213 protein-coding genes, 4 tRNA genes and 5 pseudogenes (1 of these 222 cut by a window edge) are annotated in these 230,686 nt (G+C 34.4%); 115 read left to right on the top strand and 107 right to left on the bottom strand.

The window, feature by feature from the left end; genetic code table 11:
- Positions 1–53: 53 nt before the first annotated feature.
- Entirely contained in the window at positions 54–227 is a 174-nt protein-coding gene (locus ABWH96_RS01740) for a hypothetical protein (RefSeq protein WP_375579828.1), read from the bottom strand.
- A gap of 76 nt (positions 228–303) precedes the next feature.
- Positions 304–885, bottom strand: coding sequence for a porin family protein (locus ABWH96_RS01745; RefSeq protein WP_375579829.1), 582 nt, complete (start codon positions 883–885; stop codon positions 304–306).
- Positions 886–1,135: 250 nt separating this feature from the next.
- Between ABWH96_RS01745 and ABWH96_RS01750 the strand changes: the two genes are divergently transcribed.
- The 4 genes from ABWH96_RS01750 (at position 1,136) to ABWH96_RS01765 (ending at position 3,586) form a co-directional block, all read left to right on the top strand.
- A complete protein-coding gene (locus ABWH96_RS01750) occupies positions 1,136–2,155 on the top strand; it encodes a PAS domain-containing protein (RefSeq protein WP_375579830.1) in 1,020 nt (339 codons plus the stop codon).
- Between the two features lie 205 nt (positions 2,156–2,360).
- Complete coding sequence (locus ABWH96_RS01755; protein ID WP_375579831.1) at positions 2,361–3,293, top strand: acyl-CoA desaturase; 933 nt, start codon at positions 2,361–2,363, stop codon at positions 3,291–3,293.
- Between the two features lie 76 nt (positions 3,294–3,369).
- Positions 3,370–3,442 (top strand) — tRNA-Gly (locus tag ABWH96_RS01760).
- A gap of 60 nt (positions 3,443–3,502) precedes the next feature.
- Positions 3,503–3,586 (top strand) — tRNA-Leu (locus tag ABWH96_RS01765).
- 476 nt (positions 3,587–4,062) lie between these two features.
- Here ABWH96_RS01765 and ABWH96_RS01770 read toward each other — a convergent pair.
- Both ABWH96_RS01770 and ABWH96_RS01775 read right to left on the bottom strand, forming a co-directional pair.
- On the bottom strand, positions 4,063–5,532 hold the full coding sequence (locus ABWH96_RS01770) for a hypothetical protein (protein WP_375579832.1): 1,470 nt from the start codon (positions 5,530–5,532) through the stop codon (positions 4,063–4,065).
- 255 nt (positions 5,533–5,787) lie between these two features.
- Positions 5,788–5,861 (bottom strand) — tRNA-Asn (locus ABWH96_RS01775).
- 267 nt (positions 5,862–6,128) lie between these two features.
- On the opposite strand from ABWH96_RS01775, the gene ABWH96_RS01780 reads away from it, so the two are divergent.
- From ABWH96_RS01780 to ABWH96_RS01795, 4 genes are all read left to right on the top strand, one after another.
- Complete coding sequence (locus ABWH96_RS01780; RefSeq protein ID WP_375579833.1) at positions 6,129–6,569, top strand: Hsp20/alpha crystallin family protein; 441 nt, start codon at positions 6,129–6,131, stop codon at positions 6,567–6,569.
- A 337-nt stretch (positions 6,570–6,906) separates the two neighbouring features.
- Positions 6,907–8,385, top strand: coding sequence for a Do family serine endopeptidase (locus ABWH96_RS01785; protein WP_375579834.1), 1,479 nt, complete (start codon positions 6,907–6,909; stop codon positions 8,383–8,385).
- A gap of 196 nt (positions 8,386–8,581) precedes the next feature.
- A complete protein-coding gene (locus ABWH96_RS01790; protein ID WP_375579835.1) occupies positions 8,582–10,132 on the top strand; it encodes an aldehyde dehydrogenase family protein in 1,551 nt (516 codons plus the stop codon).
- Positions 10,133–10,239: 107 nt separating this feature from the next.
- Entirely contained in the window at positions 10,240–10,647 is a 408-nt protein-coding gene (locus tag ABWH96_RS01795) for a response regulator (protein WP_375579836.1), read from the top strand.
- A 77-nt stretch (positions 10,648–10,724) separates the two neighbouring features.
- On the opposite strand, the gene ABWH96_RS01800 is transcribed toward ABWH96_RS01795, so the two are convergent.
- A complete protein-coding gene (locus tag ABWH96_RS01800) occupies positions 10,725–12,167 on the bottom strand; it encodes a hypothetical protein (RefSeq protein WP_375579837.1) in 1,443 nt (480 codons plus the stop codon).
- Positions 12,168–12,499: 332 nt separating this feature from the next.
- Between ABWH96_RS01800 and ABWH96_RS01805 the strand changes: the two genes are divergently transcribed.
- Positions 12,500–14,848: a glycogen debranching protein gene (locus tag ABWH96_RS01805; RefSeq protein WP_375579838.1), complete on the top strand. Its 2,349-nt coding sequence runs from the start codon at positions 12,500–12,502 to the stop codon at positions 14,846–14,848.
- A gap of 229 nt (positions 14,849–15,077) precedes the next feature.
- Here ABWH96_RS01805 and ABWH96_RS01810 read toward each other — a convergent pair whose 3' ends face one another.
- The 13 genes from ABWH96_RS01810 to ABWH96_RS01870 all read right to left on the bottom strand — a co-directional run bounded on the left by ABWH96_RS01810 (position 15,078) and on the right by ABWH96_RS01870 (position 29,407).
- Positions 15,078–15,464 (bottom strand): response regulator, encoded by a 387-nt coding sequence (locus ABWH96_RS01810; RefSeq protein ID WP_375579839.1) that lies wholly within the window; start codon positions 15,462–15,464, stop codon positions 15,078–15,080.
- Entirely contained in the window at positions 15,461–16,489 is a 1,029-nt protein-coding gene (locus ABWH96_RS01815) for a response regulator (protein ID WP_375579840.1), read from the bottom strand. Before ABWH96_RS01815 ends, ABWH96_RS01810 begins: the two co-directional genes overlap by 4 nt.
- 3 nt (positions 16,490–16,492) lie before the next feature.
- Entirely contained in the window at positions 16,493–16,927 is a 435-nt protein-coding gene (locus tag ABWH96_RS01820) for a response regulator (RefSeq protein WP_375579841.1), read from the bottom strand.
- A 438-nt stretch (positions 16,928–17,365) separates the two neighbouring features.
- On the bottom strand, positions 17,366–22,816 hold the full coding sequence (locus tag ABWH96_RS01825) for a PAS domain S-box protein (RefSeq protein ID WP_375579842.1): 5,451 nt from the start codon (positions 22,814–22,816) through the stop codon (positions 17,366–17,368).
- Positions 22,817–22,962: 146 nt separating this feature from the next.
- A complete protein-coding gene (locus ABWH96_RS01830; protein ID WP_375579843.1) occupies positions 22,963–24,237 on the bottom strand; it encodes a hypothetical protein in 1,275 nt (424 codons plus the stop codon).
- A 57-nt stretch (positions 24,238–24,294) separates the two neighbouring features.
- Positions 24,295–25,464: a tetratricopeptide repeat protein gene (locus ABWH96_RS01835; protein ID WP_375579844.1), complete on the bottom strand. Its 1,170-nt coding sequence runs from the start codon at positions 25,462–25,464 to the stop codon at positions 24,295–24,297.
- A gap of 80 nt (positions 25,465–25,544) precedes the next feature.
- A complete protein-coding gene (gene hpf / locus ABWH96_RS01840; protein WP_375579845.1) occupies positions 25,545–25,844 on the bottom strand; it encodes a ribosome hibernation-promoting factor, HPF/YfiA family in 300 nt (99 codons plus the stop codon).
- Positions 25,845–25,868: 24 nt separating this feature from the next.
- Positions 25,869–26,750 carry a site-specific tyrosine recombinase/integron integrase gene (gene xerA / locus ABWH96_RS01845; protein ID WP_375579846.1) on the bottom strand — a complete coding sequence of 294 codons (882 nt, stop codon included), beginning with the start codon at positions 26,748–26,750 and terminating at the stop codon, positions 25,869–25,871.
- A gap of 133 nt (positions 26,751–26,883) precedes the next feature.
- Positions 26,884–27,075 (bottom strand): 30S ribosomal protein S21, encoded by a 192-nt coding sequence (gene rpsU, locus ABWH96_RS01850; protein ID WP_085516059.1) that lies wholly within the window; start codon positions 27,073–27,075, stop codon positions 26,884–26,886.
- A gap of 150 nt (positions 27,076–27,225) precedes the next feature.
- On the bottom strand, positions 27,226–27,768 hold the full coding sequence (locus ABWH96_RS01855; RefSeq protein ID WP_375579847.1) for a hypothetical protein: 543 nt from the start codon (positions 27,766–27,768) through the stop codon (positions 27,226–27,228).
- A 60-nt stretch (positions 27,769–27,828) separates the two neighbouring features.
- Positions 27,829–28,401: a DNA-3-methyladenine glycosylase I gene (locus tag ABWH96_RS01860; RefSeq protein WP_375579848.1), complete on the bottom strand. Its 573-nt coding sequence runs from the start codon at positions 28,399–28,401 to the stop codon at positions 27,829–27,831.
- A complete protein-coding gene (locus tag ABWH96_RS01865; RefSeq protein ID WP_375579849.1) occupies positions 28,391–29,155 on the bottom strand; it encodes an SDR family NAD(P)-dependent oxidoreductase in 765 nt (254 codons plus the stop codon). The genes ABWH96_RS01860 and ABWH96_RS01865 overlap by 11 nt, the downstream gene beginning before the upstream one ends.
- Before the next feature lie 72 nt (positions 29,156–29,227).
- Positions 29,228–29,407, bottom strand: a complete 180-nt coding sequence (locus tag ABWH96_RS01870; protein WP_375579850.1) for a CPXCG motif-containing cysteine-rich protein — start codon at positions 29,405–29,407, stop codon at positions 29,228–29,230.
- Between the two features lie 108 nt (positions 29,408–29,515).
- Between ABWH96_RS01870 and ABWH96_RS01875 the strand changes: the two genes are divergently transcribed.
- From ABWH96_RS01875 to ABWH96_RS01890, 4 genes are all read left to right on the top strand, one after another.
- Positions 29,516–29,980 (top strand): Panacea domain-containing protein, encoded by a 465-nt coding sequence (locus ABWH96_RS01875; RefSeq protein ID WP_375579851.1) that lies wholly within the window; start codon positions 29,516–29,518, stop codon positions 29,978–29,980.
- Positions 29,981–30,313, top strand: coding sequence for a hypothetical protein (locus ABWH96_RS01880; RefSeq protein WP_375579852.1), 333 nt, complete (start codon positions 29,981–29,983; stop codon positions 30,311–30,313). It begins immediately after the preceding gene.
- A gap of 34 nt (positions 30,314–30,347) precedes the next feature.
- Positions 30,348–30,539, top strand: a complete 192-nt coding sequence (locus tag ABWH96_RS01885; RefSeq protein ID WP_375579853.1) for a hypothetical protein — start codon at positions 30,348–30,350, stop codon at positions 30,537–30,539.
- A 68-nt stretch (positions 30,540–30,607) separates the two neighbouring features.
- On the top strand, positions 30,608–30,898 hold the full coding sequence (locus tag ABWH96_RS01890) for a hypothetical protein (RefSeq protein WP_375579854.1): 291 nt from the start codon (positions 30,608–30,610) through the stop codon (positions 30,896–30,898).
- Positions 30,899–31,030: 132 nt separating this feature from the next.
- Here ABWH96_RS01890 and ABWH96_RS01895 read toward each other — a convergent pair whose 3' ends face one another.
- Positions 31,031–31,909, bottom strand: a complete 879-nt coding sequence (locus ABWH96_RS01895; protein WP_375579855.1) for a diacylglycerol/lipid kinase family protein — start codon at positions 31,907–31,909, stop codon at positions 31,031–31,033.
- A 106-nt stretch (positions 31,910–32,015) separates the two neighbouring features.
- Here ABWH96_RS01895 and ABWH96_RS01900 point away from each other — a divergent pair, with 106 nt between their 5' ends.
- Positions 32,016–32,618 carry a phosphatase domain-containing protein gene (locus ABWH96_RS01900; RefSeq protein WP_375579856.1) on the top strand — a complete coding sequence of 201 codons (603 nt, stop codon included), beginning with the start codon at positions 32,016–32,018 and terminating at the stop codon, positions 32,616–32,618.
- Positions 32,605–32,943, top strand: coding sequence for a phosphatase domain-containing protein (locus ABWH96_RS01905; RefSeq protein WP_375579857.1), 339 nt, complete (start codon positions 32,605–32,607; stop codon positions 32,941–32,943). Before ABWH96_RS01900 ends, ABWH96_RS01905 begins: the two co-directional genes overlap by 14 nt.
- A 27-nt stretch (positions 32,944–32,970) precedes the next feature.
- Here ABWH96_RS01905 and ABWH96_RS01910 read toward each other — a convergent pair whose 3' ends face one another.
- Positions 32,971–33,738: a hypothetical protein gene (locus tag ABWH96_RS01910; protein ID WP_375579858.1), complete on the bottom strand. Its 768-nt coding sequence runs from the start codon at positions 33,736–33,738 to the stop codon at positions 32,971–32,973.
- 194 nt (positions 33,739–33,932) lie between these two features.
- Between ABWH96_RS01910 and ABWH96_RS01915 the strand changes: the two genes are divergently transcribed.
- Entirely contained in the window at positions 33,933–34,565 is a 633-nt protein-coding gene (locus tag ABWH96_RS01915) for a peroxiredoxin (RefSeq protein ID WP_375579859.1), read from the top strand.
- 165 nt (positions 34,566–34,730) lie between these two features.
- On the opposite strand, the gene cysS is transcribed toward ABWH96_RS01915, so the two are convergent.
- Positions 34,731–36,218 carry a cysteine--tRNA ligase gene (gene cysS, locus ABWH96_RS01920; protein WP_375579860.1) on the bottom strand — a complete coding sequence of 496 codons (1,488 nt, stop codon included), beginning with the start codon at positions 36,216–36,218 and terminating at the stop codon, positions 34,731–34,733.
- Between the two features lie 192 nt (positions 36,219–36,410).
- Here cysS and rimP point away from each other — a divergent pair, with 192 nt between their 5' ends.
- From rimP to ABWH96_RS01975, 11 genes are all read left to right on the top strand, one after another.
- Positions 36,411–36,884, top strand: a complete 474-nt coding sequence (rimP, locus tag ABWH96_RS01925) for a ribosome maturation factor RimP (RefSeq protein ID WP_375579861.1) — start codon at positions 36,411–36,413, stop codon at positions 36,882–36,884.
- 1 nt (position 36,885) lies between these two features.
- Complete coding sequence (gene nusA, locus ABWH96_RS01930; protein WP_085516072.1) at positions 36,886–38,127, top strand: transcription termination factor NusA; 1,242 nt, start codon at positions 36,886–36,888, stop codon at positions 38,125–38,127.
- 51 nt (positions 38,128–38,178) lie between these two features.
- On the top strand, positions 38,179–41,205 hold the full coding sequence (infB, locus tag ABWH96_RS01935) for a translation initiation factor IF-2 (protein WP_375579862.1): 3,027 nt from the start codon (positions 38,179–38,181) through the stop codon (positions 41,203–41,205).
- A 198-nt stretch (positions 41,206–41,403) separates the two neighbouring features.
- Positions 41,404–42,189, top strand: a complete 786-nt coding sequence (locus tag ABWH96_RS01940) for an SH3 domain-containing protein (protein WP_375579863.1) — start codon at positions 41,404–41,406, stop codon at positions 42,187–42,189.
- Between the two features lie 199 nt (positions 42,190–42,388).
- On the top strand, positions 42,389–43,564 hold the full coding sequence (locus tag ABWH96_RS01945) for a hypothetical protein (RefSeq protein ID WP_375579864.1): 1,176 nt from the start codon (positions 42,389–42,391) through the stop codon (positions 43,562–43,564).
- Between the two features lie 19 nt (positions 43,565–43,583).
- On the top strand, positions 43,584–44,075 hold the full coding sequence (locus ABWH96_RS01950; protein ID WP_375579865.1) for an SgcJ/EcaC family oxidoreductase: 492 nt from the start codon (positions 43,584–43,586) through the stop codon (positions 44,073–44,075).
- Positions 44,076–44,237: 162 nt separating this feature from the next.
- Entirely contained in the window at positions 44,238–44,936 is a 699-nt protein-coding gene (locus ABWH96_RS01955) for a TlpA family protein disulfide reductase (protein WP_375579866.1), read from the top strand.
- A gap of 112 nt (positions 44,937–45,048) precedes the next feature.
- Positions 45,049–47,145 (top strand): hypothetical protein, encoded by a 2,097-nt coding sequence (locus ABWH96_RS01960; protein WP_375579867.1) that lies wholly within the window; start codon positions 45,049–45,051, stop codon positions 47,143–47,145.
- An 18-nt stretch (positions 47,146–47,163) separates the two neighbouring features.
- Positions 47,164–48,162, top strand: coding sequence for a hypothetical protein (locus ABWH96_RS01965; RefSeq protein WP_375579868.1), 999 nt, complete (start codon positions 47,164–47,166; stop codon positions 48,160–48,162).
- Between the two features lie 350 nt (positions 48,163–48,512).
- The gene (locus ABWH96_RS01970) at positions 48,513–51,503 is read left to right on the top strand and encodes a class I SAM-dependent DNA methyltransferase (RefSeq protein ID WP_375579869.1); all 2,991 of its coding nucleotides are present in this window, start codon (positions 48,513–48,515) and stop codon (positions 51,501–51,503) included.
- Positions 51,503–52,222 (top strand): hypothetical protein, encoded by a 720-nt coding sequence (locus tag ABWH96_RS01975; protein ID WP_375579870.1) that lies wholly within the window; start codon positions 51,503–51,505, stop codon positions 52,220–52,222. The genes ABWH96_RS01970 and ABWH96_RS01975 overlap by 1 nt, the downstream gene beginning before the upstream one ends.
- Before the next feature lie 156 nt (positions 52,223–52,378).
- On the opposite strand, the gene ABWH96_RS01980 is transcribed toward ABWH96_RS01975, so the two are convergent.
- Both ABWH96_RS01980 and ABWH96_RS01985 read right to left on the bottom strand, forming a co-directional pair.
- Positions 52,379–52,945: a hypothetical protein gene (locus ABWH96_RS01980; RefSeq protein WP_375579871.1), complete on the bottom strand. Its 567-nt coding sequence runs from the start codon at positions 52,943–52,945 to the stop codon at positions 52,379–52,381.
- Positions 52,946–53,055: 110 nt separating this feature from the next.
- A complete protein-coding gene (locus ABWH96_RS01985; protein WP_375579872.1) occupies positions 53,056–55,176 on the bottom strand; it encodes a TonB-dependent receptor in 2,121 nt (706 codons plus the stop codon).
- 374 nt (positions 55,177–55,550) lie between these two features.
- Here ABWH96_RS01985 and ABWH96_RS01990 point away from each other — a divergent pair, with 374 nt between their 5' ends.
- Together ABWH96_RS01990 and ABWH96_RS01995 are read left to right on the top strand one after the other, a co-directional pair.
- A complete protein-coding gene (locus ABWH96_RS01990) occupies positions 55,551–57,467 on the top strand; it encodes a M1 family metallopeptidase (protein ID WP_375579873.1) in 1,917 nt (638 codons plus the stop codon).
- Between the two features lie 176 nt (positions 57,468–57,643).
- Positions 57,644–57,784 carry a hypothetical protein gene (locus ABWH96_RS01995; protein WP_375579874.1) on the top strand — a complete coding sequence of 47 codons (141 nt, stop codon included), beginning with the start codon at positions 57,644–57,646 and terminating at the stop codon, positions 57,782–57,784.
- 60 nt (positions 57,785–57,844) lie between these two features.
- On the opposite strand, the gene ABWH96_RS02000 is transcribed toward ABWH96_RS01995, so the two are convergent.
- The 3 genes from ABWH96_RS02000 to ABWH96_RS02010 all read right to left on the bottom strand — a co-directional run bounded on the left by ABWH96_RS02000 (position 57,845) and on the right by ABWH96_RS02010 (position 61,384).
- Positions 57,845–58,720 carry a cation diffusion facilitator family transporter gene (locus ABWH96_RS02000; protein ID WP_375579875.1) on the bottom strand — a complete coding sequence of 292 codons (876 nt, stop codon included), beginning with the start codon at positions 58,718–58,720 and terminating at the stop codon, positions 57,845–57,847.
- 52 nt (positions 58,721–58,772) lie between these two features.
- A complete protein-coding gene (locus ABWH96_RS02005; RefSeq protein ID WP_375579876.1) occupies positions 58,773–59,363 on the bottom strand; it encodes a hypothetical protein in 591 nt (196 codons plus the stop codon).
- Positions 59,364–59,473: 110 nt separating this feature from the next.
- Positions 59,474–61,384, bottom strand: a complete 1,911-nt coding sequence (locus ABWH96_RS02010) for a CocE/NonD family hydrolase (RefSeq protein WP_375579877.1) — start codon at positions 61,382–61,384, stop codon at positions 59,474–59,476.
- Positions 61,385–61,625: 241 nt separating this feature from the next.
- Between ABWH96_RS02010 and ABWH96_RS02015 the strand changes: the two genes are divergently transcribed.
- The 6 genes from ABWH96_RS02015 (at position 61,626) to ABWH96_RS02040 (ending at position 68,365) form a co-directional block, all read left to right on the top strand.
- On the top strand, positions 61,626–62,153 hold the full coding sequence (locus ABWH96_RS02015) for a zinc ribbon domain-containing protein (RefSeq protein ID WP_375579878.1): 528 nt from the start codon (positions 61,626–61,628) through the stop codon (positions 62,151–62,153).
- Entirely contained in the window at positions 62,146–62,904 is a 759-nt protein-coding gene (locus ABWH96_RS02020; protein WP_375579879.1) for a CPBP family intramembrane glutamic endopeptidase, read from the top strand. Before ABWH96_RS02015 ends, ABWH96_RS02020 begins: the two co-directional genes overlap by 8 nt.
- 16 nt (positions 62,905–62,920) lie before the next feature.
- Positions 62,921–64,141, top strand: coding sequence for a Hint domain-containing homing endonuclease (locus ABWH96_RS02025; RefSeq protein WP_375579880.1), 1,221 nt, complete (start codon positions 62,921–62,923; stop codon positions 64,139–64,141).
- 203 nt (positions 64,142–64,344) lie between these two features.
- Positions 64,345–65,043 (top strand): ABC transporter ATP-binding protein, encoded by a 699-nt coding sequence (locus ABWH96_RS02030; protein WP_375579881.1) that lies wholly within the window; start codon positions 64,345–64,347, stop codon positions 65,041–65,043.
- Between the two features lie 12 nt (positions 65,044–65,055).
- Positions 65,056–67,581, top strand: a complete 2,526-nt coding sequence (locus ABWH96_RS02035; protein WP_375579882.1) for an ABC transporter permease — start codon at positions 65,056–65,058, stop codon at positions 67,579–67,581.
- Between the two features lie 118 nt (positions 67,582–67,699).
- Positions 67,700–68,365: a porin family protein gene (locus ABWH96_RS02040; RefSeq protein WP_375579883.1), complete on the top strand. Its 666-nt coding sequence runs from the start codon at positions 67,700–67,702 to the stop codon at positions 68,363–68,365.
- A 60-nt stretch (positions 68,366–68,425) separates the two neighbouring features.
- Here the strand turns inward: ABWH96_RS02040 and ABWH96_RS02045 are convergent, their stop codons facing one another.
- Together ABWH96_RS02045 and ABWH96_RS02050 are read right to left on the bottom strand one after the other, a co-directional pair.
- Positions 68,426–69,841, bottom strand: a complete 1,416-nt coding sequence (locus ABWH96_RS02045) for a pyridoxal phosphate-dependent decarboxylase family protein (RefSeq protein WP_375579884.1) — start codon at positions 69,839–69,841, stop codon at positions 68,426–68,428.
- A gap of 153 nt (positions 69,842–69,994) precedes the next feature.
- Complete coding sequence (locus tag ABWH96_RS02050; RefSeq protein WP_375579885.1) at positions 69,995–70,240, bottom strand: type B 50S ribosomal protein L31; 246 nt, start codon at positions 70,238–70,240, stop codon at positions 69,995–69,997.
- A 241-nt stretch (positions 70,241–70,481) separates the two neighbouring features.
- On the opposite strand from ABWH96_RS02050, the gene ABWH96_RS02055 reads away from it, so the two are divergent.
- Positions 70,482–72,194, top strand: coding sequence for a capsule assembly Wzi family protein (locus tag ABWH96_RS02055; protein ID WP_375579886.1), 1,713 nt, complete (start codon positions 70,482–70,484; stop codon positions 72,192–72,194).
- Between the two features lie 346 nt (positions 72,195–72,540).
- Here ABWH96_RS02055 and ABWH96_RS02060 read toward each other — a convergent pair whose 3' ends face one another.
- Complete coding sequence (locus ABWH96_RS02060) at positions 72,541–73,824, bottom strand: acetyl-CoA hydrolase/transferase family protein (RefSeq protein WP_375579887.1); 1,284 nt, start codon at positions 73,822–73,824, stop codon at positions 72,541–72,543.
- A 300-nt stretch (positions 73,825–74,124) separates the two neighbouring features.
- Between ABWH96_RS02060 and ABWH96_RS02065 the strand changes: the two genes are divergently transcribed.
- The gene (locus ABWH96_RS02065) at positions 74,125–74,598 is read left to right on the top strand and encodes a hypothetical protein (protein ID WP_375579888.1); all 474 of its coding nucleotides are present in this window, start codon (positions 74,125–74,127) and stop codon (positions 74,596–74,598) included.
- On the opposite strand, the gene ABWH96_RS02070 is transcribed toward ABWH96_RS02065, so the two are convergent.
- On the bottom strand, positions 74,591–74,995 hold the full coding sequence (locus ABWH96_RS02070) for an STAS/SEC14 domain-containing protein (protein ID WP_375579889.1): 405 nt from the start codon (positions 74,993–74,995) through the stop codon (positions 74,591–74,593). The genes ABWH96_RS02065 and ABWH96_RS02070 overlap by 8 nt on opposite strands.
- Before the next feature lie 140 nt (positions 74,996–75,135).
- Between ABWH96_RS02070 and ABWH96_RS02075 the strand changes: the two genes are divergently transcribed.
- On the top strand, positions 75,136–76,260 hold the full coding sequence (locus ABWH96_RS02075; RefSeq protein ID WP_375579890.1) for a TlpA family protein disulfide reductase: 1,125 nt from the start codon (positions 75,136–75,138) through the stop codon (positions 76,258–76,260).
- A gap of 75 nt (positions 76,261–76,335) precedes the next feature.
- Here the strand turns inward: ABWH96_RS02075 and ABWH96_RS02080 are convergent, their stop codons facing one another.
- The 6 genes from ABWH96_RS02080 to ABWH96_RS02105 form a co-directional block, all read right to left on the bottom strand.
- Entirely contained in the window at positions 76,336–77,799 is a 1,464-nt protein-coding gene (locus tag ABWH96_RS02080; protein WP_375579891.1) for a glutamate synthase subunit beta, read from the bottom strand.
- Positions 77,800–82,323: a glutamate synthase large subunit gene (gene gltB / locus ABWH96_RS02085; RefSeq protein ID WP_375579892.1), complete on the bottom strand. Its 4,524-nt coding sequence runs from the start codon at positions 82,321–82,323 to the stop codon at positions 77,800–77,802.
- Positions 82,324–82,546: 223 nt separating this feature from the next.
- On the bottom strand, positions 82,547–83,659 hold the full coding sequence (locus ABWH96_RS02090; protein ID WP_375579893.1) for a PQQ-dependent sugar dehydrogenase: 1,113 nt from the start codon (positions 83,657–83,659) through the stop codon (positions 82,547–82,549).
- 311 nt (positions 83,660–83,970) lie between these two features.
- The gene (gene tnpA, locus ABWH96_RS02095) at positions 83,971–84,423 is read right to left on the bottom strand and encodes an IS200/IS605 family transposase (RefSeq protein WP_375579894.1); all 453 of its coding nucleotides are present in this window, start codon (positions 84,421–84,423) and stop codon (positions 83,971–83,973) included.
- A 292-nt stretch (positions 84,424–84,715) separates the two neighbouring features.
- Complete coding sequence (locus tag ABWH96_RS02100) at positions 84,716–85,252, bottom strand: hypothetical protein (RefSeq protein WP_375579895.1); 537 nt, start codon at positions 85,250–85,252, stop codon at positions 84,716–84,718.
- Positions 85,236–86,474: an AMP-dependent synthetase/ligase gene (locus tag ABWH96_RS02105; RefSeq protein ID WP_375579896.1), complete on the bottom strand. Its 1,239-nt coding sequence runs from the start codon at positions 86,472–86,474 to the stop codon at positions 85,236–85,238. The genes ABWH96_RS02100 and ABWH96_RS02105 overlap by 17 nt, the downstream gene beginning before the upstream one ends.
- Positions 86,475–86,661: 187 nt before the next feature.
- On the opposite strand from ABWH96_RS02105, the gene ABWH96_RS02110 reads away from it, so the two are divergent.
- Positions 86,662–86,988 carry a hypothetical protein gene (locus ABWH96_RS02110; protein WP_375579897.1) on the top strand — a complete coding sequence of 109 codons (327 nt, stop codon included), beginning with the start codon at positions 86,662–86,664 and terminating at the stop codon, positions 86,986–86,988.
- Between the two features lie 81 nt (positions 86,989–87,069).
- Here ABWH96_RS02110 and ABWH96_RS02115 read toward each other — a convergent pair whose 3' ends face one another.
- Entirely contained in the window at positions 87,070–87,489 is a 420-nt protein-coding gene (locus tag ABWH96_RS02115; RefSeq protein WP_308350440.1) for a nucleoside-diphosphate kinase, read from the bottom strand.
- A 194-nt stretch (positions 87,490–87,683) separates the two neighbouring features.
- Between ABWH96_RS02115 and ABWH96_RS02120 the strand changes: the two genes are divergently transcribed.
- From ABWH96_RS02120 to ABWH96_RS02150, 7 genes are read left to right on the top strand one after another with little or no spacing between them, the layout of a single operon-like run.
- Positions 87,684–88,727 carry a bifunctional oligoribonuclease/PAP phosphatase NrnA gene (locus ABWH96_RS02120; RefSeq protein ID WP_375579898.1) on the top strand — a complete coding sequence of 348 codons (1,044 nt, stop codon included), beginning with the start codon at positions 87,684–87,686 and terminating at the stop codon, positions 88,725–88,727.
- Positions 88,714–89,646, top strand: a complete 933-nt coding sequence (locus ABWH96_RS02125) for an FKBP-type peptidyl-prolyl cis-trans isomerase (protein ID WP_375579899.1) — start codon at positions 88,714–88,716, stop codon at positions 89,644–89,646. Before ABWH96_RS02120 ends, ABWH96_RS02125 begins: the two co-directional genes overlap by 14 nt.
- 1 nt (position 89,647) lies before the next feature.
- Positions 89,648–90,187: an FKBP-type peptidyl-prolyl cis-trans isomerase gene (locus ABWH96_RS02130; RefSeq protein ID WP_375579900.1), complete on the top strand. Its 540-nt coding sequence runs from the start codon at positions 89,648–89,650 to the stop codon at positions 90,185–90,187.
- Between the two features lie 13 nt (positions 90,188–90,200).
- Positions 90,201–90,698 (top strand): FKBP-type peptidyl-prolyl cis-trans isomerase, encoded by a 498-nt coding sequence (locus ABWH96_RS02135; protein WP_375579901.1) that lies wholly within the window; start codon positions 90,201–90,203, stop codon positions 90,696–90,698.
- A gap of 4 nt (positions 90,699–90,702) precedes the next feature.
- On the top strand, positions 90,703–91,281 hold the full coding sequence (locus ABWH96_RS02140; protein ID WP_375579902.1) for a non-canonical purine NTP diphosphatase: 579 nt from the start codon (positions 90,703–90,705) through the stop codon (positions 91,279–91,281).
- A 29-nt stretch (positions 91,282–91,310) separates the two neighbouring features.
- Positions 91,311–91,928: a uridine kinase gene (gene udk, locus ABWH96_RS02145; RefSeq protein WP_375579903.1), complete on the top strand. Its 618-nt coding sequence runs from the start codon at positions 91,311–91,313 to the stop codon at positions 91,926–91,928.
- Positions 91,925–92,617, top strand: coding sequence for a potassium channel family protein (locus tag ABWH96_RS02150; protein ID WP_375579904.1), 693 nt, complete (start codon positions 91,925–91,927; stop codon positions 92,615–92,617). The genes udk and ABWH96_RS02150 overlap by 4 nt, the downstream gene beginning before the upstream one ends.
- Before the next feature lie 59 nt (positions 92,618–92,676).
- On the opposite strand, the gene ABWH96_RS02155 is transcribed toward ABWH96_RS02150, so the two are convergent.
- Complete coding sequence (locus tag ABWH96_RS02155) at positions 92,677–92,994, bottom strand: helix-turn-helix domain-containing protein (RefSeq protein ID WP_375579905.1); 318 nt, start codon at positions 92,992–92,994, stop codon at positions 92,677–92,679.
- Between the two features lie 116 nt (positions 92,995–93,110).
- Between ABWH96_RS02155 and ABWH96_RS02160 the strand changes: the two genes are divergently transcribed.
- The 14 genes and pseudogenes from ABWH96_RS02160 (at position 93,111) to ABWH96_RS02225 (ending at position 107,069) form a co-directional block, all read left to right on the top strand.
- Positions 93,111–93,275, top strand: a complete 165-nt coding sequence (locus tag ABWH96_RS02160; RefSeq protein WP_375579906.1) for a hypothetical protein — start codon at positions 93,111–93,113, stop codon at positions 93,273–93,275.
- A 69-nt stretch (positions 93,276–93,344) separates the two neighbouring features.
- The gene (locus tag ABWH96_RS02165; RefSeq protein ID WP_375579907.1) at positions 93,345–94,049 is read left to right on the top strand and encodes a hypothetical protein; all 705 of its coding nucleotides are present in this window, start codon (positions 93,345–93,347) and stop codon (positions 94,047–94,049) included.
- Positions 94,050–94,444: 395 nt separating this feature from the next.
- Positions 94,445–94,999: a hypothetical protein gene (locus ABWH96_RS02170; RefSeq protein ID WP_375579908.1), complete on the top strand. Its 555-nt coding sequence runs from the start codon at positions 94,445–94,447 to the stop codon at positions 94,997–94,999.
- Positions 94,999–95,478: a peroxiredoxin family protein gene (locus ABWH96_RS02175; protein ID WP_375579909.1), complete on the top strand. Its 480-nt coding sequence runs from the start codon at positions 94,999–95,001 to the stop codon at positions 95,476–95,478. The genes ABWH96_RS02170 and ABWH96_RS02175 overlap by 1 nt, the downstream gene beginning before the upstream one ends.
- Before the next feature lie 147 nt (positions 95,479–95,625).
- Positions 95,626–97,782 carry a peptidase domain-containing ABC transporter gene (locus tag ABWH96_RS02180; protein ID WP_375579910.1) on the top strand — a complete coding sequence of 719 codons (2,157 nt, stop codon included), beginning with the start codon at positions 95,626–95,628 and terminating at the stop codon, positions 97,780–97,782.
- 76 nt (positions 97,783–97,858) lie between these two features.
- Positions 97,859–98,008, top strand: a complete 150-nt coding sequence (locus tag ABWH96_RS02185) for a hypothetical protein (RefSeq protein WP_375579911.1) — start codon at positions 97,859–97,861, stop codon at positions 98,006–98,008.
- Between the two features lie 99 nt (positions 98,009–98,107).
- Positions 98,108–99,406 (top strand): carboxypeptidase-like regulatory domain-containing protein, encoded by a 1,299-nt coding sequence (locus ABWH96_RS02190; RefSeq protein ID WP_375579912.1) that lies wholly within the window; start codon positions 98,108–98,110, stop codon positions 99,404–99,406.
- A gap of 703 nt (positions 99,407–100,109) precedes the next feature.
- Positions 100,110–101,024, top strand: coding sequence for a patatin-like phospholipase family protein (locus ABWH96_RS02195; protein ID WP_375579913.1), 915 nt, complete (start codon positions 100,110–100,112; stop codon positions 101,022–101,024).
- On the top strand, positions 101,002–101,616 hold the full coding sequence (locus ABWH96_RS02200) for a class I SAM-dependent methyltransferase (protein WP_375579914.1): 615 nt from the start codon (positions 101,002–101,004) through the stop codon (positions 101,614–101,616). Before ABWH96_RS02195 ends, ABWH96_RS02200 begins: the two co-directional genes overlap by 23 nt.
- 181 nt (positions 101,617–101,797) lie before the next feature.
- A complete protein-coding gene (locus ABWH96_RS02205; RefSeq protein ID WP_375579915.1) occupies positions 101,798–103,486 on the top strand; it encodes a PAS domain-containing sensor histidine kinase in 1,689 nt (562 codons plus the stop codon).
- 153 nt (positions 103,487–103,639) lie between these two features.
- Positions 103,640–105,117 (top strand): annotated as a pseudogene (locus ABWH96_RS02210) (glycine--tRNA ligase).
- A gap of 118 nt (positions 105,118–105,235) precedes the next feature.
- Positions 105,236–105,547 (top strand): thioredoxin family protein, encoded by a 312-nt coding sequence (locus tag ABWH96_RS02215; RefSeq protein WP_375579916.1) that lies wholly within the window; start codon positions 105,236–105,238, stop codon positions 105,545–105,547.
- Positions 105,528–105,785, top strand: coding sequence for a DUF6952 family protein (locus ABWH96_RS02220; protein ID WP_375579917.1), 258 nt, complete (start codon positions 105,528–105,530; stop codon positions 105,783–105,785). The genes ABWH96_RS02215 and ABWH96_RS02220 overlap by 20 nt, the downstream gene beginning before the upstream one ends.
- A 417-nt stretch (positions 105,786–106,202) precedes the next feature.
- Positions 106,203–107,069: a serine/threonine protein kinase gene (locus ABWH96_RS02225; protein ID WP_375579918.1), complete on the top strand. Its 867-nt coding sequence runs from the start codon at positions 106,203–106,205 to the stop codon at positions 107,067–107,069.
- Positions 107,070–107,161: 92 nt separating this feature from the next.
- Here the strand turns inward: ABWH96_RS02225 and ABWH96_RS02230 are convergent, their stop codons facing one another.
- Positions 107,162–107,470 carry a hypothetical protein gene (locus ABWH96_RS02230; RefSeq protein WP_375579919.1) on the bottom strand — a complete coding sequence of 103 codons (309 nt, stop codon included), beginning with the start codon at positions 107,468–107,470 and terminating at the stop codon, positions 107,162–107,164.
- Positions 107,471–108,077: 607 nt separating this feature from the next.
- Here ABWH96_RS02230 and ABWH96_RS02235 point away from each other — a divergent pair.
- From ABWH96_RS02235 to ABWH96_RS02245, 3 genes are all read left to right on the top strand, one after another.
- Positions 108,078–109,391, top strand: coding sequence for an NAD(P)/FAD-dependent oxidoreductase (locus tag ABWH96_RS02235; RefSeq protein ID WP_375579920.1), 1,314 nt, complete (start codon positions 108,078–108,080; stop codon positions 109,389–109,391).
- A 100-nt stretch (positions 109,392–109,491) separates the two neighbouring features.
- Positions 109,492–110,526, top strand: coding sequence for a sensor histidine kinase (locus tag ABWH96_RS02240; protein WP_375579921.1), 1,035 nt, complete (start codon positions 109,492–109,494; stop codon positions 110,524–110,526).
- Positions 110,527–110,544: 18 nt separating this feature from the next.
- The gene (locus tag ABWH96_RS02245) at positions 110,545–111,264 is read left to right on the top strand and encodes a LytR/AlgR family response regulator transcription factor (protein WP_375579922.1); all 720 of its coding nucleotides are present in this window, start codon (positions 110,545–110,547) and stop codon (positions 111,262–111,264) included.
- Here the strand turns inward: ABWH96_RS02245 and hemW are convergent.
- Positions 111,261–112,391: a radical SAM family heme chaperone HemW gene (hemW, locus tag ABWH96_RS02250; protein WP_375579923.1), complete on the bottom strand. Its 1,131-nt coding sequence runs from the start codon at positions 112,389–112,391 to the stop codon at positions 111,261–111,263. The genes ABWH96_RS02245 and hemW overlap by 4 nt on opposite strands.
- On the opposite strand from hemW, the gene ABWH96_RS02255 reads away from it, so the two are divergent.
- From ABWH96_RS02255 to gldN, 8 genes are all read left to right on the top strand, one after another.
- On the top strand, positions 112,375–114,033 hold the full coding sequence (locus tag ABWH96_RS02255; RefSeq protein WP_375579924.1) for a hypothetical protein: 1,659 nt from the start codon (positions 112,375–112,377) through the stop codon (positions 114,031–114,033). The genes hemW and ABWH96_RS02255 overlap by 17 nt on opposite strands.
- Positions 114,034–114,062: 29 nt before the next feature.
- Positions 114,063–115,148: a DUF4271 domain-containing protein gene (locus ABWH96_RS02260; protein WP_375579925.1), complete on the top strand. Its 1,086-nt coding sequence runs from the start codon at positions 114,063–114,065 to the stop codon at positions 115,146–115,148.
- Positions 115,149–115,173: 25 nt separating this feature from the next.
- Positions 115,174–115,953 carry a uroporphyrinogen-III synthase gene (locus ABWH96_RS02265; RefSeq protein WP_375579926.1) on the top strand — a complete coding sequence of 260 codons (780 nt, stop codon included), beginning with the start codon at positions 115,174–115,176 and terminating at the stop codon, positions 115,951–115,953.
- Positions 115,954–116,066: 113 nt separating this feature from the next.
- Complete coding sequence (locus ABWH96_RS02270) at positions 116,067–117,023, top strand: type IX secretion system membrane protein PorP/SprF (protein ID WP_375579927.1); 957 nt, start codon at positions 116,067–116,069, stop codon at positions 117,021–117,023.
- Between the two features lie 170 nt (positions 117,024–117,193).
- Complete coding sequence (locus ABWH96_RS02275) at positions 117,194–118,231, top strand: SUMF1/EgtB/PvdO family nonheme iron enzyme (protein WP_375579928.1); 1,038 nt, start codon at positions 117,194–117,196, stop codon at positions 118,229–118,231.
- 57 nt (positions 118,232–118,288) lie between these two features.
- Entirely contained in the window at positions 118,289–119,101 is an 813-nt protein-coding gene (gene gldL / locus ABWH96_RS02280; RefSeq protein WP_375579929.1) for a gliding motility protein GldL, read from the top strand.
- A gap of 30 nt (positions 119,102–119,131) precedes the next feature.
- Positions 119,132–120,718 (top strand): gliding motility protein GldM, encoded by a 1,587-nt coding sequence (gldM, locus tag ABWH96_RS02285; RefSeq protein WP_375579930.1) that lies wholly within the window; start codon positions 119,132–119,134, stop codon positions 120,716–120,718.
- A gap of 24 nt (positions 120,719–120,742) precedes the next feature.
- The gene (gene gldN, locus ABWH96_RS02290; RefSeq protein WP_375579931.1) at positions 120,743–121,630 is read left to right on the top strand and encodes a gliding motility protein GldN; all 888 of its coding nucleotides are present in this window, start codon (positions 120,743–120,745) and stop codon (positions 121,628–121,630) included.
- A gap of 35 nt (positions 121,631–121,665) precedes the next feature.
- On the opposite strand, the gene uvrC is transcribed toward gldN, so the two are convergent.
- Genes uvrC through ABWH96_RS02305 form a run of 3 tightly spaced genes read right to left on the bottom strand, consistent with a single transcriptional unit; the run spans position 121,666 to position 128,415 of the window.
- Positions 121,666–123,477 (bottom strand): excinuclease ABC subunit UvrC, encoded by a 1,812-nt coding sequence (gene uvrC, locus ABWH96_RS02295; RefSeq protein ID WP_375579932.1) that lies wholly within the window; start codon positions 123,475–123,477, stop codon positions 121,666–121,668.
- A gap of 11 nt (positions 123,478–123,488) precedes the next feature.
- Positions 123,489–125,768: a transglycosylase domain-containing protein gene (locus ABWH96_RS02300; RefSeq protein WP_375579933.1), complete on the bottom strand. Its 2,280-nt coding sequence runs from the start codon at positions 125,766–125,768 to the stop codon at positions 123,489–123,491.
- A gap of 46 nt (positions 125,769–125,814) precedes the next feature.
- The gene (locus ABWH96_RS02305) at positions 125,815–128,415 is read right to left on the bottom strand and encodes a tetratricopeptide repeat protein (RefSeq protein ID WP_375579934.1); all 2,601 of its coding nucleotides are present in this window, start codon (positions 128,413–128,415) and stop codon (positions 125,815–125,817) included.
- Between the two features lie 115 nt (positions 128,416–128,530).
- On the opposite strand from ABWH96_RS02305, the gene ABWH96_RS02310 reads away from it, so the two are divergent.
- The 10 genes from ABWH96_RS02310 (at position 128,531) to atpG (ending at position 135,569) form a co-directional block, all read left to right on the top strand.
- Positions 128,531–129,382 (top strand): M23 family metallopeptidase, encoded by an 852-nt coding sequence (locus ABWH96_RS02310; protein WP_375579935.1) that lies wholly within the window; start codon positions 128,531–128,533, stop codon positions 129,380–129,382.
- A gap of 23 nt (positions 129,383–129,405) precedes the next feature.
- Positions 129,406–129,849 carry a polymer-forming cytoskeletal protein gene (locus ABWH96_RS02315; RefSeq protein ID WP_375579936.1) on the top strand — a complete coding sequence of 148 codons (444 nt, stop codon included), beginning with the start codon at positions 129,406–129,408 and terminating at the stop codon, positions 129,847–129,849.
- Entirely contained in the window at positions 129,827–130,039 is a 213-nt protein-coding gene (locus ABWH96_RS02320; protein ID WP_375579937.1) for an AtpZ/AtpI family protein, read from the top strand. Before ABWH96_RS02315 ends, ABWH96_RS02320 begins: the two co-directional genes overlap by 23 nt.
- A 4-nt stretch (positions 130,040–130,043) precedes the next feature.
- Positions 130,044–130,448, top strand: coding sequence for a DUF6168 family protein (locus ABWH96_RS02325; RefSeq protein ID WP_375579938.1), 405 nt, complete (start codon positions 130,044–130,046; stop codon positions 130,446–130,448).
- A 96-nt stretch (positions 130,449–130,544) separates the two neighbouring features.
- Entirely contained in the window at positions 130,545–131,612 is a 1,068-nt protein-coding gene (gene atpB, locus ABWH96_RS02330; RefSeq protein WP_375579939.1) for a F0F1 ATP synthase subunit A, read from the top strand.
- A gap of 39 nt (positions 131,613–131,651) precedes the next feature.
- Positions 131,652–131,840 (top strand): ATP synthase F0 subunit C, encoded by a 189-nt coding sequence (atpE, locus tag ABWH96_RS02335; protein WP_085516136.1) that lies wholly within the window; start codon positions 131,652–131,654, stop codon positions 131,838–131,840.
- Positions 131,841–131,925: 85 nt separating this feature from the next.
- Positions 131,926–132,426, top strand: a complete 501-nt coding sequence (locus ABWH96_RS02340; RefSeq protein WP_375579940.1) for a F0F1 ATP synthase subunit B — start codon at positions 131,926–131,928, stop codon at positions 132,424–132,426.
- Between the two features lie 9 nt (positions 132,427–132,435).
- Positions 132,436–132,969: an ATP synthase F1 subunit delta gene (atpH, locus tag ABWH96_RS02345; protein ID WP_375579941.1), complete on the top strand. Its 534-nt coding sequence runs from the start codon at positions 132,436–132,438 to the stop codon at positions 132,967–132,969.
- Positions 132,970–133,022: 53 nt separating this feature from the next.
- Complete coding sequence (gene atpA / locus ABWH96_RS02350; RefSeq protein ID WP_375579942.1) at positions 133,023–134,597, top strand: F0F1 ATP synthase subunit alpha; 1,575 nt, start codon at positions 133,023–133,025, stop codon at positions 134,595–134,597.
- A 90-nt stretch (positions 134,598–134,687) separates the two neighbouring features.
- On the top strand, positions 134,688–135,569 hold the full coding sequence (gene atpG / locus ABWH96_RS02355) for an ATP synthase F1 subunit gamma (protein ID WP_375579943.1): 882 nt from the start codon (positions 134,688–134,690) through the stop codon (positions 135,567–135,569).
- A gap of 58 nt (positions 135,570–135,627) precedes the next feature.
- On the opposite strand, the gene ABWH96_RS02360 is transcribed toward atpG, so the two are convergent.
- The 7 genes from ABWH96_RS02360 to ABWH96_RS02390 all read right to left on the bottom strand — a co-directional run bounded on the left by ABWH96_RS02360 (position 135,628) and on the right by ABWH96_RS02390 (position 142,471).
- Positions 135,628–136,098 (bottom strand): CBS domain-containing protein, encoded by a 471-nt coding sequence (locus ABWH96_RS02360; protein ID WP_375579944.1) that lies wholly within the window; start codon positions 136,096–136,098, stop codon positions 135,628–135,630.
- Between the two features lie 83 nt (positions 136,099–136,181).
- Positions 136,182–136,823: a class I SAM-dependent methyltransferase gene (locus ABWH96_RS02365; RefSeq protein WP_375579945.1), complete on the bottom strand. Its 642-nt coding sequence runs from the start codon at positions 136,821–136,823 to the stop codon at positions 136,182–136,184.
- A gap of 3 nt (positions 136,824–136,826) precedes the next feature.
- Complete coding sequence (locus ABWH96_RS02370; protein WP_375579946.1) at positions 136,827–137,213, bottom strand: hypothetical protein; 387 nt, start codon at positions 137,211–137,213, stop codon at positions 136,827–136,829.
- Complete coding sequence (locus tag ABWH96_RS02375; RefSeq protein ID WP_375579947.1) at positions 137,210–140,848, bottom strand: DEAD/DEAH box helicase; 3,639 nt, start codon at positions 140,846–140,848, stop codon at positions 137,210–137,212. The genes ABWH96_RS02370 and ABWH96_RS02375 overlap by 4 nt, the downstream gene beginning before the upstream one ends.
- Positions 140,849–140,915: 67 nt before the next feature.
- Positions 140,916–141,269, bottom strand: coding sequence for a ComEA family DNA-binding protein (locus ABWH96_RS02380; protein WP_375579948.1), 354 nt, complete (start codon positions 141,267–141,269; stop codon positions 140,916–140,918).
- Positions 141,244–141,861 (bottom strand): ComEA family DNA-binding protein, encoded by a 618-nt coding sequence (locus ABWH96_RS02385; protein WP_375579949.1) that lies wholly within the window; start codon positions 141,859–141,861, stop codon positions 141,244–141,246. The genes ABWH96_RS02380 and ABWH96_RS02385 overlap by 26 nt, the downstream gene beginning before the upstream one ends.
- Before the next feature lie 46 nt (positions 141,862–141,907).
- Complete coding sequence (locus ABWH96_RS02390) at positions 141,908–142,471, bottom strand: 2'-5' RNA ligase family protein (RefSeq protein ID WP_375579950.1); 564 nt, start codon at positions 142,469–142,471, stop codon at positions 141,908–141,910.
- Between the two features lie 67 nt (positions 142,472–142,538).
- Here ABWH96_RS02390 and ABWH96_RS02395 point away from each other — a divergent pair, with 67 nt between their 5' ends.
- The 5 genes from ABWH96_RS02395 (at position 142,539) to purE (ending at position 148,041) form a co-directional block, all read left to right on the top strand.
- Positions 142,539–144,134 carry a hypothetical protein gene (locus ABWH96_RS02395; RefSeq protein ID WP_375579951.1) on the top strand — a complete coding sequence of 532 codons (1,596 nt, stop codon included), beginning with the start codon at positions 142,539–142,541 and terminating at the stop codon, positions 144,132–144,134.
- The gene (locus ABWH96_RS02400) at positions 144,134–145,561 is read left to right on the top strand and encodes a DUF5723 family protein (protein WP_375579952.1); all 1,428 of its coding nucleotides are present in this window, start codon (positions 144,134–144,136) and stop codon (positions 145,559–145,561) included. The genes ABWH96_RS02395 and ABWH96_RS02400 overlap by 1 nt, the downstream gene beginning before the upstream one ends.
- Positions 145,562–145,636: 75 nt before the next feature.
- Positions 145,637–146,245 carry a SiaB family protein kinase gene (locus ABWH96_RS02405; protein ID WP_375579953.1) on the top strand — a complete coding sequence of 203 codons (609 nt, stop codon included), beginning with the start codon at positions 145,637–145,639 and terminating at the stop codon, positions 146,243–146,245.
- A gap of 141 nt (positions 146,246–146,386) precedes the next feature.
- Complete coding sequence (locus ABWH96_RS02410) at positions 146,387–147,523, top strand: 5-(carboxyamino)imidazole ribonucleotide synthase (protein ID WP_375579954.1); 1,137 nt, start codon at positions 146,387–146,389, stop codon at positions 147,521–147,523.
- Positions 147,520–148,041 (top strand): 5-(carboxyamino)imidazole ribonucleotide mutase, encoded by a 522-nt coding sequence (gene purE, locus ABWH96_RS02415; protein ID WP_375579955.1) that lies wholly within the window; start codon positions 147,520–147,522, stop codon positions 148,039–148,041. Before ABWH96_RS02410 ends, purE begins: the two co-directional genes overlap by 4 nt.
- Here the strand turns inward: purE and ABWH96_RS02420 are convergent.
- Both ABWH96_RS02420 and ABWH96_RS02425 read right to left on the bottom strand, forming a co-directional pair.
- Positions 148,042–148,191, bottom strand: a pseudogene (locus ABWH96_RS02420) (sensor histidine kinase); the annotation flags it as partial.
- Between the two features lie 2 nt (positions 148,192–148,193).
- Complete coding sequence (locus ABWH96_RS02425; RefSeq protein WP_375579956.1) at positions 148,194–150,134, bottom strand: tetratricopeptide repeat protein; 1,941 nt, start codon at positions 150,132–150,134, stop codon at positions 148,194–148,196.
- A 106-nt stretch (positions 150,135–150,240) separates the two neighbouring features.
- On the opposite strand from ABWH96_RS02425, the gene ABWH96_RS02430 reads away from it, so the two are divergent.
- From ABWH96_RS02430 to ABWH96_RS02450, 5 genes are all read left to right on the top strand, one after another.
- Entirely contained in the window at positions 150,241–150,816 is a 576-nt protein-coding gene (locus tag ABWH96_RS02430; protein ID WP_375579957.1) for a hypothetical protein, read from the top strand.
- 75 nt (positions 150,817–150,891) lie between these two features.
- Entirely contained in the window at positions 150,892–152,415 is a 1,524-nt protein-coding gene (locus ABWH96_RS02435; RefSeq protein ID WP_375579958.1) for a glycoside hydrolase family 32 protein, read from the top strand.
- A gap of 185 nt (positions 152,416–152,600) precedes the next feature.
- The gene (locus ABWH96_RS02440; RefSeq protein WP_375579959.1) at positions 152,601–152,807 is read left to right on the top strand and encodes a hypothetical protein; all 207 of its coding nucleotides are present in this window, start codon (positions 152,601–152,603) and stop codon (positions 152,805–152,807) included.
- Positions 152,807–153,517, top strand: a complete 711-nt coding sequence (locus ABWH96_RS02445) for a hypothetical protein (RefSeq protein ID WP_375579960.1) — start codon at positions 152,807–152,809, stop codon at positions 153,515–153,517. The genes ABWH96_RS02440 and ABWH96_RS02445 overlap by 1 nt, the downstream gene beginning before the upstream one ends.
- A gap of 5 nt (positions 153,518–153,522) precedes the next feature.
- A complete protein-coding gene (locus ABWH96_RS02450) occupies positions 153,523–154,746 on the top strand; it encodes a glycosyltransferase family 4 protein (protein ID WP_375579961.1) in 1,224 nt (407 codons plus the stop codon).
- On the opposite strand, the gene ABWH96_RS02455 is transcribed toward ABWH96_RS02450, so the two are convergent.
- On the bottom strand, positions 154,747–155,988 hold the full coding sequence (locus ABWH96_RS02455) for a M28 family metallopeptidase (protein WP_375579962.1): 1,242 nt from the start codon (positions 155,986–155,988) through the stop codon (positions 154,747–154,749).
- The gene (locus tag ABWH96_RS02460; protein ID WP_375579963.1) at positions 155,988–157,184 is read right to left on the bottom strand and encodes a DnaJ domain-containing protein; all 1,197 of its coding nucleotides are present in this window, start codon (positions 157,182–157,184) and stop codon (positions 155,988–155,990) included. Before ABWH96_RS02460 ends, ABWH96_RS02455 begins: the two co-directional genes overlap by 1 nt.
- Positions 157,185–157,264: 80 nt before the next feature.
- Between ABWH96_RS02460 and ABWH96_RS02465 the strand changes: the two genes are divergently transcribed.
- On the top strand, positions 157,265–157,936 hold the full coding sequence (locus tag ABWH96_RS02465; protein WP_375579964.1) for a DUF2461 domain-containing protein: 672 nt from the start codon (positions 157,265–157,267) through the stop codon (positions 157,934–157,936).
- 55 nt (positions 157,937–157,991) lie between these two features.
- On the opposite strand, the pseudogene ABWH96_RS02470 reads toward ABWH96_RS02465, so the two are convergent.
- A pseudogene (locus ABWH96_RS02470) lies at positions 157,992–158,749 on the bottom strand (bacteriorhodopsin-like).
- Between the two features lie 240 nt (positions 158,750–158,989).
- Between ABWH96_RS02470 and ABWH96_RS02475 the strand changes: the two are divergent.
- Positions 158,990–159,625, top strand: a complete 636-nt coding sequence (locus ABWH96_RS02475) for a deoxynucleoside kinase (protein ID WP_375579965.1) — start codon at positions 158,990–158,992, stop codon at positions 159,623–159,625.
- 136 nt (positions 159,626–159,761) lie between these two features.
- Positions 159,762–160,970: an NAD(P)-dependent oxidoreductase gene (locus ABWH96_RS02480; RefSeq protein ID WP_375579966.1), complete on the top strand. Its 1,209-nt coding sequence runs from the start codon at positions 159,762–159,764 to the stop codon at positions 160,968–160,970.
- A gap of 19 nt (positions 160,971–160,989) precedes the next feature.
- Here ABWH96_RS02480 and ABWH96_RS02485 read toward each other — a convergent pair whose 3' ends face one another.
- From ABWH96_RS02485 to ABWH96_RS02510, 6 genes are all read right to left on the bottom strand, one after another.
- On the bottom strand, positions 160,990–161,205 hold the full coding sequence (locus ABWH96_RS02485) for a hypothetical protein (protein ID WP_375579967.1): 216 nt from the start codon (positions 161,203–161,205) through the stop codon (positions 160,990–160,992).
- Between the two features lie 222 nt (positions 161,206–161,427).
- Positions 161,428–162,327: an SDR family oxidoreductase gene (locus ABWH96_RS02490; protein WP_375579968.1), complete on the bottom strand. Its 900-nt coding sequence runs from the start codon at positions 162,325–162,327 to the stop codon at positions 161,428–161,430.
- Entirely contained in the window at positions 162,324–163,199 is an 876-nt protein-coding gene (locus tag ABWH96_RS02495; RefSeq protein ID WP_375579969.1) for a peptidylprolyl isomerase, read from the bottom strand. Before ABWH96_RS02495 ends, ABWH96_RS02490 begins: the two co-directional genes overlap by 4 nt.
- Positions 163,200–163,201: 2 nt before the next feature.
- Positions 163,202–164,134, bottom strand: coding sequence for a hydroxymethylbilane synthase (hemC, locus tag ABWH96_RS02500; protein WP_375579970.1), 933 nt, complete (start codon positions 164,132–164,134; stop codon positions 163,202–163,204).
- Between the two features lie 75 nt (positions 164,135–164,209).
- On the bottom strand, positions 164,210–164,662 hold the full coding sequence (locus ABWH96_RS02505; RefSeq protein WP_375579971.1) for an ATP-dependent zinc protease: 453 nt from the start codon (positions 164,660–164,662) through the stop codon (positions 164,210–164,212).
- A 2-nt stretch (positions 164,663–164,664) separates the two neighbouring features.
- Positions 164,665–165,327, bottom strand: a complete 663-nt coding sequence (locus ABWH96_RS02510) for a phosphatidylserine decarboxylase family protein (RefSeq protein ID WP_375579972.1) — start codon at positions 165,325–165,327, stop codon at positions 164,665–164,667.
- A 141-nt stretch (positions 165,328–165,468) separates the two neighbouring features.
- On the opposite strand from ABWH96_RS02510, the gene ABWH96_RS02515 reads away from it, so the two are divergent.
- Both ABWH96_RS02515 and ABWH96_RS02520 read left to right on the top strand, forming a co-directional pair.
- Positions 165,469–165,705 carry a hypothetical protein gene (locus tag ABWH96_RS02515; RefSeq protein ID WP_375579973.1) on the top strand — a complete coding sequence of 79 codons (237 nt, stop codon included), beginning with the start codon at positions 165,469–165,471 and terminating at the stop codon, positions 165,703–165,705.
- Positions 165,698–166,120 carry a type II toxin-antitoxin system VapC family toxin gene (locus ABWH96_RS02520; protein ID WP_375579974.1) on the top strand — a complete coding sequence of 141 codons (423 nt, stop codon included), beginning with the start codon at positions 165,698–165,700 and terminating at the stop codon, positions 166,118–166,120. The genes ABWH96_RS02515 and ABWH96_RS02520 overlap by 8 nt, the downstream gene beginning before the upstream one ends.
- A 76-nt stretch (positions 166,121–166,196) precedes the next feature.
- Here ABWH96_RS02520 and ABWH96_RS02525 read toward each other — a convergent pair whose 3' ends face one another.
- The 4 genes from ABWH96_RS02525 to ABWH96_RS02540 form a co-directional block, all read right to left on the bottom strand.
- Positions 166,197–167,471, bottom strand: a complete 1,275-nt coding sequence (locus ABWH96_RS02525) for a Glu/Leu/Phe/Val dehydrogenase (protein ID WP_375579975.1) — start codon at positions 167,469–167,471, stop codon at positions 166,197–166,199.
- Positions 167,472–167,560: 89 nt separating this feature from the next.
- Positions 167,561–168,394: a phosphatidate cytidylyltransferase gene (locus tag ABWH96_RS02530; protein ID WP_375579976.1), complete on the bottom strand. Its 834-nt coding sequence runs from the start codon at positions 168,392–168,394 to the stop codon at positions 167,561–167,563.
- Positions 168,375–168,581 carry a putative signal transducing protein gene (locus tag ABWH96_RS02535; protein WP_013454883.1) on the bottom strand — a complete coding sequence of 69 codons (207 nt, stop codon included), beginning with the start codon at positions 168,579–168,581 and terminating at the stop codon, positions 168,375–168,377. The genes ABWH96_RS02530 and ABWH96_RS02535 overlap by 20 nt, the downstream gene beginning before the upstream one ends.
- The gene (locus ABWH96_RS02540) at positions 168,578–169,516 is read right to left on the bottom strand and encodes a lysostaphin resistance A-like protein (protein ID WP_375579977.1); all 939 of its coding nucleotides are present in this window, start codon (positions 169,514–169,516) and stop codon (positions 168,578–168,580) included. Before ABWH96_RS02540 ends, ABWH96_RS02535 begins: the two co-directional genes overlap by 4 nt.
- A 38-nt stretch (positions 169,517–169,554) precedes the next feature.
- Here ABWH96_RS02540 and dusB point away from each other — a divergent pair, with 38 nt between their 5' ends.
- The 5 genes and pseudogenes from dusB to ABWH96_RS02565 all read left to right on the top strand — a co-directional run bounded on the left by dusB (position 169,555) and on the right by ABWH96_RS02565 (position 173,483).
- Positions 169,555–170,553, top strand: coding sequence for a tRNA dihydrouridine synthase DusB (gene dusB / locus ABWH96_RS02545; protein WP_375579978.1), 999 nt, complete (start codon positions 169,555–169,557; stop codon positions 170,551–170,553).
- Positions 170,550–171,442, top strand: a pseudogene (locus ABWH96_RS02550) (DMT family transporter). Before dusB ends, ABWH96_RS02550 begins: the two are co-directional and overlap by 4 nt.
- Positions 171,443–171,590: 148 nt before the next feature.
- Entirely contained in the window at positions 171,591–171,977 is a 387-nt protein-coding gene (locus ABWH96_RS02555) for a TraR/DksA family transcriptional regulator (protein ID WP_375579979.1), read from the top strand.
- Positions 171,977–172,540, top strand: a complete 564-nt coding sequence (scpB, locus tag ABWH96_RS02560; RefSeq protein ID WP_013454878.1) for an SMC-Scp complex subunit ScpB — start codon at positions 171,977–171,979, stop codon at positions 172,538–172,540. Before ABWH96_RS02555 ends, scpB begins: the two co-directional genes overlap by 1 nt.
- Before the next feature lie 73 nt (positions 172,541–172,613).
- A complete protein-coding gene (locus ABWH96_RS02565) occupies positions 172,614–173,483 on the top strand; it encodes a pseudouridine synthase (RefSeq protein WP_375579980.1) in 870 nt (289 codons plus the stop codon).
- Between the two features lie 133 nt (positions 173,484–173,616).
- On the opposite strand, the gene ABWH96_RS02570 is transcribed toward ABWH96_RS02565, so the two are convergent.
- Entirely contained in the window at positions 173,617–175,035 is a 1,419-nt protein-coding gene (locus tag ABWH96_RS02570) for an ATP-binding protein (RefSeq protein WP_375579981.1), read from the bottom strand.
- 238 nt (positions 175,036–175,273) lie between these two features.
- A tRNA-Phe gene (locus ABWH96_RS02575) sits at positions 175,274–175,346 on the bottom strand.
- A gap of 95 nt (positions 175,347–175,441) precedes the next feature.
- Between ABWH96_RS02575 and ABWH96_RS02580 the strand changes: the two genes are divergently transcribed.
- Together ABWH96_RS02580 and ABWH96_RS02585 are read left to right on the top strand one after the other, a co-directional pair.
- Positions 175,442–176,755, top strand: a complete 1,314-nt coding sequence (locus ABWH96_RS02580; RefSeq protein WP_375579982.1) for a 4Fe-4S dicluster domain-containing protein — start codon at positions 175,442–175,444, stop codon at positions 176,753–176,755.
- 35 nt (positions 176,756–176,790) lie between these two features.
- Positions 176,791–177,588 (top strand): (Fe-S)-binding protein, encoded by a 798-nt coding sequence (locus ABWH96_RS02585; RefSeq protein ID WP_013454874.1) that lies wholly within the window; start codon positions 176,791–176,793, stop codon positions 177,586–177,588.
- A gap of 123 nt (positions 177,589–177,711) precedes the next feature.
- Here ABWH96_RS02585 and ABWH96_RS02590 read toward each other — a convergent pair whose 3' ends face one another.
- From ABWH96_RS02590 to ABWH96_RS02610, 5 genes are read right to left on the bottom strand one after another with little or no spacing between them, the layout of a single operon-like run.
- Entirely contained in the window at positions 177,712–178,797 is a 1,086-nt protein-coding gene (locus ABWH96_RS02590) for an SO2930 family diheme c-type cytochrome (RefSeq protein ID WP_375579983.1), read from the bottom strand.
- Positions 178,794–178,985: a hypothetical protein gene (locus tag ABWH96_RS02595; protein WP_375579984.1), complete on the bottom strand. Its 192-nt coding sequence runs from the start codon at positions 178,983–178,985 to the stop codon at positions 178,794–178,796. Before ABWH96_RS02595 ends, ABWH96_RS02590 begins: the two co-directional genes overlap by 4 nt.
- Before the next feature lie 20 nt (positions 178,986–179,005).
- Positions 179,006–179,368 carry a type II toxin-antitoxin system HigA family antitoxin gene (locus ABWH96_RS02600; protein WP_375579985.1) on the bottom strand — a complete coding sequence of 121 codons (363 nt, stop codon included), beginning with the start codon at positions 179,366–179,368 and terminating at the stop codon, positions 179,006–179,008.
- The gene (locus tag ABWH96_RS02605) at positions 179,362–179,655 is read right to left on the bottom strand and encodes a type II toxin-antitoxin system HigB family toxin (protein ID WP_375579986.1); all 294 of its coding nucleotides are present in this window, start codon (positions 179,653–179,655) and stop codon (positions 179,362–179,364) included. The genes ABWH96_RS02600 and ABWH96_RS02605 overlap by 7 nt, the downstream gene beginning before the upstream one ends.
- A 42-nt stretch (positions 179,656–179,697) precedes the next feature.
- Positions 179,698–180,939, bottom strand: a complete 1,242-nt coding sequence (locus ABWH96_RS02610; protein ID WP_375579987.1) for a parallel beta-helix domain-containing protein — start codon at positions 180,937–180,939, stop codon at positions 179,698–179,700.
- 83 nt (positions 180,940–181,022) lie between these two features.
- Between ABWH96_RS02610 and ABWH96_RS02615 the strand changes: the two genes are divergently transcribed.
- Together ABWH96_RS02615 and ABWH96_RS02620 are read left to right on the top strand one after the other, a co-directional pair.
- On the top strand, positions 181,023–181,454 hold the full coding sequence (locus ABWH96_RS02615; protein ID WP_375579988.1) for a VOC family protein: 432 nt from the start codon (positions 181,023–181,025) through the stop codon (positions 181,452–181,454).
- Between the two features lie 14 nt (positions 181,455–181,468).
- A complete protein-coding gene (locus ABWH96_RS02620; RefSeq protein ID WP_375579989.1) occupies positions 181,469–182,173 on the top strand; it encodes a membrane or secreted protein in 705 nt (234 codons plus the stop codon).
- A 64-nt stretch (positions 182,174–182,237) separates the two neighbouring features.
- Here the strand turns inward: ABWH96_RS02620 and ABWH96_RS02625 are convergent, their stop codons facing one another.
- The 3 genes from ABWH96_RS02625 to ABWH96_RS02635 form a co-directional block, all read right to left on the bottom strand.
- Positions 182,238–184,286: an acetate--CoA ligase family protein gene (locus tag ABWH96_RS02625; RefSeq protein WP_375579990.1), complete on the bottom strand. Its 2,049-nt coding sequence runs from the start codon at positions 184,284–184,286 to the stop codon at positions 182,238–182,240.
- A 108-nt stretch (positions 184,287–184,394) separates the two neighbouring features.
- The gene (locus tag ABWH96_RS02630; RefSeq protein WP_375579991.1) at positions 184,395–184,844 is read right to left on the bottom strand and encodes an OsmC family protein; all 450 of its coding nucleotides are present in this window, start codon (positions 184,842–184,844) and stop codon (positions 184,395–184,397) included.
- A 93-nt stretch (positions 184,845–184,937) separates the two neighbouring features.
- Positions 184,938–186,743: a hypothetical protein gene (locus ABWH96_RS02635; protein ID WP_375579992.1), complete on the bottom strand. Its 1,806-nt coding sequence runs from the start codon at positions 186,741–186,743 to the stop codon at positions 184,938–184,940.
- A gap of 293 nt (positions 186,744–187,036) precedes the next feature.
- On the opposite strand from ABWH96_RS02635, the gene ABWH96_RS02640 reads away from it, so the two are divergent.
- From ABWH96_RS02640 to ABWH96_RS02675, 8 genes are all read left to right on the top strand, one after another.
- Positions 187,037–188,032: a COX15/CtaA family protein gene (locus ABWH96_RS02640; RefSeq protein ID WP_375579993.1), complete on the top strand. Its 996-nt coding sequence runs from the start codon at positions 187,037–187,039 to the stop codon at positions 188,030–188,032.
- A 261-nt stretch (positions 188,033–188,293) separates the two neighbouring features.
- A complete protein-coding gene (locus ABWH96_RS02645) occupies positions 188,294–188,737 on the top strand; it encodes a c-type cytochrome (protein WP_375579994.1) in 444 nt (147 codons plus the stop codon).
- 24 nt (positions 188,738–188,761) lie between these two features.
- Positions 188,762–190,159, top strand: coding sequence for a cbb3-type cytochrome c oxidase subunit I (locus ABWH96_RS02650; protein ID WP_375579995.1), 1,398 nt, complete (start codon positions 188,762–188,764; stop codon positions 190,157–190,159).
- Between the two features lie 108 nt (positions 190,160–190,267).
- On the top strand, positions 190,268–191,044 hold the full coding sequence (locus ABWH96_RS02655; protein ID WP_375579996.1) for a CbbQ/NirQ/NorQ/GpvN family protein: 777 nt from the start codon (positions 190,268–190,270) through the stop codon (positions 191,042–191,044).
- 68 nt (positions 191,045–191,112) lie between these two features.
- On the top strand, positions 191,113–192,876 hold the full coding sequence (locus tag ABWH96_RS02660; RefSeq protein WP_375579997.1) for a nitric oxide reductase activation protein NorD: 1,764 nt from the start codon (positions 191,113–191,115) through the stop codon (positions 192,874–192,876).
- Positions 192,877–192,878: 2 nt separating this feature from the next.
- The gene (locus tag ABWH96_RS02665; RefSeq protein ID WP_375579998.1) at positions 192,879–193,844 is read left to right on the top strand and encodes a DUF438 domain-containing protein; all 966 of its coding nucleotides are present in this window, start codon (positions 192,879–192,881) and stop codon (positions 193,842–193,844) included.
- A complete protein-coding gene (locus ABWH96_RS02670; RefSeq protein WP_375579999.1) occupies positions 193,835–194,434 on the top strand; it encodes a cytochrome c oxidase subunit 3 in 600 nt (199 codons plus the stop codon). The genes ABWH96_RS02665 and ABWH96_RS02670 overlap by 10 nt, the downstream gene beginning before the upstream one ends.
- Before the next feature lie 27 nt (positions 194,435–194,461).
- Entirely contained in the window at positions 194,462–194,716 is a 255-nt protein-coding gene (locus ABWH96_RS02675; RefSeq protein WP_375580000.1) for a cytochrome C oxidase subunit IV family protein, read from the top strand.
- 193 nt (positions 194,717–194,909) lie between these two features.
- Here the strand turns inward: ABWH96_RS02675 and ccsA are convergent.
- The 8 genes and pseudogenes from ccsA to ABWH96_RS02715 form a co-directional block, all read right to left on the bottom strand.
- Positions 194,910–198,064: pseudogene (gene ccsA, locus ABWH96_RS02680) on the bottom strand (cytochrome c biogenesis protein CcsA).
- On the bottom strand, positions 198,064–199,398 hold the full coding sequence (locus ABWH96_RS02685) for an alginate export family protein (RefSeq protein WP_375580001.1): 1,335 nt from the start codon (positions 199,396–199,398) through the stop codon (positions 198,064–198,066). The pseudogene ccsA and the gene ABWH96_RS02685 overlap by 1 nt, the downstream one beginning before the upstream one ends.
- 20 nt (positions 199,399–199,418) lie before the next feature.
- Positions 199,419–200,912: an ammonia-forming cytochrome c nitrite reductase gene (gene nrfA / locus ABWH96_RS02690; RefSeq protein WP_375580002.1), complete on the bottom strand. Its 1,494-nt coding sequence runs from the start codon at positions 200,910–200,912 to the stop codon at positions 199,419–199,421.
- Positions 200,909–201,565, bottom strand: coding sequence for a cytochrome c nitrite reductase small subunit (gene nrfH / locus ABWH96_RS02695; RefSeq protein WP_041650740.1), 657 nt, complete (start codon positions 201,563–201,565; stop codon positions 200,909–200,911). Before nrfH ends, nrfA begins: the two co-directional genes overlap by 4 nt.
- A gap of 249 nt (positions 201,566–201,814) precedes the next feature.
- The gene (locus tag ABWH96_RS02700; protein ID WP_375580003.1) at positions 201,815–203,173 is read right to left on the bottom strand and encodes an ATP-binding protein; all 1,359 of its coding nucleotides are present in this window, start codon (positions 203,171–203,173) and stop codon (positions 201,815–201,817) included.
- A gap of 362 nt (positions 203,174–203,535) precedes the next feature.
- Complete coding sequence (locus tag ABWH96_RS02705) at positions 203,536–204,225, bottom strand: anaerobic ribonucleoside-triphosphate reductase activating protein (RefSeq protein ID WP_013454854.1); 690 nt, start codon at positions 204,223–204,225, stop codon at positions 203,536–203,538.
- Positions 204,218–204,379, bottom strand: a complete 162-nt coding sequence (gene nrdD, locus ABWH96_RS02710) for an anaerobic ribonucleoside-triphosphate reductase (RefSeq protein WP_013454853.1) — start codon at positions 204,377–204,379, stop codon at positions 204,218–204,220. The genes ABWH96_RS02705 and nrdD overlap by 8 nt, the downstream gene beginning before the upstream one ends.
- 107 nt (positions 204,380–204,486) lie before the next feature.
- On the bottom strand, positions 204,487–206,613 hold the full coding sequence (locus tag ABWH96_RS02715) for a ribonucleoside triphosphate reductase (RefSeq protein ID WP_375580004.1): 2,127 nt from the start codon (positions 206,611–206,613) through the stop codon (positions 204,487–204,489).
- Positions 206,614–206,988: 375 nt separating this feature from the next.
- On the opposite strand from ABWH96_RS02715, the gene queD reads away from it, so the two are divergent.
- Complete coding sequence (queD, locus tag ABWH96_RS02720) at positions 206,989–207,399, top strand: 6-carboxytetrahydropterin synthase QueD (protein WP_041649843.1); 411 nt, start codon at positions 206,989–206,991, stop codon at positions 207,397–207,399.
- Positions 207,400–207,437: 38 nt separating this feature from the next.
- A complete protein-coding gene (locus ABWH96_RS02725) occupies positions 207,438–207,872 on the top strand; it encodes an Rrf2 family transcriptional regulator (protein ID WP_013454850.1) in 435 nt (144 codons plus the stop codon).
- 304 nt (positions 207,873–208,176) lie between these two features.
- Here ABWH96_RS02725 and ABWH96_RS02730 read toward each other — a convergent pair whose 3' ends face one another.
- The 24 genes from ABWH96_RS02730 to ABWH96_RS02845 form a co-directional block, all read right to left on the bottom strand.
- A complete protein-coding gene (locus tag ABWH96_RS02730; protein WP_013454849.1) occupies positions 208,177–208,641 on the bottom strand; it encodes a hemerythrin domain-containing protein in 465 nt (154 codons plus the stop codon).
- Position 208,642: 1 nt separating this feature from the next.
- The gene (locus tag ABWH96_RS02735) at positions 208,643–209,038 is read right to left on the bottom strand and encodes a group III truncated hemoglobin (protein WP_013454848.1); all 396 of its coding nucleotides are present in this window, start codon (positions 209,036–209,038) and stop codon (positions 208,643–208,645) included.
- Entirely contained in the window at positions 209,038–209,460 is a 423-nt protein-coding gene (locus ABWH96_RS02740) for a hypothetical protein (RefSeq protein WP_013454847.1), read from the bottom strand. The genes ABWH96_RS02735 and ABWH96_RS02740 overlap by 1 nt, the downstream gene beginning before the upstream one ends.
- 5 nt (positions 209,461–209,465) lie before the next feature.
- Positions 209,466–209,741, bottom strand: coding sequence for a hypothetical protein (locus ABWH96_RS02745; protein ID WP_013454846.1), 276 nt, complete (start codon positions 209,739–209,741; stop codon positions 209,466–209,468).
- Positions 209,738–210,760: a cbb3-type cytochrome c oxidase subunit II gene (locus ABWH96_RS02750; protein WP_375580005.1), complete on the bottom strand. Its 1,023-nt coding sequence runs from the start codon at positions 210,758–210,760 to the stop codon at positions 209,738–209,740. The genes ABWH96_RS02745 and ABWH96_RS02750 overlap by 4 nt, the downstream gene beginning before the upstream one ends.
- Positions 210,761–210,772: 12 nt before the next feature.
- Positions 210,773–212,551 carry a cbb3-type cytochrome c oxidase subunit I gene (locus ABWH96_RS02755; RefSeq protein WP_375580006.1) on the bottom strand — a complete coding sequence of 593 codons (1,779 nt, stop codon included), beginning with the start codon at positions 212,549–212,551 and terminating at the stop codon, positions 210,773–210,775.
- Positions 212,552–212,604: 53 nt separating this feature from the next.
- Entirely contained in the window at positions 212,605–213,039 is a 435-nt protein-coding gene (locus tag ABWH96_RS02760) for an Rrf2 family transcriptional regulator (protein ID WP_013454843.1), read from the bottom strand.
- Positions 213,040–213,154: 115 nt separating this feature from the next.
- Positions 213,155–214,678, bottom strand: coding sequence for an L-aspartate oxidase (nadB, locus tag ABWH96_RS02765; protein ID WP_375580007.1), 1,524 nt, complete (start codon positions 214,676–214,678; stop codon positions 213,155–213,157).
- Complete coding sequence (gene nadA / locus ABWH96_RS02770) at positions 214,675–215,610, bottom strand: quinolinate synthase NadA (RefSeq protein ID WP_375580008.1); 936 nt, start codon at positions 215,608–215,610, stop codon at positions 214,675–214,677. Before nadA ends, nadB begins: the two co-directional genes overlap by 4 nt.
- A 157-nt stretch (positions 215,611–215,767) precedes the next feature.
- Positions 215,768–216,778, bottom strand: coding sequence for a rod shape-determining protein (locus ABWH96_RS02775; RefSeq protein WP_375580009.1), 1,011 nt, complete (start codon positions 216,776–216,778; stop codon positions 215,768–215,770).
- Between the two features lie 52 nt (positions 216,779–216,830).
- Complete coding sequence (locus tag ABWH96_RS02780; protein ID WP_041650738.1) at positions 216,831–217,217, bottom strand: GreA/GreB family elongation factor; 387 nt, start codon at positions 217,215–217,217, stop codon at positions 216,831–216,833.
- Positions 217,218–218,102: 885 nt separating this feature from the next.
- On the bottom strand, positions 218,103–219,425 hold the full coding sequence (locus ABWH96_RS02785) for a sigma-54 dependent transcriptional regulator (protein WP_340152710.1): 1,323 nt from the start codon (positions 219,423–219,425) through the stop codon (positions 218,103–218,105).
- Positions 219,422–220,534, bottom strand: a complete 1,113-nt coding sequence (locus tag ABWH96_RS02790; RefSeq protein WP_340152711.1) for a HAMP domain-containing sensor histidine kinase — start codon at positions 220,532–220,534, stop codon at positions 219,422–219,424. The genes ABWH96_RS02785 and ABWH96_RS02790 overlap by 4 nt, the downstream gene beginning before the upstream one ends.
- A 59-nt stretch (positions 220,535–220,593) precedes the next feature.
- Positions 220,594–221,658: a hypothetical protein gene (locus ABWH96_RS02795; protein WP_375580010.1), complete on the bottom strand. Its 1,065-nt coding sequence runs from the start codon at positions 221,656–221,658 to the stop codon at positions 220,594–220,596.
- Entirely contained in the window at positions 221,659–222,426 is a 768-nt protein-coding gene (locus tag ABWH96_RS02800) for an ABC transporter permease subunit (protein ID WP_375580011.1), read from the bottom strand.
- On the bottom strand, positions 222,419–223,138 hold the full coding sequence (locus ABWH96_RS02805; protein WP_375580012.1) for an ABC transporter ATP-binding protein: 720 nt from the start codon (positions 223,136–223,138) through the stop codon (positions 222,419–222,421). Before ABWH96_RS02805 ends, ABWH96_RS02800 begins: the two co-directional genes overlap by 8 nt.
- On the bottom strand, positions 223,125–224,366 hold the full coding sequence (gene nosD / locus ABWH96_RS02810) for a nitrous oxide reductase family maturation protein NosD (RefSeq protein WP_375580013.1): 1,242 nt from the start codon (positions 224,364–224,366) through the stop codon (positions 223,125–223,127). The genes ABWH96_RS02805 and nosD overlap by 14 nt, the downstream gene beginning before the upstream one ends.
- Before the next feature lie 22 nt (positions 224,367–224,388).
- Positions 224,389–224,799 (bottom strand): nitrous oxide reductase accessory protein NosL, encoded by a 411-nt coding sequence (locus ABWH96_RS02815; protein ID WP_375580014.1) that lies wholly within the window; start codon positions 224,797–224,799, stop codon positions 224,389–224,391.
- Positions 224,799–225,383, bottom strand: a complete 585-nt coding sequence (locus ABWH96_RS02820) for a hypothetical protein (RefSeq protein WP_375580015.1) — start codon at positions 225,381–225,383, stop codon at positions 224,799–224,801. Before ABWH96_RS02820 ends, ABWH96_RS02815 begins: the two co-directional genes overlap by 1 nt.
- 60 nt (positions 225,384–225,443) lie before the next feature.
- Entirely contained in the window at positions 225,444–227,471 is a 2,028-nt protein-coding gene (gene nosZ, locus ABWH96_RS02825) for a Sec-dependent nitrous-oxide reductase (protein ID WP_375580016.1), read from the bottom strand.
- 163 nt (positions 227,472–227,634) lie between these two features.
- Positions 227,635–228,150, bottom strand: a complete 516-nt coding sequence (locus ABWH96_RS02830) for a c-type cytochrome (RefSeq protein WP_375580017.1) — start codon at positions 228,148–228,150, stop codon at positions 227,635–227,637.
- 56 nt (positions 228,151–228,206) lie between these two features.
- On the bottom strand, positions 228,207–229,421 hold the full coding sequence (locus ABWH96_RS02835) for a hypothetical protein (protein WP_375580018.1): 1,215 nt from the start codon (positions 229,419–229,421) through the stop codon (positions 228,207–228,209).
- Positions 229,422–229,445: 24 nt separating this feature from the next.
- Positions 229,446–230,180, bottom strand: coding sequence for an iron-sulfur cluster repair di-iron protein (ric, locus tag ABWH96_RS02840; RefSeq protein WP_375580019.1), 735 nt, complete (start codon positions 230,178–230,180; stop codon positions 229,446–229,448).
- Positions 230,181–230,410: 230 nt separating this feature from the next.
- Positions 230,411–230,686 carry the 3' portion of a TonB-dependent receptor domain-containing protein gene (locus ABWH96_RS02845; RefSeq protein WP_375580020.1) on the bottom strand. Its footprint extends 1,989 nt past the window's final position, so 276 of the gene's 2,265 nt are visible here — the last part of the coding sequence; its start codon lies off the right edge, out of view; it ends in the stop codon at positions 230,411–230,413.

The raw sequence follows: 230,686 nt of genomic DNA on the forward strand, positions 1-230,686 counted from the left end.
GTGGTTTTTAACATCTTAGATTTTCATAAATGTGTGTTCGGTTTCTTTAAAAATTATATTTCCCGGAATGTTGTCCCAATTGCGAGCACGATAAATCCGCCAAGAAGCAGCTCATAATTATATTGTGTCAAAATATCCGCTTGGAAATAATGTCCGATTATTCCTAAAATTCCTGCTGCTAGTCCGAGAATCCAGGTTAATTTTTTTGGTGATGAAGGAGCTTTCATATTTAATATATGTTTTAAGGAAATGAAAAGAAGGGCAACCATAGGAAGCCCTTCTATATTTTAATGATTGGGTATTTTATTTATGTTTGAAAAGGTAGAATAAACCTAATTGCAATCCTCTATTATATGAAGACTCTCCATTGTTTTCGTTAATATTTGAAAGACCCAAGTTATAACGTGCATCAATTCCAAAGTTTGAATCAGGATTAATATAGCTTACGCCAAAAACAGCCCCTAAGTCAATACCACTAAAGTCATCAGTTCTGTCAAATTCATCATCGTTTGAATAGGATTTAGCTCCAACTAAAAAGCCCAATTGAGGACCTGCAAATAATCGAAAACCGTTATCAAACATATATTGTAATGACACCGGGATATTCAAATAATTTAAATTTAGTTGTGATTCAACACCATTGTTTGAAATTTTTGCACCTTGAGTGGAAAAAACCACCTCAGGTTGAAAAGCAAATTGATCACTTAAATGGAAATGTCCGATTAGCCCCACATGAAAACCTGGAAGCAGATCACCACCGTTATTGTTTTCATTTACAACATTGTATAAGTTTAAACCACCTTTAACACCAATATTCATATGTTGGGCTTGAAGTGAGCTTGTAGCCAAAAAGGCTAAAAAGAAAGCAAATAAATAAAATTTCATGTCTTCGTTTGTTTAATAATTTTGCCTCAAATTGTTTTCAGGGCATTTTTACGAAACAAAGGTCAAGCTTATTACTAGAATTTGTTTTACAGAAATTAATTTAAAAGTTACACATTTCACAGATGCTTATATTTATAAAACTACTGATCAAATGTGTTAAATTTTGAAAAAGAATGACCAGCTGTAATTAATAGAATTAATAAAAAAAGTAAATTAAACAATGAGGGGCTTGCTGTGTTTAATACTTCTTATGGAAAAGGTAATAAACATTCAACAAGCACAAAAGGCAAAAAAAGATCCTATCGATTTTTTGTCGGATAATATAGTGCTATTGTCTTTAGATGAGAATTTTGATGTTCTTTCCGCAAATGAAACTTTTCTAAAAGTAACAGGATTTCAGAGAGAGGATTTGGGTAAATTAAATTTCTTTCAACATTTATGTAAAGAGCTCCCTGAATATATAAATGATGAGCTAAGTTACTTATTACGACAGCAAAAATCTTGGAATGGGAATTTTGCTTTTCCAAACACTAATGGTAATTCATCTTGGTTTCATACCAATATTATTCCCTCAAGGGATGAAGATGGTCATTATATTGGCTTTAATCTTTTAGCTACAGTAGGTAAATCTCAACAGAGTTTAATCACCGAAAAAGATACAACCGAAAGCTGGATGAATGCCATATTCAATGATGCTGACGAAGCCAATATTCTGATTAGCTTAGATGGCAGCGTGATTGAATTCAATGCAACAGCCTATGAGTTTATGGCTTGGTATACTCATAAAGAATTAAGATTGAATGAGAAGATGCCTCATTATTTTGCAGGTAGTTTTTCAAAAACCTTTGAAGTATTATTTGAAAAAGCGAAAAAAGGACTTAAGCAAAAATTCTGTAGAACCTTTAAAAACCTTAGCGGTTATGAAAAGATAGTGAACATGGAGCTGAAACCTGTATCAAATTCTTCAGGAACCATCATGGGTGTAATATTAAACTCTACAGATATTACCGAGGAAGTAAATCTGGAAAAAAGAATCAGAATCTCTGAGAAAAAACTTGATGATATAGCTTTTATTAATGCACATAAAGTAAGAGCTCCATTAGCCTCCATTTTAGGTTTACTTAACTTATTAGATTTCGAATCTGTAAACGACAACAGTAAATTAATTTTGAACCATTTAAAAAAATCTGCCAACGAATTGGAAAGAATCATTCATAAGGTGTCAGAAAGTTCTTATTTATCAAAACCAGATTCCCATAAATCTGCTTAAAACTAATTGCCATAATTCCTTGTGATTGAAAATGGTGATTTTAATAGCCCACTAGTTTAAATTTTTGCATATTATTTTAAGCTTAATTAATAATATTAATGAAGTCAAGAACTAATTTTTTGTTTGATTCGTTTTCAATTTTCAAGATTTAAAAAAGGAATAGTCCTATCTTTGTACCTACTTATATTAAATTACATAATAAAAAATGGCAGTTGCAGTAAAAGAAAACCTAAAAATTCGGAAAAAAGGCACTTGGAAAAAAGAAATTAGCTTTGCCATAGTCCATTTATTGCCTTTGGGTGCAATATGGACGGGAGCTACATGGTTCGATTGGACCGTTTGTGCATTCCTCTATGTTTGGAGAATGTTTTGGGTTACTGGTGGATATCATAGATATTTTGCCCACAGAAGTTATAATACTTCCCGATGGTTTCAATTTTTGATAGCTTTTTTTGCACAAACCTCTGCACAGAAAGGTGCCTTATGGTGGGCTTCCCATCACCGTCATCACCACAGAAATAGTGATACCTTAAAAGATCCGCACAGCATGCTGCATTTTGGGTTTTGGTATTCTCATGTAGGTTGGATTATTGGGTCAGACTTCAAAAATACTGATTTTAAAGTGATCTCAGATTACAGTAAATATCCTGAACTGAGATGGTTGAATAAAAATTATTTAGTCCCACCTGTTATACTTGCACTTACTGTAATGGCTTTAGGAGGAATAGTAAATGGTGGAAGTATCTTAGCAATGTTTACAGCTGCTGGATTCTCCACATTATTTATTGGTTTCTTTTTAAGTACCATTATTTTATATCATGCGACCTTTTCCATTAATAGTATAATGCACAAATTTGGTAAGCAGCGTTATGAAACTGGGGATGAATCAAGAAACAGCGTTTGGTTAGCCTTATTGACCTTAGGTGAAGGCTGGCATAATAATCACCATTATTATGAAACATCCGCAAGACAAGGCTTTTATTGGTGGGAAGTTGATTTAACTTACTATGGATTGAAATTTATGTCGATGATTGGTTTAATTTGGGACTTGAAGCCTGTGCCGAAACATATCAAACAATCACGGAATAAACAGGAAGCAAAAGAATTAAAAGAGCAATTGAAAAAGCAAGTAGCATAAATTTTTCGAAATTTTTTCGAATTGCTATTGTATTTTAAAAACTGCCTGTTAAATTTGCAATCCCATTCGGGGAAAAGCGAGAGTAGCTCAGCTGGTAGAGCGCAACCTTGCCAAGGTTGAGGTCGCGAGTTCGAACCTCGTCTCCCGCTCAAAACATTATAAGTGAGCTTAATTGCTCACTTATTTTTTTGACACATACAATCATTCTAGCCGGGATGGTGAAATTGGTAGACACGCAAGACTTAAAATCTTGTGAACATTAGTTCGTGCGGGTTCAAGTCCCGCTCCTGGCACAAAAGCTTCTCAGAGATGGGAAGCTTTTTGTATTTTAAGGTTTGTCCATTTTATTTCTTTATTAGTTTTAGCAAGCACAAAAAAGGTTTTATGGGATCAATCTGAAAACCTGGGGAGGAGTACTTAATTATTTACAACCACCCCGTTCTTCGGACACCCCTCCTTTTTTTAAGGAGGGGAGCTGCTTCGAGCAAATTGCTTTATTTTATACACCATCTGAATCCTTCATTTAGTTTCCCTTGTAAAGGATTTAATTAAGGATATAGCTGATATTTAGCACTGACCAGCTGCTCTCCGCCAGCTGCCGGAAGCTTCCGCTGGCTAGCGGATGAGGGGTAAAGTATTATTCCAATAAAACATTCTATTGCCATCATGATTAATTTAGGATTTTATAAATTCATGTTTACCTCAATTAATAGTTATATTTTAGTCTACTAATATTAAATCCCCAGAATTATTGCTTGATATATAAAAACTATGCAATTTTTTTCTTTTCGAAACCGGTCATATAGCTCCATAAAGGAAGATTTACAGTAATAAGCAGATATGATATACAAAATAGACTCAAATAGGGTATGGGCGAGACGCTCATTCCACTCATTGTTAGTTGAGTAACAATATTAATATAAATAAGCCCAAGTAAAACTAATAAAGCCCACTTCTTTAAATTCCAAATGGCTATAATTATTCCTATTTGTAATACCAAATTTAAGACTATCATAAATATTGTTACCATGCTGTTGTTAAAACCACTATTTAGTTTAGTTATGGCTAATATTATGAATACAATTAAAAATAATGCTAAAACTATTCGTTGAATAACCAATAAAGATTTAGGTGGGTTATGAGTTAATGAAGTGGCATCATAATTTTGATATGAAAAATCTGGGCATTCATTAACAAAAGAAGGTTTTTCTTTAGTTAATCCGCAAACTAGTCCCTTTTTAAAATCAAAAAACTTATTCTTACAGTTTTTACAATATTCCAATTTGTCTTTAAAAACAAACTCTTTCTTAGGTGTTTCTGAAGAATTAGTATTATTTCTGGAAAGAATTAAGGCCGGGATAATATTTAAAACTGGTATGAAAAAGAGGTAAATAAATGATGGAGATCGCTGTTCAGTTGAGGTGCGTTTTAGGCTTTGAATGTAAATTAAAACTGTGGTAATTAAAAAACATGTAATTAAACCTACATTTATTGAAGTGTCAAAAGCATTTAAATTAGAATTGGTGAAAACATGCTGGATAATAATAAATAGTAAAATAGATTGAATGATAATAAGAATGAATATTCGCTGCTTATATGCTAAGGAGTTAATAGGAATTTCGATGTTAATGTATTCTTTTCTCCATTCATGGTCAATTATAAAAGCATCTAGAACATAAACTGATACCCAAAAGAATAAAGGCCAAAAAACAGTAAATAAAGATATAGACTTTATAATTGTTGCGGTGGACTCATTAGCATCCAATAGCTCAATTGAAGATATTCTAAAACCATAATTGATCAGAATTGTGATGAGGTATCCACTTATAAATACAGCTAGCCAATTAAACTTAATTTTTAAAAGTATGTACCTGATTATTAAGAAAACTAAAGTATTGCCTAAGAAAGAATTGATGACTGATATAGTCCAATAAAACTCCTCCCACTGATCAATAATGATATTGTTAATTATGTAGTCTTTGAAGAGAGCGTAAACAAAAACAGCCATTGTTATTATTATTGCTTTTTTCCACTCTTTCTTTGCTAGAAATTCAATCGAGACAATTAGCATTAGGGGAATCCAAAAAGCAGCTCTTTTCAAGAAGTGAGTATTATTGGGTGCCTCTTCTTGACTGCCTGTTATAAGGTAATAGTCAATTAAATCATAAGTGAAAAGAATTAAGCCAAGTATAATACAGGCTGTTAAAACTTTCTTATGTTGATTGATAAAGTTTTTCATTAGGATATATAATTTACATTCAGATAAAGAAACATAAATATATCCAGAAGTTGAAAGTAATCAAGTGTATTAAATTTATTGCTCTAGTAAAATCTTCCGTGGATTATTCTATAATACAAAAAAATAGTTTTTAACCCCTGTACCTGACCTCAGTTGACCAGGTTTATTTTAAGAGGAAGTTATTTATCGATGTGGCAGCCTAAGAAAAAATAAAATTTGGGCACAAAAAAAGCCTTACATCTCTGCAAGGCTTTGCTCCTCTTCTTGGACTCGAACCAAGGACCCTTTGATTAACAGTCAAATGCTCTAACCAGCTGAGCTAAAGAGGAATTTTTCCCGTTTGGGAATGCAAATATGCAAGCCTCTTTTATTATTTCCAAACACTTCTTTTAAAAAAATTAAAAATATTTTTTCTGGCTGTTTTTGTCAGCCATATTAATCAAATTTTTTAACAAAACCGCCATTATGACATATTATATTAATATGAATTCTTGAATTAGCGCCACATTGTCTTGTTTTGCGCTTAAAATCCGATTGGTACAGATTTTTCTGTAGGGTTTATAAAATTAATTGTTAAACCTTAAAAATTTAAAACTATGACACTTATAAAGTATAATCCAAGTTTACCAAGTAATGAAAACAAGAGTTTTTCAAGCTTACTTGACAGGTTCTTTAACGAATCTTTTAACGGAATCGGTAAAGAGATGCAACACTTTGCTCCTCAAGTTGATATTGCAGAAAGCAAAAAAGCTTTCGAGATATCAGTAGCGGCACCAGGAATGAAAAAATCTGATTTTAACATCGACATGAGCGATGGATCAATCACTATTTCCGGTGAGAGAAAATTTGAGGAGAAAAAAGACGAAAAAAACTATCATGCTGTAGAAACGCAATACGGTTCTTTCTCAAGAACATTCCATCTTCCTGATAATATTAAAGAAGATAAAATTGAAGCTTCTTATCAAGATGGAATATTGAATATTGTGATTCCAAAGGATGAGCAAAAAGAATTGAAAAGAACAATTCAAATTAAGTAATTTGAATCAGAAAGTTTTTAAAAGGGGCACTTTTGCCCCTTTTTCTATATATAAACCTGAGTTCGATTCTAATTTAGGAAGAAAATCGCTGTTTATAGGTGGGGGTTGAAAAAGCTTTTCCATATAATCCAATATATTGCGTTGTCTTCCTTTGATATAACTCGCTATATCTTCTAAAAGACGCCTTGTCTATTGAATGGATGCCAGCCATAGGCTGGTCACCCCTTGGGTGAAAAATCTGAATTTACAAATTAGAGTCGAACTCAGGTTATAACAATAAGAGCGAGAACAGAAGCGTTAATTCTGCGTTTGTATATCAAATTTAAATATTATAGAAATGGAAAAGAGACAATTTTTTATAGGTATTATTTTTGCCTCCATATTAAGCGCATTAATTTCAGTTGGGGGTTATATTTATTTAAATCCAAACTCGTCAGCCAATAGTAACCAAAGTTTTGAGGAGATTCAATCAGAAAATACTCGCTTTTCAAGCTTTCTAGATGAAACAGAATATAATGTACCTGAAGGCATAAATTTCATTTATGCTGCAGAGCAAGTTACAAAGGGAGTGGTGCATATTAAGGCGGAAGTAGAAAGAGACATGCCTCAGGGAAGGTCCCCATTTGAAGAATTTTTTAAAGAATTTCATGGAGATAGAAGCCCGCAACCTAGAAAAGGACAATCATCTGGTTCTGGTGTTATAATTTCACCTGATGGTTATATAGTAACCAATAATCATGTGGTAGATAAGGCTTCGGAATTAGAAGTTATTCTTCATGACAACAGAAGTTATAAAGCAAAGGTAATTGGAACTGACCCTAATACAGATATTGCTCTGTTAAAAATAGATGAAAAGGAGTTAAACTTTGTAGAGTTTGGCAATTCCGACAATGCGAAAATAGGAGAATGGGTTTTAGCTGTTGGGAATCCATTTAATTTAACTTCTACGGTTACGGCTGGAATAGTAAGTGCAAAAGCTAGAAACATTAATATCCTCAACAGACAAAATCAATATGGAATTGAATCCTTTATTCAGACGGATGCAGCTGTAAACCCTGGAAACAGTGGCGGAGCACTAGTGAATCTATCAGGAAAATTGATTGGTGTAAATACGGCCATTGCAACTCCAACTGGAAGTTATGCTGGTTATTCTTTTGCAGTACCTTCTATTTTGGTAAAAAAAGTAGTAAATGATTTAAAAGAGTATGGTGCGGTACAAAGAGCAGTGCTTGGAGTTCAAATAGTAGATATTAATGACCCAAGGTTAGAGGGACAAGATTTTTCAGTAAACTCTGGAGTATATGTAGCTGGAACAACTCCTAAAAGTGCTGCCGAAGAAGCAGGAATTAAAGAGAAAGATATCATTATAAAAATTAGTGATAAGAATATTACGAATGTTGCCGAATTGCAAGAGCAAATTGCAAGATTTAACCCTGGAGAAAATGTTGAGGTCACTTTTTTAAGGGATGGAAAAGAGAAAACCGTTTCCGTAGAATTGAAAAGCTTGGCCAAAAGCATGGATGTGGTTGCTGCTAATACTTCTCAAATGTTAGGTGGAGCCACTTTTGAAGATGTAAGTGAGGAAGAAATGAAAGAGTTGAATTTAAGTGGCGGATCAAAAGTTGTGGAAATAGAAGATGGTAAGTGGAAGGATATTGGAATCAAAGAAGGCTTTATTATCACTGCCGTTGACAAAGTAGCAATCAGAAATACTGAGCAATTAATTTCTACATTACAAGGAACAAAAGGGGGTGTTTTAATCGAGGGTGTATATCCTGATGGAACAAAAGAGTACTATGGAATGGGTTGGCAATAAGCCCTAACTTTCGTAAATAATTTTCAAAGGCACTCAAATACGGGTGCCTTTTTCTTTTGTTATCCTTTAAAAAAAGCCAATTTTGTGCCATTAAAATTGCAAGTTGACCGCTGAAATAATCGATTTTCAGCTAAAAACATACTTTAAACTATTTTAAGACCTATTAACACTTATTTTTTTGTAATTATTGAATACTATGGATATTAAGAAAACTTACGGCTTAGCAGAGGCCTTAAAAAAATTAGGAGTAAAAGACCACAATGGTGGTACTTCAACTGGTAGTAACTGGATGGAAGGAAGCGGAAAAATCAGTTCTGTTTCACCCGTTGACGGTCAAGAAATTGCCTCAGTAGGGGTAACTACTGCTGAGGATTATGAAAAAACTATTCAAACTGCAGAAGAAGCCTTTAAAACTTGGAGTAATATGCCTGCTCCAGCTAGAGGTGAAATTGTTCGTCAGTTTGGAAACAGATTAAGAGAATTAAAAGACCCATTAGGACGATTAGTTTCCTATGAAATGGGAAAATCTTTACAAGAAGGATGGGGAGAAGTACAGGAAATGATCGATATCTGTGATTTTGGAGTAGGCCTATCTAGACAATTATATGGTTTAACCATTAAGTCAGAGCGTCCGGATCATTCTATGCAAGAGCAATGGCATCCATTAGGAATTACCGCTATCATTTCTGCATTTAATTTCCCTGTTGCCGTTTGGAGTTGGAATACTGCATTAGCCTGGGTTTGTGGAAACGTTACAGTGTGGAAACCATCTGAAAAAGCACCATTAACTGGTGTGGCTTGTCAGAATATTATAGCAGAGGTATTGAAGGAAAATGATATGCCTGAAGGTATTTCTTGTTTAGTGAATGGAGACTATAAAGTAGGGGAAATGATGACCAAGGATTCTCGAATTCCATTGGTTTCTGCTACTGGCTCTATTAGAATGGGTAAAATTGTTGGCCAAGAAGTTGCCTCTAGATTAGGAAAGTCAATCCTAGAGTTAGGCGGAAACAATGCCATGATCATTTCTAAAGAAGCAGATTTAAAAATGACCTTAATAGGTGCTGTTTTTGGGGCTGTAGGAACTGCTGGACAGCGTTGTACTTCCACTCGTAGATTAATCATTCATGAAGATATTTATGATGAATTGATCGATAAGATGAAGAATGCTTATGCACAATTGAGTATTGGCAATCCATTGGATGAGAAAAATCACGTTGGGCCAGTAATCGATAAGGATTCAGTAAGCAACTATTTAAAAGCCATTGAAAAAGCAAAAGCTGAAGGTGGGAAAGTATTAGTTGAAGGTGGCGTATTAGAAGGTGAAGGATATGAAAGTGGTTGCTATGTTAAACCAGCCATTATAGAAGCTGAAAATCATTTTGAAATAGTTCAAGAAGAAACATTTGCTCCTATTTTATATGTAATGAAGTATAGTGGAGATGTTGAAAATGCTATTGCATTACAAAACGGAGTAAAACAAGGTTTATCTTCCGCTATTATGACTAATAATATGCAAGAAGCTCACCGTTATCTTTCTTCAAAAGGTTCTGATTGTGGAATTGCCAATGTAAATATTGGAACTTCTGGTGCAGAAATTGGTGGAGCTTTCGGAGGAGAAAAAGAAACTGGTGGAGGAAGAGAATCGGGCTCTGATGCTTGGAAAGCCTATATGAGAAGGCAAACGAATACATTGAATTATGGTAATTCCTTACCACTTGCACAAGGAATAAAGTTCGATATTTAATTTTTTCGATGAAATGCACACGATTATTCGTGTGCATTTTCTATATTGAATTGTTTTTAAACAATATTGATTTTATTAACTTGTTCCCAAATTAAAAATTGTTCAATATGAGTAAGTATCATTCAGTCATGTTAATCGATGATAACGAAATCGATAATCTGATAAACCAAAAAATGGTTGAAGCTGCAGGCTTGTCAAAGTATATTTATACACATACAGGTGCAAAAAGCGCAATAGAGTTTTTAAAGAATATTGAGCAATTAGCAGATGATATCGTTTCTAGCGTTTTACCCGATATAATTTTTTTAGATATTGACATGCCTTTGATGGATGGATTCCAGTTCTTAGAGGAATTCAATAAGTTGAAAGACAGCACAAAAGAGAAATGTAAAATTGTAATGCTAACTTCTTCCATCAATCCACAAGATGTTAGCAAATCCAAAAAATATGATGCTGTCAAAAAATATTTGAATAAGCCACTTTCTCAAGAGAGCTTAACTGAATTGTCTATTTAAATAATTCTCTTAATAAAAGTAAAAAGGCCATTTGAAAATTAATCAAATGGCCTTTTTAATTGTTATACTTTGCTTTCTCAGAGCACTAGTTTTTTGATTAAATCATCATTAAACTCTAAAAGTAATGTAGGAGCAAAATGCTGAACAGGTTCAATGGTTTTAAATTTCTGTACAAGCTCACTAATTTTTTCCTCCTTATTTCTCTTCGATTCGCTTAAGGATATTTTCATGATTTTATTCAGCACCTGAATATTCATGCAGTTTTCTTTGCCGATAATTCGGATTTGCCTCTGAATACTGTTGATAAGCTGATTAAATAATTCATAATCCTTCATTAAGCAATATTCTAACGCTAATAGTGTTTTGATCTCTAATTGAGCATTCTGATATTTTTTCAGACTCACATCATTTAATAGATTATTTAACCATTTGGCTGACTCCTCATATTTTTTATCGAAATGACAACTTAAAGAACGGTAAGTTGCATAGGTAATATATTGAGGGATGTCATCTCTGTCTGGTTCAAAATCCTGAAATAAAGCAACATTTTCTTCCGATAGCATGGTCTTTTCAGGTATCCTTTTTGCTCGTTGAATTTTGGTGATCAAAAATTGAGCTGGATAGGTGAATAAATTGAAATTAGAAAGAAAGCTGGCACAAGATTCATTTACTTCTTCGAAGTAATTCTCTGCTTTTCTATATAACCTATAATGATTATAATATTCTAATTTTAAGAATTCGTACACTAGCTTCAGGTGAAAATAAATAGAATCAAGACTATATAATTCGAAAATACCATCTGCTTTTGCTAATAAATCTTCAATTGGATCTAAATCAACACTAGTTTCATCCTCTTCCACAAATAATCTATGGAAGATATTCAAACAGTTTTTATAAATAAATAAACGGTGAGAATCATAAATTTTGCAAGTATTGAGCATTTCTTTATTCAATAAAACCAATTCTAATTTGTTGGTTTCATCACCGGTTAATGAATAATTTCCAAATTTTATAAAGTAATTACTTAATAAATCCTCTGCCTTATCAACCGCCAGCATATAAGCGACATGACGGTTATATAATTGACTGTATCCAAAATACTCCTCAGTATTTTGGTGTAACTTTTTGAGTGCTTTATAAACTATCGTTAATTCATTGGAAAGGTCATAATCTATCAACTCCTTTTCCAATTTTTTCAAAGTGGCAATTGCGATAGCTTTTTTCTTAGTGAAGATTATCTCATTTATATTCGCTACTTTCTTTAGAATATCCGTCCTTGGATTTTCCATTTGTTGTAAGAGGTATTCTTCTATTTTTTGATTTAGCCTTGATCTTAAAGTATAATAAGCATTAGTGTTTACTTCAAGCTCCTCCATAATGGCATGGTCACTGGAAGAACTTTCACGCATAGATTTAAGTAAATATGCAGATTTCTCTGCTCCACCTGTTGATAAACTTTCATGAATAGCCAGATAATCAGCATCTGTAAGCTGCATGATAATATTCTTGAGTTTTGCCATAATCTTATTTATTCACCATTTTCATGTGTATGTAAATGTATTAAAATTTTTACAACTTGTCCGATGTTTACCGATTTGGAACCCTTAATTGAAAATTCATCTTCGGAAATGAAATATTCGAAGATGAATTTTAATGTTGGTTTCATGTCATTTCAAAGGAAAGTTAATTATTTAGATCAAAATCACATAAAAAAGTTCAACATTTATCAAAAAACCTTACATCTAAGGCCGATTATTTCATTTAAATCCACTTTAAATCCATTATTTACAAAGATTTGACCATATAATCGACTACATTTAAATTAACAAGAATTTAAATTCTTTAAAATATTATGAAATACATTTTTCTATTCCTTACATTACTATTGTTGAGTTGCCAAAATGATAATCCATTAGATTTTTTTACTCAAGTAAATAAGCTTGAGAAAATTGAAGGGAAAGCATCGTATTTGGATAGTCCATTTTTAAGTGCTGGAAAAAAACTTTATGTAGTAGGTCATCAAAACGGAAGATTCCCTGATTTAGGCTGGCATGTGGAAGGAGAAATGGGGGGAGTTTGGCTTCATCCAATTAAATTACTGGATGGATACCATGCGGAGATTAAAAATAATAATGGTCAAGAATGCCTTACCGATGCTAAAAGATTTTTTAATTATCCAGTAGGAAGTGAACAAGTGTTTGATTTAAAAAATATGGGAATAAATGTTTCCCAATTTCACTTTGTGCCTGAAAATGAAAATGGATTAATAATAGCTTACCAAATTGAAAATACTAAACAAGTAGAGAATAAATTTCAATTTACTTTTAATGCATCTATTGATTTAAGGCCAGTTTGGTTGTCAGATTCTTTAGAAATTGAAGATGGTCAGGATGAGGGAAATTGGGAGAAAAGACATGAAATTTTCGTAGCTAAAGACAATAAAAACAATTGGTTTACTGCTTTTGGAGGGAAAGGGTTTGAGCCTTCCGATTCTGAAAACTCATGCAAATTAAAAAGAAAAGGTCAAGGTTTTGATCAAGCTTTAAATAAAACTATAGAGCTAAAAGCTAATGAGGTAAAAACCATTTATTTAGTAGTGAGCGGTTCAGATAAAAGTGAAAAATCTGCTATTAATACTCATCAATACTTATCAAAAAATGCTGAGGAGTTATTAAAAGCTAAAATTAAAACATATCACACAATTCAGGAGAATAATAATTTGGTTACCAGAGATCAAGGCTTCAACCAAATGTATCGTTGGTTAAAATATAATTCACAATGGTTGATGCAGGAAGTAGACGGAATAGGAACTGGGTTAACAGCGGGTAGTCCAGATTATCCATGGTGGTTTGGGACAGATAATGGTTATGCTGTACAAGGATTACTGGCATCAGGTATGCACGAACAAGCATTGCAAACTATTGATTTGATAGCTAAGCTTTCTGAGAAAGCTAATGGAGCGACTGGTAAAATTATGCACGAAGCTTCTACCAATGGAGTGATTTTTAACCCTGGAAACCTCAACACTACCCCTAAATTTATCAGTATGCTTTGGAAAGCTTATGCATGGACTGGAGATGAAAAGTTGCTAGATTATTACAGCTTAGTAAATAATGCTGTGGATTGGATTGAATCAAAAGATAAAGATGGAAATGATTATCCTGATGGCGCTGGCATGATGGAAATTCATGGATTAGATAGTGAAATGATAGATGTGGTAGCCTATCAGTATGAAATGTATCTGGCAGCCGCAAATTTCGCGAAGGTTCAGAGGGACATGGTCTTAGTTGATGAATATCTTGTAAAAGCAAATAAGCTGAAAATAAAAATTAATGCCGATTGGTGGGTGGATAAATTCAATTCTTATGCTGATTTTAGGTCAACGAAAGCACAAGCTTTAAAACTAACAGAAGATGCTATTATTCGTGCAGATACGATTGATAAACCATGGTCTGTTACTGAATTAAAAAATACATTAGACACTTTAAAAGCTCAGGAAATTGAAGGTACTGCCCCTTTTGTAGTGCACCATAATTGGATTGTAAATACTCCAATGGAAGTAGGTGCTGCTGATAAAGAGAAAGCTGAAAAGGCACTAAAAACTGCTGAAAACTATAGCAATCGCTTTGGAATGTTTGTTACGGGTATAGATCGGGATGAACAACAAGAAGAAGCTTCCAAGTGGAAATCTTTTAGTTATGTAGGGGCTGTAATGACCTTGCCCACGGGTGTACAAGCCATAGCTGAAGCCAAATATGGAAATGCAGACAGAGCTTTAGAATATTTAAAAATGTTGCAAAATTCTTTTAGTTATGCTTTACCTGGTTCAATGTATGAAGTAAGTCCTGATTTTGGAATGATGACTCAGGCCTGGAATATTTATGCAGTTGCTGTCCCTGTAGTGGAAGAATTTTTTGGAATTCAACCCAAGGCATGGAAAAATGAAATTTTAATTAAACCTAACTTACCAACAGAATGGACAAATGTTAGTCTTGAAAATATAAAAATTGGTAATAATAAGCTGGATATATCTATTAAAAGAGTAAATAATATTCTTGAATTCCGTATTTCGCAATTACATAATTGGAAAATAATTTTTGATTTTTCTGATGCAAAAAACATCATTTATGATGGAAATAGGATTAAAGGAGGGAAAGTAGAGCTTTATGACAGATTACATAATTTAAAAGTGGAATTTTAATTTTTTATAAACATATATCACCAACTTTTCGTCTTATCAGGCGTTATATTTATTAAAACATATACAAGATGAACAAAGAACTTATTATACAGACAATAGTAATCACCTCAGCCATTTTACTCCCCTTTATTACAGGGTTTATAAACTCGAAAAAACAACAAAAAAAGTTAATACATCAAAAGGTGAGAAGTTAAAATAAAATTTAAAATTCTGGGTTTCTGCTGATAATTTATTCAGATATGAGCTCATGAATTTTATTTATATTTTCTTCTTTCAAAGGCTTACTAAAAAATCCTTTAACTAAGTTAATAGCATCGGCTTTTTCAATATCAAGTTTATCCGTTGATGAGCTAAGCATAAATACAGAAGTGTTTTTTTGGGAAGTAAAGTTTTTAATTTCGTCCAAAAACTCCCATCCATTCATTAAAGGCATATTAATATCTAGGAAAATAATATAGTGGGCATCTTTGGAATATTCTTCTTTTAAGTGTTCTAGTGCATATGTCCCATCCATATAAGTCCCTATTTCTTTAAAAACTGAAGAATCTTTTAATAAGATATTTGTCAGCATGATGGAAATTTCATCATCATCTACAATTAAGGTTTTGATTTTCATTCTTTTTCTTTATTTATTTCAATTTGTTGCGACTTTTCTACTACACTCTTTATGATATCATCTAGTTCCATAGCAGAATTCTCAATATGCTTATAAAATTCTTGCTTTTTCTCTTCCTCTATTTTACCCTCGCCTAATAGGTTAACTAATCCAATTAATCTAGCTAAAGGTGCCCTTACCACATGAGATTGCGTCCAGGCAATATCTTTTAGTTTTTCATTTTGAATTTCAATTGCCTCAATATGGCGATTTCTATCCGTAACATCATTTACTAATATAATTTCAGCAGGTCTTCCTTTGTAATTAAAACCATTTGAGCGTATTTCTACCGTTATTTTTTGACCATTTTTCTTTATGTGACAAAATTCACCATGAAATAAATTATGATGTGGCTTTTTAACGATGTTTAAGGATTTATTCAAAGATTCCATTTCTTTTTCTTCTTTTGGACGTATCTGCGTGATGTCCATTTGAAGAAACTCTTCATAAGAATAGCCATAATGCTCTATCGCAGCATCGTTTACATCTAAAAATTTGAGTGTTTCTCGGTCGAAAACCCACATTGGAAGCGGGCTAAAATGAAAAAGATCTGAATAACGTTGTTCTGATTTTCTAAGGTTTACTAATATTTTATTTCGTTCAATATTGTAAATTATACTTTTATGCAATACTGTGCTATTTAAAACATCTTTCAATAGATAGTCCGAAGCTCCTAACGCTAAAGATTTTACTGCAAAATCAGCATCAGAATAACCTGTTAGAATAATGATAGGCTGATTTTGGGAAAATAATTGTATCTCCTTAATTAAAGATTCTCCTTTTTTGTCAGGTAAACTTAAATCAAGAAATATGATATCAATTTCACGATTATTTTCATTTAAGATTTGTTTTGCAGAATGGAAATCTTCTGCCCGGAAGAGTTTTTGAACTAAATTGGTTTCCTCTAGATAGTCCTCAAATAGGACAAAATCACCTAGATTATCTTCAACTATTAGAACATTATATCTGCTTTCCGTCCCTTGCATACATTATTTCCTTCGATTAGGTAAGCTGACAATGTTAAACCAAAAGTCTTCTATACTTGAAATAGCTTCCATAAATCCTTTTATTTCCACTGGTTTGGTCACATAACAATTTGCATGATGCAGATAGGCTAAATCAATATCATTTTGAGAAGAAGAGGTAGTAAGCATAATGATAGGAATGTGCCTTTTCGACTCAATTGATTTAATTTCCTGCAGCACTTCATGACCACTTTTAATTGGCAAATTAATATCTAATAAAACCAAATCTGGTTCTTTTCTATTTTCATATCCTTCTTTTTGTAAAAGGATATTCAATGCTTCTTTACCATTTTTGGCAACATCCATAGTGTTGATAAATTTACTTTCCTCGAAAGCCTCTTGGGTCAAAATGATGTCCCCTTCGTTATCTTCTACTAAAAGTATATGGATAGATTTCATGTATTAATTTTTTATGGTCAAATGTAATAGTCAAGGCTTAAGCATTTATTTTACATGGTGGAAATACTTTTGTTCATAGTTATTGTGAAACTATATAAACTTATTTTTTTAATGTTTAAAGCTAAAAAAAATAACAAAGTTTAAATTATCACTCTATTCATTGATGTTACATTCAGATTTTCACACTTTTAAACTGTATAAAACATTAATTAATAAGTAGTAAATCCTTGATTAAATTATTTATTCAAGTAATTGATGAAAAGCTCAAGTAGCTTAAATTCAATGACTTTTATCATGATTTTTTGATAAAATCTATAAAAATCATAATTGCTATAAGAAAATTACAAAAAATATTTCGAACTTAAAGAAGTAAATAGCAAAATGTATACTTTAGTTTTATTGACAATGTATTCTAAAATTACATTTCTCTTGAGGGAATTATGACTTCGGTAAAGTAAAATAAAAGGTACTTCCATTATCTGCATCTGAATTCAACCAAATGCGCCCGTTCAAATGTTCGATTATCTTCTTAACGATTGCTAGACCCATTCCAGTACCTGAGTATTCATTTTTATTGTGAAGCCGCTGAAATATATTAAAAATTTTATCGTAATATTCTTTTTCAATACCAATACCGTTGTCTTTAACGGAGAACTTCCATTCATTTTTCAACTCTGTAGCTCGGATGATAATTTTTGGTGGGACTTTAGGATGACTATACTTCAGTGAATTTGATATAAGATTACTAAAAATTTGAACTAATGGAGAGGGGTGACCATAAATTTTAGGCAAATCTTTAAATTCTACATTTGCATTTAGCTCTTCAATTTTTTTACGCTGCAATAAGCAAACTTCATATATTACTTCATTTAAATCTACTTCTGTGATTTCCTCTTCTTTCTTGCCTATTTTGGAGTAATCCAATAAATCCAGAATTATTTGGCGCATACGTTTTGCACCATCCACTGCAAAGTCGATATACTGATTAGCTTTTTCATCCAATTGATCACCGTACTTTTTCTCTAATTGAGTTAAAAAGCCAGAGACCATTCTAAGCGGCTCTTGTAAATCATGGGAAGCAACATAAGCAAATTGTTCTAGTTCTGCATTGGAAATCTCCAAGTCTTTAGCATGTTTTTCTAAAGCCAGATTAGCTAATTTTATCTGCTCCTCAGCTTTTCTTTTCTCAGTTATATCTACAATTATTGAATCCCAAACGACTGTTTCATTAGGTTTTTTAACAGGGTTTCCGAAACCTTCATGCCAATAAATATTTCCATCAGGATGGTGGTATCTCCATACCGCATGCCAACGGGATAAATTTTTAGCAGATTCAAATATCGTTTCTTTCATTTCCTTTATATCACCTCCAGCCTCAATGTGTCTCCATATTTGTGCAGTATCTTGCATGCATTCTTCTGGGGTGAAACCAAAAATTTCTTCAGACCCCATGCTTACAAAGTCAAGTATGTCAGATCCGTCAGGTTTTAAGTGGTATTGAAATATTACGCCTGGGATATTATTGGAAATGTTTTGAAGACGTAGTTCTGTCATTTTTCGTTCATGTATATCCTGAAAACTACCATAAATCCGGACACACTTGCCATTTTCAAATTCTGGCTTACCAATCCCGCGTATCCACTTTTCATTTCCTTTGGCAGTAATTATGGGGAATTCATGATCCAAGGGTGTCCCGTTTTTCCTAGCATCTTCTATTGTATTCCACATAAAATCTCTGTAATCTTTCCTATAAAAGTTAATTGCCGATTCTATAGTGGGCACATATTCTTTTGGTAATTCATGAATTTCTTTAGTGATATCGGAAAAATAAACAGTTCTGTTTTTAAAATTTACCTCCCAACCACCAACTTTAGCTAATTTACTAGCATTCTCAATTGTTTCCTGCAATTCTATCATTTCAGTAACATCCCTACCATAAGAAAATACAAAACCCTCTTGACCGAAAATGTCTGATGAAAACCAGGATATCCATTTATATTCACCCCCTTTAGTTTTATATCGATTAATAAAATTATTTGAATGACGGTTTCCTGTTATGGTATCGCCAAATTCTTTAGTGGTTTCTAATAAATCATCAGGGTGAACAAATTCTGAAAAAGGATTAGTCGTGAGCTCTTCTTCTGTATAACCCAGCAAATCACAAAATGCTGGATTTACTTTAACGAAATTACCATCAGGTGATGCAATAGCTAATATTTCCGGAGCACTTTCAAAGAAAAGGTTAAGCTCTTCTTCTTGTTTTTTACGTATAATTTCTGCGCCTAAATACTGTTTTAAATTATTATAAAACATGACATTGTGGTCATTGTATTTTAATTTTTCAGTTGAGAAAAGAACTAAAACACCAATAACCTTTTCCTGGTAAAAAAGGGGGTAGCCCGTGGCAGATTTCAAACTAGCTTTTTGAGCTAACTTATACCTAAGGAAATCAGTATTTGAATCAATCTCATTCCAAACTTCATTCTCACGGCTTTTCAATATGGAACCTGGTAAACCTTCTCCAAATTTGAATGTATTTATAGTATTATCATCATAAAAAATTTCTTTATCACCACTTTTAGCATAACAAGCTGAAAGATGGAGTTCTCTTTTATTATGACTTATAATCCAAATTTCTCCTGCCTGATAGCCTCCAAATTCACTCAAGTATCTGATACTTTTACCAAGAACCTTGTTCAATCCATCTTCATGTTTGAAAAACTGAGATAGCTCATATTGAAGTTCTTGTTTAATTTGTTCTTGTTTATATTGGGTTTGGTCTCTTAAAGCACCTATCATGCGAGAAGGAAGACCGTTTTGATCTCTAATTAAATAACCTACATCTTCTACGTAGGCATATTGTCCATTTACATCCTTAAATCTATATTCATGCGACCATTTGAATTCCTTTGGATTTGCCAGAAACATATCCAGGTTTTGTAATATTTCTTCAATATCATCAGAATGAACCCATTGTGTCCAATCATTTAAACCAAAATTATCTTTATTAATTTTATGACCGAAAACACGTGTTAAGCTATTTCCCCAATAGATTTGATCATTTTTTATATCCCAGTCATAAATAGCATTATTAGTTGCTTTATTGATGTAAGTTAACCTTTCATTACTCTCCTTTATACTGCTTACGTAAGCTAAATTTTGCAAGATTACGGATATCAATCTTGAGGCTCTTTCGAGTATATTTATTTCTAAATCTTCAGGGGCTTTAATTGTGTCATGATAAATGGCATAAGTGGCAATTACTTTTCCCTTATCGTTAAATATGGGTTCAGACCAGCAAGACCTAAAGCCATATTTTTTTGCCAACTGAGTATAGTCACTCCATCTTTCATCATTGAAGATATCCTTAACTACTATTTGCTTTTTTAGGTAGGCAGCTGTTCCGCAAGAGCCTTGATTTTTTCCAATAGGAAGGTTCTCAATTTCTTCTAAATATTCTTTTGGCAAATCAGGAGAAATGAGGTTCTTAAGACTATTCTTCTCAATTGAAGTTAAGGAGGATTTCATGCCGTGAAATAAGGAATCAATTCCTGAGAGATAGTCATGCAATAATTTCTGAACTGGTTTTTCAGCTTTTATGCTGTTTTCCATCAAATCTTTTTCAATCTTATCTAATTTATCATTTAAAAACTGATGGCTTACGTCTTTGATGGCGCCAACTGCTCGAATAGCTTTTCCTTTTTCATCCCTTAATATGACTGCTCTATCTTCTACTCTAGCGTAATCGCCATCCTTTTTCTTAAAGCGATAATTTTCTTTCCACTCATTGACTTTGGGGTTGGAAAGTGCTGCTTCAATTCCAGTTTTGAAGGCATCAAAATCCTCAGGATGAACTAGGGAATCATGCATTTCCAAATTGCTTAACTTTTTGGAAGAACTGAAACCATATTTATTGCGATATCCCTCACCTAAAAATAATTCATCTTTTAAAGCATCATAATCCCAAATGCTTTCAGAACTTGCTTTCATAACAAGTTCGAGTCTTTCTTTTCCCTCTTTTAATTTATTTTCAATTTTAATTCTTTCGGTTATATCTCTGGAATTAGCTACAATACCTTGAACTGAAGGCTCTTCCATTAAATTTGAAATGTGCGATTCCAACCATCTCCATTCTTCTTTTTTATTTTTAAAACGAAAGGGTGACAATTGAACATGCTTTTCATTTTGCAATTTTTGAAATTCCTTAATCGTCCAATCCTTATCCTCAGGATGTATGAAATCAAAGGCATTTTTGCCAATAAATTCTTCTGGCTTTATCCCTAAGATAGTGGTTGAAGTAGGACTAACATAAGTATAGTTTCCTTCTAAATCTAAAATTGCAATTAAATCCGCACCCTCTTGTACTAGGGATTTAAATCTTCTTTCACTATGTTTTAATTGTTCTTCTGCTTCAATCTTATCTGTTGCATCTCTTGCAACACAGTTCATCAAGTTTTGCTCTTCCTCCCAGTGAGCCGACCATACAATAGGCACTATTTTACCATTCTTATGTCGATATCGGTTTTCAAAGTTTCTGTATTGTTTGCCTTCTTTAATTTCATGAGCTACTTTTTCAGTCAACTCTTTATCTTCTTCAATAACGTAATCCATGAAAGCTTTACCTTCCAATTCTTCTGCTTTGTAACCCCACAATTGTTCAGATGATTGGCTGACCATCTGGAAAACACCATTTTCATCTATCAAACAAAGTGTATCTAGAGAACTGTCGAGTACTTGTTGTAGCTTTTGCCTGCTTTTTTTAAGCTCTTTATTTGCAATATGTGTTTCGGTTACATTAAGAGAAGTTATAAAAATGCCATCAACTCTATTTTCTGCTGATAAAATGGGCTTGAATTTTAATTCATAATATTTCTTTTCGCCATCCAATGAAATTTGCAGAATGGTTTTGGCTTGTTGTTTTTTCCAGACTTGCTTAATGATTTGGTTTAGTTCTTCCTTTTGTTCTTGTTTTACTAATTGGATGAGTTTGAGTCCTTTTTTTAATTCTTTTTGGAATAGTAGATCATAATGGGTCTTCATTTGATAATTATAAGATACCACATTAAGTTCTGGATCAATATACATAAAGGCTTCATCAGTATTATTAATCAATAACTCTAGCTCATGCAAGAGGGATAGCCTTTGACTAATATCAGTCCCTGTTCCAAAAATACATCGTTCTCCCTCATATTGAATTGTTGAAGCTGTAAAATATAGAGGTACTTTGCCATTACTTTTAGTACTTAACCAAGCTTCTAATTCTGTATAGCCCTTTTCTAAAACTTCATTTATATGTTTTTTTACTTTTTCTTTTTCCTCTCCTTGATACATATCAACTGGAGATAAAGATGCTATCTCATCATGACTATACTCTGTAATTTTCTCTAATTGTTTGTTCCATAATAGATGCTCTCCTTTTTGATTAAACAGGAAAAATGCGGCAGGAAGATTTCTTATTATATCTTGGGTTAGTGAGTTCTGATCTGTTAATTTTTCTTGAGATTGCACAAACTCAGAAATATCTTGAAAAACCCCAATTAACTTTATTGGATTGCCTTTTTCATCTTTAAAAATATTGGCTTTGGAGCGGACATGTATGATGTTTCCAGTTTTTGTGAACAGCTTTTTTTCAATAAAATATTCTGTTTCATTTTGAAGTACATCTTCCATTAGGGAAGTGGCCCGCTCTCTGTCATCAGGGTGTATTACTTCTAAGCCCTTCTCAAAAGTGACTTTAAATTCCTGAGGTATATAGCCTAGCATTTGGAAAACTCCGTCAGACCAGGATAATTTATTTTCTTTTAAATCTAATTCCCAAGTTCCAGATTTGGTTAAGGCTTCAACTTGTTCATGGAGTAATTTTATTTTATTAAATTCTAAAGCATCCATAAGAATTAAACTATTGTAGTCAGTTCATAAGAAAACTGAACTTTTAAGATAGTAACAATATAATGATTTCATTGGGCTTATGTAATAAAATATCGATGAGCTTTGGATAATAGAAGAGGAAAAATGGATTAATTTTTTTTATGATTTTATTCGATATTTTCTGAACCCTTCATTTGAGCATGAAAATCCAATATAAAGATAGCCATTACATAAAAAGGAATCATCACAATTCTGTAGCGTGAAAGTGTACCAAAATTATAAGTGGAAATGCCAACACCAAAGGCAAAAATAATGGCAAAAATTAAGCAGAAGAGAATGATTGGTGAACGGATACTTTGAGTAATATGCAATAACTTATTTCTATATAACAATCGAATAGTTAAGCCTAGTAAAAACAAAGCTTCCAAGGCAGAAAGCAACATTAATGGATTGTTGACTTCCCAAAGATAGGGTCGGAATAAGGATACATTAATTGCTTGTGGGGCTAATTTTATCATGCTGGTAAATGTACCGTCTAATTCCCCTAGAGAATAACCAGAACCAGCATCCTTTCCTGTCCAATAACGAATGTCGTAAGCTGTTACTTGAGCGGTTTCAGCTATTTGATCAAGCGCATATCTTTTATTATCCTCTCCGGCTTTAAGCGCTACATAATATGCTACTCCCCCTCCAATAGCTAATAAAAAAGGAGCAACTAATATTTTAGCAACTAAAGAGCGTATTCGTCCTATTCTATAAAAGAAATACCACAAGATTAAAGCAGGCATTAAACATAAAAAGATATAAAGCTTGACTGAGGTAATAATATAAATGGATAGTAATAAGAGCAGAACGTTCCAAAGTAAATTCTTTCTTTCAAAAAAGATTTGAATAAATGAATAGACTAAGAATCCTGTTGCTCCTAAAGTTACCGTGTCTTTCAATATACCCGAACCCCAGAAAAACACTGTAGGGATAAAAAATATTGCGATTGCAAAATGAAGCTTCAACTCTGGGTAAATATTGCAGAATGATTGATACATCATCCATAAGCCCCAGAAAGAAAAAAATGCAAAGAATAAAGCCGTTCCAGCATAAGAATTATAGGTAAGTATTCCGAATATAGAAGCTATTCGAACAATGAAATAGGAGGTAGTGTCTCTATACATCCATATTTTAGAGGAGTACTTATAGGTTTCTGCATCGAATTCACCATTTGCTGTCAATAGTTTTAATCCTGCTGAGAAATTTTCGTAAAAAGCACTTACTATATGGGAAGCGCCATGGGTATAATAAGTAAATGTATCTCCTCCTCCGTAATAAAATTGATAGACGAGACCAACACCAATTGCTCCCACCATTTTCAATAATAAAGCAGGATAAAAATATTTCTTAGTTTCTTTATCCGCGGATACTTCTCTTAAGCCGTATGCAATAAACATAAGAACAAAAAAAGTAATAGGCGCTATAAGGAAATCAATTGGTTTCACGCCCTAAAACTACAAATCTTTCAACTTATCTTTTGCACTTTTAAATATTGCTTGCTTTCTACCCGCTTTTTTCTTTGCCTTTTTATAATATTCTTTTGCCAATTCAGGTTCATCTTGCTTTTCAGCTATTATTCCCAAATGGTAAATACTGTAGAGATAATATCCTGCTTCTTCTTCGCCCACGCTTTCTGAGGAAATCATAGCCCTTTCGTAATATTTTTTGGCCTCATCTAACTTAGCTTGTCTTTCATAAATTTGGCCGAGAAAAAAACCAGCATAACGTCCAGATGTACCACCGTATCCAGTTTTTGCACTGTCTAAGTTTTGAAATATTTCCAAACATTCTCGTTCTGAGTCTTGTATACGACCTGCAGTGTAGAGTAGGCGGGCGTAAAATCTGTGGAAATATGCGTTTTGAGGATAAGTTTCATGGAGGTATTCTGAAAGTTGTAATCCTTTTCTTAATTCTCCTTCATCTAATGCCCAAATTCTCATTAAAAAGTATTGAGCTTCAGTTCGTGTATAAAAGGCATTTTGGGCTACTTTAGTTAATTGTTCAACTCCTAATTTTTTATCTCCGTCTTCAAAAAAACTTAATACCGGTTTTAATATAGGGTAATGCTCTGGAACCCATTCTACATAGTAATTATATAAGGCATCGCCAAAGAGAAATTCAGGGCTTAAATTTTTATTTCCTTTGCTTTCCTCCATATAATTCAAGGCATTTCGAGCTTCAAAAGCAGCTTTAGTCCAACTTTGATTTTCCGCATAAAATCTACCTTTAAAACCATGAATGGCGGCAAGAAAAAAGGTGGCTTCTAAGTTTTCTTCATCACGCTCTTTTATAGCTTCAGCATAAAACTGAGCGGTGTCCAAATAGGCAATCATTTTTTCATTATCAGGATAATGAGAAGGTTCAGGGAGGATTTTCCACCATTCATTTAAGCCATATAAAAAATAGGGAAGTGGATGATTTGGAAATCTATATCGTAACCACCTAAAGTCTTTCTCAACTTTATCATGTTCTGCATTATATATTGCATTAACGGAAGTATTCACTTCCATTTGGATGTACATATTATTGAGCAGTATACTACTGTCTTGCTCCATTACGTACTGTGCCTTAATGGAGAAAGAAATAGTGAGAGCAATTGTTAAAAAGAGTAATTTTCTGATCATTTAAAATATTATGAACACAACAAAATTAAAAAAGCTCGACTGAAATCGAGCTTTATTAAAAATATATTATATGAAAATGTTTAATGTGCCATCTGTTTTTCCTTATATTTTTTGATTTGTCTCCTCAAAGCTTCGGAAGCAGCATCAACACCAGCTTCAAAAGAGTCACTTTTTTCTTTAGCAAAAAGCTGGTTGCCCGGAATATTTAATTTCACTTCCACAATTTTGTTTGAATTACTAGAGTCTTTATCCAACCTTAGGAAAACTTCCCCATCGATAAATCGATCATAAAAGGTTTCTAGTTTGTCAATTCGCTTTTGAATAAAGTCTAATAACTTTACGTCTGCGTCAAAGTGGATCGAATGCATTTGTAGCTTCATGATTTTTGTGTTTTATGGTTAAACTTACGCTTTAGGATGTGCCTGATCAAACACCTTTTTGAGTTTGTCAAGCGAATTATGGGTGTAGACCTGAGTGGCAGCCAAACTGCTGTGTCCCAGCAAATCTTTTACTGCATTGAGGTCTGCCCCTTTATTTAATAAATGTGTTGCAAATGTATGCCTCAGAACATGAGGACTTATTTTACTTATGGTTGTAACCTGATTGAGATACTTTTTTGTAATTCGATTTACCATCATAGGATAAGCTTCGTTTCCATTATTAGAAACGATTAAGGGACTACTCTCGTTGTCAGAAAACAGTTTATTTTTGTGGGTGATGTAAGTATTCAATCGACTTAGTATTTTAGTATGGAACGGAATGATTCTTTCTTTATTTCCTTTTCCTAATACTCTTATGGTTTTGGATTGAATATTAAAATCGGAATATTTTAAACCAATCAATTCAGACAATCTTATGCCTGTTCCATAAAGCAATTCCATGATCAGTGCATCCCTGCTTCCTTCAAAGTCATCGGTGAATTCAATAATGGACAATAAGTTATCGATTTCCTTTTCCTGCACGAACTGTGGAAGTTCTTTGCTGGTTTTTAAGGCTTTTATTTTTTGAGTAGGGTTTTGAGTTACAGCCTCTCTTGATATGGCAAATTTATAAAAAGCTCTTAAGGAAATGATTTTTCTATTGATGCTTTTGGGATTCATTTTTTCCTGCATCAAAGCCACTATCCAAGCACGAATATGCCTGTGTTCTGCTCTTAATAAATCTTGAAATTGATATTGACTTTCTAAAAATAGGGTGAATTGATTCAAATCATTTTGATAGGAAATAAGGGTATGCTTGCTGTAGCGTTTTTCAAATTCTAAATATTTCAGGAAAGTATTCAGCATAAAGTAATAACCTATCTAGATCTAATGAAGGAACTACTTAAGTTGGGGCAAAAAAAAGTTAGTATCCTTTTACCTGCAATTATTGCAAGTGGATACTAACTTAATAAATTTATTTGAGAAATGCTAAATAAAATTAGCTATCTAAATCCCTCATTTTTTGCCTATAGGCGGCACGGATAACTTCTTTTCTTCTGGCTACAGAAGGCTTTACGAAGTGTTGACGAGCACGGACTTCTTTCAAAGCACCAGTCTTCTCAAACTTCTTTTTAAAGCGTTTTAAAGCTTTATCAATCGATTCGTTTTCTTTTACGTTTACTACGATCATAATTTACACCTCCTCTCGTGAATAATCTCTCAAAATTTTTAAGCTATTGTTTATTAATAATTTAGCCCTATGTTTTGAGGACTGCAAAGGTAGAAGAATGTTTTTGGAAAACCTAACTAGATTGAATTTCTATGCTAAGTAAGCCAAAATTCATAATATGCCTGTCAATCTATAAAAATCATACATACTTACACGAAAGGCTTCTTTCTGGTCTGAAGTTTTAAATAAGGCTTGTTTTTTGTTTTTGTATGTTACGAACAACTCAACCTCATCTATCATTTTATTGTAAAGCCTGCTGCTAAAAAGCATTTCATCCCTTCGCTTTTCACCACCTAAAACAAATTTACCGCTCTCATCAGATTCAATTGCTTCCCATTTAACTTCAAAACCCTCTTTTTCAATCGATTTGGCCATTTCAATTATAGGGTATGCTCTATTTACTCTCCAGTTTACAACCAGAGAAATGTTGAAATAAAAATCTGTGGTATCTAATTCACGATCTTCATAGCGATAAATTCGCCAACCTCCTTCTTCCATTACCTCCAAATCATAGTTGGTTTGCCTCATATTTCTGAAAAATATATAAGCATCATCAGTATAATTGAATCTTAGCTTTTCCAATTCTACTTTTTCGGAAGTATTAACGGAACAAGCGATATTGACTATCAAGAAAAATAAAATGAATTTCTTCATGCTAAGGAAAACTGAAAATAGATGGTCAGGTTTGGATATTTACTTAATTTGTAAGATTTATTAATTCAACTCTTTATACCTAAAACAACTTGTCAAATGATCGTTTACCAATCCGCAGGCTTGCATGTGGGCGTACATAATGGTACTTCCCACAAATTTAAATCCTCTTTTCTTCAAATCTTTGCTCAATGCATCTGATTCAGGAGAAGTGGCAGGCGCCTCTTGCATAGATTTTATTTGATTGATGATGGGTTTGTGATTGACAAAGGACCAAATGTATTGATCAAAACTTCCAAATTCATTCTGGATTTCCAAAAACTTTTGAGCATTGGTAACAGTCCCATTTACTTTTAATTTATTCCTTATAATTCCAGGATTTTGTAATAATTCATCAATCTTAGGTTGGTCAAATTTAGCTACTTTTTCAGGTTCAAATTCAGCAAAAAGATTTCTGTAGTTCTCTCTTTTCTTTAATACAGTTGCCCAGCTTAACCCAGCCTGGGCACCTTCTAATATCAGGAATTCAAAGTGTTTTCTATCATCATGAACAGGTACTCCCCATTCTTCATCATGATATTGGATGTATTGATCAAAACCCAGACACCAAGGGCATCTTTCCTTCTCAGTGGACATAACTTGCTGCGTTAATATCGATAGTTGTTCCAGTGGCATGATCCATCAAGCCTGACATAAGCATGGCAATAGTAGGAGAAACATCTTCTGGTTCGGTCAGTTTGGTGAGCGCAATATCATCCAAAGCAAATCCTTCTCCATATTGATCTATAAATTGTTGCGCCATATCAGTTCTTACAAAACCTGGAGCTACTGTGAAAGCTTTAATATTTTGCTTTCCGAAAGCTCTGGCAATTGATTTGGTTAAGGAAACCACAGCACCTTTTGAAGTGGCATAAGCCAAATAGTCTGCAGTATCCCCTCGAAAAGCAGCACGAGAAGATATATTTACAATTCTACCTCCTTTTTCCTGTTTTTGAAACTGTACTATGCTTCTTTTACATAATAAACCAACTGCATTTACATTTACATCCATGGTCTTTAACCAATCATCTGTCCATTCTACCGCATTTTTATGAATATCGGATGATAAAGCAATTCCGGCATTATTTACGATACCATCTAATCTACCCTCAAAGTATTCTAATGATTCGCTAAATAATTGAGCCACTTCCATTGCCCCTGATAAATCTGCTTTAATCAAGTGAATATTTGAGCCTAATTCATTTTTTAACTTTTGAGCAGATTCTTCATTTCGATTATAGTGGGCTACAACGTATGCACCACATTCTACTAAGGTTCGGGTGATAGCAGCACCAATCCCACGGGTTCCGCCAGTTACTAAAATGTGTTGGTTTGAACAGTCAATTTTCATACAATAAGGTATAGAGGTTAATTCAAAATCAATTTAGCAAAAAATTTATTCTATTAAAGCCTCAAATTAAATTCATTGAGCAGGATTAGCTTCAAAATAAATTACCTCCCCCTCATCAATTTCTAAATTAATCTGCAAAGGATTGCAACAGACTTCACAATCTTCCACATATGACTGTTTAGATATGCTTGCGTCTACCAACATACTGATTTCTTGAAAACAATGCGGACAATGGAAGAAATGTTCTATCATATTTTGTATAAATAAATATCAACTTTTTTAATTAAAATTATGTTTACACAACAAGGAAAGTTTTGACTATTTTTCGACTTAAATTATTAATTTACTAATATTGTAGGTATGGTAGACGCAAAAGTTACATATGATAGTGTAGTTGCTGCTAAATATTTATTAGCTACAGCATATTCCAAAAATAAAGTTTTGAACGTGACTAAAGTTCAAAAGCTTTTATATATGGCTTATGGCTATTTTTTATCAAAAAAAAACCGGGTTTTATTAACGGAAAAACCTAAAGCATGGCCCTATGGCCCTGTTTTCCCGAGGACTAGAAAAAAAGTGAATTATTCTGATATAATAGATATGGACTTAGAGGAATTTGCAGAGATTAAATCGGATATTGAAGTTAATGATTTTTTTAATTTACTAGTTGATAAGTACTCTAAATATTCTGCTTCACAGTTGTCAGAATGGTCTCACGCTGAGGGTGGCGCATGGGATATGACTGTAAAGCAAAATGGGTTTGATTGGAATCAGCCTATTGCTGATGAGCATATAATTGAGTATTTTAAAAAAATTGACTTTTGAATGTCTAAAAAGGAGAATTTAGAATCAATATTAACCAAAATCAGTTATAATGCTTTGCATGACAAAGATGTTGATTCTGATGATTTGAATCTTCAACAAAAAAGATTTGAAATCCTTAGATATAATGAAGATACGAATAGCAGAAAAAAATTAGCGTATTGGGCAGCAACTGTTGTATCAATTTATTTATTTCTGGTTTTAACAATTTTATTATTTAACAACTCTTTTATTAAGCTTTCAGATCAGGTATTGTCTATTCTACTGGGAACAACAACCCTGAATGTACTAGGATTAATGTATATTGTATTGAAAGGGTATTTTAAAGTAAAATAATCAATAAAAATCAAAGACAAACGTTTCAAATGATATGAAAAAATTAACCTTAACACTCGCATCCTTATTTTTTATTATACAATTCTCCAATGGCCAAGTGGGAGAAAGTTTTCCGGAAATGACAGGATCAAGTTTAACCGATGAGGAAATCACGGTTCCTTCTGCAACTCAAGATAAAATGACCTTGATTGGTATTGCATTCAGCAAAAAGCAGAGGATGATTTAAAAACCTGGTTCCAGCCTATTTGGGAGAGATTTATAAGAGAAGCAGACCCAAATGCGCTGATTCCTGAAATGAAGCCTGATGTAAATGTAGTATTCATCCCGATGTTTACTGGATTAAAAAGAGGAGCTTCCGGATCTGCCATAAGAAAAATGCAGAAAGATGTTGATAAAAAGCTTCATCCTCATGTTATAGTTTACAGTGGTAAAATGGGGGACTATGAAGACTTATTGAAGATGTCTGAAAAAGATAAACCTTACTTTTATGTGGTGAATAAGGAAGGAGAAATAATTTATACCACTTCAGGTAGATCATCCATCAGAAAATTAAATGAAGTGGAGGAATTAGTGACTGACTATTAAACGATTCCTAAATATTGAAGGAAGCGGAGAATCAAATTATATAACCCAAAGATTGCAATAGCTAATATAAAATGGAAATTAATCCTTTTCTAAAGGTGATTTTTACTTTTTGAGGATTTTCATTTTCCATAATTATGAGATCACATTTAGTGCTGCTTTGATAACATTAGCCTGTATTTCTTTGCTTTTTCCTTTTAATTCTCCATCCACTTGGAGCAATTCTGCTTCTTCACAATAAATTGTTGCCTTTTCTACTTTATGAATCTCAACATATGGAGAGTTTTTGATATCTCCTAAAAAGGATTCTAAAGTTAAGGATAATAAATCTCGCATAGGGATAGGTTTGAAAATAACCAATTCAAATGATCCATCATCCATTCGGCTTCCTGGGTTTATAACTGCTCCAGTACCATAGCTGGAAGCATTGGCCATCACTATCATTTCAGCTTTAAGTGTTTTGTTAGTCCCATTAAATTCAATCCTGAATTCGGTGGATTTTTTATCCATTAAAGAGCCAAAAAATGATTTTGCATAGGAAAGCATTCCTCTTTCACCACTTTCTTCGAAGTCTTTTATCATTTGTGCATTAAAACCCAAGTCGCTTAAATGAAGACAGATAAATTCATTATTGATATGAATGACATCCATTGAAAGTGTTTTTCCACGCATTATTAATTCTAGGCTTTCTTCAGTATCTTCCTCAATTTCCAATTCGTGGGCTAAACCATTTGCCGAACCTAAAGGAATGATCCCCATTTGGGTTGAGGTGTTTAAGAGAATTTGCGCTACTAAGTTCACCGTGCCATCTCCACCGCAAGCCACTATAGTATCTGCCTGATATTCTGCCTGCTTTTCTTTGATTTTTTCTAAATCATTTTCCCCACTTGTATAGAAAAGCGTATATTCCTTCTTATTTTTATCACACTGACTAGAAATTAGCTTTTCCAAAGTGGATTTGTCGTTATTCCCTGATTTGGGATTGATAATAAAAAGTAGCTTTTTGGGTACCATTAAGACTTAAAAATTAGAAATTATTCTACGTACTCTAAATATACGACTTGCCCTTTATTTAAAACGATTATTAGGTATTATTTCTCCGCCTAAGGTTGTTCCTTTCATGGGTTATGGAAATCAAAAACTGATTTACCTGAAAGGAGGTGTATTGGAAAATCGTCCAGAATTTGATTCTAAAGCCACAGATAAAAGGAGAAAGAATTTCAGAATTATGCTTTCTCGTTATCTGAGCTCTCCAATTCCAGAAATGAAAGTTCAAATTCTCTTAGGTGAAGAAAATTTTACAACTCAAACTGATGAATACGGCTATTTTAGTGCTTGGGTTGAACCTAAGCAAGAGTTTGAATTAGGTTGGCATACTGTTACTTACAGTATAAAAGATGAAGAGGGCAATAATTATAAAGCCACAGGAGAGTTTTTGATAGTGGGAAATGAAGCTCAATTTGGTACTATTTCAGATATTGATGATACCATATTAGTTTCTCATGCCACTCAGCTTTTCAAGAAATTACGCTTAATCATGACTAAAAATGCTAAAACCAGATTACCATTTGAGGGCGTGGCAGAATTTTATCAAAAATTGAAAGGGAAAGAAAATCCCTTTTTCTATGTAAGCAGCAGTGAGTGGAATTTATATGATTTTCTTCAAGATTTTTTCAAGGTCAGAAATATTCCAAAAGTAACCTTTTCTTTTGCAGGAATATAAATCTGGCTTAAGAGATTTACTTTTTACAGGAGGGGGAAGTCATCAACATAAGCAGGATAAAATAAAGCGATTGATGACACTTTTTCCAGAGCTGAAATTTATTTTGATAGGAGATAGTGGTCAAAGAGATACTGAAATTTACCGGCAGGCCTTACATGAATTTCCGGAGAGGATTTTGGCAGTATATATCCGAAAAATCGGAAAGAAAGACGATTTTGATGAAGAAACTTTACAAGAATTTGAAGAAAAAGGGGTGCCGTTATTGCTTTTGGAAAATACAGAGGAGGCTTTTTCTCATGCAAAGAGAATGGGGCTCCTAAAGTGAACCCTATTTCTTAATATTTTTTTTAATCTAATTATTATCATTTTTCCTAATATAGAATTTAAGTGAGTAGTATAAGCTATTTACATAGGTGTTAAGAGGATATGTAAACTCATCATTGAATTTTACACTCCTAAGCGGAGAGTTTAAACCTCGCAAGAACTTTACCTCTAAGCCTAGCCTCCAATACTTAAATTCTCCACCTATTGCCAGATGATGGATGAATGGCACCATAGGGTTCTCCTCCACAAACTTCTTGGCTACTTCAAAACGCCTGATGTTATTATTCAACCATCTGGGTGTAAAATCAGACGCATATAATGTCTCATCTTTATGATGCATATAATGAACTTCATAGCCTGCAAACAAACGCATATCTAAACCTCTCTTGAAATGAACTGAGGGCAAAATTCCAAGCGTAAAATTTTGATATTCTGTTGTGAAAGCACCAGCTTGTGGAATGATAAATCCTTGAGGGGGATTATAATCATAAGGAGATATGAACAAATACCTTCTGAAAGTAGAAAGATCATAGGTAATACTGAAATAGGGAAGCATCTTTAAGGGTTGCTCAATAAAAATTCCTAAATAAGGAAAACGAGGCTCATAAATATTCCAAATTGGCGTGTGAACTTTAACATCAATGTCATTATATCTCCCCGATATATTATTTGCCATCTGATAATTATACATCCCTATTTTAGGGCCAAAGTTCCATTCTTTCTGTGCTTTGACGGGATTTAAGAAAAACAAAAAACTAAGGAAGGCAATAATCAGGGTTAATAGTTTGATTTGCATTTTCATCTAGGTTCAAAGTTGAAATTAGTTAATTTAAATTTATACTAAAAGTAAACCGAAAAACTTTTACAAACTGCTTCTATCATGCGGCAAAAATCATGAAGGTAACAATTATCACTTATTTTTTTTTTGTGCAAACACATTCTTAAACAAAGCGTTACGATATTAAACTTTAATATATAAAATAAAAAATTATGGGACTTAAAATAGGAGATACCGCACCCAATTTTCAAGCGGATACAACAGAAGGAAAAATAGATTTTCACGAATGGTTAGGCGACAGCTGGGGAATTTTATATTCTCACCCTGCTGATTTCACACCGGTATGTACAACCGAGATAGGCAGAACTGCTCAATTGAAAGATGAATTTGCCAAGCGTAATACTAAAGTGGCAGTTGTAAGTGTGGATGATGTGAAATCGCACAACGAATGGAAAAAAGATGTAAACGAAACGCAAAATACATCAGTAGAATTTCCAATTATTGGTGATGAGGACAAAAAGGTTGCGAATTTATATGATATGATTCATGAAAATGCATCAGAAACAGCAACAGTTAGATCCGTATTTTTTATTGGACCAGATAAAAAAATTAAAGCAACCATTGTTTATCCGGCAAGCACAGGTAGAAATTTTGCAGAGATTTTACGGGTAATTGATTCCTTACAGCTTTCAGCAAAACATCCAGTGGCAACACCGGCAGACTGGGTACCTGGTAATGATGTTATCATTGGTTTAGGTGTCAAAGATGAAGAAATAGAGGCTAAATTTCCTAAAGGACATAAAATAATCAAGCCTTATTTGAGAACGACTCCACAACCAGAATAGGTTTTGAAGACCTTAAAAATAAAGGCAATCCAATTGGGTTGCCTTTATTTTTGATATTTTTTTTGAGATTATAGTTTTCATTCACTAATCCTCCTTGAAGTTGATTTCACCCAAACAGGGAAAGTTTGATCGTCCTTATATTTGCCTTAATATTTAATTTTGGAACTACTCCTCATATCCCCAATCAACACCAGTTTTCAGATCTTTGATGATTAATTTGTTAGATTTTAAAATTGCCCTAATTTCATCAACCTGATCATAATTCTTTTCAGCTTTGGCTTTTTTATAAAATTCCAATAAAGCATCAATAATCGGATCCACTTCAGTTGGCGTTTCCTCTTTCAAGCCCAATACTTCTACCATGAAAGTTTGGTAAGTGTTGGAAAGCTTCTCAAATACATCTTGCCCGATTTCACCAAATTTTAATTGACCGGTATGCAGTGAATTAATTTTCTTTAGCAATTCAAACAGCTGTGCAATGGTTTTAGCCGTGTTGAAATCATCATTCATGGATTTATAACATCCTTCGCAAGCTTGCTCAATTTGGCTGATCGCTTTTTCATTTTTCTTGCCTTCATCATTTTTGAAGCTTAAGCTCTTGATGATTTTCAAACCGTTGGCCAATCTTCTGTAGCCTTTTTGAGCGGCTTTTAAAGCTTCATTGCTAAAATCCAATGTGCTGGAATAATGTGTTTGCATCATGAAAAAACGAACTGTCATAGGAGTATAGCCCTGTTCCAGCATATCATGGTTTCCACTTACCAATTGAGTAGGCAAGAAAGAATTACCCAATGATTTACTCATCTTTTGACCATTTACAGTCAACATATTAGTATGAATCCAGTAATTAACGGGGTTCTTTCCATTGGCACCTACTGCCTGCGCAATCTCACATTCATGATGTGGAAATTTCAAATCCATCCCACCCCCATGTATATCAAAAGTCTCTCCCAAATATTTGGTGCTCATTACCGTACACTCCAAATGCCAACCTGGGAAGCCATCACTCCATGGAGATGGCCAACGCATAATATGTTCCTCGGAAGCTTTTTTCCATAAGGCAAAATCGAGTGGATTCTTTTTATCATCTTGCCCATCCAAAGTTCTAGTATTGCTTTGAAGGTCTTCAATTTTTCTGCCACTTAATTTCCCGTATTCGTGGGCTTCATTATATTTAGATACATCAAAATAAATTGAGCCATTTTTTTCATATGCCCAGCCATTTTCCAATAATTTCTTATTGATTTCGATTTGCTCTACTATATGACCAGTAGCGGTAGGCTCAATATCCGGCTCCAGAATGTTAAATAAATCCATCACCCTGTGGAAACCATTGGCATATCTCTGGACAATCTCCATAGGCTCCACATTTTCCAGCTTTGCTTTTTTTCCGATTTTATCCTCACCATCATCTGCATCATCTACCAAATGGCCAACATCAGTAATATTTCTAACATAGCGAACTTTATAACCTAAATGGCGCAAATAGCGATTGATGACATCAAAACTCATGAACGTCCTGACATTTCCCATATGGGCATCACTATAAACAGTTGGCCCACAAACATACATACCCACGAAGGGCGGATTGATGGGTTTGAAGATTTCCTTCTGTCTTGTCAGTGAGTTTTGTATCTTTAATTCTTTGTCCATAAGGCAAAATTATAAATAAGATTCTCTTTTTAGGCACAAATTCATGATTGAATTTATACTTCTATACTAATAATAAGTAAATCTGTTAAGCCACACTATTTGTTTTGCTCAATTATTTACTCTAAATTTGCAACAAAGTTAGTAAAACAAGATCACGAGGGGGCTTTTAAGTCCCCTCTTTTTTATCGTAGAATGATAGGTTTAGACGAAAAAATAAAAGCTTATTTAGAGGAGATTATCACAGAACCACAATATTTTATTGTGGATATTGTGATTAGTGGAAACGATAAATTGAAAATCGTTGTACTACTTGATGGGGATGAAGGTGTTTCAATTGATTATTGCGCAAGCGTTAGTCGTCAACTAGCACACCGAATGGAAGAAGACGAGGTATTAGAAAATGCCTATGTATTGGAAGTTTCTTCCCCTGGTTTGGATCATCCATTAACTAACCAAAGACAATATTTAAAAAATATTGGGAGGAAGGTTAAAGTAGATACTACAGATGGAAAAGCCATCAGAGGAGAACTTTTGGAAGCAAAAGAAGACTTTATTCTTGTCAATCAGGAAATAAAGGAAAAAGGGAAAAAGAAAATAAAGTTGGAAGAGACGAAGGTTTCTTTCGAAAATATAGACAAAACAAAAGTCTTGGTTTCATTTAAGTAACATGGACACATTAAATCTAATAGAATCGTTTGCCGATTTTGCAAGGCAAAAAAATATCGACCGTCCCACCATGATTCGCATCCTGGAGGATGTGTTTAAAACCATGATTCGTAAAAAATACGAAACGGACGATAATTTTGATATTATTATAAACGCTGACAAGGGTGACCTTGAAATATGGCGTTTTCGTGAAATTGTAGATGATAACTCAGAAGATATCTGGGATCATGATAAAATCAGTTTGACTGAAGCCAGAAAAATTGAGCCTGATTTTGAAATAGGGGAAGAGGTTGCTGAGGAAGTAGAGTTGGAGCACTTTGGAAGAAGAGCTGTTACTACTGCACGTCAGACGCTTATTCAAAAAGTAAAAGACCTTGAGAAAGATATTTTATTTAATAAATACAGTGAACTTGTAGGGGAAATCATTGCAGGTGAAGTTTACCAAATTCTTAGCCGTGAAACATTGTTAACAGATGCGGATGGAAATGAATTGGTATTGTTGAAATCAGAGCAAATTCCGAAAGATAGGTTTAGAAAAGGTGATTCTGTTCGTGCAGTTGTCCACAGAGTGGAAATGCAAAACGGAAATCCTAAAATCATTCTTTCTAGAACTTCTCCGGTTTTCTTGGAAAGATTATTCGAACAAGAAGTACCTGAAGTTTATGATGAATTGATCACAATCAAAAAGATTGTTAGAGAGCCAGGCGAAAGAGCGAAGGTTGCAGTAGAATCTTATGATGATAGGATTGACCCAGTTGGTGCTTGTGTAGGGATGAAAGGATCAAGAATTCACAGTATTGTTAGAGAATTACAGAATGAAAATATTGATGTAATTAACTTTACAGAAAATATGGAGCTTTACATACAGCGTGCTTTAAGCCCTGCAAAGTTAAGTTCTATGAAAATAGATATAGAGAATAAACGAGTTTCAGTATATTTGAAACCTGATCAAGTCTCTTTAGCTATTGGTAAAGGAGGTCAGAACATCAAATTGGCTAGTAAGTTAGTAGGAATGGAAATAGATGTATTCCGTGAGTTGACTGATGCTGAAGAGGAAGATGTATTGATCGATGAATTCAATGACGTATTGGAAGATTGGGTTATTGAAGAATTGAAGAAAGTTGGGCTTGACACTGCCAAAAGAGTGTTAGAATTAGGAAGAGAAGAATTGGTTAGAATGACCGATTTAGAAGAAGAAACAATAGACGAAATATTTAAAATATTTAGTCAGGAATTTGAGTAAGTATTTTTATTACTCAGGTTCAATAATTTTTTAGCAGAATACAAAGCATTTATGTCAGAAGAAAAAATGATGCGACTCAGCCTTGCGGCAAGAAAATTGAATGTAGGATTATCTACAATCACGGATTTCTTGGGCAAAAAGGGTTATGAGGTGGATAGTAAGCCAAACTCAAAAATTTCAGAAGAGCAATTTGGAATGCTCGCTAAAGAGTTTGCCTCCTCTGCACAAGAGAAGGAGGAAGCATCCAGTCTGTCCATTGGTAAAAAGCATAATAGCAATGTTGTCATCGATTCAGATGGAGATAGAAATGATGAAAATGATGATGAAGAAAAGGTATTGATCAAAAATGCTGGTGAAGGTAAGGAGAAAAGTTCTCAGCCTGAACAAAAGCCTGCTGATCAACCATCTGCTAAAAAAGAAGAACCCAAAGAAGACGTCTATAAATCTGAAAGTCCTAAATTATCAGGGCCTAAAGTTTTGGGCAAGATTGATTTAGATGACAAGAAAAAAGGTAAACCTGAAGAGAACGTAAAACCTGCTGAAGAAGCAAAACAGGAAGATAAACCTGTTGCTGAGAAGAAAACGGTAGAAGAGGCACCTAAAGGAAAAGTAGAAGCCAAGGAAGAAAAGAAAGAGGAGCCAAAGAAAGAAGAGCCGAAAAAAGAAGAAAAGAAAGAGGAAGAGAAAAAGGCAGAAGCTACTCCAAAAGCAGACGAACCTAAGAAAGAAGAGAAAAAGGAAGAAAAGCCTAAAGCTGAAACTCCTAAAGAGGAAGCACCAAAAGAAGAAAAGAAAGCTGAGGACAAACCAACTGAGAAGCTTCCATTAACAGAAGAAAAACCAAAAGATTCTACTATTGCTGCTAAAGCAGATTCTTTAAAAGGACTTACTGTTTTAGGTAAAATTGATTTACCAAAAGAGAAAGATAGAAAAGGTAAGAAAGGAGTTAAGCCTGTTGCTTCATCTGACGATAAGAAAGAAGCAAGAAGAGGTAAACGTCCAAGAAAAAGAATTGCCCCTAATAAGCCACAAGATTCTAAACCAGGTGGTGGTTCAGGTGGGCCTGGTCAAGGTAGAGGTCCTGGTTCTGGTCAGCAAGGACAAAATAGAGGCGGAGGAAGCGATAGAAACAGAGGTAGAAGAGGTAGAGTAGAAAAAGCGGAGCCTACTGAAAAGGAAATTCAAGAACAAATTAAGCAAACCATGGCTCGCTTGAGTGGTAAATCACCAGGAGCTAGTGGTAATCGTTCAAAATATAGAAAAGAAAAACGTCAAACTCAGGCTGATAAAAGAGAAGGAGATCTTCAGCAGCAAGAATCTGAATCAAAAGTTCTTAAAACAACTGAATTTATTTCAGCTAATGACTTAGCATCTTTAATGGATGTAAGTGTTAATGATGTCATTGCAAAATGTATGAATTTAGGGATTTTTGCATCCATTAATCAACGATTAGATGCAGAGACCATCACAATCATTGCTGATGAATTCGGTTATGATGTGAAATTCACTGAGGCAGATGATGAAACTGAGGTAATTGAAGAGCAAGATAATCCTGAGGATTTGAAAGACAGAGCTCCTATTGTTACCATTATGGGTCACGTTGACCACGGTAAAACTTCATTACTAGATTTTATTCGTGAGTCAAAAGTAACTGCTGGTGAGGCCGGTGGTATTACGCAGCACATTGGTGCTTATGATGTAATGACCGAATCAGGCAAAAAAGTAGCTTTCTTGGATACGCCAGGTCACGAAGCCTTTACGGCCATGCGTGCAAGGGGTGCTAAAATTACGGATGTTGCCATAATTGTAGTGGCTGCTGATGATGCCGTAATGCCTCAAACAAAAGAAGCAATAAACCATGCTCAAGTAGCAGGAGTGCCAATGGTTATCGCCATTAATAAAGTGGATAAGCCAAATGCAAATCCAGATAAGATTAAAGAACAATTATCCGCTATCAATGTATTAGTTGAAGATTGGGGTGGAAAATATCAGTGTCAGGAAGTATCTGCAAAAACAGGTGCAGGTATTGAAGACTTATTAGAAAAAGTATTGCTTGAAGCAGAAGTATTGGAGCTTAAAGCTAATTCTAATAAATCAGCTGTAGGAACAGTGGTAGAAGCCGAGTTGGATAAAGGTAGAGGTTATGTGACCACTATTATGGTTCAAGCGGGTACATTGAAGGTTGGAGATGTAGTATTAGCTGGAGCCCACTATGGTAAGGTAAAAGCCATGTTTGACCATAAAGGACAGAAGGTGAATGAAGCAGGTCCTTCTACTCCAGTGTTGATGTTAGGTTTAGATGGAGCACCACAAGCGGGTGACCGTTTCAACGTAATGGAAACTGACCGTGAAGCAAGGGATATTGCGAACAAGCGAGAGCAAATTCAGCGAGAGCAAAGTATGCGAACTAAGAAGCATATTACACTTGATGAAATTGGACGTAGATTGGCAATTGGTTCATTTAAAGAGCTCAATGTAATTGTAAAAGGTGATGTGGATGGTTCTATTGAAGCATTATCGGATTCATTATTGAAATTATCTACTGAAGAAATTCAGGTGAATATAATCCATAAGGCAGTTGGACAGATTTCAGAATCTGATGTGTTGTTAGCTTCGGCTTCGGATGCCATTATCTTAGGTTTCCAAGTTAGGCCTTCACAAAATGCACGTAAGATTGCAGAGAATGAAGAAATAGAGATAAGATTATATTCTATTATTTATGATGCTATCAATGAGCTGAAAGATGCCATGGAAGGTATGTTGGCACCAACTACTGAGGAAATAATCACTGGAAACATTGAGGTTCGTGAGATTTTCAAGATTTCTAAGATTGGTACTGTAGCGGGTTGTATGGTGACGGATGGTTACGTGAAGCGTAACAATAAAATCAGGTTGATTAGAGATGGAATCGTGAAGTATGAGGGTGAAATTGACCAATTGAAACGTTTCAAAGATGACGTACAAGAAGTGAAGAAGGGCTACGAATGTGGTATCAGTATCAAAGGCTATAATGACATAGTAGAAGGTGATGTGATTGAAGGATTTGAAGAAAGAGAAGTAAAAAGAACTTTGAAATAGATTTAAGGTTAAATCATAAATTGAAAAGCCGATTAGATGAGAGTTTAATCGGCTTTTTTTATGCCTAAAATTTTTATGCTCTAAAGTATCTTGATGAAGCTTTAAAAGACCAAATAAACTAAATTATTATAATTTTTTATTTTCTAGCTTTTGAAAATCACTTACTTTAGTCTGAAATTTTAAACCAAAAAACTATTTATGAAAAATTATTACTACTTATTGGTCTTTGCTTTTATAGCATTTGGGCTATACTCTTGTTCAGGAAATGAAAACAAAGAAACAGCAGAAGAAACCATTGCTCAAGAAGAAGCGCCTAAAATGGTTGATGCAGTTTCCATATGGGATGGAATTTCTGTTCGAAAAGAACCTTCATCAGATGGAAAATGGATATCCTCTATAAGTTTAGGTGAAAAAGTATTGATGACGGGAAAAACCGCTGTTGATTCTTCAGAGGATAACAGAGAATATGTTGAAATTAAATTAGGCGATGATAAGCAAGGTTGGGTTGTGAAAGACTTTGTGGAAGAAGGAACAGCGGTAGCGACAGTCAGAAAAGCTCAAATTTTTAAGCGCCCTGATTTATTAACCAAAACAGATAAAAGTTTCAGCTCTATGGATGTATTAGCCTTAATGGATACTAAAGATGAATGGGTTGAAGTGAAAGGTAAAAGCCAAGGTGAAAAATGGTTTTGGTCTGGCTGGGTTAAACGAACTGACCTATCCGATAATGAAGTAGACATCGCAGTTGCTGTTTATGCACAAAAAGCTATGGAAATTGAAGATGAAGAAAAGCGTAGTGAAGCTATTCAAGAAATCTTAGAAAATGAGTCCTTTACCTCTTCTCAGTTCATGGTAGAATTAAAAGATGAACTGAATGCGATAAATAGTGATGAAGAGGAATTAATGGCTGAACCAACGGAAGAAATGGACAGTGTAGAAACGGATGAAGAAGTTGCTGAGACCGAAGAAGCTATTAGTGAGTAATTGATAGAAATCATCACATCTAAAATTACAAGAAGTACATAGGGGGCATAAATTGCCTCCTTTTTTATATCATAATTTATCGAAGGAGTTTATATAATTTGTCTCCAATAAAATTTATATATACAACATCCGTTCTACACAGCAAACTTTATAAAATAGCTACAAAAACTTAAACCTTAATTTTTCAAAAGAACCAAAGATGAAAAAACTATTTCTACTATTTACTCTTGTTTTTATTTTAACCGCTAAAATTAACGCACAAGATGATTTAAAAGAATACGGCATAAAAGTGTACACTTTTGATAAGGATTCAAACGACCCTGCTTCTATGGCTTATTTAGATGATATTGTAAGTGATTACAATCATTTTTTTATGGATGAGTATCATTCTAAATCCATGGATGGCAATATGAAGAAAAAATTTGTACGCTATCTTGTTGAAAACAAACAACTTGATAAAATTGTAATGGAAGATCCTTATGCCTATGGCTATTGGGTCAATCAGTATTTACAATCTGGGGATACCGTTTTACTGAAGAACTTTTTAGAAAATTATTATAGTTTTGGACGGCATGGTAAAAATAGACCTGAACAAATTCCAGATTATTATGATTTTTTCAAATTCGTTTATAAACTGAATAAGAAGCATAATTTGAATATTGAGGTGGCTGGAATTGATTTAAGTATAACCGTAATTAAACCTGATTTTTGGACATTGAAACGTTTTTTTGAAGATCATGAGTTAACTTCTATTTTCCCCAAGGATTACAAAAGGATACTTAAACTTGAAAGCAAGAAAAAGGTAAGCCATGGGCAAGCAAAAAGATGGTTAAAAAAATTCAACAAAAACAGAATTTCTAAAGAAAATGTCCTCAAAAATAAGTTAAGAGATGATTTAATACATTTTGATAACATAGTATCAAACTTATCTGATGCACTTAAAATGCATACACTTCGTTCTTACTTTTTTCACCCTACTGGCTACAGAGATTCCCTAATGCATATACGATATATTCAACAAGTAAAGCCTAACGAAGTGGCATTTTCACAATTTGGTGGAGGACATATGCTATTATCAATGGGGCCAAAGGTTAAGGAATATTCTAATTCCTATGAGTTTAAATCTTTTACTTCATTAGTAAATAAAGAATCTGAATATGCTGGAAAGTGTCTTTCCATTCATTTAGTTTATGGTGAGAAAGAGTATTCATTTGCGAGTGGTGGTTATTTTTTCTCAGCTGAAGAGTATAATGAATTTAAAAGTAAAACTAATTATCAGGAAGTTCTACTTGATTTTAGTGATTCTATTGGTCCGTATTCAAATATTTCAGAATACTATCAGATTGCAATTTTTCTAAATGGTCGTGGTTATTAACAATTGACTTTACTAATTGATGACTGATTTTAACTTTTTAAACATCCAAGAACCAGAAGACATACCCAAAACCTTCATAAAAGGCTGGAACCTAAAAGACGCCAAAATGTTGGCTTCAATTTTTGATGAAGATGCAGAGTTTATAAACGTAACAGGTTTATGGTGGCACAATAGAAAATCAATATTTGAAGCCCATGATTATGGTTTAAAAGTAATATTTAAAGACTCAGCATTGTCATTAAGAAAAACTAAAGTCAAATATTTATCAGACACAATTGCGGTGGTGAATGCTCGTGTTCATCTGGAAAATCAAACTTCAATTGATGGCAAAAAAGCACAAGCCAGAAATACTATTTTTACTTTTGTGGTACATCAAAATGAAAAGGGGAATTGGAGTTGTGCCTCGGCCCAGAATACCGATATAGTTCCTGGAAAAGAAACGCATTTTATAGATAAGGATGGAAATATGGAGGCGGTGGATTATCGGGATAATACCACAGAATTAGAATAAGCACAAGCGGATGCTTGCGCTATTGTCAGCTGATTTAATTTAGTTTTTGTACATGTTCAAGTGTCCGATTGGACCTAATTCACAAGTCCTGCTTTGACTTAAAACGCGAATCTGGAACTATAAAAGCAGTAGACTATTGATAATAATTTGATATATTGCGTTATGCGCTATCTTATAGTTTTAATTTTATTCAATTTCTCGTCTTCAGTTCTGGCTCAGACCACTACTATTTATCAAGAGCAGGAGACAGGTAAATATTATCGTTCATATGAGCTCAAGGAAGCTAATGAGTCCAAGGTTAACACCTATAAAATGGTTTTCCCAAATATGACAGTTTCTTTTGCTGTTCAAATAATTGAAGAAATTAACAGAAATGATTCTACTATAAAAGTTTTTGAGTGGGTAAAAACTACTGAAGGCAATCTTGAGAAGATATTTGAATACCAAGGGAAAGAGTTTCCTGAATATAAATTTGAAACACTTCAAAATGAATACTTGCGAATATCTGATCTGAAAGGCAAGCCTGTTTTTATTGATTTATGGTTTACCAGTTGTAGACCCTGTATTGCTAAATTCCCAGATTTAAATAAGATAGCAAAGAAATATAAAGATGAAGTTCATTTTGTTGCCATCACATTCAACACCTCAAAAGAGGTTAAAAAACTATTAAAGAAACATCCACTTGATTTTGTACATATAATTGATGCTAAGCCATTTTTGAAAGAAATTGGGCAACAGCTCTACCCAAAAAATGTAGTATTGGATAAATCCGGAAAAGTGGTTTTTATCAGCGAAAGTTTTGAGCCTCTTGAGAAAAAGGAAATGCAAGTAGAAATTGATAAAGCACTTAAAGCTAAATGATGTTTTTCGGTTAATTCATCCTTCGTCAAATAGCTTTTTTACCCTTGAAGTAAAATTCATTTGCATCTATAACTTCCTATTGCGAGATTGATGAAAACTTAACATTCGCAATATGAGAAAATCATTTATACAACTATGGATTTTTACTTTGCTCATAGCGAGTTGCTATTTTACAGCATCCGCACAGCAAGTAGATTTAGAAAAATTAAAAGGAATTGATGTCCGCAGCATTGGTTCAGCAGGAATGAGCGGGCGTGTAACTGCAATTGATGTAGTTCATGACCAACCACACATCATGTATGTAGGCTCTGCTTCAGGTGGATTGTGGAAATCTGAAAGTGGTGGTGTTGACTGGAAACCGGTATTTGATGATGAACAAATTTTATCAATTGGAGCAGTTGCCATTCAACAAGATAATCCTGATGTGATTTGGGTTGGAACGGGTGAAGGAAATCCTCGAAACAGCTTGAATGGAGGTTACGGCCTATACAAATCCTTAGATGGAGGAAAAAGCTGGAAATTAATGGGATTGGAAAAGACCCGTAATATCCATCGAATTAAAATTGATCCTAAAAATCCGAATACAGTTTATGTGGGCGCTATAGGTTCTCCTTGGGGTGAGCACCCAGAAAGAGGCGTTTTCAAAACCACAGATGGCGGTAAAAGCTGGGATAAAATTCTCTATGTTGATGAGAAAACGGGCGCAGCAGATTTAATTATGGATCCAAATAATCCCAATAAATTGTTTGCTGCCATGTGGGAGCACAGAAGAAAACCTTGGACTTTTAATTCTGGTGGAGCAGGATCTGCACTTTATATGACAGTTGATGGCGGAGAAAATTGGAAGAAATTAGGTGAAGAAGAAGGCTTGCCAAAAGGAGAATTAGGTAGAATTGGTATTGCCATGTCAGCAGCCAACTCAAAGAGGATTTATGCTTTGGTAGAATCAAAAAAGAACGCCCTTTACCGCTCTGATGATGGAGGTTATAAATGGGAGAAAATCAATGATGATATGGGAGAAATTGGAAATCGCCCTTTTTATTATCATGAATTATATGCTGACCCGAAAAATGAAAATAGACTTTATACCATTTTTACTTATGTAAATGTGAGCGAGGATGGCGGTAAATCCTTCAAAGAATTAATGCCGGCTTACGGAACCGAGGTAGGCGTTCATCCTGATCATCATGCTTGGTACATCCATCCTGAAAACCCTAAAATGATGCTGGACGGAAATGATGGTGGTTTGAACATCACTTATGATGGAGGAGAAACTTGGAGATTTGTTAAGAATCTGCCCATAGCGCAATATTACCATATCAATGTTGATAATGAATTTCCTTACAATGTTTATGGCGGAATGCAAGACAACGGGAGCTGGGTTGGACCTGCTTATGTTTGGAAATCTCAGGGAATTCGAAATTCCTATTGGCAAGAATTAGCTTTTGGCGATGGCTTTGATGTAGTGCCCGATAAAGATGACTCAAGATATGGTTTTGCGCAATCGCAACAAGGTTTTGTGGTTCGCTATGATAGGGAAACAGGAAAAACTCAGATTGTTCGTCCAACTCATCCCGATAAAGATGTATTGTTGAGATTTAATTGGAATGCAGCAATTGCCCAAGATCCTTTTGACAATAGCACGGTTTATTTTGGAAGTCAATTTTTACATAAATCAACTGACAAAGGGCAAAATTGGGAAATCATTTCTCCTGATTTGACTACCGATGATCCCGAAAAACAAAAACAATTTGAAAGTGGTGGTTTAACCTATGATGCCACTGGTGCGGAAAATAATACCACCATTATTTCTATCGGACCTTCAGCTGTAAAAGAAGATGTGATTTGGGTAGGAACAGATGATGGTAACTTACAGCTTACGCAGGATGGCGGAAAAAGCTGGGAAAAAGTGAGTGACAATATAAAGGGCTTGCCTGAAGCGGCTTGGTTTGCTCAAATTCAAGCTTCCACATATAATCCAGGAGAGGCTTTTGTGGTAGTGAATAATTATAGAAATTTTGATTTCAAACCATATCTATTTCACACAACAAACTATGGTAAAAGCTGGACTAACTTAGTAAATGAAGAGCAAGTATGGACTTTTGCTTTAAGCTTCGTACAAGATCCGCTAGAACCTAATTTAATGTTTTTAGGAACAGATGGTGGTCTATATTTCAGTATCAATAAAGGGCAAAATTGGCAAAAGTGAACCAACGATTATCCAAATGTGCCAACACGAGATATGGTAATTCACCCAAGAGAGCATGATTTGGTAATAGGTACTTTCGGTAGATCAGCTTATGTGATGGATGATATCCGTCCTTTAAGAAAACTAGCTAAAGAAGGTAAAGATTTACTGGAAAAACCCTTGGCTCTTTTTGAGCCGCCAACTGCTTATCAGGTAGTAAGTCAACAACCGGCCGGCTTAAGATTTGGGGCTAATGCTACTTTTAATGGAGAGAATAGAAGTTCCAATGCCATGATTTCTTATTTGGTGAATAAACCAGAGCAAAAAGAGGAGAAAGAAGATGAAAAGAAAGATGAAGAAAAAGAAGAGGATAAAATAAAATATGATTCCCTTCAATTGCAGGTTTACAATATGGATGGGGAATTAATCAGAACTTTGAAAGAGAAAGCTCCGGAGAAGAATGGTGTTCATCGTATGTATTGGAGAATGGATGAAGCTGGAGCGAGAGGACCAAGCAGAAGTAAAACCAAAGAAGATGCTCCTGAACCAGGCGGAGTAGATGTATTGCCAGGCGATTATAAATTAATAATAAGCTTTGGTGAGCATAAAGATTCCACTCAAATCACGGTAAAATTTGACCCAAGATATGATCTTTCAGAAGATGTGTTGCAGGCGCGATATGACTTTTTGAAATCTATAGAAGGCATGCAAACTGTAGCACATGAAGCAAGCCAAAGAATTTTGGAGGCCAAGGCAACAGCAGATCACTACATCAACTGGATGAAAGAAAAAGACGAGAAAGGCTTTGAAGAGCAAATTAAAAAGAGCAAAGCCATAAAAGATTCTTTGGAAGTGCTATTTGAGCCGTTTGTAGGCGAAGATTTCAGTGAAAAGCAAGGCATTATCCGAACTCCAATTCCAGATATAGGAGATAGAATTGGCAATGCTTATTATTATGCGGCTGCTAAATTTGATAAACCTGGCAACACAAGAACGACTGAAAAAACAAGCCGAGGAAGCACTTCGACCTGCTCTTGAGGCTTTAAATCAGTTTTTTGCAGAAGAATGGAAAGCCTATCAAAAAAGCATAAGCGAATTAGATCTTTCCCTTTTTGAAGAATATGAGGCTATTGAAGTAAAAGAATAGTTTAATTTTAATGATGATAGGGAAGCCTGTGGTGGAGATGCTGCAGGCTTTTTTTGTGTTTAGTCCTTATTTCAAGTTGTAATTATCATCTTTATAAAAATATAAGAAAGCTAAAGTCACTTCTTTTTGACAAAATTACGATTTATTATAAATTGAAGTTACAATTGAATAACTTTGAGTCTAATAAATAAACTAACCTAAGTAGCATTTAATACTAATATTTTTAGTATTATTATCACTGATGAACGAAATACTTGAACAAGGGCTTAAGAATTTGGAGATGATTGGGGATTCGAATCATACATCAGGTCTGGTATCTGTTCAAGAAGCTGTAAACAGCATATATTCTCCGGAAGAATTTTTTGCCCTAGAGAACGCTAAAAAGTATAAAGCCGATTTTGTCTATTTTAGAAGATTTAATAACCGTCCTTCTATCCCTCAGATTTATATTTATGATTTGACAAATAAGATTGGCGTTGAAGAGCAGGAATTAACCCATCTACACAAACAACTATATAGTTCTGCTCTTGTCCCTATGTTTTTTGTATTTACCAAAAGGGACATAAGAATATTTAATTGCTTTGAAAGACCGTCAGAAGGAAATGATCTAAAATATAAACCTCTAAAGGTTATAAAGTTAGCCTCAGATGTTTCAAAAGCCATTAACAGTAAGGATCAAAAAGAATATGAAGAATTCTCAGCCAAGACTTTCGATAATGGGACATTTTGGGAGAGCTCAAAATATAGTAAGCAATTCAAGTTTAGTAACAGTGCATATGAGAAACTACTTACCGAATTAAAACAAGCACTTAGGGATATTATCAAAACTAAGGTTTTGCCTGCAGATATTGCTAGAAAAGTGATGGTGAACTCTATCCTAGTTCGATACTTGGAAGAACGTGAAGACGAAGAAGGAAGAAAAGTATTTCCGAGTGGGTTCTTCAGTAAGTTCATCACTAAAGGGGAAAAATTCACTGATGTTTTTGAAAAAAAGGGTGGCTATCTGGATCTTCTAGATTTCTTAGCTGAACATTTTAACGGGGGAATCTTTCAAGTAGATCATGATGACAGGGAGTTTCTAAAAACAGCTGATCTCAGTAGGTTTGGCTTATTCCTAGAAGGTAAAGCGGAAGGACTTCAAAGGGTTTTATGGAAACTTTATTCATTTAATGATCTACCTGTAGAGCTGATTAGTAATATATATGAAGAATTTCTAGGTAAACAGCCAGGTGTAGTGTACACACCTCCATTTTTGGTCAATTTCCTCCTTAATGAATCCATGCCTCTTGAATCAAAGGCTACCGACTTTAAAATTCTCGACCCAGCATGTGGATCTGGAGTTTTTCTAGTTGGTGCATATAGAAGACTTATTCATAGATGGCGAAGAAATAATGGTTGGGAAAGACCATCATTAGCGACCCTCAAAAGTCTACTCAAGGAAAATATTTATGGGGTTGAATTGAACAAAGATGCCGCTGACTTGACCATCTTCAGTTTAAGCCTGGCTCTTTGTGATGAGTTAACCCCTTTGCAAATTTGGGAAGATTTAAAATTTGACAACCTTCATGAGAGAAATATTATTCATGACGACTTCTTTAATGCACTATTATCAGGTCAACTGCCCAATGATTTTGATCTTATTATAGGTAATCCACCTTTTGTTGAGAGTACACTAACTAAATCGGCAAAAAAAATAGAATTGACTGCTTTCAAAAATAGGGTTATATCAATAAATGGTAAACTACAGAAAGTAAAACTCCCTCGTAACCAAGTAGCCTTATTATTTCTTGAACAGAGTATTAAAATTTCTAAAAAGGGAGCTATTACGTGCCTTATTCAATCTGCAGGGCCTTTATTATATAATATTTCTTCGGGAAACTTTAGAAGATTCCTTTTAGAATCATACCAAGTACCTCAAATTGTAGATTTTACGCATATAGCAAGAATTCTATTTGGACCCTCTGGTGATGTACCAACTGCCGCAATTTTTTTGGTTAATGAGCAACCTACAAAACAAGGTGTTTTACATATAACAATAAGAAGAACTAAGGCTCATAAAGAGAAGCTTTTTTTTGAACTTGATTCGTATGATTTTCACCATGTCCCAAGAAAATTGGCGGTTAATGATTCATATATCTGGAAATCAAATTACTTAGGTGGAAGCAGGTTTCATCAATTAACTCAAAAACTTCTCCATCTACCACGTTTGAAAGATTTTTTGAAGTCAAAATCATGGAACTACGGTGCAGGAATACGAATTGGAAATTCAGAACAAAATGACAGAATTAATTATTTGAAATCCTTAGATGATACCATGATTTCAGATAAAGAGAAAAAGGAATTTGAGCAATTAAAGAAAAAATTCATTCAATTTGAGAGTTTGGAGAAATTAAAATCGATTAGATTTTTACCTACTGAAGCTTTAACGTCTAATGGAATTGATTTTGGCCAAGTAACACCATTTCCTTATTTTTTCTGTGAAAATTTCAAAAATACCGATGTTTATTTAGGACCACATATACTTATTAAAGAAGGCATTTCAAACAATAAATTAATTGCTGAATTCACAGAGGTGGATTTATTATTCAAGGAGAAAATAATAGGCATTCAATCTTCAAATAAGGAAGAGCTTAAAGCTATTTTAAAATACTTAAAAAGCCGATATGTCTCTTACTACTTAGCAGCTACAAGTGCAGAATTTCTAATAAGAAGGTCAACGTCAATTAAAAAACATGATGTTGATGGGATTCCATTTGACGTGCAAATTGATGATCATGTATCAGCATTTGATAAAATATTGATTGATGATTTATTTGAGTATTTAGTTGATTTTCGTTCGCAGGGAGAAAATTCGAAAATCTTAAAGCATAATGTGACTTCAAAGCAACTTCAAGAATATGCTGAAATCTATTGTGAGATACTGAGTAAAGTTTACCCATCAATTAAACCACATGATTATTTTGAAACTAATACTTACATCTGCTATCCATTCTATTTCGGTGAAAACAAACCTGACATTGACTTTTCCAACGCTGATGAAGCGGAACGTCATCTTGAAGCTTTGGTAAGAAAAAACCTCAATGCAAGTTTAAGACTTACTCGCATAGTGCGAATGTATGAAGGAAATGTTATTTACCTGATTAAGCCTAGGAAGCTTCGTTATTGGCTTCAATCGATTGCTCTTAGAGATGCAGACGAAACATTTACAGACCTTAGAAAACAAGGGTATTGATGTTAGCAGATCGAATTGAAAATATCGGTAATGGAGAACTTTCTGAAGGAATTGAAATTGACGCTTCCATTAAGGCTGTTATGGAATTCATTGAAATTCACTTTTCTGGCTTCTCGGAGAAAGTCAAAGGAGAAATTACTGCAAGTGAAAAAGCGTTGACTGATAAACTTTGCAAGTATTTTAATCGAGTTACTGGATCTTATCCCTTTTACTTTCATCATGAAAATGTAGAAGACCATAGTTCAGGTATGAGCCCACAAATAGATATAGGCACTCTTTCCAGGGAAGAACAGATCAATGTTGGTGATAGAACCTATGATGAATTTGATTCATTTTTCTCAATAGAGGCAAAAAGGCTTCCTACTCCTGGTCATAATAGGGAAAGAGAATATGTAATTGGTCATGACAAATCAAACGGTGGAATCGAGCGATTTAAGAAAGGGATTCATGGCTATGGTCTTAGATATTCAGCCATTATTGGATATGTACAAAAAGAGGATTTTGATTTTTGGTTTCTACAAATCAATAATTGGATTGATGAGCTTATCAAAACAACTAAGGGTGAATGGATTGCCGAGGATAAGCTTAAAAAATTGACTGTTAAGACAGGAACTCAAATAGTAAAATTTGAATCTGATAATATTCGAATTCCTGTAAAATCTTTCACTGATAAAATAAAACTTTTACATTTTTGGATTATGCTAGAAGATAATCCCTGAATGAATTAAAGAATTCGTCCTTTCTAAGCCATACATGCACTCCCAGCAATCCCCGTTCCCGTCATGCTCTGCATGGTGGTTTTTAGTATAAATGAACTAAAAAAAGCAGCAACCCTTTCGAATCACTGCTCTAATCTAACCATAACATGTTTTGTTTTACTCAATCACTACATCAAAAGTAGCTTCAATGTCTGTCTCGCCACCAGCATTGCTTGGATCGCCATTTACAGCACCTTCTGCTGATTTGTTAGGTTCATGTCTTAAGATCACTGTTAAAGTTCCGCTACCGGCTCCTTCAGTGATGAAAATTGTACTTAACCCAATTGGGTCTCCATTTCCATCAAAATCATTGTATACAAAGTCCAAAGGTAAACTTCCTGAAAGTTCGAAGAAAAACTGATGTTCTTCATCTTCTTCTATAATCTCAAGTGTGATGTCTTCATTTTCTTCATCATTTCTCACTTCAATTGAAACATTGTACTCGATGTTAGAAGTTAATATTCCATTAGTATAAACTGGCTCTATTGGGCCATCTCCGTCTTCATCAAAAACAGAAAATACTACATCATTTCCTCCATCTGTAGGGCTGAAGGTCATTTCTAAAGTGGTAATTAACTCTTCTTCGTTTTCCGGCTCCGGATCTTCTGTGTTACACTGTGAAAAAAGCAATACTGCCACTAAGAGTAACATGCTTCTTAACATACTCATTGTTTGGGTTTTCATTGTTTTGTTATTTATCTGGTTACTAATTATTGATTTATAAAATTTGCTTTTTGGTACTTAATTTTTAATAGTGATATAGTTTGCTCATATAATTGCCTAATAGGCTCTATTTAAAAGATATAATTAATTCGTAATTCAAAATTCCTTCCTGTCTCGGCCGCATAAAAACGCAATCTATTCAGGTAATCGGTATAATCGGTATTCAATACATTGTAAACGCTGAAGCCTATATTGAGCTGTGCATTCTCTAATTTTCGGGTAGTGTCAAGTGAAAAGTTCGTGATAAAATATCCTTCTGGAACGGGAACAGTAGCCTGTTCATACGCTTCCGTTTCTGTTATAGGTGCCCTATTTTGTTCAAAAACTTTTAGCCCACTTAAGCTGAAATCAATTTCCTTAAAGCCCAATTTATTGGACAATCTCCAGTTTAAAGTGTTTTCCCATCTATCCGCAGGCATGAAAATCAGAGGCAATTCATTGGAAACGTCATTTCCCCTAATGATAGAAGCTTTAGTATTCAATGTCAGGTGATGGAAAAATTCATAACTAGCTATAATGTCTGTTCCATAAATATCTGCTAATGTTTGCTTATATCGGTAAACAGGAAATGCGCCTCTAATGGTTAACCTTGGTTCTTCTGGTTCCAGGTAGATGTAATTCTGTATTCTGCTTGCATAAGCATCCACATTCAGTTTAAATTTTTCATTATGGCTAAATTGGAAACTATGTAACCATTTTAAAGAGGTTTCAGGTGAAAGTTGATCATCCCCTTCTTCTATAGCTGCGACACTGTGATGCAAGCCCTGACTGTATAATTCATTTATGCTAGGTGCTCTCTGACTCCAGCTGATATTAGATTTATATGTTAAGTTGTTACTAATATCATATGCGCCACCCACTATTCCAGAAAACATATTGTATTGATGTTGAGGATTTATTAATTCACCTTCTGCATTAAACTTTAAAACATCTATTGCAATGGCATCAAATCTTAAGCCTGCTTCTAAATTCCAATTTTCAACAGTCCAGGCCTCGTTTAAAAAGGCACCCGTTTGAAAGCTGGAATAATTAGGAATTAGGGGAGTGGTTCCTGTACCGGGAACATTCTTATTATTCTGATATTCGTAATCCAAGCCTATTTCACCGCTTAAATTGTTCCAAATAGGTTCATGGTGAAAAAGAAGTTTAGCTACATGACTATCCAATTGTAAATCAACTGAAGGTCTATCACTTCTGCCGCCTCTTCTGATGTCAAATTCTTGTCTAGCGTTTTGTTGATAGGCATATATAAAATCAAAATCACCATAATCAGAACGATCTAAATGCACTTTTGCTTTTAGTAATTGATGCACCACATTCTGCTTTGGATTATTGATTTCATAAGAAAAATCTTCTGTGAAGAATGGTGGACGTCTATCTAATGCCTCAAAGAAATTATCCACATTTCCGATATGCGCACCTCTTAATATCCCGATTTCAGTGGAGAATCGGCTGTAGAATACATCAGCTTGTAAATCATCTTTGATATAATTTGCAGCAGCGGAAAAATTCAATTCCTCGCTGCCAGTATTCGTTAAATTGTAGTTTGCCGATTGTTGATCGCCTGATTTCTTGGCAGAAGATTGAATTCTCCAATTAATGGACTCTTCTTCATTCAATAAAAAACTTCCTGATAACATAGCGGAACCTATACCACCTCTTCCGTTTGAGAATCCGACCAAATCCAAACTCCCATGCAGTGCCGAGTCAGGCGTTAATGGTTCTGGCTCCAAAAGTAAAGCCCCGCCAATAGCTCTTGGACCGTATTTAACAGATGAAGCACCTTTTACAATAGTAATCCGAGAAGCCACAAATGGATCAATTTCTGGAGCGTCGTCCACTCCCCACTGCTGCCCCATTTGAGCAACTTCATTATTTACTACTTGAATTCTGCTTCCATAAAGCCCGTGAATCATCGGCTTATTGATGCCAGGGCCTGTTTTAATATTATAAACTCCTGGTAAAGTACTTACTGATTCTGAAAGTGATTTACCCTTTAGCTTTCTTAATTCTCTTGTAGATAATACACTTTCTACATTGCTTAATAATACTTCTTCTCTTTTATGGGAATGCACGCTAACCGCAGAAAGAATATTGTCTTTTGATTTTAGATAGAAAGTTTGCTTTATATCTTCTATTTCTACGGATATAAAAGTGTTAGTACTTTGAAATTCTACATGACTTACGGTCACCTCGTATTTATCATGACATGGAATTTTTATAGAGAAATTACCATTTTCATCTGTTTGGACCCTTTCTCTAGCTCAGGTAAGTAAATGCTCGCAAATGATGCTGCTATATGTTCATCTTCAGATAGCACTTGACCTGAAAAAGTAACAAAACAATTCTCCTGAGCAGAAATAATTTCCGCTGATAAAACAAAAAAGCTAATGAATAATATTTTCCCTAAACGCAACATTGTTGCAAATATATAAAAGTTGCGTTAATAAAAAGACCCTTTAAAAAATTCTTTTGTCCTTTAGTGTAATTTTGAAATGCTAAAAATGGATGCCAAGCATTTTTTTAGTAGTATTGGGATATATTTTTAGCTAATAATATGAAGACTATGAAGAAACTATTAATCATGATTCTTATCTGTGCCCCATTTTTATCAGTGGCACAAGAGCAAGAATACAAAGAACGTTTTGAACAATTAGGAACTATGTTGCCAACTCCTAATTCTTACAGAACAGCATCTGGAGCACCAGGAGAGAATTATTGGCAGCAAAAAGCCGATTATTCTATCAAAGTAAAGTTGGATGAATCCTCTAATAAAATTACAGGTTCAGAAACAATTACCTATTACAACCAATCTCCACACTCTTTAAACTATTTATGGTTACAATTAGACCAAAATATGAGAGCAGAGGGTTCTGATAGTGAATTAGTAAGCACTGCTACTTTCTTTAACGACACTATTCCAGCTAAATATTTAGAGCAATATGTTGCCAATGGAGGAAGCTCTTATGATTTCCCAGGCGGATTTAATATTGAGACTGTAAAGAATGCCGATGGTGATGAAATGGATTATTTGGTTCAAAAAACGATGATGAAAATCCGTTTACCTGAAGCTTTAAAGCCTGGAGAGAATATTTCTTTTTCTATCGACTGGAATTACTTTGTGAATGACAGAATGAAAGGTGGAGGAAGAAGTGGCTTTGAATATTTCGAAGAAGACGGAAATTCGCTTTACACTATGGCTCAGTTTTTCCCAAGAATGGCCGTATACAATGATGTAGAAGGATGGCAAAACAAGCAATTCTTAGGTTCTGGTGAGTTTGCCTTAACTTTTGGTGACTATGATGTAGAAATCACGGTTCCAGATGATTTCATTGTAGGTGCTACCGGAATGGTGCAAAACGCAAAAGAAGTTTTAACTAAAGACCAATTCAAAAGGTACGAGAAGGCTTTAAAATCTAAAGAACAAACTTTCATTGTAACTGAAGAAGAAGCCATAGAAAACGAAAAAGAAAAATCTACTTCTTATGAAACATGGAAGTTCAAAGCAGAAAATGTAAGAGATTTTGGTTTTGCTGCTTCCAGAAAATTCATTTGGGATGGTCAAATGGTGGAATTGGAATCTACTAAGCCTTTTGCACAATCATTCTACCCTAAAGAAGGAAACCCGCTTTGGGAAGAGGAATCAACCAAGGCAATTAAGAATACTTTAGAATTATATTCTGAAAGAACTTTTGATTATCCATATCCTCAAGCAACTTCAGTTCATGCCGCTTCAATTGGAATGGAATACCCAATGATTTGTTTCAACTTTGGAAGACCAGATAAAAATGGTGAGTATTCTGTAAGAACTCAATTAGGGATGACTTATGTTATCGTTCATGAAATTGGGCACAACTACTTCCCAATGATTGTAAATTCTGATGAGCGTCAATGGGCTTGGATGGATGAAGGTTTGAATTCATTCTTAGAGTCGAATGTGATGTTTGAATACTATCCTGATTTACCTTATTCAGACAATATTCCACAAGCAGTTACGGGTTACATGAAAAGTAGCAAAGATCAGCAAAGACCGATCATGACAAACCCTGAGCAAGTATTAAGATTAGGGCCAAATGCTTATTCAAAACCAGCTGCTGCATTAAATTTATTGAGAAACACTATCATGGGACCAGAGCTTTTTGATGAATCATTTAAGGCTTATGCTCAAAGATGGAAATTTAAGCATCCAACTCCTGCCGATTTTTTCAGAACGATGGAAGATGCTTCTGCAGTAGATTTAGATTGGTTCTGGAGAGGTTGGTTCTATACAACCGACCATGTTGACGTTAGCGTGGATGAAGTAAAATATTTCCGCATTGCACAGGATGAATCTGATATGGAGAAAAATGCTAAAGCTCCAAAAGGTGATTTAGGTGAAAAAGAAGAGAAAGAATTAAAAACTGATTTTAGTGATCGGACCGATCTTATATTTCTGTTTCAGAAACTCCAGAATTTTGGTTTGGTGAATATCGTTCCAAGGTAGATGATGAAGCCATCAAAGCAAGATATGCCGATAAGCATTTCTATGAAATCACCTTAAGCAATGAAGGCGGATTAGTATCTCCTCTTTTATTCACTATCGAATATAAAGATGGCGAAAAAGAGGAAAAATACATCCCTGCTGAGATTTGGAGAAAGAATGAAGGTAAGACCCGTAAAATGTTAATTTTAGACAAAGAAGTTTCGAAAATTGTTTTCGATCCTGAAGGGGAATTAGCCGATACAGATAAATCTAATAATGTTTTCCCTAAAGAAGAGAGCAAAACCAAGTTGGATGAGTTTAAGGAAAAAGGTGAGTAAAATTCATCCTGATTAAATATTGAAAACCATCCTTTGACACTAAGTCAAGGGATGGTTTTTTTACTGAATCAATTTCTTGTTTTCATCTAAGCCATGTTCAAATTGAAGGGTTATATGTCCAATCGAAAAATTGGTATGCAACAGATCTTCAATTTTCTTCTGAATTTCGTGTGTTTGACTCACATTCAAATCTTCCCTTAAATCAACATGCGCTTCCAAATGGATGGTGTATTCATCCAATTGCCAAACATGGATGTGGTGAATATTTTTCACTTCGTTTAGATGCTCTACCTCCTCTACTAATCGAGGAATATTGATGCCTTCTGGTACAAATTGTAGTAGGATTTTCGTAGATCCCCATAGGAGTTGCCAGGAAGTAGCAATCAAATAGACGCCTATTAAAATTGATAATACTCCATCAACCCAGGTAACGCCATAATATTTCATGGCTAAACCTCCACCTAAAACGGCAACAGAAAATAAAGTATCAGAAAGCAAATGCAGGAAAGCAGATTTCATATTCATGCTATGCTTAGCATCCTTCGCTAAAAATAAAACACTTAGCCCATTGGCAATTATGGCAATGCCTGCTAACCAAATCACTAAGTCATTATTAATTTCCAGCGTCTGGGTAATTTGAAGGCGCTTTATGCTTTCAATAATAATATAGACTGCCACCGCTATGATAACCGCTGAATTGACAAAAGCTGCTAAAACCTCAGCTCTTTTATAACCAAAAGATTTGCTGTAAGTAGCCTCCTTCTTTGCTAAAACTATGGCTACTAGACTGATAATGAGAGCAGCTACATCACTGAAATTGTGCATGGCATCGGATATCAATGCCATAGAATTCCCTACAATTCCTCCAACGATTTGAGAAACTGTAATAATAATGTTGAGTAATATGACCCACTTTAGCCTGCTTTCTTTCTTCATAAGCCTAAAATTAGGAAACTTGTTCAGCTTTGGCTAAATATTCGGATAAGATTTATAGCTGATAGAAAATGCCTACTGAAAGACTATTGGCAAGTAGTCGATCATAATACTTTTCTCTGTTAAACGGGATTAAGGTTTGCATTTGAGCTTGTGATTTTAAGAAAACATTAAACTTTCCTGTATCATACTGAATTCCAAGCCCTAATGAAAAACCTATTCCATTCTGTTCATCAATTCCGTAAGGATCTTCTTCATTAATTTGAAAATTGAGCATGGTGCCTCCTTCCACGAATAAATATTTTAGAAAGGTGAGGTTTGCAAGAATAGGTATGTTTAAATTATCTACTTGAAAATCCCAAGTTTGTAGCTCACCTGTGGTCGAACCATTTTGACTCTGCATACCAATTTGTTGGAATTGTAAACCAGAAATCAAATTAAGATTTTTTGACAATTGATACTTGTAATTTAAATTGTATTGTGCGCCATTTTTAATATGGTATGAAGAAGCGCCTGCTAATTCTGCATAGTCATTAGCTCCTCCACTATAAATATGACTATAAGATAAGCCAAAAGAATGATTTTGAGAATAAGTAAAATGTGATGACAAGGACAAGATTGCAAGCAAGAAGAATAGTTTTTTCATAGGATGTTTTTGAAGGTTTATTTATTGACACAGTCTATAAAAATTTGGTTGGAAAAAGAAAAGCCCTGATCGATATGATCAAGGCTTAAAAATAAAAAAGCTGCAAAAAATTATTTATCCAATTCCAATTGTAAAGACTGTGGCGTAGTTTCTAACTCACCAATTTCAATTTTAGAATCTCCTTTTACTGTAATGGTCGCTTTTATAAAATCTTCTTCCTCAGCTTTATAAATGTTCTCCACATATTTTTGTGGGTTTCTATCAATATAAGGGAACCAGGTACTGTGGATTTGTACCATTACTTTATGTCCTTTTTTGAATGTATGTAGAATATCCTGCAAGGCAATTTCTACTTCATCTTCCTCATTAGGAACAAATGGTTTAGGATCAGCAAAGCTATCTCTGAATCTACCTCTGAAAACTTCTGCTCGTACTAATTGCTGATAATTACCCATCACAATATTTTCAGGGTTGTGCTCATAGCTTTCATGATCACCAGGATAAACGTCTATTATTTTAACGATGAAATCGGCATCAGTTGAAGAAATGGCAACTTTCAATTTAGCTGCAATTTCCCCAGCCAAGGTCAGATTTTCTTCTAACGGATCTGATTCCCATACTAAAACATCAGGCCTGCGTGCTGCATGGCGCTGATCATCCGTCATATATGGACGAGGAGTGAAGGTTAAACTTTCCGTAAATGATGTATAAGGAACTGGTTTAGCGGGATCTGATACATAGCTAAACTCATCGTCATTACTTCCTTCATCATTTATTAAAAGCTTCCCGTTTTGCGCAAATCCTAAAGTAGTTTTTGGAATTTGTGGTGGCCAAACATCAAATTTTTGCCATTTTTTCAAACCAGTATCAAACATATAAGCTTCCGGCAAATCAGGTTTTCCTTCACCATTTCTCAAGAAATGATTAAAGAAGTTGCGCTCAATTTCAGTTTGATAGAAAGTTGAAATACTATCTCCAAAGTAAATATGATTTACAGCCTGAAAACCCTTTTCTCTAGCCCAATCTCCATGACTCCATGGGCCAAAAACGATAGTGTTATAAGCATCAGGACTAGTTTTTTCAATAGTCTTGTAAATATTCAAAGGGCCATATAGGTCCTCTGCATCATACCATCCACCCACAGTCATTACTGCATGGTCAATATCATCTAAGTGAGGAATAATGCTTCTTTTCTGCCAGAACTCGTCATAATTAGGGTGTTCTACGGTTTGCTCCCAAAACTCATTGTCAAAATGAATTTTTTCAGTAATATTTTTCAATGGCCCTAATTCCATATGATAATCATAGCCATCAATAGCATTAGCGGTTCTCATTCTAGCAAAAGCCTCATTATACCATGACTCTGTAGTAGGTTCTTCAGTTTGATAACCAAAAACCGGATAAGCAGCCGTATAACTTTGCAAATAAGCACCATTGTGATGAAAATCATCAAAAAAGAAATCTCCAATAGGAGCTTGAGGTGAACTTGCTTTTAAAGCTGGGTGTGCATCTGGTAAGGCTGCAGCTGTATAAAACCCTGGGTAGCTAATGCCCCATTGCCCAACCTTCCCATTGGTTTTGCCTTTTAAATGTTTTAGCAACCATTCTATGGTGTCATAAGTATCGGAGCTCTCATCAGTTTCTTTTTTATGTTTATTACCTGGGATGTTAGGAGTCATATTGGTGAATTCTCCTTCAGACATCCATCTTCCTCTTACATCCTGATAAACGAAAATAAACTTATCTTCCATTAGGTATTTAGATGGCCCAAGGGAACGCTTATATTCGTCTGGGCCATAAGGTGCAATACTGTAACAAGTTCTTTGCATCATAATTGGGTGGTCACCTTTTTCCTTGGGGGTATAAATGGCAGTATAAAGACGAGTACCATCACGCATAGGAATGTAAACTTCCTCTTTGTCATAATGCTCTTTTACGTAACTGCTTTCCTCTTCCTGCGCCCAAACATTAGAACTAAAAAACAGGCAAAAGCCAATCAAAAATAATATATGTTTCTTCATTTTGAATAAAGTTTAATTTGAAAGGATAAGTTAGCAAATAAGTTTTTTAGATGAATGAGTTGTGGGTAAATTTTGATGGATGGTTGTCAGAGAATATTTGCTGCTTTTTTTGGATGGTTTATTCTAAAAGTTAGACTTTATATTACAATATGCAAAGCATATTTAGGCTTCATAAAAGAAGAATAATCCTTGGCATAAATTTTTTTATCCCCTATTTTGAGTTTTTATTTTAAACTTATAAATGATGGAGCAAAGCCAAATCCAATGTTCAAAATGTAAAACTACACTTAGTCAGGAAGATATTTTTTGCCCGAATTGCGGATATCCTGAAAATGGAGGTCAAGAAGAAAAAGACAAATTTGATTATAGAATAAAATTAAAAATGAATGTGTTGAAAGATGCAAAGAAAAAGCTGAAAAATGTGAAAATATTGCTTTGGGTTCTAGCTGCCTTTCATTTACTAGCGGGCTTATTTTATCTAACACAAGAGCTTACTTTTTATGATGGAATTGGTACTTTAATAGCCTCTATTATATTTATTGCATGCGTTTTTTGGGTGAAAAATCAGCCTTTAACAGGGATTATGGCAGCTTTCGTTTTTTGGATTTTATTGCAGTTATCCGTAGTTTTTGTCGACCCATCATTACTTTTTCACGGCATAATATTGAAAATCATTTTTATAGGTATTTTTGTAAAAGGGATTTCATCTGCTAAAGATTACAAGGAATTTTCACAAAAACTTCAAGTGCTAAATGCTCCAAATGAATGAAGAGGATAGCCCAATTATTGAATGCCATAATTGTGGACAGGAACAAAAATTAGATTATAAGTTTTGCAACAAATGTGGTGCTCAAAATTTAAATAGGTTTAAAGAAAATATAAAAAAAGAAAAACGCTATAATGAGAACTTAAAGTTTTTAGCCAGATATACCTTTATAATTCTTGCCCTTCTAGTAGTATCTTCTTTTACAGGAGAAGGCTTATATCCATTTATTATATGGACAGTTTGTTTTGCAATAGTAGATTTAATCTTTGGGATTATTCAGCCAGAGGTTTGGAAACTTTTTAGCTTAAAAAACATACAAATTAGACCATTATTAGTGATGATAGCCATAGGACTCACTTCAGGTATTTTAGTTTTTTTAAGTATAGAAAAGCTAAACTTGGTGTTAGATATGGAATCTTATAATTATAATGAGATTTTTGAAGGCCTTGAATATTCATTAATTATAGCCATTATTTTAACCGCTGTTTTTCCTGCTATTTTTGAAGAAATGGCTTTTAGAGGTTTTGTATATAATAATCTATCAAAATTAGCTGGCCAAAAATCTGCTATTTGGGGTTCTTCCTTTTTATTCGGATTGGTACATTTTTCACTCTTAAGCCTTTATTGGATTATCCCTTTCGGATTAATCTTAGCATATTTTCGTACCCGTTACAATACGATTATATATGGCATAGTCGGGCATTTTATCCATAATACTACGGTAGTATTATTGGAACATTATGAGGTATTTTGAATTAGAAATTTAAACTATGAAGTCAATTATATTATCTACGGTAATTATCTTTTTAAATCTTTCGGTTTCTGCGCAAAATGTCCCAATCGTTGAACCTGTAAAAATATTTCCTTTGGATTTTGATCAGGCTAAAATTCAATGGGAATTAAGAGAACAAGCTATGCATAAAATGTCTGAAGAAGGTTTAAACTTTGATGAACTGAATAAGGAGGAACAAAGTGCTTTTATGGAATATGGCGAGGTTTACAGCGGTATCTGGGATATAGTAGGAAGTGCATGTAGTTGGTATTGTGGTGGTGGAGTGAAAGAAGTTAGTGCATCGAGTTACCTGAAATCACAAGGTTCAAATAGTTATGAGCCGATAAATGCTCATGATTTGAATTATGAAAATGCTTGGGTAGAAGGGGTTCAAGGATACGGAAAAGGCGAAAAATTAGTTTATACTTTTAGCGGGGCTAATCCCAGAATTACCGACATTATAGTAGTGAATGGCTATGTAAAAAGTGAGAGTTCCTACAAAAATAACTCTAGAGTCAAGAAATTGAAAGTGTATTTAGGTAACCAACCACTGGCTACTTTAAATCTTAGAGATACTATAGCAAATCAGTGGTTTTCATTTGAGCCTATAGGAACTCAAAACCGTGCTAGTTTTGAAGAGATGAAAAAATTACCTGACTGGACACTTACTTTTGAAATAGTTGAAGTTTATAAAGGGGAGAAATATGATGATACTGTTATTTCTGAAATCTATTTTAATGGGACAGATGTTCATTGTTTTGCAGCGGGAACTGAAATTTTGATGGCTGATAATCAAACTAAAAATATTGAAGACCTGCAAATAGGAGACAGCATTCTTTATCATGATTTTACTTCTAAAGAATTGAAAAAAGCCAGAATAGAAAAATTGGAAAAAGTAAATCATCATGATTTAGTTACTTATCATTTTGATGATGGCACTTCAATTACAGGAACTCAAGATCATCCTTTCCAAGTAAAAAATAAAGGCTGGTCATCCTTAAATCCTCAAAAATCAAAACAATATCAGGGTTTTGATGATATCAATATGATTGAAAAAGGTGATGAATTCTTAACCAAAGATAGCAGAAAAACCTTAACTGAGATTGAATATTTGAAAGGTCATCAAGAAACTTATACAATTTCCAAACTGACTGAAGGTGATAATTTTATAGCTAATGAATTCATTGTTGGGGTTGAAGTTTTGAAACCAATGAATTAAGGTTTTTATCCATCCATCACTTTCCTTAAACTGTTTGTCCCCTCAACCGTTTGCCAATAAGTTGTAGTAGATAAAAATATCAATGAAATGAGCATAAATATTCACAAGGCGAATTTATACTAACCGCCTTGTGAATATTTATTGCGAATTCCATAGCCTGTCCCGACTTATCGGGATGGCCGTTGAATAATATAAATATACACATGAATCATATTTTAGCAGTTCAAAACTTAAGCAAAACCTATAAATCAGGGGAGAAATCTTTAACCGTACTTTCTGATATTAACTTTGAAATAGAACCGGGCAGCAGTTGTGCCATTATTGGCCCTTCAGGTAGCGGTAAAACTACTTTACTTGGACTATGTGCAGGCTTGGATGAGGCAGGAACAGGCTCAGTTACGCTAGTAGATGAGCAATTGGAGAAACTTTCCGAAGATGAAAGAGCAGCCGTTCGAAATGCTTCTGTAGGATTTATTTTTCAAAGCTTTAATTTATTACCCACTCTTACCGCTCTGGAAAATGTGATGGTGCCTTTGGAATTATTGGGTAAAAAGAATGTTAAACCAATTGCTGTTGATTTGCTAGAAAAAGTAGGCTTAGGAGACAGAATGCATCATTATGCTTCTCAGCTTTCGGGTGGGGAGCAACAAAGAGTTTCCATTGCAAGGGCTTTTGCCAATCAACCCAAAATTTTATTTGCCGATGAGCCAACGGGAAATTTGGATCAGGAAACTGGTGAAACCATTGAAGCCCTTATCTTTAATTTGAACGAAGAATTAGGCACTACTTTGGTTTTAGTGACTCACGATCACGATTTAGCCAAAAGAACCGATCGAATCCTACAACTCAAAGGTGGAAAACTAATCAAAGATTCCGCAGCTCTAACATCAGAAGACGCTTAAAAAACCATTCTCATGCAAAATTTAAATTGGTTATTGAAAATGGCTTGGCGCGATAGTCGCAGAAATCGTTCGCGTCTGTTTTTGTTTATGAGCAGTATAGTGCTCGGCATAGCAGCACTGGTTGCCATAAATTCATTTGGAGATAATCTTACCCAACAAATAAACTCAGAAGCCAAAGAGCTTTTAGGAGCTGATGTGGAATTGGAAAGCAGAAGTCCGTTTCCTGATTCTCTTTATCAGTTTTTAGAAAATGAAAATCTACAACTTTCCGAAGAAAGGGCTTTTGCCAGCATGGTTTATTTTCCGAAAAATGGTGGGACTCGATTGATAAATGTAAGAGCTGTAGAAGCTAATTATCCTTTTTATGGAAAGATAGAAACCACTCCTTTTGAATCTGCAGAAAACTTCAATACGAAAGAGAAAGCATTAGTAGACCAATCTCTAATGCTTCAATTTAATGTGAATCCAGATGATTCAGTTCGAATAGGAAATCATGTTTTTCCCATTGCAGGCGAAATCAATAAAACCCCTGGTCAATCGGCTATTACTACCACAGTGGCTCCTCCTGTTTTCATCCCTTTCTCCAAATTGGAAGAAACAGGATTGATGCAAAAAGGCAGTCGAATCAATTATAAATTATATGTAAAATTTCCTGATGGAATTGATGATCAAAAATATTTTAATGAGGTTTTAAAGCCTCGCTTGGAAAAGGAAGAAATCCGTTTTGATGATGTGGAGGAAAGAAAAGAAGAATTGGGAGATGCCTATTCTGACCTAACTGGATTTCTTAATTTAACTGCCTTTATTGCTTTGCTTTTGGGCTGTATTGGTGTGGCCAGCTCAGTACAGGTTTATGTAAAAGAGAAAGTAAAATCTGTAGCAATTTTGCGCTGTTTAGGAGCCTCCTCTTTACAAGGAATGTGGATTTTCTTAATTCAAATTGCAGTGATTGGATTGATTGGATCAGTAATTGGTTCCTTGATTGGAAGCAGCATTCAATATTTCCTGCCTAAGCTTTTTGCTGATTTCTTGCCTTTCGAAATTGAATTAAGCTTTAGTTATAGTTCATTTTTCCAAGGTATTTTAATTGGTTTATTGGCTTCTGTACTATTTGCTTTGGTTCCGCTTTTGCAGATCCGTAAAGTTTCTCCATTAAATGTATTGAGAAGTATGGGTTGGGGTAAAACATCCAAAGCCAGTCGCTTTGTATATGTTCTAGTCGTATTATTCGTTTTTGGCTTTTCCTTTCTACAACTTGACTCACTTAAGGAAGCAGCTGTTTTCACAGTTTCATTGCTCTTAGCAGCTTTAATTTTGGTGGGCGTAAGTAGATTAATCATTTGGGCAGTAAGAAAATATTTCCCTGAAAAAGCTGCATTTACTACCAGACAAGGCTTAGCTAATTTATACAGACCAAATAACCAAACCTTAATTTTGGTGGTGACTATTGGTTTGGGTACTGCATTAATCACCACCTTAATGTTGAGTCAAGATTTATTATTGGATAAAGTTAAACTTAGCAGCAGCGAAAATCAACCGAATATGGTGCTCTTTGATATCCAAAGTGATCAAGTGGATGAAGTTATTCAGATAACTGAAAATGACAGCTTACCTGTTATTCAGGAAGTGCCAATAGTCACTATGAAATTGCACAGCTTGAAAGGTGAATCGGTAGAGTCGATTCGTGAAGACACTACAGCTGGTGTGAGAAATTGGGTATTGAGGCGAGAGTATAGAGTGACCTATCGAGATAGCCTAATTGATTCAGAAACAATATTAGAAGGAGAATGGATTGGAAAAGTACAAAACCCCAACGATTCCATATTCATTTCATTAGATCAAGGTTTAGCAGAAGATATGAAAGTTGGATTGGGAGATATTTTAACATTTAATGTTCAAGGCGCTTTGATCGAATGCTATGTTGGAAGCATCAGGGAAATCGACTGGCAACGGGTGCAGACAAATTTCTTAGTAGTTTTCCCTGAAGGAGTACTGGAAGAAGCACCAAAATTCCATGTGCTATTAACTCGCTATGAAAAAGTAGAGAAATCAGCCCAATACCAGCAAAAAGTAGTGAGTAAATTCCCCAATATCTCTATAATCGATTTAGACTTGATTTTAAAAACGGTAGATGAAGTATTGGGAAAAATCTCCTTTGTGATTCAATTTATGGCATTCTTTAGCATAATCACAGGTGTAATTGTACTAATTGGCGCAGTAAATATCAGCAAATTTCAGCGAATGCAAGAAGCCGTTTTATTAAGAACTATAGGTGCCAGCAAAAAACAAATTGTTCGCATCAACTTTATGGAATATTTCTTTTTAGGAAGTATTTCCAGTTTAACGGGTATCATCATCGCCATTCTATCCGCATGGGGATTAGCTTATTTTAGCTTTGAAACTGTTTTCGTACCTAATCTGTGGGCTGTGTTGATTACCTATATTGCCATTACAGGCCTAACCGTTTTCATTGGATTGACCAATAGTAGGTCGGTAGTGAATAAGCCACCATTGGAGATATTGAGGAAAGAGGTGTAATTAAAAGAAAAGTATATTGTACTTTCGGATTAAGTTAAAAATTAGTTGTTTTGCTTTGGTTTATTTATCATTAGCTTATGAAAAAGTAAACCATTTGTTATACTATTAAATAAAAATTATGAAAAATTTAGTAAAAGGATTTTTAATTATTACTCTGTTTTGTTTCAGCGGTGATTTATTTGGTCAGCAGTTTGGCATAAAAGCTGGATTAAATGTATCTAATGCATTACTTAAAGATAATGACCAGACTTATAGTGATAATTTTAATGGTAGAGTAGGGTTTCACGTGGGTGCAACAGCAGAAATGCCTTTAACAGATATGTTTTCATTTCAAACTGGTTTATTGCTTTCCACAAAAGGTTACCGTTCAAGTGAAGAGTTTTCAGGATTTGGTGTTAGTGGGGTCGCTGAAAGTAATGTGGATTTATTGTATCTAGATATTCCTTTGACTGGACGAGCCACCTATGATTTGGGAGGTTTAAAGGTGTTTGGTGTTTTTGGCCCCTCTGTAGGTGTTGGACTGAGCGGAAACCAAAAATATGAGGTTACCTCTGGCGGAAACACTGTAAGCGAAGAAGAAAGTATTGTGTGGGGTTCAGATGAAGACACAGATGACTTTAGAAGATTTGATTTAGGTTTACTATTCGGAGCAGGAGTAGAGATAGAAGGTATAGAACTAGGATTAAATTATAATCTTGGTTTGGCCAACATTTTACCTTCAAATGCTAACGGTAGCAAATTTAGTAATAGAGTTTTTGCGATATCTGCAGCTTATAAATTCTAAAGCTAAGTTTTTATTTCTGTCCTAGCACGCGTTTAGCTGTCGCAACGCGAGCTAGGACAGCTATAGCAAATCATTTGCAGTATTCTTTATCAATCCCCAAGCCCTTTCCAAATGTCCTTTAGTCAATTCAGGATGGCCGCCCACTAATCTCAAAGTATATTTTCCGTTCAGTTTAGTGTGCGTAATAAATATTTTACCAGTGGCATTAACATTTTTCAAAAGCTGCTCATTGAATTTATTAAGATCTTCCTCATTCATCGTCCCGTCATTAAAGCGAAAGCAAAGCAAGTTTACTGGAACTGGTGCCAGCATTTCAAAGTCTGCCGATTTTTTGATTTCTTTTTCCAACCACTTGGCCCATTCAATATGATTATTGATAATTGTCCTGAGTTTTTCAGCTCCAAATTCTCTCAAGACAAACCATAACTTCAATGCTCTAAATCTACGGCCCAATTGTATGTGCCAATCACGATAATTATTTACTTCCTCATCAGCATCTGTTTTGAGGTATTCAGGAGTAATGCTATAGGATTGCTTTAATAAATCAGGCTCTTTTACATAGTATAAGCTGCAGTCAAAATTGACAAACATCCATTTGTGAGGATTAAAAACCATACTATCTGCCATTTCAAGTCCTTTACTCATCCATCTGTGTTCAGGACAAATCAAAGCTGCTCCTGAATAGGCAGCATCTATGTGATACCATAAATGATATTTCTTAGCTATTGCACCAATTTCCTCCAAAGGATCAACAGCGGTTGTGCCTGTCGTACCTAAAGCACCCAAAACCAATAAAGGCTCGTAGCCTGAAACTATATCTTTTTGAATTTTGTCTTCCAGCTTTTCGGGAATCATAGCAAAATTTTCATCCACTGGGATTTTGACTAAATTCTTAGAGCCAAAGCCTGCAATTTTCACATTTTTATCGATGGAACTGTGCGCCTGTTCGGAAGCATATATCCGATACTTTGGCATTCTGAAAAAGCCATTTTCATTTATCTGAAAGTTACTTGCTTTTTCTCTTGCCGTGATTAACGCATTGAAAGTTCCTGTTGAGGCAGTATCTTGGATGGAGCCCGTCCAGTCATTGGATAAACCCAGTAGATCGCGCATCCATTCCATCATGCGATCTTCCAATTCAGTGGCAGCAGGGGAAGTCAGCCACACCATTCCCTGAGTGCCTAAAACAGACATTATCATTTCGCCTAAAATGGAGGCTTTACTTTTTGAGGCAGGGAAGTAGGCGAAGAAATTAGGACTTTCCCAGTGCGTAATGCCCGGCATAATCTTCTCTTCAAAATCCTCAAAAATTTTATTAAAATCTTCTGCTTTTTCAGGAAAGCTATTGGGGAATTGAGCTTTAATTTCACCTGGTTTAACGGAAGATAAAACGGGATAGTCCTCCACATTATCTAAATAATCCGCCATCCAATCTACCATTGAATGGGCATGCTTTCTGAATTCTTCGCTGGTCATCTATAGTTAACTAAATCCTAATCAATCTGTTGAATTCAAATATAAGCTTAATATTTTGATGTAGCTGAAAAGTTGGAATAGTGTATAAATAAAAAAGTCTCTCTAATTTTAACATCAGAGAGACTTTTAATAAAAAGTGATAATCTAAAATTATTACTTCTTTTTGTATTTTTGGTTGAACTTCTCCACACGACCTGCAGTATCCAAGAAAATTTTCTTTCCTGTATAAAAGGGGTGAGAAGCTGAACTAACTTCGATTTTAACTACCGGATATTCTTTACCATCTTCCATTTTGATGGTTTCTTCAGAGGACATTGTTGACCTCGTTAAGAATTTCACGTCTGCTTGAGTATCCCAGAAAACAACTTCTTTGTATTCCGGATGAGTATCTTTTTTCATAACTGCTAAATTAAATTATTGATTTCCAACCAATTCTTTTAAAAGGAATGCAAAAATAAGGGAAGCTTTTGTTCTTTCCAAACCACTAGCTATTTATCCGTGATATATTTTTGGTTATCTTGCACCCGCTAATTTATTCAATATGAAATGAGCATAAATATTCGAGGGCGATTTTATACCAACCGCCAGATGAATATTTATCGCGAATTCCATGTGGCCGTTAAAAACAATCATTATACACATGAAATTATTATTAACCGTTATTGGTCTTTTTTCTTTTCTTTCAGCCTATTCTCAGGCTGTAAATGCTCCTCTTAACCGTGATTACTATCATCTTTTAGAAAGATTGGAGGTAAGGAGCGGGAAATTTTCAGGAAGTTATCACGCTTCGATGAAGGCGTTTAACCGAAAAGAGATAGCCCAATTTTTAGATAGTTTAGACACTGATAATTTGAATAGAAAAGATATATTCAATTATAACTATTTAAAAAATGATAATTGGGAATGGGTAGATAGTGCTGATTACAGAAATAAGAAAGGGATTTTTGGCCATATCTATAAAACCAAACCTGACTTTCTTAATGTGCATAATGATGAGTTTGATTTACACGTCAATCCAGTTTTACAACTTTCCTTAGGACAAGAAAGCCTTAGTGATAATAGCCTTTATACGAACACTAGAGGCTTGGAAGTAAGAGGTCTGATTAATAAAAAACTTGGTTTTTACACTTTCGTAGGTGAAAATCAAGTCGTTTTCCCTGGGCATGTAAATGATTATATAAGCGACTTTAACGCAGTACCCAATGAAGGTTTTTGGAAACCTTATGGAGATAATAATCAAGGGGTAGATTTTTTTACCGCTCGTGGTTATATCTCTTTTCAGGCCACCAAAAACATCAATCTACAGTTTGGCCATGACAGATTTTTCATTGGAAATGGGGAGCGCTCTTTAATATTGAGTGATTTCGCAACGGGTTATTTATTCTTAAAAGCAGAAACCAATATTTGGAAACTAAATTATACCAATCTTTTTGGATTACAAACAGCTGATGTAGTACTAAGAGGGAACCAATTATCAGGTACACAATATCAGTACCCAAGAAAATTTTTATCGCTCCATCACTTAAGCTATAATATTACAGAAAATATTAATATAGGGATTTTTGAAGCCATCATGTCTGGTGATTCATCAGTTGCTCAAAACCCTATAGATCCAGTTTATTTTAATCCTATTATTTTTTATAGAGCTCTTGAACAACAAGATGGCAGCTCCGGAAATGCTTTGGTAGGAATGGACTTCAGAGCCTTATTCTTAAAAAGATTTAGTCTATACGGCCAATTAGTATTAGATGAATTTTTGATCGATAACTTAAGACAGGGAGGCTGGTGGGCCAATAAATGGGCAGTGCAAACAGGTTTGAAATATTTTAATGCTTTCGAAATTCCTAATCTGGATTTACAAGCTGAATATAATGTTGCTCGACCTTTTACCTATGCCCATGATTCAAATTTCACCAATTATGCAAATTATAAACAACCATTAGCTCATCCTTTAGGAGCCAATTTTGAAGAATGGGTAGCTACTTTGCGCTATCAAATTACACCAAGAATTCACTTTCAAGCTAAAGCAGTAATGGCAGAATTTGGTACTGATACTACACAAAACAATCATTTTGGAGGAGATATTTTTAAGCGAAATAATGCTCGCTATAGCCATATTAACCCAGGTACTGGTAGTAGGTGGCAGTTTGGGCATACAATAGGGCAGGGTGAAAGGAATAGTCTAAGTTTTGTGAAAATGACATTGAGTGTAATGCCTTATCATAATGTATTTGTGGATTTGAATTACAGCATCCGAAATCAAGATAGCCAATTTGGAAATAATAACAGTGAAAATAATTTCTATGGAGTTGATTTACGCTGGAATATTCCAAAACGAGAGAACCTATTTTAAAAGCTTTGTGGGTTTAATAAGAAGAAAAATCAGGTAAACTACTTTTTGATTTCAGACTTTTTTGCCATATCGTAACCTTCTTTGAAGGCACTTATATATTTCTCTGTATTCACTAAAAGATGAGTTGCAATTACTGAGATTAAACCAATAAAAAGGCCAATAAGGTAATCTTTATTAAATTTTTCATTTTCTATTTAGTGATGGTTCAAGTAACAAAACTTAAAAAATGCTGATTTTCAAAAAATCATTAAAAATAGTTAAAACAAATTTTCGCAAAAAAAATGTCTGACCTCTTTAAAGTCAGACATTAAGATTTTCCCCAATTTTTGGGAGATTTATTATTTAACTATAAGCTATTAAATCTTTCAAAAGCTGCTTTTTCTAGCTCTTCTCTCGCATCTGGATGTGCAATAGAAGTCAAAGCTTTGGCTCTTTGCTTCAAGTTTTTGCCATAAAGGTCAACTACCCCGTATTCAGTCACAACATAATGAACGTGAGCTCGGGTAGTAGTTACGCCTGCTCCTTCTTGTAAGAAAGGGACGATCTTACTGACTCCTTTTTTAGTAGCAGCTGGCATTGCTAAGATTGCTTTTCCGCCTTCAGATAATGAGGCTCCTCGAATAAAATCCATTTGTCCACCAACCCCTGAAAATTGCATTTTACCAATTGTATCGGCACAAACCTGACCAGTTAAATCGATTTCTATGGCTGAATTAATAGCCGTTACTTTTGGGTTTCTTCTGATAATTGCCGTGTCATTGGTATAGGCAGCTTCTTTCATGTGCACCAAAGGATTATCATCCATAAAGTCATACAGTTTCTGTGAACCTACTGCAAAGCAAGTCACGAGTTTGCCAGTTTTGACTTCTTTTTTGCTACCGTTAATTACACCGCTTTCTACTAATGGTAAAATTCCATCCGAGAACATTTCAGTATGAATACCCAAGTTTTTATGGTTGCCTAAATTTTGTAGTGCCGCATTCGGTATGGCACCTATTCCCATTTGAAGTGTGGCTCCATCCTCTACTAATCCGGCAACATGGGCTCCAATTTGTTGTTCAATTTCAGAAGCTATAACAATGTCATGACCATGAATAGGTTCATTCGCTTCGATAGCATAATCAATTTGACTTACGTGTATGATTCCATCTCCATGAGTTCTCGGCACATTTGGGTTGACTTGCGCGATCACCAGTTTTGCGGTTTGAATAGCAGGAATTGTAACATCAACTGAAACACCTAAAGAGCAATATCCATGTCTATCAGGAGTCGAAATTTGAATAAAGGCTACATCTAAAGGCAAAATATTTCTTCTGAATAGCCAATGCACTTCGCTTAAGAAAATGGGAATATAATCACCTCTACCAGCTTGAATTGCCTTTCTAACATTTCCACCCACAAAAGCACTATTGATTCTAAATGATTTATGATAAGGCTCTTCCGTATAAGCTGCCCTGCCTTCTGTATGCAAGTGCATCACCTCAACATTTTCCAAAGATTGATATCTATTAGCTAAAGCATCTATCAAAGTTACTGGAGTCATGGCTGCTCCTTGAATGAATACTCTATCGCCTGATTTTACGTGTGAAACGGCCTCTTCAGCTGTTACTATTTTTAATGAATTGTCCATATTTCTTGTTGTTTTGCGATTGCAAATTTACTATCCATAAGATAAGTATTCTTGAGCAAAACCAATGAAAAGAATGATTTATGTCAGGGTTTTTTACCATGCATAGAAAAGGTGATGACGCAGATTTATAGCGTATCAATAAAATGAGAAATTTGATTGCAGAGACATCTTAACAGTATCAAGTAGCAAGTATCTTGATTTCCTGCTTCTAGCTTCTAACTCTATAAAAACCTGTTTATATAATTTTAGGGTGATATTTTTCTCCATTTTCACTAAATTTGAAATAAATCCATTTTTAGCATGAGTGAACAGCCATATTTTAACTTAAAAACCGAGTTACTTTTTCCTTTTCAATTTCAAATTTTAGGCTATGTACTCCTATTTGCTGGGCTGGCGCTCATAGTTATCAATATTTGGGCTAGTATTATCTTCATTTTGCTTGGGGGAGCAATAGTTTCGGCTTACTCAGGAATTGAATTTCAAAAAGGTAAATTTCGAGAATATAATGCTTTCTTTTTCATTAAAAATGGTAAGTGGGAACCTTTAAATAATATAGAAAAGATTTTCATTAAGAGCGTTAAAGTTAGCCAGAAATTATACGGCAGAGCGAACCAGAGCTCAACTATTAGAAATGTTGTTTATAAAGCTTTTTTGAAGTTTGAAAATGGACAAACCATATTTTTATACGATCACAAAAATAAAAGCAAAGTGGAAAGTAAACTGAAGGAAATATCCGATTTTCTAAAGACTGAGATTATTGATTACACTAATTAGCTACTTTGGCTTTGCTGATTAACTCTTCAATCCAAGACTCCGCTTCTTCTGAATTTGAGAATATTTTATAAGGAACGGGTTGGTTCTGAAATGAAAAAATCATTTTTAATACTGCTCTTATAGCCATATTTGGAGTAACGTATGCGGTTCCTCTACAATAAGTCTGAATCATTTTCCAATGTTGACTAATCCAAAAAGCTTGCTTTTTCTGAAGCGATGATTTAGGTATAACTGCCTTGCTAGCATCAAAAATAATGGCTAATGCTTTCCTGTCATCATAGCAATTTTCAAGATCCTCTAAATACTGCTGAAAATTTTCATCTGTGCTTTTCTCTCCAGTGAAAGTAACAGTAATGATTGGTTTTCTAGAAGAATCAACTAATGCGTATGGCTTCATTTTAATTAATGATGTAAAATATAAGTAACTACGTAATGTTATGAATGTTTGGATTTGAGAATAATTTCTTGACGATTTACAACTCCTTTATTTTAGTATAAATTATTTTTAACTTTCCAAGTGGTTAATAAAATTGTGTTATGAATAAAATTGTAATTATTATCTTGGTAATCTTATTACCAAAAATTTCTGTTGCCCAGCTTCAGTCTTTTGTTTTTGAACAGAAAGGATATGCTAATGAGAGCCTAGAAAAACCTTATGCATATCAAGTTAAGTATCAAGTCGCACTTTCTAATGATAGCGTTTATGTCTGGGCTGATGATTTGGAATATGCTTTCAGGCATCATAAATCCTTAAATCAATTAACTTATTTTTTTACAAATGAGACTAATGATTCCTATGATGAACTAGGATACTTTTTTGATGAATATCCAATGGCTACTGCTAAATTGGAGATTACAGGAAGAAAGAAGAATTTTTTAGCTTATGAAGCTCAGGAAATAGAATTGACCTATAAGAAAATGAGACTTTTGGCATGGGTAACAAACGAAATCAATGCTAAAACTACTGTATATCCGTTTAAAAATGCAATACATAATATCGGAGGGAAATACCCACTCATTTTTGATAATTTACCAGGCTTCGTAATGAGTTATCAGCTTTTTATGAAGGGTAAGCTATATATAGAAAGTGAAATTTTGAAGGAAGAAAAGATAGAAGAATTACCTAATCTTAAAAAATATACTGAGAGTTGGCTGCCTATAGAAGATATAAAATGGGCTTCAGCCTTAAAGCATAGAAGTAATTCTTTGATAAGCGTGGGAGAAGAATTACCTGATTTTAAAGCATATTTAATTGATGGATCCGAATACAATGCTTCAGATTGGGAAGGATATGTAAAAGTTTATGATTTCTGGGGGTTGTGGTGCCCTGGCTGTAAAATGGAAATTCCTTTTTTAAATGAAATAAAGAAACAATTCGAAGGAAGAAAAGTCAAATTTATTGCATTTGCTACAGATGATATTGCTACTCTTCGTCATTACAAAGCACTTAAACCTTTTGATTATGAAATAGCATATCATGCGGATTATGTAGCGAACAAATTAGGTATTTATGCTTTTCCACAAAGCTTGGTAATTTCAAAGAATAACCAATTAACTTATATGCCTGAGACCACTTTAGCAAAAGAGCTTATTGGCGAAGAGAAAGTTGAAAAGGAAAAGCAAAAATTTATTAACGCTATAGAGCAAGCACTTGCTAATTAATAAAAAAGACCTCTTTTCCAAAATCATAAAATTTGAAAAAGAGGTCTTTTAATACTCCCTCAATAGGAAAATGGCTTAGCCCAATTCGGCCACATTGAAGAATGAATCATCCTTAGCAGGCAATTCAGTTTTCCCCATCAAATATTGATCTACTTCCCTGGCGGCTTCCCTTCCTTCTGATATTGCCCAAACTACCAAAGACTGTCCTCTTCTGGCATCTCCAGCAGTGAATATATTTTCTACATTCGTTTTGTAGCTGTTGGCTTCTACTGTCCCAGCTTGGGTTTTATTCACTCCTAAACTATCTAATAAATGATTTTCAGGATGTGTGAAACCAATAGCTAGTAGTGCAAGCTCACAAGGTACATCTCTTTCCGTCCCTTGGATTTCCACCATATTTTGTCTCCCACCTTGGTTCACCCATTCAATATCCACTAGTGTGATATGGGTCAATTCGCCTTTTTCATTTCCTTTAAATTCCTTGGTCAATACTCCCCATTTTCTTTCACCACCTTCTTCATGAGAAGAGGAAGTTCGCAAAGTCATGGGCCATAGCGGCCACGGATCACTTTCTCCTCTGTTTTGAGGAGGCTTCGGCATCAATTCCAATTGTAAAACAGAGCTTGCATGTTGTCTATGAGATGTTCCTATACAATCCGAACCCGTATCGCCACCACCAATCACGACTACATTTTTTCCTGCAGCAGAGATTTTATCTTCAATAGTATCACCAGCAACTTCTTTATTTTGCATGGTCAGGAAATTCATAGCATAATGAATGCCATTTAATTCCCTTCCAGGGATAGGTAAGTCTCTTGGAACTGTCGAGCCTGTACAAATCACAATGGAGTCAAAATCCTCTTTTAGCATATCAGGATTAATATTTTTGCCGACTTCAGCATTCACTTTAAAGCGAACACCTTCTTCATCCATGATATTTATTCTACGCTCTACGTACTGTTTTTCCAATTTGAAATCAGGAATGCCATAACGTAATAAGCCACCAATTCTGCTTTCTCTTTCAAAAACAGTAACCCAATGTCCGGCTTTATTTAATTGATCAGCAGCTGCTAAACCAGCTGAACCAGATCCGATAACGGCCACTTTTTTACCTGTCCTTTCCTTAGGCGGATTAGGCTTAATATAGCCTAATTCATAGGCTTTTTCAGCTATGGTTTTTTCAATATGCTCAATGGCAACAGCTGGTTTGTTAATTCCCAACACACAACTTGCTTCACATGGAGCAGGGCAAATTCTTCCCGTAAATTCAGGAAAGTTATTGGTAGAGTATAGTATTTCAGCTGCTTCTTCCCAGTTTTCTCGATAAACAGCATCATTAAATTCTGGAATAATATTACCTAGCGGACAACCCGAGTGGCAAAAAGGGATTCCACAATCCATACATCTAGCTGCCTGCTTTTTGGTTTTCACTTCAGGAAATGGCTGATAAATTTCCTTGAAATCTTCCACTCTCTTTCTTGGGGATCTGCTATCGGGCAACTCCCTATCAAATTTTAAAAATCCGTCTTGCTGTCCCATTTATGCTACAATTTTTTCGTTCTCTTTTTGTTTTTCTGCTTTTTTGGCTTCCAAAATGCGTTTGAAGTCATAAGGAATTACCTTGGTGAATTGCGGTAAATATTCCTCAAAATTTTCCAGTACTCTTTTTGCTTTTGGGCTGCCTGTTGCTTGAGCGTGATAACTAATCAAAGTTTTTAATTCTTCAGGATCTTCATCAGAAGGGCTTTCCAGACTTACCATTGCTTGATTGCAATTATCTTTAAAAGCTTTTTTCTCATCCAATACGTAGGCAATACCGCCACTCATTCCGGCTGCAAAGTTTTTACCTGTTTCACCAAGAACCACTACTCTTCCACCCGTCATATATTCACAGGCGTGGTCTCCAACTCCTTCTACCACAGCTCTAACTCCCGAATTTCTTACTGCAAATCTTTCTCCCGCCATGCCATTGATGTAGGCATAACCAGAAGTGGCGCCATAAAAAGCTACATTTCCAATAATAATATTCTCGGATGCATCAAATGCTGAATTTTTAGGAGGATAAATGATTAGTTTTCCTCCAGATAGTCCTTTTCCATAGTAATCATTGGATTCTCCCTCTATTTCAAAAGTGACTCCATTAGCTAAAAAGGCCCCAAAACTTTGTCCTGCAGAACCTTCAAATTTATATCGGATGGTGTCTTCAGGAAGCCCTTCTCCTTTATATTTTTTACTGATTTCATTGGATAAGATAGCCCCAACCGCTCTATTGATATTTCGTATTGGGAAAGTTTCTCTCACCGGTTTTTGACTGTCCATTGCATCTTTAGCAACTTCCAATAATTTCCAGTCTAAAACTTCTTCCAATTCATGTTCTTGTTCAATTTGCTTGAATACACCCACTTGCTCAGGTATGTTTTCTTGATAGAGAATTGGACTTAAGTCTAAATCTTTCAATTTCCAGAAAGGCACATCATTTCTTACTTTCAGCACTTCAGAATGGCCTACCATTTCATCTATCGTTCTGAAGCCAAGTTGTGCCATGATTTCTCTTAAATCTTCGGTTAAGAATTTGAAGAAATTCACCACATGTTCAGGATCTCCTGTGAATAATTTTCTTAATTCTGGGTTCTGGGTGGCAACACCAACAGGACAAGTATTGGTATGACATTTCCTCATCATAATACAACCTTCCACCACTAAGGCAGCGGTGGAAATCCCCCATTCTTCAGCACCGAGAAGTGTTGCAATAGCTAAATCTCTACCGGTTCTCATCTGACCATCAGTTTGTACCGTAATTCGACTCCTCAAATTATTTTTTACCAAAGTTTGATGGGCTTCTGCCAAGCCTAATTCCCAAGGCAATCCGGCATGGCGAATAGAACTCAGAGGTGATGCACCCGTTCCGCCATCTGCTCCGGAAATCAAAACTACATCTGCATTGGCTTTAGAAACTCCAGCGGCTACAGTTCCTACTCCTGCTTGAGAGACTAATTTTACATTAATCCTAGCAGCTCGATTGGCATTTTTTAAATCATAAATCAATTGCGCCAAATCTTCAATGGAATAGATGTCGTGATGAGGAGGAGGTGAAATTAATCCTACACCAGGAGTGGAATGTCTTACCCGTCCGATCCATTCATCTACTTTATGACCTGGTAATTGACCACCTTCCCCAGGTTTAGCTCCTTGAGCCATTTTAATTTGTAATTCATCGGCATTGGTCAAATAATAACTGGTTACTCCAAACCTACCGGAAGCCACTTGTTTGATGGCCGATCGCTCCCAGTCTCCGTTAGGTTTTACCTCAAAGCGCACTTCATCTTCTCCGCCTTCACCGCTATTACTTTTCGCACCAATCCTGTTCATGGCAATAGCTAAAGTAGAATGAGCTTCATGTGAAATTGAACCAAAAGACATTGCACCAGTCGCAAATCTTTTCATGATTTTTTCAGCGGGTTCTACTTCTGATAATGAAATAGGAACCCGTTTTTTGAAATCAAAAAGCCCTCTTAAAGTCAGGGTATCTTTTACCTGATCATTAATTTTGGAAGCATATTTTTTATACAGTGAGAAATTTGATGTTCTTGTAGAATGTTGCAATAAGTGTATGGTTTCTGGATTGAAAAGATGCTTTTCACCTCTTAATTTCCATTGGTAAACGCCACCAACTTCAAGGCCTTTTCTCACTTGCTCGTTTTGAGGGAAAGCTTGCAGATGTCTTACCAAAACTTCTCTTGCCAAGCCGTCAAAATCAATTCCTTCAATTCTGGATATGGTACCAGTAAAACATTTTTCAATTACAGTAGAATGCAATCCTAATGCTTCAAATATTTGTGCACTTTGATAAGATTGCAAAGTACTGATGCCCATCTTGGATAAGATTTTCAATAATCCATATCCAATGGCTGTTTGATAATTGGCAACGGCTTCTTCTTTGGTGATATCTTCACCCAATAGCTTTTTATCATGTAAATCTTCAATGGACTTGATTGCCAAATATGGGTTGATAGCACTTGCTCCATATCCAATAATGGTAGCAAAATGATGAGTTTCTCTCACATCTCCCGCTTCAATTACTAAACCTGTTTTTGTCCTTAAATTGAGTTTCACCAAATGCTGATGTACTGCACCTGTTGATAGTAAAGATGGAATAGGAGCATGATTTTCATCAATATTTTTGTCGGAAAGGATCAAAACCACTTTTCCATTATTAGCAGCCTCTTCTGCTTTTGTACATATCGCATTTAAACCTTCTTCCAATCTTCCCGGAGCTCCATCAGCTTTGAAAACACAATCGATGATTTCAAAATCGAAGCCTATGTCTTTCAGATACATAAACTTAGCAATATCGGACTGGAGCAAAACAGGTTGAGAAATATGCACTTGTTTAGCGTGTGCTGGAGTTTCTTCCAAAATATTTAAACTTTCCCCAACTCTTGTGAACAAAGACATCACCATTCTCTCACGAATCGGATCGATTGGCGGATTACTTACTTGGGCAAATAACTGTTTGAAATAATTGGCGATATGTTGGCTTTGCTTACTTAAGATTGCCAAAGGAGTATCTGCACCCATTGAGCCAATCGGTTCTGTAGCACGAACTGCCATATCAGCCAAAATAACTTTTAATTCCTCAGAAGTATAACCATAGGCTTTTTGTTTCCTCAAAAGAATATCACCTGAAATTTTCTCAGTCTTAATTTCAGGGGCAGGTAAATTTCTTAATTTTACTCTATGCGCTACAATCCAATCTTGATATGATTTATTAGCGGTAACGCCTTGCTTAATTTCTTCATCGAACAATACTTTTTGTTGTTCAATATCAGCCATCAACATTTTTCCGGGCTGTAATCTTCCTTTTTGAATTATATCATCAGAAGCAACTGGTAAAGCTCCTGCTTCAGAGGATACTATTAATCGACCGCTTTTGGTAATGCAGAATCTTGAAGGCCGTAATCCATTTCTATCTAATGTGGCGCCTACTTTTTTTCCATCTGTAAAAATCAGAGCGGCAGGGCCGTCCCAAGGTTCCATTATGGAAGCATGATATTTATAAAATGCCTTTCGGTCTTTGTCCATCATGCTGTTATCTTGCCAAGCTTCTGGCACTAACATCATTAATATATGCTCCAATGGACGTCCATCCAACACTAACATTTCTACTATTCCGTCTAAATTAGCGGAATCGGAATGTTCAGGATTGGTTACGGGCAATAATTTTTCCAACTCGCCATCCGAGAAAACTTTAGAATCAAAATTTGCTTCTTTAGATTTCATTTTAGTCACATTACCTCGGATGGTATTGATTTCCCCATTATGCGCTATAAACCGGAAAGGCTGTGCTAATTTCCAGTTGGGGAAAGTATTAGTGGAAAAGCGAGAGTGAATGATCGCAAAAGCGGATTTAAAACGCTCATCCCTTAAATCATCAAAATATTCTCTCAATTGATTGGTTCTCAATTGCCCTTTATAAATAACTGTGTTAGTAGAAAGGCTACATACATAAAAGGCTTTATTATTTCCTTGTACATTGTGCCCAATATAATGTGTACTGTAATTTCTGAGGACGAATAATTTACGTTCTAATTCATCAGCACTTATATCCTTTTCTGGCTGTATAAAGACTTGTTCAATTAATGGCTCTACAGGTTTAGCACCAGAACCAGGTACTTTTTCATTAACTGGTATTTCTCTGTATCCTTTTATTTTTAAACCTAATTCTTGAGCATAATCATCAAGTACGGCTTTACATTCATCCGCCACCTTTATCATTTTAGGGAAGAAGAAAATTCCAGTTCCAACTGCTTTATTTTTTTCCAGTGAGATGCCAGCATCTTCTGAAGTCCATTTAATGAAATGCTCATCAATTTGTAACATGATTCCAGCTCCATCACCAGTTTGTTTATCTGCTCCGGTACCGCCACGATGTTCCATATTTTCCAACATATCCAGCGCATCCTGAATGAGTTGGAATTCCTTATTTCCATTAATATTAACGATTGTGCCTATTCCGCAGGCATCATGTTCAAAAGCTGGGTTGTAAAGAGAATTATTGTGCATAAATTTGATAGTCAGTCAATTGTAAATTATAATTTACTGATAATTACTAATCCAAAAAAGTAAAAATTGATGGAATTTAGTGTAGATACTTAGTGTCTAAATTACACTAACTAACTTTCATATGCAAATTTAAGCTCGCTGAGAATTTTAAAATTTGGGCATAAAAAAACAGCCCTATGCGATTTGAAAGAGATAGGGCTGTTTTTGGGTAATAAAAAAAATATTATTTTTTTGGCATCAGTTTTACGATTTTTCCTGAACCTTCCACTGCAACGTAAATAAAGCCATCAGGGCTTTCGGCAACATGCCTTACTCTTCCAATGCCTTCGAGCAGTTTTTCTTCTTTCACATAATTTCCATCTTCATCCAACACCACTCTATCTAAGTATTGAAATTTAAGTGAGCCTAAGAGGATATTATTTTTCCAGTCTGGGTAACGATCACTTGTCACAAATGTCATTCCGCAAGGAGCGATTGAGGGATCCCAATAATGAACGGGTTGCACCATACCCTCTTTTTCAGTTTCGTCTGTAATAATGCTTCCATCATAATCAATTCCGTAACTAATTTCGGGCCAGCCGTAATTTTTAGCTTTTTTTACAATGTTTAATTCATCTCCCCCTTTCGGACCATGCTCATGTGCCCATAATTCACCAGTTTCAGGATGAAATTGCATACCTTGAGGATTTCTATGGCCGTAACTCCAAATACTTTGTTCTGCATCTGGAATTTGGACAAATGGATTATCTTCAGGGACATCTCCGTTTTCGTGCAGTCTGTGGACTTTTCCATATGGATTTCCTACGGATTGTGCATTATCCATTTCACCTCTTTCGCCTATAGTGAAAAAGATATAGCCATCTTTAAAGTCTATTCGAGAACCAAAGTGTACACCAGATTTTGTTTTTGGAAATGATTCGTAAATAAGTTCTTTATCAACTAAATTCTCGCCCTCTAATTTTGCTCTCATAATAGCGGTGCTACCACCTCCATCACCTGGCTTGGAGAAGCTAAAATAAATCCATCCATTATTTTCATAATCTGGATGTAATTGGATATCCAATAATCCTCCTTGGTTGTTAGCATAAACCTCGGGCACTCCTTTTAATTTTTTGCCAGAATATTTATCATTTTCAATAATTAAAATTTCTCCTTTTATTTCTGTCACCAACATTCTGCCATCAGGCAACCAAGTCATTCCCCAAGGGTTGTCTAAACCTTCAGCTATGGTTACAACTTCAAAATCAACTGCTGCAGTTTCTTTATCAGGTTCAGCTTGGCATGAAATGACTACCAAAAAGCTGAAAATAAAAATAATTATGATCGAATTCTTCATAGTTTATGAGTTTTGATTCATGTTATTATACCTGTTTAAATGAAATTTGTTGGATAGCTAAGCTCGATAATTAAAGAGAGATATAATAAAATTCTTAAATTGCGAAAATTATTACGCCCTTTCAGGGCTTGGTTGAATTTTAAATTTTTCAGCGTAGGGTTTCACCCCACGCTTAGGTATGCCATCCCTTCGGGACTAGATTTACCCGATTAAATACTTATTATTTCTTGAGATCAAATTATTGGAATTTGTTAAATTTCACCAATCATCAATGTGGAAAATACCTTTAAGTCCTGGAAAGGACGTAAAAGCTAGTCCCAAACATAGCGTTCATCATAATCAACCTTATACTTCTTTAAAAATACTCTGTACTCTTCTTGAAATGTTCTGCTTTGGTGATGTTCATGCTGATGCTCAATATATTCAATTACAGCATTTACTTGAGATGGATTGACAGAAAAAGCACCATATCCATCTTGCCAATAGAAATTTTTAAATTCATTACCCTTAGTTTTAATCCATTTAGAAGAATGTGATTTAACTTCTTCCATAAGCTTTGTCAAAGGGATTTTTTTTGATAGTTTATATATGATGTGTATGTGGTCAATATATCCACCTACTTTAATAGCCTGACACTCTAATCGATTACAGATTCCTCCTAAATAGGCATGTAATTCTGGCTCTATTGCTTTTTTTATTAAAGGCTGTCTATTTTTAGTACTGAAGATTATGTGTAGATAATTTTGTATGAGTGATTGTCCCATATCCTATGTGTTATGCCTCTTTATGTATTGGTTAAATATTAAATTTTTCAATAGGTTTCATCCCTTATTAAGTTGCCACAGCTTCGGGGTGTCTTATCTAATTAAATACTAAATGTTTCTTTAATTTAAAATTTGGAAATTTCTGAAATTTTCCAATCATAAATTTGGACATATGCTTTAAGGCCTGAAAGGCCGTCATATTATAACACAGGGTGAAGCCCTGTGCTAAGAAAAAAACAACCCATAAGCCCTGAAAGGGCGAAATACTGCTTTACTTCACAGATTAATTTTATCATCCATTATAAATACTCTCAATCTCCTTCTGATAATTATTTTCAATTATCTTTCTTTTTAAACTCAATTTGGCAGTTAATTCATGGTTTTCAACTGTCCAGGCTGTTGGCAACAAAACAGTTTTTTTGATTCTTTCATATTGAGCAAATTGTTCATTAGCTTTATCAATCTCTTTTTGAAATTTATCAATGATGTTTTGCTGTTTTACCATTTCTGCATCAGATGAATATGCTATGCCCTTATGGTGACACCATTCCCTTAAAGCATCAAAATTCGGAACTATCAAAGCACCTGGGAATTTTTGCCCATCACCTACAACCATAGCCATTTCAATCAAGGTCGATTCTTTTAGTTTATTTTCTATGTATTGAGGAGCAACATATTTTCCACCTGATGTTTTGAACATTTCTTTTTTACGGTCGGTAATTTTTAGAAACTTGCCATTTACCATTTCCCCTATATCACCAGTATGGAACCATCCATCTTTATCAATTACTTCAGCCGTTTTTTCTGGTTGATTATAATAGCCTTTCATAATGTTGGCCTTTTGCCAGAACCTCACCATCTTCAGCTATCTTAATTTCAACTCCAGGTAAAGCAGGTCCAACTGTGCCAATTAACATATCTTCTTTATTATATCTGTTGAACGCAATTCCAGGAGAGGTTTCGGTTAATCCGTATGCTTCTAAAACAGGAATTTGTGCGGACCAGAAAATGGTAGCTAAGCGAGGTTGAAGAGCAGCTCCACCAGAAGCGATTAATTTGATGTTTCCACCCACGGCTTCTCTCCACTTACTAAAGATAAGTTTATTGGCTAATTTCAATTGAAAGTTGTACCAAGCACCTTGATTTTTATTTCGATCAAATTTATGTCCTAAGTTTAAAGCCCAGAAAAACAATGATTTTTTAATCCCTGAAAGATCCATTCCCTTTGCCACAATTTTATCGTATATTTTTTCCAAAAGTCTTGGAACTGTGGTGAACATATCCGGCTGAACCTCTTTCAGGTTGTCTCCAATTTTTTCGAGATTTTCAGCATAATAAACCGCTACGCCTCTATATAAATAGAAGTAAACACTTGTTCGCTCAAAAATATGGCAGAGCGGCAAAAAGCTTAGTGATTTTTTCAAACCCTCTACATCCAGGTTTTCATTTACAGCTTTTGCATTGCTCAACACATTTCGATGGGTCAGCATTACTCCTTTTGGATTTCCTGTGGTGCCAGAAGTATAAATCAAGGTAACTAAATCTTCAGGCTCTACAGCATCACGGTAAGGCTGTAATTCCGTATCATCTGTTTCCCCACTTTCTTTAAGTTCAGTCCACTGTGGAATACCTTCCAATTTATCGAAAGAATAAATGTTTTTGATAAAATCGAGACCTTCTGAAGCTTTTTTAACTTTATCATAAAGCTCCTGTTCTTCAGCAAAAACATATTTTAAACCGGAATCCTCAAAAATAAATTTATAATCTTTTGGTGTGATGGTAGGATACATTGGTACACTCACCGCTCCAATTTGCTGTAAAGCTAAATCGATAAAATTCCATTCAGGTCTATTGGATGAAACTATTCCAACTTTATCATTTTTGGCTAATCCTAATTTAAGAAACCCCCGTGAAATGGAATCAACTATATTGATGACATCATCTGTACTATAACTTTTCCAATTGCCGTCATATTTATAGGAAAAAGTATCCTTAAGTGGGTTGTTTGCTTTCTGGTAGCTTAATAAATCAAACAATCGAGTAGGTTCCATAGTAGTGCTTTTTTAATTTCACATTAATATAAATGAAAAAAGAGCTATTGACACTCAAAACGAAAGGAAATTTTAATTTTTTTATAAAATTAAACTAAACCTTACAAGCTCATGGAAGTTATCAATAGGTTATTGATATAAATTCATATTTATTCAATATATTTGATAACATCAAAATGTAATAACCATGTTTGATTTCAAAAAAACCAGTATTATAATATTATTACTAGGTGCATTTTGTGCATTTGATGTTTCAGCCAAAGAGAAAGAAGAAAAGAATAAAGATAAAGAGGAGGTTGAAGCGGAGCCTGATAAGAAGAAGTGCGAAAAAACGGATTCTTTAAATCAATTAAACGAAAAATTAATAGTTAAGGATAGCCTTGATCAGCAAAAACATAATGCTCCAAGTTCTATGTCTTCAATGTCATATAATATCCTTTTCCAAGTCATTTATAGATATAGTTTTAAAGAAATTTTTGATTCTCCAGCTGCATCGGAGATTGTGACGAATTAAAATTTCAAAATTATAATCAAATTAAAAAGGCATCCACTTTCTAGCGGATGCCTTTTTAATTATTTCTATCTCAAGTTTTACTTAAAACTTTTCAATATCAGCAAAGAAGAAACTTCCTTCAATTTGTGCATTTTCATCTGAATCAGATCCGTGAACAGCATTTGCCTCAATAGAAGTAGCAAATATTTTTCTGATGGTACCTTCTTCAGCATCCGCAGGATTAGTAGCTCCGATTAGTTTTCTGAAATCTTCCACTGCATTATCTTTTTCTAATATCATAGCAACAATATTGCCTCCTGACATATAAGCAACCAAGTCTTTATAGAAAGGACGTTCTTTATGAACCGCATAAAACTGCCCAGCTCTTTCTTCGCTTAATTTTGTCATTTTCATAGATACAATTCGGAATCCACCTTCCTCTATCATTTTGGTGATTGCGCCTATGTTATTTTCACCCACTGCATCGGGCTTAATCATCGTAAATGTTCTGTTTCCAGCCATTGTGTTAAATTTATTGATTTGAATAATTTATGATGCAAATTTAAAGGATTAATCTGATATGAAATATTATATTTCCTTAAACTCAATATGAATTCTTTTTTTTCGCATAGGCTCAGTCGTTTAGTCGTTTGTTTTTCATAATTTTCTTGTCAACTTTGCAAATCAATTTAATCCCCACAGGGTTAATCTGATTCATGCAGGATATATTAAAATTAAAAGAGGTATTAGAAACACCTCAAAATATTGTAATTACAACCCACCAAAAGCCTGATGCTGATGCATTGGGGAGTAGTTTGGGAATTTATAATTACTTAATCAAGACAGGGCACAAGGCTACTGTGATTACACCTACGGATTATCCCAAATTTCTTCATTGGATGAAAGGCAATGAAAATGTCATAGTCTTTAATGAAAAAGGCAATGAGGAAAAGTCTAAAAAGTTAGTCGCAGAAGCAGATCTCATCTTTTGTTTAGATTTTTCAAACTTAAAAAGGATAAATGAATTAGGTGATGCGGTAGGAGCTTCTAAAGCGCATAAAGTGTTGATTGACCATCACCGTGATCCGGATGATTTTGCGGAATACGTTTACCATGATGTAGATTCCGCTTCAACCGCTCAATTGATTTTCAAATTGATAAAGCTTTTTGGCGATAAAGAGCAAGTAGATAGTGATACGGCAGATTGTTTATATGCTGGCATCATGACCGATACTGGTTCTTTCAAGCACCCAAATACTACTCAGGAAGTTCATGAAATTGTAGCTGAATTAATCAGTTTAGGAGCTAATAATTCAGAAGTTTCTAGACTAATATACGATACCAACTCTTTAGATCGTTTAAAATTCTTAGGCTTTGCTTTGAGTGAACGACTCAAGGTTTTTGAAAAGGAACATGCCGCTTATTTTGCTATTTCCATGAAGGATTTGGAAAAATTTAATTCTAAAAATGGCGATACAGAAGGTTTAGTAAATTATGCCTTGTCTGTTGATGGAATTACCATGGCTGCTCTTTTCACTGAAACAGAAGACGGTACAAAATTATCTTTACGTTCAATTGGTGATTTTGAAGTGAATACCTTAGCAGGAGAATACTTCAAAGGAGGTGGTCATAAAAATGCGGCTGGCGGAAAAGTTGAAAAGGGTTTAGAAGAAACAGTAAATTTATTTGAAAAAATCATAAAAGAATATTCATCACAATTACAAAACAGAGAAAAAATAGAAGTTTATGAACAATTATAAAAGCTTAGCAATTGCATTAGTATCAATAATATTTTTGGGAGCATGCAATAGCGAAAAGCAAGAAAAAACAGCCGATGGCGTAGAATACGTATTGATTGAATCTGATAATGGATCAAGTTTTGAGGAAGGTGATTTTGCTATTTATTCATTGAAACTAATTGACAGTAAAGATTCAGTTATGTTGGATAGTAAAGATGTAGGTGAATTACCTGTTCAAATCAATGATTCTATACTTTCTACAAGAGGTCCGTTATTTTCTATCTTGAAGGAATTAAAACTTGGAGATAGTATTAAAACCAAGCTAACGGCTAGTCAGGTTTTAACAGAAGGCTTCCAACAACCAGTAGCTCAAGATAAAGATGGAGCAGAAAGACTAACGGTTTACGCTAAAGCAATTCAAAAATTAGACACTGCAGGATTTATGGAATGGCAACAGCAAAAAAGAGCTGAAGCTATGGAGAAAATGCAAAAAGATGCTGAGAAGCAAAAAGGCATTGATGATGAAATAATTCAGGGTTTTCTTTCGGAAAACAATATTGAAGCAGAAAAAACAGAATCTGGCTTGTACTATATGGTTACTGAAGAGACGTCTGGAGAGAAACCAGAATCAGGTGATACAGTACGTGTAAACTATGTAGGGAAATTATTGGACGGAACTGTTTTTGATACTTCTTATGAGGATGTAGCTAAAGAATCGGATGTGTACAATCCAGAAAGAGAATACGGCCCAATTGAAATTCCAATTGGAAAAGGAAGAGTTATTAGAGGTTGGGATGAAGGCATCATGCTTTTAAATGAAGGCAGCGAAGCTACTTTATATATCCCATCAGGATTAGGATATGGCCCTCGTGGTTCAGGTGCTGTAATTCCTCCAAACTCTTCATTAATATTTGATGTTGAGCTAGTGGAGGTAAAATAATATGAAAAAAGTAATTTATCTGATGATGGCAGGGCTAGTTACAGTCCTGTTTTCATCATGTGACGAAGATTGTGAAAACTTAAGAGGGGAATGTCCTGAAGAGCAATTAGCTGAGGATATTAGCGTTATTGAGGCCTATCTAGAAGAAAATAATTTAACAGCTGAAAGAGATCCTTCATACGACTTATTTTACATAATAGAAGAGGAAGGCAGTGGTGAAAAACCCTCAAATGGTGATAGGGTTGAAGTTAATTATGTCGGCAAATTCTTAGATGGGGAAGTTTTCGATACATCCATAGAATCAGTAGCCAAAGATGCAGGAGTATACAGTGAAGCAAGAACTTATGAGCCTTTTAGTTTTATACTTGGACAGCGACAGGTTATTTTAGGTTGGGATGTGGGAATAAAATTGTTAAATGAAGGAGGAAAAGCAACTTTGATTTTGCCTTCTTATATGGCCTATGGGCCTAGAGGTAATACTTCAATCGAGCCAAATACCGTTTTGCTTTTCGAAGTGGAATTAGTAAGTATACAAAATTAAATTTTCATCAAGCATGTTCAGATATTTTATATCGATAAGTGTTATATTTTTAGGTATTATTTCTTGCCAATCAGAAATTCAATGTGACGAGGCACCAGAATTTTCAGTCGACCAAGCAAGGTTGGATGTACAAATTAATCAAATAGAGTCTTATCTTGATTCAGAAGGTATAGACTACAGAACTCACCCTTCAGGTATTAGATATTCAGTTTTAGAATCAGGCGTTGGCAATTCCCCTAACTTTTGTTCTGGTGCTACAGTTGATTTTGAAGGAAGGGTTATGGGTGAAGACGAAACTTTTGTTGATGGAATAGGAGCACAGTTTTCTTTAAGATCTAATCAGGTAGTTTCAGGTTTCAAGATTGCGCTTAGTTTAATGAATAGAAATGCCGAATATAGAGTATACATTCCTGGAGAACTATTGATTAATAAGGGTATAAGTGATGTTGTGCCTAGAAATATACCAGATGGTGAAAATGTAGAGTTTAGAATTAGATTAACCAGTTATTAAGATTTTGAAGCTTTGTTTCGCTACCAATAATGTCAATAAAATTAAGGAAGTTTCCCATCTTTTAGGTGTAGATTTTCAGCTGCTTGGTTTAAAAGATATCGGTTGTAATGAAGAACTACGGGAAGATCAAAGCACCTTGGAGGGTAACGCACAGCAAAAAGCGCAATACGTTTTTGAAAATTATAATATCAATTGTTTTGCGGATGACACTGGTCTTGAGGTAGAAGCTTTGAATAGCGAACCGGGTGTGTTTTCTGCTCGATATGCCGGGCCTCAGCGCTCAGATGAAGATAATATGACATTACTGTTGGAAAGATTAGATTCATCACCTAATAGAAATGCTCGATTCAGAACTGTTATTTGTGCATTTATTGGAGATCAAAAACACTTTTTTGAAGGGATAGTGGAGGGAGAAATAGCTAAAGAACATAACGGAGACAAAGGATTTGGTTATGATCCTATTTTTATTCCGAAGGGCTATTCGCAAACTTTTGCACAAATGAGCCTCGAAGAAAAAAATAAAATTTCACACCGATCAATCGCAGTCAGAAAACTGGTCGATTTTTTACAAACAAATTCATAAAAACAGTTTAAAACAGTAGTTTTGCATTCATGAACAATCCATTCATTGTAGGCATCACAGGAGGAAGTGCATCAGGAAAAACTATGTTTCTGAAAAGTTTGCTCGACCATTTTCCTAAAGATGAAATCTGCCTAGTTTCTCAAGATAATTATTACAAAGATCGACATTTGCAGCCCAAGGATGAAAACGGAGTGGAAAACTTTGATACCCCGCAGTCCATTGAGTTTGATGACTATGCACGTGACATCAAAATGCTTAAAGAAGGGAAGCCTGTGAGCCGTAAGGAATATACTTTCAACAATCCAGATGTAGTGCCAAAGATGTTGGAATTTAAACCTTCCAAAATAATAGTGGTAGAAGGATTGTTTGTTTTTTACTTTCCGGAATTAATAAAACTGTTGGATTTAAAGGTATTTATTGATGCCAAGGATTATGTAAAGCTCAAAAGACGGATCATGCGAGATAATTCTGAGCGTGGTTATGATTTAGATGATGTTTTGTACCGATATGAGAAGCATGTGGCACCCACCTATGAAAAATATATAGATCCTTTTAAATACGATGCCGATATTATTATTCCAAATAATAATAAATTTGATAAAGGCTTAGAAGTTTTAGTATCTTACCTTAAAAATATACGCTCATGACCAATCGCTTTGCAGTAATCGGATTAGGACAGTTTGGAGAATCCATCGCCCGAACCTTGAGTGACAGTGGTGCGGAAGTACTGGCCATTGACATCGACCTTGATAAAGTAGAAGCTATTAAAGATGATGTGGCCTATGCCGTAGCATTGGATTCCACGGATGTGAAAGCTTTAAAAGCACAAAACATTCAGGATATGGATGCGGTAGTGGTGGCTATTGGGGAGAATTTTGAAGGGCTTTTATTGACTACTGTTTTATTGTTGGAACTGGAAGTAGAGCGAATTATTGCCAGAGCTGCTAATGCTCAACAGCGTATGATTTTAGAGAAAATGGGAGTAGAAGAAATCCTTTCCCCTGAAGAAACAGTTGGTAAGACTGTTGCGGAAATGTTATTGCACCCCAATATGAAATCCTTCCTTCCCTTGCCTGATGATTATGAAATTGTGGAAATTAATACGCCAAGCAGAGTAGTAGATCAAACCATTAGCGAAATAGGCCTAAGGGAGAAATATAACCTCAACTTAATTACCGTCAAAAGACTGTACGATGAAAAAGTAGAGGGTCAACTGCAGCAAGTAGAACATATCATAGGAGTTCCCCGTGCAGATACTTTCCTCAAAGAAACTGACATCATGATTATTTTGGGTAAATCTAAGGATGTGAATAAGTTTATTGAGGTGAATAAGTAGATTCTGCTACTGGAGCTTTTCCAAAGTTTAGAACTTTGGAAAAGTTGGTTAAAATATTTTTATCCCCCCCCCCTATTTGAATACATATATTCCTTCATTTCATTTAGATTGCTTTTAAGGGATTTTATTTCATTACAAAGCTGAGATATTTCAGTTTCATCAGTTTTGGCTTCCTCTGATTGAATTGACTTAAGCAAATCAATGTAATTTATCCTTAATTCTTGACAGATTTGTATTAATTCATTTAGTAAGATATCAGACTTGTGATTTTCAATTCTGTTGAATTTACTTTGGCTAATCCCGATGCTATCAGCAATAAATTGTTGGCTAATGCCTTTTTTAAGGCGTATTTTTCTGATATAATCTCCTAAGGACATGACTTTAAGGTTTTAGTTCTAATTATTCAAATATAAATAATGTTATTTAAATATGAATAAAACGCGTAATATTTTTTTAGTTATTTGTGTATGTTTAACTATTAAATCTTAAAATTATGAAAAATTTGAGTATTGAAAGAATGGAAAAAGTACAAGGCGGACAACTTGAATGGCTTGGGTGTGGTGCAGGTATGGCCCTTGTGGTTCTGTCAGTAGCTCCAACTGGATTGAATATAGCAGCATTTGCAACAGGTGTCGGTGCAATTGCAGAATATTGCTAAAAAGTGTTTTAAATACCAAATAGACAGTCAAGGGTGAGATTTGTCTCACTCTTGACTGTTTTATATAAAATGAAAATTAAAAAAGACTTATTTTTAAATATATTATATTCGATATTTTTTGCAATAGTAATTTTATCAAATAATTCATCTCTGCATATTTTGGAGGAGCCGATTGTTTTGATTTTAAAAAATTTTATACTAATCGCAATTTTGTTGTTATGGATGAAGGCATTATCAAGAAATAATGATGGCATTATATTGGTTGCAATTAGTTCATTGTTAAATAGAAACCTCATTAAGTCTGGCTTTACCTTAATCAAAGATTTTATTGAAATTAAAATTGGTGTTTTCATGCTAATATTAGCATTATACATCCTTTTTTTCGACAGTGTGGGTATAGAGAATTTAGGAGCTTTTTTGATTCAAATCTGTACAGTTTGCTTATATACTTTAAGTATTTATTTAATTGGTATAGCTTATTTTAAAATCTCACTTGATGATTGGAAGTTTATATTACTGATTTTCGGTCCTTATTTTGTGTTCTTTATAATGTATGAAATTCTAGCCTTGGAGAATACATTATATTTTGCATTAATACCGAGTAATTTTAATATTCTTACTAGTTCATATTCAAGTTTCTCGTTAGAAAATATTATTATTATTTCATTGAGCTCAGTAATTTTATTTGTAATGACGTTCAGCATTTTCACTTCAATTAGGAGGCTTTTTCTTGGTAAAAAATATTTTAAACTTCCTACTGAAAAAATGAATTGAGTATCGTAGCGATATACAAATGTCTGTTAAAGCTTGATTTTTTTATGAATTAAAACGATCAAAAAACCTCTACTATGGATTATTAGATTATGTTTTATTGCGCAAGAATGTAGTGCCAAATTAAACCTTGATTGATGTCCAAATATGCTTTTTGTGATAAGTCCTTAGCCTAATAATTTGCTTCAATGCAAATAGAGAGAATAATGAGTTCAAAAATTGCAAGTGATGAGATGTAAAAGTATGAAGGAAAATATTGTTTTGCGAAATACGATTCAAATAAGAACCAATATGAATTGAGCTGATCTTTAATAGCAGAAAAAAATATGATATATAAATACTTTCTTTTACTGATAATTCTTTCTATCGGTTCTTTATATTTTATTGAAACCTATCTGATGACAGATGAAATCTACATTCAACATTTGTTTAAACAGAGCAGTATTGAGAAAATTGATGAAATTCTCTCACTTAGAGCAGAATGGTCGTGGCTAAATTTTTTAATAGTACCCCTAATACATATTATAAAAGTTCTACTTATTTCTTTTTGGATTTTATGTGGGATGATCATTTTTGGATTTAAATCTAATTTTAATTCAATTATTAGAGTAGTACTTGTTGCTGAGTTTGTGTGGTTGCTACCTTCAATAATTTTAGTCTTTTGGTTTGGATTAATCGATACTTCTTACACTTTTAGTGATGTCCAAACTTTTGCCCCACTCTCCTTACTTATTCTCTTTGATGCATCTCAATTAGAATCCTGGCTAATTTATCCCTTAAAATCCCTAAATCTGTTTGAGGTTATTTATCTTTTAGTTTTAGCTCTAGGCATAAAAAAAATCATAAAAAAAGATTATGATTCAGCTTTAAAATTTACTTTACCAGTATATGGTTCAGCTTTAGTGGTTTGGATATTATTCGTAACCTTTTTATCGATTAATTTAGGGGCCTAATGAAAAAGAAACTTCTTCTTATTATCGGGCTATTAGTGATTGGCCTTTTATCTTGGATGGGTTATTCAAGTGTTCAAAAGTTAAATCAAAAAAGTAAGTCAGAGGTAATTATTCAAAACCTTAATTCCTTGACCAAAAATCTGGGTTTAAATAAAGCAAATACTGACCAATCTACCATTTTCATGTATTTCAATAGTGATTGTCATTTCTGCCAAAGGGAAATGAAAGAGATTGGGAAGAATAAAGCAAAGTTTCAAAATTATAAGTTGCTGTTGGCCTCTTTTGAACCTATGGAAGAAGCACTTGAATTTCTTCAGCAATACAATCTTACACAGCATTATGTTGAAGTTAATCCTGATTCATTGACCAAAACTATTAGGGGTGGTGTACCCCAGACGTTTATTTATAAAAACGGCTTACTGCAAAAACATTTCAAAGGAGAAGTGAAAATAGAAGCTGTTTTGGAAGTTTTGGAGTGAAGCAATAATTATTGGAACTGTATTTTATCAAAACCTGCCAGGTTTTAGGTTTAAAAAATGTATCAGTTATTTAAAGAAATCTAGAATTTTAATGCTGGCAAACCTGACAGGTTTCATCACTGAAAGATATTTAAAGAATCCAAATCAATGATTAAAAAACTCAACCAATATTTCGTTCAGCAACACGGTCAATCGGATTGCGGTCCTGCCTGTTTGGCTTCTATCATCAAATTTCATGGGGGTGAGCATAGTTTGGATGAAATCAGAAGGATTACGGGAACCACCCAAACAGGTACTAAATTATTGGGTCTGTTTCAAGGAGCTAAGGATTTGGGTTTTGAAGTAGAAGGCTTAGAAGCTGAATCAGTTGAAAATTTAAAAGAGCTTGATTCACCTGCTATTCTACATGTAATACTGGAGAACAGATTACAGCATTATGTGGTTTTTTATAGCTTTCAGGGCGATCAATTAATCATAAATGATCCAGGAAGAGGAGTAGAACTATGGTCACAAGAAAAACTACAAGAGGTATGGCAGTCCAAAGCTTTGCTTAAACTTACCCCAAATGAAAAATTTGAAAAAGTAAAGTCCAAAAAGAAAAAATATGAGAACCTGTTGAGTTGGGTAAAAGAAGACCTCAATATTTTATTGGCAGCACTTTTTTTAGGTATTTTAATTGCTATTTTTTCCTTGGCTACTGCTATTTTTAGTCAAAAGTTGATTGATGTCATTTTACCTACCAAAGAAGTCAGCAAACTCGTTATAGGATTAGTTTTATTTGCCTTGATTTTATTGATTAAGATGGGGCTAAGTTATGTCCGATCTACCTTTTTGATCACACAGAGCAAGGATTTTAACAATAGAATGATAGGGTCTTTTTTTCAATCACTTTTAAATATTCCCAAACCCTTTTTTGATTCCAAAAAGACAGGGGATATGGTAGCACGGATGAATGATACAAGACGCATTCAATCAAGTATAAGTAATTTAATCGGCAATCTTTTAATAGAGTTTTTAGTCATCATTATTTCGCTAATAGGTGTTTTTGTTTATTCCTGGCAAGTAGGGATAATTGTTTCTATTTTTATACCTCTTTATGGATTAATCCTATGGCGATTGAATAAGCCCATCATTACTGCCCAAAAAGAAGTAATGAGTGCTTATGCGCTCAATGAAGGAAACTACATAGATGTGATTACAGGCATAGCAGAAGTAAAGACAACTGGAACTATCAATCTTTTTCATAAGGCCACTACCTTTTTATATAAAAACTTTCAAGACCAGATATTTAAATTAGGTAAAATTCAAGTAAAGTTTGGCTTGCTTACAGAGTTGGCGGGGATATTACTCGTAGTAAGTGTAATATCTTTAGCTTCCTTTTTAGTTCTAGGAGGAGATCTTTTAATAGGCTCTTTGGTAGCCTTATTGTCTCTATCTGGTTCTATAGGCCCGTCTTTGACTAAAATCGCTCTTTTTAATATTCAGTTTCAGGAAGCTAAAGTAGCTTTCAATAGAATGGAGGAGTTTACAGGTATAAAAACGGAAGATAAGGGGGCAAAGGAAATTGAAATCGAAAAGATCGATAATTTAACTGTTGAAAACCTAAGTTTTCATTATCCTGGTTCATTAAATTTATTGAACAATATCAACATGAAAGTAGAGAAGGGAAAAATCACCACGCTATTGGGAGAAAGTGGCGTGGGTAAAAGCACAATTTTTCAACTCGTACAAAGGTTTTATGCACCATCGGATGGATTCATAAAAATAAATGGAAACTCCATCGAGGATTTAGAATTAGAGGATTATAGAAAATTAATAGGAGTTGTCCCTCAGGATATTAAGGTTTTCAATAATTATTTACTTTTTAATATTTGCTTAAGTGATACCCCTGCTGAATTAGAGAAAGTAGTCAAATGGTGTAAAGAATTTGGCTTTGATCGCTTCTTTGAAAAATTCCCTCAAGGTTATATGACACTATTAGGGGAAGAAGGAGCTAATATTTCAGGAGGTCAAAAGCAGTTAGTAGGATTAGCCAGGGCACTCTATCGTAATCCTCAATTATTATTGATTGATGAAGGAACTTCTGCTATGGATAGAAATACAGAGCAATTCATATTAAATTTATTGCAGCATTTAAAAAATGAAAAGACCATTCTGTTTGTGAGCCACAGAATGAAAGTAGCTGGTTTCTCTGACTACATCTACATATTGGAAAATGGTAGTATCACCAGCCATGGTGAACCGCAAGCTTTAATTAAAGAAGAGAACTTTTTTAGCGAGTCTGTAAATGAGTTGATTTATTGAGATGAATATGAAATCAATTTAACATTTTAAGCTTTAGGTGGTTCTTTGAGAAACCTTATCTATTAAATAAAGAGCCATGGAGAATATCACCTTTGTAAAAATCCTTTTGTTTATCGTATCTGGATTGATTTTTATTTTTGACGTTAAAGCGGGTTTTATTTCCTTGATAGTCATGCAAGGCACTATACTATTATTGGAGTACAGAAAAAGAAAATTGAAAGAATAAGTAATTGGGTGGATATTCTGGTCAAACGTTCTATTGATTTAGTTAAATTAATATTTTTCTGTAAATTGAATTCAGCCTTATCATTTACAGAACTGATACATGAGATATTTAATTACTGCTTTTCTATTCCTATTCTTTAATTTAACAATATTAGTATCTCAAAATACCAAGCTCGAATACAAAGAAATCAGTGGAGCTTTATTATCCAAAGCAGATTCCTCCACTATTCCCTTTGCCAATATTCATTTAAAAGGCACTATGTTGGGCGCTCATTCTAATGAAGAAGGACAGTTTAGCTTTAGTTTTCCAATTAAAGAAAAGTACGATACTGTAGTGATTTCAAGCATTGGCTATGAAGATTTGGAATTGCTGGTTGCCAATTTAAAAAAGCAAGAGTCAAATTACTATTTAACCCCAGAAAAAGGGATGCTTGAAGAAGTAATAGTTAGGCCTGCAAAAGATACACTTCGAGCTATTGTAGGCGAGGCCATAAGGAAAATTCCATTTAATTACGCTCGCAGAGCCTTTCTTCTAAAAGGTTTTTATCGCGAAATGGTAGTGAGGAACAATAGCTATGTTCGTTTACTAGAGGCAGCAGTTTCCGTACAGGATAATGGTTTTGATCTGCCTTATAACAAACTAAAAATCCGACTGGACGAATTGAAAAAAAGCGAGGATTATATAGATTACAGTTTCTTTGAAAAAGTTTATAAATACTTCATGGGAGAGGATGAAAACAATTTGTACAAGTCTTTTGAGTTTGATGGCATCAGAGGATATAACCGAATTGAAGAATACAAATTATTAAATGATATCCACCGTAGATATGATTTTGAGTTAGATTCGGTTATTCAGTCGAGTGAAGGATTGATATATGTTTTAAGCTATTTCTCTCCTTCTTTCCACCTTGGAGGCCTTCAATCATTCGGAAAAATATATATTAATGCTGATGATTTTGGAATATTAAAGTTGGAATTTAGTAGTCAATTTTTCGCAGTTGAAGGTTCCAATGAAGCTAGATTTAATAAGGATCAAGAGAAATTGTTTTTGAATAGTATTTATAAACAATCAGTTGTGTCGTATAGAAAAATCGGCAAAAAGTATTATTTAAGCTATATAAAATGGAAAGCTCCAGTAAAGGATGCGTGGCAAACAGAAACGGAAGAAGGTGAAAGTGCCGTACAGTTTTATAATGCCGCTTTTTATGTGACGGATATAAAAACGAGAAGAAGAAACTTTAAAAGAATTAAGTATAAAGAAACGATGGCTGTGGATGAAGACTTATTTGATGTCGAAAAACCTTATAATGAAGTCTTTTGGAATAATTTTAATTCGGTGATATTGGACCCAAAGCTCAAAAAGGCTCAGGAAGATATTAAACGACTGGAGAATAATTGATTTTACAAATAATAGAGCATGAAAAATCCGCATTCGTATTTAAGATTAGTCGCTGTTTTAGGCGTTTTTACTTTGTTTCTTTTAAAAGTATATAATCTCTGGTATTATTTGCCTTTCTTGATTTTAGCGATTTACTTATCATATGTTGAGTCAAAAAAATCTAATAATAAAGCGGGTGCACTGGTAATCATATTAGCGATAATTTTAATAATCATTGTATTATTCACCTACAGGTCTGCTCCGGAACGATAGCCGTTACGAAAGATAAATTTGGGAATTGCTAGTATGTATAGCCCCAATACTTTATTTTTCCGTAATTAACTTAATCAGTAGGGTTTTTAAAATGGGTTAACAATAATTATATTAGGTAGTTCTTCAGATAATAATTCCTTTAACTGAAGAAACCATGGAAAATATAACCCTAGTCAAAGTCATACTTATTCTAGTATCTCTAGGCATATTTTTTTTCATTGATACTCAAGCCGGTTTTGTGTCTTTAATTGTAATGAATTTAACTGTTATTATTTTAGAATACCGAAAAAGGAAAATGAAATAGTATTTTTATTATTTAATAATAGTAGTTCTCTTAATTATGATCAATTAAATCTAATCATTTTGGATATTACCTATAACATAGATTATTATCCATCTCCTTTCTATTAATTTTTCTTAAATTGCTCCTCAGCCAAATTTTTTAATCATCATGAAACAAAAAGTAGCCTTAGTTTTAGGAAGTGGTGGCGCCAGAGGAGTTGCCCACATTGGCGTAATTGAAGCATTGGAGGAAAATGGATTTGAGATTTCTTCTATCTCAGGATCAAGTATGGGCGCTGTGATTGGAGGACTATACGCTGCAGGAAAAATGCAGGAATATAAAGAATGGGTTACCCATTTTGACAAGATCGATGTTTTTAAACTCCTGGATTTCACTTTAAGCCTGCAAGGAATTGTCAGGGGAGAAAAAGTATTCAAAGAAATGCGTAAGCTGTTGGGAGAGTACAATATAGAGGACTTTTCTATTCCTTTTACTGCTGTTGCTTCTAATATAAGAACCCAAAAGGAAGTGCTTTTTTCAGAAGGAAATTTGATGGATGCTTTACGCGCATCTTGTGCCATCCCAACGGTTATGACTCCCGTTTACCATGAAAATGAAGAAATAGTAGATGGTGGAGTGCTAAATCCCATTCCTTTAAATAGGGTAAAAAGAACTGATGGGGATATCTTAATTGCAGTGGATGTAAATGCTGCCATTCCTTTCGAGAAAAAAGTAGCGGTTACTGCTGAAGAACTGAAGCAAGACGAAAAGAACAAGCAGTTTTTGGAGGATTTTACTAAAAGAATTAGAAAATTCTTCCCATCTAATAGTTCTAAAGAAACACAAGCATTCCCCAAAAAATTAGGTTATTTCGATTTGCTCAACAGATCTATAGATTTAATGCAAGAGAAAATGACCAATTTGCAGATGGAAATCATTAAGCCTGATATGTTAATTCAAATTTCTAGAAATTCTTGTGGCACATTTGAATTTTATAAAAGCAATGAGTTAGTAGAATTAGGAAAAACTGCATTTGAAAAATCTTACGCCCAATATAAAAATGGAATGGAAACAACTCAATAATGAATTAGGCAATATTGACCTCTATTGGTTGGATTTTATTATGAAAGGACATTTACCTGAGCATGCTAAAATTTTGGATGCCGGTTGTGGTGAAGGAAGAAACCTAACTTACTGTTTTAAGAATGGTATGGATGTTTTTGGGATTGATCAAAACCCTGAAGCTATTCAATTTTTGAAGCTTATTGCCAAGCAATATAAAATAGAAGATATAGATGCACGCTTTCAAGTCATGAATTTGGATAAAATACTTTTCCCCGATTCTACTTTTGATGTGATCATTTGCAGTGCTGTCTTACATTTTGCAAAAAGTAAGGAGCATTTTGAAAAGATGATGAATGAACTGGTCCGCTTGTTAAAGCCAAAAGGTAAGATTTTTATTCGAACAATGACCGATCGTTATTTTCCTGACGAGGTCATCGGTTTAAATCAAGGAGTTTTTCAATACCCAAATGAGCAAATTCGATATGTAGTAAATGCAGATGCTTTCGTTGAGAATTTTCAGCAACATAACATCAAATTAATAGAGCCTTATAAAGAAGTAGTGGTCGAAAACAGGCATACAATGGGTACTTTTATGTTTAATAAACAATAATAAAATTCGCTTTATTTTATTACATTGTGTTTAGGGGATCTATGATTATCAATATTGTTTAATTAATCTTCAACAGCTTAAAAATTACAATTTTTATTCAAATAATACATCCGCAAGAAATGTTTACGTCTTGACTAATTAAAGAAATTTCGAAAAATAAGTATATTTACTGATTATCAGTATGAAAAAATATTCATTTCGAAATATAATATTGAGTGAGGGGACTCACATAGAATCTGAAGGAGATTATCGTAAAGCTTTATTAGTAGGGGTTTGTTGCTTAATTCTAACTTTTATAAGTACGGTAAATGGCTTGCTCAATGTTTTTCTTTGGGATATTTCATTAACCCCCTCTTTCATGGTGGGCATATTTGGAGGGCTCTTCGGTTTCCTTCTAAATCGTTTTGGTAAATATGAATTAGCAAAGCATAGTTTATTACTTATTGCTATATTTTTTGTTTTTATTTTCATGTCCAATGAAGGTAAATATTACGGCTCTCAACTTTATCTTTTCCCAATTTTAGTTGCTTCAATTACGCTGTTTGGCTATAAAAATATAAAAGTTTGGTTGTTTTATGGCTTTGTTGCTTTTTCTTGTTTTGTGATTAGCGAATTGACAGCATACAAAATTGTGAAAGTTGATACTATAAATGAGGCTAAAGAAGATAAAATTTACTTTTTAAATTATCTCTTTACTTTCGTGGGCTTAACAATAGTAATCTATTTCCAAGTAAAATTACAGTATAAATCTGAGCAAAAAATCCTGGAGCAAGACAGGAAATTAAAAGAAAGTGAAGAACGATTTCGATTAGCAGTTGAAGGCACGAATGCTGGTATATGGGACTGGGAAAACATTAACAAAGATCAACAGTGGTGGTCACCTAAATTGTATGAATTATTGGGTTATAAACCAACAGAGTTTTCACCAGATCAGCATAGCTTTAAAAATCTATTGGCAGAAAAATCAGATTACCCGCGTTTGGTAAAGGATTTTAAAAGACACCTTCAAAATAAAGAACCTTTTTCTGTTGAATATAAATTGAAATGCAAGGATGGTTCTTATCGTTGGTTTCAGGGATCTGGCCAGGCAAAATGGTCCAACGATGAAAAGCCAGTCAGAATGGTAGGTTCATTGGTTGATATCACAGATAAAAAAATAAAAGAGGAGGAAATAAAAGAGAAAAATCAGCTTTTAGAGCAAACTAATGCTGAATTAGACAGATTTGTTTACAGTGTTTCTCATGATTTGCGAGCTCCGTTAAACTCTATACAAGGCTTAATTAATATTGGAGATACAACCGAAGACAGCCAGGAACTAAAGCAGTTGCTTGGGATGATGAAAAATAGAGTTAAAAAACTTTATTCATTTATTGATGAAATCATCAGCTTTGCTCGAAATACACGTACTGAAATTATCAAACAAAATGTAAATATCCGTGATTTGGTAAAAGAAACTTTTGAGAACACTCAATATCGTGAACTATCTGCTGACATTGATTTTCGCATGAGAATTGAAGAAGATATTATAATAGAAACTGATAAAGGAAGACTTGGAGTTATTTTTAATAATTTAGTGGATAATGCTATAAAATATCACCGGCATGCAAATCCAGGTAAATATGTGGCGGTTCAAACAGAGTTTGCAGCTAATAATATTTTAATTAAGGTGATAGACAATGGTCAAGGAATTCCATTTGAGGCTCAATCAAAAATATTTGACATGTTTTTTAGAGCATCTGAAAATTCTAAAGGTTCTGGCTTAGGGCTATATATTGTTAAAGATATGGTGGAAAGACTAGGTGGATCTATAGATCTCCAATCCGAAAAAGGAGAGGGAACTACTTTTACCATTAAATTGCCAAAAGCTTAAAAACTTAATCATTCCTTTGAAGTTCAACGTGAAATCAAAAAGAATTTTATTGTAAATCTTGTTATTAGCTATTGCTTAATACTGATAATCAATCAGATATAAATTTCTCTTCTCTAATTGCCTAATAGGCTCTATTTAATTTATCTTTGCGGCATGGCAAAGAAAGAACAAACCCCAGAAAACACACTTTTTAAAGATATAGTTGCTCACGCTAAAGAATACGGTTTTGTATATCCTTCAAGCGAAATTTATGAAGGTTTACAAGCTGTTTATGACTACGGCCCTTATGGAGCAGAATTAAAGAAAAACATCAAAGAGCTTTGGTGGAATACCATGACCCGTTTCAATGATGATATTGTCGGTTTGGATTCTGCTATTTTTATGCATCCTGATACCTGGAAGGCATCTGGTCACATTGAGAGTTTCAATGACCCGATGATTGATAATAAAGATTCCAAGAAAAGGTACAGAGCGGATGTTTTATTGGAAGAAAAAGCAGCCGAATACGAAAATACCGGAGATCAGGAAAAAGCAGATGCATTATTGAAAAAAACAGGGCAGTTACTAGAAGCAGAAGATTTAGAAGCTGTTAGAGAGTTGATTATTGCTGAAGATATCAAATGCCCCATTTCAGGCACTGCTAACTGGACTGAAGTTCGTCAGTTTAATTTAATGTTCTCCACTCAAATTGGCAGTGTTTCGGATGGTTCCGGAAAAATTTATTTAAGACCTGAAACCGCACAGGGTATTTTTGTTAATTTCTTAAATGTCCAAAAAACAGCTAGAATGAAAGTACCATTTGGGATTGCCCAAATTGGAAAAGCTTTCAGAAATGAAATAGTTGCACGTCAATTTATTTTCAGAATGCGTGAGTTTGAGCAGATGGAAATGCAATTTTTTGTTCGCCCTGGTGAAGAAATGGAATGGTATGAGAAATGGAGAGATATGCGTTTAAAATGGCATAAAGCCATCGGAATAGCAGATGAAGATTTAAGATTGCATGAGCATGAAAAATTAGCACATTATGCAAATGCAGCAGTAGACGTTGAATATAAATTTCCATTTGGTTTCAAAGAAGTAGAAGGAATCCACAGTCGTACGGATTTTGATTTAAAGAGCCACCAAGAAGTCTCCAAAAAGAAATTACAATATTTTGACCCGGAGGTAGGGAAAAATTATATTCCTTATGTAGTGGAAACTTCCGTTGGGCCGATAGGTTGTTTTTGATGTTGTTCTGCAGTGCCTTTAAAAACGAAGAGACTGGGGAAGGCGATAAAGTTAAAACAAGAACTTATTTAAAGCTGCACCCAGCCCTGGCACCAGTTAAAGCGGCAATTCTTCCATTGACTAAAAAAGATGGTTTACCTGAAAAAGGACAAGAAATATATAAATCGCTGAAAGGTGAATTTAATGTGGTTTATGAAGAAGCGGCTTCAATTGGTAAGCGTTATACTCGTCAAGATTTGATTGGTACACCATTCTGTATTGCGGTGGATCATCAGACTTTAGAGGATAATACTGTGACGATAAGACACAGAGATAGTACAGAACAGGAGAGAATGCCGATAAGTGAATTGGAATCATTTATTGCGAAAGCGACCTCATACAATAGAATTTATGAGCAATTATAAATGTATTTTATGTGCATAGATTTTGTCTATAATCATATGTAAACAATCAATTTAATTAATCGTAACCTATTCTTAAATTTGTGGTTCATTTAAGTACAAGGATTTAAACATAATTGAAATGATAGAATTAGCAGAAGATAACTTACAAGAGATAGTTGATGGCAATGAAATGGTAATGGTGCAATATGGTGCCACTTGGTGCGGAAACTGTAAAATCACCAAACCTAAATTCAAAAGAGTGGCAGGAGAAAACGAAAATATAAAGTTTGTTTATGTGGATGCCGAGAAATTGCCAAATTCAAGATCGCTAGCTGAAGTTAAAAACCTTCCAACCTTTGCGGGTTTTAAAAACGGTAAATTAGTGAATTCAATATCAGGAAATAAACCAAGCATTATAACAGATTTATTAGATGAGGTTACCAATAATTAAGCATGTTGTAGAATTCATCGAGAAAAATGATGAAGATTATGTGGTGGAAACCATGGATCTTCTGGAAGATTTGATTGAAGCTAAAGGAATAAAAGATGAAGAACTGGAAGTAATCGGTGAACTGCTTTCCAATTTTTCAGGGGCTTTGGAAGTAAGCAAAGATGTTAGATCGGGAACTCCAAAAAAGGAAGCTTTAAATGGTTTTATGAAACGAGTAATGGGGTCAATCGATAGTTAAATCATAATTGTAGTAGAAAACATTCCGGTGAATACATGAATAGTTTTCTTAATAAAGATTTATGGTTAAATATATGAAAGCACAATCTCTTATTGGAGGTTGTGCTTTTTCATTTTATTCAAAAAAATATTTCAAATATTCTTTAAAAATTAATATTTATCTGCTTTTGTGTTCAGTATTTCTGCATTCTATCTTTTATAAGTTTTATTTTATCGATAAAAGTATTTGATTTACAGAAAATAACTTCCTAATTCAAATTGCATTAACTACTTTTCAGCTTGGATACTAAATAAATATAATGAAATGAGCATGAATATTTGAGGGAAAGTTTATACCAAAATGCCTGATAAATATTAATTGCGAATCATCCTGAAAATTTGGGACAAGTTTTGACATTTAAATAACAAACTTATGCATATGAAAAAGCTACTATTCAATTCCCTATTAATCATTTCCTTGCTATTTGCTGGAGTTAAATCTCAGGCACAGTATACAGGGGATACTTTTGCAAAAGCAAAGGAAAGTAAAACAGCTAATTTAACTTACGTCTATTCTGAAGCACCTGGCTTTGCTGCAAATATTGGTGGTGAAGTTAAAGGAGTATGTGTAGATGTAATGAGTGATTTCGAATTTTTCCTTTTAGATAACTATGGAATTACAGTGAATTCCACTATGAAAAAGGAACATGCTAATAATTTCACCTCTTATTTAGATGCGATTAAAAAATCATCTAATGGAGTATTTGGTTTAAGTAATACCACTATCACTCAAAAAAGAAAAGCATCTTATAACTTTAGCCCTCCCTATATAACTAACATTGGCATGATGCTAAGTAATGAAGCACTTCCTACTCTAAATGACATTAGTAAAATTGCAGACGTTTTTGCTGGTAAAAAGGCAGTTACGGTAAAAGGATCTACCAATGAAGAACAAATCCTACAGATCAAGAAGAAGTATTATCCAAATTTGACTATTGAATATGTTAATTCTTTTGAGGAGGCAATGAACACTATAACCAACAGTACCGATTACTTTGCCAATCTTGATTTCACCTATTACTTAGATGCAACAAAATCTAAAAAACCAATTAAAAGACATCCCGCTGGCGACCAAACGGCCGAAGAATTCGGAATTGTAATGCCAAAAAATAGTGACTGGGCTCAACCTTTTCAGGAATTTTTAACTGAATCATACAGGACTAGCCCTAGTTATAGAAAAATTATTGCTAAGCATTTAGGGCGAAATGCTCTTCAATTATTAGATGCTGTAGTACAGGAAAACTAATAAAGCAAAAAGCCTCCTGCTTCTCAGCATGGAGGCTTTTACTTACCAAAACATCAACCATTCACTATGAATTAAACTATAACTACTTAATCTTAAATTGTAGTATTTAGTTCCTTAACTTTAATAAATATTTTCTGTGATTTACTTTCCATAAGTAAATCCACATTTCTCATAGCTATAGGATCAATATTTTCTTTTTGAAAGCTGTGTAAAAGTTTTCCATCATAATTATAGATCAACACATCAGCCTCCTGCTCCATATCACTGATAAAAAAGACTTCTTCTTCCATATCAGCTTTAACTTCCTTGATTAATTGTTCATCAATGGACACTTTTTCGTCATTTGCATATACACTTCCAAATGCAAAAATCATTGCTAAAATTACTACTGCCCTTTTCATATTGTTTTGTTTTAGGTTCTTATATAGGGTTGACGCAGAATATTATCAAAAAGTTGCTTCCTTTTTTTAATAAATAATTTTGTCTATGTACTATACGTGTAATATTTAAACTAAAAATGTATTTTTTATTCAATACTAGAATATATTGTGTTTGTTTTATATTAAAAAAGTTTATTCTGTTTACTGATTAAGAAATGATTTAAAAATAATTATTTACCTTAGATGTCTTCTATTAAATTTTATGTCTGAAAAATTTAATTTATCAATTATCTCTTTTGAGTAAAGAGGTGAAAATCAGTCATTTATAAGCTGTTGGATAATTATTTAAATTATGAAATATTAATAAAATTGGACTTAAAAATGCCTCTTAAAAAAATACATTGGTTTAGGTTATTTAAACATATATTTTTCATTGTTTTCATTTTTAGATTTTGTATCCTTTCAAGAGCTTCTATTTGCTTCTTTTTCTTTGCGGAATAAGCACCATATTTTTTTCATTTATGTAAGAATAATTGAATGTTAATACTAAATTCTTGATGGTTTAATTCATAAAACCTAATAATTTTAGAGGAGTTAATAAAGAGTCTACTTTTTAAGAAATTTATATATGGATAAGCCTAATTCGTTTAAAATACCCAATACAAGTCAAAAAAGAATTGTCATAATAGGAGGAGGTTTCGCTGGTATTACCATGGCTAAAAAATTTGCAGGTCATGATGTTCAAGTTGTATTACTCGATCGCCATAATTATCATACTTTCCAGCCTTTACTTTATCAGGTTGCCACAGCTGGACTTGAGCCCGATTCAATTGCTGGCCCATTGAGAAAGCTATTAGAGAACCACAAGAATATATTTTTTAGAATGGCTACCGTTTCTAAAATTGATCAAGAGGAAAGCAAAATCATAAGTAATGTAGGGGAATTATCCTTTGATCACCTTATAATTGCGGCTGGTTCCAAAACTAACTTTTTTGGTCAAAATGAAAAATTTGAAAAGGCGTTTCCACTAAAGCAAATTCCTCAAGCCTTAGATTTTAGAAGCCATATTCTTCAAAATTTTGAAGAGGCAGTTTTAAGTTCAGATGAAGAAAAGATAGAACGGCTAATGAATATTGTTATAGTAGGTGGAGGCCCAACGGGTGTGGAGTTGGCTGGTGCCTTAGGAGAACTTAAAAAGCATGTGTTACCAAACGATTATCCCGACTTAGATTTTAGCAAACTTAATATTTACCTTGTAGAAGGAATGGATAGGCTTTTGGGTGGGATGTCAGAATTTGCGGATAAAAAGGCGCAAAAATATCTCAAAAAATTTGAAGTAAATGTTAAGCTTAACACTATGGTGGATAGCTATGATGGAGAAAGAGTTGTTTTTAACAATAAGGAATCTATTCCTGCTGCCACTTTACTTTGGGGAGCAGGTGTTATGGGAAATGTAATTGACGGGCTGTCCGATCAAAGTGTAAAGAATAGTCGATATAAAGTTAATAACTATAATTTAGTGGAGGGTACCCAAAATATCTATGCTGTAGGAGATATAGCCTTAATGGAAACGGAAGATTTTCCTAAAGGTCATCCTATGTTGGCACCTGTTGCCATGCAGCAAGGAGAAAGGCTGGCAAAAAATATCTTAGCTTCTTTAAAAGGAAAGGAACAAAAACCTTTTAAATATTTAGATAAAGGAAGTATGGCAACTGTTGGTCGTAATAAAGCAGTGGTTGATTTACCAAAAAACCTTCATTTTGGAGGCTTTTTTGCCTGGTTTATTTGGATGTTTGTTCATTTGATCTCGATTGTTGGTTTCAGAAATAAAATTGTAATTCTCAGTAACTGGATATGGAATTATTTCACCTATGATAGGGGGACTCGCTTAATCATTCGCCCGTTTGTTCCTAAAGTAAAGAGCCAAAAGGATAAAACATAAAGTGGGATCATTTGATAGACGGTTTCTTAAATCTCCAAAAAGAAGCTTATTTTGTGATGAATATATAAATGAATGATCCATTTTTTGAGCCAGACTTGAGATGAACAAAAAGGTACTGTATTGGACGCTTCAAATAGTTGGTTGGTCTGCCTATGGCTTACTCAATATTTTTTTAGCATACTTTGGAGAAAATCTTTCTACTCAGCAGATAATTGTCCAGCTCATTCTTGTCCCTTTTTATATTTGCCTCACCCATATTTATAGAAACTTTATTATTAGAAACGGTTGGCTGAAGATAATTATTCAAAAACTGGTAGTTAGAGTAATCATTGCCTGCTTTATTCTCAGCATTATTAATTACGGTTTTTTATTTGGGCTGTCATCATTACTAGGTTTTCTAGACCCTGCTTTTGATCTTAATCCTAGGGTGATTTTTCTAAATATTCTAGCCTATTTGATCTTGTTCTTTCTTTGGTCATTAGTTTACTTCATGTATCACTATGTAGAAAACTATAATCGCTCATTGAAGTTTGAGGCTGCAATGAACGAGATTGAATTAAATAATTTAAAATCACAGCTTAATCCTCATTTTATATTTAATGCATTAAACAGCGTGAGGGCTTTAGTAGATGAAGATCCTGCAAAAGCAAAGAATTCTATTACCCAATTGTCAAATATCCTTAGAAACTCATTAATATTGGATAAGAAAAGATTGATTAACTTCAATGATGAATTGAATACGGTCATCGACTTTTTAGCATTAGAAAAGATTAGGTATGAAGAACGACTCACTACAGAGTTTGTAATTCATCCTGATTCTTATAAATATCAAGTACCGCCTTTGATGATTCAGACTTTAGTAGAAAATGGAATCAAGCATGGTATTTCAAATTTAACTTACGGTGGAAAGTTATCAATAGAAACTCAGGTTGATGATAAAAAATGTTTGAATATATTTATTAGAAATTCTGGAAATTTCAAACTTGACAAAAGAAGGAAACACAAAGGCTTTGGAATAGAAAATACAAAACAAAGATTAAAATTAATCTTTGATAAAGCGTCTGCGTTTAGTATCAAAAATGAACAGGAGGGCACGGTTTTAACCACTGTAAAAATCCCTCAAATCAGTTATTGAAAATTTTAATTTATAGATATGAAGGTATTAATTATTGATGATGAAAGGTTGGCTCGTAAAGAACTGAGTAATTTATTAGCTGAATATAAAGATATTGAAATATTGGGTGAAGCAGCTAATGCAGATGAGGCAGAAGAAATGATTGATAAGTTAAATCCAGACTTGATTTTTTTAGATATTCAAATGCCAGGCAGAACAGGTTTTGAATTACTGGAAACCTTAGAGAAAACGCCTAAAGTAATTTTCACCACAGCTTATGATGAATATGCCTTAAAAGCTTTTGAGTTTAATGCTCTTGATTATCTTCTGAAACCGATAGAACCAAAAAGGTTAACAGAATCAGTAAATAAAATCAGAAAAGAAGTCGAAGCGCAAGAAGAGCAAAGTAAAAAAAGCAATCAACTCACAGTAAACGATCAGGTTTTTGTTAAAGATGGAGATAATTGCTGGTTTGTGAAATTAAAGGATGTTCGCTTATTTGAATCTGATGGGAATTATATCAAAGTCTATTTTGATAAAAACAAACCAATGATTCACAAATCATTAAATGCCTTAGACGAAAAACTGGATAACAAACATTTCTTTAGGGTGAGTCGAAAGCACATCATCAATTTGGAATGGATAGATGAAATTGAAACCTGGTTCAACGGGGGCTTAATGGTAAAACTTAAAGGTGGAGATAAAGTAGAAGTAAGCCGAAGGCAGGCTACCAAATTTAAAGATTTGATGAGTCTCTAATCCACCAAAAACAAATCCGAAGCCAATTTATCAGCTAAAAGCCTGCCTTTTAAAGTAAGCTTTAAATGATGGCCTGCTAAAATGCAAAGTCCTGAGCTTTTCCACTGCTCAATTAGGGGTTTTGCATTTTTTATTAAATCGTAATTTAATTCATTTTTCAAATATTGAAGATCACAGCCCATTGAAGTTCGCAAAGAAGTCATTAAATATTCATTGATGCGATCTTCAGTGGTTAACAAATCCATTTCAGCTGGGATTTCATTTTTTTGGATTGCCTTTAAATATTTTGCATTATTAGAGATATTGAATTGCCTGTTTTTTCCATCATAAGAATGAGCAGAAGGCCCAATTCCTAGGTAAGGCTTTTGTTGCCAATAACTACTATTGTGTTTTGAATAAAAACCGTCTTTAGCAAAGTTGGAAACTTCATAATGTTCATAAGCTGATTTTTGCAAATATTCAGCTAAATATAAAAACTGCTCCGAGGCATAATCTTCTGAAGCCTCAGTTAATTTTCCTTTTTGTTGCCATCTTCCAAAAACCGTATCAGGCTCTATGGTTAAGCAATATGAAGAAATATGAGGAGGTTGAAAATCAACCAAGGTTTTTAAATCTTTTTCCCAAATTTCATGAGTAGCAATAGGGATTCCATAAATTAAATCCAGACTAAAATTATTGAATTCACTTTCCTTTATCCACTCCAGACATTGAAAAGCTTCCTTGCTATTGTGTGCCCTGTTCATCCATTTCAAAATTTCCTCATCGAAAGATTGAATGCCCACACTTAATCGATTGATGCCATTTTGAAATAGCATCTGCAATTTTTCAGCTGTGATATCATCAGGATTCGCTTCAAAAGTGATTTCAGCATCTGAAGCTATAACATTATGTTGTTTAAGCTTATTGAGTATGGATTTCAAGTGACTTTCTTCAAGAACAGAAGGCGTACCCCCACCAAAATAGATGGAATTAACTATCTCACCTTCCAGATAATTCTGCTGAAGTTCAATTTCTTTACAGATTGCTTCCACCATTTCGTTTTTAATCGCCATATTGGTGGAAAAATGAAAATCACAGTAGAAGCATGCCTGCTTACAAAAGGGAATATGTATGTATATACCTGCCAAAATTAATGCAAATCTAATTCGAATTTTACAGAAGTACCTGCTACTGCCTCTCCTATATTTTACAGTGACTTCAATTTCTTTAGCTCAAAATTCAAGTGACAGCCTATACCAACAGAAAAAAGGAATCCAAGATTCCTTAATTAAATCAGGTTATTGGGAAGCCAAAGTTAGTATAGATTCGCAAAGCAATCTACAAGTTGAAAAGGGAAGTGCCTATTATTGGAAGTCTATTGAAGTGACTGAAGATAAATGGTTTACTAAAACCTCACTAGTAGATAAATTAAATGGAAAAATTGCCAATCAATTTATTTTAAATAAAAGGATAAATGAATATGTAAGAATTAACTATCACAGAAAAGGCTATCCTTTAGCAAAGGCTAATTTATCAATCGATAATTTACAGGGGGATCAAATTGAGGCAAGCATAAATATTATATCCCAAAACTATATTCTTTATGATTCATTGATTTTAAATGGCGATGGTCAATCTATTAATCAAACTTATTTGAGTAATAGATTGGACTTGAAATATGATCAACCTTTTGATATAAAGGAATATCAAAATATTTCAGATAAAATAGATCAATTGGAATTTATCAGCTTGTCTTCTTCTCCTGAACTAGCTTTCGCAAATAATAAAGCAAAAGTGAGTCTCGATATTAAGAAAGTAAAAACTAATCAATTTGATGCTATAATAGGTGTGGTTCCCGAGGGTTCACGTACTAATTTAACTGGCCAAGTGGATGCCCGCTTGAGAAATTTATTTAAAAGAGGGGTCGGAATGGATGTGTTTTGGCAGAAATATTCAGCCAATTCTCAATTTCTGAATACTAAAATTCAACAGTCCTATGCTTTTAGAAGCCCTTTAGGGATTAATTTTGGATTTGAGCTTTTACAAGAAGATAGTACGTTTCTACAAACTAATTTACAAACAGGAGTTCATTACCCAATATGGAAAGCATTGCAAGTAGGGTTATCCTATCAGCGTTTTACCAACAATATTTTACGGGAATTTACGCAAGAGGAGATTACCAGCCTCAATCCATTACGAAGTTCAACGGTTAATGCGGTTTTGATTAATTTGGAATGGAAAAGTCCCTTAACTTACCCACAATTAAAAGATTATTTTTTTTCTAATATAAACTTAAGTTTTGGCCAAAAAGAAATTACAAATTTCTCATCCTTACCTACAATTTGGCAAAACGTTCCTGAAAATAGTAACACCATTAGTGGTGGCTTTAAAGTTCATTTGCAGAAAGTTTTAGGCCAGAGGTTTTTAATTGAAGCAATTCCACAATATAGCGCAATACAAAACCCAGCTTTATCTCAAAATGACCTAATGCGCCTAGGAGGGTTGCAAAATTTAAGAGGCTTTGATAGAAATTTTTTCTATACCCGATATTATGGATTAATAAATTTGAACTACAGATATTTTCTGGATCAAAAGTCGAGTTTCTTCTTGTTGACTGATTTTGCGAAATTACAATCAAATATCGACTGGGTGTACACAATGGGTGCTGGTTTAGATATTAAAAGTAAAAACGGCTGGTTTAGAATAATTTATGCATTAGGACAAGAAACAGGAAATATGCCTGATTTTTCACAAGGAAAGGTGCATTTTGGTTATATTGCAGTTTTTTAATTAACATCATATTAATAGAATAATTATTAATGCAAAGGCTAGTATTCCTATTATCTATATTTCTGTTTTTTTCTTGTGATCAGGAAAGTTCGGAGAAGGAAAACATGCAAACTACTCCTGAAAAGGAAGTAAGGGTGTGGCATAAAGCAGATACTATATCGGGTTCTGAAAAATGGGATTCGGATAGTTTGAGGACAATTAATTTAAATTTATATAATTCTTCAGCTTTATTTTTAGAAGTCAATTCTGATGCACCTGTCTATTTATTTGATGGTGAGAAATTAATTAAGAGTTCATCAGCGGGCTTTTTGGAACACTCATTTAATGATACTATCGGAGAAAAAATATCCCTACGCCTTGATAATGATGTTCAAAGATTAAGTTACGGGATTTATTCTATTGAAAAGGCAAATGAAAATGGATCATATTCTATTTTAGAAAATATCGAAAGGGATAATAAATGGATTTCAGATAATATTTTATTGATTTTGTTGATAGGAGCCTCTTTGTTTATGGTCATCATAAAAATTAATTACGATAGGCGCTATCTTAATATTCTATCTATTAGTAAAATATTTACCACCCGATTAAATGAAGGAGACCAAACCAGGGTTCGGATTATGGATCAGGATAATTTGGTGTTTGCTGGATTTTATGCTTTTCTGACAGCAGGCTTAATTTATTTTTTAAGTTTTGGGTTTAGTATTGAATTTCTAGGAATCGAAGCAAATGGGATTTTAGAATATTTTAAAATTCTGATCATAGTTGCAATTGGATTCATTGCTAAGGTAATATTAGTAGCCATAGCTTCTAATTTATTTGGGAATGGTAAGATTCCAGCCTTTTATGTAAAGGAAATGCTTAATATAAATTTATTTTTTGTAATTATTTTATTTTTTAGCTCGATCTTTATTTATCTGTTTTCAGGGACCATACCTGCATTGTGGTTGTCTATTGCCACATATGCTCTGCTTATATTTTATATAGTCAGGTTGATATTACTATATTTTAAAATATTAAAATTAAGCAGTTTCACTAATCTCTATTTATTTTCTTACTTTTGCACCACAGAAATATTCCCATTTTTAATTGGACTAAAATATTTCATGAGATAAAACTTTTCAAAGTAGACCTATTAACATGTCAACAACTGTAAAAGACCGATTTTATCCGGTAAAAAGTATCATGGTTTCACAACCTGAGCCGGCAGATATTTCAAACTCTCCGTACCATAAACTGGCGGATAAGTACAAAATTAAAATTGATTTCAGGCAATTTATCAAGGTGGATCCTATAGATTCTAAGGAATTTAGGAAACAAAAAATTGATATATTAAAGCATACTGCTATCATATTCACTAGTAGAAATGCAGTAGATCATTTCTTTAGAATATGTAAGGATAGCAAAATTGAAATGCCACCTGAGATGAAATATTTCTGTATTTCAGAACAAACGGCTAATTATCTTCAAAAATACATAGTCGTTAGGAAACGAAAAGTTTTTGTAGGGGAGAGAACCGCACAGGATATTTTGAACGTAATTAAGAAGCACAAGAATGAAAAGTATTTGTTCCCTTGTTCAAATATCAGAAAAGATGATATTCCTTCCTTCATGACTAAGAATGGATATAATTTTACTGAAGCAATTATCTACAGGACAGTAGCAGCAGATTTATCTGATTTAGAGCATATTACTTATGACATTGTAGCTTTCTTTAGTCCCTCAGGAATTAATTCATTATTCGTTAACTTTCCTGAATTCAAACAAAATAAGACTAGGATTGCAGTTTTCGGACCAACAACAGCCCAAGCTGCTAGGGATGCAGGATTAATAATAGATATTGAAGCCCCATTACCAAATGCACCTTCAATGACAGGAGCATTGGAACTTTATATAAAAAAAGCTAATGGGCTTAAGTAATTGAATTTTAGCTGTTTGAATATATATAATTCTATAATAACTTTAAATTAATTACATAAAAGCTTGAACAAAAGTTATTTTTATTATATTTATCCTTCTAAAGTGTTGAGGATATGAAAAAATTACTACAAATATTAACTCTAATCTTCTTGACGGTGGGTGTTTTCAATGCCCACGGTCAAGATGTGCAGTTCTCTCATTACATGTTCAATAATCTTTTTAATAACCCTGCATATTCAGGGGTTGAAGGTTATACCAAGTTAACAGCAATGCACAGAACTCAATGGGCTGGTTATACCCCTTCAAACGGACCTGGAGGAGGAATAAATTCCCAACTAGTATCATTAACTTCCCCAATAATGCGCTATAATAGTGGCTTTGGGTTTTATGTGCTAAATGATGATATAGCCAATCAAAATTTTATTCAGGTACAAGCCTCTGGGGCTTATCATTTGGGTATCAAGGAATCTAAAATCAGTATTGGTTTTAGAGGAGGGGTAATTACTCAAAATTTAAATAAAGATGGCTATATTTATATTGATGATGATGATCCTAATATCAACAATGTACAGGCCACACAAGTTAGGCCTGATTTTTCAGTAGGGGTCAATTATCAACACAAGGATTTTTATGTAGGAGCTGCATTTAATCACCTTATTGAAGCTGAATTTGGTTTCGGTGCAGATGCCGTAAGAAATCCTTATCCTAAAGATTTCCTAATAACAGGAGGTTATACCTTTCCAATTAACTATGATGTTAATTTAACTCCGAGCTTCTTAGTGAGAACTACAGAATTTAGTTCTTACACATTTGATATTTCGGCTATTGCCACTTATAAAGAAAAAATTTGGGGTGGTCTTTCATTCAGACAACAAGAAGCAGCTATAGCTATGTTAGGTTATAGCTTCTTTAAAGAAAATACTTTAAAATTAGGTTATGCATTCGATTATACCCTTGTAGCACAAAGCGCGAAAAGTACAACTTCACATGAAATCATGGTAAGTTATAGACTTCCAGCAATATCTACATCGGGAAAAAAGGTAGTGCGAACGCCTAGATTTAGACATTAATCGTAAAAAGTTTGCAGAATAGAACTTTTTTATCAAAATTGTAAAGATATTTCTATAAATTATTTAAAATGCAATAAAACCTTACAGTTCAGGGTTTAATTGTATAGGTGTAAAGAATATATTTAATAATTGTCAATATATTAGCGTTTAGTTAGAAACAAATAGGTGTTATGAATAATAAAGGTGTTTTGAAAAAATTAACCCTATCAATTTTGTTTGTTGCTACTCTTTTCCTTGAAGGCTGCGGTCTTTTTGGCGGTGGAGCTGGCGATGGCGGAAATGTGGTAGGTGTTCCCGGTAGAGAAGGATGGTATATGGCTACTCCTTATGGTATGAGGTCAGTTCCAGCAGGAACTTTTCATATGGGACAAGCTGACGAAGATGTTGCAGCGAGTCAAATAAATTTTAACAGGCAGGTGACTATTGGAGGTTTTTATATGGATGAAACCGAGATTACCAACAATGAATACCGTCAGTTTATTCAGAGGATGTTAGAAGATTCAGCTTCTACCCTCGGCAGAGATTATATTATGAATGAAATTTATCCTGACACTACAGTTTGGATGAAAGATTTCACCAATCACATGGGAGATCCTATGCAGGAGTATTATTATATGCACCCTGCATTTGATGACTATCCAGTAGTTGGGGTTAATTGGGAAGCTGCAAAGGTTTTTGCTCAATGGAGAACAGATTATTTAAATTCTTACAGAGAGTCAATGGGTGAATTCCCAATGCCTGCATTCCGTTTGCCTTCAGAAGCTGAATGGGAATATGCCGCAAGAGGTGGCAGAGATATGGCTAAATACCCATGGGGAAATCCATATATCAGAAATGCTAAAGGTTGTATGTTGGCTAACTTTAAGCCAGGAAGAGGAAACTATTATGACGATGGTTATGCTTATACTGGTCAAGTGGGTGAATATTTCCCAAATGATTTTGGTTTGTATGATATGTCTGGTAATGTTTCAGAATGGTGTGAAGATGCTTTCAATCCAGCATCAGTTCCATTAGTTTGGGATTTAAATCCAACATTCTTCGATGAAAGTGAACCAAGAAAAGTTATTAGAGGAGGTTCATGGAAAGATATAGCCTACTACTTAGAAACTGGTACTAGAGCATACGAACATAAAGACTCAACTAGAGCTTATATTGGGTTCAGATGTGCAATGACTTATTTAGGAAGATCATCTGGAGCAGAATTTTAATTGACTTTTTAAAAAAATAAAACAATATTTAGGACATTAACCACAAAAACTACAAACATGAGTAATAAAAAAGGCGGATTTCAGGAGTTACTATTCAAAACCATAATGCCTAAGGTATATGGTATAGGTGCGGCTATCGTTATTATCGGAGCCATGTTTAAGATTCTTCACCTTCCCGGTGCATCATTTATGTTGGGTGTTGGTTTAAGTACTGAGGCCATCATTTTCTTACTAAGTGCATTTGAACCAACACATGAAGAAGTAGATTGGAGTAAAGTGTATCCAGAATTAGCAGAAGAATTTGATGAAGAGCCTGCTCCAAGAAAAAAACAAATTTCATCCGCTGCAGGTGGTTCTACCTCTCAACAGTTGGATAAAGTTTTAGAAGAAGGTAAAATAGGACCAGATTTAATAAAAAGTTTAGGTGATGGCATGAAAAGTATGGCTGATTCAGCTAAGCAAATGTCCAACTTAAGTAATGCAGCTGTTGCCACTAATGATTATGCTAATAATGTAAAGCAAGCTAGTAAATCATTATTGGAAATGAATAAATCTTATGACACCACAGTTAAAGCAATGTCTGAGATGTCGAACGCTTCAATGGATGCAAAATCTTATCATTCACAAGTGCAAGCGGTAACTAAAAACTTGACTGCATTAAATCAAGTTTATGAAATGGAATTGCAAGATTCTCAAAATCATGTGAAAGCAATGAATAAATTCTACAAAAATTTATCAACTGCTTTAGATAGCATGACTGAAGCCAGTAAGGATACTGCACAATTCCAAACAGAAGTTAAAAACCTAACAACTAATCTTTCTCAATTGAATAAGGTATATGGAAATATGCTTTCTGCAATGAAAGGTTAATTTGTTTTAAAGCTTAAAATATAAATCTATATGGCTGGAGGAAAAGAAACCCCAAGACAGAAGATGATCGGCATGATGTACTTGGTACTGACTGCCCTTTTGGCGCTTAACGTTAGTGTTACGGTACTCGACAAATTCATCGATATTAATAACTCATTAGAAGTATCTGTTGATGCTGCTAAAGAGCAAAATGGTAATACGCTGCGAAGAATTGAAAACGCTGTGGAAGAGTCAGGTAGACGTCCTGACGATGTGAAGATATTGGATAAGGCTAGTGAGATTCGCAAGAAAACGCGTGATATGATTGCTGAATTGAAGACCTACAAAGATACTTTCATTGAAATAACAGGTGGTTACAATGAAGAGGGTGAGATCGAAGGGAAAACTGATTATGATAAAGTAGGTAATTATATGATGCCTGAAAATGAAAATAATGGTATCAAACTTCAGAAATCATTAAATGAATATGCAGCTTATATTGATGAAACAGTTGCAGATTCTGCTGTAAGTTTTGCTCCTTTAGCTTTAGATGCTAATGAGAATCCTAGATTCAAAGATGATCCTAATCAGAATGGTAAAGATTGGGCTACTTTAGAATTTATGAACGCGCCTACCCCAGCAGCATTAGCTACAATTAGTGACTACCAAAATAAAGTAATGGCCTATGAATCGAGAGCATTAGACATTTTAGCTAGAAGAGTAGGAGCTGGAGATTTAAAATTTGATTTAATCCGATTAGTTGCTTTACCTGAATCAAAAGTAGTAGCTGCAGGTGCTAAATATAAAGCAGATCTTATTGTAGCAGCGTCTTCATCTGCTGAAGACCCTGAAATGACATTTAATGGAAATGAGATAGATGTTGAAAATGGTGCTGGTAAAATTGAGTTTACTGTGTCTTCTGCAAGTTCATATGATGAAGAAGGGACTGCAAGAAAAACTTTTGAAGCAACTGCTAAATTAAAAGATAGTGTTTACAGAGATGAAATTGAGTATTTTGTTGCTGAGCCTGTAATACAAGTGCAATCAGCAGCATTAAGTCAATTATATTTAAATTGTGGTAATGAGTTAGATGTTTTGGTTCCTGCTTTAGGAACTTCTTATAATCCTTCATTTTCTGTTCAAGGAGGTTCAACCATCCAAGGACAAGAAAGAGGAAGAGTAACTATTATACCAAATGCTCCAAAAGTAACTTTAGGAGTTAGCTCTGGAGGAACTAAAATAGGAAATAAAGTATTTAGTGTAAGAAGAATACCTAAGCCAGATGTACAGGTTTATAATGGTTCTAAACCTGTAAACTTAAAGCAGGGTGAAAAAGCTTCAGCCATGAGAGTTTTAAGAGTTCAAGCGATAGCTGATGAAAACTTTAAAGCTCAGTTACCAAAAGATGCTCAATATAAAGTGACTAGATGGACGATAACTTTAGCTAGAGGTTCAAGACCAGTAGGGCAACCTATAAAAGCTACAAGTGAAACAGTTAATATTAGTCAACTTATGTCGAATGCTCGTCCAGGTGATAGATTGGTTGTTCAGGTTGATCAGGTATTAAGAAGAAATTTTAGAGGAAATACTGAGGAAGTTGCTTTAGGTGAGCAAGTTTTCCCTATCACTCTAAATTAATAGTGTTAAAGAAATTAAGAGGTTATGAAAAAGTTTGTGTTATTAACTATTGGATTTGCATTAATGGTTTTTATTCAACCATTAAAGGCGCAAGAGTCCTCTAATGATGGGTATAATCCTAATTCGGTTTATCCAATTCATGAGGATGATATCATGTATAAGAAAAGAGTATGGCGAAGAATGGATTTGCGTGAAAAGCAAAACAAACCATTTTTTGCATCAAATAACGAAATTACCAAACACATTGTAAATGCTGCTAAAGCTGGTATTATTCCGATTTATCAGGGTGATTCTATGGTCAATAGGTTGACTAAGGAAGAATTTTTAGAAAAATTAGAAAACCCAGCGTTGCAAGACATGAACATGGGCGGTGCTGATGATGGCTGGGGTGATACTGGCGGAGATGATGGCTGGGGAAATGATGACGGTTGGGGAGATACTACCGATGATACAGCTGAAGAAGAAGAAAGTGCTGCTACTGAAGAAGTTTCCACACAGTTTTTGGTAAGAGAAATGTCTACACTAGAAATTGTGGAAGATATGATTTTTGATAGAAAGAGATCAGTTACACACTGGGACATTCAAGCTATCAAAATTATTATTCCTGCTGAAAACTTTACTTCTGGAGTTGAACGAACTGTTGGGGTTTTTAAATATAAAGATTTGATTGATTTGTTTAGAAGTAATCCTGAACAAATGATTTGGTTTAACCCTCAAAATAGTGCTGAACACAAGAATTTAGCAGATGCTTTTGCTTTAAGATTATTTAGTGCAAGAATTGTGAAAGTAGCTAATCCAGATGATGATATGATCATTGATGTATATGATGAATCACCTAAACAAGGTATCATGGCTTCTCAGTGGATTGAATACGAATTAATGGAAAAAGAACACGAATTGTGGTCTTATTGATTCAATGACTTAAGATATATTTTAAAAGGAAGGCTTTAGTTGTCTTCCTTTTTTTGTTTAAAAGCTTTTATAAGCTGTTCGGCTTTACTATTGCCTACTACTTTGCTAAGGTTTTCATAGGTTGCCTCCTTAATTTTTTTTACTGATTTGAAATGAGACAATAATTGATCAATTGTTTTTTCTCCTACACCTTCAATTCCTTCCAATTCACTTGTGAAACTATTTTTACTTCTTATTTGCCTGTGAAAAGTAATGGCAAATCTATGTGCCTCATCTCTTAATCTCTGCAAGAGTTTAAGAGATTCACTTTTCTTACTGATATGAACTGGATAAGGATCCTCTGGGAAATATATTTCCTCTAGCCTTTTTGCAATACCGATTATTGGGATTTTTCCGTATAAATCCAATTTGTTTAATGCTTTAACTGCAGCACTTAGTTGACCTTTACCACCGTCTATTACAATTAAATTTGGCAGTTCCCGTTGTTCATCAACCAGCCTTTTATATCTCCTGCCCACAATTTCAGTCATGGAGGCGAAGTCATCAGGACCAATTACTGTTTTTACATGATAATGTCTATATTCACTCTTTTTTGGTTTACCATTTTTAAAGTGAACCATTGAAGCAGTAGGATTTGTACCCTGCATATTAGAGTTATCAAAGCATTCTATTTTAATAGGCAGTTCCTTAAGTCTCAAATCATTTTGAAGTTTTTTCAATACTCTCAACTCCTTTATTTTAGAAGATTCATTTTGATTTAGCTTTTCTTTCTTAAAGAATAAAGCATTTTTCAAACTCATTTCTACTAATTTCTTTTTATCACCAATTTGAGGTTTTATAAAATGAAATTTTTCAGGGAGGTTTTCGATATCAATATTAGTTAGTATTTCTTCTGTATTACTTTCATATTGTTTCCTTAAATCTATAAGCGCTAATAAAAAAAGTTCTTCATCTGTTTCATCTAACTTTTTCTTCAATTCAATGGTTTTAGTAACATTTATACTACCATTCTTAATCCTCATATAATTCACAAAAGCGTACTTATCTTCAGAAATTATACTGCAAACATCTATATCTGTTAGTTTTGGATTTACAACCAATGATTTGCTATGAAACTTCTCTAGGAGCTCGAACTTATCTTTATACTTTTGAGCTTGTTCAAAATCTAGATTTTCTGCCGCATTTTGCATATTTTCTTTGAAATGCTGTTTAGGAACATTTAAATTTCCTTTAAGTATTTCGGCAGCTTGATTTATATCTTTTTGATAGTTTTCATGGTTTTGGAGTCCTTCGCAAGGTCCTTTACAATTGCCAATATGATATTCTAAACATACTTTAAATTTACCTGCTTTGATGTTTTGATCTGTCAGGTTCAACTTGCAAGTACGAATTGTATATAGTTTTCTGATTAATTCTAGTACATTGTTCATTGCCCTTACGCTGGCATATGGACCAAAATAAGTACCGCTTCTTGCTATTCTCTTTCTTGTGGAGATGATTCTTGGAAATGGCTCGTTTGTAATGCACAGATAGGGGAATGATTTATCATCCTTTAACAGGATATTGTATTTAGGTTGTAACTCCTTAATTAAAGAGTTTTCAAGTAGGAGCGCATCAAATTCAGAGTTTACAATAGCTATTTCAATTTTTTCAATTTCCCTTACTAATCGGATCGTTTTCCTATTGTGGTTAGTTGATTTATTGAAATAACTAGTAACTCGATTCTTTAAATTTTTAGCTTTTCCAACATATATTATGTCTCCCGAAGAATTATGAAATTTATAGACTCCAGGTATTTTCGGGAGTTCATTAATATCCTGAGGCTTTAAAAAAACCGCATCGTACATGTTACAATGTTTTATTGTATGCCGTCAACATCCAATTGTTGAATTTGTTCTGTTGAGTCGGTAACATTATTTTGCTGCATCATATATTTTTCACAGTCTAATTCTATAGAGAGATTCGATGGTTTTTTAAATTCACCTTTTGATACAGCTAATTCTTCATCTGCATATACCTTTTTCATAAACTTCTCCCAAATTGGCATTGCCATTCTTGCTCCTTGTCCTAATCCAATGTTTCGAAAGTGTATACTTCTTTCATCTCCACCAACCCAGGCACCAGCCGCCAAATCTTTTGTAACCCCAACAAACCAACCATCAGAATAATTTTGAGTAGTTCCTGTTTTGGCTCCTATTTCATTATCTTCTCTCAATTCTCTGTCAAGGCCTAAAGCTGTACCACCTGATATTTCTGTAGAACCCTTTAACATATGCAACATCGCATAAGCCGTTTCAGAACTTAATGCTTCACCCGTTTTAGGCACAAATTGTTTCAATACTTTACCATTTTTATCTTCTATTCTTTCTATATAAAATGGTTTGGTATAGAAGCCTTCATTTACGAATGTGCTATAGGCTCCAATTAATTCATAAATAGAAACATCAGATGTTCCCAAACATAAAGATGGAACTGCGGCTAAAGGACTTTCTACCCCCAATCTTTTAGCATAATCAACTACCGTTTGTGGACCAATTTTGCTCATTACGTATGCTGTACCTGAATTTAGAGATCGTGCCATAGCTTGTCGAAGAGTCATTGTATCACCCGTAAATTTTCCACTAGAATTAGAAGGAGTCCAAGTCGGAGGGTCTCCAGGCACTTCGAAGGTTACAGGAACATCCTCAATCTGATAACAAGGTGAATACCCATTGTCAATAGCTGCAGCATAAACCAGTGGTTTAAAAGTAGATCCAGGCTGCCTTCTACCCTGCTTCACGTGATCATACTTGAAATATTTATAGTTAATTCCTCCAACCCATGCTTTAATATGACCATTATTGGGATTCATAGCCATAAATCCAGCATGAAGAAATTGTTTAAAGTATCGGATAGAGTCCATTGTACTTAGTACCGTGTCTTTTTCACCTTCCCAACTGAATACTTTCATTGGTTTTGGCTCTCTTAATTTTTCAAAAATTTTCTCTTCATCATCTCCAAATTCCTTTTTCCAGTATTTATAAGCATCTGTTCTTCTAGCTTCATTTTCAACAAAGTTTTTAATTTCCCTTCCTGATTCATCTCTCCAAGGCGCTTTACCTTTCCAGTGTTCGTCAAAAAGTTCTTGTTGATATTTCATATGTTCCTCCACAGCTTCTTCTGCATATTTTTGCATTCTGCTATCTATGGTAGTATAAATTCTCAAACCATCCTCATATAGGTCATAGCCATTGGCTTTGGTCCATGCTAGTAAATCCCATAGAACCTCACCTCTAAAATAAGTACCAAGGCCATCATTATGGTTTTTCACATCATAATCTAATTCAATTGGTTTGGAAGAAAGTGAGTCATAGGCTGCATCATCTATATAGCCATATTTTCTCATCTGATTCATCACCGTATTTCTTCTTTGAAAGGAATTTTCAGGTTCATAAACAGGGCTGTATAAATTAGGATTCTTACAAAGACCAACTAATACTGCAGCTTCAGGTATTTTTAGTTTATCAGGTGTTGTATTAAAAAAAGTTTGGGAGGCAGTTTTAATACCAAATGCATTACTACCAAATTCAAAGGTGTTGAGATACATAGCAATAATTTCTTTTTTGGTATATGACCTTTCAAGTTTCACTGCTACTAACCATTCTTTCATTTTAGCTATCACTAAACCCAAAACAGGTATATCATTCAAGCTTCCATTAGATAAATCGCTTCTAGTCCGAAACAATATTTTTGCCAATTGTTGAGAAATTGTACTTCCACCTCCAGCGCTTTTATCAAACATCAAAATGGATTTGAAAAAAACTCTTCCAAGTCCATATAAATCTATTCCTGAATGCTCTGTAAATCGAATATCTTCTGTTGCAATTAGTGCATTCACTACATTAGGAGAAAGCTCGTCAAAAGTAATTTGGCTTCGGTTATATCGATAATACTTCCCCATTTCCACATTATCTGCAAAATAGAGGACAGAAGATAAATCACTTTTAGGGTTTTCTAATGATTTTAAGCCAGGAAGTTCACCATACCACCCGTTTAGATTGATACTTATGCTATAAATAAATAAGGAGAAACTAATTATAGCTATAATAAAAATAGCCCATAGCGCAATTATCGCTTTATATATTTTTGATTTTTTCATATTATTTTGTGTACTCATAAATTGAAGATAAAATCTTATATTCTTTTCAAGGGGTTACCTTATAGTTTATATTAAAGAAATCTGTATAGCTATCGACCACCTTTGCTTGATAAAAGATTTGAAAGTTATCTTTTGAGATTATAAAATTACTAAAATTTAAACTACTGAAATTTTTTAGTGGAGATAAATCACCATTAAATTTTTTATAGAATGCTTCAGCTGAGCTTTTCCCCTCAAACTCACTAAGAAGCACCATGGAATAATCATCATTAAAAACGAGATTTCCTGCATTTAATTCCTGATCAGGAAAGAATTTTTCTGCAAAGGCTTCAATTTCTTGAGGTAATACTCCTGATAATGCTTTGTTTTTTTCATAAACTACCACAAAATAATGAGCTTGATCAAAAAACGGGATATATTTAATTTTTTCTCTTTCTTGCTGCTTTTTATCTAATTGGTCGATGGCAGCTAATAAGGATTTTGCAAAATCATATAATTCGCTTTCAGGATAGTCCTCTAAAAAATTTTGAAGCTTAAACCTATAAGTATTTTTGCCGTCTGTTATGCCGGCAATTAAAGTCTCTAAAAGTTTTAGATTATCTTCATAATCATTTTCAGGGTAATTGTTGAGACCTTCATTTATTTCTTTTGTAGCTTCTTTATAATTTTCATTTTGATATAATCGGTAGGCTTTTTCATAAATGACTTTAACTTTTGCACTTGCCAGATTACTCTCTTCCTGATAATTTGGATTTTCTATTAGCTTAGCAAAAATAGTATCTGGGAATTTTTTTAGTAACTCATCAGCAAAATTGGAAGCTTTTTCAGGTTCTTTATTTTCATAATAAATATAGAGTAAGTATAGAATTTCAGCTCTATATTCAGTTTCAGGATAACGCGCTAAAAGCGTTTCATATGTTTTTACGGCATCATTCTTTTCTTTAATATCGAAGTTATAGATATTGCCTAGCTTATAATAGGCAACTTCCATTTCTTCATTTAAGCGTTGTTGTTCTTCCTGTTCAAATGGGATGGAATTGTAAAAATCTTGCCTTTCCTGAGCAATTAATTCTTCTTCAGATATTTCACTCTTACTAATTTGTTCTTCTTTCGCTATTTCGCCACCATCCTCAGTTGAGCTATTGTCTTCAAAAATTTGATTTCGTTTGATTCTCCAATTATCTTGTAATGATCTATCGCCCCATGTTCTTTTAAAAGTATTTCTTCCTTGCGCTACTGTGGATTGGTCATAAAAATAAAATCCTCCTCCAGGTGCGGTATTAGTTTGTAAGGAAGGCTCATCTTCAAAGGCACTTTGTTTGGTGTTGGCTGCTTGATTTCTTTCAGCTCTTTTTCGTTTCTTTTCTTCCTCTTTTTCTTTTGAAATCCTATCGTTTCTTAAAGTTAAGAAGACTTCATTTAAAGAGCTACTATCCATTTTAGCCAGATTAAGCAAAGAATCATTATCATGAATAGTATTAAATTGTTTGATGAAATCCGATAGTACCTCATGACGAGTCTCCACTTGTGGATAGATGCTTTCATCTTTAGGCATGATGTTATATGCACTATCATAATAAGCTTTTGCCAATGGATATTTTTTAAGCTTATCAAAATACAAAAGTCCAAGCTTGTGATAGGAGAATGATTTTTGTCTAGGATTGTCAATGCTTTCCGCTATGGAAGATTTGTAAAAAGGAATTGCTTCATCAATATTATCTTGCTTCAATTCGAATTCAGCCATTTCATAATATATCTTATCTTTAAATTCTACATTTTTGCCATCTTTTAACAACTGCTCAAAATACTTTCTGATTTTCTTTACATCATCACCTTTTGATAGTTCAGTAACTTGAGCCATATTAAGACGGGCATAGAAAGACAGTTCGTAAGGAGGTCTGTTACTTAATACTTCATTGTAATTATCATAGGCTACGGCATCTAATTGCGATTTTTGGTAAAGCTGGCCTAAAATGAAGTGCATTTTTGCTTTTTCAGGTCCTTTTCGCATCAATTTAATAGCCGCACTTAAATATTTAATGATGTTATTAGGGTTATTTGTAATTTGATAATAGTGAGCCGCATTTAAATATAAAGCACGTTTATTTGATTTTGATAGCTTTTGCCTGTTTAAGTAATCAATAACAGCTAAAGCATTATTTAATTCTCCGTATTCAGTGAATGTTCTTATGAGATGAGTAAGGGCTAAATATTTTGTTTGTTCGTCTTTACTGTTGACATTAACATATTTTAAGGTTTCAATTGATTCCTCAAATTCTTGATTTAACATGCGGGCAATTCCAACTAAAATATAACTATCGTCAACCCATTTACTTACTTTATGTCTTTGTATTGCAATTGATGCTTTTTTAATGACATCCTCAACTTTTTCTGAGTTGGAGTTGACAATAACGGTATCAATTGGCTCTTTAATTTTCAAAACCCGATTAAAATTATTCTTATGAGCTTCTTCAATTTCTAGTAATACCTCTTGCAGTTTTTCGTTAGCAATAAAATATGCATTGTATTTGGCTGTAATATTATGATAGCTATAACCTATAATGCCAGAATTTTCTGGCGAACAGGCCGTAAAACTCAATAATAAGCCAAGAATCAGATTTCGATATTTTTTAATATTTATAATCACTGTAATTTTGAAACGACTAAAATAAGCGATTCATATAAGAAAAGTATTGAGAGTCGTTGATAATATGTATTTTTGCACCAAATAATAAAAAACAAAGTTGCGAATAAGAAAAACAATGTCCAATTGGCTTACCACAAGATATCAAATGGTGGTAAGAAACGAAGAAAACTTAGCTGAAGTATCTACCATTAATTTTACTTATGCAAAAGTAGCAGTTATTGGTCTATTAACTTTTGTTATCATATTTATTGGTGCATTATATTTATCTCAGTCCTTATTGTCCCAATGGTTTGATCCTAGGCATACAACCATGGAATATAATCAGAAGTTGTTATCCTTGACCATGGAAATGGATTCTTTAAAATCAAGATTGAGAGCTCAAGATCGATTTATTGGGAATGTACAAACTATTTTGAAAGGAGATGTTCCAGATGGAGAGACCTATCGTAAGCCTGATCAAGTTAATACAGAAGATTTAAATAAAGATATGAATCCTCAGCAAATGAATGCTGGAGACTCTATAATTAGACAAGAGTTTGAGGAACAAGATTTCAGTTTAACAAGTTATTCAAGTAATAATTATTCAGAGGAACTGAAGGATATATTCTTTTTTCCTCCTTTACAAGGAATTGTTAGCTCTCCATATGATATGAGTATTGATCATTATGGGATTGATATAGTTGCAAAAACTAATGAACCTGTAAAATCTATAGCGGACGGAACCGTTATATTATCATCATGGACACAAGACGGAGGTTATGTAATTGCAATTCAGCATAGGGCTAATTTAATATCAGTAATTAGACATAATTCTGCAATATTGAAAAAAGTTGGTAATTTTGTAAATGCAGGCGAGGTAATCTCCATAATTGGCAATTCTGGGGAACTTACTACAGGACCACATGTTCATTTAGAAATATGGTACAATGGTAATCCGGTAGATCCGGAAGAATTTATTACTTTTTAGGGAAATAGGAAAAGGAAACGGAAATGTTTAATAACAAGCAAGAAAAAATACAAATGGCACAAGATATCACAAGTTCCAGCAATACTATAGGAAAAGGAACTACTATTAACGGAGACATAGAGACTTTCGGGAATATTAGAATTGATGGAAAAGTAATCGGAAATATTAAAACTAAGTCAAAATTAGTTTTAGGCACTACTTCTCATATTGAAGGGAATGTGCTATCACAAAATGCTGAAATTGAAGGAGAAGTTAAAGGTGTAGTGGAGATAACAGAGTTGTTAATACTAAAGCCTTCTGCAGTTGTGCATGGTGACATAGTGGCCAATAAATTAATTGTAGAATCAGGGGCTACCTTCAATGGAGAATGTAAAATGGGCGTTTCTAATAAAACCATTCAAATAGGAGAGGAAAAGGCCAACAACGGACAGTCAAACCCAAAAATTGAAAAAGCAAAAGCCGTTTAATAGTTACCTAAAATACTCAGGTCTTGCCATTCAGATGGCTGTAACTATTTACCTGGGTAATTTATTAGGTAAATATATAGATAAAATTGCCGAAAGTGGTTCTGATATTTTCGCTAAAATCATAACGCTTTTGGCTGTTTTCCTTTCAATGTTTGTCATCATAAGGCAAGTGATTAAATCACAAGAATAAATTAATGCTTAAAAGATTAATAATCTCCACCCTCTTTTCTGTAGCTATTGCAACCGCAGTTCTTTTTACTCAAAAGTGGTATATTGACAGTGTAAATGAGGCATTGTCTTATTCAATCAATTCGATATATTTATTTCATTTTATTGCCTTCATAGCCATTATCTTTTCTATAGAGCTTTTGAGTAAGAAATTACCCGATCAGGTTGGCTATTTTTATTTAGCCAGTGTTTTTGTAAAGATTGGCCTTTTTGTACTGGTTTTTAAAGACACTCTTTTTTCTGATTCCCCCTTGAATTTTTTGGAAAGAATATCTATTATTATTCCTTTCTTTATGTTTTTAGTGATGGAAGCAATCTACAGTGGCAGGCTTATGAATGCAGTAGATAATGAATCAAATTCTAAGGGCTAAAAAACTTAATAAAAAAATTATGTTTATTAAGAAAATGATTACCTTTGCCCCCAAATTAAGGCTATCGTAAAAAGTAGAATGATCAATCCAACTATAATGAGAAACACTTTGTTGTTCGCACTTTTAATATCGCTTATCAACGTTAATTCGTTATTTGCGGTTGCAGGAGGTTCAGAAGAAGGTGGTCAAATAGACACCAAAGAGGAGATAAACGAGTATATTCAACACCACTTGCAAGATTCTCACGATTTTACTTTTTGGACAAATGGTAAAACTGGATCACATATAGGGTTTCATTTACCAGTTATTTTATGGTCCGATGGTTTGCATGTGTTCTCATCAGGGAAATTTGATTATGGGCATGAAGTAGCCGAATCAAATGGTAAATACTTCGCACTATATCACAGTAAGGTTTATGAAACCAATGCTGCTGGAGATATTGAGTTAGATGAAGAAGGTCATGCTACTAATGCTAAACCTTTAGATATCTCTATTACAAAAAATGTGGTTGGGATGTTACTTACCTCATTATTAATGTTCTTAGGATTTATTTCATTAGCCAAGGGTTACGATAAAAGATCAATCCCTAAAGGAATTGGACGAATTCTAGAGCCTTTAGTGATCTACGTGAGGGATGAAATTGCAAGACCAAACATTGGCCCTAAGTATGAGAAATTTATTCCTTATCTGCTTACTGTCTTCTTTTATATCTGGATATTAAACTTATTAGGATTAACGCCATTAGGTTTCAACGTCACAGGTAATATTGCGGTAACTGTAGGATTAGCATTGATTACTTTCTTTGTTACTCAGTTTAGTGGTAACAAAGATTATTGGAAGCATATTTTTTGGATGCCTGGTGTTCCGATCCCAATGAAAATTATTTTAATGCCAATTGAGGTGTTAGGAATGTTCACCAAGCCATTTGCATTATTAATTCGTTTGTTTGCGAACATTACAGCAGGTCACGTTGTAGTAATGAGTTTGATTGCGTTAATTATTACTATGCGATCACAGTTTGGTATAGTTGCTTCTTCAAGTATTTCTTTTGGATTAGCATTTTTTATCACTCTTATAGAATTATTAGTCGCTTTTCTTCAGGCCTATATCTTTACGATGCTTTCAGCATTGTTTATAGGGATGGCGGTAGAGGAGCATCATTAAAAAGTGTATTTTTGTTTAATTTAATATAAATCAACTATCATGTACAATTTAATTGGAGCAGGATTAATCGTAATCGGTGCTGGTATCGGACTAGGCCAAATTGGTGGAAAAGCAATGGAAGGTATTGCTAGACAACCTGAGGCTTCTGGTAAAATTCAAACCGCTATGATTATCATCGGTGCATTATTAGAAGGATTAGCATTTGGTGCTTTGATCCTTGCTGGATGATTTAATCCGAAAAGAAACAACGCTATTTGTATGCGCTAGGCTGCAAATAGCGTTTTTAAAAAATTTAAATTAATCAAATAAAGAAATGGAACAATTAATAAATGACTTTTCTCCGGGCTTGTTTTTCATGCAGCTCTTCATTTTCCTTGTTCTCTTGTTTTTATTATCGAAGTTTGCTTGGAAACCCATTCTAAACTCTTTGAAAGCAAGAGAAGGCAGCATTGCAGATGCATTGCAATCAGCTGAAAATGCTAAAGAAGAAATGGCAAAATTACAGGCTGACAATCAAAAATTATTGCAAGAAGCAAGATTGGAGAGAGATAAGCTTTTAAAAGAAGCAACTGACATTGCTAATAAAATAAAGGAAGAAGCTAAATCTGATGCTGCTAAGCAAGCAGATAGAATGATTTCTGATGCGAAAAATGCTATTGAAGTAGAGAAAAATGCTGCCTTGAAAGAGGTTACTACTAAAGTTGCGGAGTTATCATTGGACATTGCAGAGAAGCTAATTCGTAAAAACTTATCTGATGATAAAGCACAAAAAGCTTTAGCTGAAGATTTTATGAAAGATTTAAAACTCAATTAATCTGATCAAATGTCAGAATATAGAATTGCATCCCGGTATTCCAAATCCTTAATTGATCTTGCGGTTGAGAAAAATCAACTAGAAGATATCAAGTCAGATATGGAACTGTTATCTAAAGTCTGCAGGGAAAACAGAGAGTTTGTCCTTATGCTGAATAATCCGATTTTGGAGAGCGTGAAAAAGGCTGCTGTTATTAGAGCAGTATTCAAAGATAAAGTACAAGAAATGACTTCTTTGTTTTTTGATATAGTATCAAGAAAACACAGAGAGCCAGTTTTGCCTGAAATGGCAAAAGTTTTCAAGCAGCTTTATAATGAGCACAAAGGGATAATTACTGCTGAAGTAACTACTACATTCAAATTGGATGATAGTTTGCGTTCAGAAGTTATCAAAATTGTAAAAGAGATTTCCGGTAAGGAAGTTGAATTAAACGAAAAAGTTGATGCAGCTTTGATTGGTGGCTTTTTAATCCGCGTGGGTGATAAGCAAATTGATGAAACCATTCAAAGCAAACTAAATGATTTACGAAGGGAATTAACCTAGAATCAATATATCAAGCAGATTTAAAAAATTAATTAACCTATAATAACAGAATAATGGCAGAGGTTAGACCAGACGAGGTTTCAGCAATATTAAGAGAACAACTTTCGAACTTCAAAACAGAAGCGGAATTAGAAGAAGTTGGTACCGTCCTTCAAGTTGGTGATGGTGTGGCACGTATTTACGGCTTAACACAAGCACAATCAGGTGAGTTGTTAGAATTTGAAAACGGCTTACAAGCATTGGTTTTGAACTTGGAAGAGGATAATGTTGGAGCTGTATTGTTCGGTAGTTCCCAAGGAATTAAAGAAGGGGATGCTGTAAAAAGAACAGGAAAAATTGCTTCCATTAAAGTGGGTGATGGTATCGCAGGTAGAGTTGTGGATACATTAGGTCAACCAATTGATGGAAAAGGCCCTATCGAAGGCGAATTATTTGATATGCCTTTGGAGCGTAAAGCACCGGGTGTTATTTTCCGTGAGCCTGTAAGTGAGCCTTTGCAAACAGGTATTAAATCTATTGATGCGATGATTCCTGTAGGTAGGGGTCAGCGTGAGTTGATTATTGGTGACCGTCAGACAGGTAAAACTGCTGTGGCGATTGATGCCATCATCAACCAAAAAGAATTTTATGATGCTGGCGAGCCAGTTTATTGTATATATGTAGCCATCGGACAAAAAGCATCTACAGTAGCACAAATTGTGGCTGAGTTAGAAAAAGCAGGTGCAATGGCTTATACTACTATTGTTTCCGCTTCTGCATCTGATCCAGCTCCATTGCAGTTCTTTGCTCCTTTCGCAGGTGCTGCTATTGGTGAGTACTTCAGAGATACAGGTCGTCCTGGTTTAGTTGTTTATGATGATTTATCTAAACAAGCGGTTGCTTATCGTGAGGTTTCTCTGTTATTAAGAAGACCTCCAGGACGTGAAGCTTATCCTGGTGATGTATTCTACTTACACTCTCGTTTGTTAGAAAGAGCTGCAAAAGTAATCAATGATGATTCAATTGCTCAAGATATGAATGACTTGCCTCCTTCTTTGAAAGGAAAAGTAAAAGGTGGTGGTTCATTAACAGCACTTCCGATTATCGAAACACAAGCAGGTGACGTTTCAGCATATATCCCAACTAACGTAATCTCGATTACGGATGGTCAGATATTCTTGGAAACTAACTTATTTAACTCTGGTATCAGACCCGCAATTAACGTAGGTATTTCTGTATCTCGTGTGGGAGGTAATGCTCAGATTAAATCAATGAAAAAGGTATCAGGTACTTTGAAATTAGATCAAGCACAATTCCGTGAATTGGAGGCTTTTGCTAAGTTTGGTTCTGATTTAGATCCTGCTACTAAGAAAGTTATTGAAAGAGGTAAGCGTAACCAGGAAATCTTGAAGCAAGGTCAGTATTCTCCAGTTGCCGTTGAGCAACAAGTTGCTATCATTATTGCTTCTACAAAAGGATTTTTAGATAAAGTACCAGTTGATAAAGTACGTGCTTTTGAAAAGGAATTTGCTATGATGATGGAGAATCAAGAAAAAGAAACTCTTGATGCTTTCAAAGCAGGGAAAATCAATGATGATTTAATTGCAGTTGTGAAGAAAGTAGCTGACGATTTATCATCTAAATACTAAACATTTAGAGGAGCTTTTTAAAGCTCCTTTCTACATTTTATGATTAACATTTTTCCTTTTTAATAAAGGTTAAAATAGATATAAGGCTGTATGGCAAATCTAAAGGAAGTAAAAAATAGGATTAATTCAGTTGTTTCGACTCAACAAATCACTAAAGCCATGAAAATGGTGGCGGCTGCTAAGTTGAAGCGTGCACAGGACAGAATCACCATGATGCGTCCTTATTCACAGAAGTTATCTGCTATTTTACAAAATGTAAGTGGCAGCGGTGAGGAAATGAATAATCCTTATGCTAAAGAAAGAACAGTTGAGAAGGTTTTATTAATTTTGGTAACTTCTGATAAAGGCCTTTGTGGTGCTTTTAACAGTACGGTAACTCGTAAAGTTAAAAGTTTAATGGAAGGTGATTACAAATCAATTGCTGAAAATGGGAACTTACATTTCATGACAATTGGCAAAAAAGCAGCAGATTTCTTAAAAAGAAATAAGCTTCCTAATAATGCTGATTTCATTGATCTGTTTAATAGGTTGAACTATGAAGATGTTAGTGAAGCAGCTCAGTTTGTGATGGATGAATATGAAAAAGGAACTTATGATAAGGTAGAAATTATTTATAATGAGTTCAAAAATGCTGCTACTCAAATTTTAAATCAAGAACAGTTTTTGCCAATAGCTAAGGCTGAGAATGAAAGTGGAGCAGATACTGATCATGCTTATTCTTATGAGCCATCTAGAGATTATATTGAAAAAGAATTAATACCTACTTCATTAAAAACACAATTATTCAAGGCACTTTTAGATTCTAATGCATCAGAGCACGGTGCTAGAATGACCGCCATGGATAAAGCAACTGATAATGCTGGAGATCTATTAAAAGAATTGAGATTGACTTATAACAGAACTCGTCAAGCTGCAATTACAACTGAAATATTAGAAATTACAGCTGGAGCAGAAGCTTTAGCAGCGGAGTAATTTGACAGTAGTTTTTACAATTTTTAAAGAAAGCCGAAAGATTATTTTTTCGGCTTTTTTAATGCTTCCAATTTACTTCATGACTATCCCTAACTGCTCTCATAATATCGCGCTGGCTAATTTGACCAATTAATTTTCCTTCTTTTAAAACAGGAAATCTTCTAAAGCGCATTCTTAAGAACATATTGGCAACTTCGAAGATATTAGTCTCTGGATCAATATGGATCACATTTGTTGCCATATAGTCCTTTACTAAGCCTGGAAGCTTTGGAGAGTTATTATACTTCCCTTTTACGATTTCCTTTAGACAATCTCCTTCTGAAATTACCCCAATCAGATTATTGTGTTCATCTACTACAGGCCCACCTGAAATTTTCTTTTTCATTAAAATATCCATGGCCTCGTATATGGTTTGATGCTCATTAAAAGTAATGAGATTTGTAGCCATATAATCTTTTACTGATACACTGTTTGCTTCTTCTTGCTTTGTTTCCTTTTTGATGAATGCCCCTTGATAGCTTTTTACCATGATTGAAAATTAGTTTAGTGTTGTATAATATACACTTTTAATAATACAAATCAAATTTAAGTAGCTAAAAATCAGTATTTTGATTAAGTGCTTAAGGTAATTAGTCTGTCTTGAAATTCTAAAGATTTGAAAGCAAACGTCTCTTTAATCCAGGCAAAAGTGGATTCTTGAAAGATGAAAACATGAGTAGGGTCGTTTTTGTAATACCAATCATCAAAATTTATCTCTTCATTGAAAAGGTCAGTCATGATATAGAGTTTCCCGTTTGGTTTCAGTAAAGATTTTAGTTTTTCAAATTCTAATTGGGGATTATGAAAATGCTCAACTACCTCACAGCATGCAATGTAATCATACCTATCATTTAATAGCTCAGGTCTGAAATCAAAATAAGGATCGTAAGTTTCAATATTATATCCTTTTTCTCTTATTACTGCAGTTATAACAGGACCCGTTCCAGAGCCAAAATCTAAGCCATTATGCTCTTTATCAAAATCATTTAAAATACTATTCGTAATGGGAGAAACAAATTTTTGGTAACCGATATCATTAACATCATTATTATGTGCTTTATAGCGGTCAATTTCAAAGCTATCGTCTGGCAAGAATTGCTTTGATATAAATATTCCATTGCAATTTGGACATTGTAGATAATATTTTTCGTTGTTGAGATGGAAAATTGGGCTTAATTCATTGCACAACCTACAATTTTCTGTTTCATGCATCATTTTTTAGTCATTCCTTTTCACAAATTGCACCACTCTTTCCATCAATTCCTCCTTATCATTCCAAAAGTTTCTGCTTTTGATCTGAATGTAAGGCCAATTCATTTTGGATAACAGAAATGGTGTGTAGGCAAAAATATCCTTCACTGATGGATTATCATAAAACAAATTATCGTCTGAAAGCAAGAGACCTTTGTATTGATCATTATTTTTAAAACTTAAATCAGCAAAAGGCAATTCTTCTTCAGCCTTAATACTTTTCACTGAGGACTCTAATTCTCCCTTAACCTTATTTTTTAAGAACCAGCTACTTTGGAAATTATCAGATGGTTTGGGTTTTGGTATAAACTTACCTTTGGATACCTCTAGTGCATATTGTAAATATAATTTCAATAATTTGGGCCATTATTTTTAGCATCATCCACTTTAAGCTGATCAGGATAGAGGCTACTTACAATGATTACCTTCTCGCGAGCTCTTGTAATAGCCACATTTAATCTATTTTCACCTTTTGGGGCATTGATACTTCCAAATTGCATTCTTAACCTGCCTGCCTTATCTGGGGCATATCCAGTGCTGAAAATGATAACGTCTTTCTCATCTCCTTGAACATTTTCTATGTTCTTTACAAAGAACTTATCTGGCAAAGTTAGATTGCCCTTAGCAATTTGATCTTCTAAGATATCCCAGATTAAACCCTGTTGAGGAGCATTGAAAGTGACTACTCCTATTTCTTTTTCAGGTTCATTATGTAGATATTCTTTAATCAAATCCACTACATTGAGTGCTTCAATTTCATTGGAATTTTGCTCCCATATTCCATCTACTTTAACGTAATCGATACCTGGTTCAGCATTGTTGATATAATTGAAATCAGGTAATAATCTTAAGCGATCTTTATAGAAGTGATGATTTGAAAATTCTATCAGGTCTAATGATTTACTCCTGTAATGTCCTGCAAGTTGAAGATTCATCACATATTTATTGGCTAAATCAAGCAAGGAATCAATTTCTAAATCAGGATGGTCTACTTCTTCTTCCTCCCATCTAACTTTATAGAGGTCATTTGGGCTTAATTGCTTGTCATCACCAGCCACGACTACCTGTCTGCCCCTGTACATAGCTGGAATTCCCTTTTCCACAAAACATTGAGAGGCTTCATCAAAAATCACCAAATCAAAAATTTCTTCCATCGGGAAAATAGCAGATACAGATTCTGGACTAGCCAGCCAGCAAGGAATAAGATCAAAAAGTTCATCTTGAAATTCTTGGATCACTTTCCTTATAGGCCAAATTTGCCGTTTTTTGGTGACTTGGTGGCTTAGGTCTCTATAAGAAATTCTGTTGTTCAGTCGGTTATATTCTACATTGGTAAAAGTTCTTTCCCTTACTTTTAAATTTAAGATTTCAGTACTAAGTTTTAATTTATCTTCAATGGAATATTGTAGTTCATCGGTTTGCTTATCGAATTTTCTTGTAGATACTTCTCTCAAGATCGGATACTTTGTTTCTATATGATCCAACCATTCCAAATAAATACTATTGAGAAAAATCGGCTTAATGTTTTCATGATTAATGGTGATGTCACTCTCATTCAATAGTTTTACCACTTCTTGTTCAAAGTGTTCCATGCCATCATAAAGCTGATCAAAATGAACCAATTCATCAAAATATCTTTGAAAGGTTTTAATATAGCTTGGGGGAAGCCTCTCTTGTTCTAATAGGTCTATTTGAGTTCTGGTGAGATATTTCTTCCATTTATCTTTCTCTTCAATGGTGTCTATTGAAAGTTTGATTATAGCTTGAATTTTAGATAAAAATTCAGGAAGTGATTTACCTTCAATTAGGGAAAAGGCTTTAAAATTAGTGAATGAACTTATAATTTCTTTTGCTTTAATAGCTTGTGTTTGTTCTTGAAACCAATGATTTAATTCGATTTGATTTTTTGTATCGGGTATGTCTTTTAACCAAGTCTGTTTTTTGAGCTTGGTCATATTATGCTCAAAATTCAATCGGTTGTCCAACCTTTTTTCAAGTTCTTTTACACCTGCACCATTAACAGTTAAATTATTTGCTACTAAAACTTTCTTCAAAAAGAATTTCTCTTTGGCAAATAGTAGCCAATGAATCCATTTGGTAGGTCTTTTTCTAGATTGTCGTCTTAGCTGAATAACTTTCTGGAGTGTTCCTAAATCTTTAGAAGGTAAACTGTTTTCAATTCCACCATCTTTAAAACAATCATTTATCACCCTTTGAACATTACTCAACCAAAGCGCATTAGTATTGTCATCCGAATAATTAAACATATAGATTAAATACTGGTAAGAAGTAGTATTTAACAATTCCTCTAAAGCATTTAATTTATTCTGATGTTCTACTATATCTTCAAATTCTTTCAAGCTCATAGAAGAGCCAACCAATTTTTTTGATTTTTCAGCTGTTTCTTGAAAATATGTAGGGATTTTTTCTAATAATTGAACAATCTCTGTTTTGTCGTTCAATCCAAAATCTTTGAAGTTTACTCGATCTTGCCAAATGAAATCATCCTTGCTAAAGTCGTCCACATAAGTTTGAAAATGCACTAATTTATTGGCAAATTCTTCAATTTCTTTTTTATGAAAATGCCTGTGAATTTGTTTTAAATTGATTTTTGTTTGATTAAAATCACAATTCAAATATAGTTCCTTGGCTGAAAAGCCGCATTCCGATTCATCAAATAGCGCTAATCGATATTCTTCCTTTTCTTCAACTATCTGATCTATTATTCGGCTTGATTTAAGAAATTCTCTTTGAATTTGAACGGAGTCAAGGCCATTATTCTTTGCTTCGTATTCCTCCAGCCTATCAATTTGATTTTGAATTTGCTCGAAAATCGCTTTTCGGTCATTTTTGAAATCATGGACTAAAGCTATAAAAGGCTGCATGTCGATTGATTTCATTCTGTCATAAATAACATCTAATGCTGCTCTTTTTTGACATACGACTAAAACTCGCTTTCCTCTAGCTATAAAATCGGTTGCTAAATTACTGATCAACTGTGATTTCCCTGTCCCAGGAGGCCCTTGAACAACTAAAGAATTTCCTTTTTTTACGGCTTTTAAAGCGTTTTCCTGATAGGCATCCATAGGGAAAACGGTGAAAGTTTCTTCCTCTTTTACGCTTTCTATAAAACGATAGCGCTGCTTATAATCTGTAGGATCCTCCGTTTGCTTGTCAGGGTTTCTGCTTAGAAAGAATTCTTCTATGTCTTGTACTTCTTGCTCTTTCTCAAGCAAGTAAGAATAGTCGGGAACTAAATACGATCCGCTTTGTGGAAAAATCCCTAAGACAGCTTCCGGATATAATTTTAATTCACCTTCCTTTTCATTTTCCTCAAAAGCCGGCTTTTTAAAATCCTTAAATTGATGAAGTACATCCATAAAATTATCCTGATTGAAATTCAAATCAATAGGACTTTCTTTGAAAATTTGATACAAATCTGTTCTAAATACTCGGCTATCTGGATCGTAAATTTCAAATACTTTTTCTATTAATTCATCACTAATCTTAATGCCATGGTAATGAGCATAAGCTAGTAAAAAAGATTTATTAAAGGTGATGTTGACATCCTCTCTTAATTCCATCACCCACTGATCCTTTACTTCTTTAATTTCGATCGGAAAAAATATAAGTGGACACCTGACAGAAGTTCCGCCATGAAACTTTCCCCTTACGAATGGCCAGCCTACATATAAATCTTTAGCACCTCTTTCATCATAGATAAATTTTTCAATTCTTTTTAGTTTCTTCAACTTTTGGCTCATGATGTTATTGAGCTCTAGGCGAGGGTCTGAAATGGCAGCTAACGGAATATTTTTCTTTCTAGCAATTAAGTCCTCTATTAATGAGAATGAACTTTTATTGAGTAAAAAATCAAAGTCATGTAAGTCTAAGGTCTGATCAGAAATCAATCTGAGAAGCAATAAAGAGCGATTGGTTCCGGAAAGATTGGTGAGTCGTTTTAAATAGTGCCTTAGTATATCGTGCATGTAAAAATAATTAGCAAGGAATCAATTTAAGAAAATATTGTCTTAATTGTAAATATTTAATTAGTGCTTAATCAAAAGTGATGTAAGGTGTCACCTTTTTGACCCATGAACTATCTAAAATTTTGATAGCTAATAGATCAGAAACGGATTTAAAATCCCCATGTTGTTCTCGGTAATTGATTATCAAGTTCGCTTCCTTATAGGAAATATACGGATGTTGAACCAGACTGTCAGCATCCAATTGATTAACTTTTAGTTGTTTTAAGTTTAATTTTTCTCCAAGGAACACATATTTCTTTAATGAATCGATATTCTTTTTCTGCAAACCATATACTTCCTTAAGCTGATGCAGGGAATGAAACCCACCTAAATACTCTCTGTATTTAATAATTCTTTTAGAAAAGGAATGGGCCAATCCCATAGACATTTTGTAATTGTAAACTATCCACTTTATTGAGGTCAAATGATTCTAATTTTGTTTCTTCGAATTCTGTTGGTTTAGATTTCTTCTCCTCAAGTTTATGGTTTTGGACGCTTAGCATTTTTGATCCTTCAAATGGCTTTTTTTCCTTCTTGCTTATTTTGATATAAGGTTGAATTTCATTGTAAAATGCACTATCAATACCGTAAATTTTGAGTAACTCTTTTTTAGATTCAAAGGGATTTACCTTTTCTCTGTATTTGACTATTCTTTTAGCCAGATATTCTGGAAAGCCAGAATTCATTAGCTGTTGAATGCTGGATTTGTTTAGATCGAAGGAGTTAAAATTTTTTTCTCGGATACCTTCTTTTTTGATTTCAATATTATTTTTGAGCTCAGAAAGCAAGGAATTGAGAAGTGTTTTATCCTGACGGGATTGCAAGGGAGTATCATAAAAAGAATATATTTTCTTGGACAGAAAAGGCATTGAAAGTATTATCACCATCAATATAATTAGTATGATAAAGCCATTGGTTTCGGTTCTAGAAAAGCCAAAGAAATTACGAAGCCAAATTCTTATTTTCTGCTTCATTGCTTTAGTAAGGTTTTTAGTTTGATACTAAAGTAATAAAGCAGATTTAAATGTCCAATTTTTGGTGATTATCAAATTTTAATTCCTTTAAAACATCCCATGATTTACCATTATGCTTGAAGACAGAAATCGAATCTGCAAGGAATTTTTCATCAAACGGTCTGTTTTTCACTTCGTCCCAAATTTTATAGAAAATAGGTTTTTTCAAATCGCGGAAAGCAATGGTAATGTGTGGGTTAAATCCATTGTTTTTGTGCGTACTATTAAAAATCTGAAATTGTTTTAGAAATTGTTCTACAGTTTTTTGAAGAAAATCTAACGCTCTATTTTCATCTACTTTAATAAATATTACCCTTGGTTCGAAATTTCCATAATCATTCAATTTTATTTCTATCGGCTTTTGCTTTATAAGTTCATTTCCTAATTCATTAAGAAAATATTCTTCTTTATTGATGGGTAAATTAAAAGGCATTTGTAGTGTAATATGTGCTTTTGACCGAAATGCAGCTCGAATTCCATATTTTTGACTAAACTCCTCTTTTATTCCATGAATCTGCTTTTCTAGTAGATGAGGAGGGCAAATTCCAATAAAATACGAGGCCTTTTCCATATATTTTAAGTTCTATATATTATAGTAATCATTCAATTTTAGGTAGATTTGAGCAAAATTAATCAAAATGAATAGAATTTTTAGAAAACCAATTTTCTATCTAACATTTCTGCTGACTTTGTTATTGGGGAGTTGTTATTCTGAATTGTCAGAATTAGATTTTGGGGATTTGAAGTGGAGCCCAGAATTAGGTGTTCCATTAGTAGATTCCAAATTCACATTAATAGAATTATTGGAAGCCAATGCTAATAACATTGATTACACTACTGATTCCAATAACACAATAGTTATTTCAATAACTGAAGATAGTTTATTTAGTCAGTCAGCTTCAGAATACTATTCATTAATTGATCAGTCCTTAAATGTGCCGCCAATTATTTTGACTCAAAGTGAAATTAATGAATTCAACTCCAATGGTCAAGTGGCGATTTCTAGAGAGGTATTGGTTGATTATCCAAACCAAGGTAATTTGGATGAAATCGTTATCGATCAAGGTAGGGTGGAAACTCAGGTAGAAGAAAATTTTCCTGCTATAGTAGATTTGTCTTTTTCTATGGATGATCCAAGTAATACTACCTTCCTCAATTATAGTAATGAATTTACTTATGTTGCTGGAGGCGATCCTGTATCGAATGATCAATCGACAGATCAGTTCAATAATATAAGCTTTAAGTTTAATGAGGGGCCAAGATCTGCGCAAGTAAAGTTCTCATTTGAATTATCCCTCAGTAGGGTTGATCAGGATCTTGTTTTTGGGGCTAATTCTATTGATTTAGATATTGGATTTCAGGATTTAGAATTTGGAGCACTTTATGGTGATTTGAGTCCTCAAAATATAAGCACAGCGGAGAATACTATTCGGACTGATTTTTTTAGTGAGAATGAATTTTTCAATGATATAGAATACTATTTTGAAAATCCTCAATTTCGAATGATTTTTAAAAATTCAATGGGTGTTCCCGTGCGTTTTGATGTCAATAATTTTACTACTTACAAAAACGGACAACAAACGGAAGAACCTATTGATAACACCATAGAATTAGAGGCTGCAGCTGAAGGTTCTGTAATTGAAACAGAGGCTAATTTTGATGGGAACTTTAAAAATATAATAAATAATACTCCTGACTCTGTATCACTACAAATTGACGGATTAATTGATCCTGAAGATACACCTGATAATTTTGTAACGAGAGACTCATACTTGCAGGCTGGATATGAAATTAACTTACCTCTTGAATTTAGTTTAAGTGGCTTGGAATTTAATGAGGCGATTTCTCTTGAAGGCATTGATACTCAGGAATTGCAATATGCGCTATTCAAATTTACTTCTGAAAACTCCCTACCGATTGATCTTAATTTTAAAGCTGATTTATTAGATGCAGATAGTGCATTTGTAATGAATTTGTTCGATGGGAAATTTTTAGCAGGTGGTACGGAGAGCCAAGCTGAATCAATTTCTGATATTATTAGATTGGGAGATAATCCAGATACAAATTCTAATGAATTAGAGGATTTAAATAGAGTTAGGAGGGTAGGAATCAGAGCTACTGTTTCCACTACTAATAATGGCAATAGTGTTGTTCGAATTACTTCAGATGCATCTGTAAAATTTAATTTGGCACTTCAGGCGAAGTATAATGTAAACTTAACCGAAGAGGATTAATGAAAAAGTTTATTTATAGTATTTTATTAGTTTTTATTTGTTTTGAAGGTCAAAAAGCATTTGCTCAATCTGACATGATCTCATATGGATTGAACAAAACTTTACCTCAGGCGAATAATTTGAATCCAGCAATTCTACCAGATTATAAATTTTCATTTGGATTACCTGGTTTATCAGGTTTTCACATTAATACCGCTCAGAATTTCACAAATTTAGAGTTACTCACTTCAAAAGATGAATCAGGTAATTTAAATACCAGCAGGGTACTCAATAAGTTGCGAAGAAATAACAGAATTAGTTCAAATAATACTGTCAATTTGTTGCATATAGGAGTTCGTAGTAATTCAAGTTATACGGCATTTAGTGTTAACACAAGAACCGTATCAAGAATTAGTTTGCCAAAGGAGTTTTTTCAATTTGTAGTTTTGGGTAATGCAAGTGATGAACTAAAAGATGGCTTACTTGATTTAGGAAGATTGTCCACTAAATCAACAGTCTATACTGAAATTGGCGTTTCTCATGGAAGGGAAATCTTATCCGGTAGAATGACTGTTGGGGTTAGGCTGAAATATCTAATGGGCCATGCATATGCCGATATAAAATCATTTGATGCGAGCTTACAAACTTATGGAAATGATGATTTCAGAGGTGATTCAATTGAAATGAATGTGAATCAATTCGATATCAGAACAGCTGGAATTGCAGGTGCATTATTTGATGACTATTTTCAGGATAATGATATTAGAACCTCAGTTTTATCTAATAGAGGATTCGGATTAGACTTGGGTGCTACATATAAATTTAGTGAGAAAATCAGTTTTTTCGCCAGTTTAAATGATTTAGGACTCATAAAATGGAATCAACAATATACAAATCAACAAGCAGTTCCTTCTTTTCAATATAAGTTTACTGGGGCAGATGTGATAGAGTTAATTAATGGTGAAAATTTATCGGCTATAGATGATTTTGATAGCACAATAAATGAGTTAGAGATTGTAGAAACAACAAATGAATCTTTTGCGACATCCTTAACAGCCAGACTTTATGCAGGGGCATCTTATGAATTAACAAGTAAGCAAACTGCTTCTGCAATATTGTATTCTGAATTTTATAGAGGTGCTTTGATTCCGGCATTTACTGGGATGTATAATTTTCAAGCAGGAACATTTTTTAATTTCGCTTTCTCAGCTACCATGATGAATGGAAGAATAAATAATTTTGGAACAGGTTTAACACTAAATTTATTGCCTTTTCAAATTGTACTGGCTACCAATGATTTACTTTCCATAGTTAATCCTATGAAAGGTAGAGCTGTAGATTTTCGATTTGGAATAAACCACACTTTTGGGAACGTCAAAAAGGGTAAATCAAGGGGTAAAAAGAACAACAAGGATACAATTGAAACAATTGATTTAGGAATTGACTGATTTTTCAAAAAAAATCCACTAATTTGGAAAAAATTAGAAAAGTATTTTAAAAATATAGAAAAAATCTAATTATTGATGATAGATAACATAAATGAAAATAAGATGGATTTAAATGTAAATTTCATCAAATCGGTACTAAGTCTATTTTCTGAAATGCAAGGAAATGGAATTTCATTAGTCTATTTGGGAGAATTCAATCACGAAATCACAAAGATGTTTACTTCTATGGCTGAATCGGACATGGAACGTAAAAAAGAAGATAGGTATGTTAAAAAGAGAGTTTATCATGTAATGGTAGAAACTCTTCAAAACATGAATAAACATTCTGATGAAATTACTGATGCTCAAATTGGAAATGGTTTGTTTGTGATCGGTAATAAGGAAGATATCTATTATGTAATCACTAGTAATAAAGTAGCAAGAAATAAGGTAGAAGATTTAAGAGCTGCCATTGATGAAGTGAATGCTGCTAGTGCCGATGAATTGAAGAAAATGTATATGCAACAGATCAAGCATGGTAAGCTTTCCAATAAAGGAGGAGCTGGTTTAGGCCTGATTGATATTGCCAGAAAAACTGGCGAAAAGTTAGTATATAAGTTTTTACCAATTGATGAGGAGTTTGACCTTTTCATTTTGAAAGTAGAAATTAATGCAGATAAAATTAAAGATGTAAAAAGTAAATAATAAAAGTTTACTTTATAAATAAACATTAGAAGCCTTTTCTTTATTGAAAAGGCTTTTTTTATGACCATCAATATCAAGAATTCCAATTATTCTCGACCAATAAATATTATATTTGCCCCATTAATTATTCAAAATAGCATTATGAGTTTCAATACAGATTTAAAAGTTGGAGTTTTAGGTGGAGGACAATTAGGAAGAATGTTGCTACAAAGTGCCATCAATATTAATATAGATTTAAAGATGATGGATCCTGACCCAAATGCTCCTTGTTCAAAATTAGTTTCTGATTTTAAAATTGGAGATCTGGAAGATTATAATGCGGTATATGATTTTGGTAAACAATGTGATATTTTGACAATTGAAATTGAGAAGGTAAATATTGAAGCAATGAAAAAGCTTCAATCTGAGGGAGTGAAAGTTTACCCTCAACCTGAAATAATTGAGATGATTCAAGATAAAAGGGTTCAGAAACAATTTTATAAAGATAATGACATACCAACCTCTCCCTTTGTATTAACTGATAATAGAGCTGATTTAGAAAATTTATCCAATAAATTTCCTGCAGTGCATAAAATTGGTAAGGGTGGTTATGACGGCAGGGGAGTGCAAGTCATTAAATCTAAAGATGACATCCAAAAAGGATTTGATGCTCCTTCCTTATTAGAAGAATTTGTTCCTTTCAAAAAGGAATTAGCAGTAATAGTTAGTAGAAATGAAAATGGGGAAATTAAGAGTTTTCCGGTAGTGGAAATGGTCTTTCATCCAGAGCATAATTTAGTAGAGTACCTTCTTTCTCCTGCAATTATTGATAAATCTGAAGAAGAAAAAGCAAAAAAAATTGCAGTAGACATCATTGAGAAATTAGAAATGGTGGGCATATTGGCCGTTGAAATGTTCCTTACAAAGGAGAATGAGATATTGGTAAATGAAATTGCACCGAGACCTCACAATAGTGGCCATCAAAGTATTGAAGGCAATTTTGTGTCGCAATATGACCAGCATTTGAGAGCTATTTTAAATCTTCCTTTAGGAGATACTACTACCAAAATTAGTTCTGCTATGGTAAATGTATTAGGTGAGGATGGCTTTACAGGAGATGCTCAATATGAAGGAATGGAAGAAGTAATGAAAATCCCAGGCGCATCAGTTCACCTATATGGTAAAAAACTAACCAAGCCTTTTCGAAAAATGGGGCATGTAACCATTACCGATCCAAGCTTAACTTCATTAAAAAGAAAAATTGAGACAGTTAAATCCACTTTAAAAGTAAAAGCATGAGTAAAGGTAAAATAGCAATAATAATGGGCAGTCAATCAGACTTAAGAGTGATGAGCGAGGCTGCTAAAATTTTAGAAGAGCTTGAGGTTAATTATGAATTGACTATTGTTTCAGCACATAGAACTCCTGAGAGGATGATGGACTTTGCTAAATCAGCGAGGAAAAATGGATTTCATGCTATTATTGCGGGTGCTGGTGGAGCGGCTCATCTTCCAGGTATGGTTGCGGCTTATACTACACTTCCGGTAATAGGTGTGCCAGTAAAGTCAAGTAATTCAATTGATGGTTGGGATTCGGTTTTATCTATTTTACAAATGCCAGGAGGGGTTCCGGTTGCGACTGTAGCTTTAGATGGAGCCAAAAATGCTGGTATTTTGGCGGCTCAAATTATATCGAATTTTGATGATAATGCTGCTAAAAAACTAGAAAACTATAAAAATGAAATGCGAGAAAAGGTTTTAAAATCAGCAGAGGTGGTTGAAACCAATGGTTGGAAATCAGGGAAAGTAGGATTTTAATTATTCATCTAGAAAAGGGAAATACAAAGTAAATTCACTGTATTTCCCAATTTCAGTTTCTAGGTTAATTGTTCCATTTAACCTATCTACAAGGGTTTTCACAATAGCTAAACCTAAACCATTAGAGCTTTCTCCCCCAGTTGGTTTTGCAGTTAGTTTTTTAAACTTTTTAAAGAGGTTGGATTTATCTCCATCTGTAAAGCCAGGCCCAAATCTTTTACACTAATCCAGAAATTATTTTTATTTATCCCCGCCCTAAGGATGATTTCGGATTCAAGATGGGAAAATTTAATGGCATTAGAGACCAAATTTTCAAGTATTCTATTGACATAATTCCTATCCGTTCTGACAAAAAAATCAGGTTCACATTCTATCTTACATTCAATTTGTTTATTAGTTAATTCAATCAAAAAATTAGAGGTAGTATCTTCCAATAACTTTTTAAGTTCAATTTTTTCAGTTGTAAGTTCTTCTTTTTCAGTAGAAATGGAATTTACATCTAGCAGATCATTTATTAAATAAGCACCATGTTTTGCATTATTTCGAATCATAGATACATACTGACCTTGCTCTTCATTTAAACCAGAAAGTCTTAATAATTCGGTCAAGCCTTTTATCCTATGAAAAGGAGCTTTCATATCATGTGCAACCAAACTTAGTAAAGAGTCCTTCTCATTATTCAAATCATCTAATTCCTTATTTCTAATGAGAAGTTCATCATTTTGACCTTTAATTTCTTTATTCTGGAGGGTTATTTTCTTTTGTTGTTCCTCAATTTTATTGTTTTTCAGTTGTAGTATTTTATTGTGTTTTCTTCTTCTGTTTGCAGTAATCCAAATAATAACCAATAATATGATGGCAAGCACAATAGTTGCGGTTAGGGCTATGTTAAATGCTTTTTGTTTTTGAATTACTTGTTTGTAAGTATCTTCATTTTTCTTCAAAAGCTCATTTTCCTTTTCTTTTGCTTCTAAAGCTAATCGCCCTTCTAGCCTTTCAATTTCCCTGGCTGTATTAACATTTTCAGTTTTTTCTTTTAGCACAGAGTATTTCTTGAAATATTCAAAAGCTTCTTGAATTTCACCTTTTCTTTCAAAAATCTTAGATAGGTATAGATAAGCATCTCGTTGAAAGGTGACATCATTATTAGTAGCTAGTTCATTTACCTTTAAGAAATAATCTCTTGCTTGATTAAATTCATTCCTGTAAAAATGAATTTCACCTAATAAAGAATAAACTTGAATAATCAGATTAACATTTTTTGCTTTGGAGGCAAAATCCAATGCTTCATTAGCATTTGTAAGGGCAATTCTCAACTGACCTCTTTTTGTGTTCATTCTGGCGATAGATAATTTTATAATAGCTAAGTTTGCTTCATCATTTATTTGGGCAGCTACTTCATAGGCTTGAGTAAAATATTTTAGGCTATTATTATAGTTTTCCATCTCTCCATAAATATTTGCAATTTCGAGGTAGATGGAAATAATGCCAGAAGGATCATCAAATGTTTTTCTAATTTCAGCGGTTTTTAAAGACATCTCTAGTGCCTTTTCTAAGTTATCTTGCGATTGATATAGTTCAGCTAAACTTTTATAACCATAACTCATAGAGACTTCATCTCCAATTCCTTTGAATATTTCCAGCGCTTTGAAAAAATTATCATAAGCAGCCACATAATTCCCTTGATTAAAGTATAGTCGACCTATGTTGTTAAGCGAGTAGCCATATTGTAAAGAATCACCATAAATCAAGGCTGAATCTTTAGCTTGCTGATAATACTCAAAGGCTTTTATATTTTCACCTTCATAAAAATGTCCTACTCCTTTAAAATTTAATGATTTAACAACTTTTTCATTCAATTCAACACTTTTTGAGGCTATTTCAATTGCTTTTTGACTGAAAAGTATGGTGCTGTCTGGGTATGATTTTCGAAACTCCCATGCTAATTGATTGTAGGTATCCACAAGTTCTGAGGAACCAGCACCTTGAAGTTTATTTTTCAAGCTATCAATTACTGACTGATTCTGCCCTATTAATTTATAGGGTAGGGCTATTGTTAAAATGAGGAATATGAATGAATTTCTAATTTTCACTTTAAAAGATTGTTTGTGCAATTTAATGTATTTCCACTGTATTTTTACAAATTCATTTTACCTTATTGGTAAATTTAGTTTAAATACTGTAAAGAATAAATTAATAATGTCTTCACATCATATTATTAGAGACGAGCAAGAGCCTCCTGTTTTGGTTTTTCAACTGAATGAAAATTGGCAAGAATTATCAGAATTATTAGGGTGGTCTCCTGTTTTGCTCATTGATCCTCTGTTAAAGGAGTTTTTTGAACTTAGAAAAACAAAAATAGATGGGTATATATTAAATGATAAATCAAAGATTGAATTTACAGTCAATGATATTCATTATCAGGAGAACCTTCTAGGTAAATATTTATTAAATTGGATTAGTATTAAAAATTATACTGCTATAAATATATTTTGTGACAATCATTTGATGTTAAATTTATTTTCAAGTTTTAAAGGTGTGAGGTTGCCAATTCCGTTTATATTTTTCACGGAGGAAGGAAAATTTATTTTAAAACCAAATTCCATTTATAAAAAATGGTACCCAAGTGGATTTATGCTTAATGTTTTAAATGCAGATGTTATAAAAACACAAAATTTAGAACAAGGAGCAGGGAGCTATAGGGTTAAAAAAGATGGCTTTATATCAATTGAGGTTGAAGGTGATTTTATATTATTAAATGAAAGAAGTAATTAAATTTACTTCATTGCAGTTATTAAATAGCTTATGTTTCAATTTTTATAAATATTAGAATTACATAAAACTTACAATATGATATCAAAAGAACATTTTTTGCTCCTTTTATGCATAATATTAATTTCTTGCAGCAAAAGTGGTCAAGATAAAGTGAAGGAATCTTTGCAATTCAAAGAACAATATCGACCTCAGTATCATTTTACTCCTCCTTCAGGATGGATGAATGATCCAAATGGCATGGTATATTATGCAGGGCAATATCATTTATTTTATCAACATAATCCTGATAGCACGGTTTGGGGGCCTATGCACTGGGGGCATGCAGTAAGCAAAGATTTGGTGCATTGGGAACATTTGCCGATTGCACTTTATCCCGATAGTTTGGGAACTATATTTAGTGGAAGCGCGGTATTAGACCAAAAAAATAAGTCAGGCTTAGGGACTGATAATAATCCTCCCTTAGTTGCTATTTATACTTATCATGATGCAGAGCAAGAAAAAACAGGAAGTAATCAATTTCAAACTCAGGCTATAGCTTTTAGCACGGACAGCGGAAGGACTTGGCAGAAGTACAAGAATAATCCTGTTTTGACTAATCCTGGAATCAAAGATTTCAGAGATCCTAAGGTAAGCTGGCATGAGCCAAGTAAAAAGTGGATTATGTCTCTTGCAGTTAAAAATAAAATTAGCTTTTATTCATCTACTAATTTTATTGATTGGAAGTTTGAAAGCGATTTTGGTGAACAAGTTGGTGCTCATGGAGGTGTTTGGGAATGTCCAGACTTATTTCCGCTTGAAATAAATGGTGAAGAAAAATGGGTTTTACTGGTTAGTATTAATCCTGGAGGACCTAATGGAGGTTCAGCAACACAATATTTTATAGGTGATTTTGATGGTAAAAAGTTTTCCACCTCTCAGGAAGAAATCTATTGGTTAGATTATGGTACAGATAATTACGCTGGAGTCACCTGGTCAAATACTCAAAACAGAAAGATTTTCATGGGGTGGATGAGTAATTGGGATTACGCTAATATTGTGCCTACTGAAAACTGGAGAAGTGCCATGACAATTGCTCGAGAATTATCTTTAGCAAAGGTTGAGGGTGAAATACGTTTAGTGAGTAGACCTTTAAATAATTACAAGGAACAATTAACTGAAAAGAAATTTGAATGGGAGATTAAAGATCAAAATAATTTTCTGATTAAAAATGTTTCTGAATGGACTGAAATAGACTTTAAAAGTCCATTTGGCCAAAATCAGGAGCTAGAAATAGAGCTCTTTAATGAGAATGAAGAGTTATTATTATTCAAGATTGATTTTTCAAAGCAAGAAGTTTCTTTGGATCGCTCAACTATTAAACGCCATGGTTTTTCCAAGGAGTTTAAATCCTTACAAAAAGCCCCTGCTCATTTTAATAAAGAAAATATGAAAATAGAAATCTTTAAGGATGCTTCCTCTTTAGAGATTTTTATAAACGATGGTGAATGGGTAATGACAGCTCTTTATTTTAGTAACAATGAATTAAATCAGATGAAAATTTCTTCAAATGGAAAGATAAGTGCTGACATAAATGCCAGCAGTTTTAAATCAATTTGGTGATTAAGGTTTGGGCTTCTAAAATTTAGAATTTCTGTTTTAGTAACCAATTTGAATTTTACACAGGTATAGCATTCAGAAATAATGGTTTTTGATTAAGTATTTGAGAAGCTATATTTTTTGAATTTAGTATTTAAACTTATTTCTTATTTATTGTGTTTTTAATATAAATCACATTATATTTAAATATGTTTAGTGTAATTAAAAAATATTTAGAAGATCTTAAAAACACTGATTTGAAGAAGGTTAAAGTTACTTCTGAAGGTGATTTTTATATAAAAAGTATTGATCTATTTGACAATAAGAAAAGTTCAATTGAATTTATAGACTCTTTAAGCGAATCAGTAAATAGGTATAAAAAAAGAGCTAAGAAAAATCCTGAAAAAGTAAGCTAATGCCTAAATTCGACCTCTTACTACTACCATTATTGGGAGGGTTTTGGTTTTTAAATATTTTCAATTATACTAAATACTACCATCAAAGAATTGAAAGACAAAGGCTAATATTTAACTCCTCTATAGTCGCTATATTCTTATCTGCTCTTGGATTATTAATTGATGGTTTTTTTCCCGAAGTCAATAACCTATTAAGCAATTTAGTACCATTTAATTATTCAGGTTTTAATCAGTCATTATTAATATTTTTAATTTCACCTGTTTTTGCAATTCTTCTTAATTTAATTCCACGAAGGTTTTTGCTTCAGCTGGCAATTAATAAGCATGGAGATCAAATTGAAAATATATTTTGGGAATCTTTAATTCAAAAAAATGACAATGATAAGTTGTTGATGATAACAACAAATTTCAATAAAATCTATGTTGGTTATGTAAAAACAATTCAGAAGCCAATTGGGGATTCCTTTGTTACATTATTACCATATTTTAGTGGTTATAGAAATAAAGACACACAAGAATTAGAAATCACTACTGATTATTTTTCCATAATTAAAAAGATGATAGAAGATAAAAAATTGGATGAGATTGATAAAAAACTGGGCGTTACATTACATAAATCTGATGTTACTTTAGTTTCAAAATTTGATCAAAGCGTATTTGATAGATTTAATAAAAGTGATGAAGTTGAAGTCGATGATTTACCTTATTAGAAAAAATGAAAATTTTATATATCCATCAATATTTCAAAACACCAGACGAAGGTGGAGCCAATCGCTCTTATTTTATGTCCCAGGCTTTAAAAGCAAAGGGTCATGAAGTTGAAATGTTGACTGCTCACAATGATAAAAAAGCAGTTTCTAGATCTGTGGATGGATTAAAAGTTCATTATTTGCCCGTTCCTTATGAAAACCAATATGGTTTCTTAAAAAGGATAAAAGCATTTCTTTATTTTATCATTCTTTGTAAAAACTTTATTAAGAGGTCAAATGATTTTGATAAGATTATAGTAAGCAGCACTCCACTAACGGTAGGCTTTATTGCTATTTGGGCAAAGAAAAAATTTAATATACCGTACATCTTTGAAGTTCGTGACTTATGGCCAGAAGCCCCAATTCAAATGGGGGCAATTAAAAATCCGATATCGAAATTTTGGTTGGAAAAACAGGAGTTAAGGTTTTACAAGAATGCCGAAAGAGTTATTGCACTTTCTCCAGGTATGCGAAATCATATTGAAAAAAGAGCGCCTAAAGTAAAAGTAGAATTGATTCCAAATGTCGCTGATTGTGATTTCTTTGAGAGAGTTGAGGTTAAAGACGAGGATTTAGTTTTACAATACGGAGTAAAAGATAAATTTGTAGTTAGTTATTTCGGTGCAGTTGGGCCAGTTAATGATTTAATGAGTTTGATTAAGTGTGCTGAATTGAGCTCCCATTTACCTATTCGATTTCTTATTATGGGAGAAGGGTCAAGCTTGCCAGAAATAAAAGATTATGTGGCTAAAAATAAGCTAAGTAATATCTTCTTTATTCCTTATGGTACTAAAGGAGATGTACGTGATGTGATGAATGTTACGGACGCATGTTATGTATCTTTCTTGCATAAACCGGTTTTAAGGACAAACTCACCAAATAAATTTTTCGATGCCATTGCCTCCGGGAAATTAATTATTACCAATATTCAAGGTTGGATCAGAGGATTAGTAGAAAAACGTCATATTGGTTTTTTTGCGGATTCGGACTTTCCAGCTGAGTTTGGAGAGAAGATAAAGCCTTTTATAGCATCTCCTGAGTTATTGAGCAAATATCAAAAAGCTTCCAGAAGCACAGCAGAACAGTTTTTTAGTCGAAAAGAATTAAGCCATCATTTCGTGCAGGCAATTGAAGGGAAAAACTATCAGCATGAAGCGGAAATTCGATCTATTTTTAGTTTGAGTGCCTAATCAATATTGATCTAAGCTTTCAATGATCAAATCATGTAACGCGTTAAAAGCTTCTAGACTTAATTCTTCACCATTATCATTTATATCATGATAAGCTTGTTTGCCGCCTAATGTGTAAATAAATATTGCTGGGACTCCAATTCTGTCGAATAAACAATGATCACTATTACAAGCCTCTCCTCTTGATTTAATTTCAGATATGCGATTATTATTTAATTTTTTTAATAATTCGTAATAACGTTTGTTTTTTATGGCATTTACTACCGTAATTCCATCATCACCAGTTCCTACCATATCCAAATTCACTAACATTTTAATTTTTTTCAAATCAATAGGAGGATTTTCTATAAAGAAGTAACTTCCTAATAAACCAATTTCTTCTGCCGTTGTAAATAAAAAATATGTATCGAATTTAGGTTGATTTTCACCATAATAATCAGCTAAAGCCAAAAGCATAGCCACTCCAGATGCATTATCGTTTCCTCCTCTAAAAATGGCATTTCCCATTTGTCCCAGATGATCATAATGTGCTGAAAGCATTATAGTAGAATCACTGCTTTCACCATTTATTTTGCCTATTATGTTTGCAGAGCTGAAATTTGGAACAAATTGTGCTTCATTGATAGCACTGATTTCTGCTCCTTTTTTTAATTTATCTTTAATATATAAAACCGTATTTTCAGATTGTTTTGAGGAAGGAAACCAGCTCCATTTACTACTATCTTGGATGATTAATAAACTGTTCTTAGCTTTTGATTCAAATAAAAATGATTGCGTTATTTTTTCTATTTCCTCAGCATTATCTTCTTTCTTTTCAATATAGAAAATTTCATTTTTAGCTTTTTTAGACAATTTAAAGGTTTCAGGTATTTTTTGAATTTGCCCTTTAATTTCTAAAGGTGCTGAAGCAGAATGAAAAAGAAAATCTTTCCCTGCCCCATAGATTTTAATTGCATTTTGATTCTCAACTGAGAATTGAACGTTGTCTGGAAAAGTATTGACAGGGTAGGATAAATTTTGCCTAAAATTATCTCCGTTCCCAGCTCTAATCTTGGATTGGGTTAATTTTTCAATTATAAAATCGGCTGCTTTTTCTTGTCCGTTATTTGTAAAACCTCTTCCTGATAATGAATCAGAAGTTAAAATCGAAAGGTGTTCTCGGGCTAATTTACTTTGGCTTACACCTTCAAAAGTATTGAATAGAATAATGAATGGAATAGAAAGAATAAAAAGGTCTCGCATTAATTACAGCTTAATTGAAAATTTAATTGTGGGCTAATATCCATCTTTTCTGCCTTTTTTAAAATATTACAAGCTTCCTTTTCATTATTGAGTTTATAATAACATTCTATTAAGTATTGATATCCTATTTTTTGCTCTGGCTGGAAAAATATAACCCATTCTAGTAGTTTCGATGCTTTAAAGTAATTTCCTTCATTAAATAGAATTTCAGCTGCATTAAAATAGATTGATTTATAACTTTCAGGTGTTCTTTCTGCAGAAACTAATAAGCGATAAGCATTTCCATAAACACTTTTAAATTCAGCCAAAATACTATTTAAACCCATTTGATAATATTGCATCGCAACAGCATTATCGTTTAATTCTTCTTTATAAACCTCAGCGATAAGGGCAATCATTCTCATTCGTTTGTAATTATTATTCATTAATTTATTCAGAATGAATACTGCCTTATTAGGCTCTTTCAAGTTCCTGTAGCAAACTGCCAGCCTAAATTGCATATCAGGATTTTGACTTTTACTATATTCCATAAAGAATAAATATCCCCAAAGCGCATCCTGATAGGCCTTGTTTCTGAAATCTATATCTGCCTGATCTCTACGGAAACTTAAATAATCTATTTCATATCTTTTAATAGGATTATACTCTGCATAGGAGGATTTAATTTCATCAACAGAATTTACAGCAGCTTGAACTTTCCCTGAATAATAAAGACTGTCAGCAAATTGTACTTGCTTATCAAACTGACTAATTTTTTTTTGAAGCTTTCTTTCCTGTATGAAATCAAATATACTCACACCAACATAAAGTAAAATGGCAATAGATGCTACAATTCCTATTGCATAATAGGTTGCTTTTTTTTCAGCGGTTGCATCCGATGCTGGTTTGTATACTGGTGGTCTGTAGGTATAATTCTGGTATGGGTTTCGGTAGGCTCTTTGCTTATTTTCATGCGCACGAATACTTGCTCTTTTTGCATTCAAGCGCATTTGAGCCAGTTTTACATCATATTGTTGTCTGGTTTCTTTATTGCTTAATATCGTATAAGCAGTGGAGATCAATTTAAATTTCTCTTCTGCGGCCGTTGATGGATTAATATCAGGATGATAAGCTTTTGCTAATCTTTTGTAGGCAGACTTTATCTCCGATAAGGTTGCCATTTCACTTAAGCCTAAAATTTGGTAGTAATTTTCCATTAAGAGAAAATAATTGAACTTTCTTTAAACAAACATAACAATTATTTATTGCTATTTTAGTTCCATTAAATGTATAAACTATGGCGTATTTTAGTGAGGATTTTGTAAGGTTTTTCGAAGAACTTGAGAAAAACAATCATAAAGAGTGGTTTGATGAGAATAGAAAAAGGTATGAAAAGGAAATAAAAGAACCTTTCAAGGCTTTTGTAGGGGATTTAATTTTAGCTATCCAAAAATTTGATCCTGAAATCATGATTAAATCTAAGGATGCCATCTTTCGAATTAATAGAGATATTCGTTTTTCAAAAAATAAGCAGCCCTATAAAAACAATGTTGCAGCCTATATATCAAAGATTTCAAAAAAAGAGCAATTTCCTGGATATTATGTGCATTTAGATGCCGAAGGAATCTGGTTAGGTGGGGGCTTATACGATTTATCTACGGAAAATATTTATAAAGTAAGGCAAGAGGTTCTTTATAACGAAAAGAGTTTAAAAGAAGCGCTTAGCGAGAATGATTTCAAAAATGAGTTTGGTGAATTACAAGGGCAAAAGAATAAAATATTGAAGCCACCTTTTAAAGAATTTGGTGAGGAGATTCCAATTCTATATCAAAAACAATTTTATTTTATGAAGCGATTTCCAGTCAGTAAAATAACTTCGGACGAATTAGTTAACTTTTGTGCAGTGAAATTTGAAAAAGCTTTTCCTGTCAATAAATTTTTACGATTGGCAGTAGAAAATGTAGAATAAAAAAAGGAGCCTTATTCAGGCTCCTCTTTCAAACTAATTTTAACTAAAAAATGAATTATGCTGATGCTTTAGCTTTTTTAGTTTCGCTCATTGCAATACCGTAAACTACTAAACCGAATCCGATTTTGTTAATGGCATCACCAATGTTGTAAATTAAATCCATGTCCTGAGGTCTTAATAAACCTGCTCCATCGGCACCAAGCCATCCACCAGGCATTGCCATGTAGCCAATTGGATAAATTGCCCAACCTACTAATACGAACCATGCCAAAGCTTTAATACCTTTTTGTACAGAATCATTTCCACTTGATTTAGCCAATTGAGCTGCTTCACCAAACCATGCTGAGTAGAGGATATAAACATAACCTACAGTTGATATTACACCCCATAAAACGGAATGCCCCATAGAACCATCAGTAAATGCTTCACCTATGTAACCTGCTACTAACATTACTAATGAGAAGAAAATCAATTTCCACATAAAGCTTTGTTTAGCGCCTGCAGGTCTTAACAATAAGTAGAATTCAACACACATTAACGGAACTGTTAAAGTCCAGTCAATGTAACGTAATACTGTTGGGTTCATACCTGTAGCTGCATAATAATCACGCATATAGTAGTAATGAACAGCCGCAATCATGGTAATTAAACCTGATACTAAAAGTGAAGTCTTCCACTTACCGTCAACTTGTTTCTTTCAAAAAAGAAAAAGACAGAAGCTGCAAACATTGCCATGTAGCCCGTAAAAAAGGTAAATGCTACTGGATCATCCGATTTGATGTCTATGACATCTGCTAGAAATAGTGTTTCCATATTGTTTAATAATTAGTTATAAATTCTAAACATAATATGGTTCAAAAGGTTTAAATAACCATATAATGTTTAACAAAAAATTAATAATGTTTAACATATGTTCTATTTTTTTTAAAAAGGTTAAACAAATATTTGGTTTTCAGTTAATTATGAGAATTAAATTTATAAATAGATTATATATCAAAACATACCTTTTAAAAAGCTTATATTTTTTACTTTTGTGCTCAGATGGAAAATAGAATGGATCAATTAAAGCATATCGCCATAGCCGGAAATATTGGTGCCGGTAAAACCACATTAGCTAATAAATTGTCTCATCATTATGGATGGCATACCGAATTTGAGGCCGTTGAAGATAATCCTTATTTGGTTGATTTTTATAATGATATGAAACAGTGGGCATTCCATTTACAAGTGTATTTCCTAAATAGTAGATTGAAACAAGTAAAAAGAATCAGGGAAAGTGAGCATACAGTAGTTCAAGATCGTTCAATTTACGAAGACTGCTATGTTTTCGCCAAAAACCTTCATGAGTCAGGTAATATGTCTGATAGAGATTACAAAAATTATCTTGAATTATTTGATTCTATGTCGCCCGTCATTACACCCCCTGACTTATTAATTTATTTAAGAGCCGATATCCCAAAATTGGTAGGTCAAATTGAAAAAAGGGGTAGGAATTATGAAGAAACCATTAGGATTGATTATCTGAAAAACTTGAACAAACATTATGAAGCCTGGGTAAAGCAATATGACATTGGTAAACTGGTGATCATTGATGTTAATCAATTAGATTATTTGAATAATGTAGAAGATTTTGCTTTGATTGTAAGTAAAATTGATACGGAAGTTCATGGCCTTTTTTCTAATCAATAAATTTTCTTTCTTACCTACCAAGGATTTAATTAGAGAAGATGTATTCAGGTCTCTAAAATATTTAATCACTTCATGTAGCATCCACTATTTTTGATACCTTTATGGATTATTCCATTTGTAATAATTACACTTATTTATGTTGAAAGTAGGAATCATCAGAGAGGACAAAATACCAGTTGATAAACGCTCACCATTAACGCCTGCGCAATGCCAAAAAGTGGCTGCTCAATTTGAGGTGGAGGTAAAAGTTCAGAAAAGTGATGTAAGGGTTTTCAAACCTGAAGAATATTCACAACACGGAATTGAAATGGTGGATGATATTAGCGGAAGTGATATTCTTTTAGGCGTAAAGGAAGTTCCAATTGATAAATTAATCCCTAATAAAACATACTTCTTTTTTTCTCATACTATCAAAGAACAGGAGTATAACAGAGAACTTTTACAAAATATACTTGAAAAAAAGATAAAGTTGGTTGATTATGAATGTTTGCTTGATCCTAAAACCAACCAAAGGATTGTAGCTTTTGGTCGTTTTGCTGGAATAGTTGGAGCTTATAATACCATCTGGACTTTTGGCAAACGCTATAATCTTTTCAATATCAGAAGAGCCCATGAGTGTTATGATTTAGCAGATATGAAAAGTGAATTTGAAAAAGTAGAATTACCTGCAATAAAAATAGCGATTACTGGTGGAGGAAGAGTAGCAAAAGGGGCTATGGAAGTTATGTATGGCATGGATATCTTACAAGTATCGCCTTATGAGTTTTTGAATGAAAGATTCGACAGGCCAGTCTTTGCGCAGCTTAATAGCCACACTTATCACAAGAAAAAAGATGGTAGTCCGTATAACAGAAATGAATTCCATGACAACCCTGGTCTATATGAAGGAGATTTTCTGAAATATGCAAAAGTAGCGGATGTATTAATTGCGGGGGCATTCTGGGATCCTCGAGCTCCTGTTCTTTTCAATAGAGAAGATGCTATGCGTCCAGAGTTTAAGACAAGAATAATAGGGGATATTACCTGCGATATTGAAGGATCCATTCCGAGCACGAAAAAACCTGCAACGGTTGATGATCCTGTATATGATTATAATCCTACTACCGATACTGTTGAGCCTGAATTCAGTGGCGAAAGTAATATTACAGTAATGGCTGTAGATAATTTACCATGTGAGCTGCCTAGAGATGCTTCTGAAAGCTTCGGATCTGAACTAATTGAAAATGTATTGCCCCATCTTTTAGGTGATGATAAGGATGATGTGATCAAAAATGCAACTATAGCTGAAAATGGTAAGTTGACTGAGAAATATAGCTATCTTCAGGGATTTGTGGATGGAGAGTGAGTTGGAATAGACTCTATTTTCACTTTTTATTAACGGTATTAACTGTTTTACTGATTTTTCCACTTGAAATGCATTCTACACAACAATAATTTTTTTCATCCCAACGGATTTCTTTGACATCTTCTTGGAATGCGGTGGCGTCAATAAGGCTAAATTCGGCTATTAAAGAATCTTTGCTTTCCGCTTCAATTATTTTGGTTGAATTATCATTAAAAACAATGGTAAATTTTGGCATGAACATTTATTCTATTGATTACTATTGATAGATGCTTTGTTCACACTCAATGTTTGAAAATTTGAAATAAATATGGTAATAATTCCATAAATCCCCATTTAATTCCGATAAATAGAAAAATGAGAATGTTTAATTTCTCATTTTTCTATCTTACAACTACTTTAATATTGTAATTAATTCATGATTATCAGAAGGGGAGTGTAAGGTCTTATGTCATAATAATTATTTTTTCATCTGCTCCGCCAGAACCTTAATCCCTTCTTCAAAAGAATGTGGTGTGTAGCCTAATTCCCTTTTAGCTTTATCTAAAATAAAGCCAGTTTTAGGTGGCCTTTTGGCAGTTTGCTTAAATTTGGTGCTGTCCGATTTGGTCATGGTTGTTTGAGGCAAATTGAAGAATTCAGCTGTTTTTATTGCCATTTCATAAGGTGTTAATAAATCATCTCCCGAGATATTAAAAATGCCTTTTGCTTTCTTTTCAGCAATCAACAAACAACCTTTCGCTAAATCTTCAGCCAAAGTTGGGGTTCTCCATTGGTCATCCACTACTTGAATTTCTTTACCTTCTTCAAGAGATTTTTTGACCCAAAGAATAATATTAGAACGGCTCATGTCATGCGCTATTCCATAAACTAAAACGGTTCTGGCTATGGCCCAGTCAATTTTGCTTTGTATTATCAATTTTTCAGCAGCTAATTTACTTTCACCGTAATAACTAACAGGATTAGCTTCTGCCTCTTCATTGTAAGGCCCGTCTTCTCCATCAAATATAAAATCGGTAGAAAGTTGTAGAAGGAAAGCATTTTGCTTTTTTGAAGCTTCAATCAGATTGTCAACTGCAGTTACGTTTAATTTCCAGCAATCTTCCTGCTCAGTTTCGCATTGATCTACATTAGTCATAGCAGCAGTATTGATGATAACATCAGGTTTATGCTTTCCTACTACATCCATAACCTCCTGCTGATTGGTAATATCAAGACTTTCGAATTCGTATCCTTTTTCATAAGGCAATCGATTCTCTCCTCTTGCTGTAGCAATCAGCTCATGTCTACTTTGTTCAGTAATTAGTTGGACTAATTTCTGACCTAATAATCCATTGGAACCTGTTATTAAAATCCTCATTTTTCTTCTTCAGGATATTCGTAGCCGTATAGTTCGGTAATTTTTTTCTTTGACATTTTCTCAATTTCTGCAGTCATGAAAATGTCCTTCACGGGCTTATCAGCTCCAGCGGTTCTGACAGCAGCAATGGAGTCTACTACATTCAAACCTTCTACTACTCTTCCGAATACGGTATATTCACCATCTAAATGTGGAGCTCCTCCTATGTTTTTATAGTCTTCAATTTGTGCGTCCGAATATTCATAAAGTTCCAATTTACCAAATTCTTTCTCTACCAATGAATCGGCTATGGTTTCCATGAAATTTTGTAAGCCTTCCATATCCTTAGCCTTTTGCATTTCAATTACTTCATTTCTAAGATTAGCATACTTTTTCATTCCTAAGAGCTCACGCAATTTCATCTGTTTTTGTTGATAAAGTCTCCCTTCTGGCATTTGTAACAAATCAGCTTCTGTAAATTTTTGTCCATGAATAATATAAAATTGTGAACCACTAGATTTTCTTTCAGGATTAACTTGATCTCCTTGACGAGCGGCAGCCAAAGATCCTTTTACGTGCCAAAAATCAGGATGGATTTCAGCATCTATAGTATAGTTAACTTTATCTTCCTCTTCTAATCCTTTTTTTTGATTGACATCTCCACCTTGCACCATAAAATTCTCAATCACTCTGTGAAAAATGGTGCTATCGTACTTTCCTGATTCTACCAATTCAAGAAAATTAGCTTTATGCTTTGGGGTTTCTTCATAAAGGATTGCGGTCATATCACCGTATTGAGTATGCAAAACGACCACTGAATCCTTTGAAGTTTGGCATGAAGCCATAATTATCAATAAAGAAAATGCTAAAATTAAATTGTTTTTGTTTTTCATAATTATTCTGAAAGTTGTTCTCTTATTTCTTTTAATACTTTATCTCCGCCCTTTTTCAATATCTGTCGAGCTAATAATGTTCCCAATTCTTCCGCTCTGGAAGTTTCGTCTGTCAATTTCATGGAAATTCTTTCTTGCCCATCCAAGCTGATAATACCTGCTTCCATTTCAATTGAATTGGCGTTTAAGTTTGCCAAGCCGAAAACAGGAATGCTGCAACCACCTTGTAAGTGTCGCAAATAAGCTCTTTCTGCCCTTAAGCAATATTCCGTATTTCTATGATTAAGAGCAAATCTTAACATTTGCTTTTTATCCTCTGTTATGCTTTTATGAACCTCTATAGCAACAGAACCTTGGCCTACAGCAGGAATAAATTCTTTGGTAGAAAGCTCCAATTTGATTTTGTCATCATATTCCATTCGATGGACACCCGCATAAGCTAGTAAAATGGCATCACACAAGCCTTCTTCCATTTTCCTGATTCTGGTTTGAAGATTTCCTCGGATATCCACGGTTTTAATATGAGGATAAAAATGTTTTAGAGTCGCAATTCTACGGGTGGAGGAAGTCCCAATGACGATAGGATTTTCTTTATCATTAATGTCAATAGATTCCTTGTGTGAAACCAATACATCATTAACTTTTTCCCTTTCTGTAAATGCAATCAAATCAAAACCGTGAGGTAATTCAGATTGCATATCCTTAGCACTATGCACGGCAATGTCAATATTACCTTCTGCCAGTTGGGCTTCTATTTCTTCTGTAAAAACGCCTTTGCTTCCGATTTTGGAAATGGCTACATCCAGAATTTTATCTCCTTTGGTTTGAATGATAATAATCTCAGCAGTATGTCCAGCTTTCTCAATTCTATCTTTAACATATTCCGCTTGCCATAACGCCAGCTTACTGCCTCTAGTGCCAATTCTAATATTCATTTTATTAATTGTAAAAATTTTGTGGTTTGGTAGAAAAATAAATCATTGCTCAGTCTAACCTCAATAAAAAGTCGGTCATCGACCGTTTTGATGGTACTGATATGAAAGATTTTCTTCTGTTACATCCACCACAAATCTACCACTCAATAATTTTCTACCCAACAAAATAGGGTTTTTCATATGGCTTCTATCGGAAAGAGAAAATTCTGTATTGTAGATCTTATTAAATATCTTGATTTTGGTTTTTACTACATAGCGCTCCTGCACTTGCCCGTTTGAACTCTTTATTTTCTTCAGCTTGAAATCAGCCGTTTTAAATTTCTTAGCTTTCATCCCCTGACCTAAGCGCTTTGCACTAATGGTATAAACCAATAACTCCCTTCCTTCTTTGTCTTTTTCAATATGAATTTTAGAGCAATGAATGGCAGAAGTATAGGCTCCTGTATCGATTTTTGCCTGAACTTTTACTAAGCCTAATTCAGGTAAATCAAGTTTATCAATTCTGCCTATGGTCTTTTTGGCCTTCAATTTTAGGATTTCAATTCTGCAATAACAGTACGCCCACCTTTTGTTTTATCTCCAATATTAACTTTCACTTCAGAATCTAGAGGTAAATAAATATCCACACGAGAACCAAATTTTATGAAACCGAATTCGCCACCTTGCTCTACCATATCGCCTTCGTTTACATACCATTTAATTCTTCTTGCCATGGCTCCAGCAATCTGCCTAAAAAGTACTTCAACGCCATTTCCAGTTTCTACTACTATAGTGGTTCTTTCATTTTCAGTACTTGATTTTGGATGCCAAGCTACTAAATATTTTCCCGCATGGTATTTACAAAATTTGACCACACCAGAAATTGGGCTTCTATTTACATGCACATTAACAGGAGACATGAAAATGGAAATCTGCTTTCTTTTTCCTTTAAAATATTCATCTTCTTCGGTATCTTCAATTACCACTACTTTTCCATCGGCTGGTGCTAAAACATGCTTTTCATCCTTATTAATAATAAATTTCGGACTTCTGAAAAATTGTAAAATCACTAGGTAAAGCACTATTAGAGCAACTAAAACTGCATTATTCACCCAAGTTGGGGTATCTAAAGCATATTCAAATAAAAAGAATATCCCAACGAATATTATTAATGAGAAAAATAAAATTTTCCTTCCTTCTTTATGTAATGTCATAATTATATTTTAAAAAACAATCAAATATAATTACTAATGAATTGATTTCATGAGGTAATTGTTAATATGTGTGAAAATTAGTTGTTAATATGTGTTAATAAAGAAGATTTAATTAATTTGTATAAATATTTCAAAAATTCTATGATAACAGACGCTCAAAGACGTAATCAGATATTAAGAAGAATAAGTCGAATTCCTAAAGATAAACTTAAGGAATTAGATGACTATATTTCAAAGTTTGAGGAAGTTAATAATAACAAAAATAGAACTTTATCCTTTGCAGGAGCTTGGCAAGATATTGATGAATCTGTTTTTAATGATTTAACAAGTAGCTTAATAGAAAGGCGTAAAAAAAACAGAAGAAGAATTAATGAGTAGGGTATTAATCGATACCGATATTCTTTCCTATTATTTCAAAGGGGATAAAGTTGTAATTGAAAATTTTGAAATATATCTGAGAAAGTACGATTTGATAGAATTAAGTATCATCACATACTATGAAATTACAGGTGGATTACTAGCAAAAAATGCTTTAAAACAACTAAGTGTTTTTGAGGATTTTGTCGTTGATAATTTAGTAATACCAATGACCGATAATTCTGCCAAAATTTCGGCAGAATTATACTCAAGTTTAAGACAATCAGGTAATACAGTTGATGATATTGATTTATTAATAGCTGGAATTGCTATCGATAATGATTTGACTTTAGTAACTAATAACGTGAAACATTTTAATCGTATTCCAGGGTTAAGAGTAGAAAATTGGACAATGGCAAGCAACTATCAAAAGTGAAGCATTTAATACTTAAACTAAAAAAGCGCAGTCTCCTGCGCTTTTAATTATAACAAAAATCTCTTGGTCTTAATAATTAATATCCACCACGATATTTATAAGTCTGTGATACTTTATCGATTGCCACTATATAAGCCGCAATCCTCATAGGTACATCATATTCTTTAGAAGTATTATAAACCACTTCGAAAGCGTCTTTCATAATCCTGTCAGAACGTCTATTTACACGCTCGCGAGTCCATTTATACCCTAATCTGTTTTGCACCCATTCGAAATAAGAAACCGTAACACCACCAGCATTCGCTAAAATGTCCGGAGCCACCATTATTCCTTTTTCATTTATAATATTATCGGCTTTCGCTGAAGTAGGGCCATTTGCTCCTTCCACAATTAGCTTAGCCTGAATTTTACTAGCATTTTCATGGGTAATTACATCTTCTTTAGCTGCTGGAATCAATACATCCACTTCTAAAGTCAATAAATCATTACCATCAATTTTTTCAGCTCCTTCAAAGCCTTCTAAAGTACCATTATTATTATTTCTGTACTCAATCGCTTTCTTAATATCAATTCCGTTATCATTGAAATAAGCACCTGAGATATCAGAAATGGATTTGATAGTTGCACCTCTTTCTTCTAATAATAAAGCCGCAAAAGAACCTACATTACCAAACCCTTGAACTGCCATCGTTGCTTTATAGGGATTGATTTTCAATTTCTCCATTGCAGCTAGGGCAGATACCATCACACCACGACCTGTAGCTTCAGTTCTTCCTAATGAACCACCTAAAACCAAAGGCTTTCCAGTTACCACAGCATTTACTGTCATACCTTTTGACCTTGAGTAGGCATCCATCATCCACGCCATTTCTCTTGGCCCTGTTCCCATATCAGGAGCAGGAATATCTCTATCTTCACCAAATACATCCACCATTGACTCTGTATATGAACGAGTCAATCTTTCAATCTCCCCAGCAGACATCGCTCTCGGATTACATTTGATACCTCCTTTGGCACCACCATAAGGAATATCCACAACAGCACATTTCCAGGTCATCCAGGCAGCAAGTGCTTTTACTTCGTCAATATTCACACCCATATCATAACGCACACCACCTTTGGACGGGCCTAAAATAGTGGAATGAATCACACGGTAACCTTCAAAAACCTGAATGGAGCCATCATCCATGGTGATGGGAAGGTTAACTATCACCTGACGAGCAGGAGATTTCAATACATTGTAAATTTCATCGTCTAAACCTAAGTGTTGAGCAGCGATATGAAATCGCGACATCATAGACTCAAAAGGATTTTCTAAGTCTTTAATTGGAGCCGGTTCGATATAACCCATAGTAGTATTTGTTTTTTTTAAAAACTTTGCGGTAAAATTAAGTATTTGTTAACTCTTTTTTACTTTTTATACTGCTAATGTTGAAAAAATCATTCAAAAAGCATCAAAAAAGCAGAAATAAATGGTGCGGATAACAAAAGTCCATCAAATCTATCCAAAAAGCCACCATGACCGGGGATTATGGAGCCAGAATCTTTTACTTCAATGCTTCTTTTAAAAAGGGATTCAACCAAATCTCCATAAGTACCAGCAATAACAATTATCCCAGCTATGCACAACCATTGCCAATCTGCAATTTCGTCAAAATTTGATGCCATAATGATGGCAAAAATGAAGGCTAATATAGTTCCACCTAAAGCACCTTCCCAGGTTTTCTTAGGGGAGATTCTCTCAAAAAGTTTTCTCTTACCAAACTTCACTCCTGCGAAATAAGCGCCTGTATCACTTGCCCATTGTATGAAAAGTGCACCTATTATTATTTGAAAACTATAGGAATCATTATAAAACACAGCAATGTGTAAAAGCGCAAAAGGTACCGCAACATAAATGATTCCTAGAAAAGTATAGGCAATATTGGTGAAAGGTTTTTTGTCATTCTTTTTATAAAGTTTAACAAAGTAAACAGTGGAAGCTATAGGTGCAATGGCAAAGTAAATTCGAGGGTCAAGATGCTCGGCATGAACCAAAAATGTAATACTATAAATAGATAAACCTGTGATGGTTCCCCAGAATTTGAGCGGTAACATTCCGTCCAGTCCAACCAGTTTATAAAATTCAAGCTGGGTTAAAGCACAAAGAATAAAAAAGACTGCGAAATAAGTCCATTCACTATACACTATAGCGGAAAGAATAATGGCAACTCCCAATAAGGCTGCAATAATTCTTTGGGTTAAGTTATTGTATTTACTCAAATTTGATATCATCTTCAATTAGTTTAATCGCACGCATTACCTCGTCCACAGCAACCACGATTTCATAATAGCCTAGCTGATAGGCTGAATCTTTCTTATCTACAATAATCGCATGCAATTCTTTATCCTGCAAATAATCTTTTACGATTTGCACTTGATAGAGCTTATCCGTTTTGTAGACCGTCTTCCAATTCTTCATTCCTGAGTTTTAACTTTAAGAAGATTCATAAAGTAACGGAAAAATATCAAACAAGCGAATAATCCAATTATAGATACATAAACAGGAACCGCAGTATCTACTTCAGTCGCATCAAAATCATCAATATATCTAGGCCCCACATACATAATAATTACTGCCAAACCATTATTTACAAAATGAGCCAGAATAGGGTACCAGATATTCCCTGAGTAAAGATATATGTAGCCAAATAATGCACCTAATAATATTCTTGGGACAACCCCAAAAAACTGCATGTGAAAGGCACCAAAAATAATAGCACTTATCCAGATGGCTAAATGTGCATTACTGGTAGCAGTTTGTAATTTATTTTGCAATAGCCCTCTGAATACCAACTCCTCTCCAATTGCAGGGAAAATACCAATGATCACTAATGCAATCAACATTTCCCCAAAGCTATCATATGAACTAAGCAGTTCTGTTAATTCCATCATGCGGTCTTCCATTCCTCTTGCCCATTCCCCAAAGCCTTTCATAAATTCAGGGAATTCAATATTCATATTCCATTCGATTATGATGGAATTAAATATCATAAAAGAGAAAGTGGTTAAAACAATTAAAATAGATGGCTGGACACCAATATTTTTTCTATTAAAATAAGTTTTAAGACTCATCTTATCCATTGTCTTAATGAAAAAGAATGCAAAAAGTGTAAATCCAAGGAAATGACTAATTCCCTGAGCTACATACATAAAGATTTTACTTTTAGGGCCAAAAGGAGGTTCCAAAAGTTGTTGACTTTCCATAAAACCAACGCCTGTGACCAATACAGCTATACCTGTGCCGATTAATTGACTAAAAAGATTCCATGCCAAAAACAGCAATACAAGGTAAAAAATTGAAGTCCAGGGATTTTTATGGAGAATTTGTGGGTTGTTATGCTTTAAAGAATTCATATAGTGCGTAAATTTACACCAAAATTAAGATTATCAAATTGGTAAAGATAGGAAACATATCATTAGGCGAATTTCCATTGCTTTTAGCACCTATGGAAGATGTTAGCGATCCGCCTTTCAGAGCAGTCTGTAAAGAAAATGGTGCTGACCTTATGTACACAGAATTTATTTCTTCTGAAGGTTTAATTCGTGATGCCATCAAAAGCAGACAAAAACTGGACATTTTCGATTATGAAAAGCCCATTGGCATTCAAATATTTGGAGGCGATGAGGAAGCAATGGCCATGGCAACCAGTATAGTTAATGTAACACAACCTGATTTGGTCGACATCAATTTTGGTTGTCCTGTCAAAAAAGTAGTGACCAAAGGAGCAGGTGCTGGCGTTTTGAAAGATATTGATTTAATGGTCAGGCTGACTGAATCTGTTGTAAGATCTACAGACTTGCCTGTTACTGTGAAAACTCGTTTAGGATGGGATGAAAGCTCGAAGAATATAGAGGAAGTAGCTGAAAGACTGCAAGATGTAGGGATAAAAGCCTTGTCTATTCACGGCAGAACTCGTCAACAAATGTATAAAGGCGAAGCAGATTGGTCTCTTATTGCCAAAGTGAAAAACAATCCTAGAATTAATATTCCAATTTTTGGAAATGGAGATATTGATTCTCCGCAAAAAGCATTGGAATATAAAAATAGATATGGAGTAGATGGGCTGATGATTGGAAGAGCTGCTATCGGTTATCCTTGGATTTTCAATGAAATCAAACACTACTTTGAAACTGGCGAAATACTTCCACCACCAAATCTAGATGATAGGGTAGAAACTGCTAAAAAGCATCTTAAATTTTCAGTGGAATGGAAAGGTGAAAAGTTAGGCATATTTGAAATGAGAAGGCATTACACTAATTATTTTAGGGGAATTCCACATTTTAAACCTTACAGGACTCGATTAGTGGAGGGAGAAAATTACCAAGCTGTATTAGATACTTTAGATGAAGTAAATGAAGTGTTTTCAGCTCAAATGTTTGAAAAAATATGAGCGAAAAAGAATCTGTAAGCCCTGTATTAGTTTATGGCTTATTAGTTTTATTGGCACTTATTTGGGGAAGTTCTTTTATACTTATTAAAAAGGGATTACTAGTTTTTTCAGCTGGAGAAGTTGGGGCTATCCGAATATTCTCAGCTGCCTTAGTTTTAACTCCTTTATCATTACCTAAGCTTAAAAGTTTGAATAAACGCCAATGGAAATGGCTGTTTATTTCAGGTATGGTCGGTAGTTTTGGCCAGCTTTTCTATTTGCTTATGCCCAAACTCAACTAGAAAGCGGAATTACAGGTGTTTTAAATGCATTAACCCCAATATTTGCACTTTTAGTGGGTGTTATTTTCTTTAAAGGGAAACTGAAATTACGAGACAGCTTAGGAATCGCTTTAGGTTTTGGAGGAACCATCGTACTGATAGTAGCTGGCTCAGGAGGTGAACTCGGCAATTTTAATTTTTATGCCATTTTCGTGATTTTAGCAACGCTATGCTATGGGTTCAATTTGAACATCATTAAAACTCAATTTAGTATTCTTACTCCTAGAATGATTACAAGTATTTCTCTTGTGCTAATAGCACCTTTAGCTGGAGGTTACTTATTCGGCTCAAGCGATTTTGTAAGTAAAATGCAATATGAAGAAGGGGCTTGGCTAGCATTGCTGTACATTTGTATTTTAGGTGTGATTGGAACTGCCTTCGCTTTAATCCTGTTTAACCGATTAGTTAAGCTTACCTCACCTGTTTTTACCAGTTTTGTAACTTATATCATTCCAATTGTTGCAATTATCTGGGGTTTATTAGATGGAGAAATTTTAGTGTTTGGACATTATATCGGAATTGTACTTATTATATTAGGAGTAGCCTTTGCTAATCGTCCTAAAAAATAATATTTGGATATTTCCAGCATTACTAAAATATTCCCTTGATTTAAATTTGCTTAACATTGCGAAAACACTTTAATTATTCAATAAATAGTTTTTGTTTTCAGTTAAAGCATTTATTTTTGCGGCAATTATAACTAACATACTTTATATTATGAGTGATAACGAAAAAACAAGATACAGTGCTGCTGAGCTTACAGAATTTGAAGAGTTAATCACTAACAAATTAAATAAAGCCAAAGAAGAACTTAAATATATCAAATCAACAATAACTCGCTCTGGAGATTCAGGAACAGACGGTACTTCAGGAAATGTAAAAGTTTTGGAAGATGGAGCTGATACCATGGAAAAAGAAAGCATGAATCAGTTGGCAGCAAGACAGCAGAAGTTCATCATTAATTTGGAAAATGCTTTAGTAAGAATTAAAAATGGTACTTACGGAGTATGTTCTGTAACTGGCAAACTAATTTCTAAAGAGCGATTAAGAGCTGTTCCACATACTACTCAATCTATCGAGGCTAAATTAGCACAAGATAATTAATGGATTTTCTGCTCAACCATATTGAGGCCCTGATTTTCTGTGCAACTTCGCCATTGAAGTTGCAGGAAATTCAGAAGTGCCTATCCGAAATGTTTGAAGCAGATGTTCCAAAGGAGGATATAGAGGGTGCACTTGAAAAAATCCTCAAAAAATATGAATCAGATGAATATTCTTTCCAAGTAGAGCATGTTGGAGGCGGATATCAGTTTATGACGAAACCTGCCTATCAAGCGAGTATAGGCATCATGCTCAAGCAACAATCCAAGAAAAGATTGTCCACTTCGGCTTTGGAAACCCTTTCCATTATTGCTTACAAACAACCTATCACCAAAGGGGAAATGGAGCAAATAAGAGGAGTAAATTGCGACTATACTGTCCAAAAGCTTCTGGAAAAGGAATTAGTAGAAATAAAAGGAAAGGCAGATGCCATCGGAAGACCCATCTTATACGGCACCAGCCAAAATTTCATGGAATATTTTGGCATCAATGATCTAAAAGATTTACCTACCCCAAAAGACTTTTCCCAAGACGAAAATCAAATAGGAAAAGAAAACGAGGATTAGTCAGAATAGAAACGTAGTTTTGTAATTGAAATAATGACGGACAAATGTTGGTCAGCTTATAAATTTCATTGCTATGCATAATAAGAAGTCTCCAAAAGGGCAAAAGCCCCAAAATCCCCAAAATCCCCATAAATCTCATCAGGTAAAGAAGTTTTCCAATCAAAGAAAGGCAGAAACTCCTGAGTATGATATTAAGAAACTTAAGTCTGCCGAGACTAAAGAAAAGGAGCTAAAGGAAGGTATCCGCTTGAATAAATTCATTGCCAATGCGGGCATTTGCTCCAGAAGAGAAGCAGATCAACACATCGCTGATGGCAAGGTAAAAGTGAATAATAAAGTGGTGATCGAATTAGGTTTTAAAGTGAAACCTATGGATGATGTAGCTTTCGAAGGTAAACCCATTAAAAGAGAGAAATTGGTTTATGTATTACTCAATAAACCAAAAGGCTTTATCACCACCATGGATGACCCCAAAGGCAGAAAAACCGTGATGGATTTGATTTCTGCAGCGGGTGATGAACGTATTTATCCTGTTGGCAGATTAGACCGTAACACCACAGGACTTTTACTTTTTACAAATGACGGTGAATTGGCCAAGAAATTGACTCATCCATCTCACAAGATTAAGAAAATATACCAAGTAGAATTAGACAAGCCCATTACCGAAGAAGATTTTCTTAAAATTCAAGAAGGAATTACATTGGAAGATGGTGAAGTAAAAGTAGATAATTTAGCCATCCTTTCTCCTGATGCCAAAAGCATAGGTATGGAAATCAGAATGGGCCGTAACCGCATTGTAAGAAGAACTTTCGAACATTTGGGCTATGATGTGGTAAAATTAGATCGAACCACCTTCGCAGGATTGACCAAAAAAGATTTAGCAAGAGGGAAATGGAGATTTCTAAAGGAAAAAGAAGTAATTAATTTGAAACATTTGAGGTGAGGAAGAGATATATCCTTCTGCTTTTTAGTCCAAGCGGACGTTTGAACGATTAGTAGCATGGAGCATCAAATTAGAAAACATAATCAAAACTGTGCGAAAAGTCCCCTTTTGGGGGATTTAGGGGGCAGGGGGGTTATTCATCTAAATTCACTCCAGCATTTTCAATGATCACCTTAAAAATACTGCCTTTACCTAATTCTGAAACTAGGGTAATGCGGGCATTTATTTTTTCCAATGCTTGTTGTACTATAAACAAACCTAATCCTGATCCCTCCGCTTCGCTTGTGGCTCTGTAGAACATATCAAAGACCTTATGCTGACTTTCAGGCGCTATACCTGTTCCATTATCTTCTACCGAAATGTGAACATCTCTGCCCAACCTCTCAAATCTTATCGCAATGTATTGATCAGGTTTTTTAGCATCATGATATTTAACCGCATTGGAAATTAGATTCCCTAACACAACTTTAAGTTGATAATAATCAGTTTTTAGGATATGGTGAATCTGCTCATCATAATCTAGTCTAATGCTGTCTGCCCCCTGATTAAATTTAACATCAGTAATAACATCCTCTACCATTTCGCCTAAGCGGAAGGTTTTCAAGCTTATTTCTGTTTTGATATTTCTAGAATAATTTAATATATCGCTAAAAATATGGTCTAATTTCTTCACTCTTTCCTCCATCATTTTAACATATTGCTGTCCTGATTCATCTTTTATGTCGTGCTTAGCAATGTTGATTAAACCTAATAATGAAGCAACCGGTGCCCGTAAATCATGAGAAGTGCTATAAAGAAAGCTATCTAATTCCCTATTGGTTTTTTCTAATGCTGATCGCTCTTCTTCAAGCAGCCAAATAATCATACCGATACCAATGAAAGAAAGTAATAAGAAATCGATTACGCCTAATGTGTAATCTAGTTCCAATATAAAATTTTCATCAAAAATCATATAAATCCCACCGAGAGTGTAATTGAGGTTTTCGAATCCATATAGTAAGAAAGCTATCCACAATAATTTTTTGCCTACAGCGTCTCGCCTCCCAATTCTCATGATTTGAATTCCAGCAAATACAAAAGATGAGCCCACAATCAATGATTTTATGGTAAACGGAATAACTAGAGAGTAAATGTGTCCATCATTTTGTTTAAATAGGTGAAATATAGAGGTAAATAGTGCGATTAGGATAATTACAGTATATTGAATATACTCTTGCTTTAATGTTAAGGATTTTCTTTGAATAAGATGGTAGGTGCCTTGCAACAACCAGACAACTTGCATTAAACCAGCTATCTGAAATAGAAAAGTGAAAATATTTTGCCAGAAAGGCCCTGAATTATCATTTTTAGCAAAATAAAGCGTAATTAAAGCAAAGATTATATAGGTTGCGAAAGCCAACCAGCTGTATGACCAAAGCTTTAAATGTTTTCTTTGATAAAGATTAAAAAAATACCATAAAATAAGTGCCAGTCCAATGCTCCAAACAGCTTGACCTGAATAACTTATCACTATGCTATCAAAATATTGATCGAAAATAGATTGATTAATCAATGCCTATTTGTTTTATATTTACTAAAGTAATATTTTAAATTGTATATAGTAAGCAAAAGCTTATCTGTATTGATTTTAAATTATCATAAAAATAGTATGTATGCATACTATTTTTAAACTCAACTATTATTTTTAAATTTCAAGTGTAAGCTTTGGTAGAAAATAGATTGAAAAATGGCGATAAATAAAATTCACATAAAAGACATAAAAAAAGCCTTGCTTTTGAGGGCAAGGCTTGTGGTGCTGAGTGGATTCGAACCACCGACTCACGGATTTTCAGTCCGATGCTCTACCAACTGAGCTACAGCACCGTGATAGAGTGGTGCAAAAGTAGGTGAAAAATTTATCCTGCAAAAGGATTTTAAAAAAAATGTGATAAAATATTTTAAACGATTAAATAACAACTATGGAATACATCTCGCAAATTGCTTTCTTACTGGTACTTGCGGTGGCAGGATACTTTTTAGCAAAAAGAATAGGGAGCATTAAAAACAATATCAATCTCGGAAAAGAGGTAGATAGAAGTGACAATAAAGGGCAAAGATGGAAAAACACTTTGCTTATTGCTTTTGGACAGAAGAAAATGTTTAAGAAATTTATCCCTGCTATCCTTCATCTAATGATTTATGTAGGGTTCTTAGTGATCAACCTTGAGGTATTAGAATTTATTATTGACGGAATTGCAGGAACGCACAGGATATTTGCTCCAATCTTAGGTGATACCTATACTGTGGCCATTAATATATTTGAATTTTTAGCAGTACTCGTTTTAGTTTCATGTGTAGCTTTTCTGCTAAGAAGAAATGCTTTGAGCGTACCAAGATTACGATCCTTGAAAGGCTGGCCCAAACTAGATGGAAATTTAATATTAGTTATTGAAATCATCTTGATGTTTGCCATCTTAACCATGAATGCTACTGACCAGCTTTTACAGGGAAAAGATGATCATTATGTTCAAACAGGAAGCTTTTTCTTTAGTAGCTTTTTGACTCCGCTATTCGAAGGCATGAGCGTGGACGCTTTACGATTTACTGAGCGTTTCGCATGGTGGTTCCATATCATTGGTATTTTGGCTTTTGCGGTTTATGTCACCTATTCTAAGCACTTACACATCTTTATGGCTTTCCCGAATACTTACTTTGCCAGATTAACTCCTCAGGGTAAAATGAACAATATGGATGAAGTAACTACAGAAGTGAAAAGCATGCTGGGAATGGATGCAGGAACTCCTCCTGCAGAAGTAGCGAGATTAGGCGCGAAAGATGCTACAGATTTAACTTGGGTTAATTTGATGAATGCCTATGCTTGCACAGAATGCGGAAGATGTACCGCTGAATGTCCAGCCAATTTAACTGGGAAAAAACTTTCCCCCCGTAAAATCATGATGGACACCCGAGATAGAATTACTGAAATCGGGGATAATATTAAAGCAGGTAAAGAAGCTGAAGAGGGGAGTTCATTATTTAGCGAGGATTATATTTCTGCCGAAGAGTTAAATGCTTGTACGAGCTGTAATGCTTGCGTGGAAGCTTGTCCGATCAATATCAACCCATTGGATATTATTTTACAAGGGAGAAGATATATGGCAATGGAAGAAAGTAGTTCGCCTCAATCATGGAATGCCATGTTCCAAAATGTGGAGACTAGCTTTGCACCATGGAAATTTCCTCCAACAGACCGATTCAAATGGGCTGATAAATTAAAAGAAGAAGAAAAATAAGTTTTAGGAAACGAAAAATTATAAATCAAGATATTATGAGCGATTCAACATATAAAGTCCCAACCATGCAAGAAATGAGTGCCAAAGGAGAAGCTCCTGAGGTGTTATTCTGGGTGGGCTGTGCAGGTTCATTCGATGACCGATACAAAGCCGTAACCATTGCATTTACCAAAATCCTGAATAAGGTAGGAATCAATTTCGCAGTATTAGGTCCAGAAGAAAGTTGTACTGGAGATCCCGCAAGAAGAGCTGGAAATGAGTTTCTTTTTCAGATGCAAGCGATGAGTAATATTCAAGTTTTGGATGGCTATAACATCAAGAAAATTGTAACGGCCTGTCCGCATTGCTTCAATACCATTAAAAATGAATATCCTGAGTTAGGAGGGAATTATGATGTAGTGCACCATTCGCAATTCTTGCAAGGATTAATCAATGAAGGAAAAGTCACTTTAAAAGATGGTGGCGAATTTAAAGGAAGGAAGATCACTTTCCACGACTCTTGCTATTTGGGTCGTGCAAATGGCGTTTATGAAGCTCCTAGAGATGTCATCAAAGCATTGGATGCAGAATTAGTGGAAATGAAAAGATGCAAAACCAAAGGTTTATGCTGTGGAGCTGGTGGTGCGCAGATGTTCAAAGATGCCGAGAAAGGCAATAAAGAAATCAACATTGAAAGAACTGAAGAAGCCTTAGACACAGGAGCTGAAGTAATTGCAGCTGGTTGCCCATTCTGTATGACTATGATGACGGATGGTGTGAAAAACAAAGAAAGAGAGCATAATGTAAAGGTCTTTGATTTAGCAGAGTTAATTGCTAAAAATGAAGGACTTTGATTAGTCATAGGTTTTAAGGTATAGGAAATAAGACATCAGGGTGTATTGTCACTTTGATGTCTTTTTTTTACGCGAGCCAACTTGACAACCTGCCAACTCGAAAACTTGTCAATTTGACAATTTTTATTCCATCTCATTAATCCATTGTTTCACCAAAGCCAAACCCTCTTTATGCACCATTTTTCTGCCTAATTCAGGCATCATGATTCCAGGGTCTGTAGATTCCATACGATAGGCTAAGATTGATTCATCTGCATTTCCCTTTACAATATCATATTTCAATCCGCCTGAGCCTTTGCCAGCAGCTATTGGTGTTTTTCCCACACCCCAGGCAGCAGGATTATCCACTGAAGCCATTAGGTGCAAGGCAGAGTTTTTGGCTGGGCCTTCTGGACGGTGGCAATGTCCGCAATTTATTTCGAGATACGCTCTTGCCCTGTCGGCTAATGGAGCATCTTTATTTTCATAATTCACTATTTTAGGTAAATCTCCTTCAGGTAGATTTGATAATAACCCATGTGATTGCCAATATTCCAATTGATTCATTTCACCTTTTTCAGTATAATCATATTCTCTATTAAGTTGTCTAGCAGAAGGACCAATAGGCATAATTTTATTGTCTTTTAAATGACAGCTTCTGCACTGATTCATGTTCGGTACACTGTAGTTGATTTTTTGAGTGATGCCTTTAGCATCTCGCCAGCTTACGCTTTTTGTAGCTCCGGCTACTTCTAGAAAAGCTTCTGTTTGTTCATCATTCCAAACATAGGGTAAAGCTTTCCAGCCTTCTTCTTCATGAATCAATAATCTGGTCTCCAAAATTCTTCTAGCTCCATTTGGCTCAGAAAAATCATTAGGATAATAGAAGTTCTTAATTAAAACACTACCGACAGGAAATTCCATGACTTCTATGGGGTGATAATCAGCACTTTTGCCTTCAGGTAATTGTACAAATCGGGCTTTATGCGCATAATCCGAAAATAGAGCTGAGTTTAATTTATAGGGATGGACATTTTCCCTTGGATATAATTCCGCTAATTCACCTTTGAAAAAATCATAGTCTGATAGTTTTTCTTTGCCTAGTTCTTTATTAGAAGTAAAGCTAAATGAAGATGGAGCGTTTTCTTGGGGTTCTTGTTTTTTGGTTTCCTGTGAATTGCACGAAATGAGAAAAAACAGGCTTAATGCTATGTAAAAATTGGTTTTCATAGATTGGTATAATATATTTTAGCATCTTTTAAACCTAAATTTTCTACACTATCTGTTTCCTTAATTAACTCACCTAATGCATAATCTTCCAAAAGATGCTCAATCTTGTTGAATTCCTCAATTGATATTTCTACGGCAATATTTTTATTGTTTTTATCCTTTATGAATTTCTTTTTAATATATTTCATTTCTGAGTCGAAAAATTCAATTACTGTAATATTATGTCAGCATCAATATTTAGTTGGGTTTTCAATTTTTTAGCAACTTCTAAAGTGATATCTCTTTTTCCTTTCAAATATTCACTTATTCGGCTACTTGGTACTTCTAATTTCTCTGCAAGTTGCTTTTGATTTAGTCCCAATTCAAACATCCTTAATTTTATAATTTCAACTAGGCTTGGCTTCCTTATCGGATAGTGTTCATCTTCATAGTCTGCAATTAAATCAGATAACTTATCCATTTTTAAAAAGTCAGGATTATTAAAGTTAAAATCATTCCCTACCTTCTTAATTAAGCGTTCTAATTCCTCGTTTGCCTTATCGTATTCTGATTTTGATTTTATTTTCAACATTCTTTTGCATTTATTTTATCATATTCAGAGTGAGTACCTATCCACCTTATATAAACTTTTTGAGACACATAAATAATAATTGCTATTAGTCGATATTGGTTCCCTTTTATATTAAACACCACCCTGTTATTTCCCACATAATCTGCAGAAGGAAAGTTTTCTTTTAACTCATTTAAATTTTGACAATCAAGCTTGGAAACTTTATTATACCAATCCTCTAGAGCAGTCTTACTATCTGCATGATCAGTATAAAAATCTGCAATATGTTTTTTGGTAACAATTCTCAAAGTTACATATAGTGTAATTATAAAACAAATTATGTAATAATACTACTCACAAACAAACTCCTCCATATTTTCATTCATGTTCTCCAAATCATTTGGTGCGTCCAAATTCACAAAATGAATATCTTTTTGGTCAATGCATAAAATTTCACTAGGCGTTTCACCCTCTGCCATAAATCCATCAAATACAATATCAGGCGGATTGAAAGGATATTTGAAATTAAATAATTTTCCAAAATCATGTTGGAAGGTAGCGAACCATTTATCATTACTGATAGTATTCTGTCTAATTTTTATATCGGAAGGATAAGGATTATAGTCTTCATCCAAATCATAATTGCTGTTTACTCTTTGAGCAGAACCTTCTTGCTCTGCATTACCTTCTTCAGTTTCCTCTTCACTTAAAGCAGAAACCAACTCATAGCTGATTATCGCAAGTCCTACTGAACGATTATCGATGATTTCATTTTCATAAATGTCCACGTTTCGAGTAGCCAAAACCATAATACCTGTTCCCGGAGGCACTACACCTACAATATTTCCAGCGGGTGCAAAATTTCTGTGATTATTCTCCCTAACCTCATTGTTATAAACTTTAATGTCCTCGCCATATTGAGTCAAACCAGGCAAATCAAAAACTAAAATTCCGCCCGTATTATTAATGGCTTTATTGCCGTAGATTTCTACAAAATTCGAATTCTCACTTTCAATACCCGCTACATTTTGATAGGCTTCATTATTTCGGATGATTACAGAATCGGACTGTCCTACATAAATGCCTGCATCGGAGGAACCAATGGCAATGCAATTCTCAATTAATACATTCTTGCAAAGCACAGGATATAGAGCATAAGCTCCATTTTTCTCGCTTACTTTCCCTGTCCATTGCGCTTTTACTTTTCTGAAAGTGATGCCGTCCGTGTCCGTTACCTTAATATTATCCCCAGCAGCATCTTCAATGGTGAAACCTTCCAATAAAATATTCTTACAATCTGCTATTTTCAGACCTTCGGCTCCCTCTTGTTGATTTTTGAAGGATAAAACAGTCCTATCGATTCCAGCGCCTTTGAATACAATATTAGATTTCTCATCTAGCAATAAGCTTTTGGTAAACTTGAAGTAGCCTTCTGGTATATTGATGGTATCTCCATCATTTGCCATAATCAAAGCCGTTTGCAAATCTTTTTCGATGTTTTGCCAACCGGCATTGCTTCTGTCTGCCACCTCAGATTCAAAGTTACAAGCTGCTAGAAGCAGAATAGGTAAAAAATAAAGTAGTCGTTGCATATCAAAAAATTTCCATCAATATACTAAATCTTGCTGATACTGTATAAACTTTCTAAATTGAGCATATACTTTACAGCAAAACCATGAAACATCTATTTCTTAGCGCAATTCTGATATTCACCTTTCATTTCTCTCAAGCACAGGTTAAATTAAATCATATAGCCGTTTATGTGGAAGATTTAACAGAGAGTAAATCCTTTTATTCCAACATTATCGGATTGGAAGAAATTGCAGAACCTTTTAAAGATGGATTACATGTTTGGTACAAATTAGGCAATTCGCAATTACATCTGATAGAAGGAGAATGGGAAGAACCCACTATTAATAAAAACAACCATTTATGCTTCAGCATAGAAGACATGGGAAGTTTTATTGACAACCTAAAAGCTGAAAATGTACCCTTTGAGAATTGGCAGGGAGAAAGTGGGGAAATTACTAATAGAGTGGATGGTGTTAAACAAATTTACTTTCAAGACCCTAATGGCTACTGGGTGGAAGTAAATGATGACTATTAAAAAACTATACAATTATGAAAACTTTAATTTTAGGAATAAGCGCTTTTTTATTAACCGCCTTTAGCTATCAAAAATCGAATAATTTAAGCGGAGGTTGGGAGACTAAAACAGATGAAGGACTGATTGGACAGTGGATAATGGTCGAAAAGCATTTTGCCGTTACCTTTTACAAAGGAAATGAATTCAAATACACTTACGGAGGAAGTTGGAATCTCACTGATAATAATCAAATCCAAATTACTTACGAATTCCATACCGATGACAAAGAGAAAGTTGGTATGACAGAAAAGCTGGACTTCGTTTTAAAAGGGCAGAAGCTAGAAATTGGAGATTTAACATGGAAAAGAACAGACGAAAACAAACCAGGAGAATTGGCGGGCGCATGGGTAATTACCGGAAGGGAACGCAACGGAGAAATGAACAGCATGACTCCGGGAGCTAGAAAAACCATGAAGATTTTATCTGGGACTTATTTCCAATGGATAGCCTACAATAGCGAAACGGGTAATTTCATGGGAACAGGTGGAGGAGATTATACTACCAAGAGTGGAAAATATACTGAAATCATAAAATTTTTCTCAAGAGATAGCAGCCGAGTGGGTGCAGAGCTTTCTTTTGATTATCAATTAAAAAATGGAGAATGGCACCACAGCGGAAAAAGCAGCAAAGGTGATCCTATTTATGAAATTTGGAGTGATCGGGTGGATTTGGGGATTTAAAATGCAATTAAAAAATATAAGTTCAACTTTGGGTGATATTCAAGAAGGGCTTTTATTTTAATAGTTAGGACAGCCTTATCCTCGCATCCACCACTACTAATTCTTTTTCGTTTCCGATTAACGGATTCATATCAATTTCTTCTATTTCAGGAGCCAAATGCACCAAAGAAGCCAGTCGGACGATAACATCTGCAAAGGCTACTTCATTTATTCCTGCTCTACCTCTATATCCTTGTATAATAGGATAGGTCTTTAAAGACTGAATCATTTTTTCTGCCTCTCTCTTGCTAAGTGGGGCTAGTCCGTTCGCTACATCTTTAATGATTTCCACAAAGATCCCTCCCATTCCACAAAGTACCAGATGCCCAAAATTTCCTTTCTTAACTGCACCTGCAAAAAACTCCTCTCCTTTTTTCATTTCCTGAATGAGTACTCCTTTGGCACCAGATATTTTCATCATTCTGTTAAACTCCTTTTTCAGAAATTCTTGAGAATTAATATTTAAGCTTACTCCGCCCACATCTGTTTTATGGATAGGCCCCAATACTTTCATCACCAATGGAAATTCCATGGATTTTTGAATATTTTCCAGACCTTTTTCGTCATAGAATTCCTGCTCTTTCACCATCTCAATCCCAGCTGCTGTTAACAACTCCCTAACAATATTGGTATCTAGATAACCGGGTTTTGATTCAGCAATGATATCCCTAATGCGACTATAGTCCATTTCCGCCAAATCATACTTCCCATAAGCAGGGACATCAATATTAGCCGCACTAGCTAAGGCTTTCCCCAAAACCACTTCATCTGGAAAATTCACATGACCTTTGTCCAAAAATTCTTGAATTTCCTTTCCTGCATTGATTAAGGAAGGCAAAACAGGGAAAATAGCCTTTTTACAGGTCTTTAATTTTTTATGCAATACTTCATAAACATCACGGACATTAAACAGACCAGGACTCCCAAAAACTACCACCATTGCGTCTATTTCTTCTAAATCTTCGCAAAAATCAATGATTTCAGCCAGTTGATCTGCCGTACCAGTTGCCAAAAAATCAATTGGGTTTGCAACAGAAGATCCCGGATGAAGCTTTTTCAAGAGATCTTTAGCTTTATCCTCATCTATTGGAGGCACATTGACGCCATTACTGCTTAAAACATCCGTTAGCATAACGGCTGAACCACCTGCATGAGTGATAATGGCTACATTTTTTCCTATGGTTTTATTTTCTTGCCATACTGCTGCTACATTTATTAATTCTTCCCTGCTATTACAATAAACAATGGCAGCTTTCTTAAATAATGCACGAATTAAAGTATCAGAAGTAGCAATTGCTCCGGTATGAGATGAAGCTGCCCTACTCCCTGCTTCTGAATAGCCAGATTTTATAGCGGCAATATGGCATCCTTTGCGAACCAATGAAGAAGCATGTTTTAAGAATTTGAAGGGATTCTTAATATTCTCTAAATACAACAATTTTACCTTCGGACTTTTCTCAGGATCATAAGTAGCGTCCATATGCTCTAAAATTTCCTCCACCCCTGTTTGTACTGCATTTCCTATGGAATATATATTCGAAAATTTTAAGCCTACAGCATGAGCTGCTTCCATGATGAAAACTGCTGTAGCCCCTGAGCTCGATATCAATTCACATCCCTCTTCATAATAATGAGGAACCGGTGTGGTGAATACTCCTTTATAATGACCATTTATAATCCCAATGCAATTCGGACCAATAATTTGTGCATTATATTTTTCGGCTATGGAGATAAGTTGATTTTCCAGATCAATTCCTTCCTCTCCAGCCTCAGCAAAGCCTGCAGAATATATGATAAAGCCTTTAGTTCCCGCTTTAGCCAGTGTTTTTACAGTCTCAACACATAAAGCTGCTGGAATACTTAAAATAGCTAAATCTACTTTGGGTAGAAGATCAATTCCAGAAATGTGGTTTACACCTTCTATTGAAATTGCTTTAGGATTTACTCCATAAATCTTTCCTTTAAAGCCACCGGAAATTAAATTATACATCACTTTCCCTCCAGGCTTGGATTGATTTTCCGATGCGCCAATTACCGCAATACTTTCAGGCTTTAAGAGTGAATTTTGAAGCATTTTGATATCAATTGTATTTGCTATTATTTAATATTATTCTCAAAATAGAATTAATCTGGCACAAAAAAAGGAGGTTACCTGTACCTCCTTCAAATATAGAAATATTTACTAAACGGGCTCTGAAACTTGAATTGGTGAAAAGTCCATGCTTACTGATGATGTAATAGAATTACTAATCAGGCAAGCTGCTTCTGCTTTTTCCATCAATCGAATTGCTCTATCCTTTTTGGACTCATCATTCAAATCGATCGATGGTCTTAAAATTATTTCTGACATTTTGAATTTACCATCTACTTTTTCTAATACGCCCTCTGCTTTGCAATCAAACTTTGAAAATTCTAAATTAGAATATTCAGCCATTGCTAAAAAAGTGGTCATAAAACAGGATAAAACTGCGCCTGTAAAAAGATGTTCAGGCGACCAAATTCCTTCTACCCCTTTAGGAAATTCAGGTGGTGTGGCTACTGTAACTTTCTCATTAAGTTGCGGTGAACTTATTAAACCAATTCGGTCTTTTTGCCATTCAAGGTCTAAATTATAGGTGTGTTTGACTTCCATATTCTTACTATTTAATTTTAGGACAAAATTATCTTTTATTATACTTTTTGAATGTAATTTTTGTTACACAACTACTTATTATTTCAAAACATATCAGCTTAGGACTGCGGAACTTTGCGGTATTAAAATCGACTTGAGTTGATCTTCAAAATCCGTCAATTTATCTATAGCTCTATGCAATCCTTCTAATGAAAAACCTTCTTTTTGAAATAGAGACTTATAATAATCAATACCTTCAAGTAGGCTGGCTTGAAAATCGTTTAAATATTTTGCTGCTTTATTGTTAGAAGCTTCCTGAAATCTATCCAGTTCTTTAAGGAAATAATTTACATAAAGCTCCAACTCTTTTACAAACATATGAGGACGCTCAATTTGATTTAAAACATCCTTTTTCCCATAAATATGTTGGATCATATTCCTGAGACTAATTTTACCACTGAAATAGGCAAGATTAGGACCCGGACAAACTGTTACACCAGCTCCTTCCAATTTAGTATCCATATTATTCTCATAGAAAAAAGCAGTGGATAAGCCTCCACATAAGCATTCTTTTTCCATGAGTTTTGAGTATTCCTCTTGGTATTTTTCCTTACTTAAATTTTCAGATTGGAGCTGCTTTAATTTAAGCTTATGGTATTTAGTAGAAGCCGTACAAATTGGTTTATCCGTAAATTCTGTGTTTAACATCAGAAATTTTTTGGTGCATGGACTTCCACTTTTTCCATTCTGTAATTTTTTGGACATTTCTTTTTGCCTGGAGGATTTTCTTAAATTATTGAATGGCACTCCCAATGGAGAAGCATTACTTAAATAAAAATCCTTTTCCTCTGCCACAGATAATTGTTGGCGAGTAGCTTCATCTATTGATACTGCTTCCGGGACCAATAAAAACGGACTTCCCCAACCCACAGAATTCAGATTATAATGATTTAAAAGAAAATCATGTTCTTCAGCATTACCCACTCCGCCTTGTGCTGTTATCTTTATTTCAGGTATTTTTTCCTGAACAATTGCTTTCTCTGCTAAGGCTTTTTGGTAAATAGGGAATAAAGTATTGACTAAATCTTCATGGTTATTTTTAAATTCTTCAAGAATTGGTCCCATGAGTTTTCCTTGGGTTGCAAAAGCATGCCCCCCACAATTCAATCCTGATTCAACTCTATATTCAGAAACCCAGATTCCTTTATTTGCTAGTAACTTTCCTTGAATCAAGGCAGACCGGTAATCGCTTACTTTAATGATCACTTCTTTTTTAAAATTGCCATACCTATCAGGAAGGAAATCATTGAACTCAGCTATATAACTGAATAGTTTGGGGTTCATTCCTGCCGATAGCACAACAGATGAAGACAAATTACTATCTGCAAATGCCCTTAATGATGAATGTCCATCATTATATTGAATAGGAAGAGCCTCATTTTCATGATAATTGGTTTTATCCAGTTTGGTCATGATATTCACATCAATTCTTCCCGGATTCAGCGTATTATGTAATGAATCTAAAAATTCGGTTTGACTAAGCTTTTTACCAAACTTAATAAGTCTTCTTTTAGCAGTTGAGTAATCAGGTAAGAGCTCAAGAAAATTGTTAAGATAACTATCGTCTGTAGCAAGTTTCACCTTATGCTCTTCAAATTTCTGAACCACGATTTTATGCATTAAATTAAGATAAGAAGTAATCCTCTTAGCTCTTGCATCTAATTCTGAAGATAAAATGGGGATAAACTCGAAATCGAATTTTTGAGAATAGAATTTTCTCACTCTTTCTATTAAAACATCATCCCCTAATGAAACTACCGAGTTAATGCCTAAATGTGCAATTCTGATTGGTGTATCAATAGTATAGGCTAATCCCATTACAGGAATATGAAAAGAATGCTGATGAGTTGAAAATGCCATAGAGTAACTTTAAAATTATCCGGACACAAATATTTTGTGTGAATCCATTAAACTTATTTGAAAATATCAAAGGTATGGGCTTGTTTTCAGACTAAACATGCTTTAAGTCAGCCAAAAAAATGAGAAGGGTCACAGTTTTTGTTAAAAGCAGCTTCTACACTCTTTGCAGGCGACTCATTGTTATAAAACAACTTTTTTCACTACAAATAAAAAGATGCATTTATCTTTTTATTTGTAGTTTTGCGGTCCTAACAATTAAGAAATTGGAGAATACTTATAAAAACAAAGCAATCTTGATCTGGCTAATTTTAGGATGTGTCCTTGTCATCAGCATGGTAGTGATAGGAGGTATCACGCGCCTTACCCAATCTGGTTTATCCATTGTGGAATGGAAACCTATTAGTGGAATTATCCCTCCTCTTAGTCAAGACGAATGGCAACAGACCTTTCAGCAGTATAAAGAAAGTCCTGAATTTATTCATTACAGAATGGATTTCACACTCTCAGATTTTAAGGAGATATATTTTTGGGAATATTTACACCGTCTTTTGGGCAGGATTATTGGCATAATTTTCTTAGTGCCATTTCTCTATTTTTGGATAAAAGGATATTTGGATTCCTCGCTTAAGAAGAAACTAATTATTATTTTTTTCTTAGGCTTATTTCAAGGGGTTTTAGGTTGGTATATGGTGAAAAGTGGTTTGGTGAATGTTCCTCATGTTAGTCATTACCGACTTGCAGCTCATTTAATAACTGCTTTCGGATTAATTGCTTATATATTTTGGGTAATTTTAGATTTTATTCCTCAAAAAAGAATTAAAAGTGGTAATTTATTCATTTGGAATCTTTCATTTCTGATTCTCCTATTTTTTCAAATTTGTTATGGGGCATTTGTTGCCGGATTGAAAGCAGGAAAGTGGTACAACACATTTCCTAAAATGGGAGAAGAATGGATTCCTTCCTCATTTAGTTATGAATTCAAGCATTACGGGCTTTGGGCTATGCTGGAAAGCCCTCCAGTAGTTCAGTTTATTCACCGTGCTTTTGCTTATATTATTTTCATTCTTGGACTTATCATCTTTTTTCAAGCCTATCGAAAATTAAAATATATCCCAAAAACAGTAATATTTCTGCTAATTTTAATTGTAGCTCAATTTAACTTAGGTGTTTTTACTTTATTATATGCCGTTCCGATAAGCCTAGGTGTTCTTCATCAAATTTTTGCGGCATTTTTAACGCTTAGTGGAATATACCTTGTTAAAGGCAGCACACCATTCGGCAAGAGCTAATTTTTTAAATACTTAATATTAGTTAAAATATACTCTTTCAAAAACGCTGACTTTTATCATACTGCAAAATGAATTATTGCAGATGTAAATCAGCAAAACCATTTTTAATCCATTTAAATATACTTTTAGCAAACCACATCTCTTGCATATCAGAAAATATTTCGCAGTTTATTTTGAAAATAAGCCAGTACAGGTATACCTTTGAACAATAAAGGACTTTTTTATCCTTTTTTATTGAATATCCACTAAAAGCAAATAGTCATGTTATCAAAATCGCAAGCACAAGCTTTTTTTCTGGGAGGGACGCTGGTCACCTTTCTGATTTTTATTGGTTTAACAATTTATTCCATGATGCCCAGCAATGATCAATCGAATCATGAAAATATCACTGATGAGGTGAAGCGTGGAAAGCACCTATGGGAAGAGAACAATTGTATGGGCTGCCATTCAATTCTTGGAGAGGGAGGTTACTATGCCCCTGAATTAACAAAAGTAGTGGACAGAAAAGGTGAGCCTATCATCAAAGCTATTCTGATGTCACCGGTTCCGTGGCAGCCAAACGGTAGGAAAATGGTGGCTTATAACATGAGTGAAGAAGATGCCGAAGCTATGATAGAATATTTTAAATGGATTGGGGAAATCGACCTCAATGGATTTGACCATATGGTATCTCCTTTGGCAAAAGATAAAGCTAAAGGAAAATAAAAAAGCAATTAAAATTTTAAAAAGATGAAATATAAATCACAAAAAGTTGCGTATTGGTTTTTTGCACTGTGTATGCTACTCTTCACTTTGCAGATTGTCTACGGGTTTGTCATGGGATTTGCTCGAATAGGTTTTGATGTTCTACACGATTTTGTCCCTTTTAATACTGCTAGGGCTGTACACACTAATTTATTGGTTGTTTGGTTACTAAGTGGATTTATGGGGGCAGCATATTATATAATACCCGAAGAAGCACAAAGAGAATTGGTAAGCGTCAAGTGGGCGTATGTGCAATTAATTTCCCTAGCTGTGGTAGGTGTGGTCGCCATAACTGGCTATCACTTTAACATTTGGGAAGGAAGAAAATTCCTTGAAATCCCAAGAGAGTTGGATTATCTGGTAGTAATAAATGTTCTACTTTTCCTAGGTATTATCATAGCCACGCTATATAAAGGAAAACGCAAAACTACTACTTCAATAGTACTCGTTATGGGATTGTTTTTTGCGGCACTTTTATATCTGCCGGGCATGATATGGTTTGACAGTCAGGTAACAGACTCATTTTTCCGTTGGTGGGTAGTACACCTTTGGGTAGAAGGTGTATGGGAATTGATCATGGGCGGTATCCTTGCTTTCCTATTGATAAAGCTAACCGGTGTGGATAGAGAAGTAATTGAAAAATGGCTATATGTAATCGTTGGGCTTACTTTCCTTTCCGGTATTTTAGGAACAGGACACCACTATTACTATATAGGGGTAAATAAAATCTGGATCATTGTAGGGGGTATTTTCTCTGCACTGGAACCACTTGCTTTCTTGGCAATGGCACTTTTTGCAGTCTATATGTATCGGAAAGGCGAAAAGAATCACCCTAATAAAATCGCATTATTTTGGACGATTGGAGCTTCCATAGTTTCCTTTATTGGAGCTGGTCTTTTAGGATTTGCTCATACTTTACCTCAAACTAATATTTATACCCATGGAACTTTAGTAACCGCTATGCATGGTCACTATGCTTTCTGGGGTGCGTATGCTATGATCGTATTGGCGATTATTAGTTACAGTATGCCTAATATGACAGGCAGAAAAAGATACAACAACACAAATGGGCATTTAGCATTTTGGCTTTCAAATATTGGAATGCTCGGGATGGTGACCGCCATGGGGGTAGCTGGAGTAGTTCAAGTCTATCTGGAAAGAAAATTAAAAATGGAATTTATGATAGTGCAGGAAGAAGTTAAAATCCACTTTGTGGTAATGCTTCTGTGCGCAACACTTTTCACTGTAGGAATAGCTTTTTACATATATGAATTCATCAAATATGGAAAGCCAACGGATGAGGCTCTGGAAAGCGAAAATCCTTTTGATGAGGATAATGATAAGATGAGTAATCAAAAAAATCAAGCAGAAGCAGTTTCATAGATTGTGGTTAGTGATGGTTGTAAGGCGCGGAGTTTGCTTGTCATTTTTGTGATGTAAAATCTCAAAAACGTCTCCGCCCTTTCATTTAACACTTTAAATACTTAAAAGATGGAAAGTTCAATTTTTTATCAGGAAATAAATAATGAAAAGGAAGTTTTTGAACATAGCTTTAAAAACAAAATCCCACTCTTGCTAAAAGGACCCACAGGTAGTGGTAAATCACGATTTGTGGAATACATGGCAGAACAACTTCAGCAAAAGTTGATTACAGTTTGCTGTCATGAGGAAACTTCAGCAACAGATTTGATAGGCAGATATATTATCAAAGGTTCTGAAACTGTTTGGATAGATGGACCACTTTCGAAAGCAGTGAAAGAAGGTGCTATTCTATATCTGGATGAAGTAGCTGAAGCCCGACCAGATGTAATTGTGGCTATCCACTCTTTGACCGACCACAGACGTGAACTTTTTATTGATAAATTGGGAGAAACGATTAAAGCAGATCCAAATTTTATGCTGATAGCCTCTTATAACCCAGGTTATCAAAAAGGTTATAAAGAACTAAAGCCTTCCACTAGACAACGATTTATTGCTCTCTCATTTGATTATCCTAAAGCGGATATTGAAATGATGATTTTGGAAAATGAAAGTGGAATTGACCACAGCAATGCCAAGAAAATAGTAAACATCGGCAATAAAATCAGAAACCTAACTGAATTAGGCTTGGCAGAAACAGTTTCAACGAGACTATTGGTTGACGCCTCTATTCTGATTAAGAGTGGTTTGGCGAAAAGACAAAGTATGCATGTAGCGGTAGTGGAACCACTTTCTGATGATGAACATACTACAACATCACTAAAAGACCTGTGTGATTTAATGATTTAATCACCCAAAATTCTTTACTGAACTACTGATGGAGTAATTCAAAATAGATCATTCTAAAATTTTAAGACATGGGATTTGAGCCGGATGAATGGATATTTGGTAAGGTAGCCAAATACTTCAAAAATAAGAAAGCAAAAGAAAATGAGCAGCTTCCTCAAAAAGTAAGTCTGGATGAAATTAAACCAAGGCTTACTTTATTGGCACGAGCTATCACCGGAAGTGCTATAGAAATCTACCCTGCAGAAGCTGAGGGAGGCTGGAAGGGCAATAATTTCTTTCTACCTATCAGTTTTTCAGAATTATCGACTAAAGAAGAAAATCTCTCCTTTTATTTTTTCAGACTCCTCTATTTATGTGTTCAAAAAGAAAAAAATATCAATTGGGAATATCCCGAAGATGACCTTTTACTTTCAAGGAAAATGGCCGCTCAAAGTGCAGAAGAGATTTTGCCGGAGCTTTTTGCAGAATTTCCAATAGCAGAAGAATTACACGCTAATTTTTACCAGTTTTTTAAGGACAAGTCTGAAGCTAATCAACCGCTAGTCTTTCACATGCTTTATGGCAAATGGATGAAGCCACATAAAAACGAGCAAGATCCTGACAAACTAGAGAACTTTGACAACAAATTGCACCAAGCCCAAGATAAGGCAGATACCATCATAAAAACCAAGGCAGTAGAAGAGATTAAAAGTCTCACCATAGACAAAAAGCAACAGGAAGATTATGTGCTTCTACACAATTTTGAAAAAGTAGAAACTGCAGAGGAGCATGATGGCGTATGGCGAGATTTTGATGGATCAGATGAACTTGAAAAGCATCAAGACGCATTGGAAGAACTTAAAATGAGGCAAACGGTACGGGTAGATGAAGCCGTACATTCTGTTTATCAGGCAGATTTCGTAGAGCAAACTACCATAGCTGAAAGTGCGGAAAAAGAAAGTGATGCCTTTTATATTGCATATGATGAATGGAATTTTAAAACCAATAGCTATAAAAGGGATTTTTGTAAACTATTTCCTGATTTTTTGAAGGAAACAGATATTCATTATTATCAAAATACCATCCAAAAGAATAAAAGTGTATTGAATTCTTTAAGAAAGATGGTCGCTTCCATTAACAACAAAGCCCGACAGCAAAAGAGGCTTACTTCCGGAGGCAATTTTGACCTTGATGCTTTGGTGGATTTCTATACTGATATTCAAGCCAAAAAATCGCCTGATGAGAATATTTATGTTGACAACAGGAAAAAAGAAAAAGACCTTTCCTTAACCTTATTGTTAGATTTAAGCCTTTCAAGCGATAGCTATGTCAATAATAGAAAAGTATTGGATGTTGAAAAGGAGGTCTCTATTCTTTTTGGAGAAATATTGAATGAGTTTAACATTGATTTCTGCATTGATGGCTTCTATTCCAAAACCAGAAATCATTCTAGCTACCTTACCATTAAAGATTTTGATGAAAAATGGTCAAGTGCCCGCTATAAAGTGGGAGCCATTGCCCCAAGCGGTTATACTAGAATTGGTACTGCGCTCAGACATGCCGGCACCAGATTACAAAGTAGGGAAAGCCAGAATAAATGGGTGATTCTACTCAGTGACGGTAAGCCAAATGACTATGACAGATATGAGGGAAAATATGGTGTGCAGGATGTTAAACAAGCCCTTAAGGAATTCAACCAAAATAATATTAACTCCTATGCAATAGCCATAGAATCGCAAGCCAAATATTATTTACCTCAAATGTTTGGACAAAACCATTATCAGATACTTTCCAAGCCAGATGATTTGATTCACTCTTTAGTGAAATTATATACAAAAATTAAAAATCAATAGTTATGCAAATACCTGAAGAAATAGCAAAATTGCCCGAATGGCATCCGCTTAATCATTATATAAAAGAGATTGACTTATTACAAAATATCATCTGGGAATTAAGAACAGTAAAGGCTTCAGAGGAGCCGCAAGTGTTTTTCAATCTCTTCAACAAATTGACCACTATAGACAAAAGGTTTGAGCGTAAAGAAAACCAACTTTTTCCTTATCTGGAAAAAAGAGGATGGAACGGCCCGTCTCAAAACATGTGGTCCTTTCATGATAATTTAAGAGATCAAATTAGACTATTGAGAAAATCCTTTGAGGAAAGAGAATTCGAAAAAATTGATCAAAATATTCACTATCTGTTAGATGGGATCAATAATTTGATGGCAGTAGAGCAAACTGTTTTATTTCCTAATGCGCTCCAAATATTGGAAGAACAGGATTGGAGACAAATGGAAAAAGGAGAGGTGGAAATTGGCTGGATGCCCGAATGTGAACCTTCCCCTAAAGAAAAACCAGAATATGTGCACCCATCCAAGGATGAACAAGCCAAGGATCTCACTTTTCTAGATGAAAAAAGTGCCCATTATGACGAGGGCTACATGACGGTGGAGCAAGTTAATTTGCTTTTCAGAACCATTCCTGTTGACATCACCTATGTGGATGAAAATGACAAAGTGATTTTCTATAACAGAGGAGAAGAGCGAGTATTTCCTAGAAGTGCGGGCATTATCGGCAGAGAAGTTAAATTTTGTCATCCCCCGAAAAGTGTAGGGAAAGTTCTACAAATTTTGGAGGCTTTCAGAGCTGGCAATAAGAGTGAGGCTTCTTTCTGGATTAATTTCAAAGGACGCTTAATCTACATCAGATACTTCGCTGTTCGGGACGATCAGAAGAATTACAAAGGCGTAGTAGAAATGTCGCAAGACATTACAGATATAAAAGATATTGACGGAGAAAAAAGATTATTGGAATGGAGCTAACATCAAGAATTCAGCAGAATAAAATGAACTATAAAGCAATATCATCACCTCCAGGAGGAATCTTGCTTTGGATTTTGATTTTACTAGAACTTTTTACTTTTGGACTGGCACTAGCAGGTCTTATGTATTACAGATTTCAAGAGCCTGAGTTATTTGCACAATCAACTGCCGTATTAAACAAAACGCTGGGAGGTATTAACACCATTGTATTATTGACAAGTGGATTTTTCATGGCGGCAGCAGTTCATTTCTTTAAAAAAGAGAATATCAAAAACGGCATCTATTCCATGCTTGCTACTATTTTGATCGGCTCTGCATTTTTGTTCATTAAGTGGTTTGAATATGAAGAAAAACTTAATGTAGGCCTTGGGGTGGAGGAAAATATGTTTTTCACCTTTTACTGGTTGTTAACAGGCTTCCATTTCATTCATGTGATAGTAGGTTTAGTAATTCTCACCTTAATTCTTGTGAAAATAACTAATAATAAGAAAGCCATTAAAATAGAGGATATTGAATCAGGAGGTGCTTTTTGGCATATGTGCGATTTAATATGGCTACTGATTTTCCCAGCGCTATATCTGGTTTTTTAATAATTGAAACTTTAAAACATAGATGAAATGAAAAGATTGATTTTGATTTACCTCATTTTGATAATATTAACTGTTGTAAGTGCTTATTTTTCGGGTATTGGAATGGATCTGGCATGGATTCCGGCAGGAATTGTGATGACTCTTGCTGTATTCAAATTTATTTTAGTGGTAATGGAATATATGGAATTGCGCAGAGCACATGGTATTTGGAAATTCAGTGTTATCCTACTAGCCGTAGTAACAGCCTTAATTGTAGGGGTTTTTGGAGGGGTTCAGATTTAGATTTGACTAAGTGGTACGAGCTTCTCAGCTCGTACCGAAAATCGATGATTTCAAAAATGAATGGAAACTTCCATTGAAAAAAGGTAATATAGAAAGCTTAGTAGTTCTATTATCCAGCGCCAGAGGCGTCCGTTTTCATCACCATCCAGAGGATGGCGATCGAAAAATAATTTTCTTCCGTTAGCGTCAACATCTAAGTAGTCACATTCAACTTCTCCTGAGATCTCATTTGCTTATGTCTTATAATAGCTCCAACGGAGATAACTAGTAATGTTCCGACAACCCAATATACCCAGCCTGGAATTGGAACAGGGTCTCCTTTTGCATAGGAATGCAATCCTGATAAATAGTAATTTACTCCAAAGGATGTCATGATGATGGAAGAAAAAGCCCACAGACTAGCTAAGTTAAAAATCAAGTAATCTCTTAAATTCGGAATTAACCTAATATGCAGCACAATGGCATAAACAATCACAGAAATCAGTGCCCAAGTTTCTTTTGGTTCCAAGCCCAGTATCTGCCCCAACTTTCATTAGCCCAAACACCTCCCAAGAATGTCCCAACCGCTAATAAAAATAAACCAATTGTAATTGACATTTCATTTACAATGGTTAATTCTTCCATGCTCTTCCACCATTGATTAGTAGGGTTCTTTGGTTTGAATATCAAGAGTATTAAACTTAGAAGTGCAATTATGGCTGCCAATGCCAAAGGTGCATATCCACTGACAATAATAGCCACATGAATTTTCAGCCAATATGAATTTAGTACTGGCATCAGATTGGTGATTTCAGGATTTAGCCAGTCAAGAAAGCCAACAAATAAGAGTGTACCAGAGAAAAGTAATCCCAAAGGCAAGGTAAAGCGCGACTTTCTAGAGAACAATAAGCCAAAGAACAATACACCCCAGGCTACAAAAACTAGCATTTCAAAGCCATCGCTCCAGGGCGGGTGCTTGGCTATATACCATCTTAATCCTAAATGAAAAGTGAATACCAATAATCCTAACCAACTTAAAACAGTGCCTACTTTCCATCCAATTCTAAGGAATTTATTATCATAAAAAAGGTGAAGAATAGCAAAAACCAGCATAATTATACCAATCAGCCAAAAAGGACCAAATAATCGACTTCCCAAATTCAATTCAGTATAAAGTAACTCACCTTTAATTTCCATTTCGGAAGGATAAACCTCCTCACCTACTTTTTCCTGATAAAGGCTTAAATAGCCCAAGGCTTCATCAGCTCCAGCCCAATCTCCTTCTTTAATCCCTTTATCCAGATTTTGTAGATAGAGAGGAATGATATTTTTTACAAAGCGCCCGTCTTCTTCACCAAAGCCCTTATCGAACTGATTTTTAGTAAACCAAGTGTTATTTTCTTCACCCTCTAATGGAAAAAGCCGCAAGAAATCCCCTGAAAGCAAGGCGTAAAATATGTTGAAACGCTCATCGGTTTTCAACAACTCTTTATGGCCTTCATTTCGCTCTGAAGGTTTTAGCTTATTAGCTGTTTCCACCAAATGGTTCAATTTATAAGCTCCATCATCTGCGAGAAACTGCCTAAAACTTAATCGATCTGTTGGCTCCACTCCCAAAGCTTTGAAAGCTTCCAATGATTTTTCCTTATCAATCTTGATCAAAGGCAAATTGCCATAGGTGATAGGGTCAAGCTGTACAGCGAGTATAAATTGTTCCGGACTTAACTTTACAGTCTCATTCTCTAATGGTATTGGCATATATGTTTTGCCGCTAAGCTTGCGCACGATTTCATGTGCCAGGGTATTGAGCGGTTTCATTCGCCCATCCATATCCTGAACAATCAGTTTTCCATATTCATCGGCCTTTTCTTTGGGCACCACAGAATGCTCAATGGCTGATTTATCTTGTGCTTGTAATCCTAAAAAGCTAAAGCAAAGTAAGGCTAAAATCAGCGTAGATTTCTGGCTTATTTTAGACGTATTATGGTTGTGCATTCTGTTAAGCTTTTTATTGAGCAAGGAAAAACGACTACCTTTTGCAAAAAGGGTCAAGAGCATACCTAAGGTTAATAATGTATAGCCCAAATAGGTAATGTAGGTTCCTGGTCTGTCCTGATTGATGGAAAGTACCGTTCCTTTTTCGTCCGTATCATAAGATGCCTGATAAAAGCGATAGCCTGCATGATCCAGCACATTATTCATAAAAATCCGAAAAGGAAAACTATTTTCCCCGTCTCTCACTTCTACTTCGCTGGCATAACTGGCAGGGCTTCGACTTCCGGGATAACGCTCCAATTGAAAATCCGAAAGATATAAACTAAAAGGAAGTTTCATGGCTTTAGGGCCATAAGTAATGCCATATTCCTGGCCTTCATACTCAAATTTTGTCCAGTCTGGTTCAATGCTCACAACATGAACAAATGCATCGGTCAGCTTATTGCCTTTTGTGTCTTCAACCACTAAATGAGCCACATCTGTCATATTCTCAGCTTTCTTTTCGTCCTCTTCTGTTTTATAACTCAAGGCCGAATTTTCATTTATGGATTTTACCAAAAATGCTCCTCCGTCCCATTGATATAAGCTCATGTATTGAAGTGGTTTTTTCTCACTTTTATGCAAAGTGCCCATTTTCTGCGTGGACATTTCCATTATGCTTAAATGTTTATCCGATTCAATCAGCCATTCACTCTCTTCCTTAAATATCCTTACATCAGCTTGAGTATCCTTTTTAGTTGCAATTGCTATATTTTCCAGTTTGACTTGCTGACCTTCTTTGAGCAGAAAGTCTTCTCTGCCTTCTCCCATGGTTACAGCAAGTGAAATATAGGTTTGATCCCCTTCAATAAAACTTTCCTTACCAGCAGCAATGTAATCAGCAACTTTCACTTTTAAATCCTTGCCCGCCAGTTCTACATCTGTTTCAAAAGGGCTGAATGTTTTAGGAGTAAAAGTTAATTTCTTATTAAAATGATGCGGTTTTTCATGATCTAATGCTTCCAATTGTAAATAGCGTTCATTGGTATAGAAAGTACTTTCTTCCTGTTTTTCACGAATATGGATCATGCCTTCTTTACCGAAATAGCGCGTGATTCCAGCTCCCAAAACGATAATTACAAAGGCTATATGAAACAAGCCAACCGGCCATTTCCCTTTACTGAAAAGTTTGTATTTATTGATGTGTGCAAGAAAGTTAACGGCCATCCATGCAATGATGAGCTCAAACCACCATGCCTCATACACCATTGCCCTAGCGGTTTCTGTTCCATAATCATTCTCAATAAAAGTAGCCACAGCCATAGCACCTGCAAAAGCAAGAAGCAAAACCAGTGTGACCTTAGTCGAAAGTATTATTTTAAAAAATTTAGTCATTAGAGTAGTATTCCTATAAATCTGTTTTTCATTGTAGGTCTAAATATGAACATTACATAAGCCCAGTTTTGTGTGTTTTTGTATTCAGCTGGTCCTTGCAAGAATTCAAAGGTGTCGGAGGCAAAGATTTGACTATATCCGCCCTGAACGGAAACTGCTCGGTTTAAGATATAGCCGAAAGATAAATCTATCTCTGTGCCTAAATATTTACTTAACCGCTGAATTCCAACTGGAAGCACTGGATTCATAGGTACAGGCTCCGCCTCGCTATAAAAAACATGTCCATCCAATTGGGTGAAAAAATTGGGGTTAAATTGATACCTTCCTTTTAAATAGTAATCCTGCAAGCCTACGCTATTTGTAAATCTTCCGCCCACAAAAAACAAATCCATATAGCCATTATGTGCATGATTTGTTCCGTAAAGTGGATTAAAAGAGTTGTTTTGCTCAGTTGATAGATTGTCTGTTCCGCTCAATATTTCAAAGCCCAAAGTCGCTTTGAAGCTACTTCCTTTTTCGGAATTTGAGCTTAGAGTTTGAGTGATTTGTGCACTGACGTCAAAAGCATTTAGGTCTCTATCAGAAATATCCTTTCCGGTCTGATGGTAATAAAACCCGGAGAGTAAAGTATTGCCCAATTGATATTTGATGGTCGGTAGGCCTATGGTTTGACTGTAGTTGACTTTGTCGTTTCTGATGTTTCCTGTAGAATCGGATTCGAAAAACTGCCGTCCGTCATTCCAAAGAAGAGCGGAAAGCTTAAAATTTCCCCATTGATTTTCATATCGAATCATCTGAGCGGCTTTATATTGATTGGGATTAAAGAATATATTTCCTGAAAGAGCTTGCGCATCTTGATTAAACCCTCCACCAAGGTGGATTTTCATCTTTTCCTTTTCATACTTAATTAGGGCAAAATCATGAGCACGAGCTTGCAAGGCCCAATCCAAATTTCCCAGAAAGCGTACATTGTCATAATTAAGTTCTTGCCTACCGAGTTTTATTTTCCAATAATCACCTAAAGACGTTTCTGCCCAAGCTTCGTGCAAAGACAAAAAAGGATCGGTGGCTTTAGTTTGCGGAGTATTGCCCCAGGTCCGAACATCTTGTATGCTTGCATAAAATGTAAACCCATCTATTTCATAACGAGTTTGTAATCGCACACGATGTGCAATAAAAGCAGCTGGGTCTTGGTCTGCCCCTATTAATCTACCTTGTCCGTTTCTAATTTCTGCCCGCTGAACTATTTGTCCATCTACTGAAAATTGGGCATAAGAAAGCTGTGCGGAAAAAGCCAATACCAGGCTTAACCCGAATTTTAGTATATTTTTCATAATTAATGATTTTTTGGCCTCTATTTTGAGCCCACTTCCACTACGTTCATTTTTGCCTCTCTTTCTTTCCCTTCTTTCATCCATTTTGGTACAATCTCCTCGAGGAATTTTTCTTTGTTATAGCGCTCCTTTTCTATATCGATTCCGGTATATTCCTGAAGCGCTTCTTTACTATCTAAGTCTGGTATTTCCACATCTCCGGAATGACCTAAAGAGTTAAGCAATTGCATTAATTCTAATCTGGACTCCATAATAATTCTAGTGGCTGAAGTAACTATTCTACTCGTTTCCAAAGGGGCATGAAAAGCTGCTCCGTGAGAAGCAACTGAATAATCCCATCTCCACTGGGCGTGCCTGATACCTTTTTGAATTTCTTTCATTTGCTCTTCAGTAGCCCCTAATTCCCAAGCTTTTCCAGCCTCAATGTGTGCTTTGGCTATTAAGGTCTGTAACTTAGAAGTTCCTTCTTTTACCTTTCTCTGACGCTCATAAACATCATTTACCAAATCAGAAACTTTTTCTCTATGACAAACAAAACATGAGTTTTCTACATTTTCCAAAGGAGACCCTATGTGGTGATCTGTGAATTTTTGTCCTCCCTCTGATTTATAGGGCATGTGGCAATCAGCACAACTGACTCCTCTCTTGGCATGAACTCCTTGCTTGAACAGCTCATAATCGGGATGCTGCGCTTTTAACATCCTTGTTTTGCTAATTGGATGCACCCAATCTGCAAAGTCTGTTTTGTCGTAATAGGCTTCTGCTGATTCCACATCCATTCCATCCTTCCATGGAAAGGTAAGATAATTAGCACCTTCTTTACCCGGCTTATCTTTATCGAAATAATACTCCACATGGCATTGAGCACAAACCAGTGAGCGCATTTCTTGATGTGAGGCATCATTAATATTTTTTCCCATTGCTTCGTAAGCTTCTATTAAAGCTGGTCGAGTGACGGTTAAATTCATTGTGTTAGGATCGTGGCAATCAGCACAGCCAATTGGATTTATCACTTCACTGCCTAAATCCGAAAATTGCTTACTATAAAACTCAGTAGCACCCATTTCCTTCATTAGGCGAGGAACATCAGGACTTTTACAAGTCCAGCAAGTGCTTGGCATTGGCCTATCCCCTTGTTTCATTGGAGCACCAGTTCTTAGTGTTTTCAATATATCTGCTACTGCATAAACATGACCCCGAGGTTGGTTATAATCTTTACCAAAACCATATCCTGCCCATAAAACTACCAATTCAGATTGTTCATCCAGAATATCTGCAAAACCACTGGTATTGTACATGCTTTTGAAAGTGGTATCTGCTGTTTTCATGTAGGATTGATATTGCCTTGGATAATTTAAGCCCCAAACAGAATCTCTAGGTTCAATACTTTGGATTTCAACTTTAGGCTGATAGGCAAATCTAGCTTCTGCCTTTCTATCGATGATGGTATAAGCTAACATGGCAAGTAAAAATACTGCTATAGCAGTTATACCAAATAGTATCCAGTTCTTCATGGTGATATAGTTTTAGGTTTCTGCGAATTTTCTTCTTTCATGGATTCTTTAAGCCATTTCGGTATAATCTCTCTGTCTTCTGGCACATGAACTTTAATAGGTTCAATTTGACTACCTACTGATGAAAGACTTTTAACTCTACCGTGAGGCACATCTCTGTGGCATTCCCAGCAAGTTCTATCCGTTCTTTTGGAATGATGGTCTTCCACGAACGAACCCATTTTAGCATCTGTTACCTGGTCTTCGTGGCACCTGATACAATTACTTTGAATTACTGCCTGAGAAGCTTCCAATGCCTGAATTACTTGTGGTTCTGCACGCATAGTAAAAACTGATGCATGGTATAAACCATCTTTTGCCTTAAAAAAATATTGATTAAAAATATTATCGTGAGGAACATGACATCCGTTACATGTGGCTACTTCCCTGTGAGAACTATGATTCCAAGTTACATATTGAGGCATCATAATGTGGCAGTTTACACAAGCTTGAGGATCATCAGAAAGATAGGAAACTGCATGGCTAACCTTTAATATATAAAATCCTAAGCCCACAAAAGCAGCAAAAGAGACAATAGCTACTTTTTTCCATTTCCGGCCAGGTTCCAGGCCAATTTTAATAAGAAGCTTTTTTATTGGTTGTAAAATGTCCATGTTTATTTGCTCTCTAAAACAAAAGTAAAAAATACATCCAAATGCATTTATGACATAAGTCATTAAATTAACTGTTTATATACAAACAATCAAATTTTAAGACATTATATTTACACTAGTTTTTATTCTATCATTATCAAGTTTATATAGGTTTGACGACCATCAGAGGTTTAAATGTAGGATTAATGATGAATAGATGGAAGGATTAGGAGCCTTTCAATTTAGGTTTAGCTTTACGTTTGCTTATTTTCATACCGAAGTATTCTCTATAAAATAAGTCAAGTACTTTTCTAAATATAGCGTTAAATAATAGGGTAAATTCATCAAATAATAAGGAGTGCCTTTGGGTGTTTTATGGCTTTCTATACTAAATTTTCCTGCATACATACGAACAGCAAAAGGATGGGGAGCGGCATCAATAAATTGATGCAGTGAACGCAGTTTACCTACTTTACCCGATTTTATTTCTATGGGGATAATATGGCCACGATAAGAATATACCAAATCTACTTCGGCCTGTGCATCTTTCTTTTGACGTACCCAAAAATTAGGTTTTTGATATGACTGCTCTTGCATGGAAATCAATTCTTGAGTAATTAGGTGAGGCAATAAAGCTCCTTTATAACTAGTACTCAAATCCTCTACTGCGAGCAAATCAGCCTGTATGCCGAGAGCATGATTTAACAAACCAGTGTCCAAAAATTGAAGTCTAGGACTTTTCCGGTAGTCTGTAACCAATGGATAATCAACTGAAGTACCGGGATAAATCAGCTGAATAATTTTAGTATCATCTAAAGCCCTAAAACTTTCGCCCACCTCACGCGAGCGATAATTGCTATTACCAAAGCCTTGAAAAGTAACTCGTGCATCCAGATACAAAGGAGCAGTTCGCATCAGATGTCGTATCACTTTTTCTTCGGTGGCATTTTTGGCATATTTTGGCACATCGTCTTGGTAGCTTGCCCATATGCTTTCATAAATAGGGGATAATTGACTAATGCCTTCTTGATTGGTATTATTCGCTACCACCTCGGGCATACCACCTACGAGCGCATAGCTATGAAACCAATCCATTGCGACTTGGTGCGCTGCCTGATTTATTGGTATTTTTCCTAATTGTTCTAGGAGAGCATCCATTTTATGAGCCAATAAAAATTCCTGAAAATTCATAGGAAATATATACAAATACTTTACACGCCCAACAGGAAAAGATTTTACTTGTGATAAGGAGTGCTCCAGTAACGATCCAGCTGCTATTACATGTAAATGCGGAATTTCCTCATAAAAATAACGTAAAAGTGCAATGGCTTCCGGGCATTCTTGTATCTCATCTATAAACAAGAGCGTCTCCTTTTTTTCAACGTCTTGTAAGCGATTTATCAAGAGTAAAGCTTCTAGCAGAACGTTTGCCTCTTTGTACGTTTTAAAATAATTGGCATCCTTCTTTTTTTCTAAATTAAGGGAGATAAATTGCTTATAGTTTTGTGAGAAGATATTTATCAAAGTGGTTTTACCTACTTGCCTTGCCCCACGCAGTACCAAAGGTTTTCGATTATTTTCTTCTTTCCAGCTTAATAGTGTTTCTATTTGCTTACGATAATATGCCATTTTTTTATAGTTGTTATAAAGATAGGGTAATATTAATCAAATATTGTAACAAAGAATGGGTAATTTTTATTATGTTTTGTAACAAAGCGATACCTTTTTATATATTTCAAGTATCTTAACCCGAAAAATTCATATGAATTTTCCGTCCAAAGAACCGACAATTTATAAGAAACAAATTATAAGTTAGTTATATGATAAAATTCATCCTAAACAGAAATTATAAAACACCCAAACTTGACCTCTTAAGTTTTTATAAATTGTCGGGGTTAATTTCCCTTAAAAGATTTTTGAAATGGCATTTTCTGCACTATTAATGATGATATGCAGCATATCATTGAAAAAACTAACAGGATAAAGTAAATTTACAAAGAAGAGCGTATTTCCACTTTCAAGTTTTGCTTAGAAAAATTTTGATCTAACATATTCTTGTCAGAAGGTTTTAAAGATTCAATTGTTTTGGTATCATTTACATAATGTTGGAGGTAATAAGTGCCTCTATAGCCTTTTTCGGAGAGATAATCTCTCATTTTGCAAATATCATCAGATGATAATTGCTTCGAGTGAACAGTAGTCCGTACCTCAAATGGAATTTGGTGCTGTATCAGAAATGACAAACTTTTCTCAAATGGTGTGAATAAATTTGATTTAGTTATAGATTGGAATTTCTGAGGTGTGGCCTTAAAATCAAGTGCAACATAATCTAATGTTCCATTTTCATAAAGCTTTTTTAATACTCCTGGCCTGCTTCCATTGGTATCCACTTTTATTAACATTCCCAATTTTTTTACCTCTTGAGCAAAAGTAATTAAAGAAGGATGCATAGTGCATTCTCCTCCGCTCATCACTATTCCATCCAAAAGTCCTTTTCGGCTTTTTAAAAACCGTAGTACTTCTTCTATTGAAATCTTACCTTTTCCTAATACAATATCAGGATTATAGCAATAGCCACATCGCATATTACAGCCTGCATACCAAATGATGCAGGCCGTTTTATCAGGATAGTCCAATAAGGTAAAAGGCGTAATATCATATATGGGTGTTCCCTTACTCATTGAAATGTTTACGTTCCTTATGTTCGCCTTTTTTACCAATGTTAAAGCTCTCTACTGGTCTATGATAGCCCATTACCCTTGTGTAAACCAGGCATTTAGTCCTTAATTCATTGCTTTTCTCTAATTTTGTCGCTGTCTTTACTTGTGCTTCCATTTTATTTCTGTTTTAAAGTTTAAATTACATAGAGGCTATGAGCCTTTTACATGAACAAAGATTATAACATACTGATGTTGAGTACCAAACCGCATGTTTTTGTGATATCAATTATTAGATTCTATATATAATTCAGTTTCTTCTACTTCTAATTGCTCTTTCAGAATGTCGTCACATTTAGGGCAATATTCATGTTCGCCTGTTAAATAACCATGTGTGGGACAAATACTGAAAACTGGAGTGACAGTGATATAAGGCAATTTGAAATTAGTCATCACTTTCTTGACTAAATTTCGGCAAGCTTCGGCAGAGCTGATTTTTTCACGCATGTATAAGTGCAAAACAGTTCCGCCCGTGTACATACACTGCAAATCATCCTGAAGCATTAAGGCTTCAAATGGATCATCCGTATGACTAGCAGGAATTTGAGAGCTATTGGTATAATAAATATTCTCCTCCATTCCGGCTTGCAGTATTTCAGGAAAACGCTTTTTATCTTCTTTGGCAAATCGGTAAGTTGTGCCTTCAGCTGGTGTGGCTTCCAAATTATATAAATTGCCAGTTTCTTCCTGATACTGCTTCATTCTCGTTCGGATGTATTCTAGAATTTGAGAAGATAATTTCATTCCTTCATGAGAAGTAATGTCAAATTCTTCATCAGTAAAATTCCTAATCATCTCATTCATTCCATTCACTCCAATGGTGGAGAAATGATTCCTAAAATGCGTCAGATAACGCTTTGTATATGGATAAAGCCCTCTATCATACATTTCTTGAATGAATTTCCTTTTCTTCTCCAAAGTGGATTTCGCTATACCCAATAAAAAATCTAGTCTTTCATAGAAAGCTTCTTCATTTCCTTTATACAAATACCCAAGTCTCGCCATATTAATGGTGACCACCCCAATGCTTCCCGTCATTTCTGCACTTCCGAACAGTCCATTTCCCCTTTTTAACAGCTCTCGCAAATCTAATTGCAATCGACAGCACATGCTTCTTACTGCATTAGGCTTGTAGGCTAATGGGTTTTCAATTTTATTGCCCTCTTCATCATAAGTATATTGACTACCTATAAAATTCTGGAAATAGGAGGAGCCGATTTTAGCTGTATTCTCAAAAAGGATATCTGTATTCTTACCATGCCAGTCAAAATCCTCTGTAATGTTTACCGTTGGGATAGGGAAGGTGAAAGGCTGTCCGTTTGCATCACCTTCAGTCATTACAGTATAATAAGCCTTATTGATCATGTCCATTTCTTCTTTGAAATGTTGATAAGTCAATTCCTCCATTGATTTTGCTCCTCTGGCTTGGGCTTTTTGTTTCAAGATTTCATCCTGAACATTTGAGAAAAGATGTTGGTCCTTTTTAGTTGGAATTTGTTCTCTCAAATCTTCCGGTACTACCCAATCAAGTGTAATATTGGTAAAAGGAGACTGCCCCCAACGTGCGGGAACATTCAAATTATAAACAAAACTACGGATGCCCTTTAATACCTCTTCATAGCTTAACTGATCTTTGAAAACATAAGGGGCTAGATAAGTATCAAATGAACTGAAAGCTTGAGCTCCAGCCCACTCACTTTGAAGGATACCTAAGAAATTAGCCATTTGACCGAGCGCCTCACGAAAATGACTGGGTGGTTTGCTTTCTACCCTTGCTCGCACGCCATTAAAGCCTTCATTTAGTAATACGCGCAAACTCCAACCGGCACAATAGCCTGTTAAGCAATCTAAATCATGAATATGGATGTCGCCATTTCTATGGGCATATCCTTCTTCTTTATTATATACTTTATCAAGCCAATAGTTCGCAATTACTTTTCCTGCCACATTATTAACTAATCCAGCATTGGAATAAGAAGTATTGGCATTAGCATTAATGCGCCAATCATCCTTTCCAATATATTCATTGATGGTTTGGGTGCTATCTACCCAGGTGGTATCATGCTTTATGCCTTTCTTTTGGTTTCGTTGAAGTTTACGCGTGTGCCTATACAGCATAAAAGAACGCATCACTTTAAAATAGTGATAATGATAAAGCTGCAATTCTATGATGTCTTGTATTTCTTCAACTGCCCAAGTGGTTTTTTCTTCCAGCTTTTCTAATACACTTTTTAAGATAATAACATCATATTCAACCCCTACACTTTTGAATGCTTTTTTGATAGCATCTTCAATTTTATAATGCTTGAGAGGCTGGTACTCCCCGTTTCTTTTGATTACATAATTTTCCATATTGATTTAGTTTTTTCTTGCGTCATTAATACAGGAGTTTGATATCCGAATATAGAAGTATTTGCACCTGAATTCAAAGGATGCAAAGGTCTTTATTTATCCACAAAATAGCTTATAAAGCAAGCAGTTTTGAGAATAAAAGACTCTTTTATCTCTATTAATCAGCTATTTACAAACGCTTGCTTCACCTGCTTCATTAATGAAAATAAGCAAGCAAAAGATTGAAGCAAAACAGTTATCCACACTGTCAAAAAATGGTTTTGCAATTTTTCTAACTATTTATGTCCTCCTTATGAAAATCAAAAGCTAAATATTTCGGATAAATATATCTTTTATTAAATCATATTGATAACTTTGAAGATATAATCAGATTTTATGATTAGCATCACCAAAGAATTCAGTTTTGAAACGGCTCATCGCATTAGCAATCATCCAGCCTCATGTAAACATATTCATGGTCACTCCTATCGATTATTTGTCACGGTTTCCGCAGACGAAATTCAAGAAAATGACATGATCATTGATTTTAAAGAATTGAAGCAGATCATCAATGAGAAGGTGATTAAAACTTTCGATCACGCCTTGGTTTTAAAACGTAATGATGAAAACACCAAATTAGCACAGAACATTGATAGCAATATCTTTTGGATGGAATTTGAGCCCACGGTCGAACGATTGTTAGATTATATCAGAAAACAAATTCAAAACTCCTTAGCAGAACCTGTGTTTTTAAAGAAACTGAAGCTCTACGAAACAGCCACCTCTTTTGGAGAATGGGAAAAATGAATTTACTTTTATTACTTATTTAATTTTATTTCAAGAAGATGTTTTCAAAAACTTGTGAATACGCTATTAGAGCAACTATCTACATTGCCAATAAAAGCAAAGAGGGTACTAATGTTGGTCTAAAAGACATTGCTAAAAATATTGATTCCCCTGAAGCTTTTACGGCCAAGATTTTGCAAAAATTGGTGAAAGACGATTTAGTTTCCTCTATTAAAGGTCCTAATGGAGGATTTAGCCTTAGTGCAACACAGCAAAAGGAGGTATATCTAATAGACGTGGTTCGTTGTATTGATGGTTCGCAAACTTACGATGGATGTGGTCTAGGATTAAGTCAATGCTCTGAAGAAAAGCCCTGTCCAATTCACTTCCAATTTAAAGAAGTGAGAACTAAGTTAAAGCGCATGTTGGAAAACACCAATATGGTAATTCTGTTGGAAAAGCTGGAAAGAGGGGAGACGTTTTTAAGGTTGTAAAAGTTTTTCATCTCACAAATATTTTATTTAGAAGAGAGCTTACTAAAAGTTAATGGCTGTATCTATTTTTCTCACAATCTTTTTTCTTGATAAAAAAGATAGAAAAAATCAAGATCCGCCAGTTGGCGGACTGCCCTCATTGCCCACGCTGGCCCGCTAAACTTTCCTCCTTCCCGCTTTTCCGAGTTCCTCGGAAGTGGTCGAGTTAGTCCTATTTATGCTTTACAAAGACTTCTAGTTTCTACTTTAAAATACAAGGCAACAAATTTATTATTCTTTTTAATGATAGTATTTACACTATCTTCTACATCCAAAAAACATCCTCCGTATTTTCTTTAAATTCTCCTGAAGCATGGTGGAGTTCAATGGCTTTTAGTTCACCTTCTGTCGCAATTTCTTGTACTTTCTCAAAAAGCACTCTCTCCTCAAAGCGAATATGTTTTTCCAGTTCTTCTTCGATTAAACTTAAGGACTTTAGGGGATCTTCCTCATTTTCAAAAAGTCTTTTAAGTCGCCTATGCTCTGCTAAAGCCTGTTTAACCAATTCATCCTCATTACCCAGCACAGGGAAAATATATTTCTCCTCCAATTCAAAATGAGGCAAAACATGCTCTTGATAAAACCAATCTGCATATTTTTTTACTCTTTCCACCGAAATCTTATTCTTAAAGGCTGTCCTGATTTTCCAGCAAAGTAAAAGTGAGTGATGATGATCTCTACTCACTGGTTTCATCTCTTCCTTTCTTTTAAGCGGCTTTCTCTTTTCCATATTATTGAATCGGTTTTTCGTTGGAACCTCTATAATACTGAATCTTAAAATTAAACATTTCTGCCATTTTTCCAGCTCTCCATTTTGCCTCCTCAGCTACATCTCCAGTAAACAGTTCATCTACAGTATCAGTAAAAAGTGCAATCCACCTTTTAAAATGTTCTGTTTCTACAGGCAGATTGGCATGAGGTGCAAATGGACTTCCATGGTAGGTATGCTCCTCTAGTAAAACCGTTTGCCAAAATCGATACATTTTCTCCAGATGTTCAGGCCATTGGTCTTTAATTCTTTCGTTGAAGATATCTTTAAGCATTTCATCTTGCCTAACTTTTCCATAAAAAGTATCTACAAGCAATTTGATATCTTCTATATTTTGAATTGTAGTTGAAGTCTCCATTAAAAAAACGAGTTATATAAATCCGAATCCCAATACATAATAAGATAAAACAATGCAAAACCAATGAATGCTATCAGAATAGCCCAAACCCATGCCGGAATGGCCTTAGGTGTTTCAGATCCTTTAATTACAAACTCATCATTGGTTTCACTTCCATAGGCATTTATAGTGATGGAAGTGGTACTGTCCACAATTTCGTCTTTTCTAAGACCAATAACGGATATTTCAGGTCCGTTTTTTACTTCAAATGGTATCTCTTTTATTCCTTCAACACCACTAGATGATTTTGCCACAATTTTAAGTTTGTGCTTGCCATCGGTTATTTTTGTAGTATCCAAATCAAATTTTACCGGAGGTTTAAAAGAACCAAAAGGTTCCTTTTCATCATCCAAATAAACTTTTACTATTCTTTTATCTTCCATCCTAATTATAGGTTATCAATTACAATATTCTTAATGTGCGATTGTGAATTTTCTTTGGGTTTAATCAGATATTTCAAGCTGTACACCAATGTAAATCCAACAATTATAACAGCGCCCCAGCTAATGATGTAATCCCAAATAGCCGTAGGGCCTTCACCATGCGTAATATTTTCTAAACCAGCAGGCTGGTTCTCTGCACAAACGTCACATGTCAAAGCAGTGTTAGGATTCAAGAATAATATAAAAATTGCCAATATTATGATTAGCCCTATCTTTTTCATAGTTCCTTATTTTTTGCTTCTTCCATCACCATATTTCTTATTTTCTTCACTTCTTCTTCAGAAACTTTAGTAGCACTATTTCCCCATGTATTTCGTTCATGGTTGGCTATTGCTGCAATTTCTGCATCTGAAAGTTGAGTTGCAAAACCAGGCATTTGTCCATATTCACTTCTGGCGTCATATCCTTGTAAAATAATTTTTATTAATAATTCAGGATTTTCATTTGTGACTACCTCGCTACCTTTCAATGGAGGAAATGCTCCTTTTAAGCCTTCTCCATTCTGCTGGTGACATGCAGAACAAGACTGACTATATAACTGCTTTCCATCAAGCCCATCTTCATTTCTTTTACCCTCTAAATTAGTAGAGGACTTAGATTCTTGTTTTTTAGATGGGATAAAATCATTTGCAGATGGTAATTCAGTTTGTTTTAATGATTGCATATAAGCAATAAGATTATTCACTTTTTCAGAGGCAACAACCACCTTTCCTTTTTCTTTCAGAAATTCTGATGGTATATCTACAACTTTTTCCCCAACACGAACTTCATCTTCTTCTTTATGCTCGAATAAATAAGTGTAGGCAGGCATAACAGATTCATTTACCACAATACGCGGGTTATAAAAGTGTAGAAGGTGCCAACTAGCACCTGGCTGTCTGTCTCCAATACTGGTTAAATCCGGTCCCGTTCGTTCACTGCCTAAAAGAGAGGGGGATTGTTGCCAAGTATTCATTCTTTGCTTGCTGTAGTAGTAATCAGATGGCATAGATGGCCGCGAACCCCAAACTTTATCCATTTCAATATTCCTGACCTGTTGCGTATGACAAGCTACACAGCCCTCTGATACATATACCTGAAGTCCTTTAATCGCTTCTTCACTCAATTCCTCTTGTTGAGGGAGTGGTTCTACATCTTGCATTTGATATGAAGGTACTATTGCTATGATTGTACTTAGAAATACAAACACTAAGAGTGCTGTCAATACCAATTTTCTATGATCTTTATGAAAATTAAACATATTTAGTCTAGTTTATCCTTTTAATTTTATAACTCCACTATTGCTTCTGGCCATTATATAAAAGTTGTAGGCAAATATGATGTGTGACAGAAACATTAGTGTTCCTCCAATCGCCCGCCAAACCCAGTATGGCTTCATCAGGATGACAGATTCAATAAATGATTCGCCTTCAATCCAACTTAGGCCTTTCAAGGTACCCCCAGCCATTAAGGAAATCATGTAAGCAAATAAACCTATGAAGGCAAACCAAAAATGAGCCCCAACTAATATCTGAGGTGGTTCATTACCAGTTACTTTAGGTACTATGGCATAAATTGATGCCCATAGGAAAAAAGCAATAATTCCATACATGGTCATGTGGGAGTGAGCCACATTAAAATCAGTAAAGTGCCAAACAAAATTGGTAAACCTAAAAGCTTGAAAACTTCCTTGAGTAGAACCTACAAAATAGAAAACCACACCTACTAAGAAAAAAGGAAGGACATAACTTTTCGAGATCTGTGCCCATGAACCTTTCATAGTGAGCAGAAAATTGGTAGTACCTGCTAAAACAGGGATGAACATTCCAGCACTGAACACAATGGCAACCGTTTGTAGCCACCAGGGCAAAGGACTGAATACAAAATGGTGAGTCCCGATTAATGTGTAAAACAACATTTGGGTCCAAAAAGCAAGAACCCCTAAAGAATAGGAATAAATAGGCTTGTTTAATGCAGCAGGCAGATAATAGTAAACCAAACCTAATGTAAAGGTCATAAACCACATACCAACACCTTGATGCATGTAATACCCTTGAGTAACAGTTTCGCCCAGACCGTCCTGATAAAAGGGTAAATATCCAATAATGGCCAGAACAATTGTCCAAATCAATGCGGCCAAAATAAACCAGTTGGAAATATAAATTTCTGATATTTTCCTGTTGGCTACCGTTTTATAAAAATTAAAAAATGTAATAATCAAGCCAATTGCAAATAATGACATAACCGGCCATACATATTCTCTGTACTCTCCGCCACCGTTGTTAATACCGGCCATCAATAAGATATTGCCAACAATTACACATAAATTGATGAGTATAAAAGCAATATAAGCCCATTTAATACTAAATATTTTCGTATTTGATGTTCTGGCAATAACAAAATATCCCAGCCCTATCATAGTAAGAGAAGACCATCCCCAAAATACCGTATTGGTATGTACAGGACGTAACCTTCCGAAAGATAGCCAGGATACCGACTCCAAATCGGGCCAAATGAATTTCATTCCCAGGTATTGACCGATCAGTGTACCAAAAATCAACCAGAAAATCCCCGCTCCCAAATAATAGAGCATTACGTTTTTTAAATTCTGAGGAGTTTCTATACTTAAGCTTGTCTTTTTCTTTTCTTCAAAGAATATATTATCAGGATCATCATAAATCCTCTTGACTAATGCACGTTTATCGGACACATTCATCTCAGAGCCCAATTCATCTCCCTTTAATATATTTTGAATAGCCGATTTCCTTTCTAGTAGTATTTTATCTATTTCCCATTCATCTAAATTTTTCAACTCAGATAATATACGCTTTCGCTCAATTGCCTTATCTTTTTTATTAAAGCGATTTACAAATCCATTAACTCTACCAATAAGGATAATAATGGCTAAAATCAGCACTACTATAATCAAAAATATAGTCCCAATAATACCCGGGCTAAAGTACCAGTCCTCCGTACTGACCGATTCTTGTTGAGCTAATACTAGCAAGGGAGAGAAAAACAGACTTAAAAACAGCAAAATACTTTTCTTCATTATATTAATTTTATATTTAAGATATTTTTATCGTAAATAGATTCAAATTTTTTTTATCTCATCAAAAATGTTAATTTTTGATCCAAGCCTTCAGTTAATTCTTTCAAGGTGGTAGTGGATAACATATAATCAATTTCTGCTCTGACTTTAGCAAATTTATGATGAACAGGACATGGTTGACTAGCTGAGCATTCATTTAAACCTAACCCACAACCTTTGTAAATTTTATTCCCATCAATCACTTCAACTATATCTTTCAAGAATACTTTATCCAAGCGGTTTTGTTCTATGTAGAAGCCTCCTTTTGGACCCGTAATGGAAGATACTATCTTGTTTTTAACCAGTAAGCCTAAAATTTTAGCTGTAAAAGCAACAGGAGAGTTAATTTTTTCAGCAATATCTCCAATTTTCACACGATCTGTTTTCTTTGATTGTGTGGCTATATAGATTACTGCCCTGATACCGTATTCACAAGATTTTGAAAACATTTACCTTTAATATTTTAGGCAAAGGTAAATTATAAATCTATTTTAAGACAAATTTATCGTAAATTATTTTGAGTTTTTTATGATATAAATCATCATATATTAAAATAAGGAATGGTCATGTACTTACTGAAACTTTTCCTGCCTTATAGAACGACAATGAATCCGCTAAAATTCCAGCGACAATTGACATATTGAGTAATTCATTTATTCTAACATTTTTAGAGGGGTAAATGTAATGCTCAGTTAATTCCTTAATAATTTTGTCAGCATTTTCTTTAAAAATTATTTTTCTATTGCTGTCAGTCTCAATAAATAGTCGTCTAATTAATTCCGTTAGCTTTAGACTTTTTTCTTCAGGATACACAACATATTCTTGGTTCTGACAATCTTTTATTTTACTGTAAGCGGTTAAATTGCTTGTAATTGGATATCTAATCTCCTTTATTTCATTTACTACACTTTCCGCCACTTGTCTACCAAAAACAACTGCTTCCAGCAATGAATTTGACGCTAAACGATTTGCACCATGAAGTCCCGTTTCAGCTACTTCTCCTACTGCGTATAAATTTAACAAATTGGTTTTACCATTTACATCCACTTTTACCCCTCCACAATGGTAGTGTGATGCAGGTATAACCGGAATTAAATCCTTGGCAGGGTTCACGCTATTCTCTAGACATGATGAATAGATGAACGGGAAACTATTTTTTAACTTCCTTTCATCTAAATGCCTGCAATCCAAAAAAACATGTTTTGAATTCAGTTTATTCATCTCTGCAAATATTGCAGAGGTTACTATATCTCTAGGGCTCAATTCAGCTTGTTGGTTGTATTCATGCATAAATCGGTATCCATCTTTATTTACCAAATAAGCTCCAAATCCTCTTAGTGCTTCACTAATTAAAAAAGACTTTTTCCTATTCGCTTTGTAAAAAAGGGTAGGATGAAATTGAACAAAATGCATGTTGCTTAATTCAGCTCCAGCCCGTATAGCCATTGCCAAACCATCAGCAGTAGCTACTTCCGGATTACTGGTATGCCCAAAAACCCTTCCTATACCTCCACTTGCCAAAATGGTTCTTGGGGCTGTAATATTGAAAAATTGGTTGCTCTCAATATTTAGAAATAAAGCTCCTTCAATTTCATTATTTTGATTTTTAAGGAGTTCTAAAGCCGTGCAATTATTGATTAGCTGAATAGAGGAGTTTTGTTTTACTTTCTGATTGAGTTTATCGTATATTTCTTTACCGGTACTATCTTTATGATGCAGGATTCGATGCTTGGAATGTCCGCCTTCCAGCCCCAATTCATAAGTACCTTCTTTTTTATAATCAAAATTAACACCCCATCTTTCTAAATCATGAATACATTTGGGAGCAGATTTAACCACTAATTCCACAATCTTTCTGTCCGACAAAAAATGCCCAGCTTTCATAGTATCTTCAATATGCTGTTCAAAACTATCGACTGTTGTTTGGACAACTCCTGCGATACCTCCTTGAGCATATTTAGTATTTGATTCGTCCTTTTTTGCTTTACTTACAATCAGAATTTGCAATTCTGGACGTAGTTCTGCTAAATAAAGTGCCGTTGCCATACCGGCAAGACCACTGCCAATAATGAGAATATCCGTTTTCATTTTATTGAATAAGAAAATTCTAACATGGCTTCTATCGGCTTACTGGCTTTTTCCAATACAGTACTTTCAATTAGAATTTCGGGGGTTTCATTTAGCAAACAGTCATATACTTTTTGCAGTGTATTCACTTTCATAAAAGCACATTCGCTGCAAGCACAGGTATTATCTTCATCTGTAGGTGCAGGAATCAGGGTTTTATGAGGCACAGCTTTTTGCATTTCATGGATAATACCCACTTCAGTGGCAATGATGAATTCAGTTTTGTTTGAAGTTTGAACATATTTTAGCAAAGCCGCTGTTGAGCCAACAAAATGCGCAGTTTTTAAAAAATGAGGCTCTGATTCAGGATGCGCTATGATTTCAGCGAAGGGATAAGCTCTTATCAAATCCATTAATTTATCAAAAGAAAAAGCTTCGTGTACCACACATGCTCCATCCCAAAGCACCATATCCCTACGGGTTTCTTTAATGAGATATTTGCCTAAGTTTTTATCAGGAGCAAAAATTATAGGTATACTCTTTGGGATATTATTAATCACTTCCACAGCATTTGAAGAGGTGCATACATAATCGCTTAAAGCTTTTACTTCTGCGCTACAATTGATATAAGTAACTACCGTATGATCTGGATATTCATTGCGTAATGTTTCTAGATCAGAGGCTGAACAAGAATCTGCTAAACTACAGCCGGCAGCCAAATCAGGAATAATCACTTTTTTATGAGGACTCAGCAGTTTGGCTGTTTCGCCCATAAAATGCACTCCGGCAAATAGAATGATATCAGCATCTGTTTCAGATGCCTTTTTCGATAAAGCTAGGCTATCACCAACAAAATCAGCTATTTCTTGAATTTCAGGATATTGATAGTAATGCGCCAATAAAACCGCATTTTTCTCTTTCTTGAGTTCTAATATTTTATTTGCTATATTCATCTCTTCCCTCTTCTTTCTTTATGTTAATGCAATGCATAAACAAAGTTAAAATTTTGAATCCCTAAATAATATGACACTCATCAGCAGTCAGATTGATTCATGTCATTGTTTTTGGGAATTTGCCTTACTATCTTTCTAAGGTCTATGAGGGGAATTACTATTTGAAAATTAGTGCTTTATGTTTATCCATTTGGGATAGGACTATTTCCATTCCTTTAGAAACTGATAATAATGATTGATCTGATAGATGAACCTTTAATTGAATTGAGGATTCCAAACGTTCTTTTAGTCCCTTTAATAAAGCCCCACCGCCTGTAAGATACACGCCATTCGTATAAATATCACCGGCTAACTCTGGAGGACATTGTTCTAAGGTCTTAATAACAGAGTCTTCAATTTTTGTTAAAGTATTGTTTAATATCATTGCGATCTCCTTATAATTCAAACTAATTTGCTTGGGTATTCCAGTAAGATTATCTTTTCCTACAACAGTACAATCTTCATTTAAAGGGATACTATTTTCAGTGGCAGCACCAATCTGTAATTTGATTTTTTCCGCTGATTTTTCACTAATTGATATAATATATTTCTTTTCCATATAATTCCTTATGTCAGAATTAAAAGTGTCACCACCTACTTTTAAAGCCATATATGTAACTACACCTGACAGTGAAATTAAACTGATTTCCGTTAGTCCTCCGCCAATATCTATTATCATCTTCCCATCAGGCTCTTTTATATTCAATCCCATCCCCAAGGCTGCAGCTACTGGCTCAAAAATTAGTTTAGTACTCCTTGAATTGAACTGATCTAAAGCAAGGCGTAAAGCTCTTCTTTCTACTTCCGTAGTACCATAGGGTACACTCGCAATTATATTATGAAAGCCTAAAATGGACCTACTAGGATAGAGTGTTTTCACAAAAGCATTCAGCATTTTCGTAGTAGCATTTAAATCAGCAATAACCCCATTTTTTAGAGGTCTTACTACTTTGGTGTCCCCATTAATTTTCCCTTCCATCTCAAGTGCAGCTTTACCTGCAAGTAAATAGCTATTCTTTTTACTATTAAGTGCTACAACTGTTGATTCTGAAAACAAAGTATTGATCATGCCCGTCAGAACTGTATTATTGTTACCAAGATCGATTGTAATATCTCTTTTATTAGCCATTAGGATGAATTTGTAATTAGAAGGGAAGTTGCTGCTTCCCTTTACGGACTTATTAGTTCACGACATTTAAAATTTTAATTGTACTTTTTCCTTTGGGCAAATCCCAATCAACTTCATCTCCTTTAGCATAACCAATCAAAGCCGACCCCATGGGCGATAAAAGAGAAATTTTATTTTCATTTATATTTTTTTCTGTTGGCTTCACCAAAATAATGTTGTTTCTTCTGCCATACGGAGTTTCCACATCCACTTTACTCCCGATTTTTATTACATCAACGGGCATCTCATTTTCTCTTTTTACGATAGCATTAGAGAGCTCATTAGTTAATTTAATTATCCATGCTTCATTTTGTGTTTCATCTGAAGCTAAAAATTTCTTCACTAGATTTTGAATAAATTGAAATTCCATCTCCTCCAGAATTATTTGATTGTATTTCATAATGGTATAATTGTTTGATTTAGACTTTTTATTTATTTGAACAAATGAAGCACTAGCTTCCATTTGCTACAGAAGAATAATGCTTAAGATATTGCTACTCGATAAGCTAGAATTAAACTTTTTACTTATATTTTTTGATAAGAATTAAAAGTACTGCTGAGTTATTGACTTTTAGGCATATGCAGGAAGACTCTATTGTTCATTTTATTTATCATAAGGCTAAGATTTTACTGATAATGTTCACAATGAAAAATCACTGCATCTTTTCGATACCAAGTGCAATTATCAATTAACTCACAGTTTTGGCAAAGCCCGCTGACTTTATCGGCATCTCTATCTGTATGTGTATCATTTTCAATCAATGTAGAAGATAAGGCTGTAGATTTGCTGCTTGTTGAAAACTCCGAACAATCCCATATTAAGCCACTATTTTCCTTTCTTAGGCTACAATTAGTTCGATTAACACAATTAAAACAAATATTCATCAGCTACGGCTTTTCGACTTAATACCAATTTGTATGCCATTAAAGTGACACTATGCTTAACCCCTTTATAATGAAGGAACTACACATTCTTATCGCATCTATAAAAGAAAATGGGGTGGGTCAAAATTACCCGCTGGGGTATAATTACTCAATTTTAATCAGAACAAAATAGGGTTTAGGGGCAATCTTATATCACAAAAAGTCAACACAAACAATGGTGTCTTTGATCTCACATACCTGACCTTGAATTGCACAAGTAGTATTCAATAATTATCGTCTTTAATAACAACAAAAATTACAGCTGATTTACTTTTAAGCATAGATATACAGCTGGAATTTATGATTTAAGGAGTTCTGAATTTAAAGCAAGAATCGAACTCAGGTTCTTAGTTAAAAGGTCTTAGCTTATTTTCATTCGTAAAGTTTTTCTGTCGATACCTAAAATTTCCGCTGCTTTTGACTTATTATTATCAACTGATTGCAAAACCTTTAGAATATAATTTTTTTCCATCTCTTTCAGGGTCTTGTATTCTTCTTCCTTTACATTAGGGACAGGAATTTTAATATACTCAGGTAGCTGGGCAACATCTATAATTTCATCAGCCATTATTAAAGAGCGTTGTATAATATTTTCCAATTCTCTTATATTGCCGGGCCAACTGTGTCGTATTAATAATTCAATGGCTTTAGGAGTAATGTTAATATTATCTTTTTGGTATTCCTTCGAATATTTTTCGATAAAGTGATGAGTTAGTTGAGGAATATCTTCCTTTCTTTCTCTAAGAGATGGTGTGTGGACAGATATTACATTTAATCGGTAGTATAAGTCTTCACGAAATGTATTCGTTTTAGTCATAGCATGAAGATCACTGTTAGTGGCAGCAATTATTCTCACATCGATTTTTTGGGTTCTAGTGGCTCCAATCATCGTAATTTCTTTCTCTTGAATTACACGAAGTAACAAGGCTTGTACTGCATAGGAAGCATTCCCTATTTCATCAAGAAATATAGTTCCTCCGTCTGCAGCCTGAAAAAATCCAGCTCTGGTTTCATTCGCTCCAGTAAACGATCCTTTTACAAATCCAAAAAGCTCACTTTCCAAAAGGTTTTCAGGTATTGCCCCGCAATTAACTGTTACAAAAGGGGATTGCGAATATTTACTATTATAATGTATAGCTCTAGCCACTAATTCTTTTCCTGTGCCGCTTTCTCCTGTTATTAGTACGGTGGCTCTATTATTTTTAATTCTGTGTACCAGAGAAAGAACTTTTTCTAGAGCTGGAGAATTACCAATAAGCCCTGATTTCTCGATGTTTTTCAATGGGCTAACTGCAGATTGCGAAATACAAGCCTCTTCTTTTTCATTAAATGCTTTTTCTACTGCTGATTTTAATTCTTCAATAGTAAATGGTTTAATGAGATATTCCATAGCGCCTGATTTCACCGCTTCCACAGCACCTGAAACAGAGGGAAATCCAGTAATAACCAATACAGGTATATCAGGAAAGTGTTCAGAAGTGTATTTTATCAGCTCCATGCCATCTATTCCAGGCATCCTTAAATCGGTCAATAATAAATCTATTTCAGAATTTTTCAGAATTTCTATTGCATCAGTTACATCAACAGCCTTAAATGTCTGATAGCCTAGTTTGGAAAGTTGTCTGTAAAGCACTTCCAAGACTTCGTAAGAATCGTCAACAATTAGTACGGTTTTATTTCTCATTGCTTTTGTTGTAATGGGAGTGAAACAATAAAAGTTGTACCGCCCTCTTCCTCAGAAGAAAAATTGATAGTGCCATTATGTTTTTTAATAATACCATGGACTACACTCAATCCCAAGCCAGAACCTTCACCTTCTGGCTTGGTAGTAAAAAACGGTTCAAAAATTCTGTCTTTTATTTGTGAAGACATTCCTTTTCCATTGTCAATAAAGTACATTTTTAATTGATTATCTTCTTTTCTCAATTTAACGATAATATAACCACCTGGTGGCGTTGCTTGAATAGCGTTGATAACCAAATTAAATATTACTTGTGTGATTTGAATAGGGTCAAGTTTCACAACAATATCTTCGGAACTAAGCTGTAGGTTTAGCGATACTTCAGCATTTTGAAAACTTGGTTTAAGCAATTTTAAGGAATCCTCCATTAATGAATTGATAGAGATTGCTCTAATCTGTTGTGGCATTTCACATGCAAAAAACATCAGATTTTTAACTATCTCTCTGGCATGAAGTGTTGAATTGATGATTTTTTCAATATCATCTTGTATGTTCTTATCACTTTTTTGAATTAGTTGGGCAAATCCCAAAATGCTCGTTAATGGCGTATTTAACTCATGTGCAATTCCAGCAGAAATCTGTCCCAATATTGCCAAACGATCATTATGCCTAAATTTTCGTTCCATCAACTCCTCATTTTGTCTATGTTCAAAGTTTTCAATAAAAGTCCCTATTTCTTTTGCAAGCTTGACCAGAAGCTGATGTTCTTCTTGAAGAAAATCTGTCTTACTAAATTTTTGATCGGGGTAATGAATAATTAAATTTCCTTTTTCTTCTCCATTAACTTCGATGTTTACACACTGAAATATTGTACTTCCTTGAAGAGTTCCAGAAATAAAGTGACCCTTGCGCAATGAAATCTCTGCAATCGCACTTTCAGAATGCCTCCAGGCTTTGGGAATCGCCTGAACAATTGCATTCATGGTTTTATCAAAAGAATTATGATGAAGAGTAATTATATTGGATATTTCATACAAGCAGGTTAATTCCTTTATCCGTTCGTTTAAGGTTTCTATTACGTTTTCAGCTTCCATTAGTAGTAGTTTCTTCAAACTTACTAATTTTCGGTTTCACTAACTCATTTTAATAGAATTGGTATTGAACAGAGAAATTAGTTAAAAGCTTTAAAATCCCGACTCTTATTCCAAAAATAACTTAAAGCCATACTCAAAAACATTAATAGTATTATCCAGCCATTGGCTACACCAAAGAATTGACGGAGTTCTATATTTCCAGCAAATGAAGCCCATACCCTTCCAATTAGAGATAGTTGGAATAATAGCCATGGAAGAAAAAGGACTGGATGATAAATCAATCTTTTCACTTTTACTACTGCTGGAAAGATGATAGGAGCGTGCGCCCAAATCATGGAAAAGGTAAATCCCAAAAAGAAAGTGTGTACCCACAAATCATAATAGAGGGCATGGTCTTCCAAAAAAATCATGATGAACGCATGGACTAATAACCAAAGAAATCCAACAATTAAGCCTATTCCGATGTATCGATATTCTCCTTTTTTCTTTATTGATATTCTTGCCATATCAAAACGTAGCAACCATACGGCTATCAATGCAATCAATATTCCGGTGATTCGACTTCCACCAAAATGAAAAGGGATAAAGAAACTGCAAAATACGCCTGCTAGCAAAACATAGAGCAAAACGATAAATAACTTTTTGACAGGTAAAAACCTACTCAGTTCTAATCGTTCCCCTACAATAGTGAATAATAAAAATGCAATCCACCAAGGCACCACCATGGGAATAAAATCTGATTTTAATAATAGCGCATTTCCTACAGCCCAGCAGAAAGCGCCCAATGTTATTACATAATGAGAAGCTTCTTTCACTTTCATATTTTGTATGTACATCAGAAAAGTTAAGCCTGCGGAAGAAATCACTAAACTGATAATGGCAATTTGAGTGAAGCCAAACAGGTTTAAAGGCAAAGCTAAAATTGCCAGAATAGGAATTAAAAACCAGCTTTTGTTTTTCATCACAACAGCTCGTTCCATGCTGATTAAAGCCCCCATAAAACTGCCTGTCATGATGATTCCATGATGAAAAGCAGCTTCTGGAATGTTAAATTGTGCCCAACCCAAGCGTAACCAACCGCCAATAATGCCCAATACTAAGGCGATCATCACAAATGGCAATATCAATACATGCTTGGGCATTTATAAGTCCTTTTTATTGTAGGCCCGTAATGAAAAGCCCAACGGAATTATACTCCATAGCACCATAACCAGAAAAATAATGCTGATCCCCCAATTCTCGGTAAATACTTTTTGAAAAATAGCGCCACTATAGCCCATTAAAGCTGCTGCCTCTGTTTGCATTAGGACTAAGATTCGCATTAAATCCACTGGGTTTAAAAAACTGATGTATAAAACTAATTTTTCAATCGGGTAGTCGCTGAAATTATACATTAAAAGCAGAATAATTCCATCAAAAAGGAGTACAAAATATACCCAGATCAGAAGTGAGAATCCCATTCCTTTTGATTTGTCTTTGGTCCAAACAGCTACACCTAAAGCTAGCGCAACAAATATGAAGTTAAGAAAAGTAGTCCCTATGATCATAAATATTGAAGCGGCCCCGGCATTCATAATGAGTAAAGGAATGCCTGCTCCGAGCAAATAAATGCAAGTGAAAACTATAGCGAGGCTTAAATACAAGGCCATAAACAGCGTTTTTCTCTTGATTGGTTGGGCGTGCATCAACATCATAAACTCATACATATTGTAAAAATATATGGTAGCGAAAATCAAGCAAATCATAGGCGTTACCAATAAGCTAACATTCAGTATGCCAGTTAAGGCCTTATCCCCTTGACCTTGCAAACTGAAAAGACCAAAACACACTGCCCATAAAAATATTAAGTAGAGCAACATGACTTTATTTTTCAGTAAGTCAGCTGTTATAAATTTGGCTATTTTAAACATAGTGATTTTCGGTATTTAAAATGCTGGCAATAATTTTATTTAATCGGCTTTCAGATGTTTCTTCTTTTAGATCAGTCATTTGCTTATCAAAATATAAACTTCCATCCATCAGGTAGACCACCCGGTCTGCTATATCATCCAGATCATTCAAAATATGAGAGGTAATCAATACCAATTTATTTTCTTTTTCAATCGCTTCTTTCAACTTCTGCTTCAAAATTTCATTTGAAACAGGATCTAGACCAGCAGTCGGCTCATCTAAAATCAAAATTTCGGGTTTGAAAAGAAAGGCTAATGCTGCACTTACTTTTTGTCGCATCCCACCCGATAATATTCCCAGTTTCTTTTTGCGCATACTATCGATATTGAATGCTTCATATAAGGAAAGATCATAATCAGTCACATCCTTTCTTATACTTTTCATCATTTTAAAAAGTTGCTGCACAGACATATGCTCAGGAAACCTATTGATTTGGGGCATATAGCCTATTTTTGATCGATAGTCACTTTGATTTCGGATATTCTCATTTTGCACATGAATCTCTCCTTTTTCAACAGTGACTAGTGCTAAAATGCTTTTTATAAGTGTGGTTTTACCTGATCCATTTGGTCCAATTAAAGCCACACATTCTCCAGCATTGAAATGGAGATTAATTTCATTTAATACTTTATGTTTGGAAAAATGCTTATTCAAATTTTCAATTTTGATCATAGTGATTGGGTTTAATCTTGGGTTTTTGATCAATAAGTTGTTCAGGAATAAATTGTGGAAATAGGCGTTCTGCCGCATCCAAACTATTCACCAAAAAGCTGTGCAATAACATACTGGCAGCTGGAATTTTGTCGGTGACTATTGCAAAGAGATTCACAGGTCGATGCGGCACATCCCCAATCCCGTTTTTATTCAAATCATAGCCTGAATATTGGCTCCAGTAATTTCCTTCAAAGTGATTGAGATTTGATTTAGAGTTGGTCAGCACTTCAAAAGTATTGCCCACAAAATCGTTTTTTATAATCTGATTATCCAGACTATTGCCTTTAATGTCCATGGCTTTACCATTATTATGAAAGAGGTTATTTTTAATAGAAAGTCTGTTGGCTCCTTCTGCATAAATTCCCACTGTATTACGAGAGAAGTTATTACTCTCTATGCTTCCATCTGAAATTTCCTTGAGCAATAATCCGTAGCTAGCTCCTCCCCAATTATCCAAAAATTCATTTTCGATCATTTCGATATTTTTGCTGAACATTACCGCCACGCCAGATCCGTTATTCTGGAATCGGTTATTTTCATAAAGGTCATTATTGGAAAACATAAAATGCAGTCCATAGCGCATATTATTTCTGCTGATATTATTAGCGATGTAGCTCTCATCCACAAATTCAAAATAGATCCCATCTCTATGTGATGAAACTTCATTATTGCTCACCTGAATTCGTTTCCCTTGCCAGATGTGAATGGCATTTCCAGCGGTAGATTCATCTTCAGCACCACCGATAATTTTATTCCCATCAACCACACAATTGTTAGATTTTTGTAGATAGATCCCAAAAAAAGTATTGATCAACGTGTTATTAAGGATTTTCACATCTTGCACTCTGTTCAAGCGAATGGCTGCTCTATCTTTTATATAGCTAACACCAATATTTTTTAGGGTCATATTTTGGATCGTCACACGATCGCTCTGAACAATAAATATTTCATCTCCTTCCTGACTGTCCACTATAGCACCATCTTCGCCAATAATAGTTAATGGTTTCTCTATTGAAATCAGGTTTTCATGATAAACCCCACCTTTAACGATGATAGTATCATAATCGGAGGCCTGAAGAATTGCTTCCTTAATAGAATTGTTGGGCTTAACTATAAAAGTTTTAGCTAACAGACTGCCAGAAAAAAGTATAAATGAGAGGAATAAAAGCAGGAAGTAGCGAGTCATTAAAATGGTCTATTTAAATATTTTAGTTGAATGATTTTTTCAGTTGTTTCCAATCTAAACTTTCAAATTCTTTGGGTTCCTTAGAGAATGCAGCTAAGTTTTTGCCCATAGGACTTTTAAAATGTTCATTTTTCACAAAGTGCAATTCTTCCACTTTTTTAAGTTTTTGCGGTTCATCATAAGCTACTGCCATGATATAGTTAAACTTAGTTTCACGATTTTCTTTGAAGTATGGAATCATACACTCTATAGCATCGAATTTATAAATCCTTCCTTTATCAGTTACTAATTCAGCACCATACTTAGGGTCTGAAATTGTCATTTTACAATAGACACAATGATCATTTCCAAAATTTATAGGTTCAGGTTCAACAGAACATGCTGTTAAAACAGATATGAAAAAGAAAGTAAATAAAAGCTTGAAAATCCTCATTAGCTTTTTCTTTTAACCCAAAATGCTGCAAAAGAAAGTATAGTAGATAAACCTAAAAATCCACTCCCTAAATGCGGATAGGAGGTTACATAGAAATTTAGCAAATCCTTTTCGCCTAATAGCGGAGGCATATAAGTCATACCCGGAACTTTAATAGGAGCTTTGGGATCAAGATTGTGCCCATAATCATATAACCATAAATAAAAATCATAGATCCCAAGCGCTCCTAAAATAGCTATAATAATAAACCAAGATAAATAAGCCCAAGCTTTGTTGAGGACTAATGAAATCAATCCTATTGCCATCATGCTATAAGCCACCAACGGAAAATATTTCAATTCTGGAATAGAGTCAGGCTCGATATATTGCATCCCGATATAGTGATTCAGAATATTAATATTTTGAATGATATTCTTCTCACTACCCGAAATTTTATTGATCCAGATGTGCATTTTCAAACCACCCGGAAATTGGGCTGCGTCTAATGTAATTTGCCATAAAGGAAATAAAAAAACGGCTCCAAGTGATAACACGCCCAATAGCATCAGGATTTGCGGTAATCTGCTTTTTTGCTTGAGTGACATCTTAATTTATTTAAATAGGTGAAGAAAACTGCTGACTAGTTGCCAGCAGTTTTATCAAAATTATTTACCAATATTGGCATTTTGTTTAGCTTTCTCATAGAAATCATGAGCAGCCTGTTCATTCTCTCTCAATTTCTCATTTAATCCCCATTTTAAAGGAACATTTGAGCCTTTAGGAGAAACTCTGGCATAACCAGACATTTCTTGGTGAAGCGCAGAACAGAAATCAGTACAGTAGAATGCAAATACTCCTGGTCTTTTAGGTTCCCAGAGTAGCGTTCTGGTTTGCCCAGGCATTACTAACAATTCAGCATTAGTAGCCCCTTGAATAGCAAATCCATGTGGCACATCCCAATCCTGCTCTAAATTAGTAAGGTGGAAATATACTTTATCTCCTACTTTAAATCCTTCAATATTGTCAGGAGCCAAGTGACTTCGGATAGCCGTCATATAAACATGCACTTCATCGCCATCACGCTCTACTCTAGTTTTACTTTCGCCTAAGGTAGCATAAGGGTGCTTATTGTTCTCAATATCATAGAATTTGACAGAATTAGGCTGAATTTTGTCTGCTGCTATAGCTTGTGCATAATGCGGTTCACCCTTAGTTGGGAAATCTAAAATCAATTTCATTTTATCACCGCTAATATCAAATAATTGAGCAGAGTGCGCTAATTCAGGACCTGTTGGTAGATAACGGTCTTTTGTGATTTTATTCATTGCCACTAAATACTTGCCATCTGGTTTTTTAGTTTCTCCACCAGGGATAACTAAGTGACCAGGAGAATAGAAGGTTGATTGACGATCTAAAATTTCTTTAGATGCTACGTCCCATTTCACTACCTCAGATGATATAAAGAAAGTAGTATAAGCATTTCCTCTTCCATCAAATTCTGTGTGTAATGGGCCTAAACCTGGTTTTTTCACAATTCCGTCTAATGCAGCTTCATAGCTAATAATTGGAATTCCATCAAATTCACCATCAAAGTTTTTCTCTTCAATTGCTTTCATGATTTTATCAAATGAGTAAACAGACATATCAGCAGAAAGCTTTCCGTTCCCTACAATGTATTCACCAGTTGGATCAACATCACAACCATGTGGTGATTTTGGAACTGGAATGAAATAAACCATATCCGGACATTCTTTAGGGTCCAATATTTTAGTTAAGGTTTTTTCTTCTGATTCCGCAATGCTAGTTTCTTCATTCATTAAATTATGGAAATAGGAAGTTTCTCTTTCTGTAAATTTCCCTTCTTTCATGTATTGCTCAGCTTTTTTCCAATTGATCACCGCCATCAAATCTTTATCCTTTTGGGATGCGTTTACCTCCAAAAGACTGTGCTCTTGCTCAGAATTATAAGTTGTTAAAAAGCTCCATCCGTGAGATTTTCCTTTACCATTTCTAGCTAAATCATAATTAAATCCTGGCATTTCAATTTGGAAGGCTAATTCCATGTGACCATGTTCAGGATCAACCGAAACATAATTGATTAAGCCTTTGAAATTCTTTTTGTAAGTATCGATAGGCACATCTTTTTGAGGGATAGGGACAGAAAAACGAGTACCTGAAACTAGGTATTCAGAATTTTCGGTTATAAAAGGCGCACAGTGCAAACCCGCCACATCAGGAATTTCCAAGATTTCAACTGTTTCGAATGTTTTTAAATCCACTCTGGCAATTCTAGGAGTGTTGTTACCATTTACGAATAACCATCGGCCATCAAACTCGCCATCTGTTTGGGAAAGTTCAATATGGTGAGAATCATCCCAAGGCACTTCTCCATAAGAAGTATTGAACATGGCCTTGGTTTCTTCACTGTAGCCATATCCATTTTCAGGATATTTTGAAAAAACAGGAATTTCCTTTAATAATCTTCCTGAAGGTAATCCGTAGGCAGTGATTTGTCCACTATAACCACCAGACATAAAAGCATAAAACTCATCATACTCACCGGGAGCAACATAAGCCTGCTCCGCTGCGCTACCTCCCAAAACTTGGGAGGTTTCTGAACCTTGATTGCCACAGGAAGCCATTAAAAAAATCAGACTTAATCCTGCAACATAATTTAAATAATGTGTTTTCATGTTACGTTTTAGTTTAGTTAAAAAATAATTAGATTTAATTCGTTAAATTTTTGCACAAACCTGTCAGGTTTGAACTTGATATTTTTGATGAATATATTATCCTATACAATAGTTTAATAAGTAGAAACCTGACAGGTTTCAGTTCTTTTAAGCGATTTGTGATTCAAGAATTAATAGCTTCATCTTTTTTGCCAGCCTTTTCCATATCATTCTTTCTAAAGAATTCTAATATTTTGCGAGCATCATCAGGCTTGATATTTTGATTTGGCATTCTAGTCATACATTCTTCCAAAAGCTTTTGAGCTGTAGGGTCCTCCGCAAGCATCACATCCACATTGGTGATCATATTCATGATCCATTCTGGTTTTCTACGATTGGTCACGCCTTCAAATCCGGGTCCTACCACACGCTGATCAGTTAATTTATGGCAAGCAGAACATTTCATGTCATAGATGGCTTGTCCTCTTTCCACCCATTCTTCATTTAATGGATCAGAAACTTCCACTTCAGTGAATTCTCCTACCCCTTTACCCATTTTTATGGTTTCAGGAACTTTCTTTTCTTCTACTGTTTCAGCTTTGTTTTCAGCAGTGTCTTTACTTTTTTGTTCATTTCCACCGCAAGAGTAAATAAAAAGCATTCCTACTAGTGCTGTCGTTAAAATTTTTATTGTTTTCATAGCATTTTTGTTTTCTTTAATATAGTTACTATTGTTTTTAATACAAAATATTTAAATTAAGTTTTGATTTTATTCATATATCTAAAGGTTAATAAAAACAGAAGGATTGCAATGGGGAGTAAAATGCTTGCATAAAATAAGGCTTCGTGAAAAAAAGGTAGCTTTCCTAATTCTTGCCAATAGTAAAACCCTTGCAAAAACATGATGAACTCCGTTGAAAGGAAGCCAATCAAAAGAAGGCTTACTGCTGGTTTATGTAAAGTATATGTTTTATTATTTTCATTTGAAAGATACTCTAACCATAAATAGGCAGTAAAAAAGCCCAACATATTTAAATGGATAAATCCAATAATGAAAAGCCTGAGCAAAACAGCCATTTCTGCCATTTCAGGAACCACTAAGGCAAATTGAAAAATTGTTCGCGTTAAAAATACTGCAATTAATAGCTTCAATAAGAGTTTTTGCACTGCGCTCAATGAATTCTTGAGTTGCATCCAACTGCCACCAAATGATTTTAGTAAGGCAAAGACAGCTAATAATTGAAGCACTACGGCAATAGCATTAACATAATAACTGAATTCCCATCGATAGCCCCAATAAAGAACTAATGCATAGCTCAGAATATTTCCCAGCAAGAACAGCCAGTAAAACCGATTGAAAGCTTTATTGCTAATTTTAAGGATAGTCCCAAAACGGTTGAATAATAGAGCCAACAAAGCAAAGAGCAACCAACCATTAAACTGAAAGTGTAAATAAAACTGAATAGCGATTTGATAAATGACATTAGCGCCATTTTTAGATGCCATAATGTAGGCTACCACAAAAACGCCTACAGTAGAAATAAATAGAAATAAGATGGCGGTTTTTAATAAAAGAGAGCTTCTATAATCTTTTCTACTGTGATCTTTCCAAACACGTACAGCAAAAACATAGCTTAAAACTATATGCAAAGTGGAAAAGAAAATAGAAAAGGCTGCATAACCCTGAATTGGAAATGCTATTGCCATTCCTATGACTGTTAGCTGAGTTAACCAAAACAGCCAAGTATAAATTGGCTTAGCGGCTTTTTCTTTAGGTAGCAACTTGGCATGAATCATAATAAAAATCCCCAGGTAAAGCCAGCCGAGTAGTGCTACATGAGAATGTCCGTGCAACATATTTCTATAGTCTAACCACTCAATTTCCCAAACAAAAGCTCCTCTGAGGAGCAAGCCCATCAGAGAAGCAATCAGAAAATTAACCAAACTAACTATTAACCAAGTTTTTTTCATTATAAGCAGCCGTAGGCTATTTTATCAGTTTAAAGCATTAAAACTTTCCTCAATTCTTACCGCTTTCGGAAAGAGTATATTATTTTCTAAATGAATATGTCTATGTAAATCATTTTCAAATTCCTCCAACAAGGCAAATGTTACTCTATAAGTATTGCAAGCATGCTCTGGCGGAGTATAGTTATTTGTCAACTTTGCAATTTCTTCAAATCGATCACCTTCAGCTTCATGTTCATCCATCATCATTTTAATAGGATTTTTGACAGTTCCAAAATGAGGAGCCTCAACAGTGCTACCATCATTTAAATGCTTTTCTAATTTTCTAACATGAGGGAAAAGAATAAATTCTTCTTTTTTCATATGGGCAGTCAATTCTCCTGCTGACTCAAAAAATAGTTGTTTTACTTCATGCAATTCTGGATTTGAATCTCCATGCACTTTGCAAATTTTCGTCAAATAGGGTTTTAATTCTTCTATTGCATTTTCCACATATCTGTGATGTGTTTTTTCTATGTAGTCAGCCAGAAGATCCATCGGCCATGATTTAAAGTCGATGTCGCTTTGTTCAGCTTTATCCATTACAGCTTCTGCTAAGGCTATTTCAACCTCGCGTTCCGGGATGCTTTTTGCTTCACAAGCTTCCTGGATTGACCTTCCACCTTTGCAGCAAAAATCAATACCAAATGATTTAAAAACTGAAGCTGTGCGGTAATCTTCTGCTACCCATTCTCCTATGGTTTTTTCTTTGTAAACGTTCATAACAATTGTATTTAAATATAAAATTTTGTTTTTCCTTTCCTAATTCTAGGTGAATTATATTGATACAAATATAAAAGGATATTATGGTCTTTTTTCCTTTTATTACGAAATAATTTTAAAAAGGATGATATTTGTTAGTTGTTTTTATAAATTTTGAAATTGCTGGTGGTTTAAAGTGCGATTTAATACTTTAAACCACCAGCTAGATTTGAAGGAAAGGAATAGAGAATCTAGAATTTAAAAACTAACATCGAATAAAAGTTTCTGCCAGGCGCAAAAATCTTTTCACCACTTGTTAAAATAGGACGATTCAAATGCTCGTAATATGTTTGATTAAAAATATTATTTGCCCCAACCTTTATTTGCCAATTACTATTCAGCTTAAAAGAGGACTCAAAATCAACCAGATAAAATGAAGGCGTTTCGCTTTCAGCAAATTCAGTTGATACACGATTTTGCCTATCTACAAACCGAAAATTTAAATTACTTTGCCATTTATTTTCAAT

Source organism: Marivirga tractuosa (genome assembly GCF_042140215.1).
Taxonomy (GTDB): Bacteria; Bacteroidota; Bacteroidia; order Cytophagales; family Cyclobacteriaceae; genus Marivirga; species Marivirga tractuosa_A.

Excerpts from the sequence above, each read along its gene's own strand:
- ABWH96_RS01740 (WP_375579828.1), bottom strand. The coding sequence starts at position 227 with ATGAAAGCTCCTTCATCACCAAAAAAATTAACCTGGATTCTCGGACTA.
- ABWH96_RS01745 (WP_375579829.1), bottom strand. The coding sequence starts at position 885 with ATGAAATTTTATTTATTTGCTTTCTTTTTAGCCTTTTTGGCTACAAGC.
- ABWH96_RS01750 (WP_375579830.1), top strand. The coding sequence starts at position 1,136 with ATGGAAAAGGTAATAAACATTCAACAAGCACAAAAGGCAAAAAAAGAT.
- ABWH96_RS01755 (WP_375579831.1), top strand. The coding sequence starts at position 2,361 with ATGGCAGTTGCAGTAAAAGAAAACCTAAAAATTCGGAAAAAAGGCACT.
- ABWH96_RS01770 (WP_375579832.1), bottom strand. The coding sequence starts at position 5,532 with ATGAAAAACTTTATCAATCAACATAAGAAAGTTTTAACAGCCTGTATT.
- ABWH96_RS01780 (WP_375579833.1), top strand. The coding sequence starts at position 6,129 with ATGACACTTATAAAGTATAATCCAAGTTTACCAAGTAATGAAAACAAG.
- ABWH96_RS01785 (WP_375579834.1), top strand. The coding sequence starts at position 6,907 with ATGGAAAAGAGACAATTTTTTATAGGTATTATTTTTGCCTCCATATTA.
- ABWH96_RS01790 (WP_375579835.1), top strand. The coding sequence starts at position 8,582 with ATGGATATTAAGAAAACTTACGGCTTAGCAGAGGCCTTAAAAAAATTA.
- ABWH96_RS01795 (WP_375579836.1), top strand. The coding sequence starts at position 10,240 with ATGAGTAAGTATCATTCAGTCATGTTAATCGATGATAACGAAATCGAT.
- ABWH96_RS01800 (WP_375579837.1), bottom strand. The coding sequence starts at position 12,167 with ATGGCAAAACTCAAGAATATTATCATGCAGCTTACAGATGCTGATTAT.
- ABWH96_RS01805 (WP_375579838.1), top strand. The coding sequence starts at position 12,500 with ATGAAATACATTTTTCTATTCCTTACATTACTATTGTTGAGTTGCCAA.
- ABWH96_RS01810 (WP_375579839.1), bottom strand. The coding sequence starts at position 15,464 with ATGAAAATCAAAACCTTAATTGTAGATGATGATGAAATTTCCATCATG.
- ABWH96_RS01815 (WP_375579840.1), bottom strand. The coding sequence starts at position 16,489 with ATGCAAGGGACGGAAAGCAGATATAATGTTCTAATAGTTGAAGATAAT.
- ABWH96_RS01820 (WP_375579841.1), bottom strand. The coding sequence starts at position 16,927 with ATGAAATCTATCCATATACTTTTAGTAGAAGATAACGAAGGGGACATC.
- ABWH96_RS01825 (WP_375579842.1), bottom strand. The coding sequence starts at position 22,816 with ATGGATGCTTTAGAATTTAATAAAATAAAATTACTCCATGAACAAGTT.
- ABWH96_RS01830 (WP_375579843.1), bottom strand. The coding sequence starts at position 24,237 with ATGTTTATTGCATACGGCTTAAGAGAAGTATCCGCGGATAAAGAAACT.
- ABWH96_RS01835 (WP_375579844.1), bottom strand. The coding sequence starts at position 25,464 with ATGATCAGAAAATTACTCTTTTTAACAATTGCTCTCACTATTTCTTTC.
- hpf (WP_375579845.1), bottom strand. The coding sequence starts at position 25,844 with ATGAAGCTACAAATGCATTCGATCCACTTTGACGCAGACGTAAAGTTA.
- xerA (WP_375579846.1), bottom strand. The coding sequence starts at position 26,750 with ATGCTGAATACTTTCCTGAAATATTTAGAATTTGAAAAACGCTACAGC.
- rpsU (WP_085516059.1), bottom strand. The coding sequence starts at position 27,075 with ATGATCGTAGTAAACGTAAAAGAAAACGAATCGATTGATAAAGCTTTA.
- ABWH96_RS01855 (WP_375579847.1), bottom strand. The coding sequence starts at position 27,768 with ATGAAGAAATTCATTTTATTTTTCTTGATAGTCAATATCGCTTGTTCC.
- ABWH96_RS01860 (WP_375579848.1), bottom strand. The coding sequence starts at position 28,401 with ATGTCCACTGAGAAGGAAAGATGCCCTTGGTGTCTGGGTTTTGATCAA.
- ABWH96_RS01865 (WP_375579849.1), bottom strand. The coding sequence starts at position 29,155 with ATGAAAATTGACTGTTCAAACCAACACATTTTAGTAACTGGCGGAACC.
- ABWH96_RS01870 (WP_375579850.1), bottom strand. The coding sequence starts at position 29,407 with ATGATAGAACATTTCTTCCATTGTCCGCATTGTTTTCAAGAAATCAGT.
- ABWH96_RS01875 (WP_375579851.1), top strand. The coding sequence starts at position 29,516 with ATGGTAGACGCAAAAGTTACATATGATAGTGTAGTTGCTGCTAAATAT.
- ABWH96_RS01880 (WP_375579852.1), top strand. The coding sequence starts at position 29,981 with ATGTCTAAAAAGGAGAATTTAGAATCAATATTAACCAAAATCAGTTAT.
- ABWH96_RS01885 (WP_375579853.1), top strand. The coding sequence starts at position 30,348 with ATGAAAAAATTAACCTTAACACTCGCATCCTTATTTTTTATTATACAA.
- ABWH96_RS01890 (WP_375579854.1), top strand. The coding sequence starts at position 30,608 with ATGAAGCCTGATGTAAATGTAGTATTCATCCCGATGTTTACTGGATTA.
- ABWH96_RS01895 (WP_375579855.1), bottom strand. The coding sequence starts at position 31,909 with ATGGTACCCAAAAAGCTACTTTTTATTATCAATCCCAAATCAGGGAAT.
- ABWH96_RS01900 (WP_375579856.1), top strand. The coding sequence starts at position 32,016 with ATGGGTTATGGAAATCAAAAACTGATTTACCTGAAAGGAGGTGTATTG.
- ABWH96_RS01910 (WP_375579858.1), bottom strand. The coding sequence starts at position 33,738 with ATGCAAATCAAACTATTAACCCTGATTATTGCCTTCCTTAGTTTTTTG.
- ABWH96_RS01915 (WP_375579859.1), top strand. The coding sequence starts at position 33,933 with ATGGGACTTAAAATAGGAGATACCGCACCCAATTTTCAAGCGGATACA.
- cysS (WP_375579860.1), bottom strand. The coding sequence starts at position 36,218 with ATGGACAAAGAATTAAAGATACAAAACTCACTGACAAGACAGAAGGAA.
- rimP (WP_375579861.1), top strand. The coding sequence starts at position 36,411 with ATGATAGGTTTAGACGAAAAAATAAAAGCTTATTTAGAGGAGATTATC.
- nusA (WP_085516072.1), top strand. The coding sequence starts at position 36,886 with ATGGACACATTAAATCTAATAGAATCGTTTGCCGATTTTGCAAGGCAA.
- infB (WP_375579862.1), top strand. The coding sequence starts at position 38,179 with ATGTCAGAAGAAAAAATGATGCGACTCAGCCTTGCGGCAAGAAAATTG.
- ABWH96_RS01940 (WP_375579863.1), top strand. The coding sequence starts at position 41,404 with ATGAAAAATTATTACTACTTATTGGTCTTTGCTTTTATAGCATTTGGG.
- ABWH96_RS01945 (WP_375579864.1), top strand. The coding sequence starts at position 42,389 with ATGAAAAAACTATTTCTACTATTTACTCTTGTTTTTATTTTAACCGCT.
- ABWH96_RS01950 (WP_375579865.1), top strand. The coding sequence starts at position 43,584 with ATGACTGATTTTAACTTTTTAAACATCCAAGAACCAGAAGACATACCC.
- ABWH96_RS01955 (WP_375579866.1), top strand. The coding sequence starts at position 44,238 with ATGCGCTATCTTATAGTTTTAATTTTATTCAATTTCTCGTCTTCAGTT.
- ABWH96_RS01960 (WP_375579867.1), top strand. The coding sequence starts at position 45,049 with ATGAGAAAATCATTTATACAACTATGGATTTTTACTTTGCTCATAGCG.
- ABWH96_RS01970 (WP_375579869.1), top strand. The coding sequence starts at position 48,513 with ATGAACGAAATACTTGAACAAGGGCTTAAGAATTTGGAGATGATTGGG.
- ABWH96_RS01975 (WP_375579870.1), top strand. The coding sequence starts at position 51,503 with ATGTTAGCAGATCGAATTGAAAATATCGGTAATGGAGAACTTTCTGAA.
- ABWH96_RS01980 (WP_375579871.1), bottom strand. The coding sequence starts at position 52,945 with ATGAAAACCCAAACAATGAGTATGTTAAGAAGCATGTTACTCTTAGTG.
- ABWH96_RS01990 (WP_375579873.1), top strand. The coding sequence starts at position 55,551 with ATGAAGAAACTATTAATCATGATTCTTATCTGTGCCCCATTTTTATCA.
- ABWH96_RS01995 (WP_375579874.1), top strand. The coding sequence starts at position 57,644 with ATGTTAATTTTAGACAAAGAAGTTTCGAAAATTGTTTTCGATCCTGAA.
- ABWH96_RS02000 (WP_375579875.1), bottom strand. The coding sequence starts at position 58,720 with ATGAAGAAAGAAAGCAGGCTAAAGTGGGTCATATTACTCAACATTATT.
- ABWH96_RS02005 (WP_375579876.1), bottom strand. The coding sequence starts at position 59,363 with ATGAAAAAACTATTCTTCTTGCTTGCAATCTTGTCCTTGTCATCACAT.
- ABWH96_RS02010 (WP_375579877.1), bottom strand. The coding sequence starts at position 61,384 with ATGAAGAAACATATATTATTTTTGATTGGCTTTTGCCTGTTTTTTAGT.
- ABWH96_RS02015 (WP_375579878.1), top strand. The coding sequence starts at position 61,626 with ATGATGGAGCAAAGCCAAATCCAATGTTCAAAATGTAAAACTACACTT.
- ABWH96_RS02020 (WP_375579879.1), top strand. The coding sequence starts at position 62,146 with ATGAATGAAGAGGATAGCCCAATTATTGAATGCCATAATTGTGGACAG.
- ABWH96_RS02025 (WP_375579880.1), top strand. The coding sequence starts at position 62,921 with ATGAAGTCAATTATATTATCTACGGTAATTATCTTTTTAAATCTTTCG.
- ABWH96_RS02030 (WP_375579881.1), top strand. The coding sequence starts at position 64,345 with ATGAATCATATTTTAGCAGTTCAAAACTTAAGCAAAACCTATAAATCA.
- ABWH96_RS02035 (WP_375579882.1), top strand. The coding sequence starts at position 65,056 with ATGCAAAATTTAAATTGGTTATTGAAAATGGCTTGGCGCGATAGTCGC.
- ABWH96_RS02040 (WP_375579883.1), top strand. The coding sequence starts at position 67,700 with ATGAAAAATTTAGTAAAAGGATTTTTAATTATTACTCTGTTTTGTTTC.
- ABWH96_RS02045 (WP_375579884.1), bottom strand. The coding sequence starts at position 69,841 with ATGACCAGCGAAGAATTCAGAAAGCATGCCCATTCAATGGTAGATTGG.
- ABWH96_RS02050 (WP_375579885.1), bottom strand. The coding sequence starts at position 70,240 with ATGAAAAAAGATACTCATCCGGAATACAAAGAAGTTGTTTTCTGGGAT.
- ABWH96_RS02055 (WP_375579886.1), top strand. The coding sequence starts at position 70,482 with ATGAAATTATTATTAACCGTTATTGGTCTTTTTTCTTTTCTTTCAGCC.
- ABWH96_RS02060 (WP_375579887.1), bottom strand. The coding sequence starts at position 73,824 with ATGGACAATTCATTAAAAATAGTAACAGCTGAAGAGGCCGTTTCACAC.
- ABWH96_RS02065 (WP_375579888.1), top strand. The coding sequence starts at position 74,125 with ATGAGTGAACAGCCATATTTTAACTTAAAAACCGAGTTACTTTTTCCT.
- ABWH96_RS02070 (WP_375579889.1), bottom strand. The coding sequence starts at position 74,995 with ATGAAGCCATACGCATTAGTTGATTCTTCTAGAAAACCAATCATTACT.
- ABWH96_RS02075 (WP_375579890.1), top strand. The coding sequence starts at position 75,136 with ATGAATAAAATTGTAATTATTATCTTGGTAATCTTATTACCAAAAATT.
- ABWH96_RS02080 (WP_375579891.1), bottom strand. The coding sequence starts at position 77,799 with ATGGGACAGCAAGACGGATTTTTAAAATTTGATAGGGAGTTGCCCGAT.
- gltB (WP_375579892.1), bottom strand. The coding sequence starts at position 82,323 with ATGCACAATAATTCTCTTTACAACCCAGCTTTTGAACATGATGCCTGC.
- ABWH96_RS02090 (WP_375579893.1), bottom strand. The coding sequence starts at position 83,659 with ATGAAGAATTCGATCATAATTATTTTTATTTTCAGCTTTTTGGTAGTC.
- tnpA (WP_375579894.1), bottom strand. The coding sequence starts at position 84,423 with ATGGGACAATCACTCATACAAAATTATCTACACATAATCTTCAGTACT.
- ABWH96_RS02100 (WP_375579895.1), bottom strand. The coding sequence starts at position 85,252 with ATGAAAGGCTATTATAATCAACCAGAAAAAACGGCTGAAGTAATTGAT.
- ABWH96_RS02105 (WP_375579896.1), bottom strand. The coding sequence starts at position 86,474 with ATGGAACCTACTCGATTGTTTGATTTATTAAGCTACCAGAAAGCAAAC.
- ABWH96_RS02110 (WP_375579897.1), top strand. The coding sequence starts at position 86,662 with ATGTTTGATTTCAAAAAAACCAGTATTATAATATTATTACTAGGTGCA.
- ABWH96_RS02115 (WP_308350440.1), bottom strand. The coding sequence starts at position 87,489 with ATGGCTGGAAACAGAACATTTACGATGATTAAGCCCGATGCAGTGGGT.
- ABWH96_RS02120 (WP_375579898.1), top strand. The coding sequence starts at position 87,684 with ATGCAGGATATATTAAAATTAAAAGAGGTATTAGAAACACCTCAAAAT.
- ABWH96_RS02125 (WP_375579899.1), top strand. The coding sequence starts at position 88,714 with ATGAACAATTATAAAAGCTTAGCAATTGCATTAGTATCAATAATATTT.
- ABWH96_RS02130 (WP_375579900.1), top strand. The coding sequence starts at position 89,648 with ATGAAAAAAGTAATTTATCTGATGATGGCAGGGCTAGTTACAGTCCTG.
- ABWH96_RS02135 (WP_375579901.1), top strand. The coding sequence starts at position 90,201 with ATGTTCAGATATTTTATATCGATAAGTGTTATATTTTTAGGTATTATT.
- udk (WP_375579903.1), top strand. The coding sequence starts at position 91,311 with ATGAACAATCCATTCATTGTAGGCATCACAGGAGGAAGTGCATCAGGA.
- ABWH96_RS02150 (WP_375579904.1), top strand. The coding sequence starts at position 91,925 with ATGACCAATCGCTTTGCAGTAATCGGATTAGGACAGTTTGGAGAATCC.
- ABWH96_RS02155 (WP_375579905.1), bottom strand. The coding sequence starts at position 92,994 with ATGTCCTTAGGAGATTATATCAGAAAAATACGCCTTAAAAAAGGCATT.
- ABWH96_RS02160 (WP_375579906.1), top strand. The coding sequence starts at position 93,111 with ATGAAAAATTTGAGTATTGAAAGAATGGAAAAAGTACAAGGCGGACAA.
- ABWH96_RS02165 (WP_375579907.1), top strand. The coding sequence starts at position 93,345 with ATGAAAATTAAAAAAGACTTATTTTTAAATATATTATATTCGATATTT.
- ABWH96_RS02170 (WP_375579908.1), top strand. The coding sequence starts at position 94,445 with ATGACAGATGAAATCTACATTCAACATTTGTTTAAACAGAGCAGTATT.
- ABWH96_RS02175 (WP_375579909.1), top strand. The coding sequence starts at position 94,999 with ATGAAAAAGAAACTTCTTCTTATTATCGGGCTATTAGTGATTGGCCTT.
- ABWH96_RS02180 (WP_375579910.1), top strand. The coding sequence starts at position 95,626 with ATGATTAAAAAACTCAACCAATATTTCGTTCAGCAACACGGTCAATCG.
- ABWH96_RS02185 (WP_375579911.1), top strand. The coding sequence starts at position 97,859 with ATGGAGAATATCACCTTTGTAAAAATCCTTTTGTTTATCGTATCTGGA.
- ABWH96_RS02190 (WP_375579912.1), top strand. The coding sequence starts at position 98,108 with ATGAGATATTTAATTACTGCTTTTCTATTCCTATTCTTTAATTTAACA.
- ABWH96_RS02195 (WP_375579913.1), top strand. The coding sequence starts at position 100,110 with ATGAAACAAAAAGTAGCCTTAGTTTTAGGAAGTGGTGGCGCCAGAGGA.
- ABWH96_RS02200 (WP_375579914.1), top strand. The coding sequence starts at position 101,002 with ATGGAATGGAAACAACTCAATAATGAATTAGGCAATATTGACCTCTAT.
- ABWH96_RS02205 (WP_375579915.1), top strand. The coding sequence starts at position 101,798 with ATGAAAAAATATTCATTTCGAAATATAATATTGAGTGAGGGGACTCAC.
- ABWH96_RS02215 (WP_375579916.1), top strand. The coding sequence starts at position 105,236 with ATGATAGAATTAGCAGAAGATAACTTACAAGAGATAGTTGATGGCAAT.
- ABWH96_RS02220 (WP_375579917.1), top strand. The coding sequence starts at position 105,528 with ATGAGGTTACCAATAATTAAGCATGTTGTAGAATTCATCGAGAAAAAT.
- ABWH96_RS02225 (WP_375579918.1), top strand. The coding sequence starts at position 106,203 with ATGAAAAAGCTACTATTCAATTCCCTATTAATCATTTCCTTGCTATTT.
- ABWH96_RS02230 (WP_375579919.1), bottom strand. The coding sequence starts at position 107,470 with ATGAAAAGGGCAGTAGTAATTTTAGCAATGATTTTTGCATTTGGAAGT.
- ABWH96_RS02235 (WP_375579920.1), top strand. The coding sequence starts at position 108,078 with ATGGATAAGCCTAATTCGTTTAAAATACCCAATACAAGTCAAAAAAGA.
- ABWH96_RS02240 (WP_375579921.1), top strand. The coding sequence starts at position 109,492 with ATGAACAAAAAGGTACTGTATTGGACGCTTCAAATAGTTGGTTGGTCT.
- ABWH96_RS02245 (WP_375579922.1), top strand. The coding sequence starts at position 110,545 with ATGAAGGTATTAATTATTGATGATGAAAGGTTGGCTCGTAAAGAACTG.
- ABWH96_RS02255 (WP_375579924.1), top strand. The coding sequence starts at position 112,375 with ATGTATATACCTGCCAAAATTAATGCAAATCTAATTCGAATTTTACAG.
- ABWH96_RS02260 (WP_375579925.1), top strand. The coding sequence starts at position 114,063 with ATGCAAAGGCTAGTATTCCTATTATCTATATTTCTGTTTTTTTCTTGT.
- ABWH96_RS02265 (WP_375579926.1), top strand. The coding sequence starts at position 115,174 with ATGTCAACAACTGTAAAAGACCGATTTTATCCGGTAAAAAGTATCATG.
- ABWH96_RS02270 (WP_375579927.1), top strand. The coding sequence starts at position 116,067 with ATGAAAAAATTACTACAAATATTAACTCTAATCTTCTTGACGGTGGGT.
- ABWH96_RS02275 (WP_375579928.1), top strand. The coding sequence starts at position 117,194 with ATGAATAATAAAGGTGTTTTGAAAAAATTAACCCTATCAATTTTGTTT.
- gldL (WP_375579929.1), top strand. The coding sequence starts at position 118,289 with ATGAGTAATAAAAAAGGCGGATTTCAGGAGTTACTATTCAAAACCATA.
- gldM (WP_375579930.1), top strand. The coding sequence starts at position 119,132 with ATGGCTGGAGGAAAAGAAACCCCAAGACAGAAGATGATCGGCATGATG.
- gldN (WP_375579931.1), top strand. The coding sequence starts at position 120,743 with ATGAAAAAGTTTGTGTTATTAACTATTGGATTTGCATTAATGGTTTTT.
- uvrC (WP_375579932.1), bottom strand. The coding sequence starts at position 123,477 with ATGTACGATGCGGTTTTTTTAAAGCCTCAGGATATTAATGAACTCCCG.
- ABWH96_RS02300 (WP_375579933.1), bottom strand. The coding sequence starts at position 125,768 with ATGAAAAAATCAAAAATATATAAAGCGATAATTGCGCTATGGGCTATT.
- ABWH96_RS02310 (WP_375579935.1), top strand. The coding sequence starts at position 128,531 with ATGTCCAATTGGCTTACCACAAGATATCAAATGGTGGTAAGAAACGAA.
- ABWH96_RS02315 (WP_375579936.1), top strand. The coding sequence starts at position 129,406 with ATGTTTAATAACAAGCAAGAAAAAATACAAATGGCACAAGATATCACA.
- ABWH96_RS02325 (WP_375579938.1), top strand. The coding sequence starts at position 130,044 with ATGCTTAAAAGATTAATAATCTCCACCCTCTTTTCTGTAGCTATTGCA.
- atpB (WP_375579939.1), top strand. The coding sequence starts at position 130,545 with ATGAGAAACACTTTGTTGTTCGCACTTTTAATATCGCTTATCAACGTT.
- atpE (WP_085516136.1), top strand. The coding sequence starts at position 131,652 with ATGTACAATTTAATTGGAGCAGGATTAATCGTAATCGGTGCTGGTATC.
- ABWH96_RS02340 (WP_375579940.1), top strand. The coding sequence starts at position 131,926 with ATGGAACAATTAATAAATGACTTTTCTCCGGGCTTGTTTTTCATGCAG.
- atpH (WP_375579941.1), top strand. The coding sequence starts at position 132,436 with ATGTCAGAATATAGAATTGCATCCCGGTATTCCAAATCCTTAATTGAT.
- atpA (WP_375579942.1), top strand. The coding sequence starts at position 133,023 with ATGGCAGAGGTTAGACCAGACGAGGTTTCAGCAATATTAAGAGAACAA.
- atpG (WP_375579943.1), top strand. The coding sequence starts at position 134,688 with ATGGCAAATCTAAAGGAAGTAAAAAATAGGATTAATTCAGTTGTTTCG.
- ABWH96_RS02360 (WP_375579944.1), bottom strand. The coding sequence starts at position 136,098 with ATGGTAAAAAGCTATCAAGGGGCATTCATCAAAAAGGAAACAAAGCAA.
- ABWH96_RS02365 (WP_375579945.1), bottom strand. The coding sequence starts at position 136,823 with ATGATGCATGAAACAGAAAATTGTAGGTTGTGCAATGAATTAAGCCCA.
- ABWH96_RS02375 (WP_375579947.1), bottom strand. The coding sequence starts at position 140,848 with ATGCACGATATACTAAGGCACTATTTAAAACGACTCACCAATCTTTCC.
- ABWH96_RS02380 (WP_375579948.1), bottom strand. The coding sequence starts at position 141,269 with ATGGGATTGGCCCATTCCTTTTCTAAAAGAATTATTAAATACAGAGAG.
- ABWH96_RS02385 (WP_375579949.1), bottom strand. The coding sequence starts at position 141,861 with ATGAAGCAGAAAATAAGAATTTGGCTTCGTAATTTCTTTGGCTTTTCT.
- ABWH96_RS02390 (WP_375579950.1), bottom strand. The coding sequence starts at position 142,471 with ATGGAAAAGGCCTCGTATTTTATTGGAATTTGCCCTCCTCATCTACTA.
- ABWH96_RS02395 (WP_375579951.1), top strand. The coding sequence starts at position 142,539 with ATGAATAGAATTTTTAGAAAACCAATTTTCTATCTAACATTTCTGCTG.
- ABWH96_RS02400 (WP_375579952.1), top strand. The coding sequence starts at position 144,134 with ATGAAAAAGTTTATTTATAGTATTTTATTAGTTTTTATTTGTTTTGAA.
- ABWH96_RS02405 (WP_375579953.1), top strand. The coding sequence starts at position 145,637 with ATGATAGATAACATAAATGAAAATAAGATGGATTTAAATGTAAATTTC.
- ABWH96_RS02410 (WP_375579954.1), top strand. The coding sequence starts at position 146,387 with ATGAGTTTCAATACAGATTTAAAAGTTGGAGTTTTAGGTGGAGGACAA.
- purE (WP_375579955.1), top strand. The coding sequence starts at position 147,520 with ATGAGTAAAGGTAAAATAGCAATAATAATGGGCAGTCAATCAGACTTA.
- ABWH96_RS02430 (WP_375579957.1), top strand. The coding sequence starts at position 150,241 with ATGTCTTCACATCATATTATTAGAGACGAGCAAGAGCCTCCTGTTTTG.
- ABWH96_RS02435 (WP_375579958.1), top strand. The coding sequence starts at position 150,892 with ATGATATCAAAAGAACATTTTTTGCTCCTTTTATGCATAATATTAATT.
- ABWH96_RS02440 (WP_375579959.1), top strand. The coding sequence starts at position 152,601 with ATGTTTAGTGTAATTAAAAAATATTTAGAAGATCTTAAAAACACTGAT.
- ABWH96_RS02445 (WP_375579960.1), top strand. The coding sequence starts at position 152,807 with ATGCCTAAATTCGACCTCTTACTACTACCATTATTGGGAGGGTTTTGG.
- ABWH96_RS02450 (WP_375579961.1), top strand. The coding sequence starts at position 153,523 with ATGAAAATTTTATATATCCATCAATATTTCAAAACACCAGACGAAGGT.
- ABWH96_RS02455 (WP_375579962.1), bottom strand. The coding sequence starts at position 155,988 with ATGCGAGACCTTTTTATTCTTTCTATTCCATTCATTATTCTATTCAAT.
- ABWH96_RS02460 (WP_375579963.1), bottom strand. The coding sequence starts at position 157,184 with ATGGAAAATTACTACCAAATTTTAGGCTTAAGTGAAATGGCAACCTTA.
- ABWH96_RS02465 (WP_375579964.1), top strand. The coding sequence starts at position 157,265 with ATGGCGTATTTTAGTGAGGATTTTGTAAGGTTTTTCGAAGAACTTGAG.
- ABWH96_RS02475 (WP_375579965.1), top strand. The coding sequence starts at position 158,990 with ATGGATCAATTAAAGCATATCGCCATAGCCGGAAATATTGGTGCCGGT.
- ABWH96_RS02480 (WP_375579966.1), top strand. The coding sequence starts at position 159,762 with ATGTTGAAAGTAGGAATCATCAGAGAGGACAAAATACCAGTTGATAAA.
- ABWH96_RS02485 (WP_375579967.1), bottom strand. The coding sequence starts at position 161,205 with ATGCCAAAATTTACCATTGTTTTTAATGATAATTCAACCAAAATAATT.
- ABWH96_RS02490 (WP_375579968.1), bottom strand. The coding sequence starts at position 162,327 with ATGAGGATTTTAATAACAGGTTCCAATGGATTATTAGGTCAGAAATTA.
- ABWH96_RS02495 (WP_375579969.1), bottom strand. The coding sequence starts at position 163,199 with ATGAAAAACAAAAACAATTTAATTTTAGCATTTTCTTTATTGATAATT.
- hemC (WP_375579970.1), bottom strand. The coding sequence starts at position 164,134 with ATGAATATTAGAATTGGCACTAGAGGCAGTAAGCTGGCGTTATGGCAA.
- ABWH96_RS02510 (WP_375579972.1), bottom strand. The coding sequence starts at position 165,327 with ATGACATTACATAAAGAAGGAAGGAAAATTTTATTTTTCTCATTAATA.
- ABWH96_RS02515 (WP_375579973.1), top strand. The coding sequence starts at position 165,469 with ATGATAACAGACGCTCAAAGACGTAATCAGATATTAAGAAGAATAAGT.
- ABWH96_RS02520 (WP_375579974.1), top strand. The coding sequence starts at position 165,698 with ATGAGTAGGGTATTAATCGATACCGATATTCTTTCCTATTATTTCAAA.
- ABWH96_RS02525 (WP_375579975.1), bottom strand. The coding sequence starts at position 167,471 with ATGGGTTATATCGAACCGGCTCCAATTAAAGACTTAGAAAATCCTTTT.
- ABWH96_RS02530 (WP_375579976.1), bottom strand. The coding sequence starts at position 168,394 with ATGATATCAAATTTGAGTAAATACAATAACTTAACCCAAAGAATTATT.
- ABWH96_RS02535 (WP_013454883.1), bottom strand. The coding sequence starts at position 168,581 with ATGAAGAATTGGAAGACGGTCTACAAAACGGATAAGCTCTATCAAGTG.
- ABWH96_RS02540 (WP_375579977.1), bottom strand. The coding sequence starts at position 169,516 with ATGAATTCTTTAAAGCATAACAACCCACAAATTCTCCATAAAAATCCC.
- ABWH96_RS02555 (WP_375579979.1), top strand. The coding sequence starts at position 171,591 with ATGAGTGATAACGAAAAAACAAGATACAGTGCTGCTGAGCTTACAGAA.
- scpB (WP_013454878.1), top strand. The coding sequence starts at position 171,977 with ATGGATTTTCTGCTCAACCATATTGAGGCCCTGATTTTCTGTGCAACT.
- ABWH96_RS02565 (WP_375579980.1), top strand. The coding sequence starts at position 172,614 with ATGCATAATAAGAAGTCTCCAAAAGGGCAAAAGCCCCAAAATCCCCAA.
- ABWH96_RS02580 (WP_375579982.1), top strand. The coding sequence starts at position 175,442 with ATGGAATACATCTCGCAAATTGCTTTCTTACTGGTACTTGCGGTGGCA.
- ABWH96_RS02585 (WP_013454874.1), top strand. The coding sequence starts at position 176,791 with ATGAGCGATTCAACATATAAAGTCCCAACCATGCAAGAAATGAGTGCC.
- ABWH96_RS02590 (WP_375579983.1), bottom strand. The coding sequence starts at position 178,797 with ATGAAAACCAATTTTTACATAGCATTAAGCCTGTTTTTTCTCATTTCG.
- ABWH96_RS02595 (WP_375579984.1), bottom strand. The coding sequence starts at position 178,985 with ATGAAATATATTAAAAAGAAATTCATAAAGGATAAAAACAATAAAAAT.
- ABWH96_RS02600 (WP_375579985.1), bottom strand. The coding sequence starts at position 179,368 with ATGTTGAAAATAAAATCAAAATCAGAATACGATAAGGCAAACGAGGAA.
- ABWH96_RS02610 (WP_375579987.1), bottom strand. The coding sequence starts at position 180,939 with ATGCAACGACTACTTTATTTTTTACCTATTCTGCTTCTAGCAGCTTGT.
- ABWH96_RS02615 (WP_375579988.1), top strand. The coding sequence starts at position 181,023 with ATGAAACATCTATTTCTTAGCGCAATTCTGATATTCACCTTTCATTTC.
- ABWH96_RS02620 (WP_375579989.1), top strand. The coding sequence starts at position 181,469 with ATGAAAACTTTAATTTTAGGAATAAGCGCTTTTTTATTAACCGCCTTT.
- ABWH96_RS02625 (WP_375579990.1), bottom strand. The coding sequence starts at position 184,286 with ATGCTTCAAAATTCACTCTTAAAGCCTGAAAGTATTGCGGTAATTGGC.
- ABWH96_RS02630 (WP_375579991.1), bottom strand. The coding sequence starts at position 184,844 with ATGGAAGTCAAACACACCTATAATTTAGACCTTGAATGGCAAAAAGAC.
- ABWH96_RS02635 (WP_375579992.1), bottom strand. The coding sequence starts at position 186,743 with ATGGCATTTTCAACTCATCAGCATTCTTTTCATATTCCTGTAATGGGA.
- ABWH96_RS02645 (WP_375579994.1), top strand. The coding sequence starts at position 188,294 with ATGTTATCAAAATCGCAAGCACAAGCTTTTTTTCTGGGAGGGACGCTG.
- ABWH96_RS02650 (WP_375579995.1), top strand. The coding sequence starts at position 188,762 with ATGAAATATAAATCACAAAAAGTTGCGTATTGGTTTTTTGCACTGTGT.
- ABWH96_RS02655 (WP_375579996.1), top strand. The coding sequence starts at position 190,268 with ATGGAAAGTTCAATTTTTTATCAGGAAATAAATAATGAAAAGGAAGTT.
- ABWH96_RS02660 (WP_375579997.1), top strand. The coding sequence starts at position 191,113 with ATGGGATTTGAGCCGGATGAATGGATATTTGGTAAGGTAGCCAAATAC.
- ABWH96_RS02665 (WP_375579998.1), top strand. The coding sequence starts at position 192,879 with ATGCAAATACCTGAAGAAATAGCAAAATTGCCCGAATGGCATCCGCTT.
- ABWH96_RS02670 (WP_375579999.1), top strand. The coding sequence starts at position 193,835 with ATGGAGCTAACATCAAGAATTCAGCAGAATAAAATGAACTATAAAGCA.
- ABWH96_RS02675 (WP_375580000.1), top strand. The coding sequence starts at position 194,462 with ATGAAAAGATTGATTTTGATTTACCTCATTTTGATAATATTAACTGTT.
- ABWH96_RS02685 (WP_375580001.1), bottom strand. The coding sequence starts at position 199,398 with ATGAAAAATATACTAAAATTCGGGTTAAGCCTGGTATTGGCTTTTTCC.
- nrfA (WP_375580002.1), bottom strand. The coding sequence starts at position 200,912 with ATGAAGAACTGGATACTATTTGGTATAACTGCTATAGCAGTATTTTTA.
- nrfH (WP_041650740.1), bottom strand. The coding sequence starts at position 201,565 with ATGGACATTTTACAACCAATAAAAAAGCTTCTTATTAAAATTGGCCTG.
- ABWH96_RS02700 (WP_375580003.1), bottom strand. The coding sequence starts at position 203,173 with ATGGCATATTATCGTAAGCAAATAGAAACACTATTAAGCTGGAAAGAA.
- ABWH96_RS02705 (WP_013454854.1), bottom strand. The coding sequence starts at position 204,225 with ATGAGTAAGGGAACACCCATATATGATATTACGCCTTTTACCTTATTG.
- nrdD (WP_013454853.1), bottom strand. The coding sequence starts at position 204,379 with ATGGAAGCACAAGTAAAGACAGCGACAAAATTAGAGAAAAGCAATGAA.
- ABWH96_RS02715 (WP_375580004.1), bottom strand. The coding sequence starts at position 206,613 with ATGGAAAATTATGTAATCAAAAGAAACGGGGAGTACCAGCCTCTCAAG.
- queD (WP_041649843.1), top strand. The coding sequence starts at position 206,989 with ATGATTAGCATCACCAAAGAATTCAGTTTTGAAACGGCTCATCGCATT.
- ABWH96_RS02725 (WP_013454850.1), top strand. The coding sequence starts at position 207,438 with ATGTTTTCAAAAACTTGTGAATACGCTATTAGAGCAACTATCTACATT.
- ABWH96_RS02730 (WP_013454849.1), bottom strand. The coding sequence starts at position 208,641 with ATGGAAAAGAGAAAGCCGCTTAAAAGAAAGGAAGAGATGAAACCAGTG.
- ABWH96_RS02735 (WP_013454848.1), bottom strand. The coding sequence starts at position 209,038 with ATGGAGACTTCAACTACAATTCAAAATATAGAAGATATCAAATTGCTT.
- ABWH96_RS02740 (WP_013454847.1), bottom strand. The coding sequence starts at position 209,460 with ATGGAAGATAAAAGAATAGTAAAAGTTTATTTGGATGATGAAAAGGAA.
- ABWH96_RS02745 (WP_013454846.1), bottom strand. The coding sequence starts at position 209,741 with ATGAAAAAGATAGGGCTAATCATAATATTGGCAATTTTTATATTATTC.
- ABWH96_RS02750 (WP_375580005.1), bottom strand. The coding sequence starts at position 210,760 with ATGTTTAATTTTCATAAAGATCATAGAAAATTGGTATTGACAGCACTC.
- ABWH96_RS02755 (WP_375580006.1), bottom strand. The coding sequence starts at position 212,551 with ATGAAGAAAAGTATTTTGCTGTTTTTAAGTCTGTTTTTCTCTCCCTTG.
- ABWH96_RS02760 (WP_013454843.1), bottom strand. The coding sequence starts at position 213,039 with ATGTTTTCAAAATCTTGTGAATACGGTATCAGGGCAGTAATCTATATA.
- nadB (WP_375580007.1), bottom strand. The coding sequence starts at position 214,678 with ATGAAAACGGATATTCTCATTATTGGCAGTGGTCTTGCCGGTATGGCA.
- nadA (WP_375580008.1), bottom strand. The coding sequence starts at position 215,610 with ATGAATATAGCAAATAAAATATTAGAACTCAAGAAAGAGAAAAATGCG.
- ABWH96_RS02775 (WP_375580009.1), bottom strand. The coding sequence starts at position 216,778 with ATGGCTAATAAAAGAGATATTACAATCGATCTTGGTAACAATAATACA.
- ABWH96_RS02780 (WP_041650738.1), bottom strand. The coding sequence starts at position 217,217 with ATGAAATACAATCAAATAATTCTGGAGGAGATGGAATTTCAATTTATT.
- ABWH96_RS02785 (WP_340152710.1), bottom strand. The coding sequence starts at position 219,425 with ATGAGAAATAAAACCGTACTAATTGTTGACGATTCTTACGAAGTCTTG.
- ABWH96_RS02795 (WP_375580010.1), bottom strand. The coding sequence starts at position 221,658 with ATGCCCAAGCATGTATTGATATTGCCATTTGTGATGATCGCCTTAGTA.
- ABWH96_RS02800 (WP_375580011.1), bottom strand. The coding sequence starts at position 222,426 with ATGTTTAAAATAGCCAAATTTATAACAGCTGACTTACTGAAAAATAAA.
- ABWH96_RS02805 (WP_375580012.1), bottom strand. The coding sequence starts at position 223,138 with ATGATCAAAATTGAAAATTTGAATAAGCATTTTTCCAAACATAAAGTA.
- nosD (WP_375580013.1), bottom strand. The coding sequence starts at position 224,366 with ATGACTCGCTACTTCCTGCTTTTATTCCTCTCATTTATACTTTTTTCT.
- ABWH96_RS02815 (WP_375580014.1), bottom strand. The coding sequence starts at position 224,799 with ATGAGGATTTTCAAGCTTTTATTTACTTTCTTTTTCATATCTGTTTTA.
- ABWH96_RS02820 (WP_375580015.1), bottom strand. The coding sequence starts at position 225,383 with ATGTCACTCAAGCAAAAAAGCAGATTACCGCAAATCCTGATGCTATTG.
- nosZ (WP_375580016.1), bottom strand. The coding sequence starts at position 227,471 with ATGAAAACACATTATTTAAATTATGTTGCAGGATTAAGTCTGATTTTT.
- ABWH96_RS02830 (WP_375580017.1), bottom strand. The coding sequence starts at position 228,150 with ATGAAAACAATAAAAATTTTAACGACAGCACTAGTAGGAATGCTTTTT.
- ABWH96_RS02835 (WP_375580018.1), bottom strand. The coding sequence starts at position 229,421 with ATGAAAAAAACTTGGTTAATAGTTAGTTTGGTTAATTTTCTGATTGCT.
- ric (WP_375580019.1), bottom strand. The coding sequence starts at position 230,180 with ATGAACGTTTACAAAGAAAAAACCATAGGAGAATGGGTAGCAGAAGAT.